The 230,686-nt window shown below is 47.6% G+C and carries 208 protein-coding genes, 1 pseudogene, 3 riboswitches and 1 other annotated feature (2 of these 213 only partly in view); of the genes and pseudogenes, 161 read left to right on the forward strand and 48 right to left on the reverse strand.

All coding sequences use genetic code 11. The features are described 5' to 3' along the window. From tatA to AC506A_RS04070, 12 genes are all read left to right on the forward strand, one after another. On the forward strand, positions 1-184 hold the 3' portion of the coding sequence (tatA, locus tag AC506A_RS04015; protein ID WP_494819862.1) for a twin-arginine translocase TatA/TatE family subunit. The gene continues 14 nt to the left of window position 1, outside the view; only the last 184 of its 198 coding nucleotides appear in the window; the start codon falls outside the window, past its left edge; its stop codon occupies positions 182-184. 20 nt (positions 185-204) lie between these two features. Then, positions 205-639 (forward strand): cupredoxin domain-containing protein, encoded by a 435-nt coding sequence (locus AC506A_RS04020; protein WP_495459680.1) that lies wholly within the window; start codon positions 205-207, stop codon positions 637-639. 145 nt (positions 640-784) lie between these two features. Continuing rightward, positions 785-1,234, forward strand: coding sequence for a MerR family transcriptional regulator (locus AC506A_RS04025; RefSeq protein WP_495459681.1), 450 nt, complete (start codon positions 785-787; stop codon positions 1,232-1,234). Between the two features lie 18 nt (positions 1,235-1,252). Then, entirely contained in the window at positions 1,253-2,698 is a 1,446-nt protein-coding gene (locus AC506A_RS04030) for an MFS transporter (protein ID WP_495459682.1), read from the forward strand. Positions 2,699-2,718: 20 nt separating this feature from the next. Continuing rightward, complete coding sequence (locus AC506A_RS04035) at positions 2,719-3,630, forward strand: DMT family transporter (protein WP_495459683.1); 912 nt, start codon at positions 2,719-2,721, stop codon at positions 3,628-3,630. A gap of 233 nt (positions 3,631-3,863) precedes the next feature. After that, positions 3,864-4,268: a DUF1761 domain-containing protein gene (locus AC506A_RS04040; RefSeq protein WP_495460963.1), complete on the forward strand. Its 405-nt coding sequence runs from the start codon at positions 3,864-3,866 to the stop codon at positions 4,266-4,268. Positions 4,269-4,430: 162 nt separating this feature from the next. Next, positions 4,431-6,932 (forward strand): WG repeat-containing protein, encoded by a 2,502-nt coding sequence (locus AC506A_RS04045; protein ID WP_495459684.1) that lies wholly within the window; start codon positions 4,431-4,433, stop codon positions 6,930-6,932. Between the two features lie 101 nt (positions 6,933-7,033). Beyond that, complete coding sequence (locus AC506A_RS04050; RefSeq protein WP_495459685.1) at positions 7,034-7,936, forward strand: LysR family transcriptional regulator; 903 nt, start codon at positions 7,034-7,036, stop codon at positions 7,934-7,936. A 119-nt stretch (positions 7,937-8,055) separates the two neighbouring features. Continuing rightward, positions 8,056-10,359, forward strand: a complete 2,304-nt coding sequence (gene metE / locus AC506A_RS04055) for a 5-methyltetrahydropteroyltriglutamate--homocysteine S-methyltransferase (protein WP_495459686.1) — start codon at positions 8,056-8,058, stop codon at positions 10,357-10,359. A 23-nt stretch (positions 10,360-10,382) separates the two neighbouring features. Continuing rightward, the gene (locus tag AC506A_RS04060; RefSeq protein WP_495460964.1) at positions 10,383-10,589 is read left to right on the forward strand and encodes a cysteine-rich CWC family protein; all 207 of its coding nucleotides are present in this window, start codon (positions 10,383-10,385) and stop codon (positions 10,587-10,589) included. Between the two features lie 132 nt (positions 10,590-10,721). Beyond that, positions 10,722-11,330 carry a class I SAM-dependent methyltransferase gene (locus AC506A_RS04065; protein ID WP_495459687.1) on the forward strand — a complete coding sequence of 203 codons (609 nt, stop codon included), beginning with the start codon at positions 10,722-10,724 and terminating at the stop codon, positions 11,328-11,330. 27 nt (positions 11,331-11,357) lie between these two features. Next, positions 11,358-11,510 carry a hypothetical protein gene (locus AC506A_RS04070; protein ID WP_495459688.1) on the forward strand — a complete coding sequence of 51 codons (153 nt, stop codon included), beginning with the start codon at positions 11,358-11,360 and terminating at the stop codon, positions 11,508-11,510. A gap of 71 nt (positions 11,511-11,581) precedes the next feature. Here the strand turns inward: AC506A_RS04070 and AC506A_RS04075 are convergent, their stop codons facing one another. From AC506A_RS04075 to AC506A_RS04085, 3 genes are read right to left on the reverse strand one after another with little or no spacing between them, the layout of a single operon-like run. Beyond that, positions 11,582-12,685: a Ger(x)C family spore germination protein gene (locus AC506A_RS04075; RefSeq protein ID WP_495459689.1), complete on the reverse strand. Its 1,104-nt coding sequence runs from the start codon at positions 12,683-12,685 to the stop codon at positions 11,582-11,584. Then, entirely contained in the window at positions 12,682-13,791 is a 1,110-nt protein-coding gene (locus AC506A_RS04080) for a GerAB/ArcD/ProY family transporter (RefSeq protein WP_495459690.1), read from the reverse strand. The genes AC506A_RS04075 and AC506A_RS04080 overlap by 4 nt, the downstream gene beginning before the upstream one ends. Continuing rightward, positions 13,788-15,119: a spore germination protein gene (locus AC506A_RS04085; RefSeq protein WP_495459691.1), complete on the reverse strand. Its 1,332-nt coding sequence runs from the start codon at positions 15,117-15,119 to the stop codon at positions 13,788-13,790. The genes AC506A_RS04080 and AC506A_RS04085 overlap by 4 nt, the downstream gene beginning before the upstream one ends. Before the next feature lie 580 nt (positions 15,120-15,699). On the opposite strand from AC506A_RS04085, the gene AC506A_RS04090 reads away from it, so the two are divergent. Both AC506A_RS04090 and AC506A_RS04095 read left to right on the forward strand, forming a co-directional pair. Then, positions 15,700-16,536 carry a phytanoyl-CoA dioxygenase family protein gene (locus tag AC506A_RS04090; RefSeq protein WP_495459692.1) on the forward strand — a complete coding sequence of 279 codons (837 nt, stop codon included), beginning with the start codon at positions 15,700-15,702 and terminating at the stop codon, positions 16,534-16,536. An 86-nt stretch (positions 16,537-16,622) separates the two neighbouring features. Then, on the forward strand, positions 16,623-17,246 hold the full coding sequence (locus tag AC506A_RS04095; RefSeq protein ID WP_495459693.1) for a polysaccharide deacetylase family protein: 624 nt from the start codon (positions 16,623-16,625) through the stop codon (positions 17,244-17,246). 50 nt (positions 17,247-17,296) lie between these two features. Here AC506A_RS04095 and AC506A_RS04100 read toward each other — a convergent pair whose 3' ends face one another. Continuing rightward, a complete protein-coding gene (locus AC506A_RS04100; protein WP_495459694.1) occupies positions 17,297-18,193 on the reverse strand; it encodes a LysR family transcriptional regulator in 897 nt (298 codons plus the stop codon). Positions 18,194-18,302: 109 nt separating this feature from the next. Between AC506A_RS04100 and aroA the strand changes: the two genes are divergently transcribed. The 20 genes from aroA (at position 18,303) to AC506A_RS04200 (ending at position 36,131) form a co-directional block, all read left to right on the forward strand. Beyond that, the gene (gene aroA / locus AC506A_RS04105) at positions 18,303-19,649 is read left to right on the forward strand and encodes a 3-phosphoshikimate 1-carboxyvinyltransferase (RefSeq protein ID WP_495459695.1); all 1,347 of its coding nucleotides are present in this window, start codon (positions 18,303-18,305) and stop codon (positions 19,647-19,649) included. A 17-nt stretch (positions 19,650-19,666) separates the two neighbouring features. Next, positions 19,667-20,722 carry a chorismate synthase gene (gene aroC / locus AC506A_RS04110; RefSeq protein ID WP_495459696.1) on the forward strand — a complete coding sequence of 352 codons (1,056 nt, stop codon included), beginning with the start codon at positions 19,667-19,669 and terminating at the stop codon, positions 20,720-20,722. Positions 20,723-20,765: 43 nt separating this feature from the next. Next, entirely contained in the window at positions 20,766-21,335 is a 570-nt protein-coding gene (locus AC506A_RS04115) for a GNAT family N-acetyltransferase (RefSeq protein WP_495459697.1), read from the forward strand. A gap of 128 nt (positions 21,336-21,463) precedes the next feature. After that, on the forward strand, positions 21,464-22,492 hold the full coding sequence (locus AC506A_RS04120; protein ID WP_495459698.1) for an ABC transporter ATP-binding protein: 1,029 nt from the start codon (positions 21,464-21,466) through the stop codon (positions 22,490-22,492). Beyond that, positions 22,489-23,298 carry an ABC transporter permease gene (locus AC506A_RS04125; protein WP_495459699.1) on the forward strand — a complete coding sequence of 270 codons (810 nt, stop codon included), beginning with the start codon at positions 22,489-22,491 and terminating at the stop codon, positions 23,296-23,298. The genes AC506A_RS04120 and AC506A_RS04125 overlap by 4 nt, the downstream gene beginning before the upstream one ends. 2 nt (positions 23,299-23,300) lie before the next feature. After that, entirely contained in the window at positions 23,301-24,104 is an 804-nt protein-coding gene (locus AC506A_RS04130) for an ABC transporter permease (protein WP_495459700.1), read from the forward strand. 138 nt (positions 24,105-24,242) lie between these two features. Then, a complete protein-coding gene (locus AC506A_RS04135) occupies positions 24,243-25,268 on the forward strand; it encodes a DUF2332 domain-containing protein (protein WP_495459701.1) in 1,026 nt (341 codons plus the stop codon). 47 nt (positions 25,269-25,315) lie between these two features. Next, positions 25,316-25,909 (forward strand): pentapeptide repeat-containing protein, encoded by a 594-nt coding sequence (locus tag AC506A_RS04140; RefSeq protein WP_495459702.1) that lies wholly within the window; start codon positions 25,316-25,318, stop codon positions 25,907-25,909. A gap of 131 nt (positions 25,910-26,040) precedes the next feature. Next, complete coding sequence (locus tag AC506A_RS04145; protein ID WP_495459703.1) at positions 26,041-26,952, forward strand: phytanoyl-CoA dioxygenase family protein; 912 nt, start codon at positions 26,041-26,043, stop codon at positions 26,950-26,952. Between the two features lie 298 nt (positions 26,953-27,250). Further along, entirely contained in the window at positions 27,251-28,231 is a 981-nt protein-coding gene (locus AC506A_RS04150) for an aldose 1-epimerase (protein ID WP_495459704.1), read from the forward strand. 36 nt (positions 28,232-28,267) lie between these two features. Then, positions 28,268-29,362 (forward strand): Gfo/Idh/MocA family protein, encoded by a 1,095-nt coding sequence (locus AC506A_RS04155; RefSeq protein WP_495459705.1) that lies wholly within the window; start codon positions 28,268-28,270, stop codon positions 29,360-29,362. 31 nt (positions 29,363-29,393) lie between these two features. Continuing rightward, on the forward strand, positions 29,394-30,296 hold the full coding sequence (locus AC506A_RS04160; RefSeq protein WP_495459706.1) for a sugar phosphate isomerase/epimerase family protein: 903 nt from the start codon (positions 29,394-29,396) through the stop codon (positions 30,294-30,296). Positions 30,297-30,388: 92 nt separating this feature from the next. After that, positions 30,389-31,414 (forward strand): LacI family DNA-binding transcriptional regulator, encoded by a 1,026-nt coding sequence (locus AC506A_RS04165; RefSeq protein ID WP_495459707.1) that lies wholly within the window; start codon positions 30,389-30,391, stop codon positions 31,412-31,414. 64 nt (positions 31,415-31,478) lie between these two features. Next, positions 31,479-32,570, forward strand: coding sequence for a fatty acid desaturase family protein (locus AC506A_RS04170; RefSeq protein ID WP_495459708.1), 1,092 nt, complete (start codon positions 31,479-31,481; stop codon positions 32,568-32,570). After that, complete coding sequence (locus tag AC506A_RS04175; RefSeq protein WP_495459709.1) at positions 32,570-32,887, forward strand: MocE family 2Fe-2S type ferredoxin; 318 nt, start codon at positions 32,570-32,572, stop codon at positions 32,885-32,887. Before AC506A_RS04170 ends, AC506A_RS04175 begins: the two co-directional genes overlap by 1 nt. 166 nt (positions 32,888-33,053) lie before the next feature. After that, positions 33,054-33,227, forward strand: coding sequence for a Spo0E family sporulation regulatory protein-aspartic acid phosphatase (locus AC506A_RS04180; RefSeq protein WP_495459710.1), 174 nt, complete (start codon positions 33,054-33,056; stop codon positions 33,225-33,227). Positions 33,228-33,383: 156 nt separating this feature from the next. Further along, entirely contained in the window at positions 33,384-34,046 is a 663-nt protein-coding gene (locus tag AC506A_RS04185) for a 3'-5' exonuclease (protein ID WP_495459711.1), read from the forward strand. A 50-nt stretch (positions 34,047-34,096) separates the two neighbouring features. Beyond that, entirely contained in the window at positions 34,097-34,972 is an 876-nt protein-coding gene (locus AC506A_RS04190; RefSeq protein ID WP_495459712.1) for an HAD family hydrolase, read from the forward strand. A gap of 12 nt (positions 34,973-34,984) precedes the next feature. Then, positions 34,985-35,173, forward strand: a complete 189-nt coding sequence (locus AC506A_RS04195) for a hypothetical protein (protein WP_495459713.1) — start codon at positions 34,985-34,987, stop codon at positions 35,171-35,173. Between the two features lie 10 nt (positions 35,174-35,183). Then, on the forward strand, positions 35,184-36,131 hold the full coding sequence (locus AC506A_RS04200) for a hypothetical protein (RefSeq protein ID WP_495459714.1): 948 nt from the start codon (positions 35,184-35,186) through the stop codon (positions 36,129-36,131). 414 nt (positions 36,132-36,545) lie between these two features. Here the strand turns inward: AC506A_RS04200 and AC506A_RS04205 are convergent, their stop codons facing one another. Next, positions 36,546-37,589: an SIS domain-containing protein gene (locus tag AC506A_RS04205; protein ID WP_495459715.1), complete on the reverse strand. Its 1,044-nt coding sequence runs from the start codon at positions 37,587-37,589 to the stop codon at positions 36,546-36,548. A 209-nt stretch (positions 37,590-37,798) separates the two neighbouring features. Here AC506A_RS04205 and AC506A_RS04210 point away from each other — a divergent pair, with 209 nt between their 5' ends. The 5 genes from AC506A_RS04210 (at position 37,799) to AC506A_RS04230 (ending at position 43,308) form a co-directional block, all read left to right on the forward strand. Beyond that, positions 37,799-38,665 (forward strand): class II fructose-bisphosphate aldolase, encoded by an 867-nt coding sequence (locus tag AC506A_RS04210; RefSeq protein WP_495459716.1) that lies wholly within the window; start codon positions 37,799-37,801, stop codon positions 38,663-38,665. Positions 38,666-38,681: 16 nt separating this feature from the next. Beyond that, a complete protein-coding gene (locus tag AC506A_RS04215) occupies positions 38,682-39,419 on the forward strand; it encodes a DeoR/GlpR family DNA-binding transcription regulator (RefSeq protein ID WP_495459717.1) in 738 nt (245 codons plus the stop codon). Positions 39,420-39,452: 33 nt separating this feature from the next. Further along, positions 39,453-40,700: a Gfo/Idh/MocA family protein gene (locus tag AC506A_RS04220; protein WP_495459718.1), complete on the forward strand. Its 1,248-nt coding sequence runs from the start codon at positions 39,453-39,455 to the stop codon at positions 40,698-40,700. Between the two features lie 206 nt (positions 40,701-40,906). Continuing rightward, entirely contained in the window at positions 40,907-42,334 is a 1,428-nt protein-coding gene (locus AC506A_RS04225) for a hypothetical protein (RefSeq protein WP_495459719.1), read from the forward strand. Beyond that, positions 42,322-43,308 (forward strand): Gfo/Idh/MocA family protein, encoded by a 987-nt coding sequence (locus tag AC506A_RS04230; protein WP_495460965.1) that lies wholly within the window; start codon positions 42,322-42,324, stop codon positions 43,306-43,308. The genes AC506A_RS04225 and AC506A_RS04230 overlap by 13 nt, the downstream gene beginning before the upstream one ends. Positions 43,309-43,356: 48 nt before the next feature. Here AC506A_RS04230 and AC506A_RS04235 read toward each other — a convergent pair whose 3' ends face one another. Then, a complete protein-coding gene (locus tag AC506A_RS04235) occupies positions 43,357-45,609 on the reverse strand; it encodes a helix-turn-helix domain-containing protein (protein ID WP_495459720.1) in 2,253 nt (750 codons plus the stop codon). Between the two features lie 220 nt (positions 45,610-45,829). On the opposite strand from AC506A_RS04235, the gene AC506A_RS04240 reads away from it, so the two are divergent. The 16 genes from AC506A_RS04240 to AC506A_RS04315 all read left to right on the forward strand — a co-directional run bounded on the left by AC506A_RS04240 (position 45,830) and on the right by AC506A_RS04315 (position 68,712). Next, positions 45,830-47,443, forward strand: coding sequence for an extracellular solute-binding protein (locus AC506A_RS04240; protein ID WP_495459721.1), 1,614 nt, complete (start codon positions 45,830-45,832; stop codon positions 47,441-47,443). A 463-nt stretch (positions 47,444-47,906) separates the two neighbouring features. After that, positions 47,907-49,478: an extracellular solute-binding protein gene (locus AC506A_RS04245; RefSeq protein ID WP_495459722.1), complete on the forward strand. Its 1,572-nt coding sequence runs from the start codon at positions 47,907-47,909 to the stop codon at positions 49,476-49,478. A gap of 91 nt (positions 49,479-49,569) precedes the next feature. Next, positions 49,570-50,469 (forward strand): sugar phosphate isomerase family, encoded by a 900-nt coding sequence (locus tag AC506A_RS04250; protein WP_495459723.1) that lies wholly within the window; start codon positions 49,570-49,572, stop codon positions 50,467-50,469. Then, positions 50,466-51,593, forward strand: a complete 1,128-nt coding sequence (locus AC506A_RS04255; RefSeq protein ID WP_495459724.1) for a carbohydrate kinase family protein — start codon at positions 50,466-50,468, stop codon at positions 51,591-51,593. Before AC506A_RS04250 ends, AC506A_RS04255 begins: the two co-directional genes overlap by 4 nt. An 18-nt stretch (positions 51,594-51,611) precedes the next feature. Beyond that, entirely contained in the window at positions 51,612-51,923 is a 312-nt protein-coding gene (locus tag AC506A_RS04260; protein ID WP_495459725.1) for a hypothetical protein, read from the forward strand. Positions 51,924-51,925: 2 nt separating this feature from the next. Further along, positions 51,926-52,768, forward strand: a complete 843-nt coding sequence (locus tag AC506A_RS04265) for a hypothetical protein (protein WP_495459726.1) — start codon at positions 51,926-51,928, stop codon at positions 52,766-52,768. Positions 52,769-52,786: 18 nt separating this feature from the next. Continuing rightward, positions 52,787-53,749 (forward strand): ABC transporter permease, encoded by a 963-nt coding sequence (locus AC506A_RS04270; protein WP_495459727.1) that lies wholly within the window; start codon positions 52,787-52,789, stop codon positions 53,747-53,749. Positions 53,750-53,772: 23 nt separating this feature from the next. After that, positions 53,773-54,648 carry a carbohydrate ABC transporter permease gene (locus AC506A_RS04275; protein ID WP_495459728.1) on the forward strand — a complete coding sequence of 292 codons (876 nt, stop codon included), beginning with the start codon at positions 53,773-53,775 and terminating at the stop codon, positions 54,646-54,648. A gap of 43 nt (positions 54,649-54,691) precedes the next feature. Further along, on the forward strand, positions 54,692-58,453 hold the full coding sequence (locus AC506A_RS04280; RefSeq protein ID WP_495459729.1) for a beta-galactosidase trimerization domain-containing protein: 3,762 nt from the start codon (positions 54,692-54,694) through the stop codon (positions 58,451-58,453). A gap of 31 nt (positions 58,454-58,484) precedes the next feature. After that, positions 58,485-60,500: a family 20 glycosylhydrolase gene (locus tag AC506A_RS04285; RefSeq protein ID WP_495459730.1), complete on the forward strand. Its 2,016-nt coding sequence runs from the start codon at positions 58,485-58,487 to the stop codon at positions 60,498-60,500. A gap of 209 nt (positions 60,501-60,709) precedes the next feature. Then, positions 60,710-62,152: a hypothetical protein gene (locus tag AC506A_RS04290; RefSeq protein ID WP_495459731.1), complete on the forward strand. Its 1,443-nt coding sequence runs from the start codon at positions 60,710-60,712 to the stop codon at positions 62,150-62,152. Between the two features lie 191 nt (positions 62,153-62,343). Then, positions 62,344-64,458: a right-handed parallel beta-helix repeat-containing protein gene (locus AC506A_RS04295; protein WP_495459732.1), complete on the forward strand. Its 2,115-nt coding sequence runs from the start codon at positions 62,344-62,346 to the stop codon at positions 64,456-64,458. 123 nt (positions 64,459-64,581) lie between these two features. After that, entirely contained in the window at positions 64,582-65,379 is a 798-nt protein-coding gene (locus AC506A_RS04300) for a creatininase family protein (RefSeq protein ID WP_495459733.1), read from the forward strand. A gap of 129 nt (positions 65,380-65,508) precedes the next feature. Then, positions 65,509-66,681 (forward strand): N-acetylglucosamine-6-phosphate deacetylase, encoded by a 1,173-nt coding sequence (gene nagA, locus AC506A_RS04305; protein ID WP_495459734.1) that lies wholly within the window; start codon positions 65,509-65,511, stop codon positions 66,679-66,681. Further along, positions 66,674-67,699: an ROK family protein gene (locus AC506A_RS04310; RefSeq protein WP_495459735.1), complete on the forward strand. Its 1,026-nt coding sequence runs from the start codon at positions 66,674-66,676 to the stop codon at positions 67,697-67,699. The genes nagA and AC506A_RS04310 overlap by 8 nt, the downstream gene beginning before the upstream one ends. Continuing rightward, positions 67,696-68,712, forward strand: coding sequence for a zinc-dependent alcohol dehydrogenase (locus AC506A_RS04315; protein ID WP_495459736.1), 1,017 nt, complete (start codon positions 67,696-67,698; stop codon positions 68,710-68,712). The genes AC506A_RS04310 and AC506A_RS04315 overlap by 4 nt, the downstream gene beginning before the upstream one ends. Positions 68,713-69,025: 313 nt before the next feature. Here the strand turns inward: AC506A_RS04315 and AC506A_RS04320 are convergent, their stop codons facing one another. The 3 genes from AC506A_RS04320 to AC506A_RS04330 are packed head-to-tail and all read right to left on the reverse strand — an operon-like array spanning position 69,026 to position 72,689. Then, complete coding sequence (locus tag AC506A_RS04320; RefSeq protein ID WP_495459737.1) at positions 69,026-69,982, reverse strand: 1-phosphofructokinase family hexose kinase; 957 nt, start codon at positions 69,980-69,982, stop codon at positions 69,026-69,028. Then, the gene (locus AC506A_RS04325) at positions 69,979-70,926 is read right to left on the reverse strand and encodes a carbohydrate kinase family protein (RefSeq protein ID WP_495459738.1); all 948 of its coding nucleotides are present in this window, start codon (positions 70,924-70,926) and stop codon (positions 69,979-69,981) included. The genes AC506A_RS04320 and AC506A_RS04325 overlap by 4 nt, the downstream gene beginning before the upstream one ends. After that, entirely contained in the window at positions 70,923-72,689 is a 1,767-nt protein-coding gene (locus tag AC506A_RS04330; RefSeq protein ID WP_495459739.1) for a DUF4091 domain-containing protein, read from the reverse strand. The genes AC506A_RS04325 and AC506A_RS04330 overlap by 4 nt, the downstream gene beginning before the upstream one ends. Before the next feature lie 258 nt (positions 72,690-72,947). Here AC506A_RS04330 and AC506A_RS04335 point away from each other — a divergent pair, with 258 nt between their 5' ends. From AC506A_RS04335 to AC506A_RS04360, 6 genes are all read left to right on the forward strand, one after another. Beyond that, positions 72,948-73,751 (forward strand): sugar phosphate isomerase/epimerase family protein, encoded by an 804-nt coding sequence (locus tag AC506A_RS04335; protein ID WP_495459740.1) that lies wholly within the window; start codon positions 72,948-72,950, stop codon positions 73,749-73,751. A 36-nt stretch (positions 73,752-73,787) separates the two neighbouring features. Then, complete coding sequence (locus tag AC506A_RS04340; RefSeq protein WP_475779839.1) at positions 73,788-74,750, forward strand: ABC transporter permease; 963 nt, start codon at positions 73,788-73,790, stop codon at positions 74,748-74,750. Positions 74,751-74,772: 22 nt separating this feature from the next. Next, positions 74,773-75,660 (forward strand): carbohydrate ABC transporter permease, encoded by an 888-nt coding sequence (locus AC506A_RS04345; RefSeq protein WP_495459741.1) that lies wholly within the window; start codon positions 74,773-74,775, stop codon positions 75,658-75,660. A 68-nt stretch (positions 75,661-75,728) separates the two neighbouring features. Then, a complete protein-coding gene (locus AC506A_RS04350) occupies positions 75,729-77,372 on the forward strand; it encodes an extracellular solute-binding protein (RefSeq protein WP_495459742.1) in 1,644 nt (547 codons plus the stop codon). 83 nt (positions 77,373-77,455) lie between these two features. Continuing rightward, positions 77,456-79,447 (forward strand): alpha/beta hydrolase family protein, encoded by a 1,992-nt coding sequence (locus AC506A_RS04355; RefSeq protein ID WP_495459743.1) that lies wholly within the window; start codon positions 77,456-77,458, stop codon positions 79,445-79,447. Next, entirely contained in the window at positions 79,444-80,400 is a 957-nt protein-coding gene (locus tag AC506A_RS04360; protein ID WP_495459744.1) for a PLP-dependent cysteine synthase family protein, read from the forward strand. The genes AC506A_RS04355 and AC506A_RS04360 overlap by 4 nt, the downstream gene beginning before the upstream one ends. 26 nt (positions 80,401-80,426) lie before the next feature. On the opposite strand, the gene AC506A_RS04365 is transcribed toward AC506A_RS04360, so the two are convergent. Next, the gene (locus tag AC506A_RS04365; RefSeq protein WP_495459745.1) at positions 80,427-82,685 is read right to left on the reverse strand and encodes a helix-turn-helix transcriptional regulator; all 2,259 of its coding nucleotides are present in this window, start codon (positions 82,683-82,685) and stop codon (positions 80,427-80,429) included. Between the two features lie 229 nt (positions 82,686-82,914). Between AC506A_RS04365 and AC506A_RS04370 the strand changes: the two genes are divergently transcribed. The 8 genes from AC506A_RS04370 (at position 82,915) to AC506A_RS04405 (ending at position 91,561) form a co-directional block, all read left to right on the forward strand. Next, a complete protein-coding gene (locus tag AC506A_RS04370; RefSeq protein ID WP_495459746.1) occupies positions 82,915-84,081 on the forward strand; it encodes a GNAT family N-acetyltransferase in 1,167 nt (388 codons plus the stop codon). Positions 84,082-84,296: 215 nt separating this feature from the next. Further along, entirely contained in the window at positions 84,297-85,541 is a 1,245-nt protein-coding gene (locus AC506A_RS04375; RefSeq protein ID WP_495459747.1) for a Gfo/Idh/MocA family protein, read from the forward strand. Further along, the gene (locus AC506A_RS04380; RefSeq protein ID WP_495459748.1) at positions 85,531-86,283 is read left to right on the forward strand and encodes a glucosamine-6-phosphate deaminase; all 753 of its coding nucleotides are present in this window, start codon (positions 85,531-85,533) and stop codon (positions 86,281-86,283) included. Before AC506A_RS04375 ends, AC506A_RS04380 begins: the two co-directional genes overlap by 11 nt. Positions 86,284-86,323: 40 nt before the next feature. After that, positions 86,324-87,484: an N-acetylglucosamine-6-phosphate deacetylase gene (locus tag AC506A_RS04385; protein ID WP_495459749.1), complete on the forward strand. Its 1,161-nt coding sequence runs from the start codon at positions 86,324-86,326 to the stop codon at positions 87,482-87,484. Continuing rightward, positions 87,481-88,344: a sugar phosphate isomerase/epimerase family protein gene (locus AC506A_RS04390; protein WP_495459750.1), complete on the forward strand. Its 864-nt coding sequence runs from the start codon at positions 87,481-87,483 to the stop codon at positions 88,342-88,344. The genes AC506A_RS04385 and AC506A_RS04390 overlap by 4 nt, the downstream gene beginning before the upstream one ends. A 19-nt stretch (positions 88,345-88,363) precedes the next feature. Next, complete coding sequence (locus AC506A_RS04395; protein ID WP_495459751.1) at positions 88,364-89,464, forward strand: Gfo/Idh/MocA family protein; 1,101 nt, start codon at positions 88,364-88,366, stop codon at positions 89,462-89,464. Positions 89,465-89,477: 13 nt separating this feature from the next. Further along, positions 89,478-90,494: an NAD-dependent epimerase/dehydratase family protein gene (locus AC506A_RS04400; protein ID WP_495460966.1), complete on the forward strand. Its 1,017-nt coding sequence runs from the start codon at positions 89,478-89,480 to the stop codon at positions 90,492-90,494. Next, positions 90,494-91,561 carry a dihydrodipicolinate synthase family protein gene (locus tag AC506A_RS04405; protein WP_495459752.1) on the forward strand — a complete coding sequence of 356 codons (1,068 nt, stop codon included), beginning with the start codon at positions 90,494-90,496 and terminating at the stop codon, positions 91,559-91,561. Before AC506A_RS04400 ends, AC506A_RS04405 begins: the two co-directional genes overlap by 1 nt. A 60-nt stretch (positions 91,562-91,621) precedes the next feature. Here AC506A_RS04405 and AC506A_RS04410 read toward each other — a convergent pair whose 3' ends face one another. Then, positions 91,622-92,647 (reverse strand): LacI family DNA-binding transcriptional regulator, encoded by a 1,026-nt coding sequence (locus AC506A_RS04410; RefSeq protein WP_495460967.1) that lies wholly within the window; start codon positions 92,645-92,647, stop codon positions 91,622-91,624. 380 nt (positions 92,648-93,027) lie between these two features. Between AC506A_RS04410 and rpiB the strand changes: the two genes are divergently transcribed. Both rpiB and AC506A_RS04420 read left to right on the forward strand, forming a co-directional pair. Next, on the forward strand, positions 93,028-93,492 hold the full coding sequence (gene rpiB / locus AC506A_RS04415) for a ribose 5-phosphate isomerase B (RefSeq protein ID WP_495459753.1): 465 nt from the start codon (positions 93,028-93,030) through the stop codon (positions 93,490-93,492). 18 nt (positions 93,493-93,510) lie between these two features. Next, positions 93,511-94,074 carry a helix-turn-helix domain-containing protein gene (locus AC506A_RS04420; protein WP_495459754.1) on the forward strand — a complete coding sequence of 188 codons (564 nt, stop codon included), beginning with the start codon at positions 93,511-93,513 and terminating at the stop codon, positions 94,072-94,074. Between the two features lie 83 nt (positions 94,075-94,157). Here AC506A_RS04420 and AC506A_RS04425 read toward each other — a convergent pair whose 3' ends face one another. Then, positions 94,158-95,099, reverse strand: a complete 942-nt coding sequence (locus tag AC506A_RS04425) for a nucleoside hydrolase (RefSeq protein WP_495459755.1) — start codon at positions 95,097-95,099, stop codon at positions 94,158-94,160. A gap of 161 nt (positions 95,100-95,260) precedes the next feature. Between AC506A_RS04425 and AC506A_RS04430 the strand changes: the two genes are divergently transcribed. The 3 genes from AC506A_RS04430 to AC506A_RS04440 all read left to right on the forward strand — a co-directional run bounded on the left by AC506A_RS04430 (position 95,261) and on the right by AC506A_RS04440 (position 99,512). After that, the gene (locus AC506A_RS04430; RefSeq protein WP_495459756.1) at positions 95,261-96,328 is read left to right on the forward strand and encodes an ADP-ribosylglycohydrolase family protein; all 1,068 of its coding nucleotides are present in this window, start codon (positions 95,261-95,263) and stop codon (positions 96,326-96,328) included. A gap of 56 nt (positions 96,329-96,384) precedes the next feature. Then, entirely contained in the window at positions 96,385-97,488 is a 1,104-nt protein-coding gene (locus AC506A_RS04435) for an ADP-ribosylglycohydrolase family protein (protein ID WP_495459757.1), read from the forward strand. Positions 97,489-97,769: 281 nt separating this feature from the next. After that, a riboswitch (Lysine riboswitch) is annotated at positions 97,770-97,959 on the forward strand. Between the two features lie 161 nt (positions 97,960-98,120). Further along, complete coding sequence (locus AC506A_RS04440) at positions 98,121-99,512, forward strand: amino acid permease (RefSeq protein ID WP_495460968.1); 1,392 nt, start codon at positions 98,121-98,123, stop codon at positions 99,510-99,512. A 74-nt stretch (positions 99,513-99,586) separates the two neighbouring features. Here the strand turns inward: AC506A_RS04440 and AC506A_RS04445 are convergent, their stop codons facing one another. Together AC506A_RS04445 and AC506A_RS04450 are read right to left on the reverse strand one after the other, a co-directional pair. Then, the gene (locus tag AC506A_RS04445) at positions 99,587-101,443 is read right to left on the reverse strand and encodes a metallophosphoesterase (protein WP_495459758.1); all 1,857 of its coding nucleotides are present in this window, start codon (positions 101,441-101,443) and stop codon (positions 99,587-99,589) included. 441 nt (positions 101,444-101,884) lie between these two features. Continuing rightward, the gene (locus tag AC506A_RS04450) at positions 101,885-103,513 is read right to left on the reverse strand and encodes an S-layer homology domain-containing protein (protein WP_495459759.1); all 1,629 of its coding nucleotides are present in this window, start codon (positions 103,511-103,513) and stop codon (positions 101,885-101,887) included. Positions 103,514-103,693: 180 nt separating this feature from the next. On the opposite strand from AC506A_RS04450, the gene AC506A_RS04455 reads away from it, so the two are divergent. The 4 genes from AC506A_RS04455 (at position 103,694) to AC506A_RS04470 (ending at position 107,201) form a co-directional block, all read left to right on the forward strand. After that, positions 103,694-104,425 (forward strand): YheC/YheD family protein, encoded by a 732-nt coding sequence (locus AC506A_RS04455; RefSeq protein WP_495459760.1) that lies wholly within the window; start codon positions 103,694-103,696, stop codon positions 104,423-104,425. Positions 104,426-104,578: 153 nt separating this feature from the next. Continuing rightward, positions 104,579-104,914, forward strand: coding sequence for a cupin domain-containing protein (locus tag AC506A_RS04460; protein ID WP_495459761.1), 336 nt, complete (start codon positions 104,579-104,581; stop codon positions 104,912-104,914). A gap of 135 nt (positions 104,915-105,049) precedes the next feature. After that, positions 105,050-106,750, forward strand: coding sequence for a response regulator (locus tag AC506A_RS04465; RefSeq protein ID WP_495459762.1), 1,701 nt, complete (start codon positions 105,050-105,052; stop codon positions 106,748-106,750). 22 nt (positions 106,751-106,772) lie between these two features. Further along, entirely contained in the window at positions 106,773-107,201 is a 429-nt protein-coding gene (locus AC506A_RS04470) for a GNAT family N-acetyltransferase (protein ID WP_495459763.1), read from the forward strand. A gap of 10 nt (positions 107,202-107,211) precedes the next feature. Here the strand turns inward: AC506A_RS04470 and AC506A_RS04475 are convergent, their stop codons facing one another. The 3 genes from AC506A_RS04475 to AC506A_RS04485 all read right to left on the reverse strand — a co-directional run bounded on the left by AC506A_RS04475 (position 107,212) and on the right by AC506A_RS04485 (position 110,345). Next, positions 107,212-108,399 (reverse strand): MFS transporter, encoded by a 1,188-nt coding sequence (locus AC506A_RS04475; RefSeq protein ID WP_495459764.1) that lies wholly within the window; start codon positions 108,397-108,399, stop codon positions 107,212-107,214. A 141-nt stretch (positions 108,400-108,540) separates the two neighbouring features. Further along, the gene (locus AC506A_RS04480) at positions 108,541-109,461 is read right to left on the reverse strand and encodes an ABC transporter permease (protein WP_495459765.1); all 921 of its coding nucleotides are present in this window, start codon (positions 109,459-109,461) and stop codon (positions 108,541-108,543) included. Beyond that, on the reverse strand, positions 109,458-110,345 hold the full coding sequence (locus AC506A_RS04485; RefSeq protein ID WP_495459766.1) for an ABC transporter permease subunit: 888 nt from the start codon (positions 110,343-110,345) through the stop codon (positions 109,458-109,460). The genes AC506A_RS04480 and AC506A_RS04485 overlap by 4 nt, the downstream gene beginning before the upstream one ends. Positions 110,346-110,528: 183 nt before the next feature. Here AC506A_RS04485 and AC506A_RS04490 point away from each other — a divergent pair, with 183 nt between their 5' ends. From AC506A_RS04490 to AC506A_RS04520, 7 genes are all read left to right on the forward strand, one after another. Continuing rightward, positions 110,529-111,725 carry a MalY/PatB family protein gene (locus AC506A_RS04490; RefSeq protein ID WP_495459767.1) on the forward strand — a complete coding sequence of 399 codons (1,197 nt, stop codon included), beginning with the start codon at positions 110,529-110,531 and terminating at the stop codon, positions 111,723-111,725. Next, the gene (locus AC506A_RS04495; RefSeq protein ID WP_495459768.1) at positions 111,718-113,199 is read left to right on the forward strand and encodes a protein adenylyltransferase SelO; all 1,482 of its coding nucleotides are present in this window, start codon (positions 111,718-111,720) and stop codon (positions 113,197-113,199) included. Before AC506A_RS04490 ends, AC506A_RS04495 begins: the two co-directional genes overlap by 8 nt. A gap of 146 nt (positions 113,200-113,345) precedes the next feature. Beyond that, positions 113,346-114,056, forward strand: coding sequence for a phytanoyl-CoA dioxygenase family protein (locus AC506A_RS04500; protein ID WP_495459769.1), 711 nt, complete (start codon positions 113,346-113,348; stop codon positions 114,054-114,056). 44 nt (positions 114,057-114,100) lie between these two features. Continuing rightward, positions 114,101-115,951 (forward strand): glycoside hydrolase family 127 protein, encoded by a 1,851-nt coding sequence (locus tag AC506A_RS04505; protein WP_495459770.1) that lies wholly within the window; start codon positions 114,101-114,103, stop codon positions 115,949-115,951. A 24-nt stretch (positions 115,952-115,975) separates the two neighbouring features. Next, positions 115,976-116,917, forward strand: a complete 942-nt coding sequence (locus tag AC506A_RS04510) for a glycoside hydrolase family 43 protein (RefSeq protein ID WP_495459771.1) — start codon at positions 115,976-115,978, stop codon at positions 116,915-116,917. A 135-nt stretch (positions 116,918-117,052) separates the two neighbouring features. Further along, a complete protein-coding gene (locus tag AC506A_RS04515) occupies positions 117,053-118,375 on the forward strand; it encodes an MFS transporter (protein WP_495459772.1) in 1,323 nt (440 codons plus the stop codon). A gap of 168 nt (positions 118,376-118,543) precedes the next feature. Then, a complete protein-coding gene (locus AC506A_RS04520; protein ID WP_495459773.1) occupies positions 118,544-119,161 on the forward strand; it encodes a histidine phosphatase family protein in 618 nt (205 codons plus the stop codon). Here AC506A_RS04520 and AC506A_RS04525 read toward each other — a convergent pair. Beyond that, positions 119,158-119,958, reverse strand: coding sequence for a DUF2935 domain-containing protein (locus AC506A_RS04525; protein ID WP_495459774.1), 801 nt, complete (start codon positions 119,956-119,958; stop codon positions 119,158-119,160). The two genes, AC506A_RS04520 and AC506A_RS04525, sit on opposite strands and share 4 nt — an antisense overlap. A 129-nt stretch (positions 119,959-120,087) precedes the next feature. Between AC506A_RS04525 and AC506A_RS04530 the strand changes: the two genes are divergently transcribed. Further along, positions 120,088-120,720 carry a class I SAM-dependent methyltransferase gene (locus AC506A_RS04530; protein ID WP_495459775.1) on the forward strand — a complete coding sequence of 211 codons (633 nt, stop codon included), beginning with the start codon at positions 120,088-120,090 and terminating at the stop codon, positions 120,718-120,720. 2 nt (positions 120,721-120,722) lie between these two features. Here the strand turns inward: AC506A_RS04530 and AC506A_RS04535 are convergent, their stop codons facing one another. The 4 genes from AC506A_RS04535 to AC506A_RS04550 all read right to left on the reverse strand — a co-directional run bounded on the left by AC506A_RS04535 (position 120,723) and on the right by AC506A_RS04550 (position 123,490). Continuing rightward, positions 120,723-120,944, reverse strand: a complete 222-nt coding sequence (locus AC506A_RS04535; protein WP_495459776.1) for a YnfA family protein — start codon at positions 120,942-120,944, stop codon at positions 120,723-120,725. Between the two features lie 143 nt (positions 120,945-121,087). After that, positions 121,088-121,270 (reverse strand): twin-arginine translocase TatA/TatE family subunit, encoded by a 183-nt coding sequence (locus tag AC506A_RS04540; protein ID WP_495459777.1) that lies wholly within the window; start codon positions 121,268-121,270, stop codon positions 121,088-121,090. A 33-nt stretch (positions 121,271-121,303) separates the two neighbouring features. After that, positions 121,304-121,864 (reverse strand): RidA family protein, encoded by a 561-nt coding sequence (locus AC506A_RS04545; protein ID WP_495459778.1) that lies wholly within the window; start codon positions 121,862-121,864, stop codon positions 121,304-121,306. A 21-nt stretch (positions 121,865-121,885) separates the two neighbouring features. Next, a complete protein-coding gene (locus tag AC506A_RS04550) occupies positions 121,886-123,490 on the reverse strand; it encodes a flavin monoamine oxidase family protein (RefSeq protein WP_495459779.1) in 1,605 nt (534 codons plus the stop codon). 379 nt (positions 123,491-123,869) lie between these two features. On the opposite strand from AC506A_RS04550, the gene AC506A_RS04555 reads away from it, so the two are divergent. Together AC506A_RS04555 and tatC are read left to right on the forward strand one after the other, a co-directional pair. Next, on the forward strand, positions 123,870-124,100 hold the full coding sequence (locus tag AC506A_RS04555; RefSeq protein ID WP_495459780.1) for a MerR family transcriptional regulator: 231 nt from the start codon (positions 123,870-123,872) through the stop codon (positions 124,098-124,100). Continuing rightward, positions 124,097-124,852 carry a twin-arginine translocase subunit TatC gene (gene tatC / locus AC506A_RS04560; RefSeq protein WP_495459781.1) on the forward strand — a complete coding sequence of 252 codons (756 nt, stop codon included), beginning with the start codon at positions 124,097-124,099 and terminating at the stop codon, positions 124,850-124,852. Before AC506A_RS04555 ends, tatC begins: the two co-directional genes overlap by 4 nt. A gap of 117 nt (positions 124,853-124,969) precedes the next feature. On the opposite strand, the gene AC506A_RS04565 is transcribed toward tatC, so the two are convergent. From AC506A_RS04565 to AC506A_RS04575, 3 genes are read right to left on the reverse strand one after another with little or no spacing between them, the layout of a single operon-like run. Then, positions 124,970-126,112 (reverse strand): DHHW family protein, encoded by a 1,143-nt coding sequence (locus tag AC506A_RS04565; protein WP_495459782.1) that lies wholly within the window; start codon positions 126,110-126,112, stop codon positions 124,970-124,972. 20 nt (positions 126,113-126,132) lie between these two features. Further along, positions 126,133-127,515 (reverse strand): MBOAT family O-acyltransferase, encoded by a 1,383-nt coding sequence (locus AC506A_RS04570; RefSeq protein ID WP_495459783.1) that lies wholly within the window; start codon positions 127,513-127,515, stop codon positions 126,133-126,135. Between the two features lie 4 nt (positions 127,516-127,519). After that, positions 127,520-128,386 carry a DUF4358 domain-containing protein gene (locus tag AC506A_RS04575; RefSeq protein ID WP_495459784.1) on the reverse strand — a complete coding sequence of 289 codons (867 nt, stop codon included), beginning with the start codon at positions 128,384-128,386 and terminating at the stop codon, positions 127,520-127,522. 152 nt (positions 128,387-128,538) lie between these two features. Between AC506A_RS04575 and AC506A_RS04580 the strand changes: the two genes are divergently transcribed. Beyond that, positions 128,539-129,048, forward strand: coding sequence for a DUF421 domain-containing protein (locus AC506A_RS04580; protein ID WP_495459785.1), 510 nt, complete (start codon positions 128,539-128,541; stop codon positions 129,046-129,048). An 80-nt stretch (positions 129,049-129,128) separates the two neighbouring features. Continuing rightward, entirely contained in the window at positions 129,129-129,545 is a 417-nt protein-coding gene (locus tag AC506A_RS04585) for a DUF1801 domain-containing protein (protein ID WP_495459786.1), read from the forward strand. A 38-nt stretch (positions 129,546-129,583) separates the two neighbouring features. Here AC506A_RS04585 and AC506A_RS04590 read toward each other — a convergent pair whose 3' ends face one another. Then, entirely contained in the window at positions 129,584-130,165 is a 582-nt protein-coding gene (locus AC506A_RS04590; protein WP_495459787.1) for a TetR/AcrR family transcriptional regulator, read from the reverse strand. A gap of 208 nt (positions 130,166-130,373) precedes the next feature. Between AC506A_RS04590 and AC506A_RS04595 the strand changes: the two genes are divergently transcribed. Together AC506A_RS04595 and AC506A_RS04600 are read left to right on the forward strand one after the other, a co-directional pair. Further along, complete coding sequence (locus AC506A_RS04595; RefSeq protein WP_495459788.1) at positions 130,374-131,096, forward strand: DsbA family oxidoreductase; 723 nt, start codon at positions 130,374-130,376, stop codon at positions 131,094-131,096. Positions 131,097-131,206: 110 nt separating this feature from the next. Further along, positions 131,207-132,088: a hypothetical protein gene (locus tag AC506A_RS04600; protein WP_495459789.1), complete on the forward strand. Its 882-nt coding sequence runs from the start codon at positions 131,207-131,209 to the stop codon at positions 132,086-132,088. A gap of 2 nt (positions 132,089-132,090) precedes the next feature. Here the strand turns inward: AC506A_RS04600 and AC506A_RS04605 are convergent, their stop codons facing one another. Further along, on the reverse strand, positions 132,091-132,933 hold the full coding sequence (locus AC506A_RS04605) for a nicotianamine synthase family protein (protein WP_495459790.1): 843 nt from the start codon (positions 132,931-132,933) through the stop codon (positions 132,091-132,093). Between the two features lie 186 nt (positions 132,934-133,119). Between AC506A_RS04605 and AC506A_RS04610 the strand changes: the two genes are divergently transcribed. Together AC506A_RS04610 and asd are read left to right on the forward strand one after the other, a co-directional pair. Further along, entirely contained in the window at positions 133,120-134,352 is a 1,233-nt protein-coding gene (locus tag AC506A_RS04610) for a DNA glycosylase AlkZ-like family protein (protein ID WP_495459791.1), read from the forward strand. A 73-nt stretch (positions 134,353-134,425) separates the two neighbouring features. Next, positions 134,426-134,688 (forward strand) — a binding site (T-box leader). A 134-nt stretch (positions 134,689-134,822) separates the two neighbouring features. Continuing rightward, positions 134,823-135,908, forward strand: a complete 1,086-nt coding sequence (asd, locus tag AC506A_RS04615; protein ID WP_495459792.1) for an aspartate-semialdehyde dehydrogenase — start codon at positions 134,823-134,825, stop codon at positions 135,906-135,908. A gap of 83 nt (positions 135,909-135,991) precedes the next feature. Here asd and AC506A_RS04620 read toward each other — a convergent pair whose 3' ends face one another. Then, a complete protein-coding gene (locus tag AC506A_RS04620) occupies positions 135,992-138,484 on the reverse strand; it encodes a hypothetical protein (RefSeq protein WP_495459793.1) in 2,493 nt (830 codons plus the stop codon). Positions 138,485-138,635: 151 nt separating this feature from the next. Further along, on the reverse strand, positions 138,636-139,223 hold the full coding sequence (locus tag AC506A_RS04625) for a hypothetical protein (RefSeq protein ID WP_495459794.1): 588 nt from the start codon (positions 139,221-139,223) through the stop codon (positions 138,636-138,638). Positions 139,224-139,332: 109 nt separating this feature from the next. Here AC506A_RS04625 and AC506A_RS04630 point away from each other — a divergent pair, with 109 nt between their 5' ends. The 5 genes from AC506A_RS04630 to AC506A_RS04650 all read left to right on the forward strand — a co-directional run bounded on the left by AC506A_RS04630 (position 139,333) and on the right by AC506A_RS04650 (position 146,413). After that, the gene (locus tag AC506A_RS04630) at positions 139,333-139,629 is read left to right on the forward strand and encodes a hypothetical protein (protein ID WP_495459795.1); all 297 of its coding nucleotides are present in this window, start codon (positions 139,333-139,335) and stop codon (positions 139,627-139,629) included. A 250-nt stretch (positions 139,630-139,879) separates the two neighbouring features. Continuing rightward, positions 139,880-140,413: a GNAT family N-acetyltransferase gene (locus AC506A_RS04635; protein WP_495459796.1), complete on the forward strand. Its 534-nt coding sequence runs from the start codon at positions 139,880-139,882 to the stop codon at positions 140,411-140,413. Positions 140,414-140,437: 24 nt separating this feature from the next. Beyond that, on the forward strand, positions 140,438-141,424 hold the full coding sequence (locus tag AC506A_RS04640; RefSeq protein ID WP_495459797.1) for an NAD(P)-dependent alcohol dehydrogenase: 987 nt from the start codon (positions 140,438-140,440) through the stop codon (positions 141,422-141,424). 86 nt (positions 141,425-141,510) lie between these two features. Then, entirely contained in the window at positions 141,511-141,966 is a 456-nt protein-coding gene (locus AC506A_RS04645) for a GNAT family N-acetyltransferase (protein ID WP_495459798.1), read from the forward strand. 51 nt (positions 141,967-142,017) lie between these two features. Then, positions 142,018-142,214, forward strand: a riboswitch (cobalamin riboswitch). Between the two features lie 191 nt (positions 142,215-142,405). Next, positions 142,406-146,413, forward strand: a complete 4,008-nt coding sequence (locus AC506A_RS04650) for an S-layer homology domain-containing protein (RefSeq protein WP_495459799.1) — start codon at positions 142,406-142,408, stop codon at positions 146,411-146,413. Between the two features lie 61 nt (positions 146,414-146,474). Here the strand turns inward: AC506A_RS04650 and AC506A_RS04655 are convergent, their stop codons facing one another. Continuing rightward, positions 146,475-147,329 (reverse strand): LysR family transcriptional regulator, encoded by an 855-nt coding sequence (locus AC506A_RS04655; RefSeq protein WP_495459800.1) that lies wholly within the window; start codon positions 147,327-147,329, stop codon positions 146,475-146,477. A gap of 136 nt (positions 147,330-147,465) precedes the next feature. Between AC506A_RS04655 and AC506A_RS04660 the strand changes: the two genes are divergently transcribed. The 11 genes from AC506A_RS04660 (at position 147,466) to AC506A_RS04710 (ending at position 158,633) form a co-directional block, all read left to right on the forward strand. Continuing rightward, positions 147,466-147,798, forward strand: a complete 333-nt coding sequence (locus tag AC506A_RS04660; protein WP_495459801.1) for a cupin domain-containing protein — start codon at positions 147,466-147,468, stop codon at positions 147,796-147,798. 153 nt (positions 147,799-147,951) lie between these two features. Next, positions 147,952-149,001 (forward strand): selenide, water dikinase SelD, encoded by a 1,050-nt coding sequence (gene selD / locus AC506A_RS04665; RefSeq protein ID WP_495459802.1) that lies wholly within the window; start codon positions 147,952-147,954, stop codon positions 148,999-149,001. 14 nt (positions 149,002-149,015) lie between these two features. Beyond that, positions 149,016-150,074 (forward strand): tRNA 2-selenouridine(34) synthase MnmH, encoded by a 1,059-nt coding sequence (gene mnmH / locus AC506A_RS04670; protein WP_495459803.1) that lies wholly within the window; start codon positions 149,016-149,018, stop codon positions 150,072-150,074. Positions 150,075-150,269: 195 nt separating this feature from the next. Next, complete coding sequence (locus AC506A_RS04675) at positions 150,270-151,145, forward strand: cation diffusion facilitator family transporter (RefSeq protein WP_495459804.1); 876 nt, start codon at positions 150,270-150,272, stop codon at positions 151,143-151,145. Between the two features lie 240 nt (positions 151,146-151,385). Beyond that, positions 151,386-152,234 carry a phosphotransferase family protein gene (locus AC506A_RS04680; RefSeq protein WP_495459805.1) on the forward strand — a complete coding sequence of 283 codons (849 nt, stop codon included), beginning with the start codon at positions 151,386-151,388 and terminating at the stop codon, positions 152,232-152,234. Positions 152,235-152,238: 4 nt separating this feature from the next. Next, positions 152,239-153,228 carry a serine hydrolase domain-containing protein gene (locus tag AC506A_RS04685; RefSeq protein WP_495459806.1) on the forward strand — a complete coding sequence of 330 codons (990 nt, stop codon included), beginning with the start codon at positions 152,239-152,241 and terminating at the stop codon, positions 153,226-153,228. Positions 153,229-153,266: 38 nt separating this feature from the next. Further along, entirely contained in the window at positions 153,267-154,412 is a 1,146-nt protein-coding gene (locus AC506A_RS04690; protein WP_495459807.1) for a phosphotransferase, read from the forward strand. After that, positions 154,409-154,900, forward strand: coding sequence for a P-loop NTPase family protein (locus AC506A_RS04695; RefSeq protein WP_495459808.1), 492 nt, complete (start codon positions 154,409-154,411; stop codon positions 154,898-154,900). Before AC506A_RS04690 ends, AC506A_RS04695 begins: the two co-directional genes overlap by 4 nt. 93 nt (positions 154,901-154,993) lie before the next feature. Further along, positions 154,994-156,388, forward strand: coding sequence for a spore germination protein (locus AC506A_RS04700; RefSeq protein ID WP_495459809.1), 1,395 nt, complete (start codon positions 154,994-154,996; stop codon positions 156,386-156,388). After that, positions 156,388-157,542, forward strand: a complete 1,155-nt coding sequence (locus AC506A_RS04705; RefSeq protein ID WP_495459810.1) for a Ger(x)C family spore germination protein — start codon at positions 156,388-156,390, stop codon at positions 157,540-157,542. The genes AC506A_RS04700 and AC506A_RS04705 overlap by 1 nt, the downstream gene beginning before the upstream one ends. Further along, positions 157,539-158,633 carry a GerAB/ArcD/ProY family transporter gene (locus tag AC506A_RS04710; protein ID WP_495459811.1) on the forward strand — a complete coding sequence of 365 codons (1,095 nt, stop codon included), beginning with the start codon at positions 157,539-157,541 and terminating at the stop codon, positions 158,631-158,633. Before AC506A_RS04705 ends, AC506A_RS04710 begins: the two co-directional genes overlap by 4 nt. A 7-nt stretch (positions 158,634-158,640) precedes the next feature. On the opposite strand, the gene AC506A_RS04715 is transcribed toward AC506A_RS04710, so the two are convergent. Further along, the gene (locus tag AC506A_RS04715) at positions 158,641-160,599 is read right to left on the reverse strand and encodes a glycoside hydrolase family 127 protein (protein ID WP_495459812.1); all 1,959 of its coding nucleotides are present in this window, start codon (positions 160,597-160,599) and stop codon (positions 158,641-158,643) included. Between the two features lie 196 nt (positions 160,600-160,795). Here AC506A_RS04715 and AC506A_RS04720 point away from each other — a divergent pair, with 196 nt between their 5' ends. Together AC506A_RS04720 and AC506A_RS04725 are read left to right on the forward strand one after the other, a co-directional pair. Next, the gene (locus tag AC506A_RS04720; RefSeq protein ID WP_495459813.1) at positions 160,796-161,554 is read left to right on the forward strand and encodes a helix-turn-helix transcriptional regulator; all 759 of its coding nucleotides are present in this window, start codon (positions 160,796-160,798) and stop codon (positions 161,552-161,554) included. A 21-nt stretch (positions 161,555-161,575) separates the two neighbouring features. Continuing rightward, the gene (locus AC506A_RS04725; protein WP_495459814.1) at positions 161,576-162,055 is read left to right on the forward strand and encodes a GNAT family N-acetyltransferase; all 480 of its coding nucleotides are present in this window, start codon (positions 161,576-161,578) and stop codon (positions 162,053-162,055) included. A gap of 235 nt (positions 162,056-162,290) precedes the next feature. Here the strand turns inward: AC506A_RS04725 and AC506A_RS04730 are convergent, their stop codons facing one another. From AC506A_RS04730 to AC506A_RS04755, 6 genes are all read right to left on the reverse strand, one after another. Beyond that, the gene (locus AC506A_RS04730) at positions 162,291-162,755 is read right to left on the reverse strand and encodes an arsenate reductase/protein-tyrosine-phosphatase family protein (protein ID WP_495459815.1); all 465 of its coding nucleotides are present in this window, start codon (positions 162,753-162,755) and stop codon (positions 162,291-162,293) included. A gap of 114 nt (positions 162,756-162,869) precedes the next feature. Continuing rightward, a complete protein-coding gene (locus tag AC506A_RS04735) occupies positions 162,870-163,955 on the reverse strand; it encodes a GerAB/ArcD/ProY family transporter (RefSeq protein ID WP_495459816.1) in 1,086 nt (361 codons plus the stop codon). An 18-nt stretch (positions 163,956-163,973) separates the two neighbouring features. Further along, positions 163,974-165,125, reverse strand: coding sequence for a Ger(x)C family spore germination protein (locus AC506A_RS04740; RefSeq protein ID WP_495459817.1), 1,152 nt, complete (start codon positions 165,123-165,125; stop codon positions 163,974-163,976). 1 nt (position 165,126) lies between these two features. Further along, a complete protein-coding gene (locus AC506A_RS04745) occupies positions 165,127-166,620 on the reverse strand; it encodes a spore germination protein (protein ID WP_495459818.1) in 1,494 nt (497 codons plus the stop codon). A 139-nt stretch (positions 166,621-166,759) separates the two neighbouring features. Then, positions 166,760-167,695 carry an SPFH domain-containing protein gene (locus tag AC506A_RS04750; protein ID WP_495459819.1) on the reverse strand — a complete coding sequence of 312 codons (936 nt, stop codon included), beginning with the start codon at positions 167,693-167,695 and terminating at the stop codon, positions 166,760-166,762. 7 nt (positions 167,696-167,702) lie between these two features. Continuing rightward, positions 167,703-168,128 (reverse strand): NfeD family protein, encoded by a 426-nt coding sequence (locus AC506A_RS04755; protein WP_495459820.1) that lies wholly within the window; start codon positions 168,126-168,128, stop codon positions 167,703-167,705. Between the two features lie 158 nt (positions 168,129-168,286). On the opposite strand from AC506A_RS04755, the gene AC506A_RS04760 reads away from it, so the two are divergent. The 3 genes from AC506A_RS04760 (at position 168,287) to AC506A_RS04770 (ending at position 170,498) form a co-directional block, all read left to right on the forward strand. Continuing rightward, a complete protein-coding gene (locus AC506A_RS04760; protein ID WP_495459821.1) occupies positions 168,287-169,066 on the forward strand; it encodes a phytanoyl-CoA dioxygenase family protein in 780 nt (259 codons plus the stop codon). A gap of 85 nt (positions 169,067-169,151) precedes the next feature. Beyond that, a complete protein-coding gene (locus AC506A_RS04765; protein ID WP_495459822.1) occupies positions 169,152-169,523 on the forward strand; it encodes an iron chaperone in 372 nt (123 codons plus the stop codon). A 12-nt stretch (positions 169,524-169,535) separates the two neighbouring features. After that, positions 169,536-170,498: a D-2-hydroxyacid dehydrogenase family protein gene (locus AC506A_RS04770; protein WP_495459823.1), complete on the forward strand. Its 963-nt coding sequence runs from the start codon at positions 169,536-169,538 to the stop codon at positions 170,496-170,498. An 80-nt stretch (positions 170,499-170,578) separates the two neighbouring features. Here the strand turns inward: AC506A_RS04770 and AC506A_RS04775 are convergent, their stop codons facing one another. Beyond that, positions 170,579-170,968, reverse strand: coding sequence for an S-Ena type endospore appendage (locus tag AC506A_RS04775; protein WP_495459824.1), 390 nt, complete (start codon positions 170,966-170,968; stop codon positions 170,579-170,581). A gap of 247 nt (positions 170,969-171,215) precedes the next feature. Between AC506A_RS04775 and AC506A_RS04780 the strand changes: the two genes are divergently transcribed. From AC506A_RS04780 to AC506A_RS04795, 4 genes and pseudogenes are all read left to right on the forward strand, one after another. Further along, positions 171,216-171,548, forward strand: a complete 333-nt coding sequence (locus tag AC506A_RS04780; RefSeq protein WP_495460969.1) for an S-Ena type endospore appendage — start codon at positions 171,216-171,218, stop codon at positions 171,546-171,548. A gap of 73 nt (positions 171,549-171,621) precedes the next feature. Further along, positions 171,622-172,698, forward strand: a complete 1,077-nt coding sequence (locus tag AC506A_RS04785; RefSeq protein ID WP_495459825.1) for a class I SAM-dependent methyltransferase — start codon at positions 171,622-171,624, stop codon at positions 172,696-172,698. Positions 172,699-173,047: 349 nt separating this feature from the next. After that, the gene (locus tag AC506A_RS04790) at positions 173,048-173,617 is read left to right on the forward strand and encodes a histidine phosphatase family protein (RefSeq protein ID WP_495459826.1); all 570 of its coding nucleotides are present in this window, start codon (positions 173,048-173,050) and stop codon (positions 173,615-173,617) included. 220 nt (positions 173,618-173,837) lie between these two features. Then, positions 173,838-174,179: pseudogene (locus AC506A_RS04795) on the forward strand (S41 family peptidase); the annotation flags it as partial. 56 nt (positions 174,180-174,235) lie between these two features. Here the strand turns inward: AC506A_RS04795 and AC506A_RS04800 are convergent. Then, positions 174,236-175,309: a phosphodiester glycosidase family protein gene (locus AC506A_RS04800; protein ID WP_495459827.1), complete on the reverse strand. Its 1,074-nt coding sequence runs from the start codon at positions 175,307-175,309 to the stop codon at positions 174,236-174,238. Beyond that, on the reverse strand, positions 175,309-175,731 hold the full coding sequence (locus AC506A_RS04805; RefSeq protein ID WP_495459828.1) for a hypothetical protein: 423 nt from the start codon (positions 175,729-175,731) through the stop codon (positions 175,309-175,311). The genes AC506A_RS04800 and AC506A_RS04805 overlap by 1 nt, the downstream gene beginning before the upstream one ends. A 187-nt stretch (positions 175,732-175,918) precedes the next feature. Between AC506A_RS04805 and AC506A_RS04810 the strand changes: the two genes are divergently transcribed. The 9 genes from AC506A_RS04810 to AC506A_RS04850 all read left to right on the forward strand — a co-directional run bounded on the left by AC506A_RS04810 (position 175,919) and on the right by AC506A_RS04850 (position 186,861). After that, a complete protein-coding gene (locus tag AC506A_RS04810) occupies positions 175,919-176,473 on the forward strand; it encodes an AraC family transcriptional regulator (RefSeq protein WP_495459829.1) in 555 nt (184 codons plus the stop codon). A 114-nt stretch (positions 176,474-176,587) separates the two neighbouring features. Further along, on the forward strand, positions 176,588-177,418 hold the full coding sequence (locus AC506A_RS04815; protein ID WP_495459830.1) for a vWA domain-containing protein: 831 nt from the start codon (positions 176,588-176,590) through the stop codon (positions 177,416-177,418). Positions 177,419-177,428: 10 nt separating this feature from the next. Continuing rightward, positions 177,429-178,208, forward strand: coding sequence for a hypothetical protein (locus tag AC506A_RS04820; protein ID WP_495459831.1), 780 nt, complete (start codon positions 177,429-177,431; stop codon positions 178,206-178,208). 4 nt (positions 178,209-178,212) lie between these two features. Then, positions 178,213-180,417: a hypothetical protein gene (locus tag AC506A_RS04825; protein WP_495459832.1), complete on the forward strand. Its 2,205-nt coding sequence runs from the start codon at positions 178,213-178,215 to the stop codon at positions 180,415-180,417. Positions 180,418-180,537: 120 nt separating this feature from the next. Beyond that, complete coding sequence (locus tag AC506A_RS04830) at positions 180,538-181,497, forward strand: ATP-binding protein (protein ID WP_495459833.1); 960 nt, start codon at positions 180,538-180,540, stop codon at positions 181,495-181,497. 27 nt (positions 181,498-181,524) lie between these two features. Beyond that, the gene (locus tag AC506A_RS04835; protein WP_495459834.1) at positions 181,525-182,403 is read left to right on the forward strand and encodes a tetratricopeptide repeat protein; all 879 of its coding nucleotides are present in this window, start codon (positions 181,525-181,527) and stop codon (positions 182,401-182,403) included. Between the two features lie 94 nt (positions 182,404-182,497). After that, positions 182,498-185,203 carry a UxaA family hydrolase gene (locus tag AC506A_RS04840; RefSeq protein ID WP_495459835.1) on the forward strand — a complete coding sequence of 902 codons (2,706 nt, stop codon included), beginning with the start codon at positions 182,498-182,500 and terminating at the stop codon, positions 185,201-185,203. 106 nt (positions 185,204-185,309) lie between these two features. After that, positions 185,310-186,041, forward strand: coding sequence for a DUF695 domain-containing protein (locus tag AC506A_RS04845; protein WP_495459836.1), 732 nt, complete (start codon positions 185,310-185,312; stop codon positions 186,039-186,041). Positions 186,042-186,126: 85 nt separating this feature from the next. After that, positions 186,127-186,861: a metallophosphoesterase family protein gene (locus AC506A_RS04850; protein WP_495460970.1), complete on the forward strand. Its 735-nt coding sequence runs from the start codon at positions 186,127-186,129 to the stop codon at positions 186,859-186,861. A gap of 130 nt (positions 186,862-186,991) precedes the next feature. Here AC506A_RS04850 and AC506A_RS04855 read toward each other — a convergent pair whose 3' ends face one another. Beyond that, a complete protein-coding gene (locus AC506A_RS04855) occupies positions 186,992-187,408 on the reverse strand; it encodes a VOC family protein (protein ID WP_495459837.1) in 417 nt (138 codons plus the stop codon). A 64-nt stretch (positions 187,409-187,472) separates the two neighbouring features. On the opposite strand from AC506A_RS04855, the gene AC506A_RS04860 reads away from it, so the two are divergent. From AC506A_RS04860 to AC506A_RS04925, 14 genes are all read left to right on the forward strand, one after another. Next, complete coding sequence (locus tag AC506A_RS04860) at positions 187,473-188,225, forward strand: 6-phosphogluconolactonase (protein WP_495459838.1); 753 nt, start codon at positions 187,473-187,475, stop codon at positions 188,223-188,225. Positions 188,226-188,445: 220 nt separating this feature from the next. Beyond that, positions 188,446-189,096, forward strand: coding sequence for a DUF4304 domain-containing protein (locus AC506A_RS04865; RefSeq protein WP_495459839.1), 651 nt, complete (start codon positions 188,446-188,448; stop codon positions 189,094-189,096). Between the two features lie 155 nt (positions 189,097-189,251). Continuing rightward, positions 189,252-189,743 carry a hypothetical protein gene (locus tag AC506A_RS04870; RefSeq protein ID WP_495459840.1) on the forward strand — a complete coding sequence of 164 codons (492 nt, stop codon included), beginning with the start codon at positions 189,252-189,254 and terminating at the stop codon, positions 189,741-189,743. Between the two features lie 94 nt (positions 189,744-189,837). Continuing rightward, positions 189,838-190,953: a TolB family protein gene (locus AC506A_RS04875; RefSeq protein ID WP_495459841.1), complete on the forward strand. Its 1,116-nt coding sequence runs from the start codon at positions 189,838-189,840 to the stop codon at positions 190,951-190,953. Positions 190,954-191,023: 70 nt separating this feature from the next. Continuing rightward, positions 191,024-191,407: a VOC family protein gene (locus AC506A_RS04880; protein WP_495459842.1), complete on the forward strand. Its 384-nt coding sequence runs from the start codon at positions 191,024-191,026 to the stop codon at positions 191,405-191,407. Then, positions 191,404-192,045 carry an HAD family hydrolase gene (locus AC506A_RS04885; protein WP_495459843.1) on the forward strand — a complete coding sequence of 214 codons (642 nt, stop codon included), beginning with the start codon at positions 191,404-191,406 and terminating at the stop codon, positions 192,043-192,045. The genes AC506A_RS04880 and AC506A_RS04885 overlap by 4 nt, the downstream gene beginning before the upstream one ends. A gap of 221 nt (positions 192,046-192,266) precedes the next feature. Beyond that, complete coding sequence (locus AC506A_RS04890; protein WP_495459844.1) at positions 192,267-193,184, forward strand: tyrosine-type recombinase/integrase; 918 nt, start codon at positions 192,267-192,269, stop codon at positions 193,182-193,184. Between the two features lie 189 nt (positions 193,185-193,373). Beyond that, a complete protein-coding gene (gene hppD, locus AC506A_RS04895; protein WP_495459845.1) occupies positions 193,374-194,486 on the forward strand; it encodes a 4-hydroxyphenylpyruvate dioxygenase in 1,113 nt (370 codons plus the stop codon). 31 nt (positions 194,487-194,517) lie between these two features. After that, entirely contained in the window at positions 194,518-195,126 is a 609-nt protein-coding gene (locus AC506A_RS04900) for a flavin reductase family protein (RefSeq protein ID WP_495459846.1), read from the forward strand. 30 nt (positions 195,127-195,156) lie between these two features. Beyond that, a complete protein-coding gene (locus AC506A_RS04905; RefSeq protein WP_495459847.1) occupies positions 195,157-196,323 on the forward strand; it encodes a homogentisate 1,2-dioxygenase in 1,167 nt (388 codons plus the stop codon). Between the two features lie 30 nt (positions 196,324-196,353). Further along, positions 196,354-198,348 carry an AMP-binding protein gene (locus AC506A_RS04910; protein ID WP_495459848.1) on the forward strand — a complete coding sequence of 665 codons (1,995 nt, stop codon included), beginning with the start codon at positions 196,354-196,356 and terminating at the stop codon, positions 198,346-198,348. Positions 198,349-198,378: 30 nt separating this feature from the next. Beyond that, positions 198,379-199,653: a fumarylacetoacetase gene (fahA, locus tag AC506A_RS04915; protein ID WP_495459849.1), complete on the forward strand. Its 1,275-nt coding sequence runs from the start codon at positions 198,379-198,381 to the stop codon at positions 199,651-199,653. Between the two features lie 14 nt (positions 199,654-199,667). Further along, the gene (locus AC506A_RS04920; RefSeq protein ID WP_495459850.1) at positions 199,668-201,413 is read left to right on the forward strand and encodes an aromatic amino acid hydroxylase; all 1,746 of its coding nucleotides are present in this window, start codon (positions 199,668-199,670) and stop codon (positions 201,411-201,413) included. A gap of 78 nt (positions 201,414-201,491) precedes the next feature. Continuing rightward, the gene (locus tag AC506A_RS04925) at positions 201,492-202,373 is read left to right on the forward strand and encodes a L,D-transpeptidase family protein (protein ID WP_495459851.1); all 882 of its coding nucleotides are present in this window, start codon (positions 201,492-201,494) and stop codon (positions 202,371-202,373) included. Between the two features lie 57 nt (positions 202,374-202,430). Here AC506A_RS04925 and AC506A_RS04930 read toward each other — a convergent pair whose 3' ends face one another. Next, a complete protein-coding gene (locus tag AC506A_RS04930) occupies positions 202,431-205,082 on the reverse strand; it encodes a cellulase family glycosylhydrolase (protein WP_495459852.1) in 2,652 nt (883 codons plus the stop codon). A 209-nt stretch (positions 205,083-205,291) separates the two neighbouring features. Between AC506A_RS04930 and AC506A_RS04935 the strand changes: the two genes are divergently transcribed. Continuing rightward, positions 205,292-205,561, forward strand: a complete 270-nt coding sequence (locus tag AC506A_RS04935) for a hypothetical protein (RefSeq protein WP_495459853.1) — start codon at positions 205,292-205,294, stop codon at positions 205,559-205,561. 24 nt (positions 205,562-205,585) lie between these two features. After that, positions 205,586-206,308, forward strand: a complete 723-nt coding sequence (gene yidC, locus AC506A_RS04940; RefSeq protein WP_495459854.1) for a membrane protein insertase YidC — start codon at positions 205,586-205,588, stop codon at positions 206,306-206,308. Positions 206,309-206,558: 250 nt separating this feature from the next. On the opposite strand, the gene AC506A_RS04945 is transcribed toward yidC, so the two are convergent. Continuing rightward, positions 206,559-207,713: a chromate transporter gene (locus AC506A_RS04945; protein WP_495460971.1), complete on the reverse strand. Its 1,155-nt coding sequence runs from the start codon at positions 207,711-207,713 to the stop codon at positions 206,559-206,561. 187 nt (positions 207,714-207,900) lie between these two features. Between AC506A_RS04945 and msrA the strand changes: the two genes are divergently transcribed. From msrA to AC506A_RS04975, 6 genes are all read left to right on the forward strand, one after another. Continuing rightward, positions 207,901-208,857, forward strand: a complete 957-nt coding sequence (msrA, locus tag AC506A_RS04950) for a peptide-methionine (S)-S-oxide reductase MsrA (protein ID WP_495460972.1) — start codon at positions 207,901-207,903, stop codon at positions 208,855-208,857. 63 nt (positions 208,858-208,920) lie between these two features. Further along, positions 208,921-210,393 carry a spore germination protein gene (locus tag AC506A_RS04955; RefSeq protein WP_495459855.1) on the forward strand — a complete coding sequence of 491 codons (1,473 nt, stop codon included), beginning with the start codon at positions 208,921-208,923 and terminating at the stop codon, positions 210,391-210,393. Beyond that, positions 210,380-211,537 carry a Ger(x)C family spore germination protein gene (locus tag AC506A_RS04960; protein WP_495459856.1) on the forward strand — a complete coding sequence of 386 codons (1,158 nt, stop codon included), beginning with the start codon at positions 210,380-210,382 and terminating at the stop codon, positions 211,535-211,537. The genes AC506A_RS04955 and AC506A_RS04960 overlap by 14 nt, the downstream gene beginning before the upstream one ends. 1 nt (position 211,538) lies before the next feature. Then, positions 211,539-211,784: a hypothetical protein gene (locus AC506A_RS04965; protein ID WP_495459857.1), complete on the forward strand. Its 246-nt coding sequence runs from the start codon at positions 211,539-211,541 to the stop codon at positions 211,782-211,784. A gap of 2 nt (positions 211,785-211,786) precedes the next feature. Then, on the forward strand, positions 211,787-212,884 hold the full coding sequence (locus AC506A_RS04970) for a GerAB/ArcD/ProY family transporter (protein WP_495459858.1): 1,098 nt from the start codon (positions 211,787-211,789) through the stop codon (positions 212,882-212,884). Positions 212,885-212,958: 74 nt separating this feature from the next. Continuing rightward, entirely contained in the window at positions 212,959-213,666 is a 708-nt protein-coding gene (locus AC506A_RS04975; RefSeq protein ID WP_495459859.1) for a DUF554 domain-containing protein, read from the forward strand. Positions 213,667-213,747: 81 nt separating this feature from the next. Here AC506A_RS04975 and chrS read toward each other — a convergent pair whose 3' ends face one another. Beyond that, positions 213,748-214,230, reverse strand: a complete 483-nt coding sequence (chrS, locus tag AC506A_RS04980) for a chromate efflux transcriptional regulator ChrS (protein WP_495459860.1) — start codon at positions 214,228-214,230, stop codon at positions 213,748-213,750. 203 nt (positions 214,231-214,433) lie between these two features. Continuing rightward, positions 214,434-214,539, forward strand: a riboswitch (guanidine-I (ykkC/yxkD leader). Between the two features lie 72 nt (positions 214,540-214,611). On the opposite strand from chrS, the gene AC506A_RS04985 reads away from it, so the two are divergent. The 8 genes from AC506A_RS04985 to AC506A_RS05020 all read left to right on the forward strand — a co-directional run bounded on the left by AC506A_RS04985 (position 214,612) and on the right by AC506A_RS05020 (position 222,435). Beyond that, on the forward strand, positions 214,612-215,775 hold the full coding sequence (locus tag AC506A_RS04985; RefSeq protein WP_495459861.1) for an amidohydrolase family protein: 1,164 nt from the start codon (positions 214,612-214,614) through the stop codon (positions 215,773-215,775). A 31-nt stretch (positions 215,776-215,806) separates the two neighbouring features. Then, complete coding sequence (locus AC506A_RS04990; protein ID WP_495459862.1) at positions 215,807-216,571, forward strand: ABC transporter ATP-binding protein; 765 nt, start codon at positions 215,807-215,809, stop codon at positions 216,569-216,571. Positions 216,572-216,576: 5 nt separating this feature from the next. Beyond that, a complete protein-coding gene (locus AC506A_RS04995; RefSeq protein ID WP_495459863.1) occupies positions 216,577-217,446 on the forward strand; it encodes an ABC transporter permease in 870 nt (289 codons plus the stop codon). A 65-nt stretch (positions 217,447-217,511) separates the two neighbouring features. Continuing rightward, a complete protein-coding gene (locus tag AC506A_RS05000) occupies positions 217,512-218,495 on the forward strand; it encodes an ABC transporter substrate-binding protein (RefSeq protein ID WP_495459864.1) in 984 nt (327 codons plus the stop codon). A gap of 76 nt (positions 218,496-218,571) precedes the next feature. After that, on the forward strand, positions 218,572-220,161 hold the full coding sequence (gene ggt / locus AC506A_RS05005) for a gamma-glutamyltransferase (protein WP_495460973.1): 1,590 nt from the start codon (positions 218,572-218,574) through the stop codon (positions 220,159-220,161). Positions 220,162-220,178: 17 nt separating this feature from the next. Then, positions 220,179-220,730 carry a chromate transporter gene (locus AC506A_RS05010; RefSeq protein WP_495459865.1) on the forward strand — a complete coding sequence of 184 codons (552 nt, stop codon included), beginning with the start codon at positions 220,179-220,181 and terminating at the stop codon, positions 220,728-220,730. A 28-nt stretch (positions 220,731-220,758) separates the two neighbouring features. Then, positions 220,759-221,988 carry an amidohydrolase family protein gene (locus AC506A_RS05015; RefSeq protein WP_495459866.1) on the forward strand — a complete coding sequence of 410 codons (1,230 nt, stop codon included), beginning with the start codon at positions 220,759-220,761 and terminating at the stop codon, positions 221,986-221,988. Between the two features lie 54 nt (positions 221,989-222,042). Further along, on the forward strand, positions 222,043-222,435 hold the full coding sequence (locus tag AC506A_RS05020) for a nucleoside deaminase (RefSeq protein WP_495459867.1): 393 nt from the start codon (positions 222,043-222,045) through the stop codon (positions 222,433-222,435). A gap of 150 nt (positions 222,436-222,585) precedes the next feature. Here AC506A_RS05020 and AC506A_RS05025 read toward each other — a convergent pair whose 3' ends face one another. After that, the gene (locus AC506A_RS05025) at positions 222,586-223,065 is read right to left on the reverse strand and encodes a carboxymuconolactone decarboxylase family protein (RefSeq protein ID WP_495459868.1); all 480 of its coding nucleotides are present in this window, start codon (positions 223,063-223,065) and stop codon (positions 222,586-222,588) included. Positions 223,066-223,322: 257 nt separating this feature from the next. Between AC506A_RS05025 and sigJ the strand changes: the two genes are divergently transcribed. Beyond that, on the forward strand, positions 223,323-224,177 hold the full coding sequence (sigJ, locus tag AC506A_RS05030) for an RNA polymerase sigma factor SigJ (protein ID WP_495459869.1): 855 nt from the start codon (positions 223,323-223,325) through the stop codon (positions 224,175-224,177). A gap of 43 nt (positions 224,178-224,220) precedes the next feature. On the opposite strand, the gene AC506A_RS05035 is transcribed toward sigJ, so the two are convergent. Genes AC506A_RS05035 through AC506A_RS05045 form a run of 3 tightly spaced genes read right to left on the reverse strand, consistent with a single transcriptional unit; the run spans position 224,221 to position 227,943 of the window. Then, on the reverse strand, positions 224,221-225,309 hold the full coding sequence (locus AC506A_RS05035; protein WP_495459870.1) for a GerAB/ArcD/ProY family transporter: 1,089 nt from the start codon (positions 225,307-225,309) through the stop codon (positions 224,221-224,223). A 25-nt stretch (positions 225,310-225,334) separates the two neighbouring features. After that, positions 225,335-226,492 (reverse strand): Ger(x)C family spore germination protein, encoded by a 1,158-nt coding sequence (locus AC506A_RS05040; RefSeq protein WP_495459871.1) that lies wholly within the window; start codon positions 226,490-226,492, stop codon positions 225,335-225,337. Continuing rightward, the gene (locus tag AC506A_RS05045; RefSeq protein ID WP_495459872.1) at positions 226,489-227,943 is read right to left on the reverse strand and encodes a spore germination protein; all 1,455 of its coding nucleotides are present in this window, start codon (positions 227,941-227,943) and stop codon (positions 226,489-226,491) included. Before AC506A_RS05045 ends, AC506A_RS05040 begins: the two co-directional genes overlap by 4 nt. Positions 227,944-228,097: 154 nt before the next feature. Here AC506A_RS05045 and AC506A_RS05050 point away from each other — a divergent pair, with 154 nt between their 5' ends. Together AC506A_RS05050 and AC506A_RS05055 are read left to right on the forward strand one after the other, a co-directional pair. Then, positions 228,098-229,105: a phosphotransferase enzyme family protein gene (locus AC506A_RS05050; RefSeq protein WP_495459873.1), complete on the forward strand. Its 1,008-nt coding sequence runs from the start codon at positions 228,098-228,100 to the stop codon at positions 229,103-229,105. Between the two features lie 200 nt (positions 229,106-229,305). Further along, positions 229,306-230,686: the 5' portion of a PAS domain-containing sensor histidine kinase gene (locus AC506A_RS05055; protein WP_495459874.1), read on the forward strand. Its footprint extends 266 nt past the window's final position; the window shows 1,381 of its 1,647 coding nt (coding positions 1-1,381); it begins with the start codon at positions 229,306-229,308; the stop codon falls past the right edge of the window.

The following is a 230,686-nucleotide window of genomic DNA, read 5'->3' on the forward strand; positions in this document are numbered from 1 at the left end:
TGGCATATCGGGGCTTATCATTATTTTCGCCATCGCGTTAATCGTGTTTGGCCCTGCTAAGCTTCCTCAGCTTGGACGTGCGTTCGGGGACACGCTGCGCGAATTCCGCAATTCCACCAAAGGGATTGTCGATGATACCCCGGAAGAGAAAACAAACATTATCGAAATCGAATCCAAACATTAACGAGCAAAGGAAGATCAACAATGAAAATACGATTACTGGTCATTACAGCGGCATTGGCAATGGCGGCTATGGGGCTGACAGGATGTGGCGGTTCTGATTCCGATAACAACAAAGGTAACAACACCGGCAACAACACAAATAACGGAGCCAACACAGGGACCAACACGGGGGCGGGCAATAATGCCGGTGGCGGCAATACGGTTACGGTGAAAGCTTCCAATTTCAAATTCGATCAAGAGGAAATCCACGTGAAGCAAGGCGATAAAGTGAAAGTCACGTTGCAAAACGAGGAAGGATTACATGGTTTTGCGATTGATGATTTCGACGTAGATATTAAGGATAATGGCGGAACTGCGGAATTTACCGCTGATAAAGCCGGCGAACATACTTTTCATTGCTCCGTAATGTGTGGTTCCGGACACGCGAAGATGGTTGGGAAGTTAATTGTAGATTAATAAGAAACTTACGAGAGAAGCTGCCGGGAACGGCAGCTTCTTTGTTTTCCGGCGGACATAGTGGATTGACGATTTCAACCTCATTGGGATAACATTACGTTAACGTAAGTTATTTGGAAAGAGAAGGGAGAAGGAAGCTGCCCCGATGGAAGTTAACCTTAAATACACGATGGAAGACATCACAGATCGGCTTGGCATCACGGCCAGAACGCTTCATTACTATGAAGAAATAGGTTTGCTTCCTACGGTAAGTCGAACGGAAGGCAGGCACAGGGTTTACGATGAGGAGATGGTGCTTCGCATTCAGCACATCCTGAGATTGAAGGAAGTGCTAGGTGCATCGCTGCAAGAAATTCGTGATATTTTGCAAGCAGAAGCTGATCTTGATCGCCTCAGAGCAACGTTCTATGGTGACTCGCTTACGGAGGACGAACGGGAGAATGTGCTTGATGAAGCGACGGACCGGTTGCAGGACATCATCAGTCATATTAATGAACGAATGGAGAAGCTGCAGCTCTTAAAGCAAGGGTTTACAGAACGTCTCGATCGCGCGAACCGATTAAAGCATCGCTCTTCAGCTGCCCCCGCGGATTGAGTGAGAGGGGAGAACGAAATGGATTCTTCGCGAAAATGGTGGATTTTATCGGTGACGAGCCTTGGCTCATTGCTGTCGGCGCTTAACTTCAGCACGCTCATCATTGCGCTGCCGGACCTGCTTACAGGGTTAGAAGCTTCGCTGCTTCAGGCCATGTGGGTCATGCTTTCGTATATGGTGGCGCAAACTGTCATGGTGCTTATGGCCGGCTCACTTGCTGATCGTTTCGGACGGAAACGGATTTATATTGCGGGGATGCTGCTCTTTACCGTTGTATCTTTTATCTCTGGGTTCGCCGAGCATGCGCCTCTGCTTATCGTGTTTCGGATCTTGCAGGGCATCGGCGGTGCCATGGTTATGGCTAACAGTACGGCGATCGTTGCGGACGCTTTTCCGAAGGAAGAACTGGGTAAAGCGCTAGGCATTAACATTATGGTCATCGCGGTTGGTCAAATTATCGGTCCCGTTCTCGGCGGCTGGCTGACGACTGCTTTTGGCTGGGAGTGGACCTTCTGGTTTAATGTGCCGTTCGGCGTCATCGGCGTCATCTGGGGTCTGGCGGTCATGGGGATCAAGGATGATAAAATTGCCGCTCCTAAAGCAGGCGGATTGGACATTGGCGGCGTAATTACGTATGTCGTTTCCATTACGGCGCTGTTGATTGCGTTGACATGGGGACCTATTCAAAGCTGGACGTCTCCCGTTGTCTGGATATCCGCACTATTCTTTATCGTGCTCTTTCCCGTGTTCATAAGCCTCGAGCGGAGGCATCCCAACGCGCTGCTGCATTTGCCATTATTCACGAATAAAATATTCTCATTCGGTATCCTATCCGCAACGCTAAACGCCATTGCACGGATGGCCGTCATGTTCATGCTCATCTTCTATTTCCAAGGGGCACTGGAGAAAGATGCTCTTGTGGCCGGCATCATGACGATCCCGCTTGCGGCAGGCATGCTCGTCGTATCGCCGTTAGCAGGGAGCCTTGGTGATAAGTATGGCGAGACTACGCCGGCAACGGTCGGCTTGTTCCTTAGTATTTTCGGCTTGGCAGGGCTTGCGTTAGATACGAATCTTGCTACGCCTTTCTGGCATTTAGCGCTTTATATGACAATTATTAGCATCGGCTCGGGGTTGTTTAATTCTCCGAATTCCAGCAGTATAATGAATGCGGCCGGTGCCAAATATCGCGGCGAGGCGTCCGGGATTCGATCGCTCACGACGAACATGGGGATGATGCTCAGCATTGCGTTCTCGATGCCGATCGTGACGCACAGCATTCCACATGAAGCGATGCTGGCTATTTTCTCGGGTACACAGGTGGGCATGAAAGGTACGGAATCATCGTTGAATGGATTCATTAGCGGCCTGCATGCTGTGTTTTGGCTGATGGCGGCGCTAATGGCGCTTGCTGCGGTCATGTCTCATCTGCGCGCGAACAAACGAATCACTAATCATGGATAAGTAGGGAGACTTTCATTGAAATGCCGGATCGAACGATATTATTGAAATTATGGGGCGTTTCGCTGTTATGGGGCGGCAACTATGTTGCCAGCGCTTATATGCTGCGGGAGTTCTCGCCGATATTTCTGTCCTTTGCAAGACTCGTCGTCATGTCGCTATTCTTACTCAGCGTTGCTATGATTCGCCATTCCATGCGGAAGCCGAATCGTAGAGAGATCGGTCTGCTGCTGCTTGCGGGCATTTCCGGTACGCTGATTAATCAGCTGTTTTATTTTACAGGGCTGCAGCACTCAACCGCAGGTAACGCTGCCCTAATTATTGCTTTGTCACCAATTGCTACGACATTGCTGTCGCGTATTTTCCTGAAAGAAGAGATTACGCTGATGAAGATAACAGGTGCGATCGTGGCGCTTGTCGGCGTAGTTTGCATCGTGCTCTATGGCGGCAAGGAGCTTGGCATCTCCAAAGGCGACGTTTACTTGCTAATGGCCATGCTGGGGATGTCGGTCAGCTTACTGTTTATTCGCAAGCTAACCGTCTCGATGTCTTCATATGAGGTGACGATTTATTCCACTGTGATTGGTACGATATTGATGTCTCCAGCCGTTGGCGTTGAGGCATGGAACGGTCAATTGCATGGAAGCCATAACTGGTTGGTATGGCTGCTCCTGATTACAGTAGCTGTCATCGGCCAAGGACTGGCTGGCTTCTGGTGGAACCAAGGGATCGCCGTAGTCGGTCCTTCAACGAGCGCCATGTTTATGAACATTCCGCCATTCGTCGCCATTATCGTAAGCTTCTTTGTCCTCGGTGATCCGATTATGGCCGCTCAAATTGCAGGTGGAATTCTCATACTGGTTGGTGTCGCCATTACGAATATGAAACGCCGTCAGCCTGAGGTGAGAACGGCTGGCATTGATGTGAACGGGTAGTTGGCGAACGCCGCCTACGATCAATGAAAAACACCGCAGACTTTGTGCCAACTACCGGCAAGGTCTTCGGTGTTTTTGCTGTACAGAAGCCTGCGCGAGGGATTGACAGGAAACCAAATGGTTGTATATAATCGGAGACGTAAAGCGAAACCAAATGGTTTCGCATTAACCCGAAAATCAACTAAAGCGAGGGAATTTGAATGTTGTTAAGTGACGTTAATTATGGGGCAGTAATGGTCACGGGATTACTATCTTTGGTATTAGGGTTTCTATGGATGGCAGTAATCTGGAAAAAGCCGTATCAGCGGGATATGTACGCGAATGCTTCGACTCAGCCGAGCAATGCAGCTAAGATGCAGTCCTTTATCATCTATATTCTCGTTTCGTTCGTGACCTCGATCGCATTTGCCGTATGCTTGCAGCTGTGGCAAGCCGGTGGACAAGCATTCGATTATGACGGAGATTCCTTATCAGGTGCATTCTGGTTCACGATGCTTCTAGCGGCAGGTTTTACACTACCTTTCACGGTAGGCAAGAAGGTATGGCAATTCAAAAGCTGGCTTGTCGTAGCTGTCGATACATCTTATGAAATGCTGCGTTTCACGATGCTGCTGCTCATCTTCTGGTTCTGGAATTAATCGCTTCAATCGAATACCCGGTGACTGAGAAGACAAGCTCACACCGGGTATTTTTTCAATGCATCTGCGTACGAATGGAATATTTGCACCGTGAAAGGCATATCTGCCAATGCTCTCTGCATACGAATAGGCGAAGAATGCGAGGAGAGGGATGATGCTGACATGGCCGCGAACGAACAGCAGCTGACGCAAATCGCAATGGCAAATTTGCCAAGTGGTGCGGAGCTGATGTTACTCAACCAGTCGGCCGCGTATGCGGCGGTTTGTGCAGCTGATTTGAATGGAGACCGATTGCCTGAGATTGCCGCGGTATACCGGCTGGGCAACCAGCTTCATTTGGTGCTGCTGCAGCAGAAGAACGGAGCTTGGGAGAAGGCAGCAGATGTAAAGGGGCATGGCCATGGCGTAGCGCAGCTGCTGACTATGCCGGTGCTACGGGCAGGTCAGAACAACCTGATCGTAGGCTGGCAAATCAACGCGCAGTGGTCGAAGCTGTCTGTTTATGAATGGAGCAGGGATGGGCTCAGAGACGTCGCGCCGGCAGGCATGAGCTACAGTTATATGGAAGCGATGGATATGCCGAGTTATCTAGGTCAAGACGGGAAGGCAGAGCTTGCGATCTGGATGCAAAACAGCGGTGAGTCCTACCACATCGACGTGCTTCGCTGGCAAGAAGGAAGCTTTGTTCCTGCTCATGACGTGTACAGCTATTATTTTCCGCATGTCGTGAAGTATTATGAACGGCTCGTATGGAGGTACCCGCAATATCCGCTGTATTGGTACCATCTCGCAGATGCCCAGTATCGTTCCGGTCGTGCAGAACCGGCGTTGGTGTCCGTTCATCAAGCACTCGCTTTCGCTCAACCAACACGGGATACGCTGCTTGAGCTGGAGCAGTCGATCCGCGATGTACTGGAACCTGTAGTTGTAGTCGCAACGCGAGCAGTGGGATTGTTCCCGGCATCGCTCAAGACCGTAAAGGGTATGAGATGGGGCTATATCGACAATAAGGGAAGGATGGCGATTGAGCCGCGTTTTGACGATGCAGGGGATTATCAGGAGAACGGATTGGCTGTGGTCTCCGATAAAGGGAAGTATGGAATCATTAATGCATCCGCTCAGTTCATCGTTCCGCCGGTTTATGATTCGATCGGCACATTCTCGGAGCAGCGCGCCTCGGTTATCGATAGCCAAGGCTTCAAGCTGATCAACGAAAGCGGCACGGTGTTGACGAAGAAGGCATATCCATTTATCGCAGATATGCATAACGGCAGAGCGGTGTTCTATGATTCGGTACCCGGAGCCTCAGGGGAGAATACGATCCGCTATGGTTATTTGGATGCACAAGGCAATGTAGTGATTCCGGCTCAATATGAGGAAGCCAATGATTTTCAAGGAAATAAAGCGCTCGTCAAGGTGAAGGACAACGAATATGCGTTAATTGATCCGGACGGCCGGAAACTCCATACCTACAATTATGCAAGTGTCGGACCGCTTGGAGATGGTTTGTTATCCTTCCAGCGTGAGCTTGCCGGCAAAACCGGGTATATGGATGAAAGCGGGAATATCGTGATTCAGCCGGCCTTTTACTCCGCGTTTCCATTCGAAGACGCCCGCGCCATCGTCAATACTTCAGATGATTTCAGGTCGAATTACGGCGTCATCAATAAACAAGGCGCTTTTATTATTAAAGCAGAGTATAACGACATCCGTAGCTTAGGAAGCGGTCGGTTTGCGGTAGGCAAAGCAATCGATTCCCAGCAGCCCTTTATCGGATCCATTTACGCAATCGCAGACTGGGATGGGAAAGTACTGACGGACTTCGTGTACAGAGACGTCGCCGATTTCAAGAACGGTCTGGCTTCCGCATCGGATGCGAAGCAAACCTTCTTTATCGATCGCACCGGCCATCCGGCGCCAGGTTATCCGCGCGTGAACGGAAGCGGCTCGCTTACACTGGAAGAAGGCGGATTGATCAAAGCATTCGTGGATCAACGGCTCTCCTATTTGGATCGATCAGGCAAGGTCGTTTGGCAGCAAAATACGATCATACCTTTGAATCAGCCTTATTACGTCAAGGAAGAGAAATTCAAACCGAATCGCGATTATCTGGTCTATTATCCGCAGGTGGAGGGGATGGCTGACCATGCCGCAATGCAGAAGGTCAATGCAAAGCTGCGTGAGCTATCGAAAGTGAAGCCCATTCCGGAGGATCAGAAGCTGGATTACTCGTACTCCGGTGATTTCGACGTTTCCTTCTACAAGCAGCAGCTGCTTCAGCTAGAGCTGACCGGTTATAATTATCCGTTCGGAGCCGCACATGGCATGCCAACCAAAATATACGCCATGATTGATCTATCGACAGGCCAAATGTTTGCGCTCAAGGATCTGTTTAAGCCTGGAAGCAACTATGTGAAAGAGCTTAGCGATATCATCGGTAAGCAAATCAAAGAGGATCCGCAATATTCCTACGTGTTCCCGAACACCTATAACGGCATTCGTCCGGATCAGCCGTTCTTCGTCTCCGAGAACGCACTCCATATTTATTTCGAGCCGTATGAAATAGCCCCGTATGCGGCGGGATTCCCTACGTTCACGATTCCTTTTGCCCAAATCAAATCGATTATAGATACGAACGGCGCATTCTGGCGCTCGTTCCACTGATAAGGGGAGTGCTGAAAAGCCGCGATTTCGCGGCTTTTTTCTTTGTGTAAGTGGCTGCCAAGTCTGTATAATGGAATGAAAAAGTTGAAGGAGGGAATATCATGACGCTGCAGCAGCTCCGCTATATTATCGAGGTTGCCAACCGCAGCTCCATCAACGAGGCTGCCAAGCGATTGTTCATCTCTCAGCCGAGCTTATCCAATGCGATAAAGGAATTGGAAGAGGAGATTGGGATCACCATCTTCGAGCGCACGAACAAAGGGATACTGCTATCCAAAGCGGGAGCCGAGTTTCTCGGATACGCCCGCCAAGTTGTTGAGCAGGCCGATTTGCTTGAAAGCCGTTACTTAAACGCCAAACCGGCGCCGCAGCATTTCTCCGTCTCCACGCAGCATTATGCTTTTGCCGTGAATGCCTTTGTTAAGCTGGTGAACGAGCATGGTCAAGACGAGTATGAGCTCGCGCTTCGCGAGACGAAGACCCATGAAATTATCGAGGATGTCCGAAATCAACGCAGCGAGATCGGGATTCTCTATGTGAATGAGTTTAATAAAAACGTGATTAATAGGCTGCTTAAGAATGCGAATCTCATCTTCACAAGCCTCTTTACGGCCAAGGCTCATGTGTTTGTCAGCGTCTACAATCCACTTGCCAAACAAGAAGTGATCACGCTGGAGCAGCTGCAGGATTACCCTTATTTGCATTTTGAGCAAGGAGAATTTAATTCGTTTCATTTTGCCGAGGAGATCCTAAGTACCTTATCCCACCGAAAAAGCATTCGGGTCAACGATCGCGCCACGCTGTTCAATCTGCTGATTGGCTTAAACGGATATACGATCTCGACAGGCGTACTCAGCGCCGACCTCAATGGAAACGAAATTATACCGGTGCCGCTTGCAAGTGACGAGAAGTTACAGGTAGGTTGGATTTGCCATAAGAATGCAGCCTTATCGAAGCTCGCACTTGAATATGTGGAGGCGCTGCGTGAAACATTGGCGGAGTAATGTGAGTGGTATAGTTTTTGACTATAACTAGTAATAGTAAATAGGGGTTACGCTATAGCACCATATCGATGGTATCTTTTTCTTATCAACCAGCATGGTGAATAAGAGGAGAGATAACGATGGTACAGAGTGCAAACCTAGGATATCCGCGAATCGGTCGCAATCGGGAATGGAAGAGAGCATTGGAGCTACATTGGGCAGGCCAGCTGAGTGAGGTGGAGCTTCACGAACAGCTCAAATCGATTCGTCTTCAGCACCTTCAGAAGCAGCAATCCGCGGGGATCGATGTGATCCCTGTCGGTGATTTCACCTATTATGATCAGGTACTGGACACGGCTGCCATGTTCGGATTAATTCCGAATCGGTTTGGTTACGAAGGCGGCAAGCCTGATTTAAACTTATATTTTGCAATGGCAAGAGGGAATAAAGAGGCTACAGCTTGCGAAATGACCAAATGGTTTAACACCAATTACCATTACATAGTGCCGGAGTTGAATGATCTGACCCCGAAACTGACACATAACCGATTGGTGGAGGCGTTCTTGGAGGCAAAGGTCGAGCTAGGCATTAACGGAAGACCCGTTCTGATCGGGCCGTACACCTTCTTGAAGCTATCCAAAGGGTATGCGGAAGGGGAGATAGCAGGCTGGATTGACGCTTTGCTGCCGCTGTATGTGCAAGTGCTTCGGGAGCTCGAGGCAGCTGGTGCTACATGGGTTCAAATCGATGAGCCGATTCTATGTTTGACACTTGGTGAGGCGGAATATCAGCAAGTTTCGCATATCTATGAGGCTTTACGTGAAGGGGCACCGGGGATTCGGATCTTGCTTCAAACCTACTTCGAGGCCGTCGATAACTATCAAGCGGTTACGTCATTACCGGTTCATGGTCTTGGACTTGATTTCGTGCACGACGGGGGAAGGAATCTGCAGGCAGTTCTGGAGAACGGCTTCCCGGCTGATAAAGTGCTGAGTGCAGGCGTGATTGATGGACGTGGGATATGGCGAGCGGATCTAACGCAAAAATGTGATATCCTGCAGCATCTGCGTTCGAAGGTTGCTGATGATCGGATTCTAGTTGCTCCATCGAGCAGTTTGCTGCATGTTCCTGTCAGTGTAGAACAGGAGAGTGGGTTGAATGCTGAGCTGCGTGGTGCGCTGGCTTTTGCCGATGAGAAGCTTGAAGAGATTGTATGGCTTGTAAAGGGGCTTCGCCATGGCGAGGAAGCGATCCGCAATGAACTTGAGGTATCAGGGACGAATCGTCGGACGCTTCAGCATTCACCTTCACGAACGCGCAGCGAGGTTCTTGAAGAGATCGCCGCGCTCAAGTCGCAGCCTTTTGCAAGACCGAGCGCGTTTGCAGTTCGTCGCGAAGCGCAGCAGAAACGTTGGCAATTGCCTTTGCTGCCAACAACTACGATCGGGAGCTTCCCGCAAACGCCGGACATTCGCAGCAGTCGGCACAAATGGCGCAAAGGCGAGTGGAGCGACACTCAATACGAAGGGTATATTCGCGATCAGATCAAGCGCTGGATAGATATCCAAACCGAGCTCGGACTCGATGTGCTCGTCCATGGCGAGTTCGAACGTACCGATATGGTGGAGTTTTTCGGTGAGAAGCTAACGGGATTTGCTTTTACGGCTAACGGGTGGGTACAGTCCTACGGTTCGCGCTGCGTGAAGCCGCCAATTATCTATGGTGATGTGGTATTGGAATCCCCGATGACCGTAACAGAAACGGTTTATGCGCAGTCACTCACATCGCTGCCGGTCAAAGGCATGCTGACTGGGCCGATTACGATATTGAACTGGTCGTTTGTTCGCGATGATATCTCCCGGGAGGAGGTCGCCTATCAGATCGGGCTTGCGCTCAGGAAGGAAGTTGAAGCGCTGGAAGCAGCCGGCATCGGCATGATTCAAGTCGATGAGCCTGCCATTCGTGAAGGATTGCCGCTCAAACGCGAGCAGTGGCCGCATTACCTCAATTGGGCGGTACGTGCTTTCCGCCTTGCTACGGCAACCGTACAGGATGAAACACAAATCCACACGCATATGTGCTACAGTGAGTTTAATGAAATAATTGATGCGATCAGTGAGTTGGATGCCGATGTGATCTCGATTGAGACGTCGCGAAGCCACGGCGAATTAATTGCTGCCTTCGAGCATAAAACGTATGACAAAGGCATTGGCCTTGGCGTGTACGATATTCATAGCCCGCGGATTCCGGCGGTTCATGAGATGGAAGCAATGATCGACCGCGCCTTGCGCGTGCTTGCACCGGATCAATTCTGGATTAATCCGGACTGCGGCCTGAAGACACGCAGGGAAGAGGAAACCATTACGGCGCTGCGGAATATGGTTGCCGCGACGGAATTAGCTAGAGAGAAGTACGGCGTGCGATCGGAGAGCGGCGTTAATTAGAATAGGAATTGGTGATCAAAATGATGAATGACGATGTAGTGAAAGCGAAGGAATGTCCCATTTGTCATAAGCGGAATGACTGTGAAGGAAGCCATGCCTGCTGGTGCAGCAGCGAGCTGTTTCCCAGTGAAATATTCGAGCTAGTCCCGGCGGAACAGCTGAAGAAATCTTGTATTTGCATCGATTGCTTGAACGAGTTTATGAAGGCCTATTCGAATTCGGGGCAATAATAGGGAGCTGAGAGCCGAGGCGTTATCGGTTCTCGGCTTTTTGCGTTGGAATTCAATGTATACAATTGGAAAAATATTCGGTATAGTATTCAATCTGGCTTGCCAATTTTAAGTTGGAGGGATACTACACTTATGTTTCCAGAGATTACGAAACATCCGGATTACTTAAGTCCGCAATCGTTTGCTTGGTGCAAGGAACTAGCTGCAAAGACGGGTAAATATGCGTTTCCTTGGAATGGTGTAGTTGAAGGTATGTCAGGTGAAGACGTGCTGACGGCGAAGCTTGCCGCTATTGTAGGAGGGAAAGTGCTCGATGTTGGCTGCGGTCATGGGGACTACACGAATCAGTGGGCAGCATATGCCGATGAAGTCGTTGGTTTGGATGTGACAGAGGGTTTTCTTGAGACGGCAAATCTCAATCGGAAACCGAATGTCCGTTATGTGAGAGGCGATACGCATAACGCGTTGCCTTTTGCAGACGATGAGTTTGATCTGGCTTACACCAAGAAAGGTCCTGGCAGCTGGTATTCAGAAGGGAATAGAGTCGTTCGTCCTGGCGGAAAAGTGATGCTTTATCATCCCGGTGATGGGAATGGAGAGGGCGGGGAGCTGGGGCTCTGTTTCCCGGGACTGTTTGCGCCTCCGACGGCTGGAACACCTATATTGGATCGCATCCAGGAGCGGTTGGGAACGAGCGGGCTTAGTGTTATCCATATGAATCGGATTCGTGAGACGGTTTGAATTCCGACGGCTGAAGATGTACGGAAGATGCTGTGCTTCGGACAGCGGGCTAGCTACTCGGAGTATGTGAGGGAAACCTGCTTGGATGGGATCGTTTCGCAGTTTGAGAAACATGCCACCGAGCAGGGGATCCGCACGACCGGGTTTTATTATTTAATTGAAGCCGCTGCTTCTGAATAGGAGGCTGTTCATGGGATCGAAAGGCAGAGAAAGCCGACACCAACCCTATCTTTCGAAATGTCGGATTTGCCTTACTCCAAAACGCCGCTCTTGACGACGTTTACGGTAATTTTCGGCTCGATGTGCATTTCGGGATAGACCTTATCCCATTGGATTGTTTTCCAATAACGGTAATGATGCGCTTTTACTTCCAATCCGATTCCTAAGGCGTCGCAATTGGCTTGCTGCAGCTCCTTAATGACTTCCTTCGCACTTTCGTTCAACTTTTGCTCCAAGCGAGAGCCGATATTCTTCAGCATTTTTTCATCGACGTGAACCATTTCGGGCACCTCTACCAGGTCACAAGTAAAGTCGGCACTTATAACTGCCTTGACGGCGCCATTGTGGTTTGTGACGGCAATCTTACGCTTGTCTCGGCTCATAAACAATGAGACGTACACGTTATGGGAGGTACCCTTCTCGGTGATGGTGAAGTAATTAGGGTTAAATTTCGAGAGCATAATGAATAGCATAGCTTCTTTGCTGTCAAGCTCGCCCGTCATCTGCGTGTTGTGGATGAGGGCAAGTCCGGTTAGTTTGGCTCGATCTGTGCCCTCTGGATTGACGATTGGAATCGTAGCGTCAAGACCGCGATTCTTTAGCATCGAGTAAATTAAATAAGGTGATGCCTTCGGAATCAGCCCGTTCTCTTCGCCACTCTGAAGTAATTCGCTAATATACGCACTTGCCATCAATCGATCTTCCGATTTCAACTGCAGTACCTTGCTTGCGAAATCATCCACGATAGCCATTTTGACGTTGATCGGACTGTGAGCTTCACGGTAATACGATTCCAGCGCAGGATACAAGCCTTTTCGTGCCAATCGTTTGTTAACGAGTATGACGCGTGTTTTCCCGAAATCCAGGTCCTGGGAAGCTGTCTTCTTGATTTCCAGGTAGGCCTCGTTGATCGTCCTGCCTTCAGCGCCGATACTTGGCACTACGACCGATGATTTGGATTGGCCCGCTGACTTAATGGTCGGAATGGAAATAGTGAACCGAATCTTCCCATTTTCGAGCAAATCGAAGGCTTCAACATCCTCGATCCGTATCTCCTTCAAATCGCGTTGGTCCCAGCATCCGGTCAACCATGGAACGATGAAAACCAGGAGCATGCTTCTTATGTACGGCTTCATGTTCGAACCCCTTTCCCCCCTGACAGCCATTTTCTAAGGTAGACCATCATCAGCATCATTGCCGGGATCCCGAATGCAGCAGTCGGCGCATAAAGGGAGACGAAGCTTTGGAGGCGGTTTAATTCCGAGAGACTAAGCTCCCGTTGTCCAAGCACGACCAAGATAACCGCGCTCACGATAAGCGCCGGAAGTCTGATTCTCTTCATGGGACTTGCGATTGCAGTCAACGAGGACACAAACAGTAACAGATAGGTAGATAATGTAGTGATAATAAACAGGATCCAACAGGTCATCACAATGAGATCCGTCCGCTCGATGAGCTGAAACGATATCGTTTTGAACTGAAACAGAAGCGGCTCGCGGATGAAACCGAGCATTTCGGAACTGAAAATGACCGTTGAAGAGAACACACAGAGCATATAGATGGCTGTGATCGTGAAATTGCACAATATCCCAACGCGCAAGACCGTTTTAGAAGGCATCTGAAAACAAGGGGATAGCACCAAAAGAATTTCGACGCCAACAAACGACATCATACTCTGCCAAGTGCTGTAGCCGATTTTTCCTAGGCCAGCCGAAAATATAGGCATCACGAAGTCCAATTCGGCATCTTTGAGCGAATAGCAGATCAGCGCGATGAATAACGGAACGAACGCGGTGGCGAATACAGCGAAGCGAGCGAAAACACGCAGCGGATTGGAAAGAAGGTAGGTGCATCCGCCTATGAGCAGCAGTGCCAGCAGCCAGGCCGGCGTATTTGGGTAAGCCCAAATATGCGATATATAAATCCAATTCGCAAGGGCTTCATAACACACGATAAACGAATAAACAGCAAACACCAGAATGAATAAGCGCCCTAAATACGGGCCAACCAGCCGCAACAGCATTTGGAAAGCGGTTTGGCTTCTGTCCTGCTTGCTAAGCATCCAGATCAAGATCAATAGAATGCAATTTAATAAACCGCCGAACAGGCAGGCAATCCAGCCGTCCGACCCGGCATCGGCGCTAACCGCATGCGGGAGGGATAAGACTCCAAGGCCGAATTGCGCTTGGAACAGCAGGCAGAACAACTGAACGGGACCGATGGGCAGTTTCACGGACTTCATGGTTTGTAGCTCCTGACCGGCAAACAGTACGGTACGCCGTATGGTTCCAAGGCAAGGAAGTGGATAAGGATGACGGCAAAACTGAACCCAATACCGTAAAAGCCCAAGAATGTTGCCCCGGAAATAAGTACGAACTGCGCAAGCGTCGCTGAGGAGCGTAGTTCTATGGATGGAATTACAAACTTCCCGATCGTCGTAAGAGCGATGGCAACGATGAGGATGTTGGACACGAAACCGATTTGAACGAGTGACTCACTGATGATGATACCGCCGACGATCCCCGTCATTTGGGCAAGCGTCGAGGGCAGACGGAGAGTGGCCTCAGCAATGAGTTGGAAAATCATAATCATGAGCACCGTTTCAAATATCGGGGGGTAAGGCACGTTTTCCAGGGAGCTTTTGACGCTAAAAACCATTTTGAACGGAAGGACTTCATAATTGAACCCTGCAATCGCGATGTAAAGACTTGGCAGAAATAAGCCAAATAGCAATCCAACTACTCTGACCATCCTCATCAATAACGAGGGCACAGTGCCTTGTATAAGGTCGTCTACCGTCAACATGAACGTATAAAAGGAAACAGGCAGGATTAGGCATGAACTGCTTCGGTCGCAAAGGACGCAAATTCTTCCGCGGGCCAGCAGAGCGGCCGCGAAATCGACGCGTTCCGTGCTCAAAGTTTGCGGAAAAATGGAATGCTTGCTCTCCCGCAGTTGCTTCCGAATTAGGCCGGGGTGCAAGTCGTGTGATGTTGACAAAGCAGATATACGGTTTGCTGCATCATTTACGATACCCGTATCGGCAGTTCCATCCAACCATACCAAAGCGATTAGACGGTTGGCCTTCTTGCCAAGCTTAAAATAACGCACTCTGAGTTCACCGGTAGACAAATGTTTGCGAACCAGATTTAGATTTGTCTGCAAATGCTCAACGAAGCCGTCTCGATTACCGGCTAAGGACCGCTCATTCACTGGCTCCTCGGGAGAGCGACTGTTTTGCAGGTTGGCATCGAAGCTGTAGCAGAGACCCGCTGCTTCGCTGCAGATTATGGCGCTGCCTTCAAGCAGAGCGCCGACAGCATCTTGCACCGAGAGGCACGGCTTTACTTTGGTAGAGGTTAGCAGTTCTTCCATGTGGACCGCTGCTTGCCCATCCCTAGATTCACGCTTTAACTGCTTAAGCAGGCTAAGTTCAATTCTGGCTTTGTCGCACATCGTTTCCAGATATAGAAGGGCGGCTTTGTCTCCGCCTATATTCAGCTCTCGAATGATTAAATCGTCAGTATGAAATAGGGACTCTCGAATCGAAGCAATATCAATGGTCGGCATACGTATCCCTCCTTCTCGGTGTTATGATAACCAGTATTTAGGAATGCATGTATTGGGAGGGAAAATGGAGTTGAATGCCGCTCGGTCGATATGCCCATTGTTGGGAGTGCCAATTCCACGATAAAGTGGAGAGGCTAGTTTGTGAGTTGAGATCGGCATATCCGATGACAGACTAAACCGATCAAACGCTTACATTATAATCCCTTGCAAATTTAAGGATACGCAACCGAAGATAGGTTGCTGGGATACTAAATTGGGAACCATTCATACTTAACAGCTAAAAGTATACTGCGCAGATTCCCCCAAAAAGTGTTGAAAATATGAATGATATACTGCTATACAGCCATACTAATCCAAGACTCTCGGTACAGACAGGCACTATGCACCTGAAGTGAACCGATTGGTCAAAATAAGCCGATTCTTCCTCGCTTATGGAGCGGAATTCGCACCGATTTAGACTTATCCTTGCAATGTGATGCATCAATCGGAGGATAAGTTTAGTATTTCTGATTCAAAAGTGATATTTTAGAAAAGATACTAGCAGTCTACTATCGACATCCATTACGCGAGGTGAATCATTGTGAAAGTTAGTCAACATGAAATTGACACCCTAACCCTTAATGAAGAATCAATTCAGCTTGCTGTAAACCTGATCCGTGTAAACGGATATGTTATCCTTGAAGGCGTTCTGCCGAAGGAGAAAGTTGCTGAACTTAAGAAAGCGTTCACAGACGCTATGAACTGGTTCGTCGATAAACACGGTAAAGAAATTTATTTGAATAAAACCGGCTTCAACGAAGGCACAAACCACTTGGGTATTTTCCTTCCATTCGAAGCGCCGTTTAATGATTCCTTGGTCATCGAGCACCCATTTGCTCTATCCATCATGGATCGTATTCTTGGCAAAGACTATTCCGTAACGTTGTTCTCATCGAACACATCGCTGCCTGGCGGTCAGAAAGCGCAGCCGGTTCACCCGGATTACGGCGCACGTTTCGGCGATCTGTGCACAACGCATCTGCCGATCACGGATCTCGTGTTCAACATTCCGCTCGTCGATGTTCACGAAAACAATGGCCCAATGGAAATTTGGCCGGGCGGCACGCACTTGCTGCCAGATAACTACTACGGTCCTAACGGCCCGAATCCAGAAGACCTGGCACCGCATATGAATTCGATGAAAGTTCATATGCCTGCAGGTTCAATCTTGCTTCGTGATGTTCGCATGTGGCACCGTGGAACACCAAACCGCAGCGACGAAATCCGTCCGAACCTTGCACTGATCTACAGCGCAATGGACCGCGATAACCGCGTTCAAATTCCGGTTGAAACGTACGAGAAAATGTCGGATCGTGCGAAGCACCTATTCCGCTGGCAGAAAATCGGCTACCCGGTTATCGAGCCAACACACGAATAAACATTGAAGAAGGACTACAAAATCGTTATGATTTTTGTAGTCCTTTTTTTTGTAGTCTTTTTATATCCGGTAAGGGAGAGATCAAAGTGGGAGCTGCACACATTTACAATGAAGTGAAAACAACGGACAAGCTGATCGCAATTACGTTCGACGATGGACCGAATCCGGAATGGACGCCGCAGTTTCTGGATGTGTTCAACCAATATGGAGCTAAAGCAACCTTCTACGTGCAGGGGACGAATATGGCAAAATACGCTGATGTCGCCAAACGAATGGACGAGGAAGGGCATGAGTTCGGCAATCACAGCTACTCTCATCCGCATATGGCGAGTCTGACCAAAGAGGAGCAATCAGAGGAACTTCGACGCGCTGAGCAATTCATCATCGACATCACCGGACAACGCCCAGCCACGTTTCGGCCGCCATATCTGGAGTACAACGACGACCTGCTCGCCGTATGCGAGCAATTCGGTTATCCCATCATACACGCTGCGAATCTGGGTACCCGCGATTGGGACATGCCGGGAACCGAACACATCGTGAATGTCTCTCGTGCCGAGGTTCGAGAGGGAAGTATCCTGTTATTCCATGATGGATTCGGAGATCGTTCGCAGTCGCTTGCGGCTATTCAAATCCTGGTGCCGGAGCTAATCGAACAAGGATACAAGCTTGTAACAATAAGTGAACTACTTGCTGCAGAGATCAAATAACCTTACACTTCCAAAGGCTGCCAAACCAAGCTATACCGCCGAGGCAGCCTTTAAGCATTCCTCATTCCGCTTTCTCGAATTGTACGCACGAAGCTTTCCGCTGCAACGGACAGCCTCTTATCGCGCCTCACTGCAAAACCAATGCTCCGAGATGGAAGGGGCACGTTCAGCCTTAGCTCCAATAACCTTCCGCTGCGCAGTTCCTCTTCTACAAATGATCGGCTAATGAAAGCCGCCCCATAATTTAATCGTGCGAATTCCGCCAATAAATCGACGCTGCCCAGCTCAATATCCGGTTTCACCGTAACGCCTTTCGCAGCAAACCATTGATCCACGAAGATGCGTGTACTACTGCCCGGCGAGAGCAAGATCAAAGGCAGCTCAGCCAGTTCATGAATGGAAAGTGTCTGCTCCGCCAGCCCCGTATAATCCTCTCCAACGACAAAACAATCCTCAATCGTTGCCATCGTATGAATAAGCAGCTGTGGATTCTGTATGGGCATATGGAGCATCGCGCAGTCAATGTCACCGTCCATCAGACGCCGAGTGATGTCAGGCGTTTTGCCATGGGAGAGTCGAATTCGGATGCCCGGATGCTCCTTATGAAAGGCATTAAGCTGTGGCAGCAGCAGATGCTTAATGAGTGAATCACTTGCGCCGATCCGAATTTCACCGGCATGAAGCTGCTTCAGATTGTGCAGATGCTTTTGCGCGGAATCCAACATGGAGAACGATTGCTCGACATAGTCCAGTAGTGCTCGGCCTTCGTCTGTGAGCTCGACACCTTTGGATAAACGGTGAAATAGCTGCACCCCCATCGCTTCCTCCATCTGCTTAATGGCGTAGCTAACAGAGGGTTGTGTGACATGCAGCTCTTGCGCGGCTTTCGTTAGATTTCGGTGACGTGCCGTATGTAGAAAGATGCGATACCACTCTAAATTGATCATTTTGACATAGACCACCTTTATGACAACGATTCAATATTCCGATTTCATTTATTCCAAGTATCTCATTATAATCGGGATAGATCAATTACTCCTAATGAGGTGGACGGAAATGGTAACGGTACATCCGGATTACGAAGCGCGTTCTCCGTGGTCGGCTAATAACGATCGACAGGAGGTAAGAATCAGTCCTCCAACGTCAGCGGTTCATGGCACGATTCGTGTGCCTGGCAGTAAGAGTCTTACGAATCGGGCACTAATTATCGCTGCACTTGCCAAAGGGAAATCCGAGCTGCAAGGCATCCTCAAGAGTGATGACTCGTATTGGTGTATTGATTCATTAAAGAAGCTTGGCGTAGCTGCAGTTGTCCAGCAAGAAACGGCTTCGATTGAAGGCTGTGGCGGAGTGTGGCCGAATACTTCAGCGAATCTGTATGTCGGCGCAGCGGGTACGGTAGCAAGATTTCTGCCCGGTGCCCTTGCGATCGGTCATGGCAAGTGGACGGTGAGCGGCAGTAAACGGATGAGTGAGAGACCGCAAGCTCCTTTGCTCGCTTCATTAACAAAGCTCGGCGCCAAATTCGAATATTCGATTACCGAACATAGTCTTCCCTACATGCTGCACGCATCCGGTCTTAATGGCGGTGAGGTTACGATACCCGGTAACACATCTAGTCAATTTCTTAGTGGATTGTTAATCGCTGCCCCATATGCGAAGGAACAGCTAACGATCCGTATTGATGGAGAAGTTGTTCAAAGGGACTACGTTCAAATGACCCTCGATATGATGGCTGACTTCGGCATTAAAGCTGTCGTGTCTCCGGATGGTCAATCCATCACGGTTCCTCAAGGAAACTATGAAGCACGGACTTATCAGTTAGAACCCGATGTCTCAACTTGCTGTTATTTCTGGGCTATTGCAGCGCTGACCGGAGGCCGTATTCGGACAGTAGGGATCCAAGCAAGTCGTACAAGTCAGCCGGACATCGAAATGCTGCAACTATTAGAACAGATGGGATGCTCGATCACATATGGTGAGGATTTCGTGGAGGTACAGGGAACCGAGAGTATCAAAGGCGGTTTCACGTTAAGCATGAAGAAGTGGTCCGATCAGACACTTACGATAGCAGCAATGGCTGTCTTCGCTGATGGTCCCATTACGTTAAAGGACGCTGCTCATATTAGGCATCATGAATGTGATCGTATCGCTGCGATTTGTGCAGAGCTTACTAAACTGGGAATTCGCGTAGAAGAACATCAAGATGGTTTAACCGTTTATCCGGGCATGCCGGTGCCGACCTTGGTTGAATCTCATGACGATCACCGCATGGCCATGGCGCTCTCACTAATTGGTCTGCGTGTTCACGATATCCGAATTTCCGATCCTGGCTGCGTATCCAAGACATGCCCGGATTACTTCGAGAAGCTGGCTGGACTTGGTATTCAAGTCGACTATTAATGGGGGAGGCCAACAAGATGGCAGGCAATACATTCGGTGAACGTTTCAAAATCACGACCTACGGAGAATCACACGGAGCATCAGTTGGCGTCATCGTAGATGGTGTCACGCCAGGCGTTGAAATCGACGAGGCTTACATCCAGAAGCAGATGGATCGGCGCAAACCAGGACAATCTTCCGTGACTTCGCCTCGCAAGGAATATGATATCGTTCACATCGAGTCGGGCGTGTTTGAAGGCAAGACAACAGGCACTCCGCTCTTTATTACTTTGCATAATCACGATATGAGGCCGGAAGCATATGGCTCCATTCAGCATGCTTTTCGCCCCGGTCATGCGGACTTTACGTATTTGCAGAAATATGGCATTCGCGATCATCGCGGCAGCGGGCGTGCTTCAGGCAGAGAAACTGCGGCCCGTGTAGCCGGAGGTGCGATTGCACGCAAGCTGCTGGAGAGACGCGGTGTTGACGTCATTGCATACTCACGCGAGATCGGCGGCATTAAATGCGAAACCTTCGATGAAACCGTCATCGAGCAAAATGCGGTTCGTGCCTGCGACGCTGAAGCAGCAAAAGCGATGATTCACAAAATCGAGCACTTAGCTTCCGTAGGCGATAGCTGCGGCGGAATCGTGGAGTGCCGGATTCGCGGTGTGATGCCGGGTCTTGGCGAACCTGTCTTCGATAAATTGGATGCGGAGCTGGCGAAGGCGATGCTGTCCATTGGCGCGATTAAAGGGATCGAATTTGGCGCAGGCTTTGAAGCGGCTGTGATGCTGGGCAGTGAGCATAATGACGGCATGAACAGCAGCGGTTTTCTCAGTAATCATGCAGGTGGCATTGTCGGCGGGATCAGCAACGGCCAGGATATCGTGTTTCGAGTCAGCGTCAAACCGACATCTTCCATATCGGTGCCGCAGCAGACAATCAACGTGGACGGCGAAGAACAAGAGATCCAGACGATCGGCCGGCATGATCCATGTATTTGTCCGAGAATCGTTCCCGTTGTAGAAGCCATGGCATGCCTAGTCGTGGAGGATATGTATAAACGACAAGCGGCTATGCTTGGCTAAGGAAAAATGGTACGATACGCCTGAGAACAGGAGGCGAGCAACCATGAAATCCTACATTTGGGAAGGCAGTAAAGTTAGACTGCGGCCGCTGGAATTCGGCGATTGGGAGGACTATCATCAGAATGATCACGATTCTGAAGGTGCTCGGCTCTGCGATATGATTCATTTTCCAAGAACCGAGGAAGGTACGAAGGCATGGGCGGAGGAGAAGGTCGACCATCCGTTGGAAGGTGATAATATATGGCTGTCCATTGAGACACTCCAAGGCGTGCTTGTCGGGAGTATGTGTACGAGCAATTGTGACCCGAGAAATGGCACATTCAAGTACGGCATTGCAATATTTCGCGAGCATTGGCGTCAAGGCTATGCGTCTGAATCGGTTATGCTGATCCTTCGTTATTATTTCGAGGAGCTTCGATATTACAAAGCCAATGCCCATGTTTATGCATTCAATAGCGGCTCTATTGCTCTCCAGGAGCATCTGGGCTTCAAGCAAGAAGGCCGACTGCGTGACATGATATTCACCAAAGGCAAACATCACGATGAGTTTATCTATGGACTCACGAAGAGTGACTATGAAGAATTGCTGCAAGAGAAATCAACGATGGAGTAGTGCGTCGTTGATTTCTCTTTTTTTGATTGACTTGGAAGCAATGCCCATATGATAATCGATTCACTGCCTGGTAATTACTAGAATTGATAGGAGTCATTAGTCTTTTCAGTTGAGAAAAGAGGGATTGTATGGCTGTCATCCAAGTGGAACATTTGCGTAAAGAGTTCAAACGTAACAAGAGCAGAGAAGGGCTCTGGAACAATGTCAAACGGCTTGTCTACCGAGAGTATGAAACCAAGACGGCCGTAGATGACATTTCGTTCACGATCGACAAAGGGGAGATTGTGGGGTATATCGGTCCAAACGGGGCAGGAAAATCCACTTCCATCAAAATGTTAGTTGGAATATTAGTGCCAACAAGTGGTCGGGTTATCGTAAACGGCATCGAGCCTTATAAGAATCGCGAGCTGAACGCGATGCGAATTGGCGCCGTTTTTGGTCAGAAAACACAGCTGTGGTGGGATACACCAGTCATTGATTCGCTCAAATTGATGAGGTACATGTATGATATTCCACTAGCTAGATTCAACGAGAATATGGAACGTTTCACGGACATTCTCGGTCTGGATGAGTTCAAACATGTCGCCGTCCGACAACTCAGTCTCGGGCAGCGAATGAGGGCGGACTTATGTGCGGCGCTGCTGCATGACCCGGATATTATTTATTTGGATGAGCCAACCATCGGGCTGGACGTTGTGGTCAAGGAGAAGATTCGCAACTTTATTCTCGAAATCAACCGTGATCGCGGTACGACAGTCATACTCACAACGCATGATATGTCTGATATTGAGAAGCTTTGCAGTCGAGTCATGGTTATTGATCAAGGCAAGCTGATGTATGACGGGAACCTAGAGCGATTGAAGAGCGACTTTGGCACAGGCGAGCAGATGGTTGTGGAAACCGATCGTGTATTCGATTCATCCCATGAGCTGAGCGAACTCGGTGTGACAAGCTGCAGTGTAGACGGCAAGAAGACGCAGATCGTCTATGATAAGAAGTTGATCAATTCTTCGATGCTGATTAAATGGATTATGGACCGGTACGAAGTGAAAGACTTTGTCGTCAAGGAAACCGACATCGAGGAGATCATACGAACGATGTACGTGCAGCAGTTTCCGCTTGAGGCTGCCGCGGATCGGGAGCGTGTTCTCACATGAGACTTGCCCTCTATCGCGAAATGACCCTGAATTCACTTCGGCAAAACATGGCCTATCGTATGGAAGTGTTTATGTTCCTATTTGGCCAGTTAATTAAGGTATTCGTGCAGGTCTATATCTGGTATGCCGTATTTGCAGGACAAACGAAGCTCGATTCAGGCGCAGGCAGCATTTCCGTGAAGGAAATGGTCACTTATGTGGTGATCAGCTCGTTCATCTCGGTATTCGCCACGAATAATGTCATCTTCTGGGTCGGGGGGAAAGTAAGAAACGGCGAAATTGCGATGGAGCTGCTAAAGCCGGTCAATTTTCGCTTCGTCGCCTTCTTTCATTCGCTTGGACAGAACGTATTCCGAGTACTCTTCGAACTCATTCCGCTCCTTCTGATAAGCTTGTACTTCTTTCGATTAGAGCTGCCGACCGGCTGGAATGCGGTGGCTTTCGCGATTATGCTCGTCAACGCATTTCTACTCAACTTCCTCATCAACTACATCATCGGTTTAATAGCTTTCTGGTATGTACTCGTCTGGCAAATTAACGTGCTGCTTAGCGGGCTGATTCGATTGTTCTCCGGCGCCTTTATCCCAATATGGTTCTTCTCCGGAACACTGACGACAATTTCCTATTGTCTGCCGTTTCGATTGATTTATTACGATCCCATCTCCGTGTATTTAGGCAAAACAACGGGGTTGATGGATGTTGGCTTCGTTATTTTGAAGCAGGTGGGCTGGATCGTCGCACTCCTTCTACTGGAACGGCGAATGTGGGCGAGTGCGGTGAAAAAACTGGTCGTGCAGGGGGGCTGAACATGCGGTTTCTTAAATTATATGCCCGTTTTATTCCGATTTATTTCAAAAGTAAATCGGAATATGGCATCATGTTTTACTTGGATTTCCTCGGCTTCGCGATGGGACATATCGTCAATTTCATGATCATCTGGGTCATGCTCGACCGTTTCAACACGATCAATGGCTGGGGAATGTACGAGGTCATGCTGATTTATACGATGAATATGTTTACGTTCGGATTAGCTTCGATCTTCTTCTCGTTCCAGATGTGGGAGGTAGAAGACATGGTCGCACAGGGCACGTTCGATGTCATGCTTGTTAAACCGGTCAACCCGTTCATCCATATGATTATACGGACTTTCGGCCATTTCTACTTAGGTGATGTCATTATCGGGATTACGATGTTTATCGTGTGCTTCAACCATCTGAACGTGCATATGGGGGTCACCGAATTGCTCGTCCTTGTTGTTGTTTTAATCGGGGCAACACTTGTGCAAGCTGCTTTTATCGTGATTACCGGCTCCATGTGCTTCTGGTTCACACGTTCCGGTGCATTGATGGACATGGTTGTACACGGGATACGTTCGTTTATGGATTATCCCATATCGATCTACAGCAAGTTTATTCGCATCCTTGTTACCTTCGTCGTGCCCTATGCGTTCGTCAACTTCTATCCATCACAGCTGATCTTGAACAAGACGGGGGAGACTCTGTTCTCGCCGATTCTGCCTTATGTTGCGCCAGTCGTCGGACTTGCGCTGTTCTTGCTCGCCTACGCGGTTTGGAATCGTGGACTTAATAAGTATCAAGGGACGGGAAGTTAGGAGATTTCCTCAAGGCTGCCTTCTGGCAGTCTTTTTGTTGATAAATAATACTTATTAAGAGGTTAAAATATTGAATATTCTGTTTATCGATCCGCAGTGTTACACTCTAACTGAGCGATCATTGTAGGGGGTTGGCGTATGGAGATTTCGAGCATTTCCGAGAGCTTCAATAGATTTGCCGAGAAGGAGTGCAAAAGGTCAAGCAGCTTATATGAGCAACTTTCCACACGCATCGCGGAAGACGATGAATTACTGCATATTGCCGCTGCAAGTAGAGAAGGGCAGCCTATCCCGAATCTCTTTCTAGGTGCTGTACATTATTTGCTGCTGAGTGGCATCGAGCATGACTTGATCAATTTTTATGCGAGTATTGTACCGAATCCGAAAGACGCTGCAGCTGCTTTTGAACCCTTCAAGGATTTCTGCTTGCTCCACCGAGACGAGCTTGTTCAACTTTTGACATCGAAGCTTGCTCAGACAAATGAGGTCCGTCGATGTACGTATTTGTATCCGGCTTTCTGCCACATCTACGCGCTATCGAACAAGCCGCTTGCTTTGATTGAGATTGGAACGAGCGCCGGACTGCAGTTATTTTGGGATAAATACAGGTACTCCTATGATGGTGTCGATGGATACTTTGGGAATCAACATTCGAAATTCACACTGTCTTCGTCACTTCGCGGTTCGGACATTCCGTTCCTCTATGCGGATAGTCCACCGGTAACGTCCAGAATAGGTATTGATCTTCATGTGAATCAGCTCCATCATTCGGAAGATCTGCTATGGATGAAGGCATTAATTTGGCCGGAACATAAGGTGCGGATTAACCATTTCGAAGAGGCGGTAAGCATTTTTGACGAGCAAGCCGTTCAACTGATAGAAGGCAATGCATTGGTATGTATGGAAGAGGTCGCAACAACGATCGCGGAGGATCATGCCTTGTGTATCTTTCATACGCATGTGGCTAATCAATTTAGCCTTGCGGATAAACACCAATTGTTCGAACAAATTCGTGTAATGGGGCAGACAAGAGAGGTCTATCACCTCTACAATAATATGTGGGATCCGGATCTGCATCTTGATTACGATCGAGAAGGCCAGCTCCAGAGCTTGGTACTTGCTGAAACAGATGGGCATGCCAGGTGGTTGAATTGGAAACTCTAGTTCAGAGATCATGGATACCCGTATTTTGAAACAAGGAGGTGACTGGGATGTTCACGGAAAGCGAATATTTCGATGAGCAATTTAAGGATATCAAAGTTACGAAAGATGAAGTCATCTCCGTCCATTTCCACGATTGTACGTTCACGAATTGCGAGTTTAGCGAGACGGTTTTCGATGAATGTAAGTTTACCGGCTGCACGTTTATCCGCTGCGATTTGAACCTCATGAAAGTAGCTGACAGCAAGTTCTCGCAGGTTCATTTCATGCAGTCTAAGCTGGTTGGCGTCAATTGGACGGAGGCGGAATGGCCTCGAATCACGGTGCCAAACCTGCTCAAATTTGAAGAATGCACATTAAATCACTCGACCTTTATTGGAGTTGCGCTTCCGCAATCGACGATCACGAATTGTTCCGTCAAGGATGTCGATTTCAGAGAGGCGGATCTCTCGAAAGCGAATTTGAGAGGCTCGGATTTCACGGAAAGCGTGTTTGGTGATACCAATTTAACGGGAGCTGACCTCTCCCATGCGGTGAATTACCAGATCGATCCAAGCCGGAATCGGATTCGCCAAGCGAAATTTATGCTGCCCGAAGCGCTAAACCTCCTGTATTGCATGGATATTGTGATCGATGAAGATTGATTGGAGAAGTCGCGATGTATCGCGGCTTTTTTTATGTTCGAAATTGTTTATATGAAAATGGCTATGCGCCTGTTATATTGGAGAAAGCGCTTCAATTATGGAAAAATCAGTAATGGGAGGCATGAACCAAGATGAACAAGGTGCTGACTAATTCGCAGATTGAGCAATTTATGGAGCTGGGCTGGGTCAAGGTGGAGGAAGCTTTCCCGAGAACACTGGCGTTGGAATGCCAAGATTTCTTGTGGGAGCAGCTAAGACGCTATGAAATCGATCGGAATGATAAAGAAACATGGAAACCACCTTTAATGTTTATGAAAGAGAACTTCCGAAGCCCGGCATTTGATCAATGCCATACGGACCGGCTTGGCGATGCCATCGAGGATCTGATCGGACCGGACCGTTGGAGACAGAAGGTCCTATGGAACGGAGAAACGGATCGGAATTATCCGGGATGGGGCTGGTGGCCGGTTAATTTCGATCTAGGCGCAGACGAAGCATGGAGTGTCCCGGCAACGGGGTGGCACTGGGATGGATCGCATTTTCGCCATTACGTTGATGCGCCGGATCAAGGCTTGCTCTGTCTGTGCATCTTCTCGGAAATCGGCTCTCAAGGCGGTGGAACGCTGATCGCGGAAGGCTCTCATCAAGTTGTCGCTCGTTACTTAGCAACGAAGCCGGAAGGGATGGATCCACACGAAGCGATTGACGAGTGTAATACATGGCATCCTTGGATGGCTGCTCTTACCGGAAGGGCAGACGATTCATTCTTACCGGGGGCGAATCGGATTGAGAAGTTTATGACGAACACGTACACCGATGAGCATGGAACAAAGCTTCGCGTCCAGGAGGCGGCTTCATCACCTGGTGACGTCTTCTTATGCCATCCTTTTCTCTATCATACCTCTTCGCAAAATCACAGTGGGGCAACGCGATTCTTATGCAATCGAACGACTCCGTTGAAAGAGCGGATGAACTTCGATCGAAGAGACGGGAGTGCGTATTCACCGCTTGAGCTCAGCATCAAACGTGCACTCCAGCTCTAGCAGTGAAATGGGTTCATGAACAGGAGTGAATGCAGCATCTACGAACGAGATTTGAACAAGGCATGAGCAGAAACTCGACGAAATTCTGCACGAAGCTTTAATAGACGACATGATAAACGGAGGCTCATTCATGGAGCCTCCGTTTCGCTTCTATAGGGAGCATGCCGGGTAATAAATTGTTGTTGTGAATATCGAATACTCGGTATATAATCAAATGTGCCCGAGCACATAACGATTGAAACCGTTCCCAAGGTGCCGGACTCAAACACGCGATCCCGCGGACCATCGGAGGGAGAACATGAGCAGATACGCAGTTGAAACGCTCAAGCAAGATGGCTTAACGATTATTAAGTTATCTGATTCATTAAGCGAAAGTATCGCAGAACTGCTGCCGGAAGTTGGCAATAATCTGTACAGCTTTAAGACTGACGGACGCGAAATCATCAAGACTTCCATAAGTTTAGAAACGCTGAAGAACGAGAAGTTTGCCAGCTCAAAGTATGGAACACCGGTCTTGTCTCCACCTAATCGGATTAACAAAGGTACATTTACGTTTCAAGATCGTACGTACCATTTTCCAATTAATGAACCGCCTGACTATCATTTGCACGGGGAACTAAGCGTCAAAGCATGGGAAGTGCTTGATAGCGGTGCCACAGATGAACAAGGAGCATGGGTTACAAGCCGTCTGCGCTACGTGGACCACCCAGACATCCTGGAATACTTTCCTCATCCATTAACCTTTACAATTACATACCGGCTGCTTGGCGGCAAGCTGGTTATGGATAGCCGTATTCAGAATGAAGGCTCAGATGAAGCACCATTCGCTTATGGATTGCATCCTTACTTCTCGCTGCCATATGAAAGCGACCCCAAGCTTACGCTTCAGGTTCCTGCCAAAGTGGAATGGCCGATCACGAATTTATCGTTCGTCACGGGAACTCCAGCGGTAACGAAGCTGAGCGAAGCGATTAGACAAGGAATTGAATTAGCTGATTATCCGGAGCTCGGCTGCACGCTGCTAACCATCGATCCAGAATCGGATTATATCAATCGCCTTGTGCTTCCTAATGCAGGTTATACAATTGCTTATCAACTCGACGCGCAATTTCCATTCGTGCTTCTGTTCCGTCCGAACTGGGATCAAGCCTTCTCGATCGAGCCTTATACCTATGTAACGGACGCATTCAATCTTCCTTATGAGCAAGAATTAACCGGTGCACAGGGTATAAAAGCAGGAGAAGAGCGCAGGATAACAACTTCACTTTGGATCGAATAATAAATCAAAATCAAGGAAACGTAGGAGGACACAAGGATGAAACAGCTTGATTTTCAAACCATCATTCGACCTGAGATGCCTAAACGGATGGATTACCGGATAGGATGTATCGGATCCGGCTTTATTATGCGGGATTGCCACCTGGTTGCTTACCGCGATGCGGGATTTAATCCGGTTGCCATTGCGTCCCGTACGTATGAGAATGCGAAGGCCGTTGCTGAGCTTCGTAACATCCCGAAGGTTCACCGTACATGGGAAGAGCTTGTGCGCGATCCTGAGATCGAAATATTGGATATTGCTCTGCCGCCAGATCGCCAGCTGGATGTGGTGCGCGAAGCGGTCAAGCAATCGCATATTAAAGGCATTCTGTGCCAGAAGCCGCTTGCGATGAATTCACAAGAAGCGCGCCAAATCGTCGAGCTTTGCGAAGCAGCAGGGATCAAAATCGCCGTTAACTCCAACATGCGCTATGACCAATCTATCCGCGCGCTGAAAGCGATTCTTGAAGGCGGATACTTGGGACAAACTGTACTTGCAACAATTGAGATGCGTGCGATTCCGCATTGGCAGGGCTTCCTTGAGCAGTATGAGCAAATCGAAATTCTCAACATGGGTATTCATCATATTGATGCATTCCGCTACTTGTTCGGCGACCCTGAGAAGATTACAGCCGTCACGCGCAGAGATCCGCGTACGAAGTTCTCTCATATCGACGGCATTTCGCAATACACGTTCCAATATGCGGACGAGCTCATGGCGACGAGCTTGGATGATGTATGGGCTTGGCCGGGCGAAGGCACGGAGAAGGATATTTACATCAAGTGGCGCGTGGAAGGATTGGATGGCATGGCTACAGGTACGATAGGCTGGCCCCGTTATCCGGAGCATTCTCCAAGCACGCTTGCATTCACAACACGCCAAGCGCCGAACGAGTGGATTCGCCCAGAATGGGATCAAGTTTGGTTCCCTGACGCATTCCAAGGAACGATGGCGCAACTGCTGCGTGCCGTGGAAACAAACAGCGAGCCGGAAATCGGCGGACGCGATAACCTGCGAACAATGGCTGCAGTTGACGCTTGCTACAAGTCCATTTCTGAAGGCAGAACGGTTAAGTTCTCGGAACTATTTTAATTATCAATATAACTCGTGGAGGTTGTTATCTATGTTATCAGTCGGTATTTTCAACGCTTATTATCCTTATTCGCTTCAGGAATCGATCGCAAGAATGAAGAAAGACGGTTTCTCTTGTGTGCAGCTCGACTTGGCTTTCAAAGACATGGATCTTTCCTTCGATTCCTTGACCAAAGAGAAATGCCGCACGATTCGCGATGCATTCCGTGATGCAAATTTGCCGATCGTCTGTATCTCCGGATATACGAACCTGATTCACCCGGATCCGGTTAAACGCAAGCAGAACGTCCACGGCGTCAAGAAAATTCTCGAGTTCGCTCGTGACCTTGGCAGCCCATATGTGGTAAGTGAAACCGGTACTTTCAATACAGAGAGTGACTGGGTTTGGGATGAGAAGAACGGCACGGAAGAAGCGTACGAGGAAGTTGCGCGTACAATTGAAGATCTGGCTAAATTTGCTTATGACAACGGCTCTGTTTTCTTAATCGAGAACTATGTCAACAACGTTATCGGTTCTGTCGAACAAGTGTCGCGTTTGCTTTCGGACGTTAATCATCCTGGTCTTGGCTTGCTGATGGACCCGACTAACTATTTCACGGACAGCAATATTGACCATATCGACGCCACTTTGAACAGCATCTTCAATACCCTTGGCGATAAAGTCAAAATCGCGCACGCGAAAGATTGCATGCGGGCCGTAGATACAGTGGAGAAGCATGCGAATATTGACGCTTCTGAATCCCACTCGTTCCGTGGCGCAGGCGCAGTTGAGCTGCCAGCTCCGGGTCTTGGCAACTTGAACTACGATCTGTATCTGGAGCGTTTGGCGAAGCTTCACCCGAACATTCCGATCATCATTGAGCATCTGGAAGAAGAGGACATTCCGCGTGCGAAGACGTTCCTTGACAATAAACTCAAATCAGTGGGTGTATAAGCATAATTTCTCGGTTAATACCTCTTGTGAGAACAATTCATTCGCTCTATAATAATAGGTGCCCGAGCACAGCTGGGCAATAGGAGCGAATTATGACCGTAACCATTAGAGAAATTGCCAAGCAGGCAGGGGTATCGCGAGGAACAGTTGACCGGGTGCTTAATGACAGGCCTGGCGTGAAACCAGAGGTTCGCGATCGGATTCTTAGTATCGTAGCTGAATTGAATTATGTGCCTAATATTGCAGCTAAAGCGCTAGCTTATCAGAAGAAACCTCTTGTATTCGGCATTATTATGCCGCCGCAAGAAATTCAATTCTTTGAAGCGATTCGTAACGGAATCGGTGTTGCGGCAGATGAACTCAAGGATCTTGGCGTCCGTTTGGAGTATCGATTCGTCGATAATCAGAGTCCTGAAGAAGGCGCAGCTGCCATTCGCGAGTTAGTTGAAGCAGGCGTTAGCGGTATTATGTTCTCCGTCATGGACGATGAATTGATCCGTGCGAGCATCGATTACGCTGCCGAACGGGCCGTACCGATTGTTACCTTCAACTCGGATGTCGAGCTTAGCAAACGGATTTGTTTCGTTGGACAGGATTTGCATAAGAGCGGGATGGTTGCTGCTGGTCTGATGAACCGAGTTCTGCAGGCTAATGCCAAAGTATTGATTGTAACGGGTAACTTGAAGTTCCATGCGCATCGTTCACGGGTCGAGGGTTTCAAGCAAGGACTCGCAGAACATGGAAATAAGCTGGAAGTGCTTCAAGTCATCGAAGGTTTCGACCGTTACGCAGATACGTATTCGCAGCTCGACCATGCACTTCGTATTCATACAGACATCGGTGGCATCTACATGGCGACAGGCGATATTGGCGCATGTGTAGACGTAATCAAACATCATCACCTAGAAGGCACACTTCGTGTTGTCTGCAATGACTTAATTCCGCCGGCTATTCAGGGTCTTCGTGAGCGGATTATTGATTTCACGATTGTGCAGAATCCGGAGAGGCAAGGGTATTTGTCGCTGCGCATCCTGTTTGATCATGTGTTTGCAGGGAAGCAGCCGGAGTCCGAACATCATTATACAGAGACACATATTTATATTCCCGAGAGCCTGTAAGGCTTTCTTTTTTGGGGAATTTCGTGCCCGCGCACGAATATAAATAAACAAGGAGGCGGTCAGAGTGGCAATTGTAGTACAACGAAGAGACTACAGTTTAAAAGGCATCGAGAGTAAGCGTGCGGATGAGAAAGGTCTTGCTTCTGCAGAATGGCATCAAACCCCAATCCCTCGTGCGAAGATGAAGGAATTGATGAAGAGGAAGGATGGTCCGGCGATTCGAGATACGCTGATCTGGTTTGGCGGACTGATTATCCTTGGTTTCCTTGCTTATCAATCTTGGGGCACATGGTGGGCCGTTCCGGCGTTCTTCCTGTACGGTTTGCTTTATGCGACACCAGGGGATTCCCGCTGGCATGAATGTGGACACGGTACAGCATTTAAGACACCTTGGATGAATGATGTTGTTTACCACATTGCTTCGTTCTTTGTACTTCGTTCGGCAACGCCTTGGCGCTGGAGCCATGCCCGTCATCATACCGATACGATCATCGTTGGACGCGATCCGGAGATCATTACTGCTAGACCGCCAGTTTGGAAAATCCTCTACATGCAAATTTTCCATCTGTACGGCGGCCCGCTTGCCATCAAAAGCTTCATCCTGCACACGTTCGGCAAGCTGGATGAGCAAGAGAAAGACTATATTCCGGCATCCGAGCACTATAAAGTGTACCGTGAAGCACGTGTTTACATGCTGATTATTCTAGCTGTTGTTGCAGCATGCATTTATATGGGCAGTATTCTGCCAGCTATGTTCATCATTCTTCCTTCATTCTACGGTGGTTTGCTGGTTCTAACGTTCGGGATTACACAACATCTTGGATTGTATGAAGATGTGTTGGATCATCGCCTTAATACACGGACAATCTATATGAACCGGGTATTCCGTTTCCTGTATTGGAACATGAATTACCACACCGAGCATCATATGTTCCCAATGGTTCCGTTCCACGCCTTGCCTAAGCTGCATGAAGTCATGAAGTCAGATTGTCCGGAAGCTCGTCCGAGCCTCTGGGCAGCACTGAAAGAAGTCGTCGGCGCGCTTCGCAAGCAGAAGGAAGATCCGTCTTATGTGGTCGTTAAGCCGCTACCGGAAACAGCCCTTCCTTATCGCTACGGTCCTAATATGGACTATCAAACAAGGAGTGAAGCATAGTGTCAAACCATGTATGGGTAGAAGTTTGCGATGCTGATGAAATTGAAGTCGAAGATGTTATCCGCTTCGACGAGGGCGATCGTTCCTTCGCTGTGTACCGTTCAGATAAAGGGGATTATCACGCGACGGACGGTTTCTGCACACATGGGAAGTACCATCTGTCTGAGGGACTTGTGATGGGGAAGCAGGTTGAATGTCCGAAGCACAACGGTCGCTTTGACATTACTACCGGCGCAGCCGTACGTGTTCCGGCTTGTGTGGATTTGCAGTCCTATCCGGTTAAAGTAGAAGACGACAAAGTGTTTATTCTGATTTAAAAGTGTAGTTAGCAATATAAACCCGCCAATAATTGGCGGGTTTTATTTTATATAAAGTTATAAATCTAATAAACATCTAATATATTCCTAAAATTTCATTGCTATGATGGTTTTGTAACGGTGCACATGCAATGCCCAAACCAAATGAAGAACGGAGAATGGTACAATGGAATCTTATTTGCAAGAGAAAATTGAATCATTACGTTTTGAAATGAATGATCGGGCATGTAAGCACGGAAGCCTCACAGATGAGAGAGTCGTGTTCGTCAGTCAGCAGTTGGATCGATACATTTTTGTTTATCAGAAACTGCAGCGAAAACGATATAAACGTAAATCATAATCATCCCTTAGAATGAGTAGAACCCAATTCATACCGACCAGTTGTCGGTTATGACTTGGGTTTTTTGTTTGTTTGCAGGTGCATTGCACGAATTAATAATGGTAAACTAAAGTTGTTATTTTTTTACAATGGATGTGGAGGTAATCGGAGTCCAATATGAATATTACATTTATATCGAAAGAAGTATATGTAGTTGATGGCATTCGTGTGGAAAATCTACTTGATCGGATGTATTGTATTTTTGATTTGGAAGGCACGGGGATTTTCGTAGAGTCGGAGTATATTACTCAGTTTGGCGCTATCTTATTTCGAAATGGCGAAATAGTAGCTACGTTTACTTCACTTGTTAAATCACCTAAGCCGATACCGGATGCCGTCCAGGAGCTAACAGCAATAACGAATGAAAGTCTTAAGTATGCGCCAACTTTCCCGGAAGTGTACAATCGATTTCTGGATTTCTGCGGGGATGCTGTTCTGGTAACTCAGGCAGGGTATGAATATGATATCCCCATGCTGAAGAGACATTGTAACGAGCATCATGTTCCGTTTGTAGATAAAACGGTTATCGATACGAAAGCTTTATTTGCAAACATTCATCCGGAGCTTCATGATGTATTCTCTACGGATTATTTCATTGATTATTATGCGATAGATGATACAGATATCAAACGTCATGATGCGGCAGGAGACTGTGTGTTGATTAGCCGGATCCTGATGAGTATTCTGGCTGAGTACCAAGTGAAACAAGTGAATGATTTTGAGCTGAACGAAGGCTTGAACGTAAAAAGATTCATCATTCCACAGATGTATATGAGTTAAAGGGGGTTGAAACTTCTTCGGCTCGTCGAACGTATGGGAAATCATTCACGATGCTGGCTATGCGAAGACTGGAGTTGATGGTACTGATCTTATACATGTCGGATTTGGACGGAACACTGCTTCATTCGAATCAGCAATTAAGTGATGAAACGATTGCTGTTGTGAATCGCTTTCTTGCTGAAGGGCATCTGTTCTCGATTGCAACTGCGAGGTCGATTGACTCCGCGGAGAAAATCTTAGCTCCCATGCATCTAACGCTACCGATTGTTCTTTTTAATGGCGTTTTTATCTACGATCCTGTAAGACGAGTAAATATCGTAACCAATTATCTTGCAAATGACATTGCTGAGCATATTGCAGCCAAGTACGAAGAGAATCATTTATCTCCAATCGTCTATGCGGTCAATGCACAGGGTGAAAATAAGGTTTATTACAAAGGAATCACAAACCACGGCGAAGATGACTATATTGGCGGACGAATAGCGAATGGTGATCAACGATTCACACAAGTAAGTGATTTTGGAATGGTGGGGCACGAGAATATCATCTCGATAAATGTTATTGCTGGTAAAGAAGAGTTGGATGCGATGAATGATTATTTTGGCAGAGAGGTTCGAGTGGTTCGCCACTATTCAGAAGATATTTATTCGAAATTCTATTGGCTGGAATTGACGAATGAACATGCAACGAAACGACAAGGGATCGAAGTCGTACAACGAATAGTCGCGGCAAAAAAGCTCGTTTGTTTCGGCGATCAACTGAATGATGTATCCATGTTCGAATTGGCGGATGAGAAATACGCCGTGGCCAATGCGCATCCCCTACTAAAGAACATGGCTACCAAAGTAATTGGCAGTAATGATGAACATGGAGTCGCGGAGTTTTTGAAGAAATTATTAGATAGGAATCGTATTCAGGGGATATAGGAGGAGACTGTATTGGCTTGGGTAACATTAATGGATCATGATTTATTCAGCGCACGATTGGATTCGAGCGATCAAAGTTTGCTGCTGGAAGTGAACGATGGAGGACTTTCGCCTGAATATGTAACCGTCAGATTGGGTAGAGAAGAAGTAGCGCTACTTGAAGAAGCGATTCGGCAATACAAACAACAAACAATGGAATGAGGGAAATACGATGTCAGAAGACTTGAATCGTCAAATTATTGAGGCGAAGGAACGCGTTCATCATCTTCAAAAGGCAGAGCGCAGAAGAGAAGAGCTCACGAAGAGGCTTCACGCTCAAGAACGCCTCATTATCCAATATGAAGTGCAGCTTGAATCCGAGCAAGCCGATGTCGATAAGCTTACGGGTCTTACGTTGACTAATATTTTTCATACGATCCTTCGCAGCAAGGATGAACAGCTTGAAATGGAAAGACAGCAGGCACTGCAGGCCGCACTCAAGTTGCAGGAAGAAAAGCAACGTTTAGCCGATACGCAGGATGAATTGAAGCTAATAGGCGACGCGCTTGCTGCATTCAGCAGTGCAGAGTACGACTATCAAGAACTGATGAAGGTCAAAGAAGCGGCGCTGCGCAGCGGAAGTTTCGGTTCTGAAGAGCTGCGAATGATGGAGGATCAAATCGCAGAACAGACCCTCCTAGTGAAAGAAATTAAAGAAGCAGTAACGGCTGGTAAACGTGTAATGGCTTCGCTGGAGGATGCTTCGAACTGTTTGGATAAAGCGGAAAATTGGGGCAATTGGGATCTATGGGGCGGCGGCGGCGCGATCAGCACCCATATCAAGCATGGTCATGTTGACGACGCCAAAGGGTTTATCCATCAAGCGAATCATCAATTGCTCAACTTTCGTGATGAATTGAATGATCTGAATCGCAGCATGAACATCGTCATCGATATTAGCGGAACATTGAAGATGGCGGACTATTGGTTTGATGGCCTTATTGCAGATTGGATTGTCCAAGGTCGCATCAAGGACTCTCAAGAACAGACCTTACATGCCATTCATAACGTTCGCCAAGTTCTCAAACAACTCGAAGCGGAGTACGCCAAAGCAGAAGCGACACGAGCCGGGCTCGTCACGAAGCGTCAAAGCTGGATTGAAGATACGAAGAGCGAGTGATAGATGAAAAATAAGATGGCTCCTGCTTGAAGAGGAGGCCATCTTTTTTTATGTTCAGGTGGGGCGAATGGATCGGTGGAAGAGTCAGCTGCGTCATCAGAAATTCTAATGAACTGTACAGGTCTTATTTTCGTGAAAATGGCTTCTCGACGTATCTAACGAATCGTAGAGACGCTATTTGGCCAAAAAGTGCAGTAGAGCATGGTATTGTGGACAAATAACGTCCGTAGGATTCGTTAGAATTTCAAATGGCCCATTTTGGGGCAAATAAGGCCTCCTGGGTTCGTTAGAATTTCGAGAGAATAGTGCGAGAAGTAAGCGGGCAGGCGCGCGGGTGAATGGTGCGAGAGAGTAAACGGTCAGGTGCGCGAGTGAATGGTGCGAGAAAGTGAGCGCGATGCTGCGCTTCCGCCGTTACAGCTTAACCCATGCCGTTAAGCCATCCGGCTCATCGGGGTTGATGCCTTGACTCTCCGCGCTGCAGAGGGCGACGATTTGGGGGATGAATAAGAACGGGATTCCTTGAACCGGCCGATTGAGCTTCGAAGCCGTCATTATGGCAAGATCGACATCATCCGCTGAGATGTTGGCAGCAGCATCGCCGAATGCGATTACCTTTGCGCCGCGAGCGCGAATGTCTTGCATCAGCTTGCGTTGATGCTCAATTCCTTCGCCCGACAGATGTCCAATGACGAGCGTGTCCGGGCCAACCGTCACCATAGGACCATGGCGAACATCCAGCACATGGAACGCATGGGCTTGAACCTTGGCGATTTCCGTCAGCGCGATTGCGCCTTCTGCTGCAAGGCCGTTCAGCTCTCCATCGGCGAGGAGGACTGCGTTCGTCCAGCCATAGTCGCTTGCTTCACGAATCGCCGATTCAACGCGTTCCATATAGGCTTCGCCTTGAGCGATCGCAATGGCGATATCGGCAAGGACGGCTTCGTCATTGCCGAGAAATGCGGCGATCATGAGGTTAGCCGTATACAAATTGGTTACGGTTCTCGTCTGGCACACGCTGTGGTCAAACGCCCATGGAAGCGATAGTGTGAGATCTGCGATCTCAGATAGGGCGGAGTTTACAACGCATGAGATTGCTAATACAGGCGCTTCACCACGTGCTTTCAGCAGCCGAACCGACTCGACGATTTCGCTAGTAGAACCTGAGCGTGATGGCGCAACGAGAAGAGTATCGCCCAGCAGTGGCGTGTAAGCTGGAGCATTTAGCAGCAAATCGCCGCCTGCAAGAGCAGAAGCGGGAATCCCGGCACGTAAGCGAACGGAGAACGCTGCGGATTCACTAAGCGTGTAGCTCGAGCCGCAACCTATAAAGGTGACAGAGCGTTTGCCTTGCGAAAGAAAGAAATCGGTAATCACGGTGCGATTCGTCAGCATGTAGTCGTATGTTTGCTGCAGGGCCGAATATTGCGATTTTATTTCCTCATAGGTCAAGCTCATCGGAATCCTCCTCATAATAGGTGTTGTCGATGTGTATGCCTCTATAATAGTTCCTTTCCGTGATGCCATCAATCATTATTTGTGTTAAACGATCAAAAAATGATTGTAAAGATCAAAACAACCCGATATGATTACCTTATCAGAGTCACTTCCAATAATTTTTTGTCTGTACAGCAGTCATTCAGAAACGACAGGAGGCTTCTTTCCTTATGCCACTTCTTTCATCCACCCGCATGCTTCAGCAAGCCAGAGCCGGTAAATATGCCGTAGCTGCATTCAACGTTCACACGCTTGAGATGCTGCAAGCGGTGACCGAGGCCGCGATCGAAACGCAATCACCGCTAATCATTCAATCCACAGTAGGTACAGTCAAACATTTAGGACCAGAGTATATCGTTGCGGCTGCCACGGTTGCCGCCAATCAATCAGGCTTGCCGATTGCCCTTCATCTGGATCATTGTACGGATTTTAATCTCATTGTCAGATGTATTCGCGCAGGCTATACCTCTGTAATGATTGATGCTTCCATGCATCCATTCGATGAGAATGTGCGGCGAACCGCGAAAGTGATAGAAATCGCAGAGGCGGCCGGCGTCAATGTGGAAGCGGAGTTAGGCAAGGTTGGAGGCGTAGAAGACGATATTGTCGTGGATGAGCTCGATGCATTGCTTGCTGACCCTGACGAATGTGTGAAATTCATGGAATTAACAGCTGTCCATACGCTCGCTCCTGCTATCGGTACAGCGCATGGCATTTATAAAGGAACGCCAAACATAGATTTTGCACGAATCGCATCCATTGCGGAGCGCGTTGCCGCACCACTTGTGCTGCATGGCGGTTCTGGCATTCCGGCTGAACAAGTAAAGCTCGCGGTTTCGCTTGGCATGGCGAAGATGAACATTGCCACTGAGCTTCGCATTGCTTTCTCGGATGCAATCAAGGATGTTTTTGCAACTAGACCTAGTGAGAATGATCCGCGTACCTATATGGTGCCGGCCAAACAAGCCGTTAAGCGGCTTGCCATGGAGAAGATGCAGCTGTGCGGCTGTGTGGGCAAAGCTGTAGAAATGCGCTAATGATGGAGGAAAGAGCATGCTGCAATCGAAAGGCGAACTTCGCAGAACGAAAATACTTGAGCGAATCAAGGAGACAGGCAAAGCTTCGATCGTGGATTTGATGGAGGCAACGGACAGCTCGATCGCGACCGTCCGCCGGGATCTGGAAGTGCTCGAGAAATCGAATAAAGTCATTCGTACCATTGGCGGAGCCATCTATGATGAAGGAAGCAGCAGAAACGCAGAGCTGGCTTTTGCCGAGAAACGCAATGTCAGCAGAGAAGGGAAGGAGCGAATTGCCGCTGCTGCTGCCTCTTTAGTGGAGGAAGGCGATATCATCTGCCTTACCGGAGGCACGACCACATTCATGATTGCTAGAGCGCTCAAAAATCACCAAAACATTACTGTGGTCACCAATGCGGTCAACATCGCGAATGAATTGTTCGATGCCGAAGGGGTGCAGGTTGTCGTATCGGGCGGAGTTATGCGGCATAAGAGCTATGAGCTGATCGGCCCTCTTGCGGAGAGCGTCATTGAGAAGCTGAACATTACGAAAATGTTCCTCGGCGTTGACGGCGTTTCGCAGGAGCATGGGTTTACAACTCATAATGAGCTGGAAGCCCGTATCGCACAGCTCTTCATCGCGCGTTCCAGCAAGGTGTATGCCGTGTACGATCAGGCTAAGCTGCACAAAACAGCGCTGTTTACCATCATTCCATACGATAAAGTGACAGGTGTGATCACAGATCTTGATCTTGATTTTGATGAGGAATAATCGTACATTCTAATTCGCTTGGAGGTCTTAGAGATGATACATGCCGCAGTAATCGGAGCAGGCAATAGAGGGATGTTTGGCTTAGGCTCCTATGCTTTACGCAAACCCCATGAAATCAAATTTATTGCCGTGGCAGAACCAAACGAAGAGAGACGCATGAAGTTTGCTGAAATGTACGGCATCGCACCTGAGCTGCAATTTGCGAGCTGGGAGGAGCTGCTAAATCAACCGAAGCTTTGTGAAGCGCTGCTAATCTGTACGATGGACAGAGAGCATTACAAGCCGACGATGAAGGCGCTCGAAGTCGGTTATCATATTTTGCTGGAGAAGCCTATGTCGCCTGACCCGAAGGAAGCGTTGTTCATGGCAGTGGAAGCGCAGCGGCGCAACCTGATTCTGACGATTTGCCATAGCATGCGGTACTCGAATTATTTTGGCAGCGTGAAACGATTACTGGATCAGGGAGCAGTAGGGCGGTTGATGACGATCCAGTGGACGGAGAATGTGGGGTACGCCCACCAAGCTCATAGCTTCGTGCGCGGAAACTGGCGAAACACGGCCTTATCCAGTCCGATGCTGCTGCAAAAATGCTGCCATGATCTCGATTACTTGAAGTGGATCATCGGCGCCAATTGTAAGAGCCTTTCCTCCTTTGGCAGCTTGTCTTACTTCCGAGAAGAGAATGCCCCTGAAGGGTCAACCGCACGATGCACCGATGGCTGTAAAGTTGAGCATGAGTGTTCATTATCTGCCATTAAACTGTATTTGAATGAGAAAGACGAATGGCCGCAAAATGTCGTTTCGCTCGAACCTACCTTGGCAGCGCGTCTTCATGCCTTGCAGCATGGACCCTATGGCAGATGTGTGTATCGCTGCGATAATGATGTCGTCGACCATCAGGTCGTCAATCTTCTCTTCGATAATGACGTGACGGTTGCATTCACGATGACGGCCTTCACGCGGGACACAAGTCGTTCATTCAAAATCATGGGAACCACAGGTGAGATGCTCGGACATTCGGGAACAAATGAGATTGAAATCCGGCATTTCAATGGCAGAACGGAGATCATCCGTCCGGAGCAGAACGAAGGCTCGCACAGTGGTGCGGATTCCGTGCTTATGCAGAGCTTTATCAGACAGGTAGAGACGCAGAGCAACGGTGTCAGCTCCGGAATGGAATCGGCGCATAGTCATCTGCTAGTGTTCGCTGCGGAACAGTCGCGATTAACCTGCAAAACGGTGCAATTTGATGAATATATCGAGCAATTGAAAGAGGCATAGGGAAAGGAAGAGGCGCAAGCGTTGCTTGTCGCTTTTTTTGTTTACCTGCTAGATTTGTGAAAATCAATAAAATGATGAAAGTGCGAAAATTTCGTAGATATCTTTTCCGCCAGTCTTCTTATATTTTGAGAGTAAGAGGTACGATTTTACATTCAATTAGGGGAGTTGAACTGTCGGTGGAAACAGGGGCAAAGAAGGAGATAAACTTGGGACGCTTGTATCAAGGACCCTTTCAGATTGAACAAGATGATGGGTGGTACACGATCTTTACGACGACTCCATCGAGCAAGCCTGTCCGTAATCCTGGCTTGGGTTTGATTGCATACGCCTGGGAGGAGAATGGACCCTCCATTAAAGCGAGGCAAGGGCAGGAGACAATCGAACAACACGTAGAGAAGCTGGCAAAGCTTCCGTATGTCGATGTTCTCTATATTCGCTGTGATTGGAGGGATGTACAATCCAGTCCCGGACGGCTCGATTTGCATCCGATCTGGGAAGCGACGCTTGCTGCCGCGCAGCGTTATGGCCTCCGAGTTGCCTTCCGTATCCAGCTGTCGAGTCCCAATATCCAGCCTGCACGACTCGCCATGCCGGATTTCTTGCACGATCAGGTTCCGCTCGTCAATATCGGCCGTTTCAATGATCTGGACTTTGATTATTATGAACCTCGTTATGATCATCCGGCGTTCCAAGCTGCATTCACGGAATTAAATGAACTGTTAGCTGAACGATTTGACGGCAATCCCATCATCGAGTTTGTGGACCTGATGATGTATGGATTCTGGGGAGAAGGTCATACGAATGATCTTAAGAATCCATTTCCTGATTATACAACGGCTGAGCATACGTTCATGTCGATGACCAGGCTGCAAATAGAGCGTTGGAAGCATACACCGCTTGCCGTTAATACGCAGCCTGACATCAGCCGTACCGGCAATCGTACAGTAAGAGAGTATGCGATGAATGAAGACTGTTGGGTACGGACGGATAGCATCATTCTGGATGAACCGGAGCAAATCGAAGTGATTTCAGGTAGGGCGGCTTGGACTGCGGCTGTTATTGAGGATGGCTACTACCGCCATTTCAAGCAGGAGAAGCTCAAATTCGATAGCGGGAATGTCGATGTCATTGCGAACTCCATGCTGCATGCGCTTGATATTGGCGGGAATTATTGGGGGTTATGGACAGAGGCTGAAGCGATAGCGAATTATAACGAGCTATACCCGGAGGGGATAGAGACGCTTCAACGCCGTTTGGGCTATCGTCTCCGCCCTTCATGGGTATGGCAGCGGAAGCGTCATGGCACAGATGAGCTGGTCTTCGCGCTTGCCAATGACGGAGTTTCCGGAGTCCCAGGTACGTTGTGGCTGGAAGCAGTGAGCGCAGATGGATCGGAGAAGGTGCGCGGCAAGCTGGATAAGGGAAGTCCGTTACCTGGTAAAGTCAGTCTGGCTTCCATGATTCTGCCTCCATCCTGGCGGAATCAAGAGATAAAGATTGCCCTGCAAATTGAAGTGAAACCGGGTCAATTTAAACAAGTGAACTGGGCATGCGCCCAGAAAGTGAACGAAGATGGCTCATTGTCGATTCCATTAAAGGCCCATGAAGATATCGATTGGCGGTGTGGCGTCTGATGCTGACAATCGGATTAATTGGCTGCGGCTGGCATTCAAGGGCAACGCATGGACCTTGCTTGAAGCAATACAAAGAAATGAACGGCGGTGTTCGTCTTGCGGCTTGCTGTGATATAGATAAGGAGGCCGCAGAAGCATATCAGGCGGATTTCGGCTTCGAGCGTGCCTACACCAGCTTCTCTCAGATGCTTGAGACGGAACAATTGGATGCCGTATGGGTCATAGTTCCAGAGCATCTAACGGTCCCAATCTCGATGCAGGTCATGAATACCGGTGCAGCTGTTTTCTTAGAGAAACCACCGGGTATCCACATCGCAGATGTTATTCAGCTTCAAGAACATGCTGCTATTAAGGGGATATGTCATCGTGTCGCATTTAACCGTAGATTTGCCCCGATGACTGCCTTGCTCATCGAGAAACTGCGTACACAAACGCAGAATAAACAAATTTATAGTATCACCTATGATATGATACGGATTAATCGCAAGGATGCTGATTTCTCCACTACTGCGATCCATGCCATTGATGCCGCGAAGTTTATCGCCGGCTCCGAGTACGGGGCGCTAAGGTTTCAGTACGATGATTTGTCTGGAATTGCTCCCGGTCTCATCAATATCATGGCAGAAGGTTCCTTCCGCAGCGGCGTGCGTGTGAATCTGAACTGTTATCCCTATTCAGGGTCAGCCCGAGAGATGGTCATCATTCGGGGGGAGGGCTTCTCCTATGAGCTGCATTTGCCGCTAATGGAAAGTCGGGACAGCTTCGCTGGACTCATTTGTTCGGAGAAGGGGAAGGTTGAAGTCATTCGCGAGGAGCGGGAGTGGACGACGGCATTCGGCTTTTATCACGAGAATGCCAGCTTTCTGGATGCTTTGAAATCAGGCGGGAATTTGACACAGGATCTGAGCTCATCGATCCAATCCGTTGCAATCATGGAAGCCATTCGTAATCGCGCCGAAACCTATAACGGTTAATTGAAAAGCCGCTTCCATCACGATATTCGTGAATAGAAGCGGCTTTTCTTACCCTTCGATGAGGTACTGCTGCTTGCGGAATTCGCTTGGCGTCACGCCGCTTATTTTCTTGAACATTCGGTTGAATGAATTAATGTTCTGATAGCCGACTTGCGAGGCCACATCCTGTATTCGCAGATCGGGACCCTTCAGAAGCGATTTGGCCAGATCAATTCGGTAATTGTTGATGTAATCGATAAAGTTCATGCCAGTCTTGGTTTTGAAATAAGTCGATAAATAGCTGGCAGAGATATTAAGTTTATCCGACAGAATATCAAGGGTGATGTCGTCCCGGTAGTGCTGCTCCATATATTTCATCACAAACTCAATGATATTGTCACGAGCGGCTTTCTTCTCGTTAACACGAGCGATCGTGAAGGTGAGCAGTTGGATCAGATACTGTTGCAGCTCGTTTGGATTGGAACAACTTCGTGCTTTGCCGAACGACGCCATATAGCTCTGAAGAGCCTGCATATCAAGATGAAGAGAGGCGAATGTTTTGGTGACCAATTGGACGATGTGATCAACAAAATCATAATATTGGTTTGCCGTTGCCTCTTTCTTCTCAAGCTGCCCCAGCACTTTAGAGACGATACGAAGCACGAATTCCTCATTGCCCGATGACAAGTTGGTATAAAGCTCTTGCTCTTGTCCGCCTGTCATTGTAGCTTGCCAATCCGGCAGGGAATCTGCGGTTGTAATGATTTGGGTTACATCCCCAAGTTTACGATAGTCGAGTAAAGCTTGTACTTGTTCGTAAGCCCGCGTCAAATCAGATGAATGCCGATATAAACTGCCGACGCCGATCGTAATGGACCAATAGCGCTGATCGAGGTCAAAGACGGACTTCAAGCTGCTGAGAAAGGACGGAATCTCCTCTTGAATGGCATCTCCGATGACGAGCGATAGAATCAGATCATGCTCCAGCTGAATCGTTTGCGTCTGCACATACGACTTCAAATGAGAGTCAATATACTCGCGTACAAAGAAGGAGGCTTTACCTTCATCTGCGTCAATGTCACGGAAGAAGGAGGGCGTAAACTGTAATCTAAATAGCAGCAGGCGGTATGGTTCTTCAATGGAGAAATCATATAGCTCTTGATCCTTCAGCTTAATATTTTTTATTTTGTTCATAAACGCATAGTAGCTGAGCAGGGAGTTTTTGCGGCTGTTGGCTTGATCGATCGTATTGTTCGTTTGGACAAGGTGGCGAACTTGATCGTTAATGTAGTTGAACTCGTGAATGCTGCTCTGAACAGCAGAAGGTGCGTTTAACGTTTGAATGGACTGCATGATACTCTTAACGGGATTATGGAACCGTTTCGTGAAGAACCAAGCAGCACAAATGCTGATAATGGCGAACACGATCAGTAAGGTGAGCAGAATCGTGTTGATTTTGCTAATTTGGGCTGAAATCAGATTGTCGGGAACGATCTTAACGTACCGGATACCGGTGAAGACACCTGTTTTGTTGAAATAATAAATATCGTCCTGGTTCACATAATTCTTACCGTTCTCGGGTGCGGGCAGAGAGACTGCTGTCTGCTCGTCGACGTTATCAGCAGCTAACTGGTGGCGTGCTGCATCCAGCAGGATGAATTGATCTTGTGAGGAATCGTGGAACTCGGTTAGCATCTTGTTTAAATCAAGCATAATGATTACTTGATAATCGGGCAGGAATTTGTTCCGGACAATAACAGGCATATATCGGCCCTTGGCCGTCAGTTGATTGATGGTCTTCTCTTTAAATGTGGAGGAGGGCAGAATGCTGTAGCTTCCCGGCTTGTTGAATTGCTCTGCCCAGAACGCCGGCGAATAGTCCGCGCTTTGGTAATACTTAGCGAACATTTCATCTGCACCGACACCTCGGTCGCCTGAAATGACAAAGTTGCTTTTCTTGAAATAGATGAAAATATTTTGCACGGCGATATCTTTATGGCCTAAGTAGCTGTTAATGGATCGCATGAGCAGTCGTGCATTCAAATAATCGAGAGTGGGGCGATTCAGCGTGGTCAATTTCTCGTCTAACAGCAGATCAAGTCCAATATTCCGGATTTGGTTGAAATGATTCTCGTATTTCTCGATTGTCTTATTCATGCTTAAGGTGTTGTATTTGATGACTTCATCTGTGGCGTGATTCTTCAGGAGTGTGAAGGAGAAGAAAAAGAATGAGATAAGAGGGATGAGGATGGCTAGAAAGCTTAGTAAAAGCTGAATGAATAGGGAGCCTGCAGCGTGCTTGAGGAGCCCGATTTTTCCCATTGTTTTCCTCCTCTTCTTTGGAATACATGAGATGTCCCCATAGTAGCATCGGAAAACTGTTAAATCAAGGTAGAAAATTGTATTTAAACTTTTTGGTAAACCACTCAACAATTGCTAGTTTAGGAAAGTTCCCTTGGAAAATAGGAGGATATCGATGCACATCCTGTCGAATAACATAGCAGAATGATAGTGCTGAGCTAGGTTTAAGGAGGGCAATCGTATGAAGAAGAATGGGATAGCAGGCATACTCATCATCTCGATGTTCTCGCTCCTTGCAGCCTGCAGCGGCAATGAAGACACGACGACTATAGCCGATTCTGCTAGTAATCAAGCATTGGCGTCAGCGCAGAATGATACCGATGCTACGGATGGCGACGCGGTCCGCGTTTCCTATATGGATGGCTTATGGGACGCTGTCATTCCTTCTCCGGATAGTCCCGCGGTTCATGCGATTAACGAGAAATTCGGCATTGATTTCAAGCCTCAATTTTATTACATGCAGGAGTACCCGGATAAGCTCGCGGTTACGATGGCAGGCGGTGATTTACCGGATATGATCGGCCTTGAGAATCCCAATTCCGGCTTTGTCAGATGGGCGAAGCAAGGTGCGTTCCTGCCGCTGAATGACCTCATTAAGAACTACCCAACGTTATCCAAAATACCGCAGAGTGTATGGCAATCTGTTTCTGTCGAAGGGAATATCTATGCCATTCCAAGATGGTTTACGAAGAAATATGGCAAACATCCGGTGATTCGGAAAGATTGGCTGGACAATTTAGGTTTGCCGATGCCAACTAATTATAAGGAGCTGCGTGATGTGCTTATTGCCTTCACTCATGATGATCCTGATAAGAATGGGAAGGATGATACCCTTGGTTTAGGGTTGTCCTCTGTTGGTACTGGACTTTTGTATGGGGCAGCCATGGGGGCCGGTTACGACTCAGCCGCTTGGTATGATCGCAATGCTGCTGGGCAGCTCATTCCCGGCACAATTACGGAGAGCAACAAGGAGCAGGTCCAATTTCTAGCCGAGCTTTACTCGGCAGATGCTATTGCGAAAGATTGGGCCGTCTCCAAAATGAGCGATGTGCGGGGAGATTTCTTCTCCGGCAAGTTCGGCATGTATTTCGAGCAGCCCTATGATTTCAATGAACAGCGTTTTACAGCTTTGAGAGAAATGCAGCCATCGGCTAAACTTGCTGTCATTCCACCTTTTCAGCAGGATGACGGTCAGAGAGGATATGTCTCTTCCAGTAAAGGCGTTTATCAGATGATTATGCTGAACGCCGAGCTGATGAAGGAGCCGGAGAAGGTGAATCTGATTCTCGGCATGCTCGATTATATGAGCAGTTGGATTCCGTGGGAGAATCGAAATCCGGCGAATGGGGATTTTGACTGGCAATATGGTGGTGTGGGGAATGGGTATGAGATGAAAGACGGCATACCGGTCGAGAAAGCTGATGCGCAAAATTTACGCCCTAAAAACTACTTAATCGGCCGATACTGGGCACCAAATGATGAAGCGGTTCAACCGCAAAATATCTTCTCGGATCCACTTGCGAAGCAGTTCGTGCACGATGCGGTCGAAACTTTGAAAGGGTATAAGTTTTACCGAAATCCAGTGGATTACATCACTTCTCCACTACGCAACGAGAAGGAGTCAGTGCTTGAACAAACGTTTACGGACCATGTGACACGTATGATTGTCGGTGATGAACCTATCTCTAGTTGGGACGCCGCAGTCGAGGAATATCTAAGCAACGGCGGGCAAGCGATTATTGACGAGGTCAACAAGCTCATCAGAGAGCAGCATATTTCGCCGGGCTGGGAATAACGATGTGCTTATAGGGGCTGTCTCAAAAGTGTGCAGGGCGACTTTTGAGATGGTTCTTTTTTGTGTTGGGACATGGCGGGGGCTCCACTTTACTCGGTTCCACCACTTTTCGGTGAATGTGTTGCTCTGGGAGCTACTCATTACTTCAGAAGCACACCCAGAAGTCTACATGGTAGCGAAAGCAGCGAATATTGGGCAAGAAGCACACTCAGTGAGCTACAACACTTGGTCGATTTTATTGGTACTTCACGTTTTTTCACCTGAGCTAATAAATCGTTGAAGCAGTCAAAGATCAGTCGATTTTCATCATATTGTCCTTCCTATAAGCTTGAAAAGAGGAGAATGCGCCTCGCAATACAAGCAAGCTAACGGAGGGGTTTGTGTGAAGAGTAGAAGATTTCTGATTGTAGTTCTCATATTGGCCCTAGCTTCAGCCCTTGCCGCCTGCAGTGGAGGAAACAACGTGGGGGATAACGATGGAGAGAACAGCAGTACGGCAACTACAGAAAACGCAGCGAAATCTGACAATGCTGTTGCGACCACTACCACAGAAGAGCCTGCAGTTGCACCAAAGGAGAAGTTCACTGTTTCTTATATGGATGGTCTCTGGGATACAGCGATCCCAGCTCCTGAAGGCCCGGCGGTTACGGCAATCAATGAGAAATTCAACATTGACTTCAAGCCTCAATTTATTTATATGCAGGAGTATCCGGATAAACTGGCGGTCACAATGGCTGGAGGAGACTTGCCGGATATGATCGGTCAAGAAGGACCTGACGCCAACTTTGTGAAATGGGCGAAGCAAGGCGCGTTCTTGCCTCTCAATGACATCATCAAGAAATACCCGACATTATCGCAAATTCCGCAAGAAATCTGGGACTCCGTTTCGGTCGACGGCAATGTCTACGCCATTCCAAGATGGTTCCCTAAGAAATATGGCAAACGTCCGGTTATTCGTAAAGACTGGCTCGATAATCTCGGCCTCAAGATTCCTACAAACTATGAAGAGCTCAAGAAAGTACTTGTCGCCTTCACCAAACAAGATCCGGATAAGAACGGCAAGGACGATACGCTTGGCCTCGGAATCTCCTCTGTCGGAACAGGTCTTCTGTACGGCGCAGCGATGAGCGTTGGCTGGGATTCCGGTGCCTGGTACTACAAGAATGACAAAGGCCAGCTCATTCCAGGTACGATTACGAGCCAGCACAAGGATGAAATTCAATTCCTGGCGGATCTGTACAAAGAAGGTGCGTTGTCCAAAGACTGGGCAGTCGCGAAGCAAGGCGATGTGCGTAATGATTTCTTCACGGGCAAATACGGGATGTATTTCGAACAGCCCTATGATTTTAACCAGAAGCGGTTCACTGGCCTGAGAGAATTGCAGCCTTCTGCAAATCTGGCCGTTATTCCTCCATTCGCGCAAGAAGATGGGCAAAGCGGCTATATTGCTTCCGGCAAAGGCTTCTACCAAATGATTATGCTGAACGGCAATTTGAAGGACCAACCGGATAAAGTCGATCGTATTCTCGGCATGCTCGACTATATGAGCACATTCGTTCCTTGGGAGCAGCGCAACGCGGATAATGCTGATTTTGACTGGCAAATGGGCGGTATAGGCAAAGGGTACGAAATCAAAGAAGGCATTCCAATCGATATTCCGGATGCACAAGACTCGCGTCCGAAGAGTTACCTCATTGGCCGTTATTGGGCACCAAACGAAGAAGCGGTTCAGCCGCAAAACTCGTTTACAGATCCGCTCGCGAAGCAGTTCGTTCAAGATGCAGTCGATACGCTCAAATCAGTGAAGTTCTACAAAAATCCAGTGGATTATATCACATCGGCAGTAGCAGACGAGAATGGCTCGGAGCTGGATCAAGCGTTCAATGACCATGTGACTCGGATGATCGTCGGCAACGAGAAGATGGACAAATGGGATGCAGCGGTCAAGGAGTATTTGGATAACGGCGGTCAAGAGATTATCGATGATGTGAACAACATGTTAACGGAGAAAAATGTAAAGCCTGGCTGGGAGTAGGAGTAAATCCGCTTATTGCAGCCATCTGAAGGAACCCTCGATGGATGTCCAGGGTTCCTGTCTGTTACAGGGTGAAGGAAGGGGAATGCAAATGTGTCCGATATCGAACCAAGAGCTTTATGAATGGTGCAAGGTTCCGCTTAACGAGTTGATGGATCACCCATCCCGTAAAATTCCATTAAGGCTGGTCAACGACTCCGCAGAAATGGGAATGATCATGGCCAGAGAATTTGCCGACGACATTCGACTTGCAAATGAAGAGGGCCGTCACTTCCGAGCAATCGTGCCTTGCGGACCTAAAGCGTGGTACGAACCATTCGTTACGATCGTTAACGAAGAGAGCATCTCGCTCATGAATATGACGGTGTTCCATATGGATGAGTGCTTGGACTGGGAGGGGAAGCTGCTCTCCCGCAATGACCCTTATAACTTTAGAAGTTTCATGGAGACCCATTTCTATGGCGGGGTTCGACCTGAGCTTGCCGTTCCCCAAGCGCAGCGATATTTCCCGGTTCCTTCTGCGATTGAGACGATTAAATTGCGCGTTGCCGAAGCTCCGATTGATTTGACACTAGGCGGTTGGGGGCAGGATGGGCATCTGGCTTATAACCAGGCACGAAGGCATCCGTATAGCTCGATTACGGTGGAACAGCTCCGCAATTCGGAGATCCGAGTCCAGGATAATAACCTCGATACGATCATAGCGCTAGCCCAGCGCACCTACGGTGGCGCCTATCAATTTGTACCGCCGATGTCGATTACCCTTGGGATGAAAGAGTGCCTGTCCGCTAAGAAAATTAGGATTTACAGCGATACCGGTGCTTGGAAGCAAACCGCTCTCCGGGTAGCTCTGTTCTCAGGTGAAACGGTCGAGTATCCGATGACCTTGCTTCAAACACATCCGGATGCGCTTATTACAGCCACACTTGAAACGGCTGCACATCCCATTTCGGAGCATCCGGAATGGGAGTTTAACGGGGTGAATATATGAGCACACTTCGACCCGTATCAGGTAACCAATATCGATATCGCCGTCTGGTCGGAACCGGTGGAATCGGCTCCGGCATCTTATTTCAGCTTGAAGGCAATCAAACACTGGGTAGAAACGAAAGCCGCCTAGGCGAGCTGACCAACAATCAAGACTTCTGCAAGCTGCATATTATTTGCCACTACCCGGCTGTACTACTGAGAGAGGATCAGACTGACGAGGATGGATTCAAGCTTTATCCAATCGGGAAAGTGGGAACCGACCTGGAGGGGAAAGCACTCCTAAAGCAGTTGGTTGCTTCCGGGATGTCTATTGATTACGTGAGCAGCTTATCAGACGCAAAAACGTTATTCAGTGTTTGCTTTCAATATCCGGATTTGGCTGGCGGCAATATGACGACATCTAATAGCGCAAGTGAACGAGTACTCCCGCAAGATGTAACCCTTGCATTAGAGCAGCTTCCACCAATCGGTCAAGCAGAAATTGTGCTTGCCGCACCGGAAGTGCCGCTCGCAGCTCGCATCGCGTTCCTCGAAGGGGGCCGAGCTCGAAAGAGTTTCAATGTAGCCTCTTTGCTATCTTCGGAAGCGGTCGAGTTCGGAGGTCTTGGCGGATTCGCACTCTCTGATCTGCTCTCGGTTAATCGTGATGAAGCGCGTCGAATTGCCGGATTATCAGAAGGGGAAGAAGATGCGGAGTTGGATAGCAGACAATTGGCTGCCAACTGCGCTCGTCAACTGAGCAGCCATAATACGGAGATCAAGATGATTATGACCGACGGAGCCGCAGGCTGTTACAGCTATGAGAATGGCCTCATCACGCATACCCCTTCGCTTGCAGTAGAGGCCGTTAGCACAGCAGGTGCCGGCGATGCTTTGCTAGGCGGTGTCATTTGCGGTTTGAGCTGCGGCCTGCCGTTTGCCAAGACACACAGCGATGCGTTTTTCGGCGAAACGCCGCTCGAAAGCGCGGTTGAACTTGGCGTTTTGATCGCCGCGCTGGCGGTCACTTCGCCGCATTCCATTCATCTTGAGCTTAATACGAAGCTGCTCGCGGCTTTTGCCACAGCAAACGAGCTTCCGATGACTTCGGCTTTCAGGCACATGCTTGGTGCAGGTCCACTATAGGAGGGAGAGTGCAGCACGATGAAGGTGAAAGTACGACTAGTGCAGCGATTCCACGCTGCCAGCAGAGAACAATTTCTGACGCTTGAGAGCCAATTCGCCAGGCTGGAGCGCGAGAATCCGGCGTTTCCTAAGGGCAAACGCTATTTGCCTTATAGCGGCAGAGAGGCTGGCAACACACTGATCTGGGAATGCGAATTCGAAACCCTGGAAGCGGCAAACGAAGCGCTGGCTTTCCTCGAACAGGATACGAGTCATGAAGAGCTGGCACAGCAGCAGCTGCCTTATTTTCAAGACGCGTATACCGAAATCTACCGAATGCTGGAGGACTAACGATGACGATGAAGATGAAGATTCTCCCGATAGAAGAAGTCATTCCTGAGCCGACTATTATCGTCATCTCTCCTCATTACGATGATTTCCTATTCTTTCTGGGCGGTTACGTGCTGGAGCTGAAGGAGCGAGGTCTCCTACATACGAAAAATTTCCGCATTATAAACGTGTTTTCACGCAGCAATTATTTGGCGCATACCGGAAGCGGCAATTTCGACGCGAGTCTGGATCGCATCAAGCTGGCAACCGGCAAGCGGCTATTGGAAGATTTGAATTGCATCGATGAGCTGCTCAGCCCGTACAGTTACGGCTACGAGCTGCTTGCAGAATATGAATGCTTCACTAGAGGCAAAGCGCTGGCAAGCAGCGAAATGGAGTTTCCGCATGGCATGTTCGAGGATTTTGACGAGCGAGATCAAGCGATTTACGACCGGATGCTTGAGCGCATAGCTCAGTGGGCGAAGCTTCCGGATACGGCGCTGGTATTCCCAATCGCTTTCAAGGAGCATATCGACCACTTTATTGTGCGTGAGGCTGCGGTGCGAACAGCGAGCGAGCTTGGCGGTGAGTCGCGGGCAGCCTTTTATTTTCAAGAAGATAAACCTTACGGTGGGATTGCATCGGAGGAGGAGGAGGCGCGAATTCAAGCGTTTATCCAGACGTATAAACTGGAGCAGCGGAGCTATCGCCACCATCCAGCTAGCGTTGTGGATCTTGCATTCAAGCATTACATCAGCCAAGTCGATGAGGTATATCGGATAGGTGTTCACAATCGGGCAGATACCTTAAGCAGGATGTACAACACACCGTTTCCTTGTGATCAACTTTTTCGCTATCCAAGTTAGGTGAAGGAGAGACTCCACATGCAGAACCAGCCGGAAATGATTGCTGTCGTCATGCCTGCAGAGCGGATGAGTAAGAGCAGCAAAGTACTCCGACGTCTATGGAAAGAAAGATATCTATGGCTGCTTGTTATGCCGGGTCTGCTATTCTTCATTATCTACCGCTACATTCCGATGCTGGGCACCGTTATTGCTTTCCAAGATTTCAATGCGTTTAAAGGCTTCGCAGGCAGCGAGTGGTTAGGTTTACGGCATTTCCAGAAAATCTTCGAAGAACGAGAAGTCATCGGCGTCATTCGCAATACGCTGTATATCTCCTTTCTGCAAATTCTCGTCGTGTTTCCGGCTCCGATTTTCCTATCGCTCCTGCTCAACGAGATTCGCAATTCCGGTTATAAGCGCGTCATTCAAAGTATCGTCTATTTGCCATATTTCTTGTCTTGGGTTGTCATAATTGGAATTGTCACGATCTTCCTTCGCAGCGAAGGGCTGGTTAACGCATTCGGAAGCCAAATGTTCGGTATGGAGCCGATTTCGTTCTTGCAGAACCCTTCGTGGTTTTACCCGCTGATTATTATTGAGCAGTTGTGGAAGGAAACCGGTTGGGACACGATTATTTTCCTCGCGGCGCTGGCTGGGGTGAATGTGCATCTCTATGAAGCTGCGGTTGTGGATGGCGCAAGCCGCTGGCGGCAAATCTGGCATGTCACTTTACCGGCGATTCGCAGTACGATTGTCATCTTGCTTGTGCTACGGATGGGACATGTGCTGGATGTTGGCTTTGAGCAAATCTATCTCATGCTGAATCCATTTAACCGGGAAATCGGTGATGTGCTGGATACGTATGTGTATTTCAAAGGGATCAAACAGGCGGATTTCGGCTTCGGTACGGCGGTCGGCCTGTTCAAGAGCGTGATTGGCCTCATTCTTATCGTCCTTGCAAACCGGTTGGCCAAAAAATTCGGAGATGGCGGGATTTACTGACATAACGGAAGGAGCGAGCCACTTTGGTCATCGAAAAATCGTTCTCAGAAAAGCTCTTTGATCTGTCCAATCATATCTTCCTTGGTCTGCTGGCCATCGCGATGCTTTTTCCGTTCTATTACATCTTAACGAACTCGTTCGCGCCGTACACGGAATACGCTCAAAGTGAAGTTTTGCTATGGCCGAAGAAATGGGTGCTCGACTCTTATTCGTTTATTTTTCATTCAACGGAATTTATTCGATCGCTGCGTGTCAGCACATTCATTACGGTTGTAGGAACTGCATTTAACCTCCTCATGACCGCGACGATGGCGTATGCGCTAACCCGCAATATTATGGGGCAGAAGACCTTCATGTTCATGGTGGCCTTCACGTTCATCTTCTCGGCAGGCATGATTCCGGCTTATTTGATCGTCAAAGAAACGCATCTGCTGAATACGTATTGGGCGCTAATTATTCCGGCGGCAATTGCGCCATTCAATCTAATCGTGCTTCGTGAGTTCTTCTTGAGCATCCCGAAGGAGCTAAGCGAAGCGGCATTAATCGATGGGGGCAATGATTTGCAAATCTTCATGCGTGTCATTCTTCCCTTGTCCAAGCCGGCGTTGGCATCCTTCGCGTTGTTCTATGCGGTCAACAATTGGAATACGTATTTTACGGCTATTCTCTATTTGAACGACCCTCGCATGTGGACGGTGCAGGTCATCTTAAGGCAAATTGTCATCTTGAGTGATGTCAGCAATGCCCTGCAATCTGCGGCAAGGGAAGCGGCGTCACCACCTCCGGAAACGATCGGATTCGCGGCGACGCTTGTCGCGACAGTGCCGATTCTAGTTGTATATCCATTCTTGCAGAAGCATTTTGCCAAAGGGGTTATGCTCGGTTCAATCAAAGGCTGAGGCGGGGATAAACGCGGTTCTATTCTAAGGAGGCGGCTTGAAGGTGGAGAAAACGTACGATATTACCTACGATACGAGCTTTGGCGGTGATTATTCGGAGCGATTGCAGGCGTACGCGGGCGAGAAGATGAAGTTGTTCTTCGTGCCAAGCGTAAAACATGGCCGCGAGATCGTCGAATTCATTCGCCGAACAGGCGTGACGTATGAAACGGTAACGATCGACAGAGCTTGGGATTTGAACAAATGGGGAATCGGCGATTATTACGATATTCGGGCATCGGTCGATGATCAGCATATTATGTTTGACAACTTGGAGAAGGTGTTGACCTCAGAAGAGCACTTTGATGTGCTGGTTATTCCGGCGGTGAATGGCTGGTCGCATTTTACAGCTGCATCCAGAGAAGCGATTCTTCGCCGTGTTGAGGCTGGCGCGGGATTGGTGTTAATGCGTCCTTTCCACGGGGAAGACAAGCCGAAGTCTGCAGAGCTTGAAGCGCTGTCGCCACTGGTGAACTTATTCGAAGAGGGGTTCGCTGTCGACAATAATGCCGGAGAAGGGTACCCGAAGGTGCGCTTTGACTTGCTGAAATCTGGCCAATGGACGGCGGCGGAGTCGCACTTTATTACTAACGGCATTCCTCTTGAGCTGCTGCCTTGCGAAGAGCTGGCTTATTATCCTTATCAAGCAGCCGGAGATGTGCTAATTGAAGCTGCGGATGGCCCGCCAATTGCTGCGGTTAAGAGCTATGGCAAAGGCAGAGTCGTCGCATTCGGCTACTACCCGCGAGATATCCTGCCTCAGCATAAAGAGTTCACCGGCAAGGAATCGACCTACGATGCGGTTATAGACAGATGGGCTGGCGCAAAGAGCAACTTTACATTTGCCTATCTGGAAACCTTCTATGAACTTGTCTACCGAAGTGTAATTTGGTCTGCTAAACGTGAGACCGACTGTTTGATAGAGCCGCCATTACGTAAAGAGCAGGAATGGATCATTCGTACGTCAGGTGCGCTAATCCCGGATTGTATCCGGTATACGATCAAGAATGCGTATGACGAGGTCGTAGCAGAGGGGAATTGCGAGGGCGGCATCCTTTCATTGCCGGGGCAGCTCGCAAGCGGCGGGGAGTTCCGCATCGAATTAAATGCTTATGCTGCAGAGGAGCTGGTAGACTTTGCGACATTCGGCTTCACACAACCACTTACAGCCTATATAACTGAAGCCAATTTGAGTCATCCATCGCTGATGGTAGGAGAAATCCTGCAAGTGAAACTCCAACTGAAAGGGACACCATGTGAGCTAAACATTCAGATCCTCGATGATTACGGCCATGTGCTGCAGCAATCAGTGACGGCATTTAACGGCGGCAGTGATCAGTTGAACCATGAATACCGTGCCCCAGCTATGAAATCCATGCATGTTACGGTTCAAGCAGATGTGATGATTGGCAACCATCTTGTGCAGCGCTGGACGTCGGAGAAAATCGTAGTGACTCCGTCGCAAAGGAAGATCGAAGATTTCGAGGTGTTCACGGCACCGCAAAATCGAGGCCACGGCGATTTTCTCGATCTAATCGGCGAGCGTTATCATGAGATCGGCATTACCGGTTTGTTCCCAGGCAGTTCGAAGACGCTCACGATGTCGGGGGCAGAAGGCCTCGGCGTGTATTGGTATCATCGCGCGCCATACGTAGAGCGCAAGGAACAGTACTACCGGACGAAAGATAAACAATATCTAGTACGTATTCCTTGTCTGAATGATCCGGCGTTCTGGCAAGGGCTGCAGCACAAAATCACTGGCAAGGTCGCGCAATTCAAACACTTCGGTCCCATTGCTTATTTCGCCAATGATGAAGGTTCACTCACCTGTTACACCGATGAGCTCGACCTTTGCTTCTGCTCACACTGTATAGGTGAGATGCAAGGATGGCTGAAACAAGAATATGTAGGCGACATCGAAGCGCTCAACCTATCTTGGGGAACCGCTTATAGCAGCTGGAATGAGGCGTATCCACTTACGCGTGAGGAAGCGAAAAGCAGGTCCAGTTACGCACCTTGGGCCGATCATCGCCGTTTCATGGAGAACACATTTATTGAAGCCTATCGGCGAATTGCCTCCATTGTGAAAGAGGAAGACGAAGGCGGCGTCATTCGAATGTCCGGCTGCCAGGCGTCCACAGCATACTCCGGCTATGATTATTATCGCCTTCATCAGCATGTTGGTTATTTCGAAGCCTATGGCGTCGGCAACCAATACGAGTTCCACCGTTCTTTCGCGAAGCCCGGCACGATTATTGGCGGCTGGTTCGGTTATGGTGTCGATGGCGTGACAGCAAAGCACGGCGTATGGCATGGCGTCTATCATGGGCTGACGCTTTGCAATATTTTCTGGGAGTTCAGCATGCTGAACCCAGACTATTCACTCAGCAATAGTGCAAGGGACCTCAGTGTGCCGTTCAAGGAAATTCGTGAAGAGGGAATCGGCAAACTGCTGCTTCATGTGGCGCGGCGCGATCATTGCGGCATAGCCATCCATTATTCGATGGCCTCTGTGCGAGGTACAACGATATCATCGGACAAAGCGCGATTCGAAAGCAACCGTCAAGGCTGGATCGACGTTCTGGAGGATAACGGGTATCAATATTCGTTTGTGGCTTCGCAGCAAATCGAAGCCGGTGAGCTGTTAAGCAAAGACTATAAGCTGCTTGTACTGCCTTACTCAATCGCGCTTAGCGAAGCGGAGACGGCCGAAATCACCCGTTTCGTCAAGCAAGGCGGGGTCATAATGGGGGATATTCAGACAGGAGTAATGGATAAGCACTGCACACCGCTGGCACAAGGACAGCTTGATGAACTGTTTGGGATCGAGCGGCTGTCGATCGAAGCGGAGCCGTTCTATAACAATGATGGCTTCGTGCCGAATGCCGACTTCCCTTATTTTGAACCGGACGAATCGTTCCAGGATGTACGGATTGCGGAATTCGGTATCCGTTCAAGAGATGGACAGCCAGCGTTCCGCGACGACTTCATGCGGAAGATCGCAGCTGTGAACATTCGCCAATATGGCGAGGGAAAAGCCATATATTTGAATCTCGCATTGGCGGAGTATACGAAGCTTCGTCGTCAACCGAATGGAGGGTCTGCACTTCGTGAGCTGATCGGCCACGTGATTGGACTATCAGAAGCAAGCAAGCCTGCTGAGCTTACACAGATTGATGGCAAGGCGGTTCATGCGGGCTGCGAAAGCTTCTATTATACGAATGGGAACGCGGCATATGCGGCTGTTCTCCGCAAACTAAGCGATGTGCAATCGCTGGGACATGACGGTTTGGCGGTTGGAGCAGGGAAGAAGCAAGAAGAAGAGGCTTCGCAGAGGCTTCGCTTCCAACTTTCCAATTGCGCACATGTCTACGATATTCGAGAGCGCCGTTATTTGGGGTATACCGATCACGCGGAATTCCCGCTTGCCGAAGGGGATACGAAGCTATTCTCGTTGCTGCCTTGTCAAGTTACCGACCTAGGTATGACTGCCAATCGCGAATGGAATCGCGGATCTACGGAACAAATTAGCTTCGCTCTCGAAACCGATCAAGGAGAGCCTGACTTCGCAAGCGTAATCAGCATTCATATCAGCGCGCCGGATGGTACTAGAGATTGGTTGTATTCCGATAATATTCGGATGGAGCGAACCAATTACGTTCACGAAGTCACGATCCCCCATAATGCACGCACAGGAATATGGACCGTGACGGCGAAAGATACAGCGACTGGGATTTCTGCCCAATTTGAAACGACAATCGTATAGTGCATTCAACTCGGAACCTGGAGGTTGAGAGATGAACGATTATTTGACGGCTCATGCAGCTTGGGAGCAGACGGGGAATTGGTTTACGAAGGAAACCGCTATTGAATGTGAAGCCCCATTCATGAAGGAAATGTTGAGCAGCGCTGCAAGAATGCAGACGGAGGATACTTATTACAAGCGTGTCACTTTCCGTTATGGCGTACCGACTGCCGTTCGTGCAGCCATACGCGAGCAGTTGAAGTGCGAGTATGCTGAACATGAGGAAGGCTACGTTATTCATCTGACAACAGATGAAATTACAATTTATGCGGAGCAAGAACGCGGGTTGATGTATGGAGCGGTAACCTTGTCCAAGTATGTGGACCGAAGCCGAGGTTACGTACATGCAGGCATCGTCTACAACGTTCCAACCTGTCCGGTCAGAGGACTGAAGGTGTATCTCCCAACGGAGGAAGGCATTGCTTATTTCAAGAAATTCGTCGATATGCTGGTTCACTTCAAATACAACACGGTTGTCATCGAGGTCGGCGGAGCTATGGAATATAAGAAGCATCCTGAGATTAACGAAGGATGGGTTCGATATTGCGAGGAAATGTACGAATACAGCGGCAAGACAATTGTTATTCAGGAGAAAACATTCTCCTGGTACAAAAACTCCATTCATGCCGAGAACGGTGGAGGCCGCTTCTTATCGCAGAAACAAGTTCGGGAGCTCGTCGATTATTGCAAAGCACGTTTCTTAGATGTCATACCGGAAGTGCCGTGTCTCAGCCATTGCGATTATTTGCTCATTAATCATCCGGAAATTCGCGAACGCCATAACGATCCGTACCCGGACACGTATTGTCCATCTGACGAGCGCTCGTATGAGCTGCTGTTTGATGTGCTGGACGAGGTGCTGGATGTGTTCGACCCGAAGACGGTTCATATCGGTCATGATGAGCTGTACTCCATCGGGTTATGCGACAAATGCAAAACGAAACCGGCAGAGCAGCTATATGCTGACGACATCAAGCGCATCTACACCTTCTTGCAAGAGCGCGGCGCACAAACGATGATCTGGAGCGAGAAACTGCTCAACGCCATTACCTCTGATGGCAAAACGTACGGCGGCTCCGAGAGACGAATGGTCGATTATGAGACAGGCGTCTATATGGGTGAAACGATTCCTGCCACGTACAAAGCGATTGATCTCGTTCCAGGCGATATCATCATGATGCATTGGTATTGGGGCGTTGAGCGGCATTTCGACCAGCCGTTTATCGAGCGGGGGATGCAGGTTGTATTCGGTAACTTCGATGGGCCGTCCTTCGCGGATTGGAGTACTCGACTTAGCGATGGACCGCTCGGCGGCATTATTTCCAACTGGAGTGCCTTAAAGGAAGAGAATCTGCAGCGAAACGGCGTGTTGTTCTCCATGGCTTACGCAGCTTATCTATTCTGGCGCGATTCGTACGACGATACGCTGCACGAGGAAACAGCGAGTCTTGCGTTCGAAGAGCTGTACCGATATAGGTATCGCATAGCGCTGCGCGAAGCAGGAACAAGTGCCGGAACTTCGTACGTGGAGGTTCTTCATACGACCGATCATATTCGCGAGTATCATCAATTCATCGACGGCATCTACCTAGACAATAAGGAATATCGGATAGGCGAGTATGTGCTTGAGTATGAGGATGGATCGCGGGTTAACGTACCGATTACGTATGGCTTCAACATCTCCAATAAGGATCGGTTCTGGGATCGAAAGCTGACCAAAGGCAGCATCCATACGGCGGCGCAATATAACGTGGATGCGATCTTGTATGAAGCAGCTTTTACATCCTTACCTGTGCAGATCGGTCAAGAAACCTTTTATAAATGGCTGATCACCAATCCATATCCGGACAAAACGATAACAGCTGTCAGGCTGACTGTAGACAATCCGGTTACAGGGAACATTTGGGTGCGAGGAATAAACCAAGTTCCTGATCGTACTGCTGCATTGAAAGCTGAAGTTCCGGAACCCATTCGCATACTTGGAGAAGCGAATTTGGCTTCCAATTAGTCACTTTGTTCGAAAGCATGAAAACGATGAGAGACATAAAAAACCGACGATAGGCAAGTCGTCGGTTTTTTTCTATAGTATGGACATTCTGAAACACGCGGAGGTGAAGAGCAGCCGATTAGCATCCTGTTATACGCCCCCACAGGTCGGGCGGGTACATCCAAGGCGTAGTCATGACCTGGTACAGAAACGAAACGAGGAGGAAGAGGATGAGAAGAAAATCGTTGGTTGTGCTTTTTGCGTTGTCGCTCGTAATGGGGGTATTCAGCTTCACACCCCAGATCAAGAAAGCTTATGCTGCTACGATCTACGAGGTTGGCCCTGGCAAAACTTACACCAATATCGGGGATGTTCCGTGGGAATCCCTGGTCGCAGGCGATACGGTCAAAATTTACTGGAGATCGACGCCTTACAAAGAGAAAATCGTCATTTCCAGAATGGGTTCGTCTACAGCGCCAATTACCGTTACCGGTGTTCCGAACGCCAGCGGCGTACGTCCGGTTATCGACGGCAACGGCGCAACAACTCGCTCGGCACTTGATTTCTGGAACGATAATCGTTCTGTCATCAAGATCGGCGGCGCCAGATTCGCAGGCAGTGCTTCCGATCCATCTACAGGCAATCTGCCGAAATACATCACGATCGAGAATTTAGAAATTCGCGGCGCCAAACTAGGCTATTCCTACACCAATAATGCAGGTACAACAGTAGCCTACGTAAAAGCAGCCTCGCCGATCTTCGTCGAGTATGGCGAGAACCTAACCTTCCGTAACAATATTATCACCGACGGTGGTAACGGATTGTTTGTTGCGAGCTCTGACGCCGGCGTATCGCGGAATATCCTTGTCGAGAAGAACTACATCTACGGCAATGGCAACAGCGGCAGCGTCTACGAGCATAACATTTATACAGCAGCTATCGGCATCACGTTCCAATACAACCGTCTTGGTGATCTATGCAGCGGCTGCACAGGGAACAATCTGAAGGACCGCTCGTCCGGTACTGTCGTCCGCTACAACTGGATTGAAGGCGGCAATCGTCAGATCGACTTGGTGGAAGGCGATGACGCGACTGCCATAACAAGCGATGTCAATTACAATAAGACATTCGTATACGGTAATGTGCTGATTAAGCCTAATGATACTCGTAACCCGCAATTCATCCACTATGGCGGAGATAACGGCACAACGTCGCTTTACCGCAAAGGTACGCTGTATCTGTACAACAACACGATCATTTCGAACCGGACCACTAACGCGACCATGCTGCGGTTATCTACGAGCAGTGAAACAGCGGATGTGCGGAACAACGTATACTATAAGAGCGTTTCGACTTCCTCGCTTCGCATCATCGACCAGACAGGAACGGCAAATCTGTACAACAACTGGATTAACACCGGCTATACGAACATCGCGAGCGGTTCGGGAGGGACGGTTACTCATTCCGGCACGATAACGGGATCATCTCCGGGCTTCACGAATTTCTCAACACTAAACTTGCGTCCAACTACGGGGTCTGCCCTTATTAATGCCGGCACTTCATTGCATGCAAACGCGAGTGCTTACCCGATTAGCAACGAGTATGTGCAGCATCAGTCATCCGTGGCTCGTGCAGTAAACGGCACGCTTGATATTGGGGCATTTGAGTATTAGAACTCCGCATCATGATCTGGAGAGGAGAGCCGTTTGGTTCTTCTCTTTTTTTGTGATTTAGGTCAGATTTTAAACTAGTCGAAGAAGGATGAAGGTTCGCAAAAGGCTACTGTAGTTTACGGGGACGATCTGCGTTACGTTCAATTAGGAAAGAAGAAATTCAAATTTCGATTTCGGGGAGGTTTGTAGTAATGGTTAATCAATCACCCAGACGAGCTTTGATGATTACGATTATTGCTTCCATGCTGATCACCATGTTCATGATTGGCAGCGTTCGTTCAGCGGACGGAGCGGCAGCACCATTCAAGCTGAAGGCATTATTCAATGTCGATGCAGAGAGCGGAGCCTATGATGCAGAGAAAAGCTTCGCGTTCGAGGTGGATCAGAAGGACGGTTTTCAAACGTTCAAGATTCCCGTCTCTGAATTGAGGACGCTTGCGGCAGATGGCAAGCTGGGCAGTATTGCATTTGTACCTGCAGAGGCTGCACTTAATGACGATGGCGAACCGGTAGGCGGGTGGCCGGCAGACAAGGATGCCGTTTACGTGGACAAGATCGCCCTCGGCAGCGCCTCCATTTACACGAATCAAGCCGATAAACCATTCTACTTTCAAAACTTTTCAAGCGAAGAAGATCTGTACTACACCTACGCCATTAACGGAATAGAATCGAAGGATTGCGGGGTCAATGATTCGAAATGCATTGCCTTCTCCGTGGCTGGGAATGCAGGCACTTCTTGGATGATCTATAAAGAGCCAATCGATCTGGCAGGTTTAGCGGATTCGGATAAGCTGACGTTTCAGCTCGACCTTAGCCGAGTGAAATACGACAATTGGGAGCCGGATTCCTCGAAGAAACAGCCTGGCGTGAACGAAGCGCCGCCGGCTACGATTGAAATCGGTCCAGGCAAAACCTACGAGAACATCAATGATTTTGCTTGGGAAACACTCAAAGCAGGCGATGTCGTCTATGTATATTACCGCGAAACGCCTTACAAAGAGAAAATTGGCATTTTCGCAGAAGGGACGAAAGAGCAGCCGATCATTATACATGGTGTTCCCGGTCCAAACGGCGAGCTTCCGAAGATTGACGGTAACGGTGCTGTGTTCAGACCACTGAATCCGGTTCCGAATGCGAATCGCTCGCTTGTACGTATCGGTAAAGACAGCAAGCCGGCGAAATATGTGACCTTCGAGAATTTCGAAGTGTATAACGCCCATGCAACGAAGAAATATGTGAACGCAAGCGGCGCACTTGCCAGCTATGGATTCAATGCTTCCGGGATCTGGATTGACAACGGCGATCACGTTACGCTCCGCAACAATAAGATTCATGATAACGGAAACGGCATATTCGGGACATCCTCGATGTATGTATGGGAAGGAGCGGTAATTGACTATACCTCGAAAAATCTGCTCATCCAAGGCAATTCCATCTATGGCAACGGAAACATCAACAGAATGTTTGAGCATAACAGTTATATCGCCGCAATAGGTACCGTTTACGAAAACAATCACTATGGCGATTTGCTGCCAGGCTCGCAAGGGTATGGTTTGAAGGACCGCGGTGCTGGTACAGTCGTGCGGTACAACTGGATTGAGGGCGGCAGAAGACAAATTGCGCTTGATGATGCCGAAGATTCACCGCGCATTGTCTTAGATCCAACTTACAATAACTCATTTGTCTATGCCAACGTACTGATCGAACATGATCACTTGTTCGATACGTGGGGCGACGATGAGATTATCAACTTCGGCGGCGATAACGTAACGGTTCCGGATCGTCATGGTACGCTGAACTTCTTCAATAACACGGTTGTCACGTACAGACAGCAGCGTGTTTATGGACAAGACGGTGTGCCTGGATTGAAAGATCCGGGTCGTACCGAACGGACGGTTCTGTTCTATGCACCGGGCAAACATGTGGATGCACGCAACAATGTATTCCATAAAGCCGGCGCTAATCCGGCACCGCTAGTTATTACGGATGATGACGGATCGATTGAGCTGCGGGGCAACTGGTTTACGGCAGGCTACTATTACGATTTCAATGAGCCATCTCGTGTGCCAACTAAGAACATAGGCACGTTGACAGGCACCGATCCGGGTTGGGTCGATGTATCCCTGAGCGGACAGAATTACAAGCTTAACGCAGGTTCTGCCCTTATTGATGCCGGAGCGGGATTGCCGGGGCAATATCAAGATCTGATCGAGAAGCAATATGTGCTGCATCAGAATAGCGAGAAACGCACGGAGAAAGGCAAAATCGATATCGGCGCTTTCGAGTATGTGAAGAACGGCAATTAATAGTTACGGCTTTTTCCATCTAATGAAACAGGGCGTCGATCATCGGCGCCCTATCCTGCCATCAACCAACACTTAATTAAGAATCGTTACTTGGATCATGTGTAACTTTCGGAGGTGATGTTCATGAGAACCTATTATGAGGCAGATAGAGTACGAAGCGAAATTCCAAATGAACCGATCCCTGATGAAGTCAGGGCCATCTACTTGCGCCCAGGGGAGCTGCTGTCTATTCAAGAGCAGTTCCCTGTTGCATTTCAACCGCTCGGCACGTTGGAGTGGCATGGGCGACATAATCCGCTCGGCGTCGATTCCTTGAAAGCCGAGCATTTGTGTTTGGAAGCGGCGAAGCAGGCAGGCGGCGTGGTGATGCCAACGATTCATTTTGCAGCAGATGCTTATTGGGATGCAGGCTTTGGAATCGGCTATGGCATGGATGCGACTGCAGGCTACCAACTGCCGGGTTCTTTTTATGCAATGGATACGGCACTATTCTCCGCTCTGCTTATCAACGCATGTCGAAACTATTTGAACCGCGGCTTTAAGCTCGTCGTACTCGTGTCCGGACATAATCCGTCCATTCAGCAAAATGTGCTCGATGAGGTATGCTACCATTGCAAGTCACCTGAAGGTATTGAGCCGGTTTGTTTTACGATGGATTATTTGCTCATGGATGCTGATGATCCGCGCCGTGCCAGCGATCATGCGGCGGGCATTGAAACGAGTATGATGCTGCACTTAAACAAGGACAGAGTCAACATGTCTGCGAATCTGGGGCATGTGCGGGAGCATCTTGGCATCGGCGGTTCAATGCTGTATTCGGACGCTTCTGCGGAAGAAGGCGAACTTCGGTTCAATAGGCAAGTCGCTGGTTTGGTCAAGTTTGCAACAGAACGGCATAACAGGCTGCTTGGCAAAATCTAAGGAAGTCGCAGGTGATGAAGCAATCATGACAACGAAAATGAAGCTGGCTATTAATTGAATATCCGACGATTGCTTTTCCGGCATTTATGCAATTCATGTCCCAGTTGAATAAGTAAAGGGGATGAAGTGATGGCAGCGCAAGCCGTATGCTTTGTTGGCGCCTCCGTTTATACACCTAATGGCATTGTGGAACAAGGAAGGTTTATTGTAGACGAACATGGAAAAATAGCAGCCATTGGTGGTTCAGAGTTGACCGTTGAATCCGAAGTGTTGATGCAGGATGTCACCGGTTTGCTTCTCATCCCCGGCTTCGTTGATGTACATATACATGGTGGCAGCGGCTACAGCGTGATGAATGGGGAATACGAGCATTTGGTCGGCATTAGTAGATTCCATGCGGCGAACGGGACGACCTCGTTTTTGGCGACGACCACCACAGCGCCGCTTGAGCGAATCGAATTTGCGTTACGAGGAATCGCTGCTGCTATTCGTGAAGGTGTCTCCGGGGCAGAGCTGATCGGTATCCATCTGGAAGGGCCGTATATTGATGAGAAGAGGCGAGGGGCACAGAATAAAGCCGATATCCGTGAGCCCGATGGGTCGGAGATTCAGCAGTTAATTGAAGCAGCTGAGCACCAAATTAAATTGGTTACCCTAGCTCCAGAAGTTTGCGGGGGACTTGAAGCTGTGAGGCAGCTGGCGAGTCTTGGCATTACCGTATCGGCTGGACATTCGAATGCAACCTACGAGCAGGTATGTGAAGCAGTTCACAGCGGGCTTTGTCATACCACGCATCACTTTAATGGGATGAGTCCACTACACCACCGCGAGCCTGGCTTAGCCGGTGCGGGACTGATGCTGGATGAGCTGACGACTGAGCTGATTTGCGATGGCATTCATGTTCATCCTGCTGTTGTGAAGCTATTGTTCGACACGAAAAGTCCGGATCATGTGTGCATGATTACGGATGCCGTCACCTGCGCCGGTCTCGCGGATGGGGATTACGGTGAGGTCACGATGCATGGCGGGCAAATCTTATTAAAGGATGGTTCCAGTCTGGCTGGAAGCTCGCTTACGATGATCAACGCGCTGCGGAATGCGATACGGTTTACGGGTTATTCGCTAGAGAAGCTGTTGCCGTCTATGACTTCGGTGCCTGCACGTCAAGCAGGTGTTTCGGCTTCGAAGGGGTCGCTTGAGGCGGGAAAAGATGCGGATTTCCTCTTGCTAGATCCGGAACTCGAAGTCGTGGCTACCTATGTTCGAGGGAAGTCGGTTTATCGGAGGGAGACCGATGGCTGAAGCAGCGGTGGACGCGGGAGCATTAGCTTTGAAACAAGCTTATGTGGGCGTAGATATAGGGGGTACCAATACCGTTATTGGTATTTTCAATCACTCTCGGCAACTGCTCAAGAAGAAGTCGATCCCAACGCTGCTGCCTCATTTGCCGAATAAGACGGACCTTCCTGGTACATTCTTTGATTCACTTTCCGAAGAAATTTTCATATTGGCGAAGGATGCCGATTGTTCAGATGGTTTAGCGTTATGCGGTATGGGCGTTCCCGGCATCGTTGACCCGTCACGAGGCAGGGCAGAGGCGGCATCGAATTTGGGCTGGTTTGGCGTACCGTTCTCAGAACAGATGAGCAGTCGTTTGGGCATTCCGGTACGAATCGACAACGACGTACGAATCTATGCGCTTGGCGAGGTGATCGCAGGTGCCGGATTGGGTTATCGCAATGTGCTCTGTTTGACAGTAGGTACAGGTATCGCGGCGGCTATTTTTGCTGACGGGCGTATCGTTATGGGCGGGGACCATTTTGCCGGGGAAATCGGACATGATCCGGTGGAAGGGGCAGATGGTGTTTGTGTTTGCGGGCAGCAGGGCTGTGTGGAAAGCATCGTGTCCGCAACTGGAATTGCTCGATTGGCGCGCGAAGCAGTTGAACGCCATGGCGGCAAAGGCACATCGTTGCAATTATTGAACCGTGTACCTACTGCCTTCGATGTCTATACCGCGGCTACGGCAGGAGATGTCGTTGCGCAGGGGATTTTCCGATACGTGGGTGGGGTGCTCGGCTCCAAATTGCTGACAGCCGTATGTTTGCTTAATCCGGATGCCGTCATTATTGGGGGCGGCGTTGCGGAAGCAGGTGATCTGCTGCTCGGACCGATCCGGGACAAAATCCATGAGCGATATGTCAATTCAAAGAAGCCAGCGATTCTGAAAGCGAAATTAGGTGATACAGCGGGATTAATCGGTGCCGTTGCGTTTGCGCAGCAGTATCGTCATGGAGAAAGGAATGGAAGCATTATATGACACATTCACAATTGAAAGTCAAGAAGCTTGTGTTTCCCGGCCCTTTTGAGCTTGCATATGAAGTGGGGGATCTCGATCTCGCTTCTGTGGAAGATGCTCAAGTAGTGGTCAAGACCACATACAGCTTAATCAGTCCGGGCACAGAACTTGCGCTGTATACGGGCACTCATATTGATATCGATAATCCGCGAAATCGATTTGCTAAATTCCCGTTTTATCCGGGTTATGCCGCTGTTGGGGAAGTGGTCGCAGCTGGAGTCGGGACTGATTTTGAGGTGGGCGATCGTGTATTTACAGTGGGGCATCATGCGAATTATGGTGTGTTTGGCGCCTCGGATGAGGAGATCGTCAAGCTTTCAGACGGCATCGATCCACAGCAGGCTCTATTCGCTAGAATTGCCGAAATCTCGATGACATCTGTTCTTCAGTCGCGGGTTAGAGAAGGGGATTATGTTGTCGTGCTTGGCATGGGGCTGGTCGGTAATTTGGCGGCACAGCTGTATGCGAGGCAGGGAGCCATTCCGATCGGGGTCGATGTGGTAGCTGAACGACTGGAGTTAGCCCGTAACACCAATTTGCAGCATGTCGTGCAATCGGGGACGTATCTTCGGGAGTTGATACATGAGATTACAGGCGGCAAAGACCCCGATATCGTCGTCGAGGCAACAGGGGTTCCGGCACTTGTGAATACGGCGCTTGAGCTATGCAGGGTGCACGGACAGGTAATATTGCTAGGATCGACGCGCGGACTGGTCACCATGAACGTGTACGACCATATCCACCGCAAAGGCGTCAGCTTAATCGGCGCACATGCCTCGATCAAAGATATCGACGGCCTTCCATCGTCAGGCGCGCTCTATCGCGAGATGCTGCAGCTTATTGAGACCGGTGAACTCGTAGTGGAGCCATTCATCACGCAAAAGCTTCCGAGTACACAAGCTAAACAGGGGTACGAGCTTTTGTTGAACAAGAAGGATGTAGCGCTTGGGGTCCTATTGGACTGGCGCGATTGATTGGTATTGTGATAGAAAAGTCCGCTTCCGTTATTGGAAGCGGACTTTTTTGCTTTATAGGTAACTGAACGCTCATGGAATAATTGCAATAGACGCTCACCTAGGGAGCACCATTGGCGGGAAAGTGGAGGATTCGTGGGAAGAGTAGCTCTGGGAGCAACACATTCGCTGAAAAGTGCTGGATTCGTGGGAAGAGTAGCTCTCTGAGCCGCATAATTAGTGAATAGAAGCGGATATGAAGAAAGAGTTGCTACTAGGAGCAACTCTTTCACACGAAAATTTGTTGATATTGCGGTCAGTCAGCGACCACAATTCAAAGGCTTGTGACCTTCACTCGCGGAAGTAGCTCCGCTACATCGGCTAGATTCAGTTGCCCTGTGCCGGGAGTCATCGCATTTGCGGTGCCGACAGCGACTGCGAATTGCAGTGCATTCGAGATGTCCAAGCCTCGTGAGCATGCGACGGTCCAGCCGGCGACAAAGGAATCGCCGGATCCAACCGTATTCTGAGGTTGGATGCTCGGAGGAATCGCCAGCCACAACTGACCGTCCGGTGTTGAGGCAAGGCAACCGTCAGCGCCTAGTGAAACAATCAAGGTTTGTACGCCATATTCACCAAGCTGCGCAGCCATTCGGCGAACGGCCCCGTAATCACGAGGATCGGAGCCGGACCATTGTCGAAATTCATCCTCGTTCGGTTTGACCGTATGCGGACCGCTTCGTGCGCCTAACTCAAGCGGTATGCCGCTCGTGTCCAGCACAACATTAGCTCCCGACAACTTGGCTTCTGTAATAAGCTCCGCATAGAATCGATCACCAAGCCCCCGCGGTAAACTACCAGATAGCGTTAGCCACCGACCCGGCACGCATAAGCTACGCCATAACGCTATAAATCTCTCTTTTTCCTCGAAGGTGATTACCGGACCTGGTTCCAACAACTCGGTCGAACGGCGACCGTCCTCATCGATAATATTTAAACAGATGCGAGACTCTTGCTCAATTGGGATCAGCTGCTGTTCAAGGCCAATCTCTATCAATTTGCTTATGATCCACGAGCCGTTGCTGCCTCCGGCGAATCCGGTCGCCAAGACCTTAGCGCCGAGTGCCGCCGTTACTCGCGCAACATTTAGACCTTTTCCTCCTGCGGTTGCATCCACATGTGATACCCGATTGACCTCTCCCAGATGCAGAGCGGGGAGGACAAGCTGCTTATCAATCGCTGTATTCAACGATGCGCACACAATTGGAAGTCCACTCCATGCTTCCGTCATTTTGCCTGCAACCCCTTTGGCCAAAGCTTCACCAATGCCTCACGAGAGACCGTACCAGCTCCGCCAATTGCAAGGGTAGAAAGTGCCCCGCAAGCATTAGCGAATACGAGCGCCTCAGAATCGGTTTTACCTTCGAGTTTGGCTGTAATAAACCCGGCATTGAACGAATCGCCGGCACCTGTCGTATCAACCGGATTTACAGAGAAGGAAGGAGCAAATTCAATAAGCCCGTCTGGAAACACAGCCATGGAGCCGTTACTTCCGCACTTTACTACGACTGCACCACGAGCTTCCGGCAAGCAATCCGGCAGTCCTTCTATCGAATCCGCTTCAAAAATCTGCAAGGCTTCCTCTTCGCTAGGGATGAACCAATCTGTAAGAGCAAGCAATGTTCGTACTCGTTCACGATCCCAATTCTCCGATGGATCCCATCCGGAATCGAAGGAAGTGGTGAGGCCATGCGCTTTCGCCTTCTTGAACACTTCAGCCCAATGCGGCCGCATCTGATCTTGCAGAAAATACGAGCCAAAATGCACATGAGCAGCTTTACAAAAAAGGTCATCTGGTATAATCGCCGGCGATACTGCACCTATTGCCCCCATATAAGTGAGCAGCGAACGATCTCTGCCATCAGATAGGGATAGTGTTACTCCAGTGCGCACATTGCTGTCCATTACGACATGTGAAACATCAACTCCTAGTCGCGACAATTCACTCACACAGAAACGGCCGAACTCGTCCGCCCCCACAATGGATACAAAAGATACATCCGCACCTAATCCAGCCAAGCCTGCCGCAGTTATAGCAGAAGAAGAGCCTAACGCGAGTCGGAAATCCCGAATTAACTTCTCTCGATTCGGTTCAGGTTGAATATCTGAATCGGCGAAAATCAAATCCACATTCAACTCACCAATGACGATGACTTTCCTAGAATTAGCGGTCATGGACAAGACCCCATAGATGCAACGATTAACTCAGCCGCTTTCCTCCTGTAGCTGTCCCAGTCACTCCCGCGTGACGACCAAGAGGCCTGACCATCCGCAATCGTTTCATGCATGCCAGTAGGAACGGCCTCTTTGGCGATCGCATCCGCCGCTGCACGACTACCGCGCTGCGAGGCAAGCCATAAATATTCATAATCCTGGATACCTCTGCGGAGGTTCTTCATCCGAATCGAGCTGATTGGCCCATCGATCCCCCGATCCTGCTCACGGAAGAACGGATCGCGGCCGGGATAGAATAATAGACCATCTCCATTGCCGAAATGAACACCGTCATCGCCGTAATAAGCAGCTTCATCTTTGGCTACATACATGAACGTAACCGGATATTGAAACACATTCTGATTCCAGCGACCGCGCGGACCTTGATGGTTGTGGCGCCAGTGCGTGCCGTGCCAGATGAAATACCCTTCGATGCCGTAACGCCAGCGCAGCCAAGAATTCACGCGCAAGTCGACTGCCTCAGATTCCAGAATGAGCGACCCATGATAGGGGCGATAACCATTGTAGAACCACAGCTTATCACCGGTTTCTTCACACTTCCGGACGGAAACAGGATCAATCTTATGTGCGCACCAGATGTCGATGGCATCCTCGATTTCAGGCGTGAATCTACGTGTCGTTAAGAGTGGTAGTTTGCTGCCGGAGCCTGCGGAATCATGGATGATTTTCGCCTGTGCATTAATCCACTCGTACTTCGCCGGGAGCGGCTCATCTATTAAATAACAGAAATAAACGCCGGGCCAATTCATGCTTTCAAAATAATCAACCCACTTGTCCGCTTCACGCTGAATCTCCGCCGGCTCACTTCCGAGCACTTTACCTCCGTACATCCCGACCGGAAATACGCCTTCACCTACATGTTCGCCAGGTCCTTCGTAGCCATTCTCTCTGGTAAAGAACGATCCATCGAGGTAAGGCGCATATTGCTCCATCATCTCAGCGTCAAAACGATTGTTGTGCACATCCGAGCCAACCAAGTCGAACCGATGGCGATGCGCCATTCTGCGAAGCCGATCCCGAATATCAGGTGTATCCGGGAAATATTCATCCATTTCATTCGCATACACGAAGGTGATCGAATGATTCTCGTCCGGCAGCGCAAAATCATAGAGCTGCAGCTCGACCGGCAGCTTTGCGACCAGCTCTTCGCCGCACCGCACGGTCACCGCACCATGATAGATCCCCGGCTTCAACGACGCCTCGCGCGGAACATACACATCGATCCAGAAGCCTTGGTTGGAGCGAGGCGACATGTGCACGGGTTGACCGCCAAGCCGCGGCTTGGCATCTGCGGGAATAAGCGCATCAGGTATCCAGCCGGAGCGATGTAGAGGCGGAGCAGATTCCGCATAGAACCATTGAGGCGCCGTTCCGAGATCGGGGGAGACGTATAAATAATGCTGCGTAAACACTTCGATACGTCGGCCAACGTAGTTGGAGGGATCTTCACCTAGCAAAGCGGCATTTTCCAATCGGCATTCCCCGAACTCCTCATGAACAAGCTCGGACATCTCGACATAAAGGCCGGAAACCTCTGTGCTTCCTGCTTCTACGATAACCTGGAACGCGACCGTCTCGTTCCTTGCACCGAACAAACGAATCGTGCTGCCATCCCATACGCTGTTTCCGATTTTATTCGGATTCGCTAAATCTTCCTTCAACACCTTCTCGCCGTCATTCACGGCCCAGACCGAAAGCAACATACCGGATCAACTCCTTCTATATAACCGCTATCCTCATTGTGCGCCTTCCAATGGCAAAGGGAAACTGTAGGAATTTCGCATGGTTCACGAATTTACCGTATCTTTACTAGTCGCTTTTTTCAGTTCTTCACGAATTTATCGGCCAGCACAAAATAAATGAACTAGTGAAAAAAGCAGCAATTTTCATAGGTATCCGACATCCGTTACATTGGAATCAGCGAAAGCGAGACGATGGCGAATCGAATGGGAGGCTAGTCGATGAAATTGGCATTTTCCACGCTGGGCTGTCCGACTTGGAGCTGGGAGAAAATTTTGAAAGAAGCATCCGAGCTTGGGTTCGACGGCATTGAAATCCGCGGCATTGAAACGGAAATGGCGCTTCATAAATGTACGCCGTTTCTGCCGGCAAATATCGCGCAGTCCATGAACCAACTAAAAGAACACGGCCTGGAAATCATTTGCCTGGATACGTCCTGCGTCTTTCACGATCCGGCGAAGTTCGAAGCTTCCATTGAAGAAGGAAAAGCAGCAGTGGATTTGGCGGTCAAGCTAGGCGTACCCTACATCCGGGTATTCGGAGATGCGATCCCGAACAAAGACGCCCGCGAAGAAACGATCGCGCAGGTTACAAATGGCTTGCAGGTGGTTTGCCGCCATGCGGAAGGCAAGGGAGTCTACGTCTTAATCGAGACGCACGGCGATTTCTCGGATTCTCGCACCTTGCTGGAAGTGATCGATCAAGTAGGCAGCAGCGCACTCGGCGTGCTCTGGGACATTAACAATCCATATAAGTACGGAGACGGGGAACCGCTTTACGTCACCTATGAACGGTTAGGACGCTACATCAAGCATACGCATATCAAAGATACGAAAGGCTCGGACATGCATAGTCAAATTACGCTCGCCGGCGAAGGTGACGTACCGATCCGCGAATGCGTCCGGCTGCTTGCTGAGAAAGGGTATGAGGGCTGGCTGTCCTTCGAGTGGGAGAAACGGTGGGTGCCGGAGATCGAAGAACCGGAAATCGCGTTCCCGCAATTCATCGGTTATATAAAACCATAGATTCGAACGAATTCGAAGCAGGGAGGTAGAAGCAGCATGGCTACAACATCCGTGGAAGCCAGCACAACCGTTATTAAGAGCCAGAAGGCGCCGACAAAGTCGCTTGCCTCCCGTCTATTCCGAGAGCGCTACGGATTTCTGCTCTTGCTGCCGGGGCTCTTGTACTTCATCTGGTTCCGGTATGTCCCGATGTTAGGCAATATTATCGCGTTCGAGGATTACAGTCCGTTTAAAGGCTTTATCGATAGCGAATGGGTAGGGCTGAAGCATTTTAAACGCATCTTCGAGGATGCGGAAGTGATCCGGGTGCTGTGGAACACGCTCTGGCTTTCTTTTCTGCAAATCGCCTTTGCATTCCCTGTGCCGATTGTACTCGCTTTGATGCTGAATGAAGTGAAGAACCAAAGGGTAAAGCGGATCATTCAATCCGTCGTCTATTTGCCTCACTTCCTATCTTGGGTCGTCGTCGTGGGTATCGTGACGATCTTCCTGAAGACAGAAGGCATCGTCAACAAGGGGTTGAGCATGGCCTTCGGCATGGAGGCGATTCCGTTCCTGCAGCAGCCGGGATGGTTTATGCCGCTCATCGTGCTCGAGGTCATCTGGAAGGAAGCGGGCTGGGGCACGATTATTTTCCTGGCTGCGCTATCCGGAGTAAACCCGACTTTATACGAGGCGGCGATAGTGGATGGCGCGAACAGGTGGCGTCAGCTATGGCATATTACGCTCCCGGCCATTCGAGGCACGATTATCATTCTGTTAATACTGCGGCTTGGCAGCGTGCTCGATTCCGGTTTTACGCAGATCTTCCTCATGCTGAATCCGTTCACGATGGACGTCGGAAACGTGCTGGACACGTTCGTCTATTTCAAAGGTATCCAGCAGTCGGATTTCAGCTTCGGTACAGCGGTCGGATTGTTTAAAGGGCTTATCGGGCTAGTACTAATTCTAGCGGCCAATAAAATTGCCAAGAAGTTCGGCGAAGACGGCGTATTTTAATCTGAGGGAGGAGCTGCGAGCCATGCCGATCAAGCGAACGTTGTCGGATCGCATAACCGATGGCATCAATTTATTGCTGCTGGTGGTGCTGTCGTTAGTGATGATATTTCCGTTCTATTACATTACCGCGGTTTCGTTCTCTTCCTACGAGGAGTTCATGAATACTGATCTACTGTTGTTCCCGAAAAATTGGGTGCTCGATGCGTATCGATTCATCTTCGACTCCAAAGAATTTATCCGGTCGATCGGCGTAACGGTGTACATTACGATCATCGGCTCGATTGTGAGCCTGCTCCTCACGTCCACGATGGCTTTCGCGTTGACCAGAAGGCTGTGGGGACAACGTTTCTATATGTTCCTTGTCCTGTTTACCTTCATCTTCGGCGCAGGCATGATCCCGACGTATTTGATCGTCAAAGCGACAGGGCTCATTGATTCCTACTGGTCGCTCATCATCCCGGACGCGATCAGCTCCTTTAACTTGATCGTCATGCGCCAATTCTTCTTGAGCATTCCGGAGGAACTGAACGAAGCCGCCGTCATCGACGGTGCGAACGACTGGCAAATCTATACGCGCATCATTCTCCCGCTGTCCAAACCAGCGCTCGCCGCTTTCGGTTTATTCTACGCGGTAGGTCAATGGAACACTTACTTCACGGCTATCTTGTATTTGAACGATCCGTCAAAATGGACTGTGCAGGTTATCTTGAGGCAAATCGTCATTCTCGACGACGCTGCCAACACCCTTGCTAGCGCTGCTCGCGAAGCCGCAAGATCCGCTCACTTGCCGCCGCCGGAGACGATCGGCATGGCCGCCATCATTTTGGCTACGGTTCCGATTCTGATCGTATATCCGTTTCTGCAAAAGCATTTTGCCAAGGGGGTGATGCTGGGCTCGGTGAAAGGTTAATTAGCAGGATTGTAATTGCGTCCAGATTCAGCATACCATTAAGAGGGATACTAGGGAGGGGCTTACACATGACAACGAAAAAGCTCGTAACGCTGCTCGCAGCCGTAAGTATCATTACCGGGCTAACCGGATGCAGCGGCTCAAACGACAATACGAACAAACCTGCAAATACCGCTGAACAGACCGATTCCAGCAATACGCCGGCTACGACAACAACCGAGAATGAGCCTGCATCAACGAACCAGCAGCCTGCTGCCGAAGAAAAGAAAAATTTCGAGATCAGCACCATTCAAGGTACGTGGGCCAGCCCGCTTCCGGACCCGAGCGGCAACGGCGCCAAGATGATCAACGAGAAGTTCAGCATCGATCTGAAATCGCAATTCGTGCCGTATGACGAGTATGCGAACAAACTGCCAGTCGTCATGGCGGCCGGCGACCTGCCTGATATTATCGGCATGGAAGGCGTTGATGCCAACTTCGTCAAATGGTCGAAGCAAGGCGCATTCCTTCCGCTGAACGATTATATCGACAAATACGATGCGATCAAGAACATTCCTAAGAACGTCTGGGATGCCGTGACGGTCGATGGCAAGATTTACGCGATTCCGAATTACTTCCCTGCCAAATACGGCAAGAAGCCGATCATCCGCCAAGACTGGCTGAACAATCTCGGTCTGTCGATGCCGACCACCTACGATGAACTGAAGAAAGTGGCGATCGCTTTCGCGAAGAATGATCCGGACAAGAACGGCAAGAACGATACGCTCGGTCTGGGCCTCGCCAAGTCCATCGTTTACGGCGCATGGATGGGCGCAGCGTGGGACAGCGGCTGGTATAACAAGAATGAGAGCGGCCAGCTGATTCCGGGCAATATCTCCGAAGGCTTCAAGAAGCAGGTTACACTTCTGAACGATCTGTATAAAGAAGGCGCGATCAGCAAGGACTGGGCCGTTACGAAGTCGGCTGACGTCCGTAAAGATTTCTTCGCCGGCAAAGTCGGTATCTTCTACGAGCAGCCTTACGATATTTCCGAAACGCGCTTCAAAACGCTGAAGGATACGAACCCGACAGCGGAGCTCGCGGTCATTCCTCCGTTTGCGCAGGAAGACGGCCAACAAGGGTTCATGGGCTTGCCGGGCTATTACGAACTGCACAGCTTGAACGCGAAGCTGGCGGACGATCCGGAGAAAATCGATCGCATTCTCGAAATGATCAATTACTTCATGACGTTCATTCCGGTCGATCAACGCAACGATCAAAATCCGGAGTTTGACTGGCAGAACGGCGGCGTAGGCAAAGGCTATAATATGGAGAACGGCATTGCCCTCGACATCGACGGCGCGTTCAGCGAAATGCCTTCGACATATTTGGGCATTCGCTATTGGGCGCCAACGGATGAAGATACGCAGCCGGCGATGGTGCTGCAGGATCCGTTCACGAAAGGGTTCGTGCAGTCGGCGGTCGATATGCTGAAGACGACAAAGACGTATCTGGATCCGGTCAACCGCATTCACTCCGATTTGCTGTACGCGAAAGTATCCGAGCTGGATCAAGTCGTGGCCGAACATACGACGAAGATGATCGTCGGCCAGGAATCGATCAACGACTGGGATAAAATGGTACAGGAGTATTTGAACGCAGGCGGTAAGGAAATCATTGACGATGTTAATCGTCAGCTTGACGAGAACGGTATCACAGGCGAGTGGAAATAAGCCTTCCCAAAGCGAGGGAGAGAGGAAACTCTCTCCCTCTTTATCATCCGGGGGCTACAATCGAAAGGCGAAAGGAGCTGGATATGCGTAAATACTCCTTGCAGGAAGAACAAGCGAATCGTAGGCGGGAGCTGTCCTATATCGACGATTATCCGAATATCGAGCGGTTTCACAGCCATCCGTTTCGGCGTTATTTGGACCGGTTAAATGCGGATTATTTGGTCAGCAGAAAGTCCGCACTTAAACAAGTGATCGACAGAGAAGGGGCATCGGCGTATCGGCAGCAGGTCCGGGAAGCTTTCCGCGCGACCGTCGGTCCGCTGCCACAAGCTGCCGAGGGCGCAACGGTAACGGGAACGCTGGATCAAGGCAGTTACTTCATTGACAAGGTCTGTATCGAAACGGTTCCGGGGATCTTCGCAACCGGAAGCTTCTACTATCCGAAGCAGAGCAGCGGTCCGCTGCCTGCGGTGCTGCTGTTTAACGGCCATGCGAACGAAGGAAAAGCATACGGTTCTTATGTTTCGTTCTGCGTCGAAGCGGTGATGAACGGCTTCTGCGTATTGACGTTCGACCCGATCGGGCAGGGGGAGAGGCGTGTACCGCAAGCGGAAGGGAAGGGCGGCGAGAAGTGGATGGACGCGGTCGCCGCCCACTGCTTCCTGGACGAGAAGCTTAGCCTGCTCGGCGAGCATCTCGGTGCGTATATGATGCGCGATAATATCGCCGCGTTGACGTACTTGCTATCAAGGCCGGAAGTGGATGCGGAACGCATCGGCGTAACCGGCAATTCAGGCGGAGGCACGATGTCCGCTTATATGGGCGCCTACGACGACAGAATCAAGGCGGTTGCGCCTTGCTGCTATATTACGGAGCTGCGCTCGCTGCTGTACCGGATTATGGCGCAGGATGCGGAGCAATGCTTGCCCGGCTTTATGGCGCGCGGACTCGACCATAGCGATCTCGTGACGGCTGCGGCGCCAAAGCCGTACTTGATCGGCGCCGCCATGTTCGATTTCTTCCCGATTGACGGCGTGCGCGATGCGTTCATTGAATCGAAAAAGCTGTATCGGCTGCTCGAAGCGGAGGAGCAGTTGGAGCTGTACGTCGCGATGAAAGGCCACGGATTCTGGCACGATATGCGGGAGCAGGTTCTCCGATTCTTCTGCCGCGTCTTTGAAGTCGACTTCGTGACCGAGAAAGGGATTGATTACGAGCGGCTGCCAGCGGAAGCGGATTTGCTGTGCTTGGAAGCCGGCGATGCTTCAGGCGGTGCAGCCTCATTCGGCGGGACGATACCGAGCATGATCAGGGAGCGGCTGCTTCTGCTTCCTATTGAGCGGCAACTGCAGCTGCCAGAGGTTCGCGAGCAGCTGAGAGAGCTGCTGCAGCTGCCGGCTGACAGCGCGATGAAATCCAAGCCGTTAGCCATCGACGAGACTGGGGCGGTTGCATTCGAGTCCGAAGAAGGCATGCCGCTTACAGGAACCGTGCACCTCTTCACGGATCGGCGTGATCTGGCTCGCGTTTGCCTTGCGGTAGGCGGCATGAGCGGGCAGGGACTCGAGCAAGCCCGCGAGGCCGGATACGATGCGGCGCTTGCGATCCATCCGCGGGGTACGGGACCTGCAGCGATGGAGCCCGCATGCACCTTCGGCATGTTTGAGCCGGAGAAGGCGAGCGGCTACAATGCTAGAATGCTGGGCCGATCGCTGCAAGGGATGCGGGTCGCGGATGTACTTGCCGCGATTAGCGGCTTGAAGCGAACGCCTGGCTATGAACGGGCGGAGATTACGCTGTATGGGCAGGAAGAGCATGCGCTTACGGCCCTATATGCTGCCGTGCTGAGCGGTGTTTGCCATGGGCTGCATGCGGCAGGCTTGATGGAAAGCTTCCGGGCGTTTGCGGAAGCGGATTCGCACCGGTACGAATCCGGCATCATCGTTCCGGGGCTGCTGCTCGCATTCGATATCCCCGATTTGCTGCAAGTGCTGGAGCAGGGGGACTTCATTGTCGCCCGGAGCTGGCAGGACCCAATGAATAATCCACTCCATGGAGGTACAACGAAGAGATGAGAGGACAACTGCTCAGCGGCGTTCATCAAGCGATCGGCAATACGCCTATGGTTCATCTATCGCGGCTGACGACCGGCTTCGAAGGGACGATCTATGCGAAGCTGGAGTATTTGAACCCCGGCTTCAGCAAGAAGGACCGAATTGCGCTGCAAATCATCGAGGAAGCCGATCGAGACGGCAGCCTGCAGCCGGGGCAGACCGTCGTCGAGCTAACCAGCGGCAATACGGGCACGGGACTTGCTATCGTATGTGCGGTGAAGGGGTATCCGTTTATAGCGGTTATGTCACGAGGCAATTCCTACGAACGAGCTCGCATGATGATGGCGCTTGGCGCTGAGGTTGTATTAGTAGACCAGGCACCGGGCTCTGCTCCGGGGCAAGTTTCAGGAGAGAGCTTGGCCCTCGTAGAGGCGGAAGCACGAAGAATCGTTAGCGAGAAAGGTGCTTTTCGAGCGGATCAATTTGAACGCTTGGGAAATACGCATGCCCACGAATTTCATACCGCTGCTGAAATGTGGGAACAAACAAACGGCGAAATCGATGTGTTCGTCGATTTCGCCGGGAGTGGCGGTACATTCGCAGGCTGCGCGAAGGCGCTTAAACGTTATAAGCCGTCAATCCGATGTTATCTGATTGAACCACATCAAGCTCCGTATCTTGCCGGAGGACCGATGATGAATCCGAATCACCGCATCCAAGGCGGCGGATACAGTATGCATCTGCCTTTGCTGGATCGGGAACTAGTGACCGATTATTTGACGGTTACAGACGATGAGGCGATTGCCGGTGCGAGAGAGCTGGCTAAGAAGGAAGGGGTCTTCGCTGGTTTCTCCTCCGGTGCGAATATCGCTGCTGCCTTGAAGCTTCTGCTAGAAAGAGAACGCGGAGCACGAATCGCGCTTACGATCAACGACTCCGGCCTTAAGTATTTAAGTACGGACTTGTTTGAATGAACCTATGCCATCGTTTAATGGTCGAATCAAACGCGTTCCACTTTGCGAAACTCACTAGGCGTGACGCCTGTGAACTTCTTGAACATCCGATTAAACGAATTAATGTTCTGGTAGCCGACCCGGGCGGCGGCGTCCTGGATTTTGACATCTGAACGGGACAGCAGCTCTTTCGCCCGGCTCACCCTAATCAAGTTGACGTAATCCACGAAATAAGTACCGGTCTTTTCCTTGAAATAGGTGGAGAGGTAGCTCCTCGTGATGTTGAGTTTATCCGCCATCATATCAAGCGTAATATCATGCGCATAATGATTCTCCAAATATTCGAAAACAAAGCTCGTAATATGATCCTTCTTTTCTTTCTTGCTCTTGATCAGATTGGTGATCGAAGGCAGCCACTCCTCAAACAACTGCTCCAATTCTTCGAATGTATGGCTGTGCTGCAAGCGGGATTGCAGGGTTTGAAGCAGCTCCGTATCCAGATGATTAACGATGTAGGCACGTTTCGTTCTGTCCACCACAATGCTTATGAATGCTTTGACCTCATGCTCAGACGCTTCTTTCTTCCGTAATCCGGCAATTTCACGTTTCATAAACTGAACAAGCTGCGATTCGTTGCCGTTGTTCAAGCTTGCATTGATCTCTTCCTCTTGTGCCGACATTAGAAAATAGTTTACCAGCCTTGAATCCGTCTCCGCCCACAGCACTTGGTTCCTATCATTGAATTTGCGATGCTGGATCAGTGATTTGGTCTGTTCGAAAGAGAGATTGAAGTCGTCTGGCCGCTCATAACGCTTACTCACAGCCATCGTGGAGAAGCAGTAAGCACGGTCGAGATCGAGCACGATCCGAAACCCGTCCAACGTTTCAGCCAGCTTGTGCTCGGCATGGTCGGAATAGATGACAGCCAGCAGCTGATCGCTTTCCAGCTGCAGCGTGAGGGAGTCGGGGTAACGCTCCGTTAAGATTTTATCGATATAGGCGCGGATAAATAAGGTTGCTCGTTCCTCATCATCGTCTATATCCTCGAGCAGCTGCGGCCTGAAGGTCAGCTTGAACAATACGACGCGGTAAGGCTGGTTGCTTTTGATAAGATCCTTCAGGAAGCTGGTGTTGTTCCGAATGTTCTTCAGTTGATTGATGTAGGCATAGTGGCGAAGCAGGGAGTTCTTCTCCTCCAGATTCTGGCTGATATCAAAGTTCGAATCGAGCAAATCTCTGACTCTCTCCTGGATAAAGGCAAATTCTTTGATTCCGCTATGTTTCTGCCAAGCGAACCCGGTTGTAAGCTGCTGAATGGATCGCACAAGCTGCTTGACCGGACGGTTAAATCGCATGCTGAACAGGAAGGAAGCCAGCATACTAAATAAGACGGAGAGTACGAGCAGCATAACGAACGTAATGTTCCATTTCATTTGCGAAACGATGCTGTCATCCGGGATTACGTTGACGTAGGTAAGTCCGGATAGTTCGCCTTTTTTGTAAAAGTAATAATTGGAGTCCTTCTTGACATAGCCGTGACTGCCTTCAAGTACTGGGAACTGTTCTTGTTGAGCATTGACGGTAGTGAAGAAAGTACGCTGTGCGTCGTCTAGGATGTGGAAATCGTCCGTAATGGATTGATGAAATGCTTTATACATTTTCTGTGCGTCGGCTAAAGCGATGATATAAACCGAGGGGTTGGTTTGGTTCTTAATGATGATCGGAATCAACTTGCGTTCACTGACACGTTTGGTATTGTACTCAAGCTCAGAGAAGATGTCGTTTGGCAGAATGCGAGTCACGTAGTGGTTATCGAATTGCGATTGCCAGAACTCGTAACCATAGGTCTTGCTCACATAATACCTTTTGAACATGACGTCTGCATCTGCGCCGCGTGATTTCTCAATCGCGACATTGCTTTTCTTGAAGTAGACAATCATATTCTCCAGGAAGAGCGATTGGTTTGCGAGGTAGATTTGAATTTCGTCGATCAGCTTGACGCCGGCAGCATAATCGAAGTTAGGTTTGTCGAGCGCAGCAATTTGATCATTGAGTGAGAAGGATAGAACGGCGTTCTCGATAAGTTGGATGATCGCCTCATAATTCTCCATGGTGTTGTTCAGGTTCACATTATTATAGGCGATGACTTCTTCTTTAATCGTGCCTCTGTAGAAAAAAACGGAATATAGAATGAAAGATACGAGCAGGATCACAATCGTCATGTAGCTGATAAGCAGCCAGAAGAACAGAGAAGGGGACTTCATACGTTTGTAGGGGAACTGTAGCAGCCTAGCGATTATCTTCATGAAAACAACCCTCTCCCGTCATGGTCTGTTTTCAAGCCTGTTTCTCTTATATTAAAGAAAGAAAGCGGTTTGAACAATGGTCTTATTTTCATAACTTCACTGAATTTATAGGTAATGTAAATAAAATGAATGATAACAAATACTGCTCGTTTCGAGCATAGAATCGTTTCGTTATAGTGTGGTCAAGAGCCGATCGAGAATGCAGCACATCATGTAAAGGGGGAGCAGCATGATAAGGACCATCAGGCAAGATGAAGCAAGTCAATCGCTAACGCTTACCCAGGCTGCTTTTGCCGTCCGATTCTCGGAATCCGATGTGCAAGCGCGCCTCGCCAAAATGAACATGGAGCACTTTCTAGGCTGCTTCGTGGAGGATCAGTTAGCTGCGCAGCTTGCGGTACTTCCGCTCTATATTTACGTGCAGGGAGAAGCGATGGCGATGGGCGGAATTGCCCATGTCGCCTCCTATCCGGAATTGCGCAGACAAGGGATGGTCAGTCGATTGCTCATTCGCAGCTTGGAGATGATGCGGACTAATGGACAGACGGTCTCGATGCTGAACCCGTTCTCCTATTCGTTCTATCGCAAATATGGCTGGGAGTACTTCTCCACACAGAACGTCTATACGATGGATATGGCGGTCATTCCAAGATTTGGTGCTGCCTCCGGTGTTGTCAAACGATTGTCGGCCGAGGACTGGCACACGGCGGATCAAGTCTATGATCGATATGCGCGTTCAAGCTTCAACGGTATGCTGCGTCGTGATGAGAAATGGTGGCGTCAGCATGTATTCAATCGTAAGCTTGGCAGTTTGGCTGTCTATTACCACACGGACGGCGAGCCGATCGGGTACATGCTTTATGACATTAAAGATCGTTTCATGAATATCCATGAGCTCGTATATCTCGATCATTCTGCAAGGAACGGCCTATGGCAGTTCATCGGCAATCATGACTCCATCGTGACTAGGCTGAAGTTTACCGCACCTAACGAGGATCCCTTCTTATTCGCGATGGCAGAGCCCAAGCTTCAGCAAGAAATCCACGCTAACTTTATGTTCCGCATCGTCGATGTTGAAGCATTCATTAGGCAATATCGTTTTACCGCCGAGTCAGAAAAGCTAATTGTCCGCATCACCGACGAACATGCCGAGTGGAACCGAGGTGTATGGGAGCTTGCAGTGAACGATAACGGCAGCGCTGAGGTCGTTCGGCTTGAATCCGAAGTCCTGGATGGTGTCAGCTGCGACATCCAAACGCTCTCCACCATGCTGATCGGCTGTCAACGCCCCGCCCAGCTCAGCATGAACGGCCGCCTGAGCGGCAGTTCGTCCGAAATCGCGCAATGGGAGCGCGCAATCCCTCGGCGAGTCGCGTATATGACGGACTTTTTCTAGCTTTCTAGGCAATTTGGTCTTAGCGGAGCAGGCGAAAATAGTCTGAAGAAGCGATAGCGTTCGCCTTTGTACCCTGAATTTTACCTTTGGGAAATCCAAGTTCAGAAATTCAATGGGACAACAGCGATCGGAAGACGGTTTCGCATGCGCAGCGTGGTTTTAATGTTTTATCATCCGTTGAAATTTGATCTCTCGAGCAAAGGAGGCATCATCTCGTGAAAAGCTACGCTCTCGTAGGCGCAGGCAACAGAGGCACCTATATGTTCGCCGTTCCGATAGCACGGGATTATGCCGACGTGGCGACAATCGTTGGCGTGTATGACACGAACGCGAAACGCTCGGAGCTGCTGCGAACACGGACCGGCGGACATTTTCCGGTGTACCCTAGCTTCGATACCATGTTGGCCGTAGCGAAGCCGGATGTGGTCATCGTCACTTCCATTGACAGCACGCATCATTCGTATATTGTGCAAGCGCTGCTCGCCGGATGCGATGTCATCACGGAGAAGCCGCTCACGATTGATGAGCACAAATGCAGCCTCATTCTAGATACAGAGCGGCAAACCGGCAAGCAAGTCACGGTAACCTTCAACTTAAGATACATGCCGTTCATGAACCGGCTCAAAGAAATTTCCCGGGAAACTACGCTGGGCACATTGACGCATGTTCATTTCGAATGGTTTCTGGATACGAAGCATGGAGCTGATTATTTTCGCAGATGGCATCGGAAGAAAGCGAATTCCGGCGGGCTGCTTGTTCACAAATCGACCCATCACTTCGACATCGTGAACTGGCTGCTGGAGGATGAACCTGCGGATGTTCATGCGTTCGGCTCTACCCGATTCTACGGTCCGACACGTGAAGAGAGGGGAATCAGATGCTCGGACTGTTCCTATTCCGATTCTTGTGAATTCTATATCGATTTGAATCAAGGCAACTATAGAGCACTCTACTTGGATTGCGAGGACGAAGATCACTACTACCGGGATCAGTGTGTGTTCGCAGATGAAATCGACATTGAAGATACAATCAGCGTTAATGTCAGGTATTCCAAAGGAGCGATGATGAGTTACTCCCTCACGGCTTATGCGCCTTATGAGGGTTTCCGGATGGTATTGACGGGAACGAAGGGAAGACTGGAAGCGGATTATTTTGACGGAGCTGTCGGCCCTTATGCGGGTAAACCCGTTCAGCGCATTCGGTTATTCAACCGCGAGCAGGAGATGATGGACATTCCGCTGCAAGAGGAAAGCGGCGATCATGGCGGAGGCGATGGTCGGTTGCTCAGAGCGCTAATAAGAGGATCGGAACCCAGTGATTCAAGGCAGGCGTCTAGTCGGGACGGCGCAATGTCATGTGCAATCGGATTCGCAGCTAATCGATCGATTAAGGAAGGTAAAGCAGTTCGGATTTCTGACCTATTCGAATCTAATCCAGAGGAGGTTCAACATGAACATTAAAGTACTGGAACATGCGCAACAATTGGGACAGGAAGCAGCCGATCACGCTGCACGCATTTTGCGAGAAGTGATTGATCGTCAAGGAAGAGCGAGACTGCTGCTCTCGACAGGTTCATCGCAGTTTGAGTTTTTCAAAGCGTTCGTCAAGCAGCAGGTAGAGTGGAGCAAGGTTGAAATGTTCCATCTGGACGAATATGCAGGCATCACTGATACACATCCAGCCAGCTTTCAAGCTTATCTGAAGGAGCGGTTTATCAGTCATGTGAATCTAGCAAATTATCATCTCGTGGACGGAAATGGTGATGTCCAGCAGACGATTGCGCGCTTGAACGAAGCCATCCTACAAGCTCCGATCGATCTTGCCATGATTGGGATTGGAGAAAATGCTCATATTGCGTTCAATGATCCTCCGGCGAATTTCGAGACAGAGGAGCCTTACATCGTAGTAGAGCTGGATGATGCGTGTAAACGTCAGCAAGTCGGGGAAGGCTGGTTTGCCAGCTTGGACGATGTGCCTGCGCAGGCGATCACAATGAGTGTTCGCCAGATTATGAAGAGCAAGGTTATTCTCTCCTGCGTGCCGCATGCGGTCAAAGCGGATGCCATCAAACGAACGCTCGAAAACGATATCACGCCGCTCATTCCAGCTACGATGCTGCGCTCACATCCCAATTGGACGCTCTACTTGGATCAACAATCAGCCGCACAAGCTGTTCGGTCTGATACAGCCGTAAATGAATGAAACCGATTCCAAACTCTCGGCGGCAAGGAGGTGAAGCGTTATGCAATGGAAGGGTAAACGTTATGATACCGGAGAATGGGTGCAGGTTACAGCAATCAACGGTATTATTCACGCCGTCGATCCTATACGTCCTGACAATGACTGGAGCGAAAGATGGTTGTCACCGGGATGGATTGACCTGCAGGTGAATGGTTTTGCCGGTTTCGATCTGAACGGTGACGTGACCACGGAGCATGATGTTGCAGAGGTGACGCAAGCCTTATTCCAGCACGGCGTCACCACCTACTGCCCCACAGTAATAACAGGCAGTTTCGCAAGAATGAATCAAGCATTCCGCGCCATCCATACGGCTTGCGAGAATAACAAGCTGCTCGGCGATGCGATTGCCGGTATTCATCTCGAAGGCCCTTACTTATCCGCAGAAGACGGGCCGCGCGGTGCTCATGATAAAGCCCATATTCGAGACCCTAATCAAGATGAATTCGATATTTGGCAGCGTTCGGCCGGTGGGCGAATTGTACTTTGTACCCTTGCGCCTGAGCGTGAAACCGCCGTGTTGTTTATCAAGCAGCTGCGTGCAGGTGGAGTTAAAGTAAGCATCGGTCACACGATGGCGAATACGGAACAATTGAAGCAGGCTGTAGAGGCAGGTGCTTCGATGTCCACCCATCTTGGTAATGGCGCACATCCGGTCATGCCGAGACATCCGAATTATATTTGGGATCAATTGGCTGAAGACGGATTGTACGCAATGTTTATTGCGGACGGCCATCATTTAACTGCTTCTGTGATGAAATCCATGATCCGCGTCAAACGCGATCGCTTCATCCTCGTCAGTGACAGCGTCATGTTCGGTGGGATGCCCCCTGGGCGTTACCCGAGTATGATCGGACAAGAGGTAGAGCTGTTAAGCAATGGAAGGCTCCAGACGGCAGCCGATCCACGGATATTGGCAGGCTCCGCTCAAGCGCTTGACCGAGGTGTAGAGAATGCCGTTCGACTTGCGGGAATCAGTTTGCGGGAAGCGATCGATGCGGTGACGAAGCGACCTGCGGAAGCCATGGGATGGCCGAAGTTAGGGCGATTGGAAGTAGGCGCAAGAGCCAATTTAACTCTGTTCACGATAGATAGCAGCGGCAGCATTCATGTCCAGCAAACGATTGTGAATGGAGAAACCGTTTGGAACGGGAGGCTGACATGATAGAAGATCGTTTAGGTGTCATAACGGATGAAGTCTCACCGGAACTAATTGAAGCGCTGGACTTTGCAGTGTCCAATGGGTTGAAGCATGTTGAAATCCGTACGATCAACGGCCAAAATGTGCTCTCGATCCATGACCAGCAGCTTGCTTTTATCCGCTCAGAGACGGAACGCAGGGGACTTTTCGTTTCCTGTATTGCTTCTCCGATATTTAAATGTGCACTGGGCACAGGCAGTCAAGTAGCGGAGGGAGACAGGTTTAATCAGGAAGAGCGCGCGGTTTCCGAGCATTTCACGATGCTGGAACGCGCGTTCGACATTGCGGATCAGCTGGGAACGCATCGTATTCGTATGTTCTCGTTCTGGCGTGAAGCTGAGCCGGAGCAACACGAAGAAGAGATCGTTAAGCATTTGAATCGTGCTGCCCAAATGGCTGCAAGCCGAAGCAAACTGCTTTTGCTCGAAAATGAACCTTCCTGTAATGGCGGGTTTGCCTCGGAAGTTGCTAGACTTGTCAGAGCCGTTAATTCACCTGCACTGCGCGTCCTATGGGATCCCGGAAACGAGCAATACGGGAACCGCTCCAGCTATCCGGAAGGATATGCTAATATTCGCAATCTATTGGCGCATGTTCACCTCAAAGACGTTCGGATTGACGAGAAGGGCAACCCGAAAGCGGCTCCGATCGGATCAGGCATCGTTCCGTATGGAGCTCATATTCAGGCTTTGCAGCGACATGGCTATACCGGTTTATTCACGTTGGAAACACACTATATTCCAGATGGCGGAACAGCGATGCAAGGTACAGCCCAGTCACTTAAAGGGTTAAAAGCACTTCTGATGAATCAACCATCTAAATAGGGAAAAGGGGAATGGTAGCATGGAACAGTCGATCGTAAAAATTGGTATTATCGGGCAAGGCCGAAGCGGACGCGACATTCATGGTCAATTACTTGCCAAACTGCCCAGCTATTTCCAGATCGCTGCAGTTGCGGACTCAATGCCGGAGCGGCAGCAGCTCGCTCGCCAAGAATTCAACTGCAACGCGTATGCGACGTGGCAGGAGATGGTAGAGAATGAACAGCTTGATCTTGTCGTCAATGCTTCGCCAAGCCACCAGCATGTGCCAATTTCGTTGGAGCTGTTGAACCGTGGATTTGATGTCTTGTGCGAGAAGCCGCTGGCCAGAACATCGGAAGAAGTAGATCAACTGATCGAAGCCACCGAACGATCCGGCAAACGATTAGCTGTCTTCCAACAGTCCCGTTACATGCCTGCCTATGTGCGCATTCGTGAAGTTATTGAAAGCGGCGTCTTAGGGCGCATCGTGCAAGTGGATTTCACCAGCAACCGGTTCGTGCGAAGATGGGATTGGCAAACACTGCAAAGCAACAATGGCGGCAGCTTGTTGAATTTAGGCTCTCACACGATAGATCAAGCGCTTCACTTGTTCGGATCAGATCTGGTCCCGGAAATCACTTGCATCATGGATCAAGCGAATACGTACGGAGATGCAGAGGATTATGTGAAAATTCTGCTAAGAGGCCAAGGACGTCCAACTATCGATTTGGAAGTCTCCTCGTGCAGCGTTTTCCCAGGAGAAGCTTTCGTTATACAGGGGACAAACGGCGGGTTACGTGGCAATAATGACCGGTTGGAATGGAGCTATTTTAAACCGGAGGAAGCGCCCGTGCAGCAATTGACTACGGAGCCGCTGGTAGATAAGAACGGCATGCCGAGCTATTGTCGCGAAACGCTCAATTGGTATAAAGAGAATTGGGAGCTGCAATTGGCGGAAGGACAAGGCGAATTCGATTACATGACGGAGCAATTCTATCTAATGCTCTACGGCACGCTTGTCCATGGCGATGAGTTAGCGATTACGCCGCAGCAGGTTCGGCAGCAGCTTGTTGTCATGGAAGAGTGCCGCCGCCAAAATCCTCACATCTACCGCCCTGCTCAAGAAAGCATCAGAGGTTAATTCGATGACGCTCATTCAAACGATTGCGGAGCTCGAAGCTAAATTGTCCGAACCCTCAGAGCAGTTTATTGCCGAGATGGCGTCTATTAAAGGCGACATCATCGTGTTAGGCGTAGGTGGGAAAATGGGACCGAGCCTAGCTAAACTAGCCGTTCATGCGCTGCGCCGCTCAGGCGCTCGCAATAGAGTCATAGGTGTTTCGCGATTCTCTAATGAGGAAACGCGCAGCGAATTGGAGGCTGCCGGCGTCGAAACGATCTCGTGCAACCTTCTTGATGATCAGCAGCTTCAGCAGCTGCCTGATGCACCTAACATGATCTATATGGCCGGCAATAAATTCGGCACGACAGGTAATGAGCATTTCACCTGGGCGATGAACGCTTATTTGCCTGGCAGAGTGGCAGAGAAGTATCGAAACTCGCGAATTGTCGTGTTCTCGTCCGGGAATGTATATCCATTCTCGCCGCCGGGACTAGGCGGTGTTACGGAATCATGTGCACCGGAGCCTAAAGGGGAATATGCGCAGTCTTGTTTAGGTCGCGAGCGTGTGTTTGAATACTTCTCCAAGCAAAACAACACGCCAATGGTTATTTTTCGATTGAACTATGCGATCGATCTCCGATATGGTGTCCTGCTGGAAATTGCCAAATCGGTCATGAATGATCGACCGATTCAGTTGGAGATGGGGCATGCCAATGTCATTTGGCAAGGGGATGCTAATGAGATGGCGCTGCGCTGCTTGTCACTATGCCAGTCGCCGCCGCGTACGATCAATATTACGGGACCCGAGACCATGTCCGTACGTTGGGCAGCGGAAGAGATGGGCAAGCGCCTCGGGAAACCGGCGTTATTCGAAGGTTCGGAGTCGGACACGGCTCTGCTAAGCAATGCCGGTCAATCCTTTCAGTTGTTCGGTTATCCGCGCGTATCGCTGCTGCAGATGATCGACTGGGTTGCCGAATGGGTGCGTGCAGGCGGATATACGCTGAACAAACCGACACATTTTCAAGAACGAAAGGGGAAGTTCTGATGCGCGGCAAGCAGCTGACACCGGAACAGGTTGGAGCACTTCACGAAGGCTTGGTTATTCCGGCTCATCCCCTAGCTTTGGATCAGCATCGCAGACTTGATTCACGGTATCAACGTGCACTGACACGCTATTATATCGACTCGGGAGCAGGAGGGATTGCCGTTGGCGTCCATTCCACGCAATTCGAGATTCGAGACGCAGACATCGGATTATACGAACCGGTGCTGCGACTTGCTTCCGAGGAAGTAGAGCGAGCGCAGCTGAAACGCCCTTTTATCAAGGTGGCGGGCATATGCGGTCCTACTGATCAAGCATTGAATGAAGCGAGAATCGCCATAGACCTCGGTTACGATGCCGGTTTGCTGAGCATAGGCGGACTTGGAAATTGGAGCGAAAGCGAGCTATTGAGACGCACAGAGCAAGTGGCCGAGATGCTGCCGGTTATTGGGTTTTATTTGCAGCCTTCCGTAGGAGGGAGAGTACTCAGCTATGCGTTCTGGCGGGCATTCGCGGAGATTCCGAATGTAGTTGCGATCAAAATCGCCCCGTTCAATCGTTATCAAACCATCGATGTCGTCCGTGCAGTATGCGGCTCAAGCAGACGTGATCAAATTGCACTTTATACAGGAAATGACGACAACATCATTGGCGATCTGCTAACAACCTATCGATTTAGAATCGAAGGAACTACGGTGGAGAAGCGAATCGTTGGAGGTTTACTAGGGCACTTTGCGGTCTGGACGAGAAGAGCAGTGGAGCTGCTCGAAGAAGTGAAGCGAGTGCGAAACGATGCGGCATTGTCGTCCGAGTGGTTGACGCGGAACATCGAAGTGACGGATATGAACGCAGCGCTCTTTGATGCTGCCAATCAGTATGCGGGTTGCATCGCCGGCATTCATGAGGTGTTGCGAAGACAAGGTTTGATGCAGGGCATCTGGTGCTTAAATCCCCAAGAGACATTATCGGGCGGGCAAGCGGATGAGCTCACACGAGTTAGCCGTGATTACCCGCAGTGGGTTGACGATGAATTCATTGCCGAGCATCTGGCGAAGTGGCTTGAAGATTAAAAATCGAAAAATGGCAGCGCAGAATTCAACTTCTGCGCTGCCATTTTATCATTAACCATATTAAACATTGCGAGCAGTACTATCTCTTATAATAAGCTCAGGTTTCTTAGGAGGCTCAAGCATAATCGGTATGCCTTCGATTCGCTGCAGCAGCATATCGACAATTTTACCGCTAGAATGTGAAATATCAAAGCTGACGCTGGTTAAGTTCGGTCGAAGACTTCGATACAGGTCGGAAGGACCGAAACCGATCACGGAGATATCCTGCGGCACGCGATACCCATAGTCGTAGAAATAATTTAAAGCCGCCACCGTCGTTACCTCGTTTGAAATCATCAGCGCTGTTGGCTTCTGGGTTTGGAGGAGCTGATGGATCCCGTTGTAACTCTCTTCCATCTGGCCTGGGATACGAACAATATAGTCATCTATGAACGGTATTCCATACTCGTTATATGCTTTCTTAACGCCATTAATTCTCTCATTGTTGAAGGAGATCACATTGCCTTTGATGCTGCCCACAATAAAACGAATGTCGGTATGATTCAAATCCAGTAAATATTTGGCCGCCATATAGCCGGCCTCAAGATCATCGGAAGATGTATAGTAAATATCCTCGGGATTATTCGAATATTTCATGTTGAAGACATAAGGAATACCGGCTTCCTCTAGCATAGTGGCCAAGGATTCGTTATTAGAAGGGCTTAATATAATAAAGCCGTCCGCTACCTGACTCTTAATGACGTTAAAGAAAGATTCGGAATCGGGATCGCTCGATGTAATAATCAGGATATTGTAGCCCTCGCTGTGTGCTTTCTCAGTCAAGGCTTTGAATAAGGCCTGGAAGCCAGCGTTGAAAATCAACTCGCTAATATGCTGCGCACTAACGACAAGTCCCAGTATGCCGCTCTTGCCGGATTTGAACATTCGGGCGGTCTTGCTAGGGATATAACCTAAATTCTTAACGGCATCAAGAACCCGCTGCCTAGTGATCGGTTTAACGAGACTTGAACCGTTCATAACTCTGGATACGGTGGAGGGCGTCACTTTTGCTTTCTCGGCGACGTCGTGTATAGTTGGCTTCTTAATGTTACGTTCCTCCTAGCTAATCCCATGAAATGTTAACGATGCCATTCTATAAGGATTGTAATGGGTTACGATCAAAATTGCTAGCTGAATGTGAATAATCAGACTTCTTGTATTGACAGAGCTCTGCATTCTAGGATAATATTGGCTCGAAAAGGCTTACATTCCCTTCGTGTTCGTATAATCGACAACCGAAGGCAGCGTGAGTTTTTTATTTCTACCAAATTGGCAACGTTGCCAATAAAGAAGGCGATACAGACGAAAGTTTGAGCCAAATCCAGAGATTCACAGAGAACTATTGCCGTCACATCAAGGTTTAATATTTATGGCAACGTTAACATTATTCTAGTTTACTCAAAGAGTGAACACAGGAGGCGTGCAAAATGAAGATTTCATTAGGCTGTGATCATGCAGGGTTCCATCTGAAATCCGCGGTTGCCGAACATCTGAGCGCCATCGGCTGTGATGTGATTGATCACGGTTGTTACAGCGCTGATGCCGTCGATTTTCCCGATATTGCTCGTCTGGTCTGTCAATCCGTCCTAAAGGGTGAAGCTGAGCGCGGAATCATGGTGTGTGGAACAGGCGTTGGTGCGAGTATCGCAGCGAATAAGATTCCGGGTATTCGTGCTGCCGTATGTCATGACTATCATTCGGCACACCAAAGTGTCGAGCATGATGACGTGAATGTGATGTGTGTAGGCGCCCAAATTGTAGGAGAATGGCTCGTGAAAGATTTGATTTCTTCCTATGTGTCAGCAACTTTCAGCACGGAAGAGCATTTCCGCAGAAGAGTCGAGAAATTAGCCATTCTTGAACGTGAAGCAGCGATTAAACTACCTGAATAAAGAGCGGGAGGTCTGTTCATGCAAAGCGCACTGCAATTATCCCCTACATCAGCACCGGCTTTGAAGTTACCCTACATTCAGTTCACGAATCCCAAACTTCAGCAAGAAGCAGGTAAGCTCTCATCCCAGGAACAAGCCTACAGAGTGGAGGTAGAGGAACTTTACAATTTCATCTATCAATCGATAACGAGCGCACTCAAAGAAGTAAAGCAGCAAACAGACTTTAACTACTGGCACAGCAAGGATCGAAATCAGCGCAAAGTAGAAGAGGCGTTGAATTATATCAATGAGCATTTCAATGAAGATTTCGGCTTGGAGCAAGTTACTGATATTATGCACTGTTCTTCGACTTACCTGAATAGGCTGCTGAAACAGTACACGGGCAGTACGTTCTATAATCTGCTAACGCAGAAGAGAATCGAGCATTCTAAGCATCTATTAGCGCTGAATCATCAGACGGTATGCGAAATCAGCAGCGAAGTCGGCTATACCAATGTACATAGCTTCATTCGCGCCTTCAAGCGCAGCGTTGGTATTACGCCTGGACAATACCGGGAAAGCAGTCTCGCTCATTCATGTTGAACCGGTAGGTCACGGCTGATTCGAGCAGCATGAACGACCTGCTCATAGCACTAACCACCAGCCGCGCCTACAACTGAAATTAACTAGGTATGATTTGCTAGTTTGTTAAACATATCGATATAGACGAGGCTTCGGTCGATGTCGATCGCTTCTTTGTAGAAATGCCTGGAATCATCCGTGGAATAGGTGAAATTCGGATTGAGAATTGGCGTTCTTCGTACAACAGACGGCACCCATTCTTCATTCAGCAGCCAGGCGATAGCAGATACATCCCACAGTACTTTCGACCAACCAGGGCGATTGCGACCAAACCGTTCAAACCGTCCGTGGAACAGATCGCTGAAATAGGTGCCCAGCTTGTTTCGGTCTCGTAAGCAAGCATCGATCTCGTAGGTGGATGTCAGCAGATGGGATGCGACGCTGTGACATGGCAGTACGACTAGCGGAACGCCGCTGTCATAGATAATGCTGGAAGCATGGTAGTCTTGCGACACATTGAAAATATCTTGCGTTGGCCACCAATAGGAGTTAGGTCCAAGCCAGACTACGACGATTTTCCGAATGATTTCGGGGCATTGGACAATAGCCGAAGCTACATTCGTAATGGCGCCAATAGCGACCACATAGAGCGGATCATCTTGGTCAGCTTCCAGTGCCAATGCAATGATTTGATCTACCGCCTCACTAGGCACCGGCTCTTCGCGGCTGCTCATGAATTGTGCGGATCCTCTGTAAACAGGAGGAGGGGATGGCAGGTCCATCAGTTTGTAGATGTTGAAAATTTCGTTATAGCTTTTCTCCATCCCTTCTCCCGGACTTGTTGAATTCCAGTTGAAGAACGGAGCCGCGGTAACCGCCAGCAACTCGATCTTATCCGGCGATAACAGTGTGTAAGCAAGTGCGAATTGATCGTCCACTTCATTAAACGCATCGGTGTCCAGAATCATTTTCACTTTGCCATTCGGATGGTTAAGCCGCTGAAGCATCGCGGCGTGATCGAGCTGGTAATTAGCCCAACTACTCATGTAACGCACCTCTTTCATTCTATGTTCGGCAGCTGTTAAGCTTCGAATTCAGTATAGGGGAGGGATCCGGATTTCGATATGTTCATATATCAAATGATGAAACGTTAGATTTCTGTATATTGCATGAAGAACACATAATGAATTCGGGGAGAGAACAAGCCATGAGTGAGCAAGTCACTTTATTTGACAAATTTTACGGATGCATCGCCGGCGTTCATATCGGATCCGCAATGGGTGCGCCAGTAGAAGGCTGGGATTTCGATCGAATCGATGCCCAGTACGGCATTCTTGAGGACCTGCTGCCCTATGAGCATTTTCATAACGGCTGGGTTCGCGAAGCAGGGACGACAGAAGATGGCGTAGAGCGCCAGAAGCTGATGATTTCAGCGATCATGGAGAAGCAGGACCGCGTCACAGCCGAGGATGTCCGTAATATGTGGATTTCCAAAATCAAGCCGGAATCGGCAGGGATGATTTCCGAGCCTTTCGAGGCCGTACTGCTGGCTATGGCTAAGAGCGGCATCCCAGCTCGGGACATCGGAAAATATTGCGATTATGCAGGGTTAAACAGCTTTTCTCGTTCTTGCCACCCCATCGGACTCATCAATGCCGGGGATATCCCTACTGCCATGAATGATGTAAATGAAGTCGGCCAACTCTATCAAACAACGAATGGACGCGGATTGAAATGGGCGACTGTTACAGCAGTTGCAATCGCATCCGGCACCAAAGCAGGCGCTACCGTTGACAGCGTACTTGGCGCAATCTTCGATCACTGCGATCCTGATGTGGTTGTCAGGGAGCTGGAACGTGAGCTGAGACGGACCGCGAACATCGAGGACTATCGTGAGTTTAGAAAGACGCTCTATGAATCGTATAACATTCGAGGCATTCCTTATGAGGTTAGTTATGCGAATGAAGTGGTGACGAAAGCGGTTTGTATTTTCAACAGAGCAAAAGGCAATGTCAAAGAAGCGATGGTTGCAGCTGTAAATATGGGCCGTGATACCGACTGTGTTACTGCAGTCGCAGCAGGTATTTCCGGTGCGTTAACCGGTACGACTACGATTCCGGAGTCATGGATCAAGCAGACAGACTATGCAACAACCTTGCATGTCGTGACCAACTCCCAGCGCACGATGAAAGAGCATGCGGAAGGCTTGTACCAAGCGTATCGTTCCCGGTTACATAAGCTGAAGGCTTATACCGAGCTAATGGGAGCGCTGTAGGCAGACATGATGAAGGCTAAGGAATCAGAAGATATTCGTAAAAGGAGCGTGCGACAATGAGCGAAGTAGTCAGCTTGAAAGATAAATTTCACGGATGTATTGCAGGTGCACAGGTTGGAGCAGCGCTCGGCGCGCCTGCTCAAGGACTCACTTGGCAGGAAAGTGAAGCTGAGTTCGGTGTCCTTGATCAGCTTAAGCCTTATGAGAACGGTTGGTTCCGTGAAGCCGGTACGACTGGAAGCGGAATCGAGAGACAGAAGCTGCTGATTACTGCCATTTCGGAGCGACAGGATCGAGTTACGGCCGAGGATGTTCGTGCGATCTGGGTTTCCGATATGCAAATGAAGTCGGCCGAGATGGTCATGGAGCCGTATGATGTCGGTTTGCTGGCGGTTGCAAGCAGCGGGATTCCTGCACGCGATCTCGGCAAATATTGCGATTATGCCGGTCTCAATAGTTTCGCCGGCTACTGTCAGCCCGTTGGATTAATCAATGCAGGCGACGTGAAGAATGCGATACGCGATGCTTTCGAACTTGGACAGCTATATCAGGCTTCCAGAAGCTATGGCGTGAAGTGGTCAGGTGTAACCGCAGCCGCAATTGCTTCTGCTACGAAGCCTGGTGCGACGATTGAAGGCGTTATAAGTGATTTGTTCACGAACTGCGATTATTCTGATGTAGGTGCCAAGATTGATGGATACAAATACGGTTACTTAAGAGACAACGTGATTGATGAACTCGAATCCGGGTTAATGCTGACAGCGGGCTGCCGGGATTTCCGCGAATTACGCGAAGCCTTTGATAAGAGTTACCGCGGCTGCGGCGTGCCGTATGGCAGCAGCTTCGCAAACGAAGTCGTGACCAAAGCCATTTGTATTGTTCGAATGGTAAATGCCAATGTGCATGATGCGATCATCGCCGGGGCTAATATGGGTCGAGACAGCGTAAGTGTTGCGGCACTAGCCGGCGGGCTTGCAGGTGCACTCAGCGGTGCAGCGACATTGCCAGAGTCCCTCATCCAGCAAGTGGACTATGCCGCAAGCATAAACAAATATACGTGCTCGCAGCGGACGATTCGCGAACAAGCCGATGGCGTCTATCAAGCCTTCCAAGGCAGATTGAGTACGATAAATAAATTAGTTGAAGAAATGCTTGTGTAAGAGGTATAGGTTCCTCGTTTAACGGACATACTAGCTATTATTGCGTTCATACGGTCAGATGAAGACATGTTTACCGGATAATTGAATCATTGAGTGAAGTATTGCCTGCAATTTGGCTTTAATCTCCTATGTAAATACGCATTTTCAAGAAGCTGAGATCATCGATCCAGCTTCTTTTTGATTTATGGGCAATTGCGGTGGAATGTTTTTCCGTTGATTTTTCTGCAAAGGATATTTATTATAGGAGCTTGTCATAAAAAAAGATTAACCCTCATCAGCCTTGATGAGGTAGAGGTCGCGATGTTAATGAGTACGCCGGAGGAAGTCCAGTAAAGGCTGAGGATTCCGGAGGAAAGGTACCATCGCCGAAGCCGCACGGTTTACTGACCGTTCGAGCTGGGGCCGTTTCCGAAAGGGACGGAACTGTCACACGATTCGCACCCGCGTTATGTGTGTTGAGCTATCTTCAACAGGAAAGATGAGGGAGTATGGGAGCTGCCTTGTTAGGCAGCTTTTTTGTGTTTAAATGGCTTAAATATCCACAAAATAAGCAAATCATGTAAGGGAGCGTACAGAAAGTGAACGAGAATCCAAACAACAACAAATTACGCAGAGGCTTGAAATCGCGTCATATGACGATGATCTCACTCGGCGGCTCGATAGGAACAGGCTTATTTCTAGCCAGCGGGGGAGCGATTCATTCAGCAGGTCCCGGCGGAGCATTACTTGCTTACCTGATTATTGGCATCATGGTTTATTTCTTAGTGACAAGCTTGGGAGAAATGGCAACCTACATGCCGGTTTCGGGAACCTTCAGCACGTATGCAACCAGGTTCGTCGATCCCTCATTTGGCTTCGCGCTCGGGTGGAATTATTGGTATAACTGGGCGATAACGATTGCGGCTGAGCTGTCAGCGGCAACGATCATCATTAAATTTTGGCTGCCGGACAGCCCATCATTCCTATGGAGTGCCTTGTTCCTAGCACTGATGGTTGGTTTAAACTTATTGTCTGTAAAAAGCTACGGTGAGTCCGAGTATTGGTTCGCGATGATCAAGATCGTAACCGTCATCGTATTTATCGGGATCGGACTTCTCATGATTATCGGCATCTGGAGCGGAAAGGCGACCGGCTTTAGTAATTTCACAACTGGTGATGCGCCAATCTCGGGAGGCTTGCTTGCCGTACTCGGCGTTTGTATGGCGGCAGGCTTCTCGTTCCAAGGCACCGAGCTTGTCGGCATTGCAGCAGGAGAATCAGAGAATCCGCGCGTAAACGTCCCTCGGGCGATTCGCAGCGTGTTCTGGCGGATTTTGCTGTTTTATATTTTCGCTATATTCGTTGTGGGTCTGTTGATTCCTTATACGACGGAGTCATTGGCTAGTGACAGCGTTAGTGCGAGTCCGTTTACGATCATCTTCGAGAAAGCTGGTTTAAGCGTAGCCGCTTCCGTAATGAATGCCGTCATATTAAGCTCCGTACTTTCCGCAGGCAACTCGGGGATGTATGCCTCTACGCGAATGCTCTGGGTACTCGCAATAGAAGGTAAAGCGCCTAGATTATTCGCCACATTAAATAAAAATGGAATCCCTGTTTATGCCTTGCTTGCTACAGCCGTTATCGGTATGCTCGCATTCCTTGCGTCCTTCTTCGGCGATGGTCAGGTGTATATCTGGCTGCTCAACGCTTCGGGGATGTCTGGCTTTATCGCCTGGCTTGGGATTGCTATCAGCCATTATCGATTCCGTAAGGCTTATCTCGCACAAGGCCGGAAGATCGCAGACCTTCCATACCGTTCGTTGTGGTTCCCATTCGGACCGATCTTGGCAGGCGTTATGTGTATGATTGTTATTTTGGGGCAAAGCATCAGCGCATTCTCGGACGGTCAAGTCGATTGGAAGTTCCTTATTGCTTCGTACATTGGCATTCCATTCTTCTTACTATTATGGCTCGGTTACAAATGGAAATACAAAACAAAGGTATTAAAGCTGGAACATTGCGAGCTGGAAGCTGCAGTCGAATAATACGTTCGTTTCAAATGCCATAAAGGGCGGCAATGTGAACAGATCATCTGTTCCGTTGCTGCCCTTTGTTCAGGTTACGTTACCGCGGGAATTACAATCGGCGATTCAATCATGATTGGCTCCGCTTTTGCTCGCTTATTGGGAGGTAAATCAGGTTCTAACAGTGGACCGTATTCGATGCTTTCCGCTGGTTTCCACTTCTTGACAACTTGCTCCATCCCAATGGGGAAGATAGTCAAGTTCCCGCCTTTATCAATATGGATTCGAATGAAATTCTTCCAGTTGTCGATTTGCATGGCAGAGAATGCTTCACCGCTGTGGCGACCGAAACCATTCAACGATAGGAGCAAGTATAACCCCATGATGATTGATCCAATAATCCATCCGCCATATGCGATTAATACGCCGATCAATACCAATGCACCGAGCCCCCACTGGAAATGAAATAGGGTACTGACCAGATAAACAGCTCCGCAGCCGATAAAGAAAGCAGCAGCAACATGGCTTAAGCCATGCAGACAGCCGGCAATCCATTTGTACGTACGGGAATGCGTATCCGTGAACAGCCAGAATCCGCCGATTATGATGAACATCCAAATAAACGCGCTTGGTGTATGAGCAATCTTGGTGAAGGAGGCTGAGACAAGTTCCAGGTAAGTTGCAGATGCAGGTGGAGCGGTGGTGACGGAGAGTACGGAGTTGCACGCTAACAAATAGAGAATTGCCGTTACGATGCCGAACATTTGGTTCTTCCAAACAAACAGCAGATTGCCCCAGGTCAGCCGCCTTGAAGCAGCGACATCCGGGAAGTCTTTCTTCCGTTTAAATTCAACCTTCGCTTCATTCTTGTGTGCATAGATGGACTGATCCTTGAGATCATGGGTAGGATGAAGGAAAGCGCCGCCTCCGCCGGCAGTAATTTTCTCGACTTTGCGGCTGTGATCCTCCGATGAACCGTCGGCGTGGGTAGGAATATACTCGAATCTGCGGTAATGATGAAGATCGCCGGCCATGAAGATTTGTATGTCGACATGATTCTTGTTCAGCATATTTTCAAGGAAGGTCAGATTGTTCTCGTTGTAAACCGGATCATACTTTCCATATTTATGAGCAGACACCCAGTAGGGCTCTGCATTACATAGAATAACTCGATCACCGGTTTGCATTTGTTTGGCGATATGCTCGAAATAGCGCACCTGCTGGCCGTCGATGTCTGAATTCAACTGCACATCGGTTCCGAGCAGCCACCATCCATGCGGAAGCTTCAAGGCAAAATAGCTCTTCTGCTGCGGTGCGTGCCAGCCATTAAACCATTTGCGTGAAGTGAATATCCGTGAGAACGAAATTAGGCCGTCGTACCAGTCATGGTTACCCGGAACGGCGAAAACCTGCGGGTGCGGATCAGCCGTGTATCCTTGAGCGAGATAATAAGGTGTAACCAGTCTGTTCATATATTCATCACGGTTCGCGGTAGGATAGACCTGGTCACCGCCAAAGATAAGCACATCGCCGCGTCTTGTCGTAATGGATTTACCCGTTTGAGGATCAACAAGCGACAGCTCCGGACGAGTGGCATGATAGGCAATCGAATAGGTGGAATCAAATCCATCACCTAAATCACTGATGTAATCGATCCATATTTCATCTCGAGGTTGGTCTGGATCTGTCAAGTAGAAGCCATCTTCATCCACTTTATAAGTTCCCGATTCATCGCGTAAGAAGTGCTTGGAATAGTCGTTCAATTGCTCATCCTTCTGATTGAATGCCTCAATTAATCGAAAGTCGGAATAGAGCCCGAAGATCGTCGATAGGACAGTCTTCGTTCCTGTCACGATTAATTGTTTAGGATTGAACCATTCGACCATTCGGGGTCTGACGTTACGATCTGCAATCATTTTCTCGGCTAGCTGCTGAACTTTGCTCTTGACCATATCATTCTCCTTCCGGCACATCTAAGTAGTTCTATTATTTCATAATCTTGCTGCAAAACACGTCGAATGAACAAACAAGCCTGCCGAATGTCCGGCAGGCTTGTTCGATTATTAGCTGAAGCGTTGCAGTACTAAATAACCACTGATGCTCGACGTACTTTTGCGAAACACGACTTTGAAGCCGATGTCATTGTCTAATAAGCAGTTTAAGGCATTTATAAGCAGCGCACCTTCCTGCAAGTTGGCACGGCAGGGATAGGCAGAACCAATGACACGAGAAGCTAGGATTCTACGCGGGGATCCGCTAACTAAAGGGTTTCTCGACCAACTAATAAGAATTAAGTCAGGTTGTTGAGTAGCTTTAATACGAACCATAATTATCACCTACTTCTATTCTAGGGTTACTCTATTAGATGAGAGTCAGCCCGAATTGGTGATAGTTTACGAGAAAGAATACGAATGATACCGCAATGAATTGCGCACACTAGACCAAATATCACGGCTTTCGCCGCCCATATACCAGTACCCGTACCCGGCTATGGAATAGGATTCTCCTACGCTGATCTTATCGGCAATGGAACGTCCGTCCTCCAGCCATATTCGATTCAGCATTATTCCTTGAGCGTATTCTGTGTATTCGGCAAAATATTGGCCCAGCCGTGCATCCCACACGGTTGTTGCGTTTCTGGACGTAACAATACTGTTCTGACGAGTGAGTGTGATGTCCTCAGATACGACTTCGCCGCCTATGATGTCCGATGTCCATTTCCGCGTATATAGTGGCAGCGCAAGAATAACTTTACGTGCGGGCACCTTCTTCAACAAAGCTTCGATGCCTTCCTTAAGCCATGGCAGGGAAGAGACAGAGCCTGCTTGCGCAGCTCCGCTCCAATGTTCGTCATAGCCCATGAGAAGGACGTAATCCGCTATTTCCCCAAGTGCTGCATAATCAAATACTTCCGTCCAGTCGTATCCGAAATCAGGGGAGACGTTGACAGAGATAATCGCGTTCGTTTCTAAACGAAGTGCTTTGATGAAAGCAGTGAAAGCGCTGCGGTCTTGAGGCATCATATTCTCAAAGTCAATATTTAAACCATCAATCCCGAACTGTTGTACGCGATCCGCCAGCTGTTTAATGAATGCTTGTCGCTGAGTCAGGTCCGTCAGCATCGCATGAGTAGCTGCTTGATCGGAATGATTGCCAACCATTGCCCACAGCTTCTTGCCATGCGTGTGCGTCCAAGTTAACAGGCTGGCGTCCATTTGATCTTCAAATTCACCATTCTTCCCAAGAAAGAACCATCGTGGCGATAACGTATTTACTGTCGATTGTGCGACTTGCTGTTCGAATTGCAGCGTCGTTTGCCCATACTGCCATCCCAGTTGGATCCTTGAAGGAGGAGCAGCAGTAATTTGCTTAGCCCAATCCCCGTATGTCCATACCCGGTTCATCAGAACGGCAGCCTCTTGCCTTGTTATCGATTCCTTCGGACGAAACTTACCCTGATCACCGGTTATCAAAGCCAATTGGGATAAATGACTGACAGCAGACAGCGCCCATCCGCTTATCCGATCTTGATCATCATATAAAGCGGGAATTACGGAACTTCCCGTTTGATTTAAAGCACGGTTCATGATCACGGCCGCTTCTTCCCGCGAGACCGGACGCCCCGGTTCGAATAAGCGACTTGAGCTTCCTTGCGCGATTCCTAGTTGTACGGCAGGCTGTATCCATTGGTAATACCATGCTGATTTAGGCACATCCTTGAAAGTGGGAATCTCACTCACCACCGGCTTGATTTCAAGAAAACGGTCGATTAATGTCATAAATTCTGCACGTGTAATGGCTTTTTTTGGCTCGAATCGTCGCTCACCGGTCCCGGTCATAAACCCGAGCTCCGTCATAGCTAGAATCGATTCTCTGGCATAGTTGAACGGAATATCATCATAGGGTGCTCGCGGCGCGGCTTCAGCTGATGAGAATGGGAACAGAATCGTGGTGCAGATCAAACCTAGTAAACCTATACTTGCAGCCATCGTTCGTAAGAGGACGGCTTTAATATGTTTCATAACTATAAACTCACTTTCCAATTGTAATAGAGTAGGGCGGCATCCCTCTATCGTAATCAATCGGAGCAAGAATACCTATCCTAAATTATTGGAAACAGCCTGACTGTAGAAACACCCAAGCTTTCCTCTTCCTTATTGAATAGGTTGTAATACATCAATTTACAATCTAAGGGGATGAATATGTCGCGATACGTTGGAAGCAAATGGACCAAAACAGTTGCCATTCGCAAACAGCCCTTTCTTGCTCAATATGTACCTGAAACCTCTCGAATGACGAAGCAAGCGCTTAGAAGACAATTGCTTAAGTATCGAATGGTCTATGTCAAACCTGTGTTTGGCATGCATGGTAATGGCGTTATGCGTGTGGAGAAAGTGGATCAAGGTTATCGCTATCAGCTTGGCAGCACCATCAAAACCTACAAGGAGTTTGACTCCTTATATAGAGGCATTCATGCAGCGAAGAAAAAAGGAAACTATCTCGTGCAGAAGGGAATCCATCTCCTAAAGCACAACGGTCGGAGATTCGATCTGCGCGTGATGGCGCAGTACACGCCTGCGAAGAAATGGGTCACCTCCGGAATCATCGGCAGAGTCGCGGCCAAACACAAAATAGTAACGAATTATCACAATGGAGGCCAAATTCTAACGGCTGAGAAACTGCTCTATTCCCACACCGAGAAGGTGCAGGCTAAGCTCGAACTATTGTCGAGGCTAGGCGTTGTTGCTGGGCAAACGATGGGGCGTTCGTTTCCGGGCGTTCGTATGATCGGACTGGATGTCGCGCTGGATCAATCGCTCCATCCATGGGTGCTCGAAGTGAATACTTCGCCGGATCCTCATATTTTCAAAAAGCATCCCAATCCGCAAATTTATAGAAGTATTATGAAGCTAATCCGATCAAAGTCGAGATAAAGTCGCGGAAACGCGGCTTTTTTTGTGCGCAAACCATTCCCAAAAACAAACAAAAATCAAACATGTAATCCAAAACATTTTTAATACTTTGTACTTATCATAAGATGTATTGGAAGGATTGCTGCAATAACATAAGATAAGGTGTGATCCGTAATGAAGCTGGGACAATTGGAAAAAATCAATCTATTCGAAGCGACGAAAAATATGAGCGAATATACGAACTTCGTTGTCAGCGAAGTAAACGATCATGTCCTACGAGCAGCAGTAATTGATGGTGAGATTCATTGGCATAAACATGAGGATTACGATGAGCTATTTATGGTTATTGATGGAGAACTGATCATTGATTTAGAGGACGAAACCATCATCCTGCAGCAAGGAGAAGTGTTCACCGTTCCGCAAAACGTCTTGCACAGAACGCGTTCGAATGGACGTACAATAAATCTCTGTTTTGAGAAAAAAGAACAAATGATGACGTTTGGTAACTAGTCGATCAGATAACTTTGGAAATGCACTAGCTTGAGTGAGCGAAGCAAGATGTATCGTCGTGATACATCTTTTTTTCACATATAAGCCAATCAAACACAAATCTAATACTTTTCTTATGAAAGGAGTATCATTCGAGTGCTTAATTCCAACTCAGAGCTTTCTAACATCAGTTCGGATGAAGTATTAGTAGAGAATCAGAAGCAATACATGAATGAACTGAGCGAGCGTTTGTCTTTCTTAAAGCATTTGTCTGGCATTGGAGATGACACGATTTGCTTCGAGAACGCCAGGCAAATTTATCGAATCGTTCATTCGATTAAAGGAAGCGCCCCCATATTAGGCTTCGATAGAGTCGGCAATATGGCAGCACAAATGATCGGCGATTGGGAGTGGACGCAAGAGGAAGCGGCGGAGCCTAAACTGCATGATACCCTACAGCTTCAATTCAAACAAAGCTCGCATGTGATGAGATCGCTGCTCCCGGAACTTGAACTGGAAATGGAGCGTTGTGTACGCGATATCAAGCAAAGTAATGCCCAAGCGCCAAGTTGGAGTATCGGCTACGATTCGCAGGTTGGTAAACGCATTTTGATCATTGAGGACGATAACATTCTGCGTGCTTATCTGGCTCGAAGACTCTTCTTGGATGGGTATCAGGTCGATGAAGCTTCCAACGTAGAAGAAGCGATTATGTTACTGCGCAATCATCAATATCAGCTCATCACGCTCGACTTAATGATGTATCCCAAGAGCGGCTACGAAATTTTTGAAATTCTTAAAGAAGATATGATGATCCGGTGGATACCCATGATTGTATTATCCGGCCGTGATGATATTCGCGATAAGGTCCGTTGTTTCCAGATGGGGGCCGATGATTACGTCGTCAAACCGTTTCATTACGATGAGCTTTGCGCGCGAGTTCGACGTTTGATTGAGCGAAATCAAGAATATAACTTCGTGGCTTTTCATGATCCCCTTACAGGACTCTTTAACCGACGGTATATGGATAAACAAATTCAACTCGAGCTCGCCCGCGTCAATCGCTATCCTTCACCAATTACAATGGTTATCCTGGATATCGATTATTTCAAAGCGATTAACGACAATTCCGGCCATCAGATCGGTGATATGGTTCTGCAGAGTTTAAGCAACCTTCTTGTGAGTAAGGTCCGTAAGACAGATATGGTCGCAAGGTGGGGCGGTGAAGAATTCATGCTCATCATGCCCGGTACGAGAGATACCGAGGCCGTGATTTTATTGGAAGAGATACTGACACATGTCCGGGAAAATCCTATTTTCGTCGATAACATGAGGAATACGTTTATTACCTTCTCGGCAGGCGTCGTGCAGTGGAAACCGCAGAGCAGCATCTCCGTCTGGACGCGTCATGCTGACTTTGCTCTCTATAAAGCGAAGCGTACAGGAAGGAATCGGATCGTCAAATCTTCACTCCGGAAGACGGTTGCTAAGAAGATCCTGGTCGTAGAAGATGATCGCGTACTAAGACGAATGATCGTGGAATTAGTGAAGGACTGCTCTGAGCAGGTGCTGGAAGCAACGAATGGACTAGATGCCTATGAGTTGTTGACCAAAGAAGAAATTGATTTATGTATCCTGGATTTCAATATGCCGAATCTCGATGGCTTGGCTATGCTCAGACGCGTCGAGCAAGAGGGGAATGTTTCGAAGAGAACGAAATTTTTGATGGTTTCCGGCAATGAAAGCCATCATAATATGAAGACAGCCATCACCTTAGGCGCGGATGGATACATCACCAAGCCATTTACATTTCCTGACTTGAAGAAGAAGGTTATGTCCTTATTACAGCTGCGATAAAGATAATCCGGAGGTAATTCGTATGAATAATGAACTTACCGTACTAAGAAGAGTGCCGACTCTGGCAGAATTTAAGCATCTTTGCCAGGGAGTGGGTTGGAACGACTATGTGAACTTCGATGTTGCGGAAGAATCATTAAGCCGCTCCTTGTTCGGCGTTGTCATACATGATCAGGGCCAACCCATTGGAATGGGGAGAGTGGTCGGAGACGGCTTTATTTATTTCTACATTCAAGATATTGTCGTGCTGCCTGCTTATCAGAACCGAGGAATCGGTAAAGTAATTATGGAAACGATCAAACAATTTATTGAAGAGAATGCGCCTGAGAAAGCTTTCGTCGGATTGTTTGCTGCACAAGGCAAAGAATCATTTTACACCAAATACGGATTTCAGAACCATACAGGTTTGACCGGGATGTTTGGCGTTGTCCATAATCGAGTTTTGTGCTAGAGCGAGCACCTTACTGATCCTTGAAAATAGTAGGACTGCCCATCACATTCGCTGCTTCTTTGTTTCGCTGAATCCAGAACACAATCGAGAACACAACGATACATACGAAGGTAAGCATAAAGTTATAGAGAAACATGGTACGCATGCCGACCGCTTCGCTAGCGATGCCGCCGGCCAAGCTTCCGATAATACGGGCAACGCCAAGCGTTAATAGTCCGTTTAAGGTTTGACCGCTTGCTTTCAGTTCCTTCGGCACTTCCTTATTGATTACATTTGCCATTGTCACGGACAGTACGATAAAGATCAAACCATGCAGCGCCTGTGCAGGCAACAGCCATACAGGGTCGTGAATCGTCGAGAACAGATACCATCTGAGTGCTGCTGCTGCACCGGCCCCCAGTAATATATGCGAAGTTTGAACGCGCTGAAAGATACGTCTAGACAGCAGCAGGAAGGGTACTTCACTTAAGGATGAAATCACCATCGACCAGCCGAGCCATGCGGTGTCGCCGCCCATTTCCTTGAAATATAACGGAAAGAATGCGTAATAATAACCAAGCGTAATTTGGAATACGAAATTTGCGCTTAAGTACAGCATTAATTTCCGATTACGGAATAAGACCCATACCGGCATTTTGCGATTTCTGGCTTGATGACCTTCAATCTTCGGAAACCGCAGTGCAAGTAAGAAACAACATGCAAGGATAATTGCGTAGACGCCAAACAGCCAGTCAATTCGTTTCTGCGCGATGAGTCCGAATACAATCGACATGATGGCAAAGCCGAATGTTCCGCCAAGTCGAATGAGGCTGAAATTCCCTTTGCCTCGCTTATCTAACGCCTCTAACGTGATCGCGTCGCCTAACGCAAATATCGGAGATTGAAAGAACGTAAATATACAGATGAACACGAGCAAAAATACGAAATGGTTGGACAGCGGATAGAGCAGCATGGTAAGCCCAGTTCCAACGATAAGGAAGAGTAGAATGCTGTTCTTCGTCTTGGCACGGTCACTGAAAAGGCCCCAAATCGGCTGTGCGAGGATCGCAACAAGCGGACCCAGTCCGAGCAAGGTGCCGATTTGTGATTGCGTGAATCCGATGTGCTGAAAGTAAAGCGGTATAAATGTACCATACACAGCATTTGCCATGTAGAAGAATACGTAGAAGAACACGAAATAAACGAGATTGATCGGCATGATGTACCTTCCTTTATTAACGGCTTAAAGTGTTAACGCATTTGTAGTAGTTCCTCGTAAGGCGGTCGATTCCTGCAAGTACGTTTATTCGACTACAACAAAACCAAGGCTGCCGGTAAGGCAGCCTTGGTTTTGTTTCGATTAGATATGCGAGAACTTCGCGAATTTCTTGCGATACAGCTTCTCAAGACCGACGGAAATGAGATGGAAACCAAGAATATAGACGATGTAAAGGGCCAGTGGAATGAAAAGAATCCATTGGTAAATAAATAAATTGTTTCTGGCTTGACCGATAAGCCCGCTCCATTCATTCGAGCGGCTCACGTATTGGATAGGATCGAAATACTGGGTCGTTCCACCAACGAATATATTGAAGATCGCCAATTGCCCGAACAATCCCAGGATGAGTACGACTTCTTGTACAAACAAGATGACGAAGCTTTCTTTCATGTGCGGAAAAATGTGCGTTCGAATAATTGTTGCGTGACTTGCACCGATCGACTTGGCCGACAGCACGAATTGACGCTCTCTCACGATCATCGTTTTCTCTTTCATTGTCGAGGCAACGGATGGGATGCCGACAACGGTTAATACAACGGCAATGATCAACGACATATAGAAGGGAGAGGTCGCCGGGTTCATCGTAATGCCGATCATGATCATCCATACGATGATAAAGATAGGAATGCCGTTCAATACATTCCAGATTGGAAACGATTTGGTGCCAAGCTTTCTTTCTTTCCCGATGTAGCCAAGGAACAGACCAATGAATCCGCCAATCGATACACGAGCTAATGCCACTGCGAGCGATACGAAGATCGTATATTGCGACCCCGCAAGCAATTTGGCCATCATATCGTAACCGTCTTTATCCGTTCCGAATAGAAAATTCTCATTTGGCGCAACAGGCGGCACATAAAGTGTACTGTGTCCATCTGCATCGACGACATAGTCGGTCTCGAAATGATCGTTAAGATCATGAGGAGCAACATATTGTCCGAAAAGGGAGGCAGCAATCATCATAATGGTGATGATCAGACCGGCAAGCAACGTTTTATTCATCGTACAAACACCTTCTCCCAACCGAATACGACAACTTTGAGCGACGCATAAATGATGGCATAGAGCAACAGCAGCGTGAGAATCCCGTTTACGACAAGACTGTATTGGTAGCCACCGTATGCGAACGCGTTAGAGAAAACAAGCAGCGTAACGCCATTCAAGTTGTATAAATATTCGAAGATGAAGAGATTCCCGAATAAGATGCCCATGAATTTGTGCAAATCTGCTTTGACGAAAGGGAGCACATTCGGAAGGGCATGATAGAATATAATGTAGGTTTTACCAAGTCCGCGTGCCTTAGCGAAATTGATGTAGTCTTCTGTCAGCGTGTGGCTCATATGCAAAGCGACATTACGGATCATATAAATGGCTGGTATAATGATCGTAGATATCAATGGCAATGCGACAGCAGGGTCGTCAGTTGAGAAGCTTGCCACTTGAAAGATGACAAGTCCGGTTTCGGAAGCGATAAATACAATTAAAAATTGAAGCAGGAGTACGATGACGAAATCCGGAAATACACTAGTTAACTCCAAGACGCGTTTCAGCCAAACTGCACGTGAGACTGCAAAGTAAACGCCAAGGATAATGCCGAGTGTCATGCCAACGACAGCCCCGATAATCATGTACGTAAAGGTAACAGAGAAGCTGCTGCCGATCTGTTCCCAGAACGATAATTCGGTTTTACCGGAAAAGTATTGAAAGGAGTATCCGCTCCAAATTCCATCAAGATAGCTGTGAATACTGGAGAAACCTTTGGCCCAGTGGAACTGAAGCGAACTGTCCAGACGGTCTGGCACAAGCACGGCAGGGAACATGGCGAAGAGAAGAACAAACAGCAAGATACCGGGAATAACTAATGATAGTTGAAATGCTTTTGACATACAGTGATCGCTTCCTTTCTAATAGATTTCCGAGTGGGATCATTTTATAAAGTATAGCTACTTGTGTAATAATTACAAGACTTGACGAAATCCGACAAAACCCAACATCTTGATGCGTAAATGTTTACATATGATTGTTAATTTTTTGTGAAGGCTTCCGTGATTCGATTGGAGGGGGAACTGATGAATTACGATTTCGACCTTGTGATAGCACGCAGAAATAGGTCCAGCTTGAAATGGGATGCAGTCAATAGGAATTCGGATCATGAAGATGTCATTCCGATGTGGGTAGCTGATATGGATTTTGCTTCTCCTCCAGAGGTGATTGAAGCGTTGAAGGAACGGGTGGAGCACGGTGTATTTGGATACTCTTTCCGTTCGAATGCCTACCTGGATTCGATTGTATCGTGGTTGAAGAACAGGCATCAGTGGACGGTGAAGGAAGAGTGGATCGCGCATAGCCCGGATGTTATCGCAGCGTTATCTTTGATTATGAGCACCTTTACTGAAGCGGGGGATAAGATCGTCATCCAATCGCCGGTTTATAATTTTGCCAGAATGGTCGAGGCGCAGGGGCGTCAGGTCGTATATAATCCGCTAAAGCTTCATAACGGGCGATATGAGATGGATTATGAGGACTTGGAAGCGAAAATAGATCCCCATGTGAAAATGTTAATTCTCTGCAGCCCGCATAATCCGGTAGGCCGGGTTTGGGAAAGAGAGGAACTACTTCGTTTAGGAAACATCTGTAGGAAGCATCATATACTTGTCGTTACCGATGAAATTCATTGTGACTTGGTTTACGCTGAGCATCGGCATATTCCCTACGCTTCGCTAGCAGAGGAGTTCGCGAATTATTCCTTCACTTGCATATCGCCTAGCAAAACATTCAATTTATTAAGTTTTCATGCCTCAAGCGTCATTATTCCAAATCCTGCGCTGAGGGAGAGATTTAACCAAGAGTTGAATGCCAGGGGGATCTCATCCCCTAACACGTTAGGACTTGTTGCGTTAGAGAGCGGCTATCGGCATGGGGAAGACTGGCTGAATCAATTGCTTCTTTATTTAGAAGGGAATGCACGGTTTCTGGTTCGTTATTTGGAAGAACACATTCCGGAGATCCACGTAAATGAATCCGAAGGGACTTATCTGATTTGGCTCGATTGTCGTGCACTGAACCTCTCCGTTAAGGAACTAGACGAACTGTTCTCGGAACATGCTGGTGTAATCCTGAGCTCGGGTTCACAGTTCGGTGTCGAAGGTGAAGGATATATGCGGATGAATATTGCTTGTCCGCGAGCTGTGCTGGAGCAAGCGTTAGCGCAAATTGCAATGGCTGTTGGATCATTGCGTACGATATGGAGGAGAGAAAATGACTGATCATACAGAAACACCTCAAGTTGGATGGAATTTTGACAATAGCTATGCTAAGTTGCCGGAATCTTTCTTTAAGAGACATCTACCAAGTCCGGTACATGCACCGGAGCTGGTTATTCTGAATGAGCGTCTGGCGGCGACGCTTGGGCTGAATGTGGAGGCTCTGAAAGGGGATGACAGTATTGCCGTGTTTGGCGGCAATGAAGTCCCGGAAGGCGCATTGCCGATCGCGCAAGCCTATGCCGGGCATCAATTCGGGCATTTCACGATGCTCGGAGATGGACGAGCCATTCTGCTGGGCGAACAGATCACCCCTTCAGGCGACCGCGTTGATATTCAGTTGAAGGGACCGGGCAGAACGCCATATTCTCGCCGAGGCGATGGAAGGGCGGCGCTAGGTCCGATGCTACGCGAATATATTATTAGTGAAGCGATGCAGGCGCTTGGGATTCCTTCCACGCGCAGCCTTGCAGTTGTCACTACCGGTGAGCCGGTCTACCGTGAAACGGAGCTGCCCGGAGCTGTCCTGACCCGTGTGGCTGCCAGTCATATCCGTGTTGGCACCTTTCAATATGCAGCGAATTGGTGCACGCTTGAAGATTTATGTACGCTTGCGGATTATACACTGGAGCGCCATTATCCGGAAGCCGCCGCAGTCGACACCGATAACCGTTATCTCGCGCTGCTGAAAGCCGTGATTTCGAAGCAGGCTGAGCTCATTGCCAAATGGCAGCTGGTTGGATTTATTCACGGCGTCATGAACACCGACAATATGGCATTAAGCGGAGAGAGCATCGATTATGGTCCTTGTGCATTTATGGATGCCTACGATCCGTCGACGGTATTCAGCTCCATTGATTCACAGGGGCGTTATGCGTATGGCAATCAGCCGAAGATTGCAGCTTGGAACCTTGCTCGTTTTGCAGAAACACTTCTGCCGCTATTACATGAGACCGAATCGGAAGCCGTGAATCTGGCAGAGGATGCAATCGCAGAATTCGCCTCGTTATTCCACTCGCACTGGTTATCTGGGATGAGAGCTAAGCTTGGTATCGTAAACGAAGAGCCGGAGGATGATGCTCTAATTGAAGAGTTATTGACCATGATGCATATGCATCATGCGGATTATACCAACACGTTCCGTGCCTTAACGGAAGATAAACCGGATGAGATCACGATGTTTGACACTACAGGATTTACAGAGTGGCTTGCGAAGTGGCAAGCTAGGCTTGAGCGGCAGCAAATAACCAAAGAAGAGTCGCAGCAGATTATGCGGGGCAGAAATCCGGTGATAATCCCTCGCAACCACCGGGTAGAGGAAGCACTGGATGCGGCCGTCAATTCAGGCGATTACAGTGTAATGGAGCGATTGCTGGAAGCGATCGCGAATCCGTTCGAGCAATCTTCCGAGCATGCTGCTTATTGTACATTGCCTGCTTTATCAGGCCAGCCTTACCGCACGTATTGCGGGACTTAATTTATTAGGATATAAATGAAAAACAGCGAACCGAATGATTCGCTGTTTTTTCATTTTCTTTTGTTTTGTTGCGAAAATGCTTGCCGTGGCTGCTGGTAGTATGGCATATTTTGAGAGTGAAAAAAGCATTTGGGAGGCGAAGCATAGTGAATAATAAGGAACGCTATTTGTTTGATCTACAAGGATATTTGGTCGTTAAGAATGTATTATCAGCTGAGCAACTCGAGCGGATGAATCGTGTTGTGGATGATCGCATTTCGCAGCCGGAAGATTCTATTCTGCAATGGGGCGAGGATTTTCGTGCATTGATTGATGATACGAAGCTGAACGCGCATTTAAACGAAATCCTTGGCGAGAATTACAGACTTGATCACGAATATGCCATTATACATCGTAAAGGCGCACCACAGCTTGGTCTGCATGGCGGAGCTACACCTTATGATCCCGGTCAATATTACACCTTCCGCAACAATCAAATGTTCAGCGGTCTTACCGTTGTATCCTATGCGTTGACGGATATTGGCGAAGATGATGGTGGATTCAGCTGTATCCCGGGAAGTCATAAATCCAATTACAGGACACCGCAGGAGTATCGGGATTATACGGAAATTGGGCCTACGGTACATGTTCCACAGAAGGCTGGAGACGTTCTGATTTTTACGGAAGCGCTTACGCATGGGACATTCGCTTGGAAAGCGGAGCATGAACGCAGGTCGCTGCTGTTTAAGTTTGCCCCGGAGATGATTTCTTGGAGTGAGCATAATCGGGACCAGAGCTTCATGGATTCGTTAACGGAAACGCAGCGGAAGCGACTGCTGCCGCCGGCATCCCCAGGTTATCGTTATTTTGGCTATTAGACTGCAGAAGAAACTAAGGTTAATGGATAGAGAGGATGAATCGAGTGACAGCTGTCGTAGCGCCATTAGCTGGTTGGAAGAATATTCCTTTCACGAATGTAGAGATTAAGGATGCCTTCTGGCGTCCCCGTTTGGAAGTATTGAAGAACGTGACTGTTCGAACCTGCCTTGATCAATGTGAAGCTACTGGGCGTATTTCTAACTTTGCAAAAGCAGGCGGCCTGCTGGATGGCGAACACGAGGGCCTGTATTACAACGATTCTGATTTGTATAAAGTTATTGAAGGGGCAGCATATGCCTTGATGCTGGAACGGGACCCTGCTCTGGAAGCCGAGCTTGATCGGATTATTGCGCTTATTCAAGCCGCACAGGAGCCGGATGGTTATTTAACGACTTATTATACTTTGCGAACTTCAGAGCGCAAATGGTCCGATATGGAGAAGCACGAAATGTATAACGGCGGGCATCTGATCGAAGCCGCTGTCGCTTATTATGAATCGACGGGTAAACGAGTACTGCTCGATGTAGCGTGCCGTATGGTGGATCATTACGATAACCTATTTGGTCCCGGTAAACGGCATTGGGTAGAAGGGCATGAGGAAATAGAACTTGCCCTCGTGAAGTTATATCGCGTTACGCAAGAGGAGCGTTATTGGAAGCTTGCGCTTTGGTTGTTGGAAGAGCGAGGTCATGGACATGGGTTCGGAGCGATATGGGACAAGCCTGATTGGGGACCGGCTTACTGCCAAGACGATGTTCCAGTACGCGATATTGAGAAGGTAACCGGTCATGCTGTTCGTGCCATGTATTTGTACACGGCGATGGCGGATGTCGTGCATGCGTCAGGTGATCCGACTTATGTCAATGCGCTGCACCGGGTTTGGTCCCATACCGCGGAGCGCAACATCTATGTTACCGGTGGGATCGGGCCATCGGTGCATAATGAAGGTTTTACGCATGACTTTGACCTTCCTAATGAATCCGCCTATTGCGAGACATGTGCAGCCATCGCGATGGCTTTCTGGAATCATCGGATGAATCTACTGTTCGGCGATGCTAAATATGCCGATTTGGTCGAGAAAGAACTGTATAACGGTGCCTTATCCGGTATTTCGCTATCCGGGGATAAGTTCTTCTACGTAAATCCATTAGCCTCCAAGGGCGAGCATCACAGGGTGGAGTGGTTCCACACTTCCTGCTGTCCGACGAATCTTGTTCGCTTCCTGCCTTCGATCGGGCAGTATGCGTATGCGAGCACAGCTGATGGAATCGTTGTGAATCAATATATTAGCGGCGATGCGGTCATCACCTATGGTGATGGCGACGGGCACCAAGTAAAACTCCAACAAACGACGAATTACCCATGGGATGGATCCATTGCGATTACGGTGGAACCGGAGCAGGAGCAGAAGAGGGAGTTTGTTCTACGTCTTCGCATACCCGATTGGTGTAGAGGCTATAACTTGCGTATTGGCGGGGAGAAAGTGTTTGCTCTGCCGAAGAGCGGCTATTTGGAAATTAAGCGGAACTGGTCTGCGGGAGATGTCATTGTACTCGAACTGGATATGCCGGTTGAATTGGTGCGTGCAAGAACCGAAGTCGAGGCTAATCGCGGTCGTGTTGCCTTGCAGCGAGGGCCGATTGTATACTGTTTGGAAGAAGTAGACAATTCAAGTCTAGCCTTTGACGATAGTACGCTATCGGACAGGGATTCGATTTATGTAGATCACGACCCCGAGTTGCTTGGAGGTTGTACGGTTTTGACTGCGAGCAGCAGAGAGGCCGGAGGTACTCCGCTTAGGTTCATTCCGTATTATGCATGGGATAACCGGGATCCAGGCTATATGCAAGTATGGATTCGCGAGAAGGACACTACACATCTATATCGTTATTAATGGATTATGGAGGGACTTATTCTAATGACAACAGGCAGCACATCAGAGAATAAAGGCAAAAAGTTATCCGGTAATCCGATCGTATCCGGTTGGTATGCGGATCCGGAAGCTAGAATTTTTGAAGGCCGTTATTGGATTTACCCGACGTATTCAGCGCCGTATGATGAGCAGCTGCATTTGGATGCCTTTCATTCATCTGATTTGGTTGAGTGGACTAAAGTGACGAATATCCTGGAAATGAGCAGCATTTCTTGGGGCAAACGAGCGTTATGGGCACCATCTCCGATTGAGCGCAATGGAAAGTACTATCTGTATTTTGCAGCTAACGATATTCAGAGCAATGACGAACTTGGCGGTATCGGTGTAGCCGTCTCTGATCGACCTGAAGGTCCGTTCCGTGATGCGATTGGCAAGCCGTTGATCGATAAATTCTATTATGGAGCCCAGCCTATCGATCCGCATGTATTTATCGACGATGATGGAACGGCTTATTTGTATTATGGCGGCTGGGGACACTGTAATGTCGTCAAGCTGAATGAAGATATGGTGAGTTTAGATCAATTCGAAGATGGCACCACTTTCGTAGAAATAACTCCTGATCATTTCGTAGAAGGCCCATGTATGATTAAGCGAGGCGGTCTCTATTATTTCATGTGGGCCGAAGGCGGCTGGGGCGAGCCGGATTATTCCGTCGCCTATGCCGTTTCGCAATCTCCGATGGGTCCGTTCGAACGGGTAGGTAAAATATTGCAGCAAAATGCTGAAATCGCAACAAGCGCAGGTCATCACGGCATCATTGAAGTTCCGGGTGCCGACGAATGGTATATCGTGTATCACCGCAGGCCCTTGACCGAAACGGATCGGAATCATCGCGTTCTCTGTATTGATCGCATGCATTTCTCCGATAATGGCAGCATTGAGCCCGTTCAGATTACGTTCGAAGGTGTCAGTGAACGATTGCTTTAAGTTCAGATCGAAGTATGCATGGAATCCGCGGTTAATCGCGGATTCTTTTTGTTTGTTCGTTACTCGAAATTAGCTATACAAAAGTTGGTGAATCGTTTAACCTAGATAGAAATGACTTCAGCAGAGGGACGACATATGACTTGGAAATTGCCTTTCTTTAAGAATCGAAAAGATTCAAATCAACGCAAGTACTTAAAAATCATCACGAACGAAGGCATTTCAGGCGTACTACTGGCCAGCTTGATTGGGGGGCCATTCCTGACCGGCTACATGCTGCATTTGGGTGCATCGTCTGCACAGATCGGATTCGCATTAGCCATTCCGGCCTTTGCCAATTTGGCTCAAATCTTTACCGCCATCGTTACACATAACGTTGATAATCGCAGAGCCTATGTATTCGGTTATGGTGCGTTGTATCGATTATTATGGGTGCTGACAGGACTTATTCCGTTTGTGCTGCCTCAAAGCTACTGGGTATATACGTTTATTATCCTGTATTTGCTCTCGTATCTGTGCTCTAATATTGCCGGCGTAATATGGGCTTCCCTCATCGGGGATATGGTGCCTGCGCAGGTTCGGGGACGATATATGGGTATTCGAAATACGATCGTTGGCGGACTTGCTGCTGCGGCCGTTCTGTTCGGCGGACAGTTGTTGGAACATTATTCGCAGGAGAAAGGCTTTATCATTCTCTACGCAATAGCAGCGGCTTGCATGGTGTGGAATGGGTACCACTTGTTCCGCTATCCGAATATTCCATTCGAGAAATCGAAGGAATCGCAGAAGCTGAAACTGCTGCTAAAGCCGCTGCAGGATCGTTCCTTTATGCGAGCAACTCTGTTTCTAGCCACGTGGATCTTTATCCAAAATGTAGCCGTTCCGCTATTCTCCTATGCCATGCTCGATGTCATTAAAGTGAGTATTCAGTGGGTTTCCATCATTACTACGGTTCAGATGATCGTCATGATGATCAGCTATTATGTGTGGGGAAATTTGAACGCGAAGTACGGCACGAAGAAATTGCTGATGTGGACGCTTCCGATCATTGCGACTTCCTGCATCTTATGGGGAGGGATTGCGTGGCTGCCAGCGATTCCGGTGCTGATTGTCGTTCATGTGCTGTTAGGGATTGGCACCGGTGGTTTCACCCAACTGACGTTTAATTTTACAATCGAGGATTCGCCGAGTGCGGAGCGGACTATTTATGTGGCGGTTTATGCGATGCTGACAGGCTTTACCGGTTTTATTGGTCCGATACTTGGCGGTGAAATCTATCATCAGCTGCGCACGATGCCTGCATGGATGGAACAGTATGGATTCAGTGCATTTATGGGGCTTGTACTGCTAGGTATTGCGATGACCGTGGGTCGTTCCATGCTGAGCAATAGACCTGCTAGAATAGAAGTCACAGCCATGTTACGCAATAAGAAGAAAGAGCTGCTAAGTAAGCACCAATAAGAAGATCATAAGAGCTGCCGGAATGATGATTCCGGCAGCTCTTATTATGTGTGGAAACGAAGTCCAATTAATAAGGGATTTTAGGATCATGAAGGAGAGAGTAGGTGTTGTACCGAAAACACTATGTTATGATGTTTTGGATTCGTTTACGAAAGAAGGTTAACCACGATGAAAACAACGATTTATCTGACAAGGCATGGCGAAACTAAATGGAATGTAGAAGGCAGATTGCAAGGTCACATGGACTCTGACCTCACAGAACTAGGCATACGCCAAGCTGTATGGCTAGGTAAATCATTGCAGGATGTTCATTTCGATGCGATTTATACGAGCAACAGCCCAAGAGCGCAAAGTACTGCGGAGATCATTAAAGGTGATCGCAAAATAGATTTGTTTCAGAGTGAGGATTTGAAAGAAATCTACCTAGGCTCCTGGGAGGGACAGAAATTTACGGAAATTGAGCAAACCTTTCCAGTAGAACATGTAGCCTTTTGGAATACTCCACATGTGTATACTCCGAACAATGCCGGCGAATCGTTCATCCAATTACGGAATAGGGTTATTCCGAAAGTTAAAGCAATAGAAGCTGCTCATCAAGGCGGAACTATTCTTCTAGTTACACATGCCGTTACATTGAAAATAATCATGGCACACTTCAAAGGAGATCCACTTGACCAGCTTTGGTCACCTCCGCACATTCATCCAACTTCGTTAAATAAAGTCATCCTCGCAGAGGGAGAGTATCATATCGAGTTGCATGGGGACGTATCGCACTACAAATCTTAACTCGCCGGGGCTCCGACAAGTCGCTGCTCGAACAGGTCAATCAGATGCAAGAACCGTTCTGCTTCACGGTACACGTGATCAGCAAGAAGAGGGTGAATGATGCTTTTGATCCGGCAAGCCTCAATTAGATCACGAGCCGTTTTCTTGAAATCCCGGAGTCCGGCAACCGATACCCGGTTCTGATCCAGAAACTGCGTTAAGAGCGGTGTCGTTTGAGATTGGGGACGCATCGAACTTAAATCTTGTGCTTGAAAAAGTAATTGATCGAAATCATGGCTGAAATCTCTCGCTTGATCCACCAGTTTCCGTTCTGACGGATCCAGGAGATGCCCAATAAACTTGGCGTGATCCGCCATGATTTTGAGGAAGAATACATTCTCATCAATGATCGAATCTGCCAGCGGCTCCAGTTGACCGTTATTCAACTCATGAAGGCGGTTTCGAAAATAATTAGCTTCCCGGCTGACATGGTCCACTAAGAGGGGGAAGTTATTTCCGCCCGGCAGTTTGCACGTAAGGATTAGGCCTAATATCTTGCGCTTGTACACCCAGATGTGAGATGCAGCCGTACATACCTCCGTGTTAAACGCTCTGATCTGCTGCGGGTCTGTATCCAAGGAGAATGCGTTTGCTTGGGCCTCAATCTGTTCGAAGACCCTGTAGAATCCGTTCGCTTCCTGAATGAGCTGCGTATCTTCACAGCGAAATCCAAGCTTGAGAAATAACGAATGTTCTTTCATGATGCGTGACCAGAAGCGAATCTCTTCCAATGACTGCGTGACAAAGGCGTCTGCCATCGAGTAACCTCCTTTTATCGGCTGCCTTTATTACCATATGGGCCAATGCCGGAGGTTAAATGTTGTCCGTTTATTTAATAATAAGTGGTGTTACTGAGAAATATTTCAATATATAAAGGGGGTAAAGGTATGACAGAGATCTGGGAAGCGAGTTTTATACAAAATCAAACGATGTGGGGATTTGAACCAGCAGATTCGGCAATCCTTACGAAGGATTTTTTTCTAGATAAGAAAGTTAAAGATATATTGATACCTGGTATTGGATATGGAAGAAACGCAAAGGTGTTTATGGACAACGGAATCGATGTAACAGGCATCGAAATTTCACAAACAGCGATTGATTTGGCAAGGCAAGAAGGGCTTAACATGACTATTTACCATGGTTCCGTGACGGATATGCCTTTTAATAACAAACGATATGACGGCATATTTTGTTATGCACTTATTCATTTGTTGAATGAACATGAGAGGAGTAAGCTTATTCAAGATTGTTATAATCAATTAGAACCGGAAGGATATATGATTTTCGTTACGATTTCCAAGGAAGCCCCCATGTATGGAACGGGCAAGCAACTCGGAAAAGACTATTTCGAGATCTTTGAAGGCATGAAAATGTTCTTCTACGATGCTGACTCGATTCAAAAAGAATTTGGGGAATACGGACTGATCGAAATTTCGGAAATCGTTGAGCCGCATAAGAAAATGGAAAGTAAACCTCCATTTACATTTACCATGGTAAAATGTCAAAAAGGTGCACGCTGAAACTAGCCTCTAGGTGCCCAGAGCATGATCGAAACACCAACGATACAAACCGCGGCGCCGATGCAGTCATACATGTCTGGCGACTTGCGGTCAACTATCCAGGCCCACAGGACAGCTAATACGATGAATACACCTCCATAAGCGGCATACACGCGTCCGAATGACGGGAAATTCTGCAATGTCGGTATGATGCCATATTGCTCCGTGTCTCCTATCTCTTTCAATCACTTCCACAGCCCATTTAGCTGCATTAGTTAGAGTATAGTGGGTCGGAGGGTGGGGGAGCAAATAAAGAAAGGCCGCCTTCGATAACTGCTTAGGAGCAGAATCGAAGGCGGCCTTTTTGTCATTCATTCCATGTCATGAACTACGATTTGTTATCCGTTACGTCTTCTCTTGTGTCAGAGACGAGTTCCTTGGCAGATGTCTTGAACTCGTGCAAGGTGCGACCGACTGCGCGGCCAAGCTCAGGCAGCTTGGATGGGCCGAATACAATAAGAACGACGACTAAAATCATCATAAGTCCCGGTAATCCCACATTTTGCAACATACGAATCATCTCCAATCGAATAGTAGTCTTGAATTAGTCTTGATTATGATTGCTCGGATATGCGGCAAACGCTTCGATTTCAATCAGCCAATCGCTGTTCACTAGACTAGCAACACCGACAGTGGAGCGAGCGGTCTTGGTCGGGTTTGTCTTCGTGTTAAAATATTTGGCATATGCTTTGAACCAGCCGTCATAGTCGAACTTGCCTTCTTTGGCAGCATCGGGAGCGATGTATACACGCAGATATGTAACATCCTTCAAGGACAGTCCTTGTTCTTTCAATTGTTTCTCGATATTTTGAAGGATACTCGTTCCTTGTGCTTCTGTATCCCCGTAACGCTCATAGACTGTTTTGCCTTCTTTATTAATAACAGCCGGTACGGTACCGCTTGTTGCGAAAGTGGCTGTGCCGGCAGGCACCGCGACCGCGCTTGAGATCGAGGATTGCGGACTTCCGTAGAACTCCGGTTCGTGGATCGGAGTAAGCGGATATTTGTTAGGTGTGACCGCAGCGGCATACAGCGTTGCGGTTGCGGTTAAGGATGCTACGATGACAGTGCCAATGGCGAGTTTAATTTTGCGATTCATATTCATTCTAATATCCCTCCTGTATGTTTATTCTTTCATGACGCGAGCATGGATGTCCGTGACGACTTCGCGAGCAGACTCAATGCCGCCCGCCATCCAAGCCGTGATGTAACTGATATGTTCCCCGGCGAGATAGACGCGGCGATCAGGCTTACAGAGCACCGGATAGTTTGTTCTTCTCTCCTCTGCGGAGTAGGAGACCCAGCTGCCCATGTTGTACTTAATCGTTTTCCAGTTGACGGAGAAGGAGGATTCGAATTCACTGTAGTATTGCGGATGGATCTTAGCCCCTTGTTCCAAAGCAAGCGCTTCGCGCTGCTGGAAGTTGAGCGCTCCGAACTTGTCAGCACTTCCGCCAAAAGCATAGTAGCCGAGCAGTACCCCTTTCTTGGCAAAGTAGTTCGTAGGCGGATAATAAATGGAGGAAATATCCAAGTTCGTCAGTGTGTTTCCTCCATAGATTTGATCGTCTTCTTCCCAGAATCTGCGCTTAAACTGCAGTCCGATCTTGCCTGCGTTCGCATAGCTTGTGTTGTTGATCGCCTTTGTCATATCAGAAGATAGGTCATGTTTGATCGTCTTCAGTACGGACAAGGGGATTGTACAAATGCAGAAGTCGCCTTCGATTTGCTTCGCCTCTCCGCTTAGCAAGTCGGTGTAGGACACTTGGACCTTCTCCCCGACATGCTTGATCTCGGTTACCTCCATATTGTGCTTGATCCGGTTGCCAAGCCGTTTCTCAAAAGCCTTCGGAATTGCGTCTATGCCGCCAACGGGGTGGAACATCATCATCTGCTGATCATAGCCGTACTCGCTGCTAAAATAATTGGCGAATCCGGAATTAATAATGGCTTTCATATCGAATGGATCGCGGATGACGCCGGCATCAAGCCTTGAGCCAGGCTCGTCTTTGTAGCCGCCGCGAGACGATCCCTTATAGAACAAATCGGCATCCAAATTACCTTCGGAGCGAAGGTAAGAGACGACTTTTTCTTTCTCTTCCGGTGAAATCGGCAGATCAAGGCCAGGCTGATTGACGGCTTTGGCTAGCAGCTCGCTGATGTAGCCTCTCACATCGGCTTTCGCGGCGCGTTTACGGACACGAGTGCCAGATAAGGCGCCGACTTTCTCATTGTAATAATAGGCACTATCGTTCACGTTGTTGAAGGGCTCCATCGGAATGCCGAACTCCCGGCAGTAGTCCATTGTGACATGAAATTGCGGGATGCGCATCGGACCTGCGTTCAAGTAATGACCATCATCGAATCGTGCGACTTGCTTCTGCCCGCCAATCTCTGTCACCGTCGTTCCTCGACGAACGGACCAATTGCGACCGCCTGAACGAGCACGGGCTTCGAGAATGGTGCAGTCGTATCCGGCCTTGCCAAGCTCGTAGGCGGCCGTCAAGCCGGCTATACCTGCACCAAGGATGACGATTTTCTTGCCGGAGCGATTGGTTCCTTTTAAATCCCAGCTGGAAGGTGGCGTATATTCCGCCGCCTTCATCGTTTGGGGGGTAAACAAGCCCATCGTGCCCATGACGCTGAATACGGCAGCAGCACCGCCGATCTTGCCGACCGTCGTCAGAAATTGTCTGCGCGACACTTCGTTAGGTGATTCTTTTGTTTCCATGCGCTTCAGCTCCTTTGGTAGATCGTCTGTTCGACTCTGCGAGAAATGTATCATGGATTTTTTCGGTAGCGCCAATAATTTGTTAGAAAGTCTAACATCAATAAATTTTATATATGCGATAAAAATATTGAATCGTATTACAAATAACTTACAAAAAAAGCAGTAGGAATGCCGCTTTCACGTGATCCAAAGAAGTTGAGGGAAGGTACTATTTACCATTTGGATCCATATGCTGGGTAATCAGTCCCATTGAATATTCCAAATGATGGTGTTAACATTTCGACCCAAGAAGGTTTATGTTATATTTCCTAACATTGTATTTTTGTCAGGAGATCAACCGACGATCAACTACTATACGCACTAGGGAGGCTGCCGAGCAATGAATGACAAGGTAATGAGCATTGGAACTGTATGCGACTTGACTGGATTGACGGAAAGGCAGATTCGCTATTACGAGGAGAAGCAGTTGGTTTTCCCGGTCCGGACGAAAGGCGGCGCACGGAAGTATTCGTTCGACGACGTGGAGAAAGTGAAGGAGATTAATTTGAAGCTCAGGGATGGGTTTCATACGTTTGAGCTTAGAAAAGCCGGAAGGGTGTGCTGCGAATGAGAGATGGCGAAGAAACGATGTCGATTATGTCGCATATCACCGAGCTGAGAAGCCGAATATGGCGTATACTCGCTGTCGTGGTTCTTTCGCTCTGCATTGGACTGTATTTATCGCCGAAAGTGCTGCATTATCTGAAGAGCGTTCCGCCAGGCTCGCGGATAACCTGGAATGTGTTCTCCCCATGGGATGGTATTCGCATGTATATGACGATCGCGCTCGTATTCGCACTTACGGTATCGCTTCCGTTTATCCTGTTTCAGCTATGGAGCTTCGTGAGAAAGGGGCTTCATCCCGAGGAGCGCAAAGCGGCACTCCGTTATGTACCATACAGTGTTGCGTGTTTCTTGATCGGATTGGCATTTGGTTATTTGGTCGTTTTTCCAATGAGCTTCGAATTCACTTCGAGAATTACGAAGAGCATGGATCTTGTTGAGACGTACGGCGTTGCTCAATATTTTGGGTTTATGACCAATATCGTGATCCCGCTTGGCGTAGCTTTCGAGCTACCGGTCGTCGTTATGTTCTTAACGAAGATCGGCGTGCTGACACCGCAGGTGCTTCACCGGATGCGGAGATATGCGTATTTGGTACTCGTTATCGTAGCAAGTCTTATTTCCCCACCGGAGCTGATCTCGCATTTGATGGTATTCATCCCACTCGTCATACTCTATGAAATTAGTGTCTTGCTCTCACGTGCCGTCTACGGTAGGAGAAGAAGTAATGCTGTAGCCGAAGTCACCGGTTCAGCTTAAGAATGAGGGAGATCATCCCGCAAAAAAGGTACCCCTGCATGATCACTTAGCGATAAGTGTCTAGTGCAAGGGTACCTTTTTAACTACTTGAACAGGGTAATAAAGGAATGACATTCTTTATTTTAGCTTGAGCAAATCTGCGCCGTTCTGAACAAACGTAGCGACATTATAGAGCAGTAGAACGTTTTTAATGTTGTTTACTTTCATATAACTTCCGATACTGCCGTTATAGTAGCGTAAATCGATGACATGAATCTCGGATACTTGTCCCGTCATGAACGGAATGAAGCTGTGCGCATATGAATCCTTCAGTACGAGCAGCTTGTCTAGTTTCTTGCCTGGTCCTACCTGCTCGGACTTCATAATGCTCAGAGCGTGTACACCGCCCAAGAAGTAGGCGTATTTGTCTTTCTTCTCCAGAAATTCCGGCGCAAACAAACTGGAATACGTTTTATTCGTATCCGCAATATACATGGAGGTGTGTACTGGATCCTTCGGCTTATAGACCTCAATCCGATCAGGCTGTAACCCCGCGAATTGACTCTTGGAATGGAAGCTCCCAAGGAAAGTATCACTAACGACGGTTTTGTCAAAGGCAGATAGAGGGAGTGCCTCCCATCCCATGCTACTAGCATAGGACTGGTAAGCTAAATAAGCACCGTAAGTCGTCCAATGGTGATCCGTACGGTAATAAATCTCTTCTTCCCGGTGCGGAACGAGTATATCAAAGCCGTTCAGGAAAGATAGATCTCCGTTATACCGACTTTTGACGAAAGAGATTGTGTCTCTCTGCGATCCGGTTGGGGCTTTCCAAGGCAGTCGGTCAGGGTATACGCCTATTGAAGTCGGAGCAAGCAAGAACGTCACATCCACTTCGGGATGCGCATGAGCGAATTGCTTGACTGCATCTGCATATGTGGCGATCTTCGTGTAATCGGGTTCCGCGTACTTCTCGAGTAAATATCCGTCTGTTCCTTTGTAAATGCCGTTGTTTTCTTGACGGAGGCGAAGCTGCTCGATCGCTGATTTGACCCACACCCACCTATCCCGATAAGGAAAATGGTCGATTACGTAATCCTCCGTTTCCTGAGGTACTTCCTTTGACCAGATACGGTCCCATGACAGCTGCGGAAGCTTCTGCAGGTATCGGTTCTCGGACTCCGAGAATGCCGGTTTCGGCAGGAATAGGAGCAGGAGGGATGCTAGGAATAGGACGGACACGAATCCGATGATGAGCAGTTTATCTGTTGTTGCCTTCACATATAGACACTCCTTGCAGGTTAAAACCGGAAGTATAAGAACGGGTTAAACGTGGCGTCGACCAAATAAGCAACGCTCAGGAAGAATAGCACGGCCAAGCCGGCCAATTGGAGAGGTGCTGCATAGCTGCGTCTCCATACACCTCCAGGAATGGATGCCATGATCAAGATAATGATCAGTATCACGTTCGAATAGAGCATGTACATGCTCGCATCGTTCCAAGCAGGCTGTCCGTTCGCTCCGAACAAGGCTTGGAAATAGTGCCAGGCGTTCGGCAATTGGTCAAAGGCAAACAGTACCCAGCCGATCAGGATAAGCAGGATTGCATAGGCATGCCTAACTACTCGGGGCCATCGGTTGAGCAGATTGAGCAGCCACATTTTCTCCAGAATAAGAACGACCCCGAAGTAGAGCCCCCATAATAAGAAATTCCAGCTTGCCCCATGCCAAATGCCTGTTAACAGCCATACGATCATAATATTGCGAAGCTGCTTCCAGAGTCCAAGGCGATTGCCGCCGAGTGGAACGTAGACATAATCCCTGAACCAGCTGCTTAGCGATATATGCCATCTTCGCCAGAAATCCGTAATACTCTGAGCTGCGTAGGGTTTGTTGAAATTCTCGTTGAAGCGAAAGCCGAACATGAGGCCCAGACCAATCGCCATATCGGAGTAACCGCTGAAATCGAAATAAATTTGAAAGGCGAACGCAATAATGCCAAGCCACGCAGTCAACGCCGGAAGCGTCTGCAAGTCAGAGGTGGACACCGCGTCCCATACGAGTCCGATATTATTGGCCAGCAGCACCTTCTTCGCTAGTCCGATAACGAACCTGCGAATACCTTCCGAGAAGCCGGCAACCGTAACCTCTCTATTCTTAAGCTGCTCGGCGATCGTATTGTACTGAACGATAGGCCCTGCGACTAACTGCGGGAATAAGGCGACGAACGTCCCGAAGTCGATCCAGTTGCGCTGTGCTTGCGTACGTCCTTTATAAACGTCAATAATGTAGGACATCGATTGGAAGGTGTAGAACGAAATACCGATTGGAAGCGCCAGCTCGGTCAGCGGAATCGCCGTGCCGAGCAAGCCGTTCACATTCTCAATGACAAAGTCGGCGTATTTGAAATATGACAGCAACCCGAGGTTCACGACAATTGATGAAACGACGATTGCCTTACGTGTTTTCACACCGCGCTTAGGATTGCCAAGAAGAAGACCGAATCCGTAGTCCGTCACTGAAGACAGAAGCATGATACAAATATAGACCGGTTCACCCCATGCATAGAAAACGAGGCTGGTTATGAATAGGACAAGATTCCGTGCCTTCTTCGGCGATAAGAAGTAAAGCGCGAGCACGGCCGGGAGGAAGAGAAACAGAAAAAACAGGCTGCTGAATACCATCGCTTTATTTCTTATCTAATGCTTTGGCAAATGCCTTCTCGATATCGTCTGCACGATCAGAAATGACGAAGAGCACGTAATTCCCTTTAACGATGATCCGATAATCCTTGGCAATTTCGTATTGGTCCTGTAAATAAGTTTCGAATAACGACTGCACAAACGCCGCTCGTTTCTCGATACCTGCTTTGACCGTATCCACGTCTTTGGCGTTCTTGACCTTAAAGAGGCCGATCTCGTTTACTTGTACATTCATCATCGGCGCGTAGACTTTGAATTCAGCCAGCTGGCTTGCATCTAGCTCGTAAGCTGATTTAAGATCATCGGCTGTCATCTCCATGGACATTGGCTGCTCGATTCCATCTACAATTGTAGTGTATAGGTCCGCCACTGTAGGACCGGACTTGTCCGGAGTTGGTGCCGGAGTTGGCTTCGGCTTCGGCTTCGGAGTTGGAGTTGGTTTAGGAGTCGGCTTTGGAGCCGGTTTCGGTTTCGCGGCTGGTTTTTCACTTGGTTTCACCGCAGGTTTCTCTGCCGGTTTCGTAGATTCCGCAGGTTTCTTGCTCGTCTCCGGACTCGGATTAGCTTCGGGCTTCGCTGCTGGTTCCGTAGACTGGACCTCATCCTCCGAAGCTTCCGGGGTTGGCGTTGGGGCAGGCTCAGGAGCAGGTGTTTCTGTCGTATTGTTGTTTGCGTCCGGTGTTTCAGGTGTCACTTCATTGGAAGTTTCAGGGCTGGAAGTGATGCTCTCGTTCGAATTCGCTGTCGTTTGGTTTGCGTTTGAGTTGTCCGTTCTGCTCCCGCAGGCGGTTAGAGTGCCTCCAATAATTGCGCTTGCAAGAATGATGGCGAGAAGACGTTTGGTGTTGTTCATGATGCACTCTCCTAGTTGATGTTATCGATACGTTATGCTAAAACGTAAGATGTCCTATAAAGGTTGCAGTAATTGCCCAACTGTAAATATTGGAAGAACATGTGTGGATGAACAGAGGTGGTGGAATACTTATCTGTAAAGGAGGACAATGCATGCAATTCGATTGGATTTGGAAAGCTGTCTTGATACTTATCGTTGGTTCTTTGCTCCTCCGACTTTCCGGTCGGACATCTATCGGGAAGTTAACGATTAGCGATGTGTTACTTATGCTGATACTTGGTCCGTTATTCATTCGACCGGTTGAGAATGTGAGCCTTTGGAGGACCTTTGGAACCGCGATCATTCTCATATTAACCGTCAGGATGGTTAGAACATTGCTGTTACGATTTGCACCTATTCGCGCTTTATGGATCGGTAAACCAATACCAATTATCGTGGGTGGGAATTCGGATCAGCGTGCCATGAATTCGTTGAACCTGACAGACGAAGCGCTTGACGCGCAGCTGCGAACCGGTGGAATCTACGATCGGGGGGATGTTGAGCATGCAGCTATTGAGGTCAATGGTCAGCTCACCATAAAGATAAAGTCGCATAAAGTACCAGCTACGAAGCAGGATATTGAACAGTTGAAAGAGCTTATTGAATCCCGGTTCCCTCGTTAGAGTGTGAAGTTACTCTCTTAATAATATTGTATAATAGAAACAGAATGCGTTCATTCTTACAGTAAAGGGGAATCGATGCTATGTACGAAACGAAAACCAAGGAAACAGACCGCAGTGTGCTCGAGTTCATCGAGAATGTGGAGAGCATTACAAAACGCGAAGATGCGTATAAACTGCTGGATATTTTCACCGAAGAATCCGGATTTGAAGCGAAAATGTGGGGACCAAGCATTATCGGATTTGGTTCGTATCATTACAAATACGAATCCGGTCATGAAGGGGATGCTCCTTATGTGGGCTACTCACCTCGAAAAGCCAAGATCAGCTTGTATGTAGCACCAAACGATACCAAGCGGGAAGAATTACTCCAGCGATTTGGCAAACATACCTCGAGCAAAGGTTGCGTCTACATCAATAAAATAGCAGATATTGATGTAGAAGTGCTAAGAGAACTCATCCAGCAGTCTATCGAATATGTGCGTGAACGTTACGAATGAATGAGGCGGCAATGCCCAAAAAAACCTCCGGATGCCGGCTATGAGCCGCATGCGGAGGTTTTTTGCACATCATATCTATCTAACATGTCCCCTAACTGCTCGGCAACATTGTGCGGTGACAGGGGCATTTTGTTTATGATCCACCATTCCACGACGCCTACATATGCAGATAACAGAAATTGAACAGGAACCTCTTTGTTACTCTCCTCGGAATTTCCGCTTACTCTCAATCGTTCCACTATTCCGTTCTTGACTAGTTGAATCAAATGTTCCTGAAAACATGAGATACCTTTGTGAGTAAGGACGGTGTAATAAAAAGAAAAATGTGCTTCAAAGTAAAGAAACATCTGTAGAAGGGAACGGTCAAGATCCAATTGCTCTTCTGGAAGTTTGGAAAGAATGCATATTTTCATCATATTGCCCAAATGATCTTTTATCACTTTCTCGAGTAAATCAAACTTGTCCGCATAATGAAGATAAACAGTGCCCCTGTGAATATTGGCTTTATTCGAGATATCGTTAATCGTAATCGCATCGAACTCTTTCTCGGACATTAATTCAATCAGAGCTTGATAGATGGCTTCCCTAGTCTTAATCGTTCTCCTGTCCAATTTTGACACGGTTATGACCTCCCCTCGGCTTATGTTTCTGAACAAAATTGAACGAAGTGTCAAGTACATGACACAAATCACTCTTTTGACGATTGAGATACGTCTTGGACTCTTTATAATGTAAATCAATACATGCGAGTTAATCAACGGATGTCGTCTAATCTCGTTGAAAGATAAACATGTAAATCAAATAATGATGGAAAGAGGCGGAGAGATTATGAAAATTGAAGTTTGGTCGGATATCATGTGCCCATTGTGCTATATCGGCAAAACGAATTTAGATAAAGCGTTAGAACAATTCAGTCACAAGGATCAAGTAGAAGTCATCTATAGACCGTTTCAGCTATTCCCGGATGCTCCCAGCAATACAGGTCAAAACTACTATGAATGGACAGCCGAGATTCATGGCGGTGGAATGACTTCCGCGTTTGTAAGAGAAAGCAATAAAGCTGTAGTCGGGATGGGCAAAAATGTTGGCCTCACGTATAATCTTGACACATTGATTCCATCCAATACGACAGATGCACTACGCATGGCGATTTATGCGCAGGAACAAGGCAAGGCAGCGCAGTGGATGGGTGCCGTTTATAAGGCTTATTTTACAGATGCATTGGATATCGGCAATCATGAGACGCTTGCTAAGTTAGCAGGGGAAATCGGACTTGATACGAGCGCAGTTCTTGCTATGTTATCGAGTGATCGATACAAGGATACGGTCATTAAGGAACGCTTAAACGGATCCAGAACGGGAATTACCGGAACACCGTTTTATATCTTTAATGATAAATATGCAATCTCCGGTGTAAGGAGCAGCGATGCATTCCTCGAAGTAATGGAACAAGTCTGGAGAGAGGAACGTCCGCTGCAGATGATTGCCAATGAGACAACTGGCAATTCCGAAGGCAGTATTTGCGGGGGAGACGGTGTGTGCGGCATTTAATGAAATGTATAGCTCCAAGAACAAAAAAGTCGTCATCAGCTAATTTGTTCGGTGACGATAACAAGTCTTTGTTCATAAGGTGATACTGAGCCAATTCGGGGGTGTAACTTATGGAAATCATGCATACAGTGCCATTCTTTATCCGTCCGGATCAAAAGGATCGGGACTTAAAGTTAATGGAGGCAAGTTTTGGAAGCCTGAGTAATACGAAAAACAGCTATGTTGTTATTTATAACCAGGGATGTATGAGTGAGCTAGAAATTAATAAGTTGCTGGAACCATATTCCTTGAAAGTGTTCATCATAGGAGATGGCCAGAATGTGGGGATCCCTAAAGCCAGACAAAAATGCTTTGAGTATATTTGGGAAAACTTTCCTGAAATATCATACATTTCAGAAATTCATCTAGACATGATTTTTCCGCCGGACTGGTATAAACCATTATTGAGCTATTTGGAAAATTCAAACGAACCGATGATTTCTCCATGCATATTGACGGTAGGTGGACATTTACTTCCATTTGACAACCAGAAGCAAGCAGTGCAGCTGCCGGAGGATTTTACGCAGGAAAATATGCTATTCCTATTAGAGGAGATAAGTGAGAACTATCTTTCGCAGGAACCGCTTGAAGGATTCGTACACCCCGTTATTCACAATTCAAGTGCTCTTCGGCACATTGGCGGCTATGATCATCGCTTTCTGCAAGGTAAACAAGGCTATGAGGACGATAGCTTGCTTGTAGGATACTCCTACTATATGGGAACTTTATGCAACTGGCGTCCGAAATGTTTGCCGACATCATGGGTCTATCATGCGGGATTGGGGCAGCGAATGACTCTAGGAGACAGGCAAGAAGATTTTCAACTAAATTTAAATGGATTGATACAACAATATGGCGCTTACGGACTCAAAGAATTAGCTAGGTTACACGGGGAATCGTCAACCGGATATTTTCAATCTCTTTTCAATAGTCATGTGCAACAGAATAGGTAATATCATCGACGGATCCGGTAGAATAGCGTTGAATTGATGACTCTGAGTACCACTGGCGATGTCCGGCCAAGCAGATGCCATCCGGCGCCAGCCATGGCTTCCTCATTTATGGCTTCATACATCAGTTGGCGCATCCCTTCTGCTGTACGAATTGCCACCAAGGCGTCAGCATTCGTACGGCGGATTTGCTCCAGCACGTTGTCCTTTCGTGTTACGAGGCTTGCAATGAATACGTGCTGAAACGAAGCATAATCGAACACTGCTCCGTCTCCTAGTATAATATGCATTTTATCGCTTAGGTCAAGTCGTTCCATCAATAATCGTGCAGCCTCACAGGCATCCGGATCGATATCCACACAGTAGACGTTCACATTCCATCGCAGATGAAGCAGCACAGCGCTCAGCGGTAAAGGACCGCTTCCGACGAAGACAATAGGCGCAGAGGCATCTTCCGGCCGACTATGCCTGCTGAGTTGCTTAAGCTCTTCACCAACAAGACTTTCATAATTCTCCCAGTTTTTATATCGGAAGAGGTTGTCTAATCCAACTTCGAGCTGATTGCAGAGGTGACGGGAGTCGAATAACTCCATCCGGAATTCGGCTTCTGACAGCTTGTCAAGCAAGCCTTGCTGCAGAACTGCTATGTCAACAGTACCTATAACCTGCCTGATTTCTTCTGATGTATAGGGTTGCCTGATAACCTGTGCCAGATTAGAAATCGTTTGGGTGATCACGGAGTTTGTTGGGGTCAGATCCGACTCTCGGTGAAGAACATCATAGCTCTCCTGTACAATTGCGATCAAATCTGATATTCGCTTAGTTGATGCGGCTATAGAATATTCCATAAGCGATTACCTCCATCCATTGACTTTCAATTTCATGAACCCAATATATTCGAACTATTTGCTGTTTAGTAATCAGGAATCGCTGCAATAGAAGCTTATTTTTTATATAAAGAGATATCAACTTATCACATGACGATGTCATGTGGTATTCTTTTGTTTATAGGAATGTTGTAAGGAGGGAACAGGATGAAACCATGCCAAACAACGAAACGAGCGCTTAGGCGGTTATTGTTGGAAAAGCAGCTTTTACTTCAAACGCCTCAGCCATCCATAAACGCTAATGAATCGATGCATCAGCGTGTGCTTGACGTTATCAAGCAGTTAGAATGTGTTCAGATCGACCCTGTAGCCGCCGTTCGCCCGAATCAACATCTGGCTCTGGCTGCCAGAATTCCCGGTTATGAGCCTCATCTAATGAATGAACTGCTTAGCAGTAATGAGGTATTCGAATATATGGCGAATGCGGCCTGTATCATTCCGATGAGCGATTATCCCATCTTTGAACCTACAAGGCAGCGATTACGAGAGAACATTCAGCCTCGTATAGATCAAATTTCCTCTGTCATTGAACAGGTACTGCAAAGATTGGAACAGGAAGGGCCGCTGTCTGCAAAATCATTCGAATCCACTGAACGGGTTCAAGGCTACTGGGATAATGTTAACACGACGACGAAAGCTACCTCACATGCACTGAATTTATTGACTGACGCTGCTCAAATTCGGATTGTTGGCAGAGAAGGGAACCAGCGGCGGTTTCATACTACCAGTCAGAGTGTTCCTGTTCAGCTTATCCAGCAAGCCGAGAATATGGATGAGCGGAGTGCGCTTGAAGCGATGATGTTGAAGTATTTCCGGGCCTATCGTGTATTTGATTCAAGCGATCCTCGTTTGGGCTGGCAGAACCTACGTGCAAACCAAAGAAGAGAAACGATCGATGCCCACGTGAGAGAAGGGACTGTTACGCCGGTCGAAGCAGCTGGTCTGGACAAGCCATATTACATCTTAACTGCGGATATGGAGCGACTTCTGGCACACGAAGTTGAAGCTCGCAGTCTGCCTCTTTACGACGAAGCGGATCTCGCTGTACATTTCCTGCCGCCTCTCGACAATTTATTGTGGAGCCGTAAACGATTGACCGATCTATTCGAGTTTGAGTATCGTTGGGAGATCTATACGCCTGCCGTTAAACGCACTTATGGATACTATGCCATGCCAATCTTAGCCGGAGATCGTTTAATTGGCCGCATGGACCCGCGATTGGATAAGAAACAGGGGCACTTGACGGTGGAGTACCTTCATATTGAACCTGGGATCGACTTCACGAAGAAGCTTCGGGATCACGTGTATCGCGCGCTTGACTCTTTTGCTGCGACTCATGGAGCAACAACTGTAACCATAGCCAGGCGTTCTTTTGAATAGTTGAATTTTTTTGAATTATTTTTGAAAATATAGTTTACCTTGCAACGGTTATTTGATACTATAAACGAAATGTTAAAATGCGATGAAGAGACGAGTAAATAAATGAAACCTTTCACAGAGAGCTCCGGCAGCTGCAAAGGAGTAAAGGGTTCATTATTGAAAAAAGACTCCGAGCAGCACATCGGCAACCTACTGCAGGGGATGGTGTGACAGGAGCTCCTGTTACAGAGCTAGAGTATAAACATGACATGTTCATGTCGTACTCGAAGAGGCTAGTATGGCGACATGTTAGCGAATTTGGAGTGGTACCACGAGCGGATCAATCTCGTCTCCAAGACTTATTAAAGTCTTGGAGGTGGGATTTTTTTTTATTGATGCTGAGGAAACACCGCTCGTTTGCATGCATAAGGTACACCAAATCATACTTTACCGGATTATGAGAAACCATTCTGAAAGGGATTGAATTGCTAATGGCGAACAAACTAAGAGTTGGTATTGTCGGAGGAACAGGCATGGTCGGTCAGCGTTTCGTGCAGCTGCTGGATCAGCATCCATGGTTTGAAGTAACAGCGATTGCTGCAAGCAGCAGTTCAGCTGGCAAAACATATGAAGAAGCGGTGCAAGGCAGATGGAAGCTGTCGGGCTCTATTCCTGAAGCAGTGAAACAAATCGTCGTTCAGGATGCTTCCAAAGTAGAAGAAGTCTCGGCCCAAGTTGATTTTGTATTCTGTGCCGTGGATATGAAGAAAGATGAAATTAAAGCGCTGGAAGAAGCGTATGCCAAAACAGGTACGCCTGTTGTTTCCAATAACTCGGCACATCGCTGGACGCCTGACGTTCCTATGGTCATCCCGGAAATTAACCCAAGCCATCTTGAAGTCATTGCGGCTCAAAGAAAACGTCTGGGCACTTCGACCGGCTTTATTGCGGTTAAGCCAAACTGTTCGATCCAAAGCTATGTGCCGGCGCTACACGCTTTGCTCGATTTCAAGCCTACTCAGGTAGTGGCTTCGACTTATCAAGCGATCTCTGGTGCAGGCAAGAACTTCACAGATTGGCCGGATATGTTAGATAATGTAATTCCATATATTGGCGGAGAAGAAGAGAAGAGCGAGCAAGAGCCGCTTCGTATCTGGGGAAGCGTGGAGAATGGTGAAATCGTGAAAGCGAGTGCGCCGCACATTACAACACAATGTATCCGCGTTCCGGTAACGGATGGACATCTGGCTACTGTATTCGCATCGTTTGAGACTAAACCGGCGAAAGAAGAGATTCTTGCGCGCTGGAGAGAATATCAAGGACGTCCGCAAGAGCTTGGCCTGCCAAGTGCGCCAAAGCAGTTCATCACGTATTTCGAAGAAGAGAACAGACCGCAAACGAAGCTTGACCGTGATATCGAGAACGGTATGGGCGTTTCCGTAGGCAGATTGCGCGAGGATTCCCTCTACGACTATAAATTTGTAGGTTTGTCGCATAATACACTTCGCGGCGCGGCCGGCGGTGCGGTTCTGATCGCCGAATTGCTGAAAGCAGAAGGATATATTCAAGCGAAATAAACAGCATACGCAGATGTGAAAAAAAGCAAGCACGCTAAAGTGCTTGCTTTTTTTGGTTTGTGTACGCGGGGCTGTGGTTATAATCAGTTGTAGCTTCGCAACACGAACGTTGGTTGATTATTGGCATCGACATCGATAATCATGGCATCATAATAGCCATCCGTTATGGATCGCTTTACAGCCTGTGTAAGGAGATCGATCTGTACAACTTCCGTTACAAACAATTTGTTCCCGTCCTGATTGTCCTGATTATGCGAATAGCGGTCACTTTGGTTAGAGTGAAGAATAAAATACAGATTCCCTTCAACCATCATGAGCTCTCCGATATCGGCGTAATTTTGTCTGAAGAGCGTACTTACGGCATTGCGTTTCAAATCAATCTTCAAGACCCGGTACCCTTGTACGAGGTAAAGGACATTAGACTTACTATCAAGGATATAAGAATTCTCGCCTTGAGTCGTGAGATCATATATTCCATCAGGCTTGGAGCGCGGAAAATGAATGGTGCCGAGTCGTTTTCCCTGCCGGTCGAAACGTTCCAGACGACGATCGAGAAGCACCATGACCTCATCATGATAGGGAATGATCCGCACATGTGCATGCATGTTCTGGTTATCGCTCAAATAGAATGAGCGGTATTGCTGCTTCTTTTCTTGAACCTGGTATAAGGAACCGAAGAGGTAGTACCAAGTAATCCCGCTGATTTTATCGGAGTACCACTCTTGCTGGTAGAAATTGGGGTAGTCGACTTTGCTCAGCTTTGCAGTTGACTGATAAACCTGTGATTTCACGTTGATCCGGTTTAAATCTTGATCAACGATCCAAGTGAGTGAAGTGGAGGCGATCTGCAGTTGTTTTCCTTTGATCGTCAGCTTATAGGGGGTGGGAATATAGATCACAGACGTTATCTCAAGCCTGTCATTCAGCTTTAACACCCGTGAAGCTTCCGTATCCGTAACGATCCAACTGTCCTGCCATCGCAAGAAATCTCTGACACCCACACCGCCTGCCGCTTCCCCAATCTTAACGGTCACCGTTACAGGCAGCTCTCCGATTTCTGAAAGTTCTCCGGCTTTATATGCAAAGAAATGACGATCAATCAGAACGAACCAACTGGAGCCAATCTTACGAAATGTTTTGGCATAACTGTAGTCTTCTTCTCGATAAACCTTATCGATTGCTTCATGAAGTTCCTGTGGTATTGCGGCATTTGTGTTGTCTTCCTCGAAGCTCCATTCAAGAATTCGCTGACTAAACGTTGTGAAGGGTTTGCGATTCTCGTTCTTGATGGTGAAATTCTGGAGTGGAGCGGACACGAGCGAAGCTAACTCTGCTTCCTCGGTATGAATGAGGTCAGGCCATGATAGTGAGATGATCTTACCATTGTCTTCATAATCAACTTGGGATCCGCGGGAAGCGATCCACGTGAGCCCTTGGGTAGGGAACTGCGTGAATGTAGGCGGGTATTTGGCAGTGATTTCTGACACTGATCCAGCTCCGGATTCGGAATCGGTTGGTACTTCATCTTTATACTGAAGAATCTCCAGTTTGTCTGGCGCAACATGGGTGAAGGTACGGAAGTTGAAGGCTTGCCAATCTTCCTGCCACAGCCTAGGTTCCACCGGAAGAGGGCTGAGCTCATAGTTAAGGAATGACATGAATTCCTCGCCGGTTTCATTTCGAAATAATCCGATTAGCTGCGGAGAATCCTCCAAGAATGGTATCCGTTTAACTTGCAGCAGCTCATATCCGACATATCGTCTCACGAGGTAGTGAGGGTCTTTGAAATAGACGATGCTGCTTCCTTCATCAAGGAACGTGTATACCGTTGGTCCTTCCGGCAATAGAAAAACGCGACTGTTTGTTAGTACGAGCGAATTCGGAGTATGGGGTGAAGATTCAGTTGCTGTGGTATCCGTTCTTCCTCTATCGATTGTCTCCCAGCCATCGTGTGACGGATCAAAAACCTCCTCTGAGAACCCGGATCCATTGCGAACTTTAAGGAGAAAAAGTCTCGGTTCCTCGGTAAGTCGGACCGACAATACTTCATGCGGGCCAAAGAAGAGACTTGTTTCGTCGATAACGACAGGTGCCGGCTCTATTCGTATGGCGATCCAAGCTCCGGTTGCATTGGACATCCCATCTAGAGCGCTGTTCTCCGTAAGTTGAGCCCCTATGAGCAGGTAATCTCCATTCAGCCATGCTTCTAAGGGGAGGGGAGCTTTCCATTCATATAAAGTCTGCTGAGTTGTGCCGTCTGACGAGTAGTAGAGATGAAGATCTTGCACATAAATCATGGCTTGTTCTTTCTTATAGAGTATATGCGCGTCCTTCGAGTCCGCTATAAATTCGCCTTCATGAGGCTTCCAGACCGGGTTTGCAGAAGGCGGTGATTGAGTTGCAGCAGAAGCAGCAGTTGTTGGAGAGGGGATTGCGGTTTCGGTCCTATCAGTAGGAATGCTCTGAGTCGTGGGCGTATTCTCATCTTTCAGCCCGTGAATATAGAAGAATAGGATGGTAAGTAAGGTAAGCGCGGTGAAGGTGATAATAATGAGCATACGACTTTGTGGTTTCATATAGCCACTCCTCAATGCTACCCAAATAATCTCAATAATTAGACGTAATTAGTTGGGAAAAGTTGCTTATATAAACGATCATCCAGTGGCGGTTCGATCACATTCATGAAAGAAGGAGAGTCAGATGGACTCTCCTTGGAGACGCACTATGTTATGGCCTTGTAAACAGTTGATTAATCGTGTCCATTGCAAGATTCACATTGATTAATGCTTGTTGAATCATCGCCTCGTCCATCACCGCTGACTGACTTCCTTGTTGGATCGGCTGTTTATAGGCGATTTGTTCCATGAGTGCATTGTTTTCCTCAATTCGATAATCGTTCATCGCTTCAAGCGATTTCAGATGTTGTTCATAGTGTTCCCGTTCATCCGATTTGTACGGTTTACCTTGCTCTAACGAAATCAAGGCATCCTCGAAGAAATACTTCATATAAATGACTATAGGGCCTGCCAGCAAGTCCTTCATCGTTGCCAATTCTTCCTCCGTTGCTCCAACCTCGTCCACCAGTTCCCAGAATTGTCGATGCGTTTCAGGTGTCAGATTGTTGCGATTGCGCAGTACCCGTGCAAGAATTTCTTGGAAAATATCTTTCTGGTGTGCGGTCATGTTCTTAGCAAGGGTCTTCTGTGGTTCCTCTGTGACCATAGCAGTTTGGTTTGCATTCGTGTCACAACCAACTAGCATAACAACTGCAAGTAGAGAAAGAATCAGCCATTTCAGAATGATCGACACTCCCATCGGGTACTGATGCTGTGGATTTACATACGATCATAAATATGCATAAAAATCCACGATATAACAGGAATATTCAACGATGGATCACGTGATTGAGGAAGGTGGAAGGGACATGAAAGCAAGATATGTACTCCTAACAGGGATGATGTTCGTAACAGTTCTTTCATTAACGGGATGTGTGCCTGGAGACGGGACGAATAATGTGGCTCATCCTGCAGGTTTCTTCTGGGGAATCTGGCACGGATGGATCGCACCGATTTCGCTCATTATTGGCATCTTTAAACCCCATATTAGAGTTTATGAAGCTCTTAATTCAGGCTGGTGGTACGACGCAGGCTTCTATATCGCAGTCATCTGTGGTTTTGGCGGCGTTTCTTTCCGTAGACGGAAGAAAGTCAAACAGGATTAACGTGATGTGAAATAGGGGATAGTTGGTATACCCGACTACCCCCTTATTTGCTATGATCAAATTAGGTAATAGATAGAGGAGTGACTTGTAAGTGTCCAGCAGGTAGTTCTAGCTAATTGCTGAGACAAGGGGTGTATATTTATACATCAAACACTACTCGATAGAAATGGTTTACATAACTATAATTATGTATACCGATTGTTGCGAATTGATCGATGGATATTTCACCCAAAATAGGAGGCCTCATGGCATGATGGAAACAAAGCGGTTAATGATAAGAGAATTTATTGCTTCCGACCTGGAAGCTGTTCATGCATATGCATCAGATCCATTGGTTTGTACGCATACCATCTGGGGGCCAAACACAATCGAAGATACGCAGAACTATCTCGATAGCGTCATTGAAACGCAGAAACAACAGCCGCGCTTGGATTTTGAATTTGCCGTTGTTCTTAAAGAAAACGGGGAGTTGATCGGCGGATGTGGCATTCACATTGGAAACGCATTACAAGCTGAACTGGGTTATTGCTTCAATCACGCATTCTGGGGTAAAGGCTATGCGACTGAAGCGGCTGCAGCCTTACTGCAGTTCGGTTTTCGTGAACATGGACTTCATCGCATGTATGCAACGTGTCGCCCGGATAACGTAGGTTCTGCTACCGTGATGCAGCGAATCGGAATGAAATTCGAAGGACATTTGAGGGAACATATGCGGCATAAAGGGAAGTGGCATGACTCTTATCAATACTCGATTCTAGAAGATGAATTTGCGTATGATCGATAGAATCCACGGATCGAGGTGCTCCTGATGATGATGAAAGCAATCGTGTACACATCCTACGGAAAAACAGAAGTTCTATCCCTACAGGAGGTGCCAAAGCCTACTCCTAAGGACAATGAAGTACTTATTCAGGTACATGCGGCGTCCGTTAATTCGTGGGATTGGGATCTGCTTAGAGGAGTTCCGTATCTGGTCCGCCTAGGTGGGCTTCGTGGACCTCGATTCCGTATTCTCGGAGCGGACATTGCAGGTCGAGTTGAAGCAGTTGGCAAAGATGTGAAGCAACTGCGTGCAGGTGATGAGGTGTTCGGCGATATTTCGGGGTGCAGCTGGGGCGGTTTTGCAGAATATGTATGTGCCAGAGAGTCTGCGTTATCGCTTAAGCCCAGAGGCATGACATTCGAGGAAGCTGCAGCCATACCGCAAGCAGCTGTTCTTGCTTTACAAGGTCTTCGAATAAAAGGCGAGCTGCAGAAAGGGCACAAGATACTCATTAACGGTGCTGGTGGAGGTGTGGGGACATTTGCGCTTCAGATTGCCAAGTCATGCGGAGCTGAGGTTACGGCTGTAGACCATGGCAGTAAATTGGATCTCTTACGATCGCTAGGCGCGAACCATGTTATTGATTATACGAAAGAGGATATTACGCATAATGGTCAATGTTATGATCTGATTCTGGATGTGGCAGGCTTTCGCTCCATGTTTGACTACAAACGAGCCTTATCGCCTACAGGCACTTATGTCATGATTGGCGGTTCAACGGCTCGAATCATCCAGCTTCTGTTTCTCGGTGCCTGGGTTAAACGAACCGGAAGTAAGACGATGAGACTCTTATTGCACAAACCAAGCAGAGATGATCAAGATTTCATCAGGCAGCTCTACAAGTCTGGCACAATCAAACCTGTAATTGATCGGATATACCCCTTAAGCCAAACTGCCGATGCACTGAGGCAACTCGGAGAAGGCAACGCAAAGGGAAAATTGATTATCCAGGTGAGCGGTAGTAAGAAGTAGCCTTGTAGTAGAATGCATATCGACTTCACTTGGCAGGGCTAGTATAATGGGTTGATTAAATCCTACAGACAGTGGAGTGTAGATACATGGAAATCAGAATCGATGATCTAACCGGAGCCCAAATCATTGCGCTAATAAAGGAACATGTTCAAAGTATGGCCGAGCAATCTCCTGAGGAAAGCATGCATGCACTTAATCTTGATGGGCTAAAACAACCTGATATTACGTTCTGGAGCGCTTGGGAAGAGGATGAATTACTAGGTTGCGGAGCCATCAAGGAATTGGATGCGGGACACGGAGAAATCAAATCGATGCGAACCTCGATGCAGCATTTAAGAAAAGGGGTTGCGAAGCGACTTCTTGAACATATGATCGAAGAAGCCAAGAAACGAGGGTATACTCGGCTAAGCTTGGAGACGGGATCGATGGAATCGTTCAAGCCTGCCATGAAGCTATATGCCAGTCTGGGCTTCGAAGAGTGTGAGCCATTCGCGGATTATATTTTAGACCCGTACAGTGTTTTTATGACGAAAACATTATAAATTTCATAGACAAGGTTATCGATTGCCGTTATGATGGACAAGAAAATTGAATACATACGATCCGTAAAAGGTGCAGTTTGTTGCCTAACAAACTTGCTTAAAAGGGAAGTCCGGTTAAAAGCCGGCGCGGTCCCGCCACTGTAATTGAGGAGTGACTCCACACGGTGCCACTGGTTCTTATCGAACCGGGAAGGCTGGAGAAGCGATGATTCATGAGCCAGGAGACCTGCCTTTACGCGAATGTTTCTTAATTCTTCGGGGGGTGGGAATTGGAAATGATCATGAACGCGCATAATCTCGTAATGGAGCTTTATTGCTTATATTGCTATGCGTGATTTCAGTATCTGTTTGAGCCGCCCTGTTTTGGGGCGGCTTTTTTTGTTGATTGGCGAAGCTATGCATACCGTGTGCAGAATCTAGTAATGAAGTGGAGAAGAGGATGGATATGCGATCTCATGTAGTTCATTATTCAAGTAAGTTGAAAGGTAAGCGCTGGCTGGCTTTCATGCTTGCGGCAGTATTGTTTATTTCTGTAATTGGTCCTTCATTTACCGTTTATGCGGAAGATGTGGAAGTGACTCCCGACCCGCTGCTTGAGCAGGTAGAGGCGGCGATCGATGGCACCGTTCAATCTGTGCTTGGCGCATCCAGTTTAGGAGACTGGCAGGCAGCTGGTCTTGCGGCGGCAGGCGAAACTGTTCCAAGCAACTATGTATCCGCACTTTATAAGAAACTTGTTGCCGGTAAAGGTGCATTATCATCCATAACGGACTATGAGAGAACGGTGATTGGATTAACCGCAGCTCACCAGGATGCGACGAAGTTCGCGGGTTATAATTTGGTTGAGCGTATCTACAATTATCCGACTACTCCAGCATTGAACGGATTGATATTTGCACTTATCGCATTGGACAGCGGCGATTATTCCATCCCAGATCAAGCTGTGTGGACGAGAGAGAAGCTAGTCGCGGAAGTGCTGAAGAAGCAGAAGTCGGACGGCGGATTCAGCTTCGGTGGCGCAACCAGTGATCCGGATATGACGGGTATGACGCTCACGGCGTTGGCTCCTTATGTCGATCAAGCGGCGGTTCAGACGGTCATTGCCGCTTCTGTCACGTGGTTATCAAGCAGCCAACTTGATAACGGAGGCTACAAATCCTACGGCGTGGATAATAGCGAAAGCGTCTCGCAAACCATTATTGCACTCACGTCACTGGGTATAGATCCGACGGAGGCTCGTTTTACCAAGAATGGTATCCATCTCATCGACCGTTTGTTGTCATTCAGGAAGGCGGACGGGACATTCTCGCATACGCCGACGGGTCAATCGAACGGCATGGCGACGGAGCAGGCGCTGCAAGCGCTTGTGGCCTTCGAGAAGTTTAAGAAAGACGGTGGGAAACTTTACGATTTCGGTGCCCGCGTGCCGTATGGATGGGCAAGTGACTGGCTGCTTGGAGACGGCAATTGGATGGGTATCTCCGAATGGCAGGTTGTAGCTCTAGCCCGTGAAGGCCGCAAAGTTCCAGACAGCTATTTGACTACGAAGTTGCCGGAAACCATATCTTTTATGAATCAATATCCGGAATATGCGTATGTGACCGATTATGAGCGAATCACGATCGCCTTATCCTCACTCTATGAAGATGCAACGGATTACGCAGGTATCAATTTCGTAGAGAATATCTATAACAGCGAAGTTATGGAAGCACAAGGCTTAAACGGGCTGGACTTCGCGTTAATTGCTCTAGATTCGGGAGCTTACAAAACGCCGGATGAAGCGATATGGAATCGGGAGAAGCTCATTGCCGCCATATTAACCAGGCAGCATGAGGACGGAGGCTTTGCTTTAGATACAGGTGACAGCGATCCCGATATGACCGCAATGTCATTAACGGCGCTGGCGCCTTACATGGATCGAACCGATGTGCAGACTGCCGGGCAGAAAGCGGTCCAATGGTTGTCCAGTAATCAGGATGCGAATAGCGGCGGCTATCCATCCGACTATTTTGGCACCATCGTTGATTCAAGTGAGAGCGTCTCGCAGGCGATTATTGCCCTTACTACTAATGGCATTGATCCGACAAGTGCGCCATTCACGAAGAATGGGATTACGCTCTTGGATAAGTTGTTCACGTTTATGCAGCCTGATGGCGGATTCTTGCATGTTGTGGATCCGAATGCTGCTACAGATGCCATGGCGACTGAACAAGCGCTGCAAGCCCTAGCGGCTTATGAGATGTTTGTCGGCGGCAAGGGGCAGCTCTATCAAATCGTGAAGCCCACAAGCTTATTGGTTGAAGGACCTGCGGGTCCAATTGCGGCAGGTGTGGTTGATGAAGGTAACGTATTGGAATCATTGACCTCTCTTCTCCAGCAGAATCAAGTACCTGTAGAAGTTACCGACTCTTCGTATGGCAAGTACGTAAGTTCCATTAATGGAATTGCTGCCAGCGGCAATAACGGCTGGATGTTCGACGTTTACCGTGATGGGAATTGGAGTTTCCCGGCAGTCGGGATGGATGGCTACACCTTGCAGAAGGGCGACAAAGTTGCGGTCTATTATGCGGGTGCTGACACGGCACTTGTGAAGTCGGTGAAGTTGTCGCCAGCAACACCGGAAGCAGGAAAAGCCTTCAACGTTGCGGTCATGCAGACGGGATCGTTCTGGAACGGTACCGAAAGTGAAGTGCGAACTTCTGCTGCCGCTGGAGTACAAGTAACCATAGGTGGCAGAACCGTCACAACGAATGCGAGCGGAGAAGCTGCGTTTAATCAAGGCATAGATGCAGCAGGCCGCTATACGCTTGAAGTGACCGGTTACCGTGCGGACAGTGCGCCAAGTCTTGTACGACACACGCAGCCTCTGACCATTGTTGTGCAATCGCCTACTCCTCCGGATGGCGGAGATGGAGAAAACCCGCCTCCTACAACACAATATGCAACCCTGTCCGTTACCGGTGATACACAGAAGGGAACGATCTTAGGAAGCACGCAAGTTGCTTTGCAAACAGGCGATACCGCCTATACCGTATTAGAACGCGCGCTGCCAGGCAAAATCCGCTCGATCGGAGCAGGCTCTACTTTATATGTGCAGGGGATTGATGGCCTAGGTGAGTTTGACCGTGGTAAAGAGAGCGGGTGGATGTACTCGGTTAATGGCGTCTTTCCGAATTACAGCGCAGGACTCTACGTCCTGAAGCCAAATGACGTCGTAGCATGGCGATATACACTCAATTTAGGCATCGATTTGGGGCAGAAGCCGGAAGATTGGAACCCTCCGGGAGGCGGTACAGGTCCATCTGTTGACAGTCCAGAGATCGTCGATGTACCGATTGATACGAACAAGGATTTCGAACTCGGACTTACGGCGCAGCAGCAAAACACTGGCGTTAAACTGAATATTCCCGCAGTGAAAGCGAAAGTAATCCTAAACGTAGAGAAGGTTAAGAACGAACTGCCCAAAGTCGTTATAAACAAAGGCAGCTTATCTCTCGTCATTGATAAAGGAACGAAGCTGGTATCCGGTGATTCAACGATCGAGTTGTTTACTTCGTTGGATGCTTCTGATTCAACAATCAACGCTTTGATTCAAGGTCATTTGATCAACGGAGATAAGCTGGATGACATCGGTAATGCCTTCATCATGGGTTCTTCGAATGGGTCTTATCTATTCGACAAGCCGCTTACTTTTACGATCAAGGACGGTAAAGGTCAGGCAGCCGGATATATTGAAAATGGTACGTTTACGCCTATTACGGTTTATGATTCTGAGGATCAAGGTGCCAAGGCTACAAAAGATAGTAAGAAAATCACTTATGCCTTCATGGTAGGCAATGATCTAGTGATCAAGACCAATCATTTTACGTCATTTGTCACTTACACAATTACACGCTCAGATTCAGTTATTCCGTATTCCGATGCGAAGCTGATTGCATCATGGGCTGCAAGTGCGATTCGTGAAGCAACGAGCAAAGGCTTCGTTCAAGGCAGCTCAGGTAAGCTGAATCCGAAAGCGAAGATTACGAGAGCTGAGTTTGCCAAGCTAATGGTCGAGGTTATTGGGCTGAATCTGTCGACTGCTGCATCGAGCAAATTCAAAGATGTACCTCAGAACAAATGGTTTGCAGTCTATATTAACACCGCCTTCAAAGCTGAGATTATTTCGGGCTATCAGGACCGGTTTAATCCGAATGAGACGATAACGCGTGAGCAGATGGCATCCATTGTAGTGCGGGCTTTGAAGCTTCAAAAATCAACATCAGACGCGACGCTCAAAGATATGGATCATGTTTCCGGCTGGGCCAAATCCGATGTGCAGACTGTTGCTAATTTGAACCTCATACAGGGATCGGATAACCGTTTTAATCCAGCTGATCCGGTTACTCGCGAGATGGCCATTGTCGTGGCTATGAGAGCTTATCAGCACAAACACAATCACACATAGGAAATGCAAACAACCAAAGGAAGAGCGATTCCATTCGCTCTTCCTTTGGTTTTGTTTGGAATTATTTTACACCTAGCAGTTCTAGTCCAAGCTTCACGCTGGGATGTTCCTGCTTCTCGGTAAGGAAGCTTGCGTAGACTTGAAGCTTTTGGATTTCCGGCATCGGGAAATCACACTCAACTATAAAGAGCTTCTGCTCATCGAGAAAAGACTGCGCCGCTGATTTCGTCAGAAATCCGAATGCTTCTCCCCGCATAATCAGTGTCATTATGATGCCTGAATGATCGATTTGCATGGTCGGAATGTAGCCAGGCCCAACCATCTCCGAGAACCATTCCGGGAATGTGAAGCCGACATGGCAGTACTTCTGCGTGAAGAAATCCGATCTGCTGACTCGAAGATCCTTCCGCGCTGACACGAGTACGATTTCATCGTCGAAAAGCAGACGTTTCGAAACCTTCGGATGATCCGGCGCATCGTATCGGACTGCAATGTGGACCGTCCCATCAAGCAGCAGATCTCGAACCATGTAGCTGGAATCGATGTAACTGAAAATTTTGAGTGCCGTATCCGGATGTTGTTGTCTGAAAGCAATAATGTGATCCAAGTAGCGGTAGTGCCACACGGCGCCCGGGCCGCTAATCACGATATAATTCTCGAACTGCTCCGACACCGTGAGCTTGCTTTCTTCGAATAAGCGCAGCATCCGCTCTGCATAAGGGAGGAAAGCCATTCCGGCTTGCGTTAAGCTGACATTCCGATTATCTCGCAAAAACAACGTCTTCCCAATCGTAATCTCTAATGCTTTGATTCTCGCTGTTACTGCCGACTGAGAGATGTGTAAGAATTCGGCGGCCTTCGTGAAATTCAGGGATTGATATACAGCAATAAATGCCTCTAGCTGTGAAATATCCATCTAACACCTCATGAATTCAAATTATCGATTATTTGATGCAAAAGATTCGTTATACAGATTATAAGAATTTGCGTATCATTTTGCTAGTAAGGCATGATTTGACCCACATTTTATCCAAGAAGAGGTTGATCCATGCATGAATATTGGACAGATGAAGAAGTTGAATTTGATCGAGGCGACCAGTGGAACGAGCGAATATACAAACTTTGTTTTGAGCGAAGTCAATGATCATGTGCTGCGAGCCGCAGTCATTGATGGTGAATTTCATTGGCATAAACATGATGAGAGCGATGAACTCTTTATCGTAATCGACGGGGAACTTATCATTGATTTCGAAGATCAAACCGTCGTGCTTGGCAAAGGCGATGTATATACCATTCCTCGGAACGTCATGCATCGTACGCGATCCAATGGTCGCACTGTTAACCTCTGTTTCGAGAAGGCGGATAATGATGTCAACGGAAAATGACAGCGCGTTATCGACAGCCTGTCCGCATCAAATTGATGCGGGTTTTTTTGCGTGGCGAGTCCACTATCGCTCCTTCTTATTGGACCAATATTGCAATTTCTGACTATGGCGAGTACGATTTAGGTTATGCGAAGAAGGGAACGTGACGACAATATGAATAGTTTCGAGAATATCAAACTAACTTCACTATCCAGTAAGGGAGGCTGCGGGTGCAAAATAGGTCCTGCCGATCTATCGGAGGTGCTGCGTAATCTTCCTGCGGCTGAGCCAAATCCCAATCTACTGGTTGGATTAGATACAAGTGACGATGCTGGTGTATATCGTTTAAGCAATGAGTTGGCACTGGTGCAAACAGTCGATTTCTTCACTCCGATCGTGGATGATCCTTATGATTTCGGGCAAATTGCTGCAGCGAATGCAATCAGTGATATCTATGCGATGGGCGGGAAACCATTAACGGTATTAAATATTGTCGCATTTCCAATCTCTACCTTGGATAAGCGTATCCTCTCCGAAATTTTGCGTGGAGCAGCAGATAAAGTGCAGGAAGCCGGTGCAACACTTGTCGGCGGTCATTCCATTGATGATAAAGAGCCCAAATTCGGCCTTGCGGTTACAGGTCTCGTGCATCCGGACAAAGTGCGCACGAATGCCGGGGCTAAGCCTGGAGATCGTTTAATTCTAACGAAACCCATTGGTGTTGGCATCTTAACAACATCGATCAAGAAAGATCAGCTGTCGACAGAAGAGACGAAACGACTGACCAAGGTGATGTCCACGTTGAACAAAACAGCAGCGGAGATTATGGAGCCTTATCCGGTTCATGCGTGTACGGATGTGACAGGGTTCGGTTTAGTCGGACATGCTCTTGAGTTGGCTAAAGGCAGCAATGTGACTGTAAAGCTGAATCACAAGGATGTTCCATTGCTGCCGAGAGTACGAGAACTGGCCGACAATGGGTTTGTGCCCGGCGGCACGAAGAACAACTACGCACATGTTCAGCATGATGTCTCTTTCCCGGATGAACTCGATCAAGTCGGTCGCTGGATTCTATGTGACGCGGTTACATCAGGCGGGCTGCTTATTTCAGTTGCAGGAGAGCAAGCGGATTCCCTATTACAGCAATTACTGCTGGCTGGGGTTGAGGCGAGTATGATCGGTGAGATTACGGATGAGAGACCAGGACATATAATTGTAGAGTAGAAGGGGAAGCCGATATGTTTCAAGACCTAAAGCTTCAAGAATTGCTCGCACTGCGTCAGCAGCAGAAAATTGTAACGATTGATGTAAGGTCGCCGTCCGAATTTGAGGATGCTACCATCCCGGGCAGCTTAAATATCCCATTCTTCGATGATCGTGAGCGAGCAGAGATCGGCACCATTTATAAGCAAGTCAGTATCCAAGCGGCTAAAGAACGAGGACTCGAGCTGTTCTCCGCTAAGCTGCCCTCTTTCATCAAACAATTCGCTCAGATTCCCGGCAAAAAGGCCGTTTTCTGCTGGAGAGGGGGCATGCGCAGCAAAACAACCGCGACTGTCTTGTCACTCATGGATATTCATGTCTGCCGGTTGGAAGGCGGCTATCGCGCTTTTCGCCAAGGAGTCGTCAAAGCAATTGATGAGCTTGAAGTCGTACCACCTGCGTACGTTCTGCACGGAAACACAGGAAGTGGAAAGACTTCGATTCTTCGTCGCTTAGAAGAACGGGGCTATCCTGTTTTGAACTTCGAAGAGCTGGCCGGACATCGCGGCTCGGTTTTTGGTAATATTGGGGTTAAGGCGCATAATCAGAAGAAATTCGATGCTTCACTAGTCGATCAATTAGCGGCTATCCAGCAAGCACCTTATCTGCTCATTGAGGCAGAGAGTAAGCGAATAGGTAAAGTCGTGATCCCGGATCAGCTGCTTCATAAGAAAGAGGAAGGGCATCAGATATGGCTGGAGGTTCCACTCGAAACGCGTGTTCAGCATATTTTGGAGGATTACCGCCCTTGGGAGCATCAAGAAGCTTGCTTGAAATCGTTCCTTCAAATTAAATCGCGCATCCATACTCCGGTTGCAGCTGAGATCGAGCAGAGCTTAAAGGAAGAGAAGTTTGACCGAGCCGTGGAGCTGCTGCTTGTTTATTATTATGATCAGCGATATGCCCACACGGCATCAGCATACAGCTCCGAGAACAAGACTGTCATTACAGCGCAATCTATTGAGGAGGCTGTTGAAGCTGTCGAGCAGTTGATACGTTCACTGCAGCCTTCGATCGCAGAAGTAGTTAAATAATTAATGCAGTTAATAAATCCGCATATGTTCGCGGATTTATTTTTTTTGCCTATGGACGAACATTTTTCGCGCGTGCAACTCTATTTACTCGTCCCACCTTTTTGAGCCGAGTGACAAAACGTTTCTCTAGACCCACATCGTAGTTGGCTGTTACTATAAGTCAACAAAGCAATGAAGAAAGGAATTTTTGCCGCAATGGAACAGCAAAAGTACGAACAATTAAAGATTGGTGAACGCGGTGCACTCCTTAGTATTATCGCGTACCTCATTTTATCTGCATTAAAGCTATCGATCGGTTATTTTACCGGATCTGAAGCTTTGCAGGCTGACGGTCTAAACAATGCGACAGACATCGCGGCTTCCATTGCCGTTCTTATTGGACTTCGACTTGCACGTAAACCAGCTGACGATGATCATCCGTATGGACACTGGAAATCAGAAACGATATCTTCATTGATTGCCTCATTTATTATGATGGTTGTTGGCTTGCAGGTTCTTTATCAATCTGTAACCTCGATCTTTCAAGGCGCGGAACAATCTCCGGACCTGCTCGCGGCATGGGTCGGCATCTTCTCGGCGATCGTCATGTATGGCGTATATCGTTATAACAAGAAGCTGGCTGCGCAGGTAAACAGTCAAGCTGTTATGGCCGCAGCCAAAGATAATCTTTCGGATGCTTTTGTAAGTCTGGGTACATTCGTGGGCATCATTGGATCGCAATTTCATCTAGCCTGGCTTGACCCGCTTACTGCCATCATCGTAGGATTAATCATTTGCAAAACAGCGTGGGATATTTTCCGGGAGGCTTCTCATCATCTCTCAGATGGGTTCAACGAAGATACGATCCTCTCGTTTAAAGCGATTGTCATGAATGTGCAAGGAGTTGAGGACGTAAGAGATATTCGAGCAAGAAATTATGGCAGCAATGCTGTCGTCGACGTGACTTTATTGATTAAGGCGGATATGGAATTTCAAGAAGCTCATGATGTTGCAACGAGAGTAGAGATGGAACTGAAAAATTCGGCGAATGATGTGTATGAGGTCCATGTGCACTATGAACCGATTGAATGAGTAACACTTAACCCGCAGCCGGTTGCTGCGGGTTTCTTTATGTGTACGATTGGAAGATTCTTGTACAAAAGAGAGGTGATTCTAGCCAAGATGCAGAATGTTTAACAGTAAGAAATAAGTTTTTGGAGGCGTTATGGTTCATATTGACGCAATCGCTCATATTTCCTAATAATCTTTGCCGCCTGCTCAGAGGGCGGTTTTATTTTGTCAGACAATCAATAAAACGTGGAGGAATCAGCGATGCTAGGAGCTCATATTGCGTTAGGTTCGAGTTGTGAAGTGTATGAATGGGGCGGAGAAGGGAAAGTGGTCAAGCTGTTTCATGCGAACACTTCCTTAGAAGACGTTAACGTTGAGTTTCGTAAGAGCACTGCGGCGTGGGAATGCGGGTTACCAGTCCCTCAGCCATTCGAGTTAGTGATATGGGAGGACCGTTATGGAATCATTTTAGAAAAAGTAGTCGGGGAAACGCTTATTAATCGATTATTTGCAGGGTTGTATTCCTTCCAGCCTATGGACTTTGACGATGCTGACAGCGAACTGCGTTTGTTTGCAAGAGTACTAAATGTTATCCATCATGCAGAAGACTTTGACATCATAACGGATCAGAAAGAACATTTAAAAGCGATTATTGGCCGGCCAGCCATATTTCAGGAGGATGAAATTAACTTGCTTCACACCTATATTGATCTATTGCCTGATAAAAGGCAGTTATGTCAAGGTGATACGAATCCTGGCAATCTGATATTTAGTAAAGGTAAGGCGATAATGATCGATTGGATGCATGCTTCGATAGGAAATCCGGCAGCAGATGTTGCCGAAGTTTGTATCATGTTCGAATATGCTGTTTTACCGCCAGAGACACCGGCTGACGTTGATCAGTTCTTTCAGTCTTCACGTCATATGGCCTATCGGATTTTCTTAGACGAGTATTGCAAGCTATCTGGAGTGACAGAAGAGGAAATTCAGGCATGGTACGTTCCGGTCGCCGCTCGTTCTATCGCCTCTGGTGCTATACCGGACGAACAAATAGCCATTCTTGCTGCAATGATTCGGCAGAAAATGAGCCTTGTCTTAAAGGGAGAGTAGGGCAATGGAAGTATTCAATTCATGTAAAGTTTTCGATGAGCTCAATCAATATGTTTCGGATATTCGGCATCTTATTTCTGCCTCGGCAGCATCCGTTCTAGTTATACAAAATGACCAAATCATAAACGAATTTTATACGGGTTATCATGATAAGTCACTGAACAGTCGAATGATCGATGAACAATCACAGTTCAATGTCGCGTCCATTCGCAAAACTTACCTAGGATTCGCAATAAGTCTGGCCTTGTACGAAGGGAAAATGAAGAGCATTAATGATTATGTATCGGAATATCTAGAGGATCTGGATGAGAGCGTAATCAGCCAAACTACTATCCGGCATCTGTTAACCCATACTCACGGTTTACAGGGTCCAATGAAGAGACTGTTTCCACCGGGAACAGACTGGAAATATAACAACGCGGGAGTCAATTTGCTGCTTCAGATTGTTCATAAGGTCTTTAATCAGCCTCTTGCCGAGGTACTAAATGAACGCGTTTTTGAGCCATATGGATTCAAAGAAACCGGCTGGAGACTAGAAAAGAATGAGAATTTGGTGTGGCTTGATGAATCTTATGCAGGCAGTCAAGGCGGAGAGACGAATCTATTCGTAAGTACAAGAGAACTAGGCTTCTGGGGTCAAATACATCTGGCTAAAGGAAACCATAAGGGAAAGCAAATCCTGCCAGCTGCATTATTTGATCAAGTAGTTACAATTGCAACTCCGCACCGTCTCGATGAATCTTTACCGCGAAATGGTTTCTTCTGGTGGGTAAAGGACAAGTCCCGTTCCTTATCCGAACTAGGGAATGATCTTCCGAACGGCTCTTACCAATCTCTCGGTTTTTACGGTAATGCGGTATTAGTAATTCCCGAGTACAATGCTGTGGTCGTTCGCATGTTAAATCAATTGGAGTCGAACCCACCCGGATATGATTATCTGGAAGACATTCAAGGTTTTGGAAATCTAGTACAGAAGTGTTTGAAAGCGCAATAGCTGTGGGGAATGAAAGCAATTAATATGAGGTGTTCAGAATGAATGAACAAAGTTTTTTTGATAAAATCGACGAAAATCGACTTCGAGAAATCTCTAACCATATCAAACAAATCGAGAATGGATACATCATAGAGTGGCACTGCGAAACCATTAAATCGGCTAGGCCGAATTTTGTGACAGGCGGGGTGTACCGGATTTCCGGAAGTACGAGCTCTGATGATGGAGTAAGCCGTTCTTGGACGCTGATTCTCAAAGTCGTCCTTGCGGACCCCAATCGAGATAATCCGGCTCATTACAATTATTGGCGCCGCGAAATTGAGGCCTATAAGTCAGGTTATCTGCGTCATTTACCTGCGGGGATGAAGGCACCGGAATGTTATGCAATAGACGAGATTGACGACGGAAACGTATGGCTTTGGCTGGAGGATATGAGTCATGAATCTCGTTTCTGGCAAAGGAGTGATTATGCCTATGCTGCAGAGAAGCTTGGAGAGTTTCAATCCGCCTACGTAGTCGGCAGCCTATTGCCGGAATTACCATGGGCAAATCGTCAATGGATGCGTTCGTGGATTTATGAATGTCAGAACTATCATACGACGAACCCAACGTCTCCAAACTTGGATCTTACCCTTTTCAAGCAGAGAGTGATTGCTATTATCGATCGCTTCAATCAGTTTGAATTATTAATCCATGCATGGCTGGTAGATTTAGAGCAATTACCACGAACATTTTCGCACCAGGATTACTATGAGCTTAATATCATGTTAAATTCCGCGGATTCGCAAGACAGGCAGCTCGCCGTAATTGATTGGCAGTTTGCCAGTATATCGGGGGTCGGAGAGGATCTGGGTCGATTCTTAGGATTATCTTTAAGTCGCGGGAATGTACCTCTGGATCAATTTCGAGCCTATAAAGAGCTGATACTATCCGCATATCTCAAAGGGATGAAACGATCGGGGTGGAATGGTGACGAGTCACTTCCTCGTTTCGGATATCTGGCATCCTTCGCTTTACGAGCAGTTTGGGAAGTACCCAAATTGCTTCGAAAAATAGTTCAAGATGCAGAATCAGAAGAAAGTCAGCGTTTGCTGCACATTGCTGAATTACAGATGGAGGCAGCAATCGAAGCTGAACGATTGAGAACAACGGTATTAGCTTCCAGCTTGAATAAGGTGAGAATATGAACAAGATTCTCATCGTTGGCATCGTTGCTAGCGGTAAAACAACTTTAGCCAAACGATTATCCCGTAAAATGAAGCTGCCTTGGTATGAACTGGATTCGATCGTTCATCATACAACACAAGAAGGACGAGTGAAACGAACACCAGCTGAACAAGTTGAGGTCATTATGGAAATTGATCTAGAAGGGAAGTGGATATTCGAAGGTACGGACCGTGAATCGTATCAATGTTTATATGAAATGGCAGATACGATTATATTTCTGGATACACCGCTTTGGAAGCGTAGAATTCGAATATTTATCCGGTTTCTTAAGCAAAATCTCGGTTTTGAAACATGCAATTACAAACCAGACTTGCATATGTTAAAAATGATGTATAAATGGACGCAGGATTTTGAACGGAATAGAAGCCGATTCGAAACCAAGTTGAAGATGTATCAAGTTAAACTGATCAGACTACATGATAATAATGACGAAGAAGTCCTGCTCTGACTGACGAGCAGGGCTTCTTTTTTTTTCTTGAATAAGGAAATACAAATGCTCACATGATAAAACCGAGGTTTTGGAAGGAGGTGGAAAAGACATATGGAGCCAAACTTTCCAGTCGATGTGAACGAAAGTATTCAAATCAATCAGGATGCATTGCGCCATATTTTTGATCATTGTGCGGATATCGTATTTAGACCTTTAAAGCTTACGGATCAATCCCATATTCTACTCGTTTATATCGAAGAGCTGACAGATTCAACTAGACTCGAACAGATTATTTCGGCATGCATGATAAGCCGTGATATTGATCGGCTGACCCAATATACAATTGTTGTTCATTTCTCGGAAATTGTAGCAAAAATCTTAAAAGGGAGCACGGCCATATTTATAGACGGCAAACCTTTTGCCTATTTGGCAGATCTGACCGCATACAAACAACGCGCAATCGAAGAACCATCAAATGAAGCCTCCATTCGCGGTCCGCGTGAAGGATTTACCGAAGACCTCAAAACAAATCTAAGCATGATTCGAAGAAAAATAAGTCACCCGACATTAAAGTTTGAAATGCATCAAGCAGGCGAGCTGACCAATACGGATTTTGTCGTTGCGTATATTGAAGAGAAAGTCAAACCAGAGCTGCTTCAAGAGGTCAGAAACAGGTTGCAAGCTTTTCACACGAATCAGTTGTTGGACTCCGGATATATTGAGGAATTTATCGAAGACAAGTCCTTATCCCTATTCCCACAAATCCAAAATACGGAACGTCCGGACACTGTATCCTCGAGTTTATTGGCTGGCAGAGTAGCCATTATCGTGGACGGTTCTCCGAACGCATTGCTGCTGCCGATGACGTTTTGGTCAGGTTTTCAGGCAGCGGAAGACCATTATGAACGTTTCATCTATGTGTCGGCGGTCAGAATGTTACGAATCTTGCTGGCCATATTGTCTTGTCTACTTCCTTCCGTATATGTTGCGCTCACGACGTTCCATCCCCAGATGATTCCGCTTGCCGTGATGCTGAGTATTTCGGCATCCAGAGAAGGAATTCCGTTTCCAACCGTAATCGAAACCTTGTTAATGGAATTGATGTTCGAAGGATTACGGGAAGCCGGTTTGCGGTTACCTAAAGCAATCGGTTCAGCAGTGAGTATTGTAGGGGCATTGGTTATTGGAGAAGCGGCTGTCCAAGCGGGATTTATATCGGCTCCTATTGTAATGATCGTAGCAGGTACCGGTATTGCTTCCTTTGCTTTCCCAAGCTATAGTTTGGCTTTGCCGTTTCGAATGCTGAGGTTTCCGCTTCTAATCGTAGGGGGATTCCTTGGTCTGTATGGTGTCGCCATCGGCGTCATATTCATCATGATTCATCTTGTAACCCTGAAGTCATTCGGGGTTCCATACTTAACACCTGTATCTCCAATCGGAAAAAATATTTGGAAGGACACGCTAATACGATTGAATAAACGATTCGTACCGGCTGAACGAAAATAATGAGGAAAATAGGTTTAATAATGTGGTTGATCGTGACCCTGCTGATCTCCGGATGTTGGGACAGAAATGAAATTAACGAATATGCCTTTTGGATTGGAACCGCTCTGGATTTATCAGAGGATGGGAAGCTACAAAAAAGTGCTCAGGTTGCCGTTCCCGCTGATTTCAAGGGGAGAGCTGCCGGCAGTGATCATAGGGCAAATATTGTTCTAACAACGACTGGTTCTTCTATCGTAGATTTGGAACAACAAATTCAAGACAAGCTGCCCCGTAAGGTTTTTCTTGGACATCGCAGGTCGATTTTCATTGGAGAGAAGCTTGCGCGTAAAGGCATAACCGACATTATGGATCAGTTTACACGCAATACCGACACGCGTATGCGCACGGATATATTCGTTGTGGATCATGGAAAAGGAAGCGATGTATTGAAAATCAACAGTCCCTTTAATCAGTTTTCAGCGATCGTAGCCGTTGATCAAGACCGGTATTGTCGTTTAGGGGACTCTGCTTTACGGGATGTCTTACTCGATGTAGGACGTGATGGCATCCGACCTGCCATGCCGATGGTGGAGACATCACCGAATAATGAGCTGGAGAAAAATAAAATAATCGAAGTGAAATCCGTTGCCATCTTTAATCGACACTTGCAGATGGTAGGAAAGGTGACTGGCAGAGAATCACTGGAATTGTTCTGGGTGAAAGGCGTATTAAAAAATCAATTTATTTCGGAGGAAACGGGAGAAGGTACTGTATCTTTATTTGAATCTAACTTAAAGAAAACCGTTCGTACCGAATTTGAAGGAAATAAAATTAAAGTCTACGTAAAGCTGGAGGGAACCGGAAGGGTCCTTGAAAACAACACGAATATCGACATATCAGTAACCGCGGAACGTGTTCCGTTAGAACGAAAGCTAAATGAAATGAAAGCCAAGCAAGTAGAAGCAACTATTAAGAAAGTGCAGCTTCAATATGGACAAGACGTGTTTGGATTCGGAGAAGAGGTTCACAGAGAACATCCTTACCGGTGGAAAGAAATCAAGAACAGATGGGATCAACTATTTCCGACAATAGAGGTAGCGGTTACTGTGAAGTTGAAAATTCAGAATACGGGGGCAATAGGAAGACGCATCCCGGGAATAGGAGACAGAAAGTGAAGATTTCTCCTTGGCAGTTGTTTTGGATGTTCACCACATTAGAAATTTCAATGAGTATCTGGCTCACGGTGTCTCCTTCAATCGAGATTGCCAGACAGGACGCTTGGATATCGCTAGTAGTGGCGGGGGTCATTGGATTATTCGTGACCCTCATTTGTATTCGAGTTTCGCAAAGGCATTCTTCGCTTACTTTGGTGGAGTTTGCGCAAAAGCTGTTTGGGAAGTGGATCGGGAAGATAATAGGCGTGTTGTATATTGTCATGTGGTTTTCAGTTTCGTCCGATATATTGCGCATTTTTTCATTATTCATAAAGCAATTTCTATTTCACAATACGCCGATTTGGGTTATCGCAGCGCTAATGGTCGCAGCTATGGTATATATCAATTACGCTGGAAGCATCGAAGCGATCGCTCGTTTTAGTGAAATGGCCGGACCGCTGCTTCTGGTCGGCATCGTCATTACTTTCGGATTAAACTTAACGAATCTGCATCCATCGCTAATCTTACCTATCTACGCAGATACTGGGATACAGCCTATAGTGAAGGGGTCTTTTGTGAACGCGTCATTTCTAGGGGAGTCGATGATGATCATGATGTTAACTCCTTTTATCGCAAACTCGCAAAAGATGGTTAAGCCAACATTGCTTGCAATTTGCGTTCCATCCGTAATTGCCGTGCTTACGGCAATTATGGTCATTATGACTTTCGGACCCAATATCGGATCAACCTTAATATTCCCGTATTTCAGTATGGTTCGATTTATTAATTATCTGGAGTTTGTTCAAAATATGGATGTTTGGATTATGTTCATCTGGATCTTCAGTGTTTTCGTAAAGTTAGCCATTTACTTATTCATTAATAGCTATGGTACCGCACAATTGCTTGGCATTAAGAACTGGCGGAACGTAATCCTGGTTGCTGCCATTGTCATTTTCTCGATCTCACTTGTGCCTGCAAACATTGTGGGGATACTGGATTATGCGAGATACGTTTGGATTATCTATGTTTTCCCGATATTTATCGTAGGTTTACCGCTACTTTTATTGTTCGTTAGCCTGATCAGAGGTCAGGGTAATAAAAAAGCCGCGTAATCGCGGCTTATTCACGAATCCAGACCAGCATTTCCCCAGGTTTACGATTACCCCACTGCGTATAAGGGACAGCATAGATGCTCTGTTTCTCAGACTTCTGAGGTGAGGTCCGGTATAACGACGAGTTCGCTGGGTCCCAATCTTGCTGTCGATACCCTTCGGCATGAAGAGCAACGGAATTACCATTATGCACAAGACGAATTTCAGCATCTGCAGGAAGAATGAGATTCGGAAGGGCAGCGCCATTATCCATTTCCTCAAAGCAGTACACGAGTGGTCCTCGCTGCAAAGCTACACGGCCTGCATTGGCGCGGACGTTAGGATGAGCATAGATACGTTTCGGTTCCATGTCTAGTTCGAGGGAGATGACATCTCCTTCTTGCCAGCCACGCGTCATATAAGCAAAACCTTGGCGGATTTCAGGCTCCACAGGACTACCATTCAGTGCGAAGCTGGATTGTTTCGACCAAGATGGAATACGCATCGCAATGGTAAACGCACCAGTACCAGCCGCTGATGTAACACGAAGACGAACATTGCCATTCCAAGGCAAGCCGCTCTCGAGTTTAATGCTTACCTTACGTTCGGCTAACGTAAGCGTCGTTTCTGATCCGATATACAGATGAGTGTAGAGCACTTCTGTATTTGAAGTGAAGATGTACTGCCCAAGTGAAGAGAGCAGTCTCGATATGTTCGGCGGGCAGCATGCGCATGCGAACCATTTTTGCCGGACAGACTTAATGTGATGTTTGCCTGGATTGCCTCTGGCTGCAGCCGGCCACACTTCGAGTGGATTGACGTAGAAGAAGCTTCTCCCATCGTTAGCCAGTGCTGCCGTTACCGTATTATAGAGCGCGCGTTCCATCACATCTCCATATTCGCCGCTTGGCTCCACCTGCAGCATTCGTCTTGCAAAGAAGATCAGTCCGATCGATGCGCAGGTTTCGGAATAGTTCGTGTCATTGGGCAAATCGTAGTCAAATGTGAATGCTTCGCCATGGTGCGTAGAGCCGATGCTTCCGGTGATGTACATCTGTTTGTGCACCATATTACTCCATAGCCGCTTACATGCGGCCAATAGACTTGCATCTTCAAGATGAAGGGCAAGATCAGCCATCGCTGTGTACATGTAGACCGCTCGAACTGCATGACCTGTTGCTGCCTCTTGCTCACGTACCGGCTGATGGGCTTGAAGATAACGCAGATCCTGATGATTCTTCTGAACGACCCCAGGTGTCCAGTAGCTGATTCGACTGCGTTTCTCCCATTCCTCTACCAAGTAATTCGGCTTTTGACCACGCTCTTCAATGAGGAAACTCGCCAGCTTCAAGTACTTCTCTTCTCCGGTGACTTCACACAACTTGACGAGTGCAAGCTCGATTTCCTGATGTCCGTCGTAACCGCTCAGTTTGCCTGGTTCACTCCCAAATTGAGCTTCGATATGATCAGCCAATCGCTTTGCTACATGGAGCAGGGCCGTCTTGCCTGTTCCTTGATAATAAGCTACGGCAGCTTCGATAAGATGACCGGCCGTGTACATCTCATGGCAGTCCATCAAGTTCGTCCAACGTTTACCCGGCTCGGAAATCGCGAAGTAAGTGTTCAAATAGCCGTCTTCCTGTTGGGCGGAGGCAATTAACGTGATAGCTTCGTCGGCGATACGTTCCAGATCGGCATCAGGCGTGGCTGCTAGTGAGTAGCCGACCGCTTCCAGCCACTTGTATAAGTCCGTATCTTGGAAAACAAAACCTCCGAATTTCCCTTCTTCCAGTCCGGCGGCGATACGGAAATTGCGTATAACATGGCTGGGCTCCGCAGATTCAATTCGATCGTTCATCGCTTCCCATTGGTAAGGAATGACGGTATCTCTTATGAGACTTACAAATGTGGACCAATAGTTATCTTTGATTTGAACGGCACGAAGATCGAGTGGTGAGGAGGGGGCGATTCTATTCTCGGTTTCCATCTGTGATTACGCTCCTTTAGTTGAACTTGCAAATTAATCATATAGGAAGAGGGAATCGGCTGTCGGTAGACGAACAAGTAGATTAGGTGTCAAAAACTGACTTCATTTCGATGATGTCCCCCAAGACAGGAGATGCTGCCAAGTGCTTCCCCTTTATTTACATGAACCCTATCGACTTGTCATGGGCGGCCAGTTTATGTCTGATGAAGCATGGTCCCATACGGATCGAACGATATCAGATTACGAGCTGATCATTGGCGTTACCGGAGTTGTTTTCTTGGAGGCAGATGGCCTTATGTACGAGGTGAAAGCAGGAGATATCCTATTCCTGATGCCTGGTGAACGACATCGCGGTTATCGGCTTTCGTCTCCGGGCGTATCTTTTTATTGGTTTCATTTTCATCTGCCTGATGCACAAGGGAATGATCCGCTGCGCCTCGTGCCCCGATATGCGGGATGCTCGAATCAGAGCCGAGTCCATATATTAGCAAGGCAATTACTCCATGCAGCCAATGGCGGCTATCGGATCCCGCGAGCGGGGGACTATTTCCTGACCTGCTTGCTGATTGAGTTGGCAGAGCAGTTGGAACATTCGAATGAATTGGAAGCGATGGATCCCAGGCTGCCTCAATTGCTGGAGTGGACGCGACTTCATGCACTCGATCGCGATATTTCAGTAGAGCGAATTGCCTCCCATCTGGGCTATAACAAAGATTACCTCTCTCGGATGTTCAAACAGAAGTTCGGTTCCGGCCTCTTAACCTATATTCACCACATCAAGCTGGAGACAGCGAAAGAGATACTGGCAAATTCCAAGCTTCACATTAAAGAAGTGGCTGTGCAGGTTGGCATTACTGATGACAAGCAATTTGCAAAATGGTTCAAACGATTATCCGGCGTGACGCCAACCGCCTATCGTGAAGCTTTCGCGCGGACACGGCTAAATAAAGATTAGTGAAGATTGGAGGAAGATTCTATGATTCTTGTAAAACCGATGGAGCAGGAAGAATATGATTTCTTCATGGATATGCACTATGAGTCGATTCATATCTTAGAGGGCAAGCCGCCTAAACACGAGCTTCTGAATGCGCCTGCGATCAGGAAATATAGCGAGGGATGGGGCAGAAGCGGAGATCGAGCTTTAATCGCATGGAACGATACCAAACCGGTAGGGGCAGTCTGGTATCGCTTGTTCGATGAATCAGACAAAGGATATGGATTCGTAGATCGTGAAACACCGGAAATAGGAATCGCAATACGGCCTGATGCTAGAGGACAGGGAGTAGGTAAAATACTAATGAACGAGATCATGCTGCTAGCTAAATCAGACGGTTATAGATCACTTTCATTAAGTGTTGACCCTGACAATCATGCTGCGGTTCGGCTATACGAGAAGCTTGGATTTGAGTATAGCGGAATGAGCGGAACTTCTTGGACGATGAGGGTAAGCCTTTAAAGTCTCTGGAATGCGCTAACGAACCATACGGCGCTTATTTGCCCATTAATGGCCTTGGACAAATTCTAACGAACCGTAGGGGATCTATTTGACGGTTTTGGCGTAGTTGGGAGCGGATTATCCCCAAATAAGGCCTCTACGGTTCGTTAGATTCTCGAAGCCCCGGAATACGGCTAAATAAGGTCTCTATGGTTCGTTAGATTTTCGCGGCATGTAAGTTGAGGATTGCGGCTCTCTAAAGAGCGGTTCTTTTGTCTAAATGCTGCACTATGGTGGACATTGCTTCATTGAAATAGGTAACCAAACGATGCATTTGTTCCGTGAAATCTTCACTGTCAGGTGCTCCAATAGTCACGGCTGTTTTCTGACCGTTATACACTTCATTGAATAAGGGAACATCGCGGTTATATTTCTCTTGGATATAATCTCTATGAAGCTCGCTCATCGCAATAATGACATCAAATTCTTGAAAGCAGCTTTCGGCAAATTGTGTTCTTTTGAAGTCGGATGTGTCTATATTCAACTCTTTCATGATATCGAAATGAATCGTTGAGTACTTACGAATATCACTGTCAGCTCGAATTCCAGCCGAAGCGACATTAATTGAAGTGATATGGTTTCTTCGAAGATAATCCTTCATACAAAATTCGGCTATTACACTTCGAGTAAAGTTGTCTGTGCAAACAAACAAAATGTTCATGAAAATCAGCCCCATTCTACCATTCCATTTTATGGAATTATATCAAACGGGGTATTGATTTTCCATCATTATCGATGAACAACAAGTAGAGTTAACACAAACTAATTGATTTGATTAAATCTTGGATAAACGTTTTCTGACACTGCCGATCATCCATAACAGCAGCGGGATACCGATGAGGAATATGGGGAAAATGACATTTTTCCAGAATGCAGTAAAGATGACTTGGGATTCGTCCACATTACGAGGGAACAGGGCGACGACGAAGACGAGAACGCCGACGATCCAAAGCATATATCGCCATTTGCGGAAGTGAAACAATTGAGCAGTTCCGTAGCTCGCCATAAACACATAGAGGCTTACTTTGATGAAAACGGTAAAACTCATCCCGACGACTAGGAAAATATCGAGGTTTTGAACGAATTCCATGACGGAAATGTATTGACTGATGGAATAGACGGGATACACTAGCTTACCTGGAACGATGTTGCCCATCATCATCAACGTGTCGATGACACCGTTCAATAGAATGATCCCCGCGATTCCCACACTCCATAAACCGGAGGATACCGCCTTCTTTTTATCCGCAAGAAAAGCGACCAACATCACGATCATGACCGATTCGCTCATGAAAGAAGCCGCCGGTGCGCTTCCTGTTATCACCGGCATCCAGCCCTCTGTAGGCTTGAGAGGAAGGAGACTCTCTAGGTGTAAATCTTTAAGAGATAGGATCCTGAACAATAAGATGTTAAAGATGATGATAGGTCCAATGACTTCGCTGCAGCGTCCGATGATATGGATACCTCCGTGCACCGCGTATAAGATGACCAGCAAGATAAACAAAATGATGACCCATAAAGGAGTCAGCACGAACAAGGCCATATGAACGAAGTCCGCATACTGGCGCAGAATGATTCCGGCTACGACAATCCATACAAGCAGGTATAAGAAAATGATCGTTTTACCCAACCATTTTCCTATTATTTTCGGGACATATTCGACGAATGTGTTCTCTGGGTAGAGAAGGCTTAGCTTAATCGCTATATAAGTAACCAGCAAGGACGCCACGCCAGCCAGGACCATGGCGAGCGGTGCACCTTGTTTGGCCTCTTGGAATGTCGGGCCGAGCGCTAGCATGATTGTCATGCCGATTTCCATCGTAAACATCAGCCAAAACAATTGATATTTCGTCAGCTTCATTCTACGGCTCCTTGCGTATTAGTCGATATTGGGAGGCGGCCCTTGTAGTCCAATTCGCCTGATCTTCACATGCGAATGAATGGTAATTTTCGCATCGGAAAACGATTGCTCCCATCTGTCATTCCATGCTGCCCAATCTGCGGGATGCTGTCGATTGAGTGCTTTTCCAAAATGGAACACATCGACTTTGAACTGCTTTTGCGCTTTATGAACCACTTGTAACACGGCCTTCTCGATATGATGGTTCAGCTCTGCTTCATATAAGCGGAGATTATCGGGATTTCGAAGATCTAATGCCGGAATGCTCTCAAGAACGACTCCGTTGCCTTTCAATTCGACTTCAATTTCCACTTTGTCGCCTTCAACTGTGGTATGCACTTTACTATTTGGGTTTCGGACACTCACATTAAACGTTCCTTTTCTATTCGACAAGGCTACCGAGATTGGAATACTATCCGTTTGACCAGTCACCCATAATCGATAAGCACCTTCCTGCCTATCGTAATAACCGGCTAATTGCTCTTTGCGGTTAAATACCGCACGGCCATATAATTGAATCGTTTTCTTTTGGAGTTTCGCATCGTATATGATTTCTACGGCAGGAAGGGTCGGACCGCTTCCTTCAACGTTTTGTTCGATTAGCAGCTCCAGTAACGAATTGCCGGTTCTCTTACCAAGACTATGTCTTAATTTAGATAGGGCTATTGCAGGCATCTTCTCAAGCGGATAGGACATTTGCATAAACGCAAGGGCAGTTCCCCCCTTTACGACCCAAATATCCGATTTGAGCCGGCTGTCGGGATCCCGAGTTACCGAGTCCATGAGATTCGCGATGCCGGACTTTGCCATCTCTTCTCCGATGTAGATGTTATTGCGATGCCCGCGGGTTATTCTTCGCGACAGCTTTAACTGCAAATCCAAGAGACAGTCAGACACAGTCGATCCGATACCCGTTTCAATTAAGTAACTTTGTTTCTCTCCACCGCTGGCTTCTCCGGACTTCATTGGAACCATGAATTGTCCGATCAGCAATAGCTTTCCATTCTCAAGCCGATCGACACCGGAACCAAGCTCGAATAACCGGTCGTTCAATTCACGACGATCCCAGCATCCGGTTAATAGAAGCAGGCAAATGATGGCTGCCAGTAAGCCAAGTCGTTTGCTCCGCATATTACCTCCGTGTAGGCTTTCTGATAATTGAGGCTTTCATTGAAAATTTCTTCCACCAGGGAACGCGTATGAGCACGTCCTTGATTTGATCCGGCTGAAAGGGAGCGATAGGGGATAAATAGGGAACTCCGAACGACTCCAATCTAGCCATGTGGATTAAGATAATGAGTGTTCCCATGGCGATTCCATACAAGCCAAGCGCTCCGGATATAAGAAGAAGCGGAAACCGAAGAATACGGAAAGGGATGCTCATGTTATAACGGGGAATAGCGAAGGACGCGATTCCGGTTAAGGATACGATGATGACCATCGGCGCCGACACGATTCCCGCTTGTACTGCGGCTTCCCCGATAACCAGGGCACCGACGATGCTGACGGCGGAGCCTACGGCTTTGGGCAGGCGCACGCCAGCTTCGCGTAAGCCCTCGAACAGAAACTCCATTAGAAGCGCTTCGATGACGCCCGGGAACGGAACGCCTTCGCGAGCTGATGTGATGCTCAGCAAGAAGTTCGTCGGAAGCAGCTGCGGATGGAACGTCGTAATTGCGACGTACATGGAGGGCAGGTACAAGGAAATGGTGAACAGAATAAAACGGGTCCACCTAACCAGCGTGGCATAGATGAATCGCTCGTAATAATCCTCGACGGCTTGAAATGCCGTCCAGAACGTGATCGGAACGATTAGAGCCAGAGGCGTTCCATCTGTTAGAATCGCGACTCTCCCTTCCATCAGGCTTGCTGCCACGATATCCGGTCGCTCAGTATTCATGACTTGCGGGAAAGGACTGAATGATGTGTCTTCAATGAATTCTTCGATATATCCAGACTCCAGCACGATATCCATTTGAATGTCAGACATGCGCTGTTTGACCAGCTCCACTAAGTCCGGACGTGCTTTTCCTTCTACATAGGCAATGATGACTCTAGTCTTGGAAAACGTTCCAAGTGTGACGGAGACAAACTTAAGTTTTGGCGATTGAATTCTTCGACGCAAGAGACTTGTATTGGTTTGAAGCGTCTCGTTAAAGCTTTCTCTGGGTCCGCGGACGGCCACCTCGTTGGCCGGCTCTTCGACTCCGCGGTGCTCGGAACCGGACATATCCAGAATAATCGCTTCCGGCTCGCCTTCAACGAAGACAACCAGGCATGCTCGCAGGATCGATTCGACGATGTCTTGTAAACGGCTTTCGTTCTGGATTGGACGAACGATAGCAAAATGCTCTTTCAAGATCGGGAAGTCGACCGTTTCTTTGCCGACACGGGTACCGCTTTTCTCTAATAGCCATGATTGAAAGAGCGGCGATTTGATTTCGTTCTTATCGATCATACCGTCAACGTAGACCATGAGAATCGTACACGTGTCGGACAATTCAACCCGCTGAAAGATGATGTCAGCGCAGTGCTCGAATAGTTGCCGAAGCAGCGCTTCATTCTCGGCCAAGTCGGCGCTGATCGATTCCCGGGGATAGGAAACAGGATTTCGAGAGGAGATCAAGTCATCACAGCTCCCTTGATTTTTCCATATTATGCTACTCCAGGTGATCCTTTATACTAGTAAGGGGTTATAGGAAAAGGCTACCGATTGTTAATCGGTAGCCTTTAACATGGAATGGGGAGGTGAGTGTACACATCACTTATTTGGGATTGGTAATATCAAATATTTTGCCGATCATTCCGACTGAACCCAGCGCGTTCACTGCATCTGTTGGGATAAAGATGGTGGTTGCTTTACCCTCCGCCATCTGACCGAGAGCTTCGAAAGATTTGTAAGCTAGTATTTGCGCATCCAGACCAGCTGCTTTAATCGCCTCGATTCTTGTCCGTTCTGCGTTTGCGACATGCTTAATTGCTTCCGCCTTCCCGATCGCTTCCAGCTCCTGTGCCTTTTGCTTAGCTTCCGCATCCAAGATTTGTCGCTGTTTCTCCGCTTCTGCAGCAAGGACGACAGCGGCTTGCTGCGCCTCAGCACGCAATACCGTTGATTGCTTCTCACCTTCGGCTTGCAGGATGATAGCGCGCTTCTCACGTTCGGCTCGCATTTGTTTCTCCATCGAATTCTGAATATCGGCAGGAATAGCTAATTGCAGCACTTCGACGCGGTCGATGCGCACGCCCCAATTCTCCGATGCCTGATCGAGTACCAGCCGTAGATCCGTTTGGATGCGATCGCGGTTGGAGAGAATTTCGTCCAATTCCATCTTGCCAATCGTCGCACGCAGCGCCGATGCGACAATATTATGTATACCTCCAACATAATTGGCAATTCCGTAAGTCGCGAGCTTAGGATCAACGACACTGAAGAATGTCGCAAGCTCTATACCGATCGCGACATTATCCTTCGTAATGACGGATTGCGAAGGCACCGTTTCCTGATGAATTCTAAGATCATGGCGAAGTCGAATCTTATCAATGACCGGTATGATCAAATTCACCCCGGCATGAAGCGTTTTATTGTATTTGCCCAGTCTCTCTACAATAGCTACGGTTTGCTGTGGAATAATCCGAATCCCTTTGATAACAATCGCAACAACTACGGCCAAAATCACGATAAATACAATAATACCGACCAATCTGCATCTACTCCTTTGTCACGAATAGTTTGGTTACGCTAACCTTAGTGACGGTTACTTTACTTCCTTCATCAATTCTTTCATTAGCTACTGCGGACCAAATTTCACCATGCAGCTTGACCAAACCGGCTTCATCCGGAGTAATGGTCTGAACGACAAACGCTTCTTGTCCCACCAAATAGTCTGAGAGTTGCGGAATCATGGATTTCGATGTGGAGGGGATTAATTTGCGCAGGAGTGGCAGTAGGAAGAGATACATAAGAGCAATTGCGGCGACAAACGTGAAACATTGAACCAGGACCGGGAATCCGGCAAGTGCGGCTATCATGGTGAGGATGGATGCGGCAGCTAGGAGTAGAAAATAGAACGTTCCCGTGTGCAGCTCGATCAGTACGAGCACGGCAGTCAGAATCAGCCAAGCTAAGGAATACATGAATCTCCTCCTTCACAAAGCGTCCATTTCTATTCGTATGTTTCTACGTCTAGTTCAGAACATTTTAGTCTGTATATTCCAATAAAATCCTGCAAACAGATGTCTGATCACCTATACTAGTAATGTAAAACAAAGAAGCATAAGGAGGACATGCCCGAATGGATATGCACCAGATGCTAGAAGAGCTTGGCGTTACTGCTGACACACTCAGTGCTGAGGAGAGGCAGACGCTCGATGAACAAGGTTATTTGGTCTTCGAACGATTGATCGACGAAGTATGGCTGGAGGAACTAAGGGAGACGTATGAGGAGCTCATGGCCAAAGTTGCGGGGACCGTTGCACATCAACGTGAAGCCGGAACGAGAAGGCTGTTTGATTTGGAAAATCAAGGTCCTGTCTTCGATGGGGTATATACGCTGCCGAAAGTAGTTGCATCCGTCGCATATTTGATCAATCGGGAGTTCAAATTTGTGACCTTGAACGGACGTGATGCCGTACACGGAGAAGGACATCAATCCTTGCACAGCGATTGGCCTTGTGCCCCGGGAGGTCTCATCAATGCCGTGACGTGTGTGTTGATGCTGGATGACTTTACACTTGAGAACGGATCGACTCGCGTTGTACCGGGAACGCATCGCTCGGGGATTAATCCCGTTACGGACTGGGAAAGCGGCAAGGCACTTGAGACTCATCCGGATGAGATTCAATTGATCGCACCTGCAGGTTCCGTTGCAGTTATGGTTAGCCATCTGTGGCATGGGGGGACAAGAAACAGAACAATAGGAACACGCAGAGCCGTGCATCCTTTCTATATGGCGAGAGATCAGCATCAATCACCCGGACATTTGAATGCCAAGGAGTATATCCGCGTCAAAACGTATAAGCGCCTTTCACCGGCGGCACGTTACCTGCTCGATGTGGAGTGGGACACGATCTAAAGAAATTCGGAGAAACCGTGTTTCACAGCGTGGTTTCCGTGAATAATGAGAGGATATGGATTCATCTATTCTGGGAGGGAACAACGTGGAAGTATTTGCTGACTATTTAAATGGAATCGATCACCCGGAGCACCGGGCTCGAACGGAAGAAGTTTTACTGTGGGTATCTGAGAAATTTCCAGACCTAGAGCCAAAATTCGCGTGGAAACAGCCGATGTATACCGATCATGGCACCTTTATTATTGGCTTTAGCATATCCAAACAACATTTGGCCGTAGCTCCCGAGAAGGCAGGGATGAATCAGTTTGCGGATTCGATTAAGCAGGCTGGTTATGATCAAACGAAGCTGTTATTTCGAATTCAGTGGGATCGTCCGGTTGATTACGATTTGCTCGAGAGAATCATCGAATTTAATAGGATGGATAAGGCGGACTGTTCGACTTTTTGGCGAGTATAAGGAGGTATTACGATGAAGAAGCTTCGCTGTGCGATACTAGATGACTACCAGCAAGTGGCGATGACTGCTGCCGACTGGTCGCCGATTCTGGATCGTGTGGAGGTTAAAAGCATCACTCGGCATATCGATCAACAGGATGAACTGGTCGAGCTAATAGCCGATTGTGAGATCGTTGTCATTATGCGAGAGAGGACACCGTTTCGTGCTTCTCTTCTTGCTAGGCTTCCTCGCTTGAAGCTGCTTGTTACAACGGGTATGCGCAATGCTTCGATCGATTTAGATGCGGCGGCATCGAAAGGCATTATCGTTTGTGGGACTGGTGGCGCCGGAAATGCAACAGCCGAACTTACATGGGCTTTATTGCTAGGCCTAGCCCGAAATATCGTACAGGAGCACCATGCAATCCGAAGCGGACAATGGCAAAGCACCATCGGCGTAGATTTGTACGGCAAGACGCTTGGTGTACTTGGGCTTGGTAAACTAGGCAGCCAGATCGCAAAATTCGGACAAGCGTTCGGCATGGATGTGATGGCGTGGAGCCAGAATTTGACGCAGCAGCGAGCTGACGAGGCAGAGGTGAGATTAGCTGCTTCCAAGGAAGAACTGCTGGAAAACAGCGATTTCGTATCGATTCATCTTGTATTGAGCGACCGGACTAGAGGGCTTATTAATGCTGCAGAACTTAAACGTATGCGTCCTACATCATTTCTGATCAATACATCCCGAGCTCCGATCGTCGATCAAGCAGCACTTGCGGAAGCCTTACAGAGCGGCTGGATCGCCGGCGCTGCAGTAGATGTATTCGAAGTGGAACCGCTGCCGAAAGACGATCTGTTCCGGTCGCTCCCGAACTTGCTAACTACGCCTCATATTGGCTATGTTTCACAAGCAAGTTATGAGGCATTTTATAGAGATATCGTTCAAGATATTGAAGCCTATCTACTTGGAGAACCGATTCGTATTCTATCCAAGTAGTAATTAAGTTGATTATGTAGATAGAGTGCGAGCTGATGCCAGATTGCACTCTCTTTGTGCTGCCTGAAACGGAACGCGTACTAATAATTTGAACATTCTACGCAATAATGCAAATCTAATAATAAGCTGCCGGTACAGAATGCTTCAGGTGTAGGATCAGCAGCAGCACATCCGATCGTAATGCCAGTCAAATTTTCAAAGAAAAATGTGATGGAACGACCAGGAAGTAGGGTAACGGAATTAGAGAGAGCATTATCTACAAAAGTTAGATTTATCGTACAGTGTAAACTATTATTAATAGCTGTAAATGAACCCCTAGTCGTCATGCTTGTTAAATTTCGAAAAAAAAGCGTCTCGTCGCTTGGACAGGGCAGGTAAATAGGATTGCATTGTTGGAGATTGACAATCTGTTTTTCAGGCGTAGTTTTACAAAAGTTAAAAACAGCTGTTCCTGTGGATGTCGTGCACATACTCGATCTCACCGACCCTTCGATTCTATCTCTTCCATCATATGAATCTATGACCTAGATCGGGATGGTTATTATCCTAACTTTAGCATCGTTCAATCAAATTGGTTGTTTACCACGAAGCACATTGTTTATGGAATCCATATGATAAGAAAGAGAGGTTCGTAGGAGGGGGATGGCAGCAGAAATGTCCAAGTGTCATACGACTAGACCTTTAAAGAAACGATGCCATCACAAAAGGCCGTTGAAAATGAGAAGGCTGGTATGTATTGCCAAATGCCTGCCGATTAAGCAAGCTTGCGATAGCATGACTCCTCGAACCTATTTTAGCTATTTACCAGACTCCAATCATCTCCCATCGGGCACAATCACATTGGTGAATAGCAGCAAACATTGTACCATGCATATGATTCTTCTCATGGGCATTGAGGCAGCAGAAACCTTTGAAGTGGGTCCGAATTCCTCTATTACAGTAGTTGTATCCGAATTATTGGCCGTCAAACTGATATGCATGGGTCAATCCGAAACCGATTTCTGTCAGGGGACATTGGAATTGGAATTATATTATATTCTAATCTTGTAGCAGCCAGTAGGAGTCGCGGAAATAGCGGCATATTGGGAGGTTTTTTGAATATAAAGTAAGGTATTGGAAAAGTATGATCATCCCTTCTCAAGGAGGTAATTATCTGGATTTCAATCAACTGCTGAGCATAAATATAGGTGCGTACACACGCAGCATACCTCTGAAGAATTCATTTGGCAACGTGTTTCCCGTATTAAATGATGAACTCCTTGCCCAAATACTTGATATACAGCCCGGAGAGTTAGTCCTCGATATTGGCGGCGGATCAAATCCGTTTTCCCGCGCGAATACGGTGACGGAGCCTTTTCTATCCCATAACTCCCATCGTTCAGGGGCTGGTATTGACACGCGTTTTGATTACGTGGAATGTTTCGCTGAGAAGATGCCTTTTGCGGATAAGAGTTTCGATTTTGCGCTCTCACGCCAAGTGTTTGAACACACCAATTCACCTAAAGACGCATGCGAAGAAATGATGCGTGTCGCCAAGCGTGGTTTTATCGAAACACCGCAGAAAATCTTCGAGCTGCTGCTAGGTCCTAATCCGTCCCATAATTGGTTTGTATCCCTACAGGGCGGTACGATAATCTTCGAGCGCCGGCAATTTATTCGTCATCCGCTCGGTCATCTCTCGTTAAGCGCCGTACCTTCTTCACCGGAGCTTCAAGTTCTCACGCACTGGGAATTCAAAAACCTTAGCAATGTTCAATATTACTGGGAAGGCAATATTTCGTACGAAGTGTTTGATGATCCAAACGGGTTTGATTATAATAACCCGGACCATGCCTCCCAGTCGCATCTTGACGTTGCGCTTTGTGCACTCCAGCAAGGTGGATTTTATCTTCATCACCGGGAAGCAGATGCTAGAGAAGCCGTGCGACTGAAGCCCAATTGGGCGCTTGCCCGTAACACACTGGGCATGATCTTGTGGAAACAAGGGAAAATGTTCGAAGCAGCAGCCGAGTTCGCACACGCACTTATCTTAGATTCTCGCGAGGAATACGCCCACAACGCTCATCTTTCCGCCGATGATGTGCCTGTGCTTGTTCGCTTCGAAGATACACTAGCGATGGATGAAGCTTTCTATAAACGTTACAGCCAAAGCAGCTTTTATGATATGAATGCCTATCTGCATCGATCACATGTGAAATAAAAAAGAAAAGCGAATAGTCGCTTTCAGATTGTTGAAAAAGCCCCCTGTTTGGGGGCTTTTTCTGTTTATCGCCTCTAACGAACCGTACAGCGCTTATTTGTCCATTTATGGCTCCGAAAATATTCTAACGAACCGTAGGGGCTCTATTTGATGGTATGGGGGTCTTTGGGAGCCGATTATCCCCATATAACGTCTCTACGGTTCGTTAGATTCTCGAAGCCGCGAAATTCGACCTAATAAGGCCTCTACGGTTCGTTAGATTTTCGCCGAATGTAAGATGAGGAGTGCCAGACGAGAATTGTTGTGCCATAATTAGTTGGAGTAAAATCGCAAGATCACGGGAGGTCCTATGAAAACCTATATTTACATGGTAAGGCATGGTGAATCACCGATAACAGATCCTAATGAGCGAACACGAGGACTTACACAAAAAGGGTGGGCTGATTCACGAAGAATTACTGAAATGCTCAAAGATGAAAGTATTGATACATTCATTTCTAGCCCGTATCGGAGAGCTGTGCTGACAATTGAAGAATTAGCTAGTACCTATGAGAAAGAAATAATTGAGTATGAAGAATTGCGTGAGATGACATTCTCACATGTTAATGGTGCCATGACTGATAAAGAGTTATTTCAAATCATAGAGAAGATGTTCGATGATCCTGATTTATCCTTACCTGGAGGCGAATCCAGTAAGGCGTGTATGAATCGTTCCATTGGCGCACTTGTCGACATTATTGAAAAATATAATGGCCAGAAAATCGTTATCGGCACGCATGGGATGGTCATGACATTAATGATGAGGTATTTTGACAGTAAGTATGATTATGACTTTCTATTAGAGACTTCAAAGCCTGATATATATAAAATGGAATTTGATAGGGGTGTGTTGGTAGGCGTAAAGAGACTGTGGCAGTAGAGGGGGAGCAACCCTTTATGCCGCCTGAACTGGCTGGGGATACAGCGGCAAGTGCAATGACGTTTCTTGCAAATACAACGGGTATGATTATCGATATACGAAGCAACTTCGGAGGATCTCCGTTCATGGTTGCTTTCCTCACGAGTTATTTACTCGAACCAGAGCCAACTCACTTAAATGATCTATATTGGAGAAAAAATGATTTGACTCAGCAGCGGAAGAATTTGCTTTCAACTTGCAGGCGTTAGGCCGAGTGAAAGTAGTGGGAGAACGTACTGGTGGAGGAGCGCATCCCGGTCAAATGCATCGCATCAACCGCGAGTTTGAAATGTTTATTCCAAGTGGACGAGCAATTAATCCTATAACGAAGACAAATTGGGAAGGCGTTGGAGTTCATCCGGACATCGAGCTTCCCCAAGCCGAAGCATTGGATTGTGCCTACATCAAGCTGCTTCAAATCGAATTAGAGCGACTCTTAGATAAACCAATCCCAGGGTCGGAGAGAGTAGTTGAAGAAATAAAGCAATCACTTGAGAAAAGAGGCGCTTTGATCGAAGTGTAAAATAAACGCGTAATCAAACAGGCTGCCGAGCGGCAGCCTGTTTGATTTGCATTGTCTTATTTGAAAAATAGAAAATGGGTCGGAACCGGTCGCATCCGTCCGTCAGACGGGTGATTCACGACTCTACCATTGAAGACGAGTGTCGACGAGCCTCCGCCGTCTAAGTTATAGCCATCAATCGCGCCGTACCGCTGAAGGATCAGCTGCGCTTCCTGAAGGGTTGCGCCAGAACTACCATTCTCATTGCGTCCGTCGATGACGAGAAAGAGCAGCTGGTTGTCCTTATAATTAGCGATAATGGTCCGAGGAGCGCGCAGCGGACTAGTCTGCCATTTGTCGGGGATCGGTAGTGATCTGCCATTTTGCAAGAGCACCGGTACGAATGAAGCACCGAATTTCGGATTCTCGCTGTCCAGATGCGATTTGCTGCTATATTTGCCTCCGATTAGTTCTAACTTATCGTTTAGCCCGACAAAGAACAAATCCTTGAAAGAGGGAGCAAAACCGTTCAAATAGTTGCCGTTCATCACTGTGGTTCCGAGTGGATATCGCTTGCTGCCATCATCTGCGAAGCCGCCGGCATTTACGCCTGCAATGGCATTGTAGCGACCGACGGCAGAGAGCGTCGTCTCCGCTCCGCCATTCTTGTCCTGACCGAGTACCATTTTCATCGCTTCAGGCGATTTCAGTTTAACCTTCAATGCGTAGCCGTTGAAGTGCTGTGCATGGATGACAAAAAGCTGAGCGCGGACATGATCTGACTCGATCTGCTGCGCCGGGGTACCGATCTTTCGCGTAATGCGTCGGTCATATATCCGATAGGGCCTATCTGCCTGTGCGAGGGCGATCGAAACGATGGCGGTCATGTTTTTGCCCGTGGTCGTATAGAGTTGAATCGATTTCTTGAGTGACTTAGCCGTGACGAGAGCCTTCTGCTTCGCTTGGTCCAAGCCTGCGGTCAGCTTCGCGGTATCTTCTGGAACAGTTGCATGCGTTAAGGCAAGCTTCGGATAAGAGCTGTCCGGGAGAGTGATGGATAGATCCGCGGCCATCAGCCAAATGAATAGTCCGATGAAAGGTGCACACGCCATGAGGCAGAACCGGTTGACTTGCTTAATATTCAACCTCATTATTTCAGCACATCCAAACTTTTTTGCAGTTCGGCCAGCTTCTTCTTTACCTCGCTTAGCTGCGTGAACAGCTTGTTACTGTTATCGGTTTTGGAATTTGTATTATCTTTAGTAAATTCTAAGAGCTCGTTAAGTGCGTCGACCTTACCTTGCACCTTATTCAGCTCGCCTGAAAATTCGGACTGCATCTGCTTTAGCTGTGCATCGTAATTTTGCTGCATCACCGTAATCTGCTGCGCCGTCTGTGCGCTGATGTCTTGCGTTAATTTGGCCTTCACTTGGCCGGTATACCATACTGTGCCTACTACGCCACAGCTGATCAGCAGCACCCATGCTGCAAGAAACATCGGGACGGATGGCTTTGATTTGCGGGAAGTTCTCTCGACAGAACGACTTGCCGTCGTCGGGACGTTCGTTTCCATGCTATGAATCTCTCCTCTTACTTTCATTCAGAACTTATATTTTACCACAAAAAGTAGGTGAGGAAAAAGAAAGGATAGAGATAGAGAGAATCTGGAAACCTATTATTCGGGAATCCGTGGATGCAGGAGTATTTGGGCCTGAAATGGAATATTAAATGTAAATCAATGTATAGTGGAGGCTAAAAAAATGGGAGCCGAAATCATAAACGTTTATAAAGAACATGTACCTTCCCTTCGTTTCATAGGCAAATGCTATACCGATCTTGATCGAAATGCTGAAGGAAGTTTTGGGCATAAGTGGGGGGAGTGGTTTCAAAATGGTTGGTTTTCGGAGCTTGAACGATTAGGTGTCTCTCGTGAAATTGAAAATGGTTATCTTGGTTTTATGGGTTGCTCTGACACAGCAAACAGCTTTCAATACTGGATTGGCTTATTATTCCCGGTAGATACGCGTGTACCTGAAAACTTTGACTTTATTGATTTACCAGAAAGCGATGTTGGGATTTGCTGGATTTATGGAGATTCGAATAATGGAGAATTGTATGGGCAAGAACCTCACAATAGATGCATGGCTAAATTACAGGAGAATCAAATGAGCCATTTTCGTGAAGATTTTCCGGGGAAGTCAGAGAAGTGGCAGTATTTTTTTGAACGATATAACCATCCTCGTTTCACTAGTCCTGATGAATCTGGCAAAGTCATTTTAGATTATGGGATGTACTTAGGAAAGAGCCAGCCGTAAGGCAGTTCCTAAAGAAGCTGTCGCAGTTCTTCTGCGACAGCTTCTTTTTTATTGTCAATACTTTGTCCCCGTTCGAATAGGAATAAACATGTACCTATTGTGAGGGGTGAGCGTATGTATTCAGCTGAAATCAGCCGTTCGAATCCGTCGTGTATCTTGTTTATGATCGACCAATCTGGATCGATGTCTGATCCGTTCGGAGCAAGCACCAAGGCCGAAAGCGTTTCGGATGCTATCAACCGGTTATTGCAAAATCTCGTTATCAAGTGCGCGAAATCAGAGGGGATTCGCGATTATTATCATGTTGGCGTCATTGGCTATGGCGCCGGTGTCGGTCCGGCATTCGGAGGTGTTTTAGCGGGGAAAGAAATCGTGCAGATTAGCGAAATTGCCGATAACCCGTCAAAGCTGGATAAGCGTTATAAAAAAGTGCCGGATGGGGCAGGCGGACTGGTTGAACAACTCGTCAAGTTTCCGGTTTGGTTTGAGCCCGTAGCAAACGGAGGCACGCCAATGTGCGAAGCGATGAGAACGGCTCATACCGTTCTGACGCAATGGATCAATGAGTACACGCATTGTTTTCCGCCGGTTGTCATTCATATCACGGACGGGGAATCGACCGACGGAGATCCGACACCTGAAATGGAACAACTACGAGCGCTATCGACGGATGATGGCAATGTACTGCTATTTAACCTACACATTTCCGATAGTCCGAGCGCGGTGGAGCTCCGCTTTCCGGAAACCGCGGATGCGCTGCCGGACGCCTATTCCAGGGTGCTTTACGAAGGCTCAAGTCCGCTGACGCCCTTTATGATCCGAGTCGCCAATCAGGAATATGACTTGAATCTTTCGGATGGAGCGAGAGGTTTTGTGCTCAATGCGGATTTAACGCTCGTTATCCAGGCGCTAGACATCGGAACGCGTCCTGCCAATCTTAGGTAGGGCCTCAGGTATGAGAATCGAGAGCGAATGTTTTATATTGCCGAAGGCAGGAAATCGCAGCGATGAATACGAGGATGCCTCCCATAGCAGCACACATATTCACAAGGAGACAACAATCTGTAGATTCGCCATAGCGGATGGGGCCAGTGAGTCCTCCTATGCTGAACTGTGGGCGAATTTGCTCGCAAGCGGTTATTGCTTTGGCAGATTTGGATTCGGTGGTAAGCAGATCCATAAATCAGTCTCCCCATTATCGAAAGTATGGCAGAAAAAAACCAGCGGCAAGAGTCTCCCCTGGTATGCACAAGAGAAGCTCAACAGCGGGGCATTTTCCACATTAGCCGGGATCACGTTCCGATTTGCGATGGATGCCGAGTCCGCAGCATTTGACGCGATAGCGGTCGGCGACAGCTGTATTTTTCATGTTCGAGGGGACGCGATGATCGCCTCATTTCCTTTAAGCTCATCCGTTGATTTTGGGCGCCGACCTGTTCTCATCTCGAGTAACACGGCCAATAACACCCAGCTTCAAGCATTTGTTCACGAATGGAGCGGTAACGCCGAAGCGGGAGACGCGTTCTGGTTGATGACCGATGCCCTAGCCTGTTGGCTGTTGACTCGTTACAAGGAAGACCGCAGCGTGATAAAGCTAATAAATACGCTAGCTGGCGAGCGTGACTTTAACCATCTCGTGCATGAAGAAAGACGTCGGCCTCACCGTGAAGGCAATTTCTATCTAAGAAACGATGACATTACGTTCATTCGTTTAAAACTGGTAAAAGGGAAGTGAGGCGATGTTCTGGCCCACTCCGCAGGATTATAGGGAAGCCATCCAAAATCCGCGTATTTGTTTCAAGGACGCTGAGCTGCAGGCCGGCTTCCCAGAATTGGATAAACTCGGCCTGCCCCGTCCGATATCGGGAAGCTTCGCCAGCGTGTACAAACTGAAATGCGGTGAGCGAGAGTGGGCGGTCAGGTGCTTCACCAATAATGTAAAAGATCAGAAGATCCGATACGATGCCATCAGCTTGCATTTACGCTCCCATCCTCTTCCTTATCTCGTTCCTTTCGAATACCTTTCCGAGGGCATTAACATTAATGGCCATTGGTTCCCGGTCGTGAAAATGCAGTGGGTGGAAGGAGAGTCGCTGCTCAATTACATGGAGCGGAATATGCATCGTGCCGACCTGCTTAAAGAACTCTCCGATAAATGGATAAAAATGAGCCGCGAGCTGCTCTCAGCCAATATTGGGCATGGCGACTTGCAGCATGGAAATATAGTGATCAACAAGGATGAAATTATTCTGATCGACTACGACGGGATGTATGTCCCCGCTTTAAACGGCATGCCAAGCAACGAGCTCGGTCATCGGAACTATCAGCACCCGGGAAGGAATGAATTTCATTTCGGCTCTTATATCGATCACTTTTCGGTTTGGGTGGTTTGGATATCGATCGCAGCAATTTGTGCCGATCCCTCGTTATGGCATTCACTTGAAGCTGGAGAGACGGAGGAAAGCCTCCTCTTCCGAAGGAATGACTTTGTTAATCCGGATGCATCACGAGCGTTCGAAATGCTAGCGATTGTGGAAGATGAAGCAGTACGATCGTCAGCTAACTCCTTTCGTGCAATCGTGACAATGGAAGTAACGGAGGTGCCAAGACTCCCCGACCCCGATTCCGAGGATAATGCTAGGCAACCTTTAAGCATCCAAATCTCGGCCTTCTCTAAAAACACAGCATTTCGAACTTCATTAACCGACTTATATGATCGGCTCTTAAAGCGGAAGCCGTTGAAGGCTGCCGCCGCTAAATTGCCGCCGGAAACTTCGTATTCCGGTGGAGCGTCGTGGGTCTTGGACCATATTACGTTGGAAGCTACGCCGCTTAAGCATCGTTCAACGCATCTGTTCTTGCAGGAAAGTTTCGTTTCCTACCTGATAGTACTCGCAGCAGCGTCAGCCGGGGCTGCATTGTACAGTCGTGCTCCGGTCGCAGCGATGCTCTTCTGTCCGATGATAGGTATTGGAACGGAACTGACCTTTTTAAGCTGGCGTTATGGGAAGGTTCCCGCCGTCCAAGAAAAGAGAGTAACGTATGAAAATACAAAGAGGCTGGAGCTTGCTCTATCCGAATTGAGAAGCGAACTTAACGAATTGAACGAGATCAAGCAACATTATCGTCAAATAGAAGAGGAATTGATTAACGATAGCGTACAGAGGCTCGAGGAAGCGGCTTATCGAGAAAGGCAAGAAACGGAAGCGGTGGAAAAGGAGCTTCATATCCAGGTAAGCAGGTTAGTTGGCGAAAGAAGGACCATTGACCAAGAGGAGAAAACGGAGTTGTCCAGTAAACTGGCCTCGTTCCAAAAAACGTGGCTGGAAGAACAAATGATCAAACATAAGATTAGCCAGGATAACATTCCGGATATCGACGATGAGATGAAACGCCGGTTAAGAACGAACGGCATTCGTACGCCGGCCGATTTTTTGGACATTACGATTAATCAGTCTTATGGCCGCAAACAAATCGACAGGGCCTATTTGATATTGAAAAACGGCGGTTCGGTTCATGTCGGCATGAGCCGCTCTCAAGCGAAGGCGCTGGTCGACTGGAAAAGAAAAATCGAACGCAGGTATCGAGCTAAAATTCCTGCAGCCCTTCCTCGCAGTGAAATCTCCACCATTGCGTTAAAGTATAAGGATCGGAAATCAAAATTAACCGATGAGGAACAAACGTATAAAACCGCAGCACAGGAAAGGTTAAATGTGATCAAGCAGGCTTACATTCCTGAACTAGATTCCTTAACGAAGGAAGTGGAGGCAGCCAGAATACAATATGAGAAAGAGCTTCATCACTTTGAAATGCAGATGGATGAACGAAGTATACGCCATTCAGACCAACTGGAGGAATATCGCAATCTAAACGAACGTTTGGCATCGTATAGGGATGTTCATTTTGTAAGGTACGTAAAGCAAGTATTCTTGTTTCGAGGGTAAACGGAGGCAGTCGACTGAAATCGACTGTCTTCTATCATTTCATAGACAGGATATTTACAGTATCGTATCGAGCTGGTAAATATGCTACTATTTTTATAATAGAGAGTTAAGGAGGGAATCATGTTGTCAGATCATGATGAATTATCAGAGAGACGAAAGAATAAGTTAAAACTTATTCAATTCAACAAGGATGACCAATCGCTCATTGAATCAGATAAACCGAAAGAAACCTTCGAAGATGTTGGTGGTCTCGAAGAGGTCAAGAAGAAGATTCGTATGAACTTCATACTTCCTCTTAAGCAGCCGGAAATCTTCAAAGCCTATGGCAAAGAAGCTGGCGGAAGTCTGCTGTTGTTTGGTCCTCCCGGATGTGGGAAAACATTCCTCGCACGTGCAGTTGCCGGTGAGATTGACGCGAATTTCATTCATATCGAGTTGCAAGCCATTCTATCCATGTATGTGGGTCAAAGTGAGCATAATTTGCATGATATATTTCAGAAAGCACGTGAGAACAAGCCATGTGTCATCTTTATTGATGAGCTGGATGCAATGGGTGGAAGTCGACATCAGATGAGGCAGCATCATGAGCGTATGCTTGTCAATCAGCTGCTGACTGAGCTCGACGGATTGCAATCGGGTAATGATCAGGTATTTGTCATTGGTGCAACGAATACGCCATGGTATCTGGATTCCGCCTTGCGACGACCAGGTCGGTTTAACCACCTTGTATTCGTTCCGCCTCCGGAGGAGGAAGAGCGGAGTACCATACTCAAACTGAAGCTTGCAGGTAAGCCAACAGATTCACTGAATTTGTCCAAACTGGCAGCAGAAACGAAGTTGTTCTCAGGTGCAGATCTGGAACAAGTCGTCAAAGATGCTGTGGATTACGCTATGGAGAGGACATTTGAAACGGGTGAAATCCAGCCGATCCTGCAGGATGATCTCCGTAAATCCCTTAAGGCGCGGAAGGCTACGACCATTGAATGGTTCTCGACCGCTAGAAACTATGCCACATTCAGTGATGTGAACGGTGATTACCAGATCGTTCTGGACTATGTGAAGAAGCATGGAATTAAATAGGCGACTAAGCAGGAGGAACAGTTTAAGATGGAGACTATGAACCCAACAACTTCTTCAGCCTACAGCGCCGTCTATCAGTTAATTGCCTGGAAACGCTATAAGGAAGCATTGGTTGAAACGGAAAAGCTGCTGCGGGATGATCCGCATGATCCGGATCCTTATGCCTTATATGCTCAGATTCTTACGTTATTAGGAGATTATGAGAAGGCCCAGCATTGGGCGAAAGAAGCATTAAGTCGGGATCCTGAGCATCATTTAGGCTGGTATGTACGTGTTTCGGTTTATTATGAGACAAGTAATGAGAAGGCCTTTCATGAGGCTCTTCCAGAAGCGCTACGAATTAATCCGTATGAACCCCACTATTATTTTTTGGCAGCGAATCAATTGAACAAGAAGGGCAAATTCAAGGAAGCGAAGGTCCAAATAGAGACTGCCCTAGAGCTGGAATCCGAGAATCCTCAATATCTGGCTGTTCTTAGTTATATCGAAGCTCTTCTTGGTGAAGTTGTTGAATCAAGAAAATTGGACCGTGAAGCAATCCGTTATGGAGCTGAAGATCCTGTCGTCTTGATGTATCTTGCTTGGGCAGCTTCAAACCGTAATGAGCATAAACTGCAAGAGACCTATATGCGCAGTGCGGTCCGATTAAATCCAGATGAGAAGCAGTACCAGGACGAATATTTGGAATCACTTCGCCATCATTATTTAATCTATCGAATCTGTATGTGGCCTAATAAATTATTACGCAAAATGAAGCCTTGGCAAATCTTACTGTTGTGGATTGCCAGCTGGATTTTGTTTAAGCCACTTGTACTGTTGTTTATTGTCCTACATATTCTGGCCCACTGGTCGACAAGAGCCATTATCCATATCAGTGTATTCGGCTGGCGCAGACGGCGGACATAATATGGCCAGTCAATTGTGATTTTAAAGGATATTCGTGGTGATTGCAGAATAACTGACATATCATAATCTTCCAAGGCAAAGGTGAGTGAAAACAGTGAGTGCAGTATACCAGTTCGAAGATGTAGCTAGACTTCCCTTGCCGGGGGACAACTGTGCCATCGCGATTCGCCGGTTAGAGGCAGGCTCTATCATCCAATATAAAGGACAAATGCTGACTTTAGATTATACGATCATAGAAGGCCATCGCTTCGCGGTGGAGGCGATCGAGCCAGACGAATACCTGCTTTCTTGGGAAGTTCCGTTTGGCGTGGCGGTACAGGCGATTCCACCCGGCCATTACGTTATTAACAGAGCGGTTTTGGGTGAACTGGGGGTGCGCCAGCTGAACTTCCCGCTACCTGCCGAGCCTAATTTCGCGGATCACGTTCCACCTTACGTACTGGACGAAGCGAGCTTCCAGCCAGCCCCGGCGTCGCCAGCTTATCCGGACACGCGTACATTCATGGGTTATCGCCGCTGCGAAAGCAGAGGTGTTGGTACACGCAATTACGTGGTGCTGCTTGGCTTAACCTCGCGTACCGGCAGCTACGTGAAGCAGCTTGCCAGTCGTCTGCAGGAAGACATGAAGCAGTTCCCGAATATCGACGGAATCGTTCCGGCGGCCCATACAGAGGGCGGTACTGAAAATCCAAATAATCTCGACTTATTGTTAAGGACGCTTGCTGGCTTTACGGTAAACCCCAACGTCGGGGCCGTATTGGTCGTCGATTACGGCGTCGAAGCGGTTACGAATCACATGGTGGAAACATACTTGCGCGACAACGGCTATCCAATTGACGACGTGATTCATAAATTCGTGTCACTCCAAGGCGCGTTTCAAGCGGATCTAGCCACGGGCGAGTCAATTGTTCGCTCCTGGCTGCCGGCAGTCAATGCGATGCAGCGGACGAGCGAATCCATCAGCCATTTGAGAATCGGACTGCAATGTGGCGGCTCTGATGCGTTCTCAGGCATTTCTGCGAACCCGCTGCTTGGCTGGATATCGGAAGAATTGGTCCGGTACGGCGGCGCGGCCAGCCTTGCTGAAACCGATGAGTTGATCGGCGCGGAGACTTATGTCCTATCGAAGGCGCGCAGCGTAGAAGTTGCTCGCAAGTTTCTTGCACTAGTGGACCGTTTCAAGGAACGCACGTCGTGGCATGGATCGAGCGCTGAAGGCAATCCATCCGGCGGTAACAAATATCGCGGCCTATATAACATTTATCTCAAATCCATCGGAGCGGCGCGAAAGAAAGATCCAGGCACTCGCCTTGATTACGCCACGGAATACGGTGAACTGATGAAGGACGGCGGCTTCTATTTCATGGACAGCCCCGGTAATGACCTCGAAAGCATCGCGGGACAGGTCGCCGCAGGCTGCAACATGATTTTCTTCACGACGGGGAATGGCTCGATCACGAACTTCCCGTTTGTTCCGACATGTAAGGTCGTCACGACGACGAACCGTTTCCAGCTGCTGTCCAATGACATGGACGTGAACGCTGGGCAGTACCTAGAAGGAGCATCCATGGATCAGCTCGGCGGAGAGGTTTTTGAGTTGATGCTCCAGATTGCTTCCGGCCAGCGCAGCGTCGGCGAGAAGGCAGGACATGCCCAGGTGCAGATTTGGCGTAATTGGCAGCAAACCGACGCCAGCCGGCTGGAAGAACTGCTTCATGCCCCGGCACCGTCAGGGGAACCAATCGACATTCGCGTTGACACGGATGCGGCGGCCACTCCAATTCGATTCACGCTTGCCCGCCATGATGACAATAGCTTGGCCAGTGACAATATCGGCTTGATTTTGCCGACGAGCTTGTGCGCCGGACAGGTGGCCTCAATCATCACGAAGAAGTTAAACCAACAATTTGTCGGCCATTCTACTGTTTCACGTTTCGTCGCTTTGGCACATACGGAGGGCTGCGGGAATTCGGGCGGCCAAGCCGAACAATTGCATGCGAGAACGTTAATCGGCCACGTTACCCATCCGATGGTGAGCCATTGTTTGCTGCTGGAGCATGGATGCGAGAAAACGCACAACGACTTCATGCGTCATGAGATGGAAGAAATGGGTATTGATGCAAGCCGTCTCGGCTTCGCCAGTATTCAGTTGGACGGCGGCATCGCGAAAGTGTCGGAAAAGGTGGAAGCATGGTTCGCCGATCGGTTAGAGGCAGATGAAGCAGCCGATAAGGCGGTCGTTGGCTTGGAAGGGCTAAGAATCGGTATCTTAAGTGACGGCTTTATCGCAGATGAGGCTGGAGCGCAGCTGGCAAAGCTGACTCGGATGATCGTCGGTGCCGGGGGCCTGGTTGTCGTACCGCAGAACAGTGACCTGCTGTCCATCGATGCTTACCGCGAATCGGTATTCGCGGGAAGCGAACTCCAGCCATCCATTTCGTATGGTGAGCACGTACGCCGCAACGGATTCCACGTCATGGAAACTCCAACCGAGCATTGGGTAGAGACGGTGACCGGACTTGCGGCAACCGGCATCGAACTTATGATTGCTCTCGTCGGTGAACGCCCGATGCAGACGCATCCGTTCGTGCCCATGCTTCAAATCGCAACGGCATCGGCGAAGCCGGTCATCGATGAGAACGATTTGGATTTGCAGTTGACCGGTGATCCGTCAATGTGGACAACGCAACTGCTCGAGCGTATCAAACAAACCTTGGAGCATGACTACACGCCGCGTCTCTACCAACAAGGCAACATCGATTTCCAATTGACGCGCGGTTTCTTGGGTTTCTCGCTGTAAGGGAGTGTTTATTAAACAAGGCAACCGGTCTAATCAGATCGGTTGCCTTTGTTTAAGTTAATAAAATGAATCCGCGTTTGCAGGATGCCTAAAAGGAGAATCGATAATGTCAGAGCATTGGGATATTTATTTTTCAACCATAGAGGAGCAATTTGCATCCATTGTCTTAGACATGGATATTTGGAAAGAAATAGATCAGAGTGAATTTTCTTATCCCATTGCCTTGAGAATAAAAGTCAAGGAACCAGCAGAAAGTGGAGTCCCTGTTGATGAAGAAGCCGATTTAATAAATGATTTAGAAGATAGAATAATCAATGAAATGGATGGTATAGGCTATAATGTTGGAAGGGTAACAACGAACGGAAACAGAGATGTCTTCTTTTATATGAATGAACCTTTTGATTTGTACTCATTAGCAGACCAAATGTTTTCAGAGCATGGGTATGCGATTGAAACTTTTGCAATAGATGAAGAAGAACCATGGGGATTTTACTTTGGTTTTATCTATCCTAATAAGTATGAAATTCAACATATGGGTAATCGCAGTGTGTTGGAATCTTTACGAGATTCTGGAGACTTATTAGAAGAGGCAAGGCGGGTCGATCACTGGATAGAATTCGATAATGATGCTGACAAATATGAATTTATCAAAAAAGTAAAATCATTGAATTTCGCTATTGAAGAAGAACATAAACCTTCTGATAAAGTTACACTTCATATATATCGTACTGATAAAGTTGATCCTCAATCAATAAACGATATCACAGATATGTTTGTTGATTTAGTCGAAGAGTTCAATGCAAGCTATGATGGTTGGGAAACACAAGTTATTAAGTAGTGATTTCAACTTGTAATCGAAACATCGGTATCTAAAACTATATAATATATAGAATAGCTGGTGAGTTATATTGAAAAAAGATTTTATGATGGCTGTCATATCTGATATACACAGCAATGTCTATGCTTTAGAAGCGGTACTAAGTGACATAGATTCACGTGGAATAAATACAATTGTAAATTTAGGAGATACATTGTTCGGTCCTATAGATCCTATTCAAACAGCTGAATTGCTTATGAAGAGATCTGACATTACTAACATAATGGGTAATTGTGATCGATATTTACTTCAAGATCAAATGGATTCAGTGACTTTTCAATATGTAAAACCACTGCTTACTCGAGAAATACATAATTGGATGCAATCATTTAAAAAGACGTGGGTATATGAAGATTTATTATTCTGTCATGGGACTCCATTCGCCGATGACAACTATTTGTTAGAAGAAGTTGCAACACATGGTGTTGTTGAAAAGAGTGTAGATACATTAATGACTGAATTAACTCCAGTTGAGCAGAAACTAATTTTTTGTGGTCATACACATATTCAGAAATCAGTGTGGTTACCAGATGGTAAATTGATTGTTAATGCTGGAAGTGTCGGACTTCCAGCGTACTTTGATCAATTACCTTACCCTCATTTCATGGAATCCAAGACACCTCATGCAAGATATGTGATTGTATGTCGAAAGGGTAGTTCATGGCATATTGAACATATGTTAGTTCCATATCATTATGAGTTAGCTGCTCAGAGAGCAGAGCAAAATGACCGAAATGATTATAGTTATGCCATTAGAAATGGTAGAGCAAAAGCAAATTAGTTTGCAAGGGACTATTAATCAGAGTTAAATATTTTAATGAAACCACTACATTCATTCTCTAAATGAAAAAGAGATGATGCCACAAGGACATCATCCCTACATTAAATGAATCAAGCAATCCCCAGATTCCTTACCCCTGCGGGATCGCACTTTCATCCATAAAGCCGATTTCCCAGTGATGACCGTCTAGGTCTAGGAAGCTTCTCTGATACATGAAGCCGAGATCTTGTGTGTCTTTTGCAATATTGCCACCTGCTGCAATCGCACTGTTAACTAACTTGTCCACTTTTTCGCGGCTCTCGACCATTAATGCAATTAAGACTTCAGTCGTTTTGGATGCATCAGAAATTTCTTTCTTGGTGAAGGTCTTGAAATACGATTCAACCAACAACATGGAGTAAATGTTTTCTCCGATGACCATACAAGTTGCATTGTCGTCAGTGAAGTTTAGGTTGAATTCAAAGCCTACTGCGGTGAAAAACGCCATAGATTTCTTTAGGTCTTTTACTGGTAGATTAACAAACATACTTTTGGCTGTTTCTGCCATTCCAATCACCTCAAGTAAACAGTAACATTAGGATAAATTGGATGTCAAATGGGGGGTAGTCATAGTGATACGCATATTTAATAGCGAAGAAGAAGTGGCAAATGAAATTGCCAAAGAAATGATGGCGAACTTGATGCTGGACGAGCACCCGGTGTTCTGCTTGGCATCGGGGAGCACGCCGGAGAAAAGCTACCGCAAGTTCGCCGAAGGGCTGGATGCCCAAAGTTTGATGAAAAAACTGAGAATTGTCAGCCTCGATGAGTGGGTAGGTATCGACCGGTCATCGGAAGGCAGCTGCTACCGGATGCTGGATAAAGATTTGTTCTCGCTCGTGGGAATCGGCGATGAGCAGATTGCGTTTTTTGATGGGACGGCGCCTGATTTACAACAGGAATGCGCGAGAATAGACCGTTACATCCAGATGAGGCCGATAACGTTCAGCTTGATGGGCGTAGGCATGAACGGACACATCGGTTTGAACGAACCGGGCTGCCCTGTGCTCGACCACAGCAACGTAGTTGATTTGTCGGAAACGACGAAGCAGGTGGCGCAGAAATATTTTATAGAAAAGGTCCAGCTGGAGAAGGGAATTACATTAGGGATAAAACAGATTATGAATAGTGAAAGAGTCGTTGTTGCCATTACCGGTGAGCGAAAGGCGGATATTGTGAAAGAGATCTTCGCCAATAGGGAAGCAATGCTGCCTGTGCAATATTTGCTCGGTTACGAACACATTGACTTTTTTCTGGATGCGGAGGCTGCCCGGCATCTCGATCGCAGCTTGACGGAGGAGCTTTATTCATGGGAGCAAGCGTGATTGGATGCTGATTTCAGACCTGTTGTGAATTTTGATGATTGAACTTCATGGGACACTATAGCTGAATAAACATCAACGAGGCTGCCGGCAAATGAATCCGGGGGCCTTCTTTGTGCTAACGGGCAGCCTTCTGTAAAGAAGATACATTTAGAGGAAATATCTATGATCATCCCGAAATAAGTTACTGACCTAGATGTTCATGGTAAAGAGGTGATCACAAATGAAAATAAGTGAATTCAGAAAACTAGTCAAGCAGCATCTGGCACCTGCTTTAAAAGAACATGGATTTATTGGAACGGATCATCATTTTGTTAGAGACAACAATAACCATGTTATTAATGCCATCGTAATTCAGGCTGATAAAAATGGTGGATCTTGTGTTGTAGAACTTGGGATTCATCTGGATTTTCTTCCGAATACGATTGGAGAACTTATTCCTAATAGTAAAATAACCGTTTATGATTGTGAATTCAGAAAACGACTAGTAAATGAAGTAAACTGGTTTCAGAGAAACATTTTTCTCGTGAAAGAACGTGAAACTTGGTTTCAATATGGTCATACAGAGGAAGAGTCACTAACTGTAATACAAGAGATGAGAAAAAAGATTCTGGGCCAAGGAATAAGTTACTTCTCACTATTCAATGATTTTCCTTATATAATAACCTCAATAGAATTAGACGAAATAACTAACCGATCAAATAGATTAGACAGGTACGGAGCACCATTGGATTTAAGAACTGCTTTGTTAGTAGCTCGTACACATGCCTTCCTAGGAAATAATGCCGAAGCATCCAGCTTTGCCAATTGGGGGCTTAAAAATATTGGAAAAGCAACAGGATTGATAAAAGACTTCAATGAGCTAATCGATTGAACTAACGCAGAATGATAGTTGAATACGGATACTGTAGTAGCCGGCATTTACCTGAAAACTAAAGTTCATCTAGCAATAACTCGAAGCCGGAAAGTATGATACTAAATAATTTCAAAATCATTACCTGGAAAGGTAGAGTGTTCATGAGTTACTGTTTGTCTGTATTTGTTCCAGACACTCAATCAATATCTGTCATTCAATGTATGGATGACATGAAGAAACTAAATACAGAAGTTGACATACATCCTGAGTTCTCATTTGAAGACCAATCTGGATTTTTACCGTTCATATTTAAAGTAACAGATTGCCCGAATGAGTCTCTAAATCGAGTTTCATTACTATCTGGATTCGAGATATCTGTAGAAACTATACAAAATACTTGGCTTGAAAAGATATTTAGAAGAAAGAAATACAATCAAGAGTTGATTATTTCCATCAGTTCACATGATAGTTTTGAGATGCGATTAGCTTGGTACTGGGCTGCAGTAATTACGAAGAGATATGACGGCTTACTTAAAGACCATCAAGAAGGAGAGAGTTATCAAGCGCAAGAAGGAATTGAGCGAGCCTTTAAAGTTGTAAAAGAATATGAAGAATCTCTTTCTAAAGAAAATTGGATTTGCCATGAGTTCAAGGGATGGGGCTAGCTTCTCAATATGCAGCGCAACAAATCGCTTCCAGTTCACGTCATCCATGTAACAGTGGATTAGGATGTGTTTAGAATTCGAGGAGGCGTCCCAAATGAAGAACAACCAATTCATCAAGATGGCAATTGTTCCGGCATTACTGATGAGTCTCATTGCCTGCAATACGGATCAGTCCGACAACAGAAGTGTCGTGCAAGAGCCAGGGAACACCGAAACGGTAATTAACGACGCCGGCAACGAAGCAGAAGTGCCCAATGTTTCCGTGAATCAAATAGATCGATATGAGAATATAGCCATCTCCGACTGGTTGGATGAAGAAACGGTCGTTATTTCAAAAGAAAACGAAGCCTTGGGCAAAATGAGCCTTGAAGAACTGTCGGATTCCTATCCAACCAGCCTGTATCTGTACCATTTGAATACCCGCAAATACGAATTGTTAAAAGAACAGAAAAATGAAAATCTGGGAGGCGCAGTCTTATCGCGAGATAAGAAGCATCTGCTGTATAGCGAGTACTCACTAGGCGATCCTGTTTACCACATGATGGACTTGGATACCTTGGATTCATTCGGAATCGTAGGCGATCCGATTGCAGGTGCGCTCAGCGCCAACTGGGCTGATGATAATACGGTTATTGGCGCTGCCTACAGCGGAGGTGCCTTCACGGCAAGTGTCTCCGGGGAGATTGGGGCTGTGTCTGACTTAAACGGAGAATCCCTGTATATTGTCCAAAAAATGAAGGATAAGATGTATTACAATACGAGCTCCGATGAATCCTTACAATCGCTAGATCTGAATACGAAGGAAAAACAAAGTTTGACTCTTGATCATGTTTATGATGTCATTCCATCGCGAGACGGAGATCAAATGCTGGTGTTGCAAAATAACGCCTCCAAACAAACAATGATCCTTTGCGATGCGAACGGAGGCAATCAAAAAATCATCGCGGAAGGTACGGAACTTGGCGGCGTTTCCTGGTCGCCAGATCAGCGGATGATTGCTTACAGCCTGAAAGCTGGTGTGAACGGTACAACTATTAACAGCCATTATCTCTACGATCTGTTAACCGATAAATCCACAGAGATCGAGGTTGATATGGAAAATCCGACAACCTCTTGGAGTCCTTCGGGCAGAGAACTGGCATACACCAAATGGAATGGGAGCCAAATTAGCAGCAGTATTGTCCATATTACGTATTCGTTGCAAAAATAGGTTGAACTGACGGGAATTATAAAGTAGGAGCTGCTTCGTTGCGGCTCCTTATATTCAAGGAGGCGACGTAGTGAGTATAGTAAAAGAGATTAACTGCATTTACATTCCTGCAACGGATACAGAACAATCAGCCCAATGGTATATGCAAAACCTAGGTTTGGAGTTAATGAGACCCGTCCATGAAAATCAGGCTCAGCTCCGTATTCCTTCGGGACAAGCCATATTTTTGATTAGAACTCCTGAGAGGACAACCCTGAACTATACACAAACCGAAGGAATAGAACAATGTGCACTTACCTTGGAAGTCTATGATTTACTCGGACTCTACGGCCAAATGAAAAACAATGGAGCTAATGTGTCGGAGATAGAAGACAATGATGGTTGTGGTCTTAATTTTTATGCCTACGACCCAGATGGGAATAAACTCGATATTTGGGGTGGCTGGCCCAAGTGAAAAAGTACATACTCTTCGATCATGATGGTGTTCTGGTTGATACTGAATTCTGGTATTACAAAGCAGGAGAACGCGCTCTGGCTGACATTGGATTTACATTGGATAAAGATCAATACCTCCGCGACATGACTCAGTCATTGGGTACTTGGTCCCAAGCTAGGGCGGCAGGTATTGATGAACAGACCATCAGCAAGCAGCGTGAGGTCCGCAACGTCTATTATCAGGAATATCTAAGAACAGAAGCCTTAGAGATTGAAGGTGTAGTTGAAACTCTAGCCGAACTGTCAAAGTACGTCCGCATGGCCATCGTGACGACTGCAAAACGTGTGGATTTTCAACTTATTCATGAAAAGCGCCAGATTAGACAATTCATGGAATTCGTCCTTGTTCGCGAAGACTATGAGCGCACCAAGCCGCACCCGGAACCATACTTGACCGGCCTAAAGCGCTTCGGAGCTGCCAAAGAAGAGACCCTGGTTGTAGAGGATTCAAACAGAGGTTTGAACTCAGCCGTGGCGGCTGGTATCGACTGTGCTATTGTCCATAACGACTTCACAAAAACACATGACTTCTCACAAGCCAGCTATCGAATCAAGACTCTGTTTGAACTAAAGGACATTATCCTGAATGTAACCTGAGAGAGCATTCGCAAAGCAATGCGCGCAAAAACATCGTCAAAAATTGACGATGTTTTTTTGTCGGGAATGGGATAAAGTTCTTGTCAACCGACATTTACCGAGAAATCCACACAGGTTGGCCCAAAAACATGCTATAATAAGTGCGCAAAACACATATTTTGCGCACTTTCGTTTTAAATCGACAAAGTACATCGAAGTCAGCCTACCATAGAGGTGAATGCATGCCCCAAAACTACGAAATTGATGAATGTTACGAGGAAGAGCTGCGCGCTTTTCAGATCTGGATGAAGCAAGCGGGATATACGTCAACAACGCAAAGAGAGTATCGGAGAGAGGCGTATTCATATCTCGAATCCCTCGATGGGCTCGCTGCCCAGAAGGCCGGGAAGATGAACGTGATTGGATACCTGGTTTCCAAGCAGGACTCGACCGGTGATCGAACGAGGAACAGAACATTATCAGCGATTCGATCCTTCTATGTGGCATTGATAGATTTTGAGATGGCTGCGAAGAATCCGGCGATGGAAGTGAAGAAATCCAAAACAGAGAAAAACAAGAAACCGGTCTATTTGGAGGAAGAGGAGCTTGTCCAAAGTCTGGCGTTTGTCGACGGCCGTTATCGCGACCGCAATCTCGCGATTTTCTTGCTGATGAGCTACTGTGGCTTGCGGGTTGGCGAAGTACATCGATTGAATCTCAAAGACTTCAAGAAAACGAAAGGAACGATCGAAGTATTCGGTAAAGGGAGAAAATGGAATGAGATTCCCGTACCTGAAGTACTGATGTCCATCCTGGATAAAGTGGAACAAGAAAGAATTGCCCCTTATCGTGAGAAAGAAGAAGCATTCTTCGTTTCTCAGAAAGGGAAGAGGCTGTCCATTCGACAGATCCAGAAAATCGCGGAGCACACATTTGCTGCTTTCAAAGCGGACAAACCGGGGCTAATCGATATGAAGCTGTCATGTCATAAATTACGACATACGTTCGCGACAATGCTGCTGCGTAATGGCGTCGACATTCGGGTCGTTAAGGAGCTGCTTGGCCATTCTTCGATCGAAACGACGATGATTTATACGCATGTCAATGACGATCAGAAGAAACAAGCCATGTCGACAATTAACATTCCGGTGCTGATCTAATTTCATGGGACTATTCGCTCAAGAGCTGCCAAGAGGGGGCTCTTTTTCATTTCATCGAATATTGGTTAGGATAGTTCATCCTTCAGCTGAATAAATATTAACATAGCTGCTTCGACAACGTCCGCAGGTGCTGAATAAGATAACGGCAAGAGGAAACGGCTGCTGCCGTGAGAAAAAGGGTGAGACATCATGAAAAAACAACGACGGATCAACAATGAATCATCGGATTTGTTTCCGGTAAGAGGAATCGACTATCTTGAAATTTATGTCGGTAATGCGAAACAAGCAGCACATTTTCTAAGTAAAGGGTTCGGTTTCAAGGTGGTGGCTTACGCGGGTTTAGAAACAGGGCAATCCAATAAGGTCTCGTATTTGCTGGAGCAAAATCAGGCGCGATTTGTAATCAGCGGTTCGTTGTCGCCTGATCATCCGATTGCAGAGTTTGTCAAAAAGCACGGCGATGGCGTGAAAGACATCGCCATGCGAATCGACGATGTGGAGAAGGCTTATCATGACGCCGTTGCGCGAGGCGGCATCCCTATTATGGAGCCTCGGGAATATAAAGATGCTCATGGAACGGTAACAACGGCAGCCATCGGGACTTACGGGGACACCATCCATACGTTAATTAATCGCATTAACTATAAAGGTGTATTTTTGCCCCATTATGAGGCTTGTGAGCTGAACATTCCGCATCAATCGACCGGATTAATTGGGATCGATCATGTCGTAGGCAATGTGGAGCATATGGAGGAATGGGTGTCCTATTACGAGAAGGTCATGGGCTTTAAGCAAATGATCCACTTCGATGATAAGGACATCTCGACCGAATATTCCGCGCTCATGTCGAAGGTTATGTTCGGCGGCGGACGAATTAAGTTCCCGATTAACGAACCGGCTACCGGGAAACGCAAGTCACAGATTCAAGAATTTCTCGATTATTATCACGGCGCCGGTGTCCAGCATATCGCCATTTTGTCCAATGACATCATAGCAACTGTAACGGCATTGAAAGATAACGGAATCGAGTTCTTAAGCACACCGGACAGCTACTATGAAATGTTAACAGAGCGAGTAGGTACGATTGACGAGGAAATTGCAAAACTCCAAGAGTTGAACATCCTTGTAGACCGTGACGATGAGGGCTATTTGCTGCAAATTTTCACCAAACCGATCGTGGATCGTCCTACGTTATTCATCGAGATTATTCAGCGCAAAGGTGCAGTTGGATTCGGAGAAGGCAACTTTAAAGCGCTGTTCGAATCCATTGAACGGGAACAAGAACGAAGAGGGAATTTATAAGAAATTACGACATATCCAAGGAGTGGGTGCGATGAAAGTAGATCCTGGCACGCTAGCCTGGAGGGATGCCTACAAGCTGCTGATCGGCTCCGTTCTGCCACGTCCTATTGCTTTTGTCTCCACTGTCGATCTTCAGGGCAATAGTAATCTGGCTCCGTTCAGTTTCTTCACCGGTATCTGTGCGAAACCGATGATGGTCTGTTTTGCGCCGATGATCCGGGGATCGGATGGGAAGAAGAAGGATACGCTTGCCAATATTGAAGCGACTCAGCAGTTCGTCATCAACATTGTGGGAGAGAAAATTGCCGCACAAATGAATGACTGCGCCATCGAATTTCCGCCTGAAGTAGATGAATTCACCTATACGGGATTGACGAAAGTACCCAGTCACAGCGTGTTGCCTCCGCGAGTACAAGAATGTGATGTGCAGCTAGAATGCACCTTACATCAGATTGTTACACTTGGCGAGCTTCCTGGCGCCGGCAGCCTGGTAATCGGCCAGGTCGTATGCGTTCATGTTCAAGATGAACTATTCGAAGACGGCAAAATCAACAGTGAATTGCTGAGACCGATCGGCAGAATGGCAGGGCAAACCTACACGAGGGCGATTTCCGACACCTTTGAACTGGAAAGGAAATAGAAGCCGGTACGTGAAGGGGGAGAACCGAATATGGCGTTCTATCATCGGATGGGAGAGATTCCGCCGAAGCGACATACGCAATTTCGTCAGCCTGACGGTACACTGTACCGTGAACAAGTAATGGGGACCAAAGGCTTCTCGGGCATCCAATCGATTCTCTATCATCACCATGCGCCGACTGAAATTACGAAAGCATCCTTGCTGTCAGCGAGCAAGCCGCAATACGAGACGCAGGGAGCACTCCGGCATCGGCATTTTCGTACCAATCGTCTGATTCTCAAAGGGGATTCTATTTATGGCCGGCAATATATGTTTGGCAACGAAGATCTCTTAATCGCTGTCGCACATCCTACTGAAGCGATGGACTATTACTATCGTAATGGTGATGGAGATGAGTTGATCTTCGTTCATAAAGGCTCTGGCAAAGTGGAAACCATGTTCGGCACATTACGCTATCGGCCTGGCGATTACATCGTGCTGCCTATAGGGACGATCTATCGGGTGGTACCGGATTCCGGCAAAACAAAGCTTCTCATCGTGGAAACGAACAGCTGGATTACGACACCGAAACGATACCGCAATGAGCAGGGTCAGCTGCTGGAGCACAGCCCGTACTGCGAGCGGGATATACGGCTCCCTGAACAATTGGAAACGTTTACAGACAAGGGCGAATATGAAGTTCGCACACGTAAAGGCGGTTACCTGCATTCTCATATATTCGCCCATCATCCGCTGGATGTCGTCGGCTGGGACGGTTATTTGTATCCGTGGATATTGAATATTCGCGATTTCGAACCGATTACAGGTCGGATTCACATGCCTCCGCCGATTCATCAAACGTTCGAAGGCAGCCAATTTGTCATTTGTTCGTTCTGTCCAAGGCTGTACGATTATCATCCTGAATCCATTCCCGCACCATATTATCACAGCAATGTCGATAGTGATGAAGTGCTTTATTATGTCAAAGGGAATTTTGGCAGCCGCAAAGGGATCGAAGAAGGTTCGATGACGCTTCATCCATCAGGTATCCCGCATGGACCTCATCCCGGCAAAGTGGAGGAGAGCATTGGCAAGAAGGAAACGAATGAGCTGGCGGTGATGATCGATACCTTCCGTCCTTTGCAAGTTGTCGAGCACCTGCAGTCGGTCGAAGATATGAATTACGTATACAGCTGGGTATCGCGTCCGACTAGTTAATCCGGACGGATACTGAAGGAGATGCTGATTATGCGTCAACAACCGGTGTGGTTTCCCAAGCAATCGGAAATGGAGCAAACGCGATTATATCAGTTCATGCACAAACATGGGTTCACCGATTATGAAGCTTTCTATCAAAAGTCGATTGACGACATCAGCTGGTTCTGGGCGGCAGTTGCGCAAGATATGGGGATTGAATGGGAGTGTCCCTATGATCAGGTTGTTGATTTCACCGCGGGAATCCGATGGCCAACCTGGTTTACGCAGGGGCGGATGAATATTGCTGCGAATTCGGTCGACAAATGGTTGTTAGACCCCGCAATAGCTGGAAGAAGCGCAATCATCTGGGAAGGCGAGAATGAACAAACTCGATGTCTCACCTATTCCGAGCTTGCAGAGCAAGTGAACCGTGCCGCATACGGCTTGCGCCAATTAGGCATAAAGGTGGGTGAATGCGTAGCCCTCTATATGCCGATGATTCCGGAAACTGTAATTGCAATGCTTGCCTTGGCCAAACTAGGCGCGATTGCGATCCCTATCTATTCCGGTTATAGCGCTGATGCAGCGGCCAAACGCATGGATGGAGCCGGCTGTAAATATCTCATAACGGCTGACGGCTATTACCGGCGCGGGAAACAGATTCTCATGAAGGAAGAGGCTGATAAGGCGGCAGATGCAGCCACTTCGATCGTGAAGATAGTCGTAGTTCGGAGACTGGTGGGCCTGCCTTTCTCAAATTCACAGTCGCGTGATGTCGATTGGGCGGAAATCGTGAATGGCGAATCTATTGTAGATTCGGAACCATTTCCAGCATGGCCAATGAACAGCGGCGATCCATTAATGCTCTTATACACTTCCGGAACAACAGGCGCGCCAAAAGGCATAGTCCATACCCATTGCGGATTTCCGATCAAAGCCGCATTCGATGCCGGATATGTGATGGATTTTCGGCCGGGCGACACGATGTTATGGATTACCGATATGGGCTGGATGATGGGACCTTTCATGGTGTACGGCACCTTGTTAAGTGCCGGTACGATGGTGTTGTACGAAGGGGCACCGGATTATCCCGGTCCGAGCCGTATCTTCAACCTCGTCGACAAACATAAGGTGACGCATCTTGGCATTTCTCCAACACTGATTCGCAGCTTGATGAAGCATGGTGATGAATGCTACAAGGAATGCAATCTATCCTCGCTACGGGTCCTCGGTTCCTCAGGTGAGCCTTGGAATCCCGAGCCGTGGCATTGGCTATTCCATGAAGTGCTGCAAGATCGGATACCGATTGTTAATTATTCAGGCGGCACCGAAATATCAGGGGGCATTCTTGGGAACGTGCTGCTTAAACCAATTGCTCCTGCAGGCTTTAACTCCCCCATTCCTGGCATGCACGCGGATGTATTCTCACAAGAAGGGAAGCCGGTTCGAGGCGAAGTCGGGGAGCTGGTGCTGAAGAACGCTTGGCTAGGCATGGCAGGCGGTTTCTGGCAGGAGCCAGAACGATATGAGAACACCTATTGGTCGAGGTGGCCTGATAGTTGGGTTCACGGTGATTGGGTGGAGCTGGATGAAGATGGCTATTGGACGATTACAGGACGTTCCGATGATACCCTCAATGTGGCGGGAAAGCGACTAGGTCCTACGGAGATTGAATCTCTGCTCGTCGAGCATCCTCGCGTGGTGGAAGCTGCGGCAATTGGTGTGCCTGATGAACGAAAGGGAGAAGCCGCCGTATGTTTTGTCATTCTGGATTATCCGTTAGTTCATTCGCAAGAGTTGGCAGAACTCACTTCAGAATTGTATGAATGGGTCGCCAAGCGACTTGGCAAAGCATTCAAACCTGCAGCGATTCACATCGTGGATGCATTACCCAAAACAAGAAACGCAAAGGTGATGCGCAGAGTCATACGATCCGCCTATTTGGCACTTGATCCCGGAGACCTGTCAGCTCTTGAGAACCCTGAATCATTAGCAGCTATAAGGCTCATTAGGTGGCAGGGGGATTCATCACACGATAGCAGTTGACTCACCAAGCGAAGCAAAGGAGATCATCCTATGGCGAGTTCGTTTATTGATGTTGATAAGGATTCGCATTTTCCAATACAGAATTTGCCCTATGGCGTTTTCCGTCCCTATCAAGGCGGTTTCCCGCGAATCGGAGTTGCCATTGGGGACTATGTACTGGATTTAGCGGTGTTAGATGAGGCCGGCTGCTTCGAGAAGACGATTATTTCCGGAAAAGGAATCTTCGCCCAACCCATACTCAATGCGTTTATGGCTATGGGCCATCAAGTTTGGCGAGAGGTTCGTTCGATCATTATAAATCTGCTCGATGCTGATGAGCCAACTCTTCGAGATAACATACCGCTCCGATCTACGGCATTTCATCGTCAAAGCGAAGTTGAGATGCTGCTGCCCGCAGAAATTGGCGATTACACCGATTTCTATACATCCAAGTCACATGCTGTGAACGTAGGTACTCTATTTCGAGGCAAAGATCAGGCTCTTATGCCGAATTGGCTTCACCTTCCTGTCGGTTATCATGGCAGGGCAAGCTCTATTGTCGTCAGCGGAACAGATGTTCGGAGACCCTGGGGACAGATTAAACCTCCCGATTCTACAGTGCCGACATTCGGCCCAAGCGGCCAGCTCGATTTTGAATTGGAAATGGGTTGGCTTATTGGAACCGGGAACAAACTTGGGCAGCCAATTCCCATTGAAGAAGCGGAAGAGCATCTATTCGGACTTGTACTCGTCAACGATTGGAGTGCACGGGATATCCAAGCCTGGGAGTACCAGCCGCTTGGACCTTTCCTAGGTAAGAGCTTCGCCACCTCCATTTCTCCCTGGGTTGTCCCCCTTGCAGCACTCGCGCCATTTCGCATTCCAGCAGGGATACAGGAGCCCGACCCGCTTCCTTATCTGCAGCAGCGAAATAGAAATTCCTTCGCTATTCAATTAGAAGTGTATTGGCAAAGTGAGGCTCGGGCGGAGCAAGAACGAATTTCGAGCAGCAATTACAGCCATCTATATTGGACAATTGAACAGCAGCTCGCACATCATACTTCAGGCGGATGTAATTTGCGATCCGGTGATCTGCTCGCTTCCGGAACGATCAGCGGTTCCACGAAAGAATCGCGGGGCTGCATGCTGGAGTTAACGTGGCGCGGAACAGAACCGCTGCAGATGAGCAGCGGCGAAGAACGAGTATGGCTTACGGATGGTGACCGAATAACGATGACTGGATGGTGCCAAGGCGATGGCTACAAAGTCGGCTTCGGAGAGGTAACCGGAAAGATAGTACCGGCAGCTAGAGAAAGCAAATCGTAGAGGGAGTGGAAGACATGAGAATGATTCCGCCTCATTTGTCCCCCTATATATCCGAGCAAGATTACGATCAGTACACGCCTATTGATCATGCCGTATGGCGTTATGTGATGCGTCAGAACCAGTATGCACTGCGAGATACCGCCCATGCTGCATTTGTAAGCGGTCTGCTCCAGTCCGGTATTCAGAAGGAGTACATCCCCCGAGTATCTGAGATGAACGCGTGCCTGGCCAAAATCGGATGGGGTGCAGTAATTGTAAATGGGCTGATCCCTGGCGCAGTATTTTATGAGCTGCTTGCGAATGGGATGTTGCCGATTGCCGCTGAGATTCGCAAATTAACGAATATCGAATATACGCCAGCTCCAGATATTATCCACGAAGCTGCAGGCCATGCGCCGATCTTGTTTGATCCAGAATATAGGTCCTATGTGCAAACGATAGGCTCCATTGGCACTAAGGCTTTTTCCATGAAAGAGAGAGGCGAGGCATTCGAGGCGCTGCGCCTGTTAACGATCGTCATGGAAGATCCGAAATCAACGGCTGAAGAGAAAGCTGCTGCCCAGAAGTTGGTAGAGGAGAAACAACAAGCCATAACAGAATTGACAGAAGCGGAGAAAGTGTCCCGTCTATTCTGGGCAACTGTCGAATATGGCCTGATTGGGGAACTGGACGATCCGAAAATATACGGAGCCGGACTGCTGTCATCCGTAGGAGAGAGCAAACATTGCTTCACAGATGCCGTTCAGAAACGGCCATACTCGGTTGAAGCTTGTGTTGCAAGCCCCAAAGTTGTAACGGAGATGCAATCACGACTGTTCGTTTGTCATAGCTTCGAACAATTATTAGAAGGCGTGGAAACATTGGCGAGCACGATGGCGTTTCGAGTCGGCGGAACGGAAAGCTTGGAGAAAGCGCTGCGTTCGCGACATGTGGCCACAATAGAGTTCAGTTCCGGCCTTAGTGTCACAGGGATCATCCAAAGCATCGAGAAAGACGCCAATGGTGAAGCCATCTATGTGAACACGACAGGTGAAACAGCGTTGTCGGTTCATCATGAGCAATTAAGCGGACATGGCAAAGATTATCATGCCAAAGGATACGGAACACCAATTGGGAAGCTGCAAGGCGGAATTGCTTTAGAAGAGTGCGATGATCAATCGCTCGATGGATTAGGTGTTGTCCATGGCAATCAAACGGAGCTCATATTCGAAAGCGGAATACGCGTATCCGGACGGATCAAGAGCGTCCTCAAAACCAATCAACAAGTGAACCTGATTTCGTTCGAGGATTGTTCGGTCTCGATAGATGGCAAAACCCTATTTAAGAAAGAGTGGGGCACCTATGATATGGCAGTGGGATCACGTATCGTTTCCGCGTATCCAGGTGCCGCTGACCCAGCAGCCTACTATAGCTATAGCGCAACCGTTCCACCAGCAATAGTAGAAGAAATAGAGCCGAGTGATGTCACTCCTGCTGCACTTACCGATCTGGAAATTCTCTATCAACAAGTAGCGGTAATAAGAGAGACGAACAGTTACACAGACATATCGCTTCAAGCGCTCAATGAGATTCATAACGAGCTCAACCAAACCTATCCAAACGACTGGCTGTTGCGATTAGAATTACTTGAATTAGCTGCTGCCAATAAGGAGCTGCAATCACTGGAGCTTCCACTGATGGAAGAGTTAAATGAGCTGAGCAAGGAGACCTCGATTCACAATCTCATCTTGAATGGATTATCTATATTAAAGATCCACTAAAGTTTCGTGAAAAGTAGTGTTGCACAAGGCCTCTCGTTCATACATTGATATGTAATGTTTGAGAGGGAGGTTATCAGGTTGAATCGGAGTAGTTTGAGAATCGTTGTCCTAACTTTCATAGTTTCGCTGCTGCTGAGTGTTTTCCCACTTGCTAGTGCAAGTGCTAAAGAGGGTAACAACCAATTGATTGTTATAAATAAGAAAACGAATAAACTGGCGTATTTTAATAACGGTGAGCTGATCAAGACCTTCTCCGTTGCCACAGGTAAAACGAGTTCATTAACCCCTGAGGGAAGTTTTAAAATCGTCAATAAAATAAAGAACAGGCCTTATTATAAAGAAAAAATTCCGGGCGGCGACCCTAGGAATCCGCTTGGCGATCGTTGGCTGGGCTTGGAGGTCGATGGAACGGAAGGGACGACATATGCGATTCACGGCAATAATAATAGCAAATCGATTGGCAAGTATGTAAGCGCAGGCTGCATACGAATGTTGAACGATGATATTCACTGGCTGTTCCCGCAAATTGAACTTGGAACACTCGTTATTATAACAACGTCATCGCATACCTTAACTGAGATTGCAGAGGCGAATGATTATCCGGTCATGCAGAATTATGAGGGGAAGCTGCTTCTGAACGGTGAAACGAAGGATTTGGAACATGACCTGATGCTAGCCGATTCACGTGTATTCATTCCGATGAGAGAAGTCTTCGAGATGTTAGGAGCGCAAGTGCAATGGGATGATTCGACGAAAACAGTGACTGCGGTGATCGGGGATCGCACCCTCACACATACTATTTTGTCGACAACAGTAGATGTCAATGGCACTCCGATAACGATTACACCATCTCGAATGGTAGCGAATACCGTGCTGCTGCCGCTGCGAAATATCTCAGAGCTGATCGGTTTTTCCGTGGAGTGGGACAGCACCACTAGAGAAATCCGGATCAGTAAATAACCCAAAAACGTGCAAACCTCGTATACCGCAAAGGTTTGCACGTATGCATTTACTCCCTTACCGAGGGATGATACTGACGGTCGGTGCAGCTCCGGAATTATAATTAATCTGGAGTTTATCGCCTGGTGATAGATTGATCATGCCCTGTGTCATACCTGTAGGCGTCCATACGTTCGCAACCGGAGGACGTTGGAAGCTGATTGAAACGTTCGAGCCGCCTGCAATGGCTGCATCCACGGGGTAAGGGTAGTTGTTTTGCAAATAATAGACAGTTCCTGACATGCCGCTGATCGTTGTAACCGGGATATCGTAACGTGATGAATTACTGTTGTCTAGCTTCAATTCGTTAACTTGTTTGGAAGAGGTCGTCAGTCTGACAGGTACTTTGGATATAACGAAAGGACTGGCTGCTCCTGAGCCTGATGTTGCTGTTCCGGTTCCGTCATGCGAATTGGAAACATCGACAACGGTTCCATCGAGCCTAACTGCGGTGGTGATTTGAAGCCAAGAAGGAAGACGCTGGGCACGAGTAACGGTATCCCCTGACCAGACAAGATAACCGGTTGTGTTATCGGCAAATGTCATCGCAGAATAATAGACTCCGCCATCGGTGACACCGAATTCATTAACCCGAGCGCCGGTTAGCCAGCCTGTTAATGTCTTAAATGCATTTCCCGCCGCTAGGACGGTAGTTGGTGTTTGTAAGTTTATTAGTCTTAGGGTGGTCCATGAATAATCCATCCCGTAGTAGAAGCATCTTTCATAACCGGCAACCCAAGTGGCCATAAACAAACGGAACAGATAAGAGACTGCAAAATCATCCGTCATCACAGTTGGAGCCGTTTGCACATTTCCAGACGCATCCTTGTAATCGTGGTAGCCCATTTCGGTGTTCCAGATCGGCAAGTTTCCAATGCCATTCTTATCGAGGAGATCACGATATTGATTCGCGCGAAGTATAATATTCTCTGGTTGTGCTTGCAGATCGGTATATAAGTGAACGGCGAGGACATCAATATAACTTTTCCCGCCTGTCGAGAGGAAGTTATCCAAGTAGGACAAATTGGAGCCAGTGGTATTGGGACTAACGACGAGCGCAGCGGGATCCGTCGTTTTGATGATGGCATAGGCTTCTTTCGCCAATTCAACTAATTTGGCTGTCGTGCCAGAGTAGAAGCCGGCGTCATTGACTTCGTTCCATATTTCATACGCTTTGATTTTGGATTTATAGCGTGTTACTACCGCTTTTACATAGTCACGCCAATCTTGAATATTTGTTGGAGGTAGACTGTTGTAGCCGGTACCGTATTTCGAGGAGGAAGTGCCTCCTGTAGCCCAGTTTGGCGGTTGTCCCAGTGTCAACGTAATTTCCAACCCATTCGCGAGTGATTTGGTTACATAATCGTCCAATCTCGTCCAAACAAACGTACCTTTGGTATTCGGCTCGAGGTTGCGCCACGCAGTACGAGTGTCCCATAGACGAATGGCACCATAGCCGAAATTGTGAAAAGGAGTCTGAGGCGAGTCACCGGTTGCGCCATTGCCGATATGAATCCCGAAGAATGCTTTCGGTATGGCTCTATTCTGCTGTGCTTGACTGCCGCCTGCTGCTGCTGTTGTTACGATGTTCAGATTAGCGGAACCATCAAATGTTCCACTGCCCGTAACATCTCCCGTCATGGAAATGGTACGTGCGGTTTGGAGCTTAGCCGCTTGATCCACAACACCATTGTTGTTCGCGTCGTAAACGGATTTAAGCATGTCGCCACCGCCATTGCCGCCGCTATTTGAAGCATTCCAGGCTGCTTTCTCCGTATCGGTAACGAAGCGGTGAGTGGCATCTTCCGTAATCATTGTGGCAGGATGGGAAGCGGGATGCGTGTAATTGGTTGCTCCTGCTGCGATGCCATCGAGTTTGGTTTTATCTGCTGCACTCATAAATCCTTTCGCGCTTTGCGAAGCTGATGGGACAGATGTGGTAATAGTGACATTCGCTGCACCGTCAAAAGTCGTTGTACCTGAAACATCGCCATTCAACGCAATGGTTCGTGCAGTTTGAAGTTTCTCAGCCTGGTCTACGACACCGTCGCTATCCTTATCAAATACGGACAGGAGCATGTCGCCTTTGGCATTCCAACCTGTTTTATCCGTATCGGAGACGAAACGATGAGCGGCATCCTCAGTGATCATGGAAGCGGGATGGGAAGCGGGATGTACATAGTTAGTTGCTCCGGCTGCAATTCCATCTAATTTGGCCTTATCCGCTGCACTCATGAGTCCTTTCACAGTTGGAGTAACAGAAGGAACAGATGTCGTGATTGATGCATTGGCGGAACCGTCAAAAGAGGCACTGCCGGATACATCGCCGGTTAATCCTATGATACGTGCGGTTTGGAGCTTCGCGGCTATATCTACAGCGCCGTCGTTATTCGTGTCATAAACGGATTTCAGCATGTCACCGCTTTGACTAGGCGGCGTAACGCTTTTCGAAAGCCGCATATAAGCGGCATTCTCAGGTGTGCCGGTCGTGCCAGCAGCAGCGTAGACAGATGAGAACTGATCCATAGGGACGGTCAATAAATCGACATCATTATTATCATTGATCAATGATTGCAGATAGGCAGGAAATACACCATCCAGAAATACATCGTATTGATTCAAACCGGAATCTGGCAAGGATGGTCCAAGGTAAATTTGAGTTATACCCAAAAGATCTACCTCCTCTATTAGTATATGAATCTATCAACGTATCATATGCTAGAAAGGAAGAGGGCGTACTACACTTTTGACCAATTAATGGTAAAACCAGTCTAGTCTATGACGAATTTCAAATTGCATCCGTCTCTCGACCGATTCGTTCCGCGGCGAAATCGAATAAAATATACGAATATGAATGGAACGGAAAGGGGGGATTATCATTGTTCGAGCCTTATGATGCGCTTCTATACGCGATGTCCATTTGCACGCTTGTTTCCTTGGCTTACTTATGCTTCGTTTGGATTCCGACAGCAGCAGCTGATGCGAGATGGACGCGAATCCGAGAAGCGGATATACCGCTTTCCTTGCTGAATAAACCGCCGGCTGCAGTACAAACGCAGCGGCAGCGGCTGACTCGACATACGAAACGCAAAGAAGCGCCTGACGATGATTCATCCCCGTGCATGACCCTGTTGATTGCGGCAGCATAACAACAACAGGGAGGATTATTAATCATGTTAAATATGTACGCTCAAGTTGGGTTTTTCCATCAATACTTTGTCTCACCATTCTCTTGGATGATTGATCACTTTGCGGGTTGGTTCGGAGGCAGCTTCGGCCTAGCGGTCATTGCGATCACCGTGATTGTTCGGCTAGCGCTAATGCCGTTCATGATTAATCAATATAAACAGCAGCAGAAGATGAGACGCAAGATGACGACTATGCAGCCTGAACTTGATGCCCTTAAGAAGAAATACGCCAATAATACGGATGCGGATAAGCAGCGCAAGCAAACGGAGGAAACGATGGCGGTGTACAGCAAACACGGGTACAACCCTCTGAACATAGGCTGTTTGCCGATGCTCCTTCAAATTCCGATCTTATCCGGCATGTATTACGCCATTCGGTCAAACCCAGAGCTTGCTCACCATACGTTTCTGTGGTTTCAGCTCGGGAAGCCGGATATCATCCTTCCGTTCCTTGCGGCTGGCGTCTACTTGGTCCAAGCTCTGATTGCGAAGAGTGCGAATCCTCAGATGAATGCTGCCAAAGGGATGGGCTGGATTGTATATCTTTCCCCGGTCATGATGGGCATATTCTCGTTCTCGGCTCCGGCTGCGATGCCGCTTTACTGGTGCATCGGCGGAATGATCATCATCCTGCAGACACTTATATCCAAATGGATGTATCCACTGGAGGAGACTACGGCACTTCCTGTTAAGACAGCCCAATCGTAATCCAACAAAGAAGAACCGAAAGGACCTAGGATCCTTCGGTTCTTCTTGTTTTATGGCGTTAATTCATTTGATTTCAGTCCGCAAAAGAGAGATAATGCATATGGCTTTATTATCAAATTAATCAAGGAGTCTCAAATGACACCAATTCTACTCATACCCGTCGCAATTATGATTCCGGTTATCCTATTTATTGTCTTCATCATTATTTATAATAAGCGGCAGAAGGAAGATAAGTCAGACTAATTGAAGGTCAAAGCCACACAAGCAAACTGCCGCCAATCATCCCGGCAATTACTACAGTCCAAGGCGGTAATTTCCAGAAAACAAGCATTAAATACAGGATGGACGCTAGCGCAAAATCAGCTGAATCGATAATAGCAGTTGTCCATAGTGGATTATATAACGCTGCCAATAAAATACCGACCACCGCAGCGTTAATACCTACCAGTGCTGCTTGGATATGCGTATTATTTCGAAGAAAGCTCCAGAAAGGTAAGGTTCCTACGATCAGTAAAAAGGCTGGTAAAAAGATCGCAACGGAGGCTATAATAGCCCCGAAAACACCTTTGGTTATTGCGCCTAAGTAAGCAGCGAATGTAAATAGTGGTCCAGGAACCGCCTGTGCCGCACCATACCCAGCGAGAAAGTCTTCTTTACTTACCCAACCCGAAGGTACCACTTCCCGTTCCAATAATGGTAATACAACATGACCTCCTCCAAATACGATCGAACCTGACCGATAGAAGCTATCGAATAATGCCAGCCAATCGGAAGAGAATGCATGTCGTAAAACCGGTAATGCAATCAATAAACCGAAGAATAAAGTCAGACAGAAGGCAGCAAACTTTCGAGTGATAGGAACGGAAAGCTCGGAAGCTTCCTGTACTTTCGTATTACGAAAAATCATTAACCCCATTAATCCAGAGATCGCAATGAGTAAGGCTTGGCTAAATACGGACTGCCACAATAAAGTAATGCCGGCGATCACGATAGCAATGGAGGCTCGAATTTTATCCGGTGCGAGCTTCTGTCCCATTCCCTGAATGGCTTGAGCAACAATGGCTACTGCTACGATCTTCAAACCATGAATCCATCCCATATTACTAATATCCAATCCGTGAAGCAGATAGGCGAACACTACCAATGCAATGACCGATGGCAGCGTAAATCCAAGCCAAGCAATCAATCCGCCGAGTAAACCGGCACGGATAATACCGATTCCTATACCGACCTGGCTGCTTGCTGGGCCAGGAATGAACTGGCAAAGGGCAACAAGATCCGCATAAGACCGTTCATCCATCCACTGTCGTTTACGTATGTATTCGTTGTGAAAGTAGCCTAGATGGGCAATTGGTCCGCCAAATGAAGTGAGTCCCAGCTTGGCTGAAACGGCGAACACCTCCATATAGACCTGAAAGCTTCGTTTGGGAAACTCTTTACTTGGAATGGTTGGTTTCACGTCTGTTACATCCTTTTATTATTCGATTCTTTATGCGATATCACTTGAAGTACGCTTCAATGCTTCTAATGTATCAAATGAACGGAAATCCTTCAATTGTTTAAGTCAGTCGATCGGTGGTGGTACTTTCATGATGGCGAATACAAAAAACAGGACAGAGATTGCTACATTTGCGGGGGGCTGCTTCTGGTGTATGGTGCAGCCATTCGATACGCTGCCTGGCATTGAAGCTGTTATTTCAGGTTATACCGGCGGCCATACCGTAAATCCGACCTACCAAGAAGTGGGTACGGAAACGACAGGACATGCTGAAGCCGTTCAAATTACGTTTCAACCGGAATTGTTTCCTTATGAACGTCTACTTGACATCTATTGGCAGTTGATCGATCCAACCGATCGTGGCGGCCAATTCGGCGATAGAGGTTCGTCTTACCGAACCGCAATATTCGTACATAATGAGGAGCAGCGTGTGGAGGCGGAAGCCTCCAAACAAGAGCTGCAGAAGAGCAAACGTTTCAAGAAACCTATTGTGACCGAAATCGTACCTGCCGTGCAATTCTATCCTGCAGAGGACGAGCATCAGGATTACTACAATACCCATCGTAGATCCTACAACCTGTATAGGGACAATACCGGACGAGATGAATTCGCCGAACGAAGCTGGAACACGAAGAAAGATAAGGAACGGCTGCGCCGGCAGTTATCGGATCTGCAATATAGCGTTACGCAGAACCGGGTAACAGAACCCGCATTTCAGAACGAATACTGGAATCATGAACGTGAAGGTCTATACGTCGATGTGATTAATGGCGATCCGCTGTTTAGTTCTCGGGACAAGTACGATGCGGGAACAGGGTGGCCAACGTTCTCTCAACCCATTGAAGAAGGCTGGATCCGCAAAGAATCCGATTTAAGTCATGGTCAGGTGCGAACGGCGCTGCGCGGTCGCTTATCCAAATCGTATTTGGGGCATTTACTCCAAGATAATCACAAACCTCAATATCGTATCAACTCTGCTTCCTTACGCTTTATTCCGATTGAAGAATTGGAGAGAGAAGGGTACGGCCGCTATATGCACCATTTTGCATAAATCTGGGTCTTCAGGCGAATACTTTCTTTGATCCTATTCTATTGATGGCCTTGGAGAACAGAAATGAAAATCGATCCTTCCGTAGAACACAACATGAGCATCATGAAGGGAATGTACTCGGATAACGATTCCTTTCGTTTTCAAAGCTTTGAATCGAGTTCGGGTAAACAGCTTGCTGCGGTTGCTTATTTAAGTGTACTCGTCAATCAAAACACGTTGAACAAACAGTTCGTAAGGAAGATAAATGAGGATATTCGCGCGCAAGAGAACCCTACACCTGAAACATTTATCGAATCCATTTGCTCGTTAGGCATCGTTACTGAAATTCCGGTTATAGACAAGGCTACAGCAATGATTGCAGATGCCGGCATTGTCATTTTCGTCGAAGGATCAACGCTTTGTTACGGAATTCTGATACCCGGGTATGAGACGCGCGCTGTCGAACAACCAACGACGGAATCCAATGTGCGCGGGCCTCGTGAAGGGTTCACGGAGGATATACGCGTTAATATGGGATTGGTCTTTCGCAGAATGAGGACCACCCAATTGAAATCCAAAAGCTTTATTCTCGGACGAGAAAGCCAAACGAAAGTCATGATCCTCTATCTAGCTGATCAGGTGGATGTATCTGTTCTGCATGAGGTTGAAACGAGATTAGAGTCCGTCAAGCTGAACGTTGTTGTAGACAGTGCTCAACTTGAAGAATGGATTCAAGACAGTCCTTATTCACCGTTTCCTCAGCTTATGAACACGGAAAGGCCGGACCGTGTCGCTACGGCATTGAATCTTGGAAAAGTGATTATTATCACGGACGGAAGCCCCAATGCGCTTATCGCACCTTCCACATTTACGGATTTCTTGCACCCTAGCGAGGATCTCTACGAAAAGTTTTATTTTGCCAATTTTCTGCGTGTATTAAGGATGCTTACACTGTGTGTTTCACTTTGCGGACCTTCATTATACATAGCGCTCACGACATTCCATCTGGAAATGATTCCGACTCCGCTTATGCTCACGTTCCTGTCTACTAAATCAGGCATTCCGTTCCCGACTTTTCTGGAGGCCCTTATTATGGAGGTCGCTTTCGAGATTCTAAGAGAAGCAAGCATTAGGCTGCCTCGAACGGTTGGTCAATCAGTAAGCATCGTCGGCGCGCTCATTATTGGAGAAGCAGCTGTTCAATCGGGCATCATCTCGAGACCCATGGTCATTGTCGTCGCGATGACAGGCATTGCATCATTTACGATTCCTGCATTCAATACTGCAATTACGTTACGCTTGCTGCGCTTTCCACTGATATTCATTGCTGCGTGGACAGGCGTTCTCGGCGTGGCTCTGGGTATGTTCGCGATTGTTTTGCATTTATGTTCCTTACGATCCTTCGGGAAGCTGTATATGCCTACTTTTAATTCACACCGCTGGAAAGACGTAGCCGAGCATTTTCTGTTATTTCCGATTAAGCACCGAAGTCAGTCTAAGAACGATACCTCATTTGCGTCAAAGGAAGGGCAGGTAAGGGAACATGAGGATCATTAAACGGCTCTTGTCGGGGTTCGTTCTTATGTCTTTACTTGTCGGCTGTTCATCTGATGTGCGAGAAATAAACAGTATCGCGCTTGTAACGATTACAGGTGTTGATTACGACGAGCAAACCAAGAAATTCATCATTACGTTGTATTGCAATCACACCCCTTCGGCCAGCAAGGATATGGCGGAGAAGACTTTGGAGTGGGTAGCAAGTTCATCTGGTAATTCGATTCTTGATGCTGCGCGTAATATAAGAAGCCGTGCCGGCAAACAATTGATCTGGCAGCATGACAAATTTTTCATTGTGGGGGAAAATGCAGCCCGGCATAAGCTCTATGAAATTATCGATTATTTTAATCGTTCCCGGGAAATTCGGATGTCCGGTTATTTGGCTATCAGCAAGGGAAAAGCATCGGATATTCTTCATTTGAAATCAGAAACCGGTGATCTGATCACGAATGAAATTGAGGGTAAAGTTAAGAACGAGCATCTATGGGGCAAGAGCATCAACATCGAGCTTAAGGACATCGTCAATTATTATACCGATCCGTATCGGGGCTTTGTTATTGGGAAAATCAATATTTCGAAGCCGATTAACAGCGATCGTGAAGTCATGATTCTGAGCGGCGGTTCTGTCATTAACAAGGGTAAGCTCGTAGGTTGGATGAATGCCGATGATGTGCTGAGCGTTCACATGCTGATGGCGAAGAAGAAATGGAGATACCTTGAATTTGTTCAATCGGTTCCATTTAAATCCACGAAAGTATCGCTGATGATGAAGATTTTAAAAAGTAAAATCCATTACAATTCCGTCGACGGAATGCCAGCATTAACCATCGACGTGAAATTAAAGGGCATATTAATTGATACGAGCGGCCCGCTTCAATTAACGGCTAACAACATGCTGGAACAGCTCGAACATGCCGCAGAGGCGACAATTAAGCAGCAGCTCACTGTTAGCTTAACTCACTTTCAGCGGGATTTGAAAGTTGATGTGCTGGGCTTCTCCGATTACCTGAGGCAATATCACCCTACTGTATGGAAGAGAACGAAACAGAACTGGACAGACTTGTATCCCACTTTACCTGTAACCATTCATGTCGACGCCAGCATCCCGAATCTCGGAATGAGCCAAGTCCTGGGAGGACCATGAAATGCTAATCTTTACGATCCTTTTGCTTTACTTCGTATACGTAATTACGGCATACGCTAAGCTTTGGAAGCAAAGGAATAGAAAAGAGGCCATCGTGCTGTTGCTCTTTAGTCTGTTTATCACCTGTTACTTCATTCCGGTGATTGAGGATTGGATGCCAACCTCTGAAGCGCTTAATACCTATTTGTTTAAGCCCATTTCCGTGTATGTGAAAGAAGTAATGAATGTACAGTTGGGAGTCGATTAAACGTGAAGCAGGAAAAAATATCGAGTTTCCAGTTGGGCTGCCTTTGTTTTGCGTTTATGTCGGGATTCTCGACTTTATATTTGCTCGAAGCCAAATGTCTTACCCAGGATGTATGGCTCGCGAATTTGTTAGCTACGATAGCAGTTATCCTTACGTTAGTCATGACTTCCTATTTACAGAAACAATTTCCGCAGCTCAACATGAGCGATATTATCATTAAACTGTTAGGGAAATGGATTGGGAAGCTGATTTTAACGATTTTTCTAGTAGACTTGATTGGGCTTGGTGTGTTATCGCTTCGATCCATAGCGCTATTTTATACAAGTGCAATCCTGCCCAATACCTCACCAAATTTGATTATCCTCATTGTGTTGAGTGTGACGGTATATGCCGTTTCTCTCGGTATCGGCACCATCGTTCGGAGCGTTCTTGTCATTCTTCCGTTCTTTATCGTCTCCATTGTGGTGATCTGCATCTTTATCTATCGAGATGTGGAATACAATCCTTTTCTTCCCCAATTTCAACACCCTTTCCCCATGTATGTATACGGAACGATGGTTTCCTTCGGATTTCCTTTTGGTAAATCGGCTTTGATGGCCTTTCTCTATTCCGATGTGGATAATCCGAAGAAAGTATTGTTAAGCTGCAGCGTAGGCGTCATATTCTCTTGCCTTTATCTATTAACAGCGACGTATATCGCATTCGGATGTTTAGGAGTAATGATGTTCCAGACGGCATCATTTCCATTCTTCTCGGCGATTCAATTGGTTAAATTCGGAGAGTACTTAGAACGGATCGAGATTCTGATTATCGGAATTTGGACGATTTTCACGTTATTTGAGATCATCATTGTTCAGTATGTTTTTGTGAAAATATTAGGAAAAGTTATCGGGCTCAAAAATACAAAGGCATTCATTGTTCCAGTGGGAGCCTTATTCTTTGCGATAGCAATAAAAAGCTTTATACTGCCGACGGATTTAATTTCATATGACGTCAACATTCTGCCTTTCACGATTATTCTGCCTGCTGTGCTCGTTCCCATCGTTCTCGTCATTTTAACGTGGTTGAAGCTGCGAAGGTCAGGGATACGGCCTGTTTAACGATAACAATCGATGCTTGTAAAGTGGAAAGATGATACGATAGAAAGGAAGTGAAGATAAAGGGGCAGAATATCGTGGTATTGACTGGGGCGGTCGTAAACGCGGCAGCTATTATTGGCGGAGGTGTACTTGGCATCATACTGCCTCGCGTCAAAGAAGATATGAAGAAAACCGTTATGGCTGGCATGGGGATGCTTGTGCTTGTACTGGGCATCGGGATGGCGCTCAAGTCCGCCAACTTTGTGCTTGTAGCATTTAGCTTGGCGATCGGTGGCGTACTAGGCGAACTGATAGACATTGAGGGGAAGCTTCAGAAACTAGGCGATCAATTGCAGAAGCTGGTGTCTCGGAACAAACCGAGTAATATTGCGGAAGGGTTCGTCACAACGACACTCGTATTCTGCATCGGGGCAATGGCCGTGCTTGGGTCGCTGGAGAGCGGCTTGCATGACAATCACGATATCCTATTCACGAAATCCATCTTGGATGGTTTTCTGGCGCTGCTCTTCGCATCGACCTTAGGGGTTGGCGTGTTATTCTCAGCAGTACCGATCTTATTGTACGAAGGGGCGCTGACGCTGCTTGCCTCGATCATCACGGCATGGATGGGCGATCAAGTCCTGGACGCGATCGTGGTGGAAATTACCTCGATCGGCGGAATATTAATAATGGGGATTGGTATTAATATCTTAAATATCATGCGAATTAAAGTCGCGAATTTGCTGCCCTCAATTATAATCGGGGCATGTCTGGTTCCATTACTGAAATGGTTCGCCATTTGATAGAAGCAGATAGGAATCAAAAAAGCACCCTTGTTAGGGTGCTTTTTTATTTCTAAAGGCGTTACTAAGTTGTTGCTATCCTTATAATTTCATGCCGAAACGGCTCTTATAACGTTTCATCAGCAATTGGCAATCTACACTGACGACGCCTTTCATTGCATATAACTTCTCAACCAGAAACGATTCCATAACTTGAATGTTCGGAAATATAGCATGCATATGAAGCTTGCTCGGTCCGGTCATGTGGTACAAGCTCGTGACCTCATCTACAGTAGCGAGTTTCTCCGAAATTTCCTGTAAGTGTGACGGCTCAACGTCCACATTAAAGAACGCGGATACGTGTATGCCGATTTTGGCGGGGTTGATGACGGCCGTGAATCGTTCGATAACGCCATTATCAAGCAGGGCGCTTATCCGTGCTTGCACCGCTACACGTGATAAACCAATCTCCTTTCCGAGATCCGTGTAAGAAATCCTCGCATTGTCATGAAGGAAGTGAATGATTTTACGATCAATTTCATCCAGAGGGTAATCTGCCCATTCATTCTTTTCGTAATTATCCATGCTAGTCCTCCTAATATTGATATACAAATTCGCGAATAAAATTCGCATTAGATTACGAAACGTAAGTATTAATTAATCATATACTAACCAATAGAATTTTTCATCGGTAAAATCATATCACTATGAAAATTTAGTTGTTGCATAAATGCAAATGAGATGATATGTTATATCCATGTTAATAAACATAACACAATAACTAAATAGGAAATGACATCTAGGGTTCCACAATGCCGTATAAGCATTGGTTTGGTCCGAGAGATGTCACACGGCGAGCTGCCGTGCACACGGAGGGATAAAAGCCCGGGAGATATCTTAACTGATATTTTTCGGGCTTTTTGTTGTCTTATAACAGGAATTGTATTAGTGGAGGAGGGAAACGGAATGGGACAATGGTTAAGCAATGTAACCGTAAATGAGGGTATACACCATATTTACATCAATCAAGGGAGGATAGCTGACATTATCCCCAAGCATCAGCATATTCCGGGCAACGCGAAGATATGGGACGCTAATAACATGCTCATGCTTCCGACCCTTGAAGATTATCACGTGCATCTTGATAAACAGTTTCCTACGGATCGGTGGATATCGCGAAGAAGTGTGCCGACGATCTTAGATCAGTTCCAAATGGAGAAGGAGCTGCTCGAACCGATCAAAGCAGGATTGAAGAATCGTGCACAGCAAACACTGGATCAGATGCTGGCATGCGGAACGACGCGCGCCAGAGTTCACGTCGATATCGATCCGCAAATTGGGCTTCGGCATTTGGAAACGATCGTTCAACTGCAAGAGAGCTACAGAGGGATCGTAGACATCGAGATTGCAGCTTTTCCGCAGCAGGGCTTGCTTCGCTCCTCGTCGATTCCACTTCTGAAGCAAGCACTTCGAGAAGGCGCATCCATCGTAGGCTGTGTCGATCCTGCCGGCGTTGATCGTCAAGTCGAAAGCTGCCTGAATGCCGTGTTCGAGATGAGCGTGGAACATGATGCCGGCGTTGACATTCATTTACATGATCCTGGACATCTTGGCCTCTATACGATTGAACGCATTGCGGACTATACCGGGCAATCAGGAAAACAAGGAGAAGTCGCCGTAAGCCACGCCTATTGTCTAGGCGAAATCGACGAGCAAGCATCAAAGGAAATAGCCGTTCGTCTTGCAGAGCAGCGCATCATGATCATCACGAGTGTTCCCATTGATTCCGCGATGCCGCGAGTTGATCAGCTTTCGGCGCTGGGCGTTCAGGTGAAACTGGGCACCGATCATACGGGACTGGATGCATGGACTCCTTTCGGCAGTCCGGATTTATTAGCAAGGGGAAGCAGGCTGGCTGAGAAATACAGGTGGAATGAAGATGAACGACTACGTGGTGTGTATCCTTATCTTACATCGGCTCCGCTTCTAGTACGACAAGGTGATCAGGCAGACTTCATGCTGGTTAAAGCTATTAATCCGGAGCATGCCATAGCTTCTGCTCTCCCGAGGGAAATTGTTGCGGTACAGGGTAAGGCTGTCGCAGGAATGCAATTCGATCGTGCATGGTAACAAACAGTCGAGATGAGAGAGGGGAATTGCGATGATTGCAGAGAAAGCCATTCATATGAATAACGTCTCGAAGCGATATGGAACCGGCACACTAGCGCTGCGGGATGTGGATTTAGACATTGGCGAGGGAGAGTTCGTCTCGCTTGTCGGCCCGTCGGGTTGCGGAAAATCAACACTGCTGCGCATTATGGCCGGGTTAGGAGAAGCTACCGACGGAATCGTCTCCGTGCTTGGCCAGCCATCGCAACAGCTAATGAAGACAAGTGGTCAGCTGGGTTTTGTATTCCAAGAGGCCAATCTAATGCCATGGCGGACGGTAATCGAAAATGTTGAATTGCCATTAGAGCTGCGCGGAGTAGGGAAGAAGGAGCGCCGCGAAGAGGTTGATCGGGTGCTCAGACTCGTGAGACTCGAGAGCTGTCGCGATTCATACCCCAAAGAGCTGTCTGGCGGTATGAAGATGAGGGTTTCAATCGCTCGATCACTCGTGTCTAATCCCAAAATATTATTCATGGACGAACCATTCGGCGCACTGGACGAAATGACGAGGCACCATCTCCATCAGGAATTGCTTGAGATCTGGAGGCATTCGAAACTTACAGTCGTTTTCGTTACCCATAATGTATTCGAAGCGGTTTACTTATCCAGCAAAGTCGTCATCATGAAGTCTTATCCCGGTGAAATTATCAAATCGATCGATATTACGGCCCCCTATCCGAGAGACGATGAGTTCCAAGCCTCGACACCGTTCGGCCAGTGGGTGGATCAAGTATCCAAATCTTTAAAGGGGGGCTAAACGACATGAATACGATTTTGAACCTTGATCGAAGTGCAGCTCCTGCTAACCCTGAGAAGGTGAAAGCTAGTACGTTAAAGTCCGGTAAAGCGTTAAAGTTCGTTCAAATCGCTGCACCGCCGCTTGTTCTCATGCTGGCGATTCTAGTGGTATGGCAGCTGGTCACCGTGTTCTTCGATCTTCCAAGATATATTCTTCCTTCGCCGACAGCAATCGCGCAAGCAGCATTCGAGAGGGGGAGTGATCTGATGCGCTCCGCACTCAATACGTGTTTATCTGCTTTCTTTGGATTTCTGTTAAGTATCATTATTGGGAACCTAACGGCTCTGCTGATGACGGCATCGAAGTGGGTGCAGCGAAGCTTGTCCCCGTACGCGATCATTCTTCAAACCATACCGATCGTAGCCGTCGCACCTCTAATCGTCATCTGGTTTGGTACCGGCATGAATTCGATCATCATCATTTCCTTTATCGTAGCGGTATTTCCGATTATATCGAACAGCAATTTGGGTTTGAATGCGACTGATCACAATTTGGTGAACCTCATGCGCATGTACAATGGTACCGGCTGGAAAATGATGTGGAAGCTGCGAATCCCCTATGCGATGCCCTACATATTAGGCGGGATGAAAATCTCCTGCGGCCTCGCCGTTATCGGGGCCATCATTGGCGAATTCGTTGCGGGAATTGGCGGGGCAAAAGGCGGGCTGGGTATCGCGATTACATCGGCGGCTGTGCAAATGCAGACACCATATTTATTCGCTTGCGCAATCACAGCTTCCTTGCTAGGCATGATTTTCTTCGCGGGAATATCGATTTTATCCCATTTCATGCTAAGAAACTGGCACGAATCAGCGTCTCAAACCGAGAACTAACGTGTACAGGCGGCTTCAACGATTCACCACATATAAATGATAGATGAGGGATGGGGAGAATGCATATGAAAACGATGGAGAAAACGAAACTGATTGCCAGTACAGTGTTTGTCGCTTCCGTATTGACGGCTTGCGGATCAAATTCAGGTTCCGGTAACGAACCGATCAAAATCACGCAAACGATGAGCTGGTTCGCCCAACCTGAGATGGGCGGGCACTATGCGGCAGTTGCCGGTAAGATTTACGAAGATGCCGGATTGGACGTTACGTTACAGCAAGGCGGTCCTCAAGTATCCAATGTGCAGCTGCTTGCATCCGGCAAAGTGCAATTCGCGATGGCAAACGCGGATGAAGTCGTGCTTGCCCGCAATGAGGGCATCCCGATCGTCACGATTTTCGCAAACCTCCAAACCAACCCTCAAAACTTGATCTTTCACAAAGACTCCGGCATTAAGAAGATCGAAGATCTGAATGGCCACAAAGTCTATACAGCAACGGGATTTCCGTTCTGGCAGTACCTTAGTTACAAATATAAATTGAATAACGTGCAAGTTCAGAATTACACAGGTTCGTTAGCGGGCTTCTCAGCCGACAAGGATTCGGTCACACAAGGCTTTGCAACCAATGAGCCATACGTGCTCAAAGGCGAAGGGATTGAAGTAGATTGGTTCCTGAACGCGGATTTGGGCTACAACCCTTACGGTAATGTGGTCATAACAACGGAAGACATGATTAAGAATCATCCCGATACGGTCAAGAAATATGTAAAAGCGACGATCGAGGGATGGGATTATTATTACGCGCACGGGGACGAAGTGAATAAACTGATTAATGAAACGAACAAGGACTACTCCCTGGATCATCTGAAGAGTTCGCAAGAGATAACGAAAGACTTTGTATTCGGCGGCGACGCTGTAACTCACGGTCTTGGTTACATGTCAGAGGAGCGTTGGCAGACACTCGTAGATGAAATGAAAGAAGCCGGTATGATCAAGAAAGATATCCCGATTAGCGAACTTTATACGAATGAATTCCTACCAGAGAAATAGATGTACCTTTTAAAATGGGGATCCCCTAGGGGATCCCTTTATGCCAAGCTAAGGAGGTTACGCTGTGAAGAACATCATGCCAGTGTCCTATAAGAATATGGTTGCAGCGCCGCATTACTTAGCGTCTCAGATAGGGAATCAAATCTTGTGCCTTGGTGGCAATGCATTTGATGCATCAGTTGCGATCAGCGCTGCGCTGGGGGTTGTCTATCCCCATATGACCGGTATCGGCGGCGATGCTTTCTTCATGGTTTATAATGATGGGAAGATTATGGGGTTCAACGGCAGCGGCAGAGCTGGCAGATTAGCAAATAGAAATTACTATAGCAGCAGGAGCTTAGACGCCATTCCTCAGCGTGGCGTACAGAGCGCAATCACGGTCCCGGGTATGGTCGATTCTTGGTGGGAAGTTTGGTCCCGCTATGGACGATTGCCATGGGCTGAATTACTTCAGCCTGCAATTGATTACGCAAGAGAGGGGTTCCCGATATCACGGGACTTGCATCACTGGATGGTGACGGATGAACAACTCATTCGTTCGAGCGAATCTATGTCGCAGGTGTTTATGAAGGATGGGAAGCTGTTAGCGCTTGGAGATCGACTGGTGCAAACCGCACTGGCAGCGAGTTTACAAGTCGTGCAGCTGGAAGGGCGTGACGCCTTCTATGAAGGCACTTTGATGAAGAAGATAGCGGAGGCCATTGAGCGTGATGGCGGATTGCTTCGAGAAGAAGATTTTCGCAGTCATCATGGCGAATGGGTAGAACCACTGACCGTTAATTATCGTGGCTGCGATATTTATGAAATGCCGCCTAACTCGCAAGGTTTCTCTGCGCTGATGATGTTGAACATGCTGGAAAATGTGGAACTTGGGAAGATACCGCGGCAATCCGCAACTTTCTACCATTTGGCGGTCGAGGCAATCAAGAAGGCATTCGTAGAGCGAGACCGGTATTTAACAGATCCTGCATTCACGGCGGACATCCCAATGGAGATGCTGCTGTCCAAAGCCTACGCGAAGCAATTGTTCGAGGAAATGGTTGCAGATTCACCTTTTGTAAGTATGCCTCACCTGTCGCCTGTGTTGGGGCAGGATACTGCGTTCGCTGCCATTGTCGATGCAGACGGCAACGGGGTTTCTTTTATTCAGAGTTTATATTACGATTTCGGCTCTTGCTATATGGCAGGAGATTCAGGCATCATCCTACAAAATAGAGGCTCGTTCTTCTCGCTCGATCCAGACCATGTGAACGCGCTCGAGCCGATGAAGCGATGCTTCCATACATTAATGCCTGCGATGATCTGCAAGGACGGAGCGCTTTATGCCTTATTAGGTACACAAGGCGGGGAGGGGCAGCCACAGACACAGCTGTCTCTGATAACGGGATTAATCGATTATGGTCTTACTATAGCCGAGGCGATTGAGCTGCCAAGATGGGTATACGGCCGAACATGGGGGACGGACAGCGACTTGCTTCGGATGGAGAATCGTGGTCCGGAATCGGAAGAGGCGGCAAGCGAATTGGCGTCCTGGGGACATCAAGTGCAATTATTCGGCGGTTGGGATCGTATGATGGGGCAAGCGCAGGGTATCGTCATCGATGCGAACGGACTTCGAAGCGGCGCTGTTGATCCGCGAGGAGACGGAATGGCAATCAGCTCGTAGTGAAAGGACTTTTGCAGATGAGCATATTATGGAAATTATTTGTTGCTTTCGGCTCAGCAACGATGCTGGGGTATGGCGGAGGGCCTTCGATTATTCCGCTATATCAGGATCAAGTCGTGAACCGCAACGGGTGGATGGATACGTCGGAGTTCGGCAGCGCGCTTGCATTCGGGAACGCATTACCTGGTCCGATCGCAACCAAGCTAGCCGCTTATATTGGCTTTAAGGTCGCAGGCTGGGGAGGCGCCGTTGTAGCTTTAAGTGCGGTGGTCCTGCCGACTGCATTATTGATGGTCATCCTCTCCGGAATACTGGTGAAGCTGGAACATGTACCGGTAATCAAAGGCATGATCAAAGGCGTGCAGCCTGTTATTTTCACGATGATGGCACTTCTCGCGTACGATTTTGCCAAATATGCCTTTCAACCTGGTTCAAGTGCGATTGGCTTAAGTTTCTTGCCGTTTATGATTGCATGCATGTTCTTTATCATGGTGCAGTATTTACATTGGAATCCGGTGTGGGGCATTTTAGGTTCATTGGCGTTAGGAGCCTTATTTTTAAGAGGATAGTCGTTTCTTGGGGAGAAGGCGGGTGTCTATGTTAGATCTACTATTTCGGGACATTGGGATATCTACAGGCGACGGTCGTTATCATATTGGAATAAGAGACGGTGTGATTGTCCTTTGCGAGCCTGCAGGTGGGGATTATCCGGAGGCAAAGGATATCATAGCAGGGGAAGGCAGAATACTGCTGCCGGGCTTGGTAGAGACGCATATTCATTTGGATAAAGCGTTTCTGACTGAGAAGTCTAAGGTTGAGGCAGGCGGACTAGCTGAGGCAATTGCTGCGACCAGATCGTTGAAAATCGATTATACGTACGAGGACATTTACCGCAGAGCAACGCGGGTACTAGAAAGAAGTGCGCGGTTCGGCGTCACGTCGATGCGCTGCCAAGTTGAGGTTGATCCCATTATTGGATTAAAGGCGATGGAAGCAACGCTTGCGCTGAAGGAGAAGTGGCAAGATACGATCGATCTGCAGCTTGTCGTCTTTCCACAGGAGGGGATTATGCAGCAGCCCGGCACCGCAGAGCTGATGGAAGAATCACTTCGTATGGGTGCTGATGTGGTGGGAGGAATACCGTATAACGATTATTCGGCAAATGATCATTTATCATTCGTATTTGACCTTGCGGAAAAGTATGGGAAGCCCGTGGATTTGCACATCGATTTCTCCGACAATCCTCATGAATTGAACGTGCTTACGGTTGCGAATGAAACCATCCAACGCGGTTATCAAGGGCGTGTTGCCGTAGGACATGTAACCTCTCTCGGCTCGGTTGCTCGCGAAGATGCGCTTGATCATGCCAAACTGCTTGCTAAAGCCGACTTGCAGATCATGTGCCTGCCGGCGACTGACTTATATCTTGGCGGAAGGAAAGATAAACAAGCGGCAAGGCGCGGTCTAACACCGGTTAAGCTGCTGCAGGAAGCCGGCGTTAACGTGACGATTGGGACGAACAATATCCGTAATGCATTCACGCCATATGGAACAGGTGATCCGCTGGATATCGCCTTATTATTAGCCAATACCGCCCAGTTCGGGACGACGTTGGAACTCAAGAGGATCTTGGAGATGGCAACGATTCATGCAGCTCGGTCACTAGGCTTAGCGAATTACGGCATCACTGTCGGCGCTAATGCAGATCTCGTTATGGTGGAAGCAGAGACGCTCGAAGATATCATCATTGATCGGCCACCGCGGCTTGGCGTATGGAAGAGCGGCGTGAAGAAAGCCGAGACAATCATGGAGGCTAGGAGGTACTAATCCAAACTCATGCGATTCAAACAGCATTTGGCATCCTAATAGCAGAGGGTGATAATGATGTACATAGAAGAAACGTTAAAGCTTGCTTTGCAATTAGCCGATGTGAATTGTCAATCTGGCCGAGGCGGTCGATACGGCGCAGTCATAATGAAGAACGGCGTTATAATCGCGTCCGGTATCAATGATGTTATTCGGAAATGTGATCCGACAGCGCATGCAGAAATAGAAGCGATCCGAACAGCTTGTCATGCCTTGCAAGTAACGGAGCTTACGGATTGCGACATGTTTGCCAGTGATGAGCCTTGTCCGATGTGCAGGAGTGCCATTCAGTGGAGCGGGATTAAACGAGTCTATTTTGCACGCCCCTCTGCACCTGATTTTCATGTCGAATGGAATCAAAGCTCGGAGCAGGTGACGTACGTGAACATTAGTCTTGACCAGCAATAATCGGATTTTTTATGCGGTACCTAACCTTATATATTCACATGAATTGCTGCGGAAATTGCAGAACGAGCTATAAGCAATAGCAGAAGGATTAAAGAAGCTCCTGAACAGAATCATTCAGGAGCTTTTTATTGTGTTGGAAGGTCTCTTAAGTTAGTTCAAGCCCGCTTTAGTCAAACCAAAGGCAGCGTCTGCAGAACCCGGCACTGTTTGGAAGGCGACATTGATGCGATTCCATGCATTAATGGCCATAATCGAGTAGGTCAGATCGGAAAGTTCTTTCTCCGACAATTGTTCGCGAACGCGATTATACACTTCATCCGGTACACCATGCTCAGGCAGTTTAGTCAGGATTTCAGTCCATGCCAGTGCTGCGCGTTCACGTGGCGAGAACAATGTGGATTCTCTCCAAATGGCAAGGTGATAGATACGAAGCTCTCGTTCACCATTAATCTTTGCTTGCTTGGCGTGCATGTCCAGGCAGAAGCCGCAGCCATTGATTTGCGAAGCTCTTATATGAACAAGATCGAGAATTTGCTCTTCAATTGCGCTTTCCTTCTCGGCATTGCTGAAATTCATCAATTGCTTGAAAAACTCCGGTGATTGCTGCATGTAATTTATACGTTGTGCCATAGTCGTCTGTTCCTCGCTTTATTGGTTTTGTAAGACCGGTTTAATATGTCTCAACCGCTCTTCGGACATATAACGAGGCAGCATTAAATTCTGTGACAAGGATACGAATCGACATACATATTCAGAAATAAGCAGGAAAAGCTATGTATCACATTCAATCGAAACCAGCTAAAGTCGCTTGTCACAAATTTCATCAGCAGCTCGTTATATATAATGGCCTCTTTATTGGCTGAAGCATTATGATTGGAAGTGGTAGGATGCAGGAATTATATGAGCAATACAAAGGACTATTGTTTAAACTCGCATATCAGCTGACCGGCTCCGTTTCCGATGCAGAGGATGTCGTGCAGGACGTATTTATTAAGGCTTATGAAATTCCTTCAGAGAAGCTGTCCCAGCCCAAAGCCTATCTTTGTAAAATGGTCACTAATCGCTGTCGGGATTTGCAGAAGTCGGCTCGCAAGAAGCGAGAACAATACTTTGGAGAATGGCTCCCTGAACCGTTAGCCGGTTCTTATGATGATGGCATGGAATCGGTCGCTCGTGACGAGCTTTTGTCCTATGCCATGATTGTGCTGCTTGAACGCTTAACGCCTTCAGAACGAATTGTATTCGTATTGCGCGAAGCACTTGGCTTTGAATTTCCCGAAATCGCGGAGTTGATTGAGAAGAGCGAAGTGAATTGCCGCAAATTGCTTAGCCGCGCAAAGGCGAAGATGGGCGTATCCTCCGAAGAGCTCGTTCAACCCGAAGCTGCCGACGATAAGTGGGCACATGGTTTCATAGCAGCGCTCAAACAAGGGAACCTTCATGAAATTATAGCGATGCTCGATCAGAATGTTGTTCTTGTCTCGGATGGGGGAGGCAAGGTTTCGGCAGTCGTCAAACCGGTTGCATCCAAAGCTATTGTAGCTAAGTTTCTCAGTAAGCCTCTACATAAAGCTTTTATAGGATCGATTGTTGAAGTCGCTCAATTGAATGGGCAGCCGGCGATTATTCTTCGTTCGGATGAAGGCATTCATACAGTGGTGATGCTGCATGTCGAAGGGGATGCCATCCGGAATTTATATGTGCTCAGAAACCCAGACAAATTCCAGCATATTGCGATATAGAAACAGCAAGCAGGACGTATCGATTAACATCGGTACGTCCTGTTTATGTTCTACGGCTTTGTCGTATGCTGCCTATCATCCAGAGCAGCAAGGGAATGACAATAAAGACAGTGGGATAGAAATAATAGATAAGAAATTCATTCTGAACTGTATTCGCAAATTGAATATGTTTCGTGCTATAGATGACGCTAGCCAGCAGAATGAAGGTCAGTACACAAGAAATAAGCTTCCAATTCTTGATGCCGGTCCACTCCGATAATCCGTAACTTAGGATAAACAAGCCAATAGATAACTTTATAAAGGCGCCGAACAGCCAAAGCGGGATGAAAATAGCATCAATATTTTGCACGAAATTGAGGATGTGAATAAACTTTGTGAGGGAGTATACGGGAACAACTAACTGAGCAGCCAAAAAAGGTCCTGTTATAGACAGCACTACCAGCGTAGTTAACACACCCCAAACCATGGAGACTGCTGTGCCCCATAGAATAGCCCGGGAGGCGGTTCTTTTGTTCTCAGCGAAGTAGAACATCATGAGGATGATTGAAGGATCAACCATGTAATTATACGAATGCAGCATACCCATCAGAATGTGATGCCACCCTGAGTCGACATAAATCGGCAATATTCGTTTCACATTCATGTCCTGAGGATTCAGAAACAATATGGCGAACAAGATACAGACAAAAATTGGACCAATGATCTCTGCACACCGGCTAATTGCAGTAATCCCGCCTTTATACACCACGTACCCAATGAGAAATAATAGACATACTAAGATAACAAGCATCGGCGTGTTATGCAGCATGACTAAGTTTTGAAATTCTACTGTCCCTTCTGCAATCGATGACATCTGCATAAACCAGAGGGCAAAATATACTTTAACGATGATTTTGCCCATTATGGTTCCTAATAACTCTTTACTGAAGTTAACTAATGTTTTGTCTTTGTGCTTCCTACATACTCGGAGAATGACCCAAGTTGCGGCCATCATAGTCATTCCGCCGAGTAGAATGGATATCCAGTTATCCTGATGCGATTCCTCGGTAGCTAAACGGATGGGAAGGTAGGAGAGCATGATCATGGAGGAAATACTGATTAGCCAGAACATTTGATAGCCGCTAACTTTCATTCTTTTTTCCGCCGCCTTTCCACCGTTATTTGAGCTGCGCCCCAGTTGTTCCTGTTGACCGAAGTTGGATCGTCGCGTTTACTTTTATTTCGATTTTCCTGAAGTTCTCATCCCAATCCGTTTTCTGCGTTTTCCACCAATACGGGTGTTTACGATGCAGATACTCACCAACGCCGATCACGTCAGGTCCCCAATGCTGGATTTTATCCATCGTAAGCTGCATTTCTTTCTGAATATACTCGTTCAGATAGTTTTGGATCGCAAGCATGTTTCCGGACTCGGACATATCAAGTATTGTCGTGTTTTCAAGCAAATAAGCTTGCCCCGTAACGGTTACTTTAACGTGTGTGGGATCTTTGCCGGCGTGAATTTTCCGTCCTTGACGGGTTAACCTAAACGATAAAACGCCTTCACCATTCTTCCACGGAATCGTGATTCCGCCATTAGTACCTTTCCCAATCATCCAGATCGCTTGCGATCCTTCTTCTACGTTCAGAAATCCTTTAATCTTCAGCTTCTTGTCCATGACGGCGAAGCCTCCAACTGCGGCTATTGGCTTCTTCGGCTTGCTGTTATATTTAACTTCCTGGATCTGAAGGTAGGGTAAGATCGGGCGTGTACCTTCAGACAGGCTTTCGATCACGAGTTGTCTCGACGTAAAACTTCTGAACCCATTGATCTGCAGTTCTTTCCCGGCAGCGACGCTGGAATTGTACTCCATAGGATGCTTTAGCATTAGAAACTGCTTAGCACTGCTTCCTCGAACGAGAATAACGGTATCCCTTAAATTATTTGCAGGGTCTCTGCCCAGCTTATCAAATAACTTGCTTACTTCTTGTTTTCGGAAAAACTCTTCACCTATTGCTATTATGATTCGATGACTCGTCATCAATCTTCGGGATATTTTACTTTGAATCTTCTGAGTGGCATCGAATACATCTTTGCCTTTGCCGGTAACGACGAGATAGTTGTCCTCGCTCCCGGATTCGCCGCCTTTGCCGGAGCCGTTTAACTGAGAGGGAATAACGATTTGATCACTAATTTCCATATCCCCATCTTCAGCATAATCAACTGCCGTACCCAAGATATAAGCCAATTGATTGGGTTCGACAAAATCGGTGCAGCCGGGCATCGATAACAACAGGATAAAAGCGACGCATAGGTACAGTGTAATCCGAATCATCGCGAGGTCCTTTTCATTTTCTTATTATGTCCATCTTTCATCCAGAAGGGATATCGAATGATCAGATCTCGAATTCGTTTGCCATCGAAAGGGGCTACTGGGCTGAGGTACGGCGTTCCGAAGGATTCCAGCATGACCAGATGGATCAGCAAGAAGATAATGCCGAAAGCAAAGCCGACAAAGCCAAGCGCACCTGAAATAAACAACATCATGTATCGAATGATGCGAAAGGGAAGGGTGGCACTATATCTCGGTATCGTATAAGCGGCGATCCCCGTTAACGAAATGACGATAATGATTGGCGTAGAGATGATGCCGGCTTCAACGGCAGCTTGTCCGACTACCAGTGCTCCGATGATGCTGACAACAGGGCCGAGTTGATTGGGCAGATGAACCCCGGCTTCTTGCAAACCGTCAAATATAAACATCATGATGAAGACTTCGATAACCGTCGGAAAAGGAGAGGTTTCCCGGGCTGTAGCGATGCCGATCATAAGATTGCTCGGAATCATCTCCGGATGGAACGTCGAAAGTGAAACATAAATGGCAGGTAAAGCGAATGATATAAAGGTCATGATATATCTAACCATTCGGTTTAGGATGATGAAGACGAATCGCTCGAAATAGTCATCCGCAGATTGAAGTCCGGACCAGAAGGTGCTGGGAAGAATTAGGGCGAAGGGAGTTCCGTTAGTGAGAAGCGCGACTTTCCCATCTAATAAACTTGCGGTCACAATATCAGGGCGTTCTGTATTTTGAATTTGCGAGAAGAGGGAGAAGGAGCTGTTCTCAATCCATTCTTCAATATAGGCCGAATCGATGATGCCGTCTGCCTCGATCCCTCCGAGTTTTTCTCTTACTTCGGCTAACACGCTTTCAGCCGCTAGTCCTTGCACGTATGTGAGGACGACTTCGGTTTGTGTGTATTTCCCGATCGTGAATGATTCCATCTTTAATTGTGTGTGTATGATTCTGCGTCTGATTAACGAAGTATTCGTTCGAATATTCTCAACGAAGCCTTCCTTGGAACCACGCAATGTCGACTCCTTAAGCGGTTCTTGAATGCCTCTCATCTCGAAATCTTGCACCTGAGCAAGGAGGGCGGATGCATCGCCATCCACCAAGATTGCCAAGCTGCCTTGCAGAATGTGACGAACGAGATCCTCCATGGATTCATCTGTTTTTATGTTCGACAATGGAAGCCATTCACGTTTGAGCATATCCGCGAGTGACTGTACCCGTCCAATCCCTTGCGGCAAACCGCTGAAGATAAGGGGTTTCAGCACATTATTCTCTATGCTTTGTGCATTGGTCATGCCATCTAAATGAACGAGTAAAAGTACGGTTTCATCCTTTAAACAAAATTGGCGAAAAATCACATCCGAGCAAAGATCGAACTGTTCTCTTAGGTAAGCCTCATTCTCTTCGATGCTGCTGCTAATGGTAACCATGGATGATCCCCCAGTGGATAAATTACACTCGGTGAATATTATGAGCAAAGCAAGCTGCAGCTATGCAGATTCTGGTAATCTGCTAGTTTACATGAATTGGAATGGATGTTATTTTGAAGAAGTGAGTAATGACTGATTTAATAAGGAGAACGTTATGCATAGCGGCTTTCAATTGGATACCGATACCAATCGGCAACGGACACTTCGGCAAACCAAGCAGGCGGCGCTCATCGCGCTGCAGCACTACAATATCGACTGGAGAACCATTCATTTCATTCAAATTTCGGAGCATGTGACCTTCCGTATCGAAATCGGCGAAGGAGAGAAGCTGCTGCTTCGCATTCATCCGAATCATAAATCACGCAAGGAAACCGCTTCAGAGTTAGAATGGTTAACAAACTTACGGAGTAAGGGGCTAGTAGTACCTGATGCGATATTGAACCGCGAGGGTGAAAACATTACGAATGTGGAGACTAGCGAGGGCCTTCACTATTATGCTACTTTGTTGAAATGGATCGAAGGTGAAACCATTCATAAAGGCATGCTGACGACAGAGCACATCCATAAACTCGGGGCAATGATGGCTTCCCTCCACGAGGCTAGTGTCGATTTCCGTCCGACTAGCGAATTTGTTCGACCGACTTGGGGCAGTAAGAGCTTCAAGAGAGACTGGGAGCATTTGAATGGTCATTATAAGCATTTTATCTCAGAGGAGTCCATTGCGTTATATAGTCAGGCTGCTGTAAGAGTGAGCCATCATCTTGATGCACTCGAATCGCAGGAGCGGGACTATTATGGGATGATTCATGCAGACTTACATATTGGCAATATCGTTTATCATCATGGCGAACCGAATCCGATTGATTTCGGCAGATGCGGATTCGGATTTCACCTTTACGACATCGCCCAGTCGATTATGGGGCTGTATCCATCCCAAAGAGAGCAATTCATTGAAGGCTATCGGAAAGTCAGACAACTGAGTGAATCTGCGATGCCGATGGTAGAAAGTTTCTTCATCATGTCCATTATCGAAGCATACAGCTTTCACGCAGAGAATGAGCTTGAAACCGAAGGCTTAATTGAAGAGCAGCCTTATGCCTTGGCCTTATTGAGTGCCTATGTGAACGGGGAACCGTTCTTGTTTCAGCCTCTTGCCGTTTAGGACATTCACTGAATCAAACGCAGACATGACATTCATAGGAAACCAACGCTGGCTGCGTTGGTTTTTTCGAGTACGAACACTCTTCGCTCATAGTTGATGCTTGGAAAAAAGATCTATAATTTTTTAAAGAAATAAATGCTATAATCAACAAGCGATAGAGTTGTGTTCTTTTAATTAACCTAGTTAAGGATGAAAAGGATATGAATAAGCGGACAAAGTTTGAAAAATCAGAATCGGCTGTTAAGATTTCATTGATCTATGTGGTTATCGGCAGTCTCTGGATCATCCTGTCCGATAAATTAATGGATATGCTGAACTTGTCAGATGCGATGACGGTAAATGCAACAAAAGGTCTGTTTTACGTGCTAAGTACGGCCTTTATTCTTTATTTTTGGGTCAAAAGGTTGAAAAAGGCGCTAACCGAAAGTGAAGAACGTTACCGTGCAATCGTAGAACATTCCCCCGAACCGGTAGCCGTTCACCGTGACGGAAAGATCGTGTTTATTAACCCTGCCGGAGCCCGAATAGTTGGCGCGTCGTGTCCGGAAGAAGTTATTGGTCTGCCGATCATTACGATGATACATCCGGACTTTATTGAACGCGTACAGGAACGTGTGCGACAAGTTGTGGTTGAAGGAAAGTCCACAGAGCCCGTTGAGCAGAAGATCATTCGCCTTGATGGACAAGTTATTGATGTAGAGGTAAGGTCAGTGCCCATCAAGTACCTTGGGAAGTCGGCTGTGCAGCTTCTATGTAAGGATATCACAGAGCGAAAACTAGCCGAACGTATGCTAGAAGAGAAAGAACAGGCCTATAAGTCGCTTGTCGATCATAATCCGGATGCGATCTTCACAGTAGATCTTGAGGGTTTCTTGTCAAATGCAAATCCGGCTACCGTTAAGATTACGGGCTTTCAGCTTGAAGAACTTCTTCACGAACCTTTCAAGCAGCTCATAATGGAACATGATCGAGAGAAGACATGCGATTTATTTAAGGAAGCATTGAATGGAGAGTCCAACAGCATTGAAATTGCTATTCGACATAAATCCGGGCTTCCGATCGATTTGAATTTGAAGATGGTTCCGATCGTTATCCATGATAAAATCCAAGGTGTTTATGGCATTGCCAAAGACATCACGAAACGTAAGCGAACAGAAGAATTATTGATAAAATCCGAGAAGCTGTCCGTAGTCGGTCAGCTTGCAGCTGGGGTTGCACATGAAATTCGAAATCCATTAACGTCGCTTCGCGGATTTGTTCAATTATTTCAAGCGAAAGAGGAAATGAATCAAGAATATTTGCAGATTATGCTATCGGAGCTGGATCGTATCAATGATATCGTCAGCGAGTTTCTCGTGATCGCTAAACCGCAAGCGGTGAGCTTTGAGGTGCGTGATGTACGGCAAATTTATTATGAAGTGATCTCATTGCTCGAAACCCAAGCAACGCTCAGCAACGTGCAAATCCATGCTGAAATCGCAGATGACATTCCAATGATCAGCTGCCAGCAAAATCAATTAAAACAGGTCTTTATCAATATTCTTAAAAATGCGATTGAGTCGATGACAAGCGGAGGAAACA

The organism is Paenibacillus sp. N22P23, assembly GCF_059383735.1.

What these genes read in the sequence shown, in the direction of transcription:
- AC506A_RS04830 (WP_495459833.1), top strand. Translation starts at nt 180,538, where the DNA reads ATGTTGTCAGATCATGATGAATTATCAGAGAGACGAAAGAATAAGTTA.
- AC506A_RS04645 (WP_495459798.1), top strand. Translation starts at nt 141,511, where the DNA reads ATGGAAATCAGAATCGATGATCTAACCGGAGCCCAAATCATTGCGCTA.
- AC506A_RS04755 (WP_495459820.1), bottom strand. Translation starts at nt 168,128, where the DNA reads ATGTATTCCTTAGCTTGGCTGATTCTGACTGCCGTGCTCGTACTGATC.
- AC506A_RS05050 (WP_495459873.1), top strand. Translation starts at nt 228,098, where the DNA reads ATGCATAGCGGCTTTCAATTGGATACCGATACCAATCGGCAACGGACA.
- AC506A_RS04115 (WP_495459697.1), top strand. Translation starts at nt 20,766, where the DNA reads ATGAAATCCTACATTTGGGAAGGCAGTAAAGTTAGACTGCGGCCGCTG.
- AC506A_RS04515 (WP_495459772.1), top strand. Translation starts at nt 117,053, where the DNA reads ATGACTTGGAAATTGCCTTTCTTTAAGAATCGAAAAGATTCAAATCAA.
- AC506A_RS04070 (WP_495459688.1), top strand. Translation starts at nt 11,358, where the DNA reads ATGCTGTGCTTCGGACAGCGGGCTAGCTACTCGGAGTATGTGAGGGAA.
- aroA (WP_495459695.1), top strand. Translation starts at nt 18,303, where the DNA reads ATGGTAACGGTACATCCGGATTACGAAGCGCGTTCTCCGTGGTCGGCT.
- AC506A_RS04100 (WP_495459694.1), bottom strand. Translation starts at nt 18,193, where the DNA reads ATGATCAATTTAGAGTGGTATCGCATCTTTCTACATACGGCACGTCAC.
- AC506A_RS05000 (WP_495459864.1), top strand. Translation starts at nt 217,512, where the DNA reads ATGAAAACGATGGAGAAAACGAAACTGATTGCCAGTACAGTGTTTGTC.
- AC506A_RS04490 (WP_495459767.1), top strand. Translation starts at nt 110,529, where the DNA reads ATGAATTACGATTTCGACCTTGTGATAGCACGCAGAAATAGGTCCAGC.
- AC506A_RS05020 (WP_495459867.1), top strand. Translation starts at nt 222,043, where the DNA reads ATGATGTACATAGAAGAAACGTTAAAGCTTGCTTTGCAATTAGCCGAT.
- AC506A_RS04875 (WP_495459841.1), top strand. Translation starts at nt 189,838, where the DNA reads ATGAAGAACAACCAATTCATCAAGATGGCAATTGTTCCGGCATTACTG.
- AC506A_RS04180 (WP_495459710.1), top strand. Translation starts at nt 33,054, where the DNA reads ATGGAATCTTATTTGCAAGAGAAAATTGAATCATTACGTTTTGAAATG.
- AC506A_RS04985 (WP_495459861.1), top strand. Translation starts at nt 214,612, where the DNA reads ATGGGACAATGGTTAAGCAATGTAACCGTAAATGAGGGTATACACCAT.
- AC506A_RS04675 (WP_495459804.1), top strand. Translation starts at nt 150,270, where the DNA reads ATGGAACAGCAAAAGTACGAACAATTAAAGATTGGTGAACGCGGTGCA.
- AC506A_RS04695 (WP_495459808.1), top strand. Translation starts at nt 154,409, where the DNA reads ATGAACAAGATTCTCATCGTTGGCATCGTTGCTAGCGGTAAAACAACT.
- selD (WP_495459802.1), top strand. Translation starts at nt 147,952, where the DNA reads ATGAATAGTTTCGAGAATATCAAACTAACTTCACTATCCAGTAAGGGA.
- AC506A_RS04650 (WP_495459799.1), top strand. Translation starts at nt 142,406, where the DNA reads ATGGATATGCGATCTCATGTAGTTCATTATTCAAGTAAGTTGAAAGGT.
- AC506A_RS04190 (WP_495459712.1), top strand. Translation starts at nt 34,097, where the DNA reads ATGCTGGCTATGCGAAGACTGGAGTTGATGGTACTGATCTTATACATG.
- AC506A_RS04995 (WP_495459863.1), top strand. Translation starts at nt 216,577, where the DNA reads ATGAATACGATTTTGAACCTTGATCGAAGTGCAGCTCCTGCTAACCCT.
- AC506A_RS04140 (WP_495459702.1), top strand. Translation starts at nt 25,316, where the DNA reads ATGTTCACGGAAAGCGAATATTTCGATGAGCAATTTAAGGATATCAAA.
- AC506A_RS04850 (WP_495460970.1), top strand. Translation starts at nt 186,127, where the DNA reads ATGATGGCTGTCATATCTGATATACACAGCAATGTCTATGCTTTAGAA.
- sigJ (WP_495459869.1), top strand. Translation starts at nt 223,323, where the DNA reads ATGCAGGAATTATATGAGCAATACAAAGGACTATTGTTTAAACTCGCA.
- AC506A_RS04075 (WP_495459689.1), bottom strand. Translation starts at nt 12,685, where the DNA reads ATGAAGCCGTACATAAGAAGCATGCTCCTGGTTTTCATCGTTCCATGG.
- AC506A_RS04315 (WP_495459736.1), top strand. Translation starts at nt 67,696, where the DNA reads ATGACACATTCACAATTGAAAGTCAAGAAGCTTGTGTTTCCCGGCCCT.
- AC506A_RS04600 (WP_495459789.1), top strand. Translation starts at nt 131,207, where the DNA reads ATGGAAATCATGCATACAGTGCCATTCTTTATCCGTCCGGATCAAAAG.
- AC506A_RS05040 (WP_495459871.1), bottom strand. Translation starts at nt 226,492, where the DNA reads ATGATTCGGATTACACTGTACCTATGCGTCGCTTTTATCCTGTTGTTA.
- AC506A_RS04825 (WP_495459832.1), top strand. Translation starts at nt 178,213, where the DNA reads ATGTTCTGGCCCACTCCGCAGGATTATAGGGAAGCCATCCAAAATCCG.
- AC506A_RS04585 (WP_495459786.1), top strand. Translation starts at nt 129,129, where the DNA reads ATGTACGAAACGAAAACCAAGGAAACAGACCGCAGTGTGCTCGAGTTC.
- AC506A_RS04485 (WP_495459766.1), bottom strand. Translation starts at nt 110,345, where the DNA reads ATGTCAAAAGCATTTCAACTATCATTAGTTATTCCCGGTATCTTGCTG.
- AC506A_RS04445 (WP_495459758.1), bottom strand. Translation starts at nt 101,443, where the DNA reads ATGGTCAAGAGCAAAGTTCAGCAGCTAGCCGAGAAAATGATTGCAGAT.
- AC506A_RS04470 (WP_495459763.1), top strand. Translation starts at nt 106,773, where the DNA reads ATGAATAATGAACTTACCGTACTAAGAAGAGTGCCGACTCTGGCAGAA.
- AC506A_RS04635 (WP_495459796.1), top strand. Translation starts at nt 139,880, where the DNA reads ATGATGGAAACAAAGCGGTTAATGATAAGAGAATTTATTGCTTCCGAC.
- AC506A_RS04680 (WP_495459805.1), top strand. Translation starts at nt 151,386, where the DNA reads ATGCTAGGAGCTCATATTGCGTTAGGTTCGAGTTGTGAAGTGTATGAA.
- AC506A_RS04805 (WP_495459828.1), bottom strand. Translation starts at nt 175,731, where the DNA reads ATGGAAACGAACGTCCCGACGACGGCAAGTCGTTCTGTCGAGAGAACT.
- AC506A_RS04085 (WP_495459691.1), bottom strand. Translation starts at nt 15,119, where the DNA reads ATGCCGACCATTGATATTGCTTCGATTCGAGAGTCCCTATTTCATACT.
- AC506A_RS04835 (WP_495459834.1), top strand. Translation starts at nt 181,525, where the DNA reads ATGGAGACTATGAACCCAACAACTTCTTCAGCCTACAGCGCCGTCTAT.
- AC506A_RS04260 (WP_495459725.1), top strand. Translation starts at nt 51,612, where the DNA reads ATGAAGGTGAAAGTACGACTAGTGCAGCGATTCCACGCTGCCAGCAGA.
- AC506A_RS04690 (WP_495459807.1), top strand. Translation starts at nt 153,267, where the DNA reads ATGAATGAACAAAGTTTTTTTGATAAAATCGACGAAAATCGACTTCGA.
- rpiB (WP_495459753.1), top strand. Translation starts at nt 93,028, where the DNA reads ATGAAGATTTCATTAGGCTGTGATCATGCAGGGTTCCATCTGAAATCC.
- AC506A_RS04405 (WP_495459752.1), top strand. Translation starts at nt 90,494, where the DNA reads ATGCGCGGCAAGCAGCTGACACCGGAACAGGTTGGAGCACTTCACGAA.
- AC506A_RS04390 (WP_495459750.1), top strand. Translation starts at nt 87,481, where the DNA reads ATGATAGAAGATCGTTTAGGTGTCATAACGGATGAAGTCTCACCGGAA.
- AC506A_RS04020 (WP_495459680.1), top strand. Translation starts at nt 205, where the DNA reads ATGAAAATACGATTACTGGTCATTACAGCGGCATTGGCAATGGCGGCT.
- msrA (WP_495460972.1), top strand. Translation starts at nt 207,901, where the DNA reads ATGGCGAATACAAAAAACAGGACAGAGATTGCTACATTTGCGGGGGGC.
- AC506A_RS04705 (WP_495459810.1), top strand. Translation starts at nt 156,388, where the DNA reads ATGAGGAAAATAGGTTTAATAATGTGGTTGATCGTGACCCTGCTGATC.
- AC506A_RS04480 (WP_495459765.1), bottom strand. Translation starts at nt 109,461, where the DNA reads ATGAATAAAACGTTGCTTGCCGGTCTGATCATCACCATTATGATGATT.
- AC506A_RS04150 (WP_495459704.1), top strand. Translation starts at nt 27,251, where the DNA reads ATGAGCAGATACGCAGTTGAAACGCTCAAGCAAGATGGCTTAACGATT.
- AC506A_RS04325 (WP_495459738.1), bottom strand. Translation starts at nt 70,926, where the DNA reads ATGACCGCTAATTCTAGGAAAGTCATCGTCATTGGTGAGTTGAATGTG.
- AC506A_RS04790 (WP_495459826.1), top strand. Translation starts at nt 173,048, where the DNA reads ATGAAAACCTATATTTACATGGTAAGGCATGGTGAATCACCGATAACA.
- AC506A_RS04460 (WP_495459761.1), top strand. Translation starts at nt 104,579, where the DNA reads ATGAAGCTGGGACAATTGGAAAAAATCAATCTATTCGAAGCGACGAAA.
- AC506A_RS04620 (WP_495459793.1), bottom strand. Translation starts at nt 138,484, where the DNA reads ATGAAACCACAAAGTCGTATGCTCATTATTATCACCTTCACCGCGCTT.
- AC506A_RS04900 (WP_495459846.1), top strand. Translation starts at nt 194,518, where the DNA reads ATGAAAGTAGATCCTGGCACGCTAGCCTGGAGGGATGCCTACAAGCTG.
- AC506A_RS04025 (WP_495459681.1), top strand. Translation starts at nt 785, where the DNA reads ATGGAAGTTAACCTTAAATACACGATGGAAGACATCACAGATCGGCTT.
- AC506A_RS04270 (WP_495459727.1), top strand. Translation starts at nt 52,787, where the DNA reads ATGCAGAACCAGCCGGAAATGATTGCTGTCGTCATGCCTGCAGAGCGG.
- ggt (WP_495460973.1), top strand. Translation starts at nt 218,572, where the DNA reads ATGCCAGTGTCCTATAAGAATATGGTTGCAGCGCCGCATTACTTAGCG.
- AC506A_RS04435 (WP_495459757.1), top strand. Translation starts at nt 96,385, where the DNA reads ATGAGCGAAGTAGTCAGCTTGAAAGATAAATTTCACGGATGTATTGCA.
- AC506A_RS04495 (WP_495459768.1), top strand. Translation starts at nt 111,718, where the DNA reads ATGACTGATCATACAGAAACACCTCAAGTTGGATGGAATTTTGACAAT.
- metE (WP_495459686.1), top strand. Translation starts at nt 8,056, where the DNA reads ATGGTACAGAGTGCAAACCTAGGATATCCGCGAATCGGTCGCAATCGG.
- AC506A_RS04030 (WP_495459682.1), top strand. Translation starts at nt 1,253, where the DNA reads ATGGATTCTTCGCGAAAATGGTGGATTTTATCGGTGACGAGCCTTGGC.
- AC506A_RS04220 (WP_495459718.1), top strand. Translation starts at nt 39,453, where the DNA reads ATGATACATGCCGCAGTAATCGGAGCAGGCAATAGAGGGATGTTTGGC.
- asd (WP_495459792.1), top strand. Translation starts at nt 134,823, where the DNA reads ATGGCGAACAAACTAAGAGTTGGTATTGTCGGAGGAACAGGCATGGTC.
- AC506A_RS04265 (WP_495459726.1), top strand. Translation starts at nt 51,926, where the DNA reads ATGACGATGAAGATGAAGATTCTCCCGATAGAAGAAGTCATTCCTGAG.
- AC506A_RS04580 (WP_495459785.1), top strand. Translation starts at nt 128,539, where the DNA reads ATGCAATTCGATTGGATTTGGAAAGCTGTCTTGATACTTATCGTTGGT.
- AC506A_RS04685 (WP_495459806.1), top strand. Translation starts at nt 152,239, where the DNA reads ATGGAAGTATTCAATTCATGTAAAGTTTTCGATGAGCTCAATCAATAT.
- hppD (WP_495459845.1), top strand. Translation starts at nt 193,374, where the DNA reads ATGAAAAAACAACGACGGATCAACAATGAATCATCGGATTTGTTTCCG.
- AC506A_RS04730 (WP_495459815.1), bottom strand. Translation starts at nt 162,755, where the DNA reads ATGAACATTTTGTTTGTTTGCACAGACAACTTTACTCGAAGTGTAATA.
- AC506A_RS04450 (WP_495459759.1), bottom strand. Translation starts at nt 103,513, where the DNA reads ATGAAACATATTAAAGCCGTCCTCTTACGAACGATGGCTGCAAGTATA.
- AC506A_RS04965 (WP_495459857.1), top strand. Translation starts at nt 211,539, where the DNA reads ATGCTAATCTTTACGATCCTTTTGCTTTACTTCGTATACGTAATTACG.
- AC506A_RS04165 (WP_495459707.1), top strand. Translation starts at nt 30,389, where the DNA reads ATGACCGTAACCATTAGAGAAATTGCCAAGCAGGCAGGGGTATCGCGA.
- AC506A_RS04540 (WP_495459777.1), bottom strand. Translation starts at nt 121,270, where the DNA reads ATGTTGCAAAATGTGGGATTACCGGGACTTATGATGATTTTAGTCGTC.
- AC506A_RS04425 (WP_495459755.1), bottom strand. Translation starts at nt 95,099, where the DNA reads ATGAGTAGTTGGGCTAATTACCAGCTCGATCACGCCGCGATGCTTCAG.
- AC506A_RS04920 (WP_495459850.1), top strand. Translation starts at nt 199,668, where the DNA reads ATGAGAATGATTCCGCCTCATTTGTCCCCCTATATATCCGAGCAAGAT.
- AC506A_RS04285 (WP_495459730.1), top strand. Translation starts at nt 58,485, where the DNA reads ATGAACGATTATTTGACGGCTCATGCAGCTTGGGAGCAGACGGGGAAT.
- AC506A_RS04475 (WP_495459764.1), bottom strand. Translation starts at nt 108,399, where the DNA reads ATGCCGATCAATCTCGTTTATTTCGTGTTCTTCTACGTATTCTTCTAC.
- AC506A_RS04155 (WP_495459705.1), top strand. Translation starts at nt 28,268, where the DNA reads ATGAAACAGCTTGATTTTCAAACCATCATTCGACCTGAGATGCCTAAA.
- AC506A_RS04430 (WP_495459756.1), top strand. Translation starts at nt 95,261, where the DNA reads ATGAGTGAGCAAGTCACTTTATTTGACAAATTTTACGGATGCATCGCC.
- AC506A_RS04655 (WP_495459800.1), bottom strand. Translation starts at nt 147,329, where the DNA reads ATGGATATTTCACAGCTAGAGGCATTTATTGCTGTATATCAATCCCTG.
- yidC (WP_495459854.1), top strand. Translation starts at nt 205,586, where the DNA reads ATGTTAAATATGTACGCTCAAGTTGGGTTTTTCCATCAATACTTTGTC.
- AC506A_RS04905 (WP_495459847.1), top strand. Translation starts at nt 195,157, where the DNA reads ATGGCGTTCTATCATCGGATGGGAGAGATTCCGCCGAAGCGACATACG.
- chrS (WP_495459860.1), bottom strand. Translation starts at nt 214,230, where the DNA reads ATGGATAATTACGAAAAGAATGAATGGGCAGATTACCCTCTGGATGAA.
- AC506A_RS04040 (WP_495460963.1), top strand. Translation starts at nt 3,864, where the DNA reads ATGGTCACGGGATTACTATCTTTGGTATTAGGGTTTCTATGGATGGCA.
- AC506A_RS04330 (WP_495459739.1), bottom strand. Translation starts at nt 72,689, where the DNA reads ATGTTGCTTTCGGTCTGGGCCGTGAATGACGGCGAGAAGGTGTTGAAG.
- AC506A_RS04570 (WP_495459783.1), bottom strand. Translation starts at nt 127,515, where the DNA reads ATGGTATTCAGCAGCCTGTTTTTTCTGTTTCTCTTCCTCCCGGCCGTG.
- AC506A_RS04215 (WP_495459717.1), top strand. Translation starts at nt 38,682, where the DNA reads ATGCTGCAATCGAAAGGCGAACTTCGCAGAACGAAAATACTTGAGCGA.
- AC506A_RS04770 (WP_495459823.1), top strand. Translation starts at nt 169,536, where the DNA reads ATGAAGAAGCTTCGCTGTGCGATACTAGATGACTACCAGCAAGTGGCG.
- AC506A_RS04210 (WP_495459716.1), top strand. Translation starts at nt 37,799, where the DNA reads ATGCCACTTCTTTCATCCACCCGCATGCTTCAGCAAGCCAGAGCCGGT.
- AC506A_RS04820 (WP_495459831.1), top strand. Translation starts at nt 177,429, where the DNA reads ATGAGAATCGAGAGCGAATGTTTTATATTGCCGAAGGCAGGAAATCGC.
- AC506A_RS04715 (WP_495459812.1), bottom strand. Translation starts at nt 160,599, where the DNA reads ATGGAAACCGAGAATAGAATCGCCCCCTCCTCACCACTCGATCTTCGT.
- AC506A_RS04545 (WP_495459778.1), bottom strand. Translation starts at nt 121,864, where the DNA reads ATGAATATGAATCGCAAAATTAAACTCGCCATTGGCACTGTCATCGTA.
- AC506A_RS04575 (WP_495459784.1), bottom strand. Translation starts at nt 128,386, where the DNA reads ATGAACAACACCAAACGTCTTCTCGCCATCATTCTTGCAAGCGCAATT.
- nagA (WP_495459734.1), top strand. Translation starts at nt 65,509, where the DNA reads ATGGCAGCGCAAGCCGTATGCTTTGTTGGCGCCTCCGTTTATACACCT.
- AC506A_RS04290 (WP_495459731.1), top strand. Translation starts at nt 60,710, where the DNA reads ATGAGAAGAAAATCGTTGGTTGTGCTTTTTGCGTTGTCGCTCGTAATG.
- AC506A_RS04160 (WP_495459706.1), top strand. Translation starts at nt 29,394, where the DNA reads ATGTTATCAGTCGGTATTTTCAACGCTTATTATCCTTATTCGCTTCAG.
- AC506A_RS04335 (WP_495459740.1), top strand. Translation starts at nt 72,948, where the DNA reads ATGAAATTGGCATTTTCCACGCTGGGCTGTCCGACTTGGAGCTGGGAG.
- AC506A_RS04530 (WP_495459775.1), top strand. Translation starts at nt 120,088, where the DNA reads ATGACAGAGATCTGGGAAGCGAGTTTTATACAAAATCAAACGATGTGG.
- AC506A_RS04370 (WP_495459746.1), top strand. Translation starts at nt 82,915, where the DNA reads ATGATAAGGACCATCAGGCAAGATGAAGCAAGTCAATCGCTAACGCTT.
- aroC (WP_495459696.1), top strand. Translation starts at nt 19,667, where the DNA reads ATGGCAGGCAATACATTCGGTGAACGTTTCAAAATCACGACCTACGGA.
- AC506A_RS04295 (WP_495459732.1), top strand. Translation starts at nt 62,344, where the DNA reads ATGGTTAATCAATCACCCAGACGAGCTTTGATGATTACGATTATTGCT.
- AC506A_RS04510 (WP_495459771.1), top strand. Translation starts at nt 115,976, where the DNA reads ATGACAACAGGCAGCACATCAGAGAATAAAGGCAAAAAGTTATCCGGT.
- AC506A_RS04815 (WP_495459830.1), top strand. Translation starts at nt 176,588, where the DNA reads ATGTATTCAGCTGAAATCAGCCGTTCGAATCCGTCGTGTATCTTGTTT.
- AC506A_RS04205 (WP_495459715.1), bottom strand. Translation starts at nt 37,589, where the DNA reads ATGAGCTTGACCTATGAGGAAATAAAATCGCAATATTCGGCCCTGCAG.
- AC506A_RS04520 (WP_495459773.1), top strand. Translation starts at nt 118,544, where the DNA reads ATGAAAACAACGATTTATCTGACAAGGCATGGCGAAACTAAATGGAAT.
- AC506A_RS04775 (WP_495459824.1), bottom strand. Translation starts at nt 170,968, where the DNA reads ATGTGCACGACATCCACAGGAACAGCTGTTTTTAACTTTTGTAAAACT.
- AC506A_RS05025 (WP_495459868.1), bottom strand. Translation starts at nt 223,065, where the DNA reads ATGGCACAACGTATAAATTACATGCAGCAATCACCGGAGTTTTTCAAG.
- AC506A_RS04300 (WP_495459733.1), top strand. Translation starts at nt 64,582, where the DNA reads ATGAGAACCTATTATGAGGCAGATAGAGTACGAAGCGAAATTCCAAAT.
- AC506A_RS04625 (WP_495459794.1), bottom strand. Translation starts at nt 139,223, where the DNA reads ATGGGAGTGTCGATCATTCTGAAATGGCTGATTCTTTCTCTACTTGCA.
- AC506A_RS04725 (WP_495459814.1), top strand. Translation starts at nt 161,576, where the DNA reads ATGATTCTTGTAAAACCGATGGAGCAGGAAGAATATGATTTCTTCATG.
- AC506A_RS04255 (WP_495459724.1), top strand. Translation starts at nt 50,466, where the DNA reads ATGAGCACACTTCGACCCGTATCAGGTAACCAATATCGATATCGCCGT.
- mnmH (WP_495459803.1), top strand. Translation starts at nt 149,016, where the DNA reads ATGTTTCAAGACCTAAAGCTTCAAGAATTGCTCGCACTGCGTCAGCAG.
- AC506A_RS04660 (WP_495459801.1), top strand. Translation starts at nt 147,466, where the DNA reads ATGAATATTGGACAGATGAAGAAGTTGAATTTGATCGAGGCGACCAGT.
- AC506A_RS04045 (WP_495459684.1), top strand. Translation starts at nt 4,431, where the DNA reads ATGGCCGCGAACGAACAGCAGCTGACGCAAATCGCAATGGCAAATTTG.
- AC506A_RS04810 (WP_495459829.1), top strand. Translation starts at nt 175,919, where the DNA reads ATGGGAGCCGAAATCATAAACGTTTATAAAGAACATGTACCTTCCCTT.
- AC506A_RS04420 (WP_495459754.1), top strand. Translation starts at nt 93,511, where the DNA reads ATGCAAAGCGCACTGCAATTATCCCCTACATCAGCACCGGCTTTGAAG.
- AC506A_RS04250 (WP_495459723.1), top strand. Translation starts at nt 49,570, where the DNA reads ATGTGTCCGATATCGAACCAAGAGCTTTATGAATGGTGCAAGGTTCCG.
- AC506A_RS04125 (WP_495459699.1), top strand. Translation starts at nt 22,489, where the DNA reads ATGAGACTTGCCCTCTATCGCGAAATGACCCTGAATTCACTTCGGCAA.
- AC506A_RS04630 (WP_495459795.1), top strand. Translation starts at nt 139,333, where the DNA reads ATGAAAGCAAGATATGTACTCCTAACAGGGATGATGTTCGTAACAGTT.
- AC506A_RS04720 (WP_495459813.1), top strand. Translation starts at nt 160,796, where the DNA reads ATGTCTGATGAAGCATGGTCCCATACGGATCGAACGATATCAGATTAC.
- AC506A_RS04310 (WP_495459735.1), top strand. Translation starts at nt 66,674, where the DNA reads ATGGCTGAAGCAGCGGTGGACGCGGGAGCATTAGCTTTGAAACAAGCT.
- AC506A_RS04700 (WP_495459809.1), top strand. Translation starts at nt 154,994, where the DNA reads ATGGAGCCAAACTTTCCAGTCGATGTGAACGAAAGTATTCAAATCAAT.
- AC506A_RS04145 (WP_495459703.1), top strand. Translation starts at nt 26,041, where the DNA reads ATGAACAAGGTGCTGACTAATTCGCAGATTGAGCAATTTATGGAGCTG.
- AC506A_RS05015 (WP_495459866.1), top strand. Translation starts at nt 220,759, where the DNA reads ATGTTAGATCTACTATTTCGGGACATTGGGATATCTACAGGCGACGGT.
- AC506A_RS04945 (WP_495460971.1), bottom strand. Translation starts at nt 207,713, where the DNA reads ATGGAGGTGTTCGCCGTTTCAGCCAAGCTGGGACTCACTTCATTTGGC.
- AC506A_RS04455 (WP_495459760.1), top strand. Translation starts at nt 103,694, where the DNA reads ATGTCGCGATACGTTGGAAGCAAATGGACCAAAACAGTTGCCATTCGC.
- AC506A_RS05010 (WP_495459865.1), top strand. Translation starts at nt 220,179, where the DNA reads ATGAGCATATTATGGAAATTATTTGTTGCTTTCGGCTCAGCAACGATG.
- AC506A_RS04200 (WP_495459714.1), top strand. Translation starts at nt 35,184, where the DNA reads ATGTCAGAAGACTTGAATCGTCAAATTATTGAGGCGAAGGAACGCGTT.
- AC506A_RS04035 (WP_495459683.1), top strand. Translation starts at nt 2,719, where the DNA reads ATGCCGGATCGAACGATATTATTGAAATTATGGGGCGTTTCGCTGTTA.
- AC506A_RS04130 (WP_495459700.1), top strand. Translation starts at nt 23,301, where the DNA reads ATGCGGTTTCTTAAATTATATGCCCGTTTTATTCCGATTTATTTCAAA.
- AC506A_RS04855 (WP_495459837.1), bottom strand. Translation starts at nt 187,408, where the DNA reads ATGGCAGAAACAGCCAAAAGTATGTTTGTTAATCTACCAGTAAAAGAC.
- AC506A_RS04780 (WP_495460969.1), top strand. Translation starts at nt 171,216, where the DNA reads ATGAGAAGGCTGGTATGTATTGCCAAATGCCTGCCGATTAAGCAAGCT.
- AC506A_RS04355 (WP_495459743.1), top strand. Translation starts at nt 77,456, where the DNA reads ATGCGTAAATACTCCTTGCAGGAAGAACAAGCGAATCGTAGGCGGGAG.
- AC506A_RS04525 (WP_495459774.1), bottom strand. Translation starts at nt 119,958, where the DNA reads ATGGCAGACGCCTTTGTCACGCAGTCATTGGAAGAGATTCGCTTCTGG.
- AC506A_RS04050 (WP_495459685.1), top strand. Translation starts at nt 7,034, where the DNA reads ATGACGCTGCAGCAGCTCCGCTATATTATCGAGGTTGCCAACCGCAGC.
- AC506A_RS04800 (WP_495459827.1), bottom strand. Translation starts at nt 175,309, where the DNA reads ATGAGGTTGAATATTAAGCAAGTCAACCGGTTCTGCCTCATGGCGTGT.
- AC506A_RS04735 (WP_495459816.1), bottom strand. Translation starts at nt 163,955, where the DNA reads ATGAAGCTGACGAAATATCAATTGTTTTGGCTGATGTTTACGATGGAA.
- AC506A_RS04395 (WP_495459751.1), top strand. Translation starts at nt 88,364, where the DNA reads ATGGAACAGTCGATCGTAAAAATTGGTATTATCGGGCAAGGCCGAAGC.
- AC506A_RS04365 (WP_495459745.1), bottom strand. Translation starts at nt 82,685, where the DNA reads ATGAAGATAATCGCTAGGCTGCTACAGTTCCCCTACAAACGTATGAAG.
- AC506A_RS04060 (WP_495460964.1), top strand. Translation starts at nt 10,383, where the DNA reads ATGAATGACGATGTAGTGAAAGCGAAGGAATGTCCCATTTGTCATAAG.
- AC506A_RS05045 (WP_495459872.1), bottom strand. Translation starts at nt 227,943, where the DNA reads ATGGTTACCATTAGCAGCAGCATCGAAGAGAATGAGGCTTACCTAAGA.
- AC506A_RS04385 (WP_495459749.1), top strand. Translation starts at nt 86,324, where the DNA reads ATGCAATGGAAGGGTAAACGTTATGATACCGGAGAATGGGTGCAGGTT.
- AC506A_RS04960 (WP_495459856.1), top strand. Translation starts at nt 210,380, where the DNA reads ATGAGGATCATTAAACGGCTCTTGTCGGGGTTCGTTCTTATGTCTTTA.
- AC506A_RS04910 (WP_495459848.1), top strand. Translation starts at nt 196,354, where the DNA reads ATGCGTCAACAACCGGTGTGGTTTCCCAAGCAATCGGAAATGGAGCAA.
- AC506A_RS04135 (WP_495459701.1), top strand. Translation starts at nt 24,243, where the DNA reads ATGGAGATTTCGAGCATTTCCGAGAGCTTCAATAGATTTGCCGAGAAG.
- AC506A_RS04345 (WP_495459741.1), top strand. Translation starts at nt 74,773, where the DNA reads ATGCCGATCAAGCGAACGTTGTCGGATCGCATAACCGATGGCATCAAT.
- AC506A_RS04240 (WP_495459721.1), top strand. Translation starts at nt 45,830, where the DNA reads ATGAAGAAGAATGGGATAGCAGGCATACTCATCATCTCGATGTTCTCG.
- AC506A_RS04605 (WP_495459790.1), bottom strand. Translation starts at nt 132,933, where the DNA reads ATGGAATATTCTATAGCCGCATCAACTAAGCGAATATCAGATTTGATC.
- AC506A_RS04845 (WP_495459836.1), top strand. Translation starts at nt 185,310, where the DNA reads ATGTCAGAGCATTGGGATATTTATTTTTCAACCATAGAGGAGCAATTT.
- AC506A_RS04990 (WP_495459862.1), top strand. Translation starts at nt 215,807, where the DNA reads ATGATTGCAGAGAAAGCCATTCATATGAATAACGTCTCGAAGCGATAT.
- AC506A_RS04380 (WP_495459748.1), top strand. Translation starts at nt 85,531, where the DNA reads ATGAACATTAAAGTACTGGAACATGCGCAACAATTGGGACAGGAAGCA.
- AC506A_RS04740 (WP_495459817.1), bottom strand. Translation starts at nt 165,125, where the DNA reads ATGCGGAGCAAACGACTTGGCTTACTGGCAGCCATCATTTGCCTGCTT.
- AC506A_RS04640 (WP_495459797.1), top strand. Translation starts at nt 140,438, where the DNA reads ATGATGATGAAAGCAATCGTGTACACATCCTACGGAAAAACAGAAGTT.
- AC506A_RS04890 (WP_495459844.1), top strand. Translation starts at nt 192,267, where the DNA reads ATGCCCCAAAACTACGAAATTGATGAATGTTACGAGGAAGAGCTGCGC.
- AC506A_RS04120 (WP_495459698.1), top strand. Translation starts at nt 21,464, where the DNA reads ATGGCTGTCATCCAAGTGGAACATTTGCGTAAAGAGTTCAAACGTAAC.
- AC506A_RS04955 (WP_495459855.1), top strand. Translation starts at nt 208,921, where the DNA reads ATGAAAATCGATCCTTCCGTAGAACACAACATGAGCATCATGAAGGGA.
- AC506A_RS04320 (WP_495459737.1), bottom strand. Translation starts at nt 69,982, where the DNA reads ATGACGGAAGCATGGAGTGGACTTCCAATTGTGTGCGCATCGTTGAAT.
- AC506A_RS04440 (WP_495460968.1), top strand. Translation starts at nt 98,121, where the DNA reads ATGACGATGATCTCACTCGGCGGCTCGATAGGAACAGGCTTATTTCTA.
- tatC (WP_495459781.1), top strand. Translation starts at nt 124,097, where the DNA reads ATGAGAGATGGCGAAGAAACGATGTCGATTATGTCGCATATCACCGAG.
- AC506A_RS05035 (WP_495459870.1), bottom strand. Translation starts at nt 225,309, where the DNA reads ATGAAAGTTAGCGGCTATCAAATGTTCTGGCTAATCAGTATTTCCTCC.
- AC506A_RS04595 (WP_495459788.1), top strand. Translation starts at nt 130,374, where the DNA reads ATGAAAATTGAAGTTTGGTCGGATATCATGTGCCCATTGTGCTATATC.
- AC506A_RS04360 (WP_495459744.1), top strand. Translation starts at nt 79,444, where the DNA reads ATGAGAGGACAACTGCTCAGCGGCGTTCATCAAGCGATCGGCAATACG.
- AC506A_RS04555 (WP_495459780.1), top strand. Translation starts at nt 123,870, where the DNA reads ATGAATGACAAGGTAATGAGCATTGGAACTGTATGCGACTTGACTGGA.
- AC506A_RS04610 (WP_495459791.1), top strand. Translation starts at nt 133,120, where the DNA reads ATGAAACCATGCCAAACAACGAAACGAGCGCTTAGGCGGTTATTGTTG.
- fahA (WP_495459849.1), top strand. Translation starts at nt 198,379, where the DNA reads ATGGCGAGTTCGTTTATTGATGTTGATAAGGATTCGCATTTTCCAATA.
- AC506A_RS04185 (WP_495459711.1), top strand. Translation starts at nt 33,384, where the DNA reads ATGAATATTACATTTATATCGAAAGAAGTATATGTAGTTGATGGCATT.
- AC506A_RS04550 (WP_495459779.1), bottom strand. Translation starts at nt 123,490, where the DNA reads ATGGAAACAAAAGAATCACCTAACGAAGTGTCGCGCAGACAATTTCTG.
- AC506A_RS04350 (WP_495459742.1), top strand. Translation starts at nt 75,729, where the DNA reads ATGACAACGAAAAAGCTCGTAACGCTGCTCGCAGCCGTAAGTATCATT.
- AC506A_RS04235 (WP_495459720.1), bottom strand. Translation starts at nt 45,609, where the DNA reads ATGGGAAAAATCGGGCTCCTCAAGCACGCTGCAGGCTCCCTATTCATT.
- AC506A_RS04340 (WP_475779839.1), top strand. Translation starts at nt 73,788, where the DNA reads ATGGCTACAACATCCGTGGAAGCCAGCACAACCGTTATTAAGAGCCAG.
- AC506A_RS04865 (WP_495459839.1), top strand. Translation starts at nt 188,446, where the DNA reads ATGAAAATAAGTGAATTCAGAAAACTAGTCAAGCAGCATCTGGCACCT.
- AC506A_RS04065 (WP_495459687.1), top strand. Translation starts at nt 10,722, where the DNA reads ATGTTTCCAGAGATTACGAAACATCCGGATTACTTAAGTCCGCAATCG.
- AC506A_RS04760 (WP_495459821.1), top strand. Translation starts at nt 168,287, where the DNA reads ATGGATATGCACCAGATGCTAGAAGAGCTTGGCGTTACTGCTGACACA.
- AC506A_RS04080 (WP_495459690.1), bottom strand. Translation starts at nt 13,791, where the DNA reads ATGAAGTCCGTGAAACTGCCCATCGGTCCCGTTCAGTTGTTCTGCCTG.
- AC506A_RS04785 (WP_495459825.1), top strand. Translation starts at nt 171,622, where the DNA reads ATGATCATCCCTTCTCAAGGAGGTAATTATCTGGATTTCAATCAACTG.